The 224,715-nt window shown below is 69.2% G+C and carries 208 protein-coding genes, 4 tRNA genes, 6 rRNA genes, 1 pseudogene and 1 riboswitch (2 of these 220 running past the window's edge); of the genes and pseudogenes, 129 read left to right on the top strand and 90 right to left on the bottom strand.

The window, feature by feature from the left end; all coding sequences use genetic code 11:
* From HLB44_RS03880 to rrf (HLB44_RS03835), 10 genes are all read left to right on the top strand, one after another.
* Positions 1–799, top strand: a 16S ribosomal RNA gene (locus tag HLB44_RS03880) (it extends 730 nt beyond the left edge of the window).
* 165 nt (positions 800–964) lie between these two features.
* Positions 965–1,041: transfer RNA gene (locus tag HLB44_RS03875), tRNA-Ile, on the top strand.
* Positions 1,042–1,051: 10 nt separating this feature from the next.
* A tRNA-Ala gene (locus tag HLB44_RS03870) sits at positions 1,052–1,127 on the top strand.
* Positions 1,128–1,419: 292 nt separating this feature from the next.
* Positions 1,420–4,294 (top strand): 23S ribosomal RNA (locus HLB44_RS03865).
* Between the two features lie 126 nt (positions 4,295–4,420).
* Positions 4,421–4,533 (top strand): 5S ribosomal RNA (gene rrf, locus HLB44_RS03860).
* A 278-nt stretch (positions 4,534–4,811) separates the two neighbouring features.
* Positions 4,812–6,340, top strand: a 16S ribosomal RNA gene (locus tag HLB44_RS03855).
* Positions 6,341–6,505: 165 nt separating this feature from the next.
* A tRNA-Ile gene (locus HLB44_RS03850) sits at positions 6,506–6,582 on the top strand.
* Positions 6,583–6,592: 10 nt separating this feature from the next.
* A tRNA-Ala gene (locus tag HLB44_RS03845) sits at positions 6,593–6,668 on the top strand.
* 292 nt (positions 6,669–6,960) lie between these two features.
* Positions 6,961–9,835, top strand: a 23S ribosomal RNA gene (locus tag HLB44_RS03840).
* Between the two features lie 126 nt (positions 9,836–9,961).
* Positions 9,962–10,074: ribosomal RNA gene (rrf, locus tag HLB44_RS03835) — 5S ribosomal RNA — on the top strand.
* The 16S, 23S and 5S rRNA genes sit together here with 4 tRNA genes alongside, the layout of an rRNA operon.
* A gap of 159 nt (positions 10,075–10,233) precedes the next feature.
* Here rrf (HLB44_RS03835) and HLB44_RS03830 read toward each other — a convergent pair.
* Entirely contained in the window at positions 10,234–11,919 is a 1,686-nt protein-coding gene (locus HLB44_RS03830) for a long-chain-fatty-acid--CoA ligase (RefSeq protein ID WP_173120742.1), read from the bottom strand.
* 62 nt (positions 11,920–11,981) lie between these two features.
* Positions 11,982–12,728 carry a DUF8198 family protein gene (locus tag HLB44_RS03825; RefSeq protein ID WP_173120740.1) on the bottom strand — a complete coding sequence of 249 codons (747 nt, stop codon included), beginning with the start codon at positions 12,726–12,728 and terminating at the stop codon, positions 11,982–11,984.
* 172 nt (positions 12,729–12,900) lie between these two features.
* On the opposite strand from HLB44_RS03825, the gene HLB44_RS03820 reads away from it, so the two are divergent.
* The gene (locus HLB44_RS03820) at positions 12,901–13,824 is read left to right on the top strand and encodes an esterase/lipase family protein (protein WP_343051219.1); all 924 of its coding nucleotides are present in this window, start codon (positions 12,901–12,903) and stop codon (positions 13,822–13,824) included.
* A 50-nt stretch (positions 13,825–13,874) separates the two neighbouring features.
* Positions 13,875–14,357 carry an Lrp/AsnC family transcriptional regulator gene (locus HLB44_RS03815; protein ID WP_173120738.1) on the top strand — a complete coding sequence of 161 codons (483 nt, stop codon included), beginning with the start codon at positions 13,875–13,877 and terminating at the stop codon, positions 14,355–14,357.
* On the opposite strand, the gene HLB44_RS03810 is transcribed toward HLB44_RS03815, so the two are convergent.
* The 11 genes from HLB44_RS03810 to HLB44_RS03760 all read right to left on the bottom strand — a co-directional run bounded on the left by HLB44_RS03810 (position 14,354) and on the right by HLB44_RS03760 (position 24,142).
* A complete protein-coding gene (locus HLB44_RS03810) occupies positions 14,354–15,193 on the bottom strand; it encodes an HDOD domain-containing protein (protein ID WP_173120736.1) in 840 nt (279 codons plus the stop codon). The two genes, HLB44_RS03815 and HLB44_RS03810, sit on opposite strands and share 4 nt — an antisense overlap.
* Before the next feature lie 53 nt (positions 15,194–15,246).
* Positions 15,247–16,539: a DUF2855 family protein gene (locus HLB44_RS03805; RefSeq protein ID WP_246312025.1), complete on the bottom strand. Its 1,293-nt coding sequence runs from the start codon at positions 16,537–16,539 to the stop codon at positions 15,247–15,249.
* A complete protein-coding gene (locus HLB44_RS03800) occupies positions 16,539–16,799 on the bottom strand; it encodes a hypothetical protein (RefSeq protein WP_173120734.1) in 261 nt (86 codons plus the stop codon). Before HLB44_RS03800 ends, HLB44_RS03805 begins: the two co-directional genes overlap by 1 nt.
* Before the next feature lie 57 nt (positions 16,800–16,856).
* Positions 16,857–17,018, bottom strand: a complete 162-nt coding sequence (locus HLB44_RS03795) for a hypothetical protein (protein ID WP_173120732.1) — start codon at positions 17,016–17,018, stop codon at positions 16,857–16,859.
* Between the two features lie 462 nt (positions 17,019–17,480).
* The gene (locus HLB44_RS03790; protein ID WP_246312024.1) at positions 17,481–18,074 is read right to left on the bottom strand and encodes a hypothetical protein; all 594 of its coding nucleotides are present in this window, start codon (positions 18,072–18,074) and stop codon (positions 17,481–17,483) included.
* Positions 18,075–18,098: 24 nt separating this feature from the next.
* Positions 18,099–19,148, bottom strand: a complete 1,050-nt coding sequence (locus HLB44_RS03785) for an alpha-hydroxy acid oxidase (RefSeq protein WP_173121325.1) — start codon at positions 19,146–19,148, stop codon at positions 18,099–18,101.
* Positions 19,149–19,177: 29 nt separating this feature from the next.
* A complete protein-coding gene (locus HLB44_RS03780) occupies positions 19,178–19,855 on the bottom strand; it encodes a Fe2+-dependent dioxygenase (protein WP_173120730.1) in 678 nt (225 codons plus the stop codon).
* 20 nt (positions 19,856–19,875) lie between these two features.
* The gene (locus HLB44_RS03775) at positions 19,876–22,155 is read right to left on the bottom strand and encodes a TonB-dependent receptor (RefSeq protein WP_173120728.1); all 2,280 of its coding nucleotides are present in this window, start codon (positions 22,153–22,155) and stop codon (positions 19,876–19,878) included.
* 96 nt (positions 22,156–22,251) lie between these two features.
* A complete protein-coding gene (locus tag HLB44_RS03770; protein WP_173120726.1) occupies positions 22,252–22,671 on the bottom strand; it encodes an ExbD/TolR family protein in 420 nt (139 codons plus the stop codon).
* A 19-nt stretch (positions 22,672–22,690) separates the two neighbouring features.
* Positions 22,691–23,434 (bottom strand): MotA/TolQ/ExbB proton channel family protein, encoded by a 744-nt coding sequence (locus HLB44_RS03765; RefSeq protein ID WP_173120724.1) that lies wholly within the window; start codon positions 23,432–23,434, stop codon positions 22,691–22,693.
* 12 nt (positions 23,435–23,446) lie between these two features.
* Positions 23,447–24,142: an energy transducer TonB gene (locus HLB44_RS03760; protein WP_246312023.1), complete on the bottom strand. Its 696-nt coding sequence runs from the start codon at positions 24,140–24,142 to the stop codon at positions 23,447–23,449.
* Positions 24,143–24,266: 124 nt separating this feature from the next.
* Here HLB44_RS03760 and HLB44_RS03755 point away from each other — a divergent pair, with 124 nt between their 5' ends.
* Positions 24,267–25,034 (top strand): type III pantothenate kinase, encoded by a 768-nt coding sequence (locus HLB44_RS03755; protein ID WP_173120720.1) that lies wholly within the window; start codon positions 24,267–24,269, stop codon positions 25,032–25,034.
* A gap of 15 nt (positions 25,035–25,049) precedes the next feature.
* Here HLB44_RS03755 and hslU read toward each other — a convergent pair whose 3' ends face one another.
* From hslU to HLB44_RS03730, 5 genes are all read right to left on the bottom strand, one after another.
* The gene (gene hslU / locus HLB44_RS03750; RefSeq protein ID WP_173120718.1) at positions 25,050–26,393 is read right to left on the bottom strand and encodes an ATP-dependent protease ATPase subunit HslU; all 1,344 of its coding nucleotides are present in this window, start codon (positions 26,391–26,393) and stop codon (positions 25,050–25,052) included.
* A 4-nt stretch (positions 26,394–26,397) separates the two neighbouring features.
* The gene (hslV, locus tag HLB44_RS03745; RefSeq protein WP_173120716.1) at positions 26,398–26,946 is read right to left on the bottom strand and encodes an ATP-dependent protease subunit HslV; all 549 of its coding nucleotides are present in this window, start codon (positions 26,944–26,946) and stop codon (positions 26,398–26,400) included.
* Positions 26,947–26,999: 53 nt separating this feature from the next.
* The gene (locus HLB44_RS03740; RefSeq protein ID WP_173120714.1) at positions 27,000–28,835 is read right to left on the bottom strand and encodes an STAS domain-containing protein; all 1,836 of its coding nucleotides are present in this window, start codon (positions 28,833–28,835) and stop codon (positions 27,000–27,002) included.
* Between the two features lie 16 nt (positions 28,836–28,851).
* The gene (dksA, locus tag HLB44_RS37030) at positions 28,852–29,613 is read right to left on the bottom strand and encodes an RNA polymerase-binding protein DksA (RefSeq protein WP_173120712.1); all 762 of its coding nucleotides are present in this window, start codon (positions 29,611–29,613) and stop codon (positions 28,852–28,854) included.
* A 190-nt stretch (positions 29,614–29,803) separates the two neighbouring features.
* Complete coding sequence (locus tag HLB44_RS03730; protein ID WP_173120710.1) at positions 29,804–30,853, bottom strand: CobW family GTP-binding protein; 1,050 nt, start codon at positions 30,851–30,853, stop codon at positions 29,804–29,806.
* Between the two features lie 154 nt (positions 30,854–31,007).
* On the opposite strand from HLB44_RS03730, the gene HLB44_RS03725 reads away from it, so the two are divergent.
* The 21 genes from HLB44_RS03725 (at position 31,008) to HLB44_RS03625 (ending at position 51,469) form a co-directional block, all read left to right on the top strand.
* Positions 31,008–31,880, top strand: coding sequence for a transporter associated domain-containing protein (locus HLB44_RS03725; RefSeq protein ID WP_173120708.1), 873 nt, complete (start codon positions 31,008–31,010; stop codon positions 31,878–31,880).
* A 5-nt stretch (positions 31,881–31,885) separates the two neighbouring features.
* Positions 31,886–33,463, top strand: a complete 1,578-nt coding sequence (lnt, locus tag HLB44_RS03720) for an apolipoprotein N-acyltransferase (RefSeq protein WP_246312022.1) — start codon at positions 31,886–31,888, stop codon at positions 33,461–33,463.
* Positions 33,464–33,500: 37 nt separating this feature from the next.
* Entirely contained in the window at positions 33,501–34,427 is a 927-nt protein-coding gene (gene glyQ / locus HLB44_RS03715) for a glycine--tRNA ligase subunit alpha (protein WP_173120706.1), read from the top strand.
* Positions 34,424–36,529 (top strand): glycine--tRNA ligase subunit beta, encoded by a 2,106-nt coding sequence (gene glyS, locus HLB44_RS03710; RefSeq protein ID WP_173120704.1) that lies wholly within the window; start codon positions 34,424–34,426, stop codon positions 36,527–36,529. The genes glyQ and glyS overlap by 4 nt, the downstream gene beginning before the upstream one ends.
* A gap of 26 nt (positions 36,530–36,555) precedes the next feature.
* Positions 36,556–37,155, top strand: a complete 600-nt coding sequence (gene gmhB, locus HLB44_RS03705) for a D-glycero-beta-D-manno-heptose 1,7-bisphosphate 7-phosphatase (protein WP_173120702.1) — start codon at positions 36,556–36,558, stop codon at positions 37,153–37,155.
* Positions 37,155–37,940 (top strand): lysophospholipid acyltransferase family protein, encoded by a 786-nt coding sequence (locus HLB44_RS03700; protein ID WP_425500762.1) that lies wholly within the window; start codon positions 37,155–37,157, stop codon positions 37,938–37,940. Before gmhB ends, HLB44_RS03700 begins: the two co-directional genes overlap by 1 nt.
* A gap of 91 nt (positions 37,941–38,031) precedes the next feature.
* Positions 38,032–38,634, top strand: coding sequence for a DUF1326 domain-containing protein (locus HLB44_RS03695; RefSeq protein ID WP_173120700.1), 603 nt, complete (start codon positions 38,032–38,034; stop codon positions 38,632–38,634).
* 65 nt (positions 38,635–38,699) lie between these two features.
* Positions 38,700–39,440 (top strand): DUF2182 domain-containing protein, encoded by a 741-nt coding sequence (locus tag HLB44_RS03690; protein WP_173121320.1) that lies wholly within the window; start codon positions 38,700–38,702, stop codon positions 39,438–39,440.
* Positions 39,437–40,306 (top strand): DMT family transporter, encoded by an 870-nt coding sequence (locus tag HLB44_RS03685; protein WP_173120698.1) that lies wholly within the window; start codon positions 39,437–39,439, stop codon positions 40,304–40,306. Before HLB44_RS03690 ends, HLB44_RS03685 begins: the two co-directional genes overlap by 4 nt.
* Positions 40,307–40,462: 156 nt before the next feature.
* Positions 40,463–41,362, top strand: a complete 900-nt coding sequence (locus tag HLB44_RS03680; protein WP_173120696.1) for a M48 family metallopeptidase — start codon at positions 40,463–40,465, stop codon at positions 41,360–41,362.
* A 56-nt stretch (positions 41,363–41,418) separates the two neighbouring features.
* Positions 41,419–41,880, top strand: coding sequence for a MerR family transcriptional regulator (locus HLB44_RS03675; protein ID WP_173120694.1), 462 nt, complete (start codon positions 41,419–41,421; stop codon positions 41,878–41,880).
* Between the two features lie 79 nt (positions 41,881–41,959).
* Entirely contained in the window at positions 41,960–42,418 is a 459-nt protein-coding gene (locus HLB44_RS03670) for a PaaI family thioesterase (RefSeq protein WP_173120692.1), read from the top strand.
* A 31-nt stretch (positions 42,419–42,449) separates the two neighbouring features.
* A complete protein-coding gene (locus tag HLB44_RS03665; protein WP_173120690.1) occupies positions 42,450–43,631 on the top strand; it encodes an isovaleryl-CoA dehydrogenase in 1,182 nt (393 codons plus the stop codon).
* Positions 43,628–44,185 carry a GNAT family N-acetyltransferase gene (locus tag HLB44_RS03660; RefSeq protein ID WP_173120688.1) on the top strand — a complete coding sequence of 186 codons (558 nt, stop codon included), beginning with the start codon at positions 43,628–43,630 and terminating at the stop codon, positions 44,183–44,185. Before HLB44_RS03665 ends, HLB44_RS03660 begins: the two co-directional genes overlap by 4 nt.
* Entirely contained in the window at positions 44,182–44,874 is a 693-nt protein-coding gene (locus HLB44_RS03655; RefSeq protein WP_173120686.1) for a Type 1 glutamine amidotransferase-like domain-containing protein, read from the top strand. Before HLB44_RS03660 ends, HLB44_RS03655 begins: the two co-directional genes overlap by 4 nt.
* 40 nt (positions 44,875–44,914) lie before the next feature.
* Positions 44,915–45,598 (top strand): carbonate dehydratase, encoded by a 684-nt coding sequence (can, locus tag HLB44_RS03650; RefSeq protein WP_173120684.1) that lies wholly within the window; start codon positions 44,915–44,917, stop codon positions 45,596–45,598.
* Positions 45,599–45,608: 10 nt separating this feature from the next.
* A complete protein-coding gene (gene aceK, locus HLB44_RS03645) occupies positions 45,609–47,408 on the top strand; it encodes a bifunctional isocitrate dehydrogenase kinase/phosphatase (protein WP_173120682.1) in 1,800 nt (599 codons plus the stop codon).
* Positions 47,409–47,432: 24 nt separating this feature from the next.
* Positions 47,433–48,611 carry an acetyl-CoA C-acyltransferase gene (locus HLB44_RS03640; RefSeq protein ID WP_173120680.1) on the top strand — a complete coding sequence of 393 codons (1,179 nt, stop codon included), beginning with the start codon at positions 47,433–47,435 and terminating at the stop codon, positions 48,609–48,611.
* A gap of 10 nt (positions 48,612–48,621) precedes the next feature.
* Positions 48,622–49,287 (top strand): SDR family oxidoreductase, encoded by a 666-nt coding sequence (locus HLB44_RS03635; RefSeq protein WP_173120678.1) that lies wholly within the window; start codon positions 48,622–48,624, stop codon positions 49,285–49,287.
* 31 nt (positions 49,288–49,318) lie between these two features.
* Positions 49,319–50,449: an acyl-CoA dehydrogenase family protein gene (locus HLB44_RS03630; RefSeq protein ID WP_173120676.1), complete on the top strand. Its 1,131-nt coding sequence runs from the start codon at positions 49,319–49,321 to the stop codon at positions 50,447–50,449.
* 78 nt (positions 50,450–50,527) lie between these two features.
* Entirely contained in the window at positions 50,528–51,469 is a 942-nt protein-coding gene (locus HLB44_RS03625) for a homocysteine S-methyltransferase family protein (protein WP_173120674.1), read from the top strand.
* A gap of 1 nt (position 51,470) precedes the next feature.
* Here HLB44_RS03625 and HLB44_RS03620 read toward each other — a convergent pair whose 3' ends face one another.
* Entirely contained in the window at positions 51,471–52,616 is a 1,146-nt protein-coding gene (locus HLB44_RS03620; RefSeq protein ID WP_173120672.1) for a GGDEF domain-containing protein, read from the bottom strand.
* Positions 52,617–52,761: 145 nt separating this feature from the next.
* Here HLB44_RS03620 and HLB44_RS03615 point away from each other — a divergent pair, with 145 nt between their 5' ends.
* The 6 genes from HLB44_RS03615 (at position 52,762) to HLB44_RS03590 (ending at position 57,290) form a co-directional block, all read left to right on the top strand.
* Positions 52,762–53,367 carry a 2-hydroxychromene-2-carboxylate isomerase gene (locus tag HLB44_RS03615; RefSeq protein WP_173120670.1) on the top strand — a complete coding sequence of 202 codons (606 nt, stop codon included), beginning with the start codon at positions 52,762–52,764 and terminating at the stop codon, positions 53,365–53,367.
* A 97-nt stretch (positions 53,368–53,464) separates the two neighbouring features.
* A complete protein-coding gene (locus HLB44_RS03610) occupies positions 53,465–53,887 on the top strand; it encodes a DUF6249 domain-containing protein (protein ID WP_173120668.1) in 423 nt (140 codons plus the stop codon).
* 1 nt (position 53,888) lies between these two features.
* Positions 53,889–54,437, top strand: a complete 549-nt coding sequence (locus HLB44_RS03605; protein ID WP_173120666.1) for a sigma-70 family RNA polymerase sigma factor — start codon at positions 53,889–53,891, stop codon at positions 54,435–54,437.
* Positions 54,434–54,832 carry a hypothetical protein gene (locus HLB44_RS03600; RefSeq protein WP_173120664.1) on the top strand — a complete coding sequence of 133 codons (399 nt, stop codon included), beginning with the start codon at positions 54,434–54,436 and terminating at the stop codon, positions 54,830–54,832. Before HLB44_RS03605 ends, HLB44_RS03600 begins: the two co-directional genes overlap by 4 nt.
* 36 nt (positions 54,833–54,868) lie before the next feature.
* A complete protein-coding gene (locus HLB44_RS03595) occupies positions 54,869–56,020 on the top strand; it encodes a methyltransferase (protein ID WP_173120662.1) in 1,152 nt (383 codons plus the stop codon).
* 82 nt (positions 56,021–56,102) lie between these two features.
* Positions 56,103–57,290, top strand: coding sequence for a glycerophosphodiester phosphodiesterase (locus HLB44_RS03590; protein ID WP_173120660.1), 1,188 nt, complete (start codon positions 56,103–56,105; stop codon positions 57,288–57,290).
* Here HLB44_RS03590 and HLB44_RS03585 read toward each other — a convergent pair.
* Positions 57,284–58,252: a GlxA family transcriptional regulator gene (locus HLB44_RS03585; RefSeq protein WP_173120652.1), complete on the bottom strand. Its 969-nt coding sequence runs from the start codon at positions 58,250–58,252 to the stop codon at positions 57,284–57,286. The genes HLB44_RS03590 and HLB44_RS03585 overlap by 7 nt on opposite strands.
* Positions 58,253–58,365: 113 nt before the next feature.
* Between HLB44_RS03585 and HLB44_RS03580 the strand changes: the two genes are divergently transcribed.
* From HLB44_RS03580 to HLB44_RS03570, 3 genes are all read left to right on the top strand, one after another.
* Positions 58,366–58,851: a nuclear transport factor 2 family protein gene (locus HLB44_RS03580; protein ID WP_173120650.1), complete on the top strand. Its 486-nt coding sequence runs from the start codon at positions 58,366–58,368 to the stop codon at positions 58,849–58,851.
* Between the two features lie 69 nt (positions 58,852–58,920).
* On the top strand, positions 58,921–59,505 hold the full coding sequence (locus HLB44_RS03575) for a DinB family protein (protein WP_173120648.1): 585 nt from the start codon (positions 58,921–58,923) through the stop codon (positions 59,503–59,505).
* A gap of 69 nt (positions 59,506–59,574) precedes the next feature.
* Entirely contained in the window at positions 59,575–60,621 is a 1,047-nt protein-coding gene (locus HLB44_RS03570; protein ID WP_173120645.1) for an NADP-dependent oxidoreductase, read from the top strand.
* A gap of 19 nt (positions 60,622–60,640) precedes the next feature.
* Here HLB44_RS03570 and HLB44_RS03565 read toward each other — a convergent pair whose 3' ends face one another.
* The 10 genes from HLB44_RS03565 to HLB44_RS03520 form a co-directional block, all read right to left on the bottom strand.
* Entirely contained in the window at positions 60,641–61,363 is a 723-nt protein-coding gene (locus HLB44_RS03565) for a DUF72 domain-containing protein (RefSeq protein WP_217283510.1), read from the bottom strand.
* A 38-nt stretch (positions 61,364–61,401) separates the two neighbouring features.
* Positions 61,402–61,872 carry a nuclear transport factor 2 family protein gene (locus HLB44_RS03560; RefSeq protein WP_173120642.1) on the bottom strand — a complete coding sequence of 157 codons (471 nt, stop codon included), beginning with the start codon at positions 61,870–61,872 and terminating at the stop codon, positions 61,402–61,404.
* Complete coding sequence (gene cynS / locus HLB44_RS03555; protein ID WP_173120640.1) at positions 61,872–62,315, bottom strand: cyanase; 444 nt, start codon at positions 62,313–62,315, stop codon at positions 61,872–61,874. Before cynS ends, HLB44_RS03560 begins: the two co-directional genes overlap by 1 nt.
* Complete coding sequence (locus HLB44_RS03550) at positions 62,312–63,223, bottom strand: ABC transporter ATP-binding protein (RefSeq protein ID WP_173120638.1); 912 nt, start codon at positions 63,221–63,223, stop codon at positions 62,312–62,314. Before HLB44_RS03550 ends, cynS begins: the two co-directional genes overlap by 4 nt.
* Positions 63,213–64,097, bottom strand: a complete 885-nt coding sequence (gene ntrB / locus HLB44_RS03545) for a nitrate ABC transporter permease (protein ID WP_173120636.1) — start codon at positions 64,095–64,097, stop codon at positions 63,213–63,215. Before ntrB ends, HLB44_RS03550 begins: the two co-directional genes overlap by 11 nt.
* A complete protein-coding gene (locus HLB44_RS03540; protein ID WP_173120634.1) occupies positions 64,097–65,497 on the bottom strand; it encodes a CmpA/NrtA family ABC transporter substrate-binding protein in 1,401 nt (466 codons plus the stop codon). The genes ntrB and HLB44_RS03540 overlap by 1 nt, the downstream gene beginning before the upstream one ends.
* 106 nt (positions 65,498–65,603) lie before the next feature.
* Positions 65,604–66,290, bottom strand: a complete 687-nt coding sequence (locus HLB44_RS03535) for a response regulator (protein ID WP_173120632.1) — start codon at positions 66,288–66,290, stop codon at positions 65,604–65,606.
* The gene (locus HLB44_RS03530; protein WP_173120630.1) at positions 66,290–67,438 is read right to left on the bottom strand and encodes a sensor histidine kinase; all 1,149 of its coding nucleotides are present in this window, start codon (positions 67,436–67,438) and stop codon (positions 66,290–66,292) included. Before HLB44_RS03530 ends, HLB44_RS03535 begins: the two co-directional genes overlap by 1 nt.
* Positions 67,439–67,494: 56 nt before the next feature.
* Positions 67,495–67,635: a hypothetical protein gene (locus tag HLB44_RS03525; RefSeq protein WP_173120628.1), complete on the bottom strand. Its 141-nt coding sequence runs from the start codon at positions 67,633–67,635 to the stop codon at positions 67,495–67,497.
* Between the two features lie 75 nt (positions 67,636–67,710).
* Positions 67,711–69,486, bottom strand: a complete 1,776-nt coding sequence (locus tag HLB44_RS03520; protein ID WP_173120626.1) for a SulP family inorganic anion transporter — start codon at positions 69,484–69,486, stop codon at positions 67,711–67,713.
* A 119-nt stretch (positions 69,487–69,605) separates the two neighbouring features.
* On the opposite strand from HLB44_RS03520, the gene HLB44_RS03515 reads away from it, so the two are divergent.
* The 6 genes from HLB44_RS03515 to HLB44_RS03490 all read left to right on the top strand — a co-directional run bounded on the left by HLB44_RS03515 (position 69,606) and on the right by HLB44_RS03490 (position 77,515).
* Entirely contained in the window at positions 69,606–71,186 is a 1,581-nt protein-coding gene (locus HLB44_RS03515) for an ABC transporter substrate-binding protein (protein WP_173120624.1), read from the top strand.
* 135 nt (positions 71,187–71,321) lie between these two features.
* On the top strand, positions 71,322–73,181 hold the full coding sequence (locus HLB44_RS03510; protein WP_173120622.1) for an RCC1 domain-containing protein: 1,860 nt from the start codon (positions 71,322–71,324) through the stop codon (positions 73,179–73,181).
* A gap of 175 nt (positions 73,182–73,356) precedes the next feature.
* Positions 73,357–73,974: a hypothetical protein gene (locus HLB44_RS03505; protein WP_173120620.1), complete on the top strand. Its 618-nt coding sequence runs from the start codon at positions 73,357–73,359 to the stop codon at positions 73,972–73,974.
* A 95-nt stretch (positions 73,975–74,069) separates the two neighbouring features.
* Positions 74,070–76,370 (top strand): M6 family metalloprotease domain-containing protein, encoded by a 2,301-nt coding sequence (locus HLB44_RS03500; protein WP_173120618.1) that lies wholly within the window; start codon positions 74,070–74,072, stop codon positions 76,368–76,370.
* 62 nt (positions 76,371–76,432) lie between these two features.
* The gene (gene queE / locus HLB44_RS03495) at positions 76,433–77,071 is read left to right on the top strand and encodes a 7-carboxy-7-deazaguanine synthase (RefSeq protein WP_173120616.1); all 639 of its coding nucleotides are present in this window, start codon (positions 76,433–76,435) and stop codon (positions 77,069–77,071) included.
* A gap of 78 nt (positions 77,072–77,149) precedes the next feature.
* The gene (locus HLB44_RS03490; RefSeq protein ID WP_173120614.1) at positions 77,150–77,515 is read left to right on the top strand and encodes a 6-pyruvoyl trahydropterin synthase family protein; all 366 of its coding nucleotides are present in this window, start codon (positions 77,150–77,152) and stop codon (positions 77,513–77,515) included.
* A gap of 13 nt (positions 77,516–77,528) precedes the next feature.
* Here HLB44_RS03490 and HLB44_RS03485 read toward each other — a convergent pair whose 3' ends face one another.
* The gene (locus HLB44_RS03485; protein ID WP_173120612.1) at positions 77,529–78,269 is read right to left on the bottom strand and encodes a hypothetical protein; all 741 of its coding nucleotides are present in this window, start codon (positions 78,267–78,269) and stop codon (positions 77,529–77,531) included.
* 101 nt (positions 78,270–78,370) lie between these two features.
* On the opposite strand from HLB44_RS03485, the gene HLB44_RS03480 reads away from it, so the two are divergent.
* From HLB44_RS03480 to bioF, 3 genes are read left to right on the top strand one after another with little or no spacing between them, the layout of a single operon-like run.
* Positions 78,371–79,708, top strand: a complete 1,338-nt coding sequence (locus HLB44_RS03480) for an adenosylmethionine--8-amino-7-oxononanoate transaminase (protein ID WP_173120610.1) — start codon at positions 78,371–78,373, stop codon at positions 79,706–79,708.
* Positions 79,701–80,411, top strand: coding sequence for a dethiobiotin synthase (bioD, locus tag HLB44_RS03475; protein ID WP_173120607.1), 711 nt, complete (start codon positions 79,701–79,703; stop codon positions 80,409–80,411). Before HLB44_RS03480 ends, bioD begins: the two co-directional genes overlap by 8 nt.
* On the top strand, positions 80,392–81,585 hold the full coding sequence (gene bioF / locus HLB44_RS03470; RefSeq protein ID WP_173120605.1) for an 8-amino-7-oxononanoate synthase: 1,194 nt from the start codon (positions 80,392–80,394) through the stop codon (positions 81,583–81,585). Before bioD ends, bioF begins: the two co-directional genes overlap by 20 nt.
* A 4-nt stretch (positions 81,586–81,589) precedes the next feature.
* Here the strand turns inward: bioF and pabB are convergent, their stop codons facing one another.
* From pabB to HLB44_RS03455, 3 genes are read right to left on the bottom strand one after another with little or no spacing between them, the layout of a single operon-like run.
* A complete protein-coding gene (gene pabB / locus HLB44_RS03465) occupies positions 81,590–83,329 on the bottom strand; it encodes an aminodeoxychorismate synthase component I (protein ID WP_173120603.1) in 1,740 nt (579 codons plus the stop codon).
* A complete protein-coding gene (locus HLB44_RS03460; RefSeq protein ID WP_173120601.1) occupies positions 83,326–84,132 on the bottom strand; it encodes a DUF429 domain-containing protein in 807 nt (268 codons plus the stop codon). The genes pabB and HLB44_RS03460 overlap by 4 nt, the downstream gene beginning before the upstream one ends.
* Before the next feature lie 6 nt (positions 84,133–84,138).
* Positions 84,139–85,602, bottom strand: coding sequence for a sensor domain-containing diguanylate cyclase (locus HLB44_RS03455; protein WP_246312021.1), 1,464 nt, complete (start codon positions 85,600–85,602; stop codon positions 84,139–84,141).
* A gap of 136 nt (positions 85,603–85,738) precedes the next feature.
* Between HLB44_RS03455 and HLB44_RS03450 the strand changes: the two genes are divergently transcribed.
* The gene (locus HLB44_RS03450; protein WP_173120597.1) at positions 85,739–86,176 is read left to right on the top strand and encodes a hypothetical protein; all 438 of its coding nucleotides are present in this window, start codon (positions 85,739–85,741) and stop codon (positions 86,174–86,176) included.
* A gap of 3 nt (positions 86,177–86,179) precedes the next feature.
* Here the strand turns inward: HLB44_RS03450 and HLB44_RS03445 are convergent, their stop codons facing one another.
* Positions 86,180–87,061 carry a DMT family transporter gene (locus HLB44_RS03445; RefSeq protein ID WP_173120595.1) on the bottom strand — a complete coding sequence of 294 codons (882 nt, stop codon included), beginning with the start codon at positions 87,059–87,061 and terminating at the stop codon, positions 86,180–86,182.
* A 43-nt stretch (positions 87,062–87,104) separates the two neighbouring features.
* On the opposite strand from HLB44_RS03445, the gene HLB44_RS03440 reads away from it, so the two are divergent.
* Positions 87,105–88,157, top strand: coding sequence for an asparaginase (locus HLB44_RS03440; RefSeq protein ID WP_173120593.1), 1,053 nt, complete (start codon positions 87,105–87,107; stop codon positions 88,155–88,157).
* A gap of 6 nt (positions 88,158–88,163) precedes the next feature.
* Here HLB44_RS03440 and HLB44_RS03435 read toward each other — a convergent pair whose 3' ends face one another.
* A complete protein-coding gene (locus HLB44_RS03435) occupies positions 88,164–89,183 on the bottom strand; it encodes a Gfo/Idh/MocA family protein (RefSeq protein WP_173120591.1) in 1,020 nt (339 codons plus the stop codon).
* Between the two features lie 25 nt (positions 89,184–89,208).
* On the opposite strand from HLB44_RS03435, the gene HLB44_RS03430 reads away from it, so the two are divergent.
* The 7 genes from HLB44_RS03430 to HLB44_RS03400 all read left to right on the top strand — a co-directional run bounded on the left by HLB44_RS03430 (position 89,209) and on the right by HLB44_RS03400 (position 94,924).
* Positions 89,209–89,754, top strand: coding sequence for a hypothetical protein (locus tag HLB44_RS03430; RefSeq protein ID WP_173120589.1), 546 nt, complete (start codon positions 89,209–89,211; stop codon positions 89,752–89,754).
* Positions 89,755–89,786: 32 nt separating this feature from the next.
* Positions 89,787–90,200 (top strand): nucleotide triphosphate diphosphatase NUDT15, encoded by a 414-nt coding sequence (locus HLB44_RS03425; protein WP_173120587.1) that lies wholly within the window; start codon positions 89,787–89,789, stop codon positions 90,198–90,200.
* A 91-nt stretch (positions 90,201–90,291) separates the two neighbouring features.
* Positions 90,292–92,229, top strand: a complete 1,938-nt coding sequence (locus HLB44_RS03420; protein ID WP_173120585.1) for an aconitase family protein — start codon at positions 90,292–90,294, stop codon at positions 92,227–92,229.
* Positions 92,230–92,279: 50 nt separating this feature from the next.
* Positions 92,280–92,669, top strand: a complete 390-nt coding sequence (locus HLB44_RS37025; protein ID WP_173120583.1) for a VOC family protein — start codon at positions 92,280–92,282, stop codon at positions 92,667–92,669.
* A 40-nt stretch (positions 92,670–92,709) separates the two neighbouring features.
* Positions 92,710–93,141 (top strand): GNAT family N-acetyltransferase, encoded by a 432-nt coding sequence (locus HLB44_RS37020; protein ID WP_173120581.1) that lies wholly within the window; start codon positions 92,710–92,712, stop codon positions 93,139–93,141.
* Positions 93,142–93,207: 66 nt separating this feature from the next.
* Complete coding sequence (locus HLB44_RS03405) at positions 93,208–93,873, top strand: glutathione S-transferase family protein (RefSeq protein WP_173120579.1); 666 nt, start codon at positions 93,208–93,210, stop codon at positions 93,871–93,873.
* 10 nt (positions 93,874–93,883) lie between these two features.
* Positions 93,884–94,924 carry a DNA alkylation repair protein gene (locus tag HLB44_RS03400; protein ID WP_217283508.1) on the top strand — a complete coding sequence of 347 codons (1,041 nt, stop codon included), beginning with the start codon at positions 93,884–93,886 and terminating at the stop codon, positions 94,922–94,924.
* On the opposite strand, the gene HLB44_RS03395 is transcribed toward HLB44_RS03400, so the two are convergent.
* Positions 94,863–95,681 carry a DUF72 domain-containing protein gene (locus HLB44_RS03395; protein ID WP_173120577.1) on the bottom strand — a complete coding sequence of 273 codons (819 nt, stop codon included), beginning with the start codon at positions 95,679–95,681 and terminating at the stop codon, positions 94,863–94,865. The two genes, HLB44_RS03400 and HLB44_RS03395, sit on opposite strands and share 62 nt — an antisense overlap.
* Before the next feature lie 44 nt (positions 95,682–95,725).
* Here HLB44_RS03395 and HLB44_RS03390 point away from each other — a divergent pair, with 44 nt between their 5' ends.
* The 4 genes from HLB44_RS03390 (at position 95,726) to HLB44_RS03375 (ending at position 98,251) form a co-directional block, all read left to right on the top strand.
* Positions 95,726–96,433 carry a glycine-rich domain-containing protein gene (locus HLB44_RS03390; RefSeq protein ID WP_173120575.1) on the top strand — a complete coding sequence of 236 codons (708 nt, stop codon included), beginning with the start codon at positions 95,726–95,728 and terminating at the stop codon, positions 96,431–96,433.
* Positions 96,433–97,212, top strand: a complete 780-nt coding sequence (locus HLB44_RS03385; protein WP_173120574.1) for an EcsC family protein — start codon at positions 96,433–96,435, stop codon at positions 97,210–97,212. Before HLB44_RS03390 ends, HLB44_RS03385 begins: the two co-directional genes overlap by 1 nt.
* Positions 97,213–97,289: 77 nt before the next feature.
* The gene (gene sodC, locus HLB44_RS03380) at positions 97,290–97,826 is read left to right on the top strand and encodes a superoxide dismutase family protein (protein WP_173120573.1); all 537 of its coding nucleotides are present in this window, start codon (positions 97,290–97,292) and stop codon (positions 97,824–97,826) included.
* 5 nt (positions 97,827–97,831) lie between these two features.
* Positions 97,832–98,251 (top strand): hypothetical protein, encoded by a 420-nt coding sequence (locus HLB44_RS03375; RefSeq protein ID WP_173120572.1) that lies wholly within the window; start codon positions 97,832–97,834, stop codon positions 98,249–98,251.
* Here the strand turns inward: HLB44_RS03375 and HLB44_RS03370 are convergent, their stop codons facing one another.
* The 3 genes from HLB44_RS03370 to HLB44_RS03360 form a co-directional block, all read right to left on the bottom strand.
* A complete protein-coding gene (locus HLB44_RS03370; protein WP_173120571.1) occupies positions 98,252–100,168 on the bottom strand; it encodes a hypothetical protein in 1,917 nt (638 codons plus the stop codon). It abuts the gene before it with no gap.
* 108 nt (positions 100,169–100,276) lie between these two features.
* Complete coding sequence (locus HLB44_RS03365) at positions 100,277–100,831, bottom strand: lectin-like protein (protein WP_173121314.1); 555 nt, start codon at positions 100,829–100,831, stop codon at positions 100,277–100,279.
* Between the two features lie 102 nt (positions 100,832–100,933).
* Positions 100,934–101,944 (bottom strand): AraC family transcriptional regulator, encoded by a 1,011-nt coding sequence (locus tag HLB44_RS03360; protein WP_173120570.1) that lies wholly within the window; start codon positions 101,942–101,944, stop codon positions 100,934–100,936.
* A 155-nt stretch (positions 101,945–102,099) separates the two neighbouring features.
* Here HLB44_RS03360 and HLB44_RS03355 point away from each other — a divergent pair, with 155 nt between their 5' ends.
* From HLB44_RS03355 to HLB44_RS03330, 6 genes are read left to right on the top strand one after another with little or no spacing between them, the layout of a single operon-like run.
* A complete protein-coding gene (locus tag HLB44_RS03355; protein ID WP_173120569.1) occupies positions 102,100–103,722 on the top strand; it encodes a carboxyl transferase domain-containing protein in 1,623 nt (540 codons plus the stop codon).
* Between the two features lie 9 nt (positions 103,723–103,731).
* Positions 103,732–104,679 (top strand): GNAT family N-acetyltransferase, encoded by a 948-nt coding sequence (locus HLB44_RS03350; RefSeq protein ID WP_173120567.1) that lies wholly within the window; start codon positions 103,732–103,734, stop codon positions 104,677–104,679.
* Complete coding sequence (locus HLB44_RS03345) at positions 104,676–105,551, top strand: alpha/beta hydrolase family protein (protein ID WP_343051214.1); 876 nt, start codon at positions 104,676–104,678, stop codon at positions 105,549–105,551. The genes HLB44_RS03350 and HLB44_RS03345 overlap by 4 nt, the downstream gene beginning before the upstream one ends.
* Positions 105,552–105,561: 10 nt before the next feature.
* On the top strand, positions 105,562–106,347 hold the full coding sequence (locus HLB44_RS03340; protein ID WP_173120564.1) for an enoyl-CoA hydratase/isomerase family protein: 786 nt from the start codon (positions 105,562–105,564) through the stop codon (positions 106,345–106,347).
* A gap of 9 nt (positions 106,348–106,356) precedes the next feature.
* Entirely contained in the window at positions 106,357–106,980 is a 624-nt protein-coding gene (locus tag HLB44_RS03335) for a DUF4126 domain-containing protein (protein ID WP_173120563.1), read from the top strand.
* A gap of 19 nt (positions 106,981–106,999) precedes the next feature.
* Positions 107,000–109,027, top strand: coding sequence for an acetyl/propionyl/methylcrotonyl-CoA carboxylase subunit alpha (locus tag HLB44_RS03330; protein WP_173120562.1), 2,028 nt, complete (start codon positions 107,000–107,002; stop codon positions 109,025–109,027).
* 16 nt (positions 109,028–109,043) lie between these two features.
* Here the strand turns inward: HLB44_RS03330 and HLB44_RS03325 are convergent, their stop codons facing one another.
* Complete coding sequence (locus HLB44_RS03325) at positions 109,044–109,427, bottom strand: hypothetical protein (protein WP_173120561.1); 384 nt, start codon at positions 109,425–109,427, stop codon at positions 109,044–109,046.
* Positions 109,428–109,612: 185 nt separating this feature from the next.
* Between HLB44_RS03325 and HLB44_RS03320 the strand changes: the two genes are divergently transcribed.
* The 8 genes from HLB44_RS03320 to HLB44_RS03285 all read left to right on the top strand — a co-directional run bounded on the left by HLB44_RS03320 (position 109,613) and on the right by HLB44_RS03285 (position 115,280).
* Positions 109,613–110,566, top strand: coding sequence for a hydroxymethylglutaryl-CoA lyase (locus HLB44_RS03320; protein ID WP_173120560.1), 954 nt, complete (start codon positions 109,613–109,615; stop codon positions 110,564–110,566).
* On the top strand, positions 110,563–111,054 hold the full coding sequence (locus HLB44_RS03315) for a YbaK/EbsC family protein (RefSeq protein ID WP_173120559.1): 492 nt from the start codon (positions 110,563–110,565) through the stop codon (positions 111,052–111,054). Before HLB44_RS03320 ends, HLB44_RS03315 begins: the two co-directional genes overlap by 4 nt.
* A gap of 44 nt (positions 111,055–111,098) precedes the next feature.
* Entirely contained in the window at positions 111,099–111,281 is a 183-nt protein-coding gene (locus HLB44_RS37015; protein WP_246312072.1) for a DUF1289 domain-containing protein, read from the top strand.
* On the top strand, positions 111,278–111,922 hold the full coding sequence (locus HLB44_RS03305; RefSeq protein WP_173120557.1) for a DsbA family protein: 645 nt from the start codon (positions 111,278–111,280) through the stop codon (positions 111,920–111,922). The genes HLB44_RS37015 and HLB44_RS03305 overlap by 4 nt, the downstream gene beginning before the upstream one ends.
* Before the next feature lie 264 nt (positions 111,923–112,186).
* A complete protein-coding gene (locus HLB44_RS03300) occupies positions 112,187–113,893 on the top strand; it encodes an MFS transporter (RefSeq protein ID WP_246312020.1) in 1,707 nt (568 codons plus the stop codon).
* A gap of 124 nt (positions 113,894–114,017) precedes the next feature.
* Positions 114,018–114,173, top strand: a complete 156-nt coding sequence (locus HLB44_RS03295; protein ID WP_173120555.1) for a hypothetical protein — start codon at positions 114,018–114,020, stop codon at positions 114,171–114,173.
* A gap of 90 nt (positions 114,174–114,263) precedes the next feature.
* Positions 114,264–114,722 (top strand): type II 3-dehydroquinate dehydratase, encoded by a 459-nt coding sequence (gene aroQ, locus HLB44_RS03290; protein WP_173120552.1) that lies wholly within the window; start codon positions 114,264–114,266, stop codon positions 114,720–114,722.
* Positions 114,723–114,827: 105 nt separating this feature from the next.
* Complete coding sequence (locus HLB44_RS03285; RefSeq protein ID WP_173120550.1) at positions 114,828–115,280, top strand: response regulator; 453 nt, start codon at positions 114,828–114,830, stop codon at positions 115,278–115,280.
* Here HLB44_RS03285 and HLB44_RS03280 read toward each other — a convergent pair.
* Positions 115,277–115,732 carry an Lrp/AsnC family transcriptional regulator gene (locus HLB44_RS03280; protein ID WP_173120548.1) on the bottom strand — a complete coding sequence of 152 codons (456 nt, stop codon included), beginning with the start codon at positions 115,730–115,732 and terminating at the stop codon, positions 115,277–115,279. The two genes, HLB44_RS03285 and HLB44_RS03280, sit on opposite strands and share 4 nt — an antisense overlap.
* A gap of 107 nt (positions 115,733–115,839) precedes the next feature.
* Between HLB44_RS03280 and HLB44_RS03275 the strand changes: the two genes are divergently transcribed.
* Positions 115,840–116,472 carry a LysE/ArgO family amino acid transporter gene (locus HLB44_RS03275; RefSeq protein WP_173120546.1) on the top strand — a complete coding sequence of 211 codons (633 nt, stop codon included), beginning with the start codon at positions 115,840–115,842 and terminating at the stop codon, positions 116,470–116,472.
* Here HLB44_RS03275 and HLB44_RS03270 read toward each other — a convergent pair.
* Positions 116,458–117,561 carry an NAD(P)/FAD-dependent oxidoreductase gene (locus tag HLB44_RS03270; RefSeq protein ID WP_173120544.1) on the bottom strand — a complete coding sequence of 368 codons (1,104 nt, stop codon included), beginning with the start codon at positions 117,559–117,561 and terminating at the stop codon, positions 116,458–116,460. The genes HLB44_RS03275 and HLB44_RS03270 overlap by 15 nt on opposite strands.
* A gap of 173 nt (positions 117,562–117,734) precedes the next feature.
* Between HLB44_RS03270 and HLB44_RS03265 the strand changes: the two genes are divergently transcribed.
* Together HLB44_RS03265 and HLB44_RS03260 are read left to right on the top strand one after the other, a co-directional pair.
* Positions 117,735–117,935 carry a hypothetical protein gene (locus HLB44_RS03265; RefSeq protein ID WP_173120542.1) on the top strand — a complete coding sequence of 67 codons (201 nt, stop codon included), beginning with the start codon at positions 117,735–117,737 and terminating at the stop codon, positions 117,933–117,935.
* Positions 117,936–118,217: 282 nt separating this feature from the next.
* The gene (locus tag HLB44_RS03260) at positions 118,218–118,493 is read left to right on the top strand and encodes a hypothetical protein (protein WP_173120540.1); all 276 of its coding nucleotides are present in this window, start codon (positions 118,218–118,220) and stop codon (positions 118,491–118,493) included.
* Between the two features lie 18 nt (positions 118,494–118,511).
* On the opposite strand, the gene HLB44_RS03255 is transcribed toward HLB44_RS03260, so the two are convergent.
* From HLB44_RS03255 to HLB44_RS03245, 3 genes are read right to left on the bottom strand one after another with little or no spacing between them, the layout of a single operon-like run.
* Positions 118,512–119,102: an NUDIX domain-containing protein gene (locus HLB44_RS03255; RefSeq protein ID WP_173120538.1), complete on the bottom strand. Its 591-nt coding sequence runs from the start codon at positions 119,100–119,102 to the stop codon at positions 118,512–118,514.
* 36 nt (positions 119,103–119,138) lie between these two features.
* On the bottom strand, positions 119,139–120,392 hold the full coding sequence (locus HLB44_RS03250; RefSeq protein ID WP_173120536.1) for a D-amino acid dehydrogenase: 1,254 nt from the start codon (positions 120,390–120,392) through the stop codon (positions 119,139–119,141).
* Positions 120,393–121,523 carry a PQQ-dependent sugar dehydrogenase gene (locus HLB44_RS03245; RefSeq protein WP_173120534.1) on the bottom strand — a complete coding sequence of 377 codons (1,131 nt, stop codon included), beginning with the start codon at positions 121,521–121,523 and terminating at the stop codon, positions 120,393–120,395.
* Between the two features lie 225 nt (positions 121,524–121,748).
* Here HLB44_RS03245 and HLB44_RS03240 point away from each other — a divergent pair, with 225 nt between their 5' ends.
* From HLB44_RS03240 to HLB44_RS03230, 3 genes are all read left to right on the top strand, one after another.
* Entirely contained in the window at positions 121,749–122,231 is a 483-nt protein-coding gene (locus tag HLB44_RS03240; RefSeq protein WP_246312070.1) for a GbsR/MarR family transcriptional regulator, read from the top strand.
* 75 nt (positions 122,232–122,306) lie between these two features.
* Complete coding sequence (locus HLB44_RS03235; RefSeq protein ID WP_173120530.1) at positions 122,307–122,792, top strand: DCC1-like thiol-disulfide oxidoreductase family protein; 486 nt, start codon at positions 122,307–122,309, stop codon at positions 122,790–122,792.
* Between the two features lie 32 nt (positions 122,793–122,824).
* Entirely contained in the window at positions 122,825–123,214 is a 390-nt protein-coding gene (locus tag HLB44_RS03230; protein WP_173120528.1) for a hypothetical protein, read from the top strand.
* On the opposite strand, the gene HLB44_RS03225 is transcribed toward HLB44_RS03230, so the two are convergent.
* Positions 123,183–123,611, bottom strand: a complete 429-nt coding sequence (locus HLB44_RS03225) for a response regulator (protein ID WP_173120526.1) — start codon at positions 123,609–123,611, stop codon at positions 123,183–123,185. The two genes, HLB44_RS03230 and HLB44_RS03225, sit on opposite strands and share 32 nt — an antisense overlap.
* A gap of 66 nt (positions 123,612–123,677) precedes the next feature.
* On the opposite strand from HLB44_RS03225, the gene HLB44_RS03220 reads away from it, so the two are divergent.
* On the top strand, positions 123,678–124,541 hold the full coding sequence (locus HLB44_RS03220; RefSeq protein WP_173120524.1) for a hypothetical protein: 864 nt from the start codon (positions 123,678–123,680) through the stop codon (positions 124,539–124,541).
* An 89-nt stretch (positions 124,542–124,630) separates the two neighbouring features.
* Here HLB44_RS03220 and HLB44_RS03215 read toward each other — a convergent pair whose 3' ends face one another.
* Positions 124,631–125,134 carry a GNAT family N-acetyltransferase gene (locus HLB44_RS03215; protein ID WP_173120522.1) on the bottom strand — a complete coding sequence of 168 codons (504 nt, stop codon included), beginning with the start codon at positions 125,132–125,134 and terminating at the stop codon, positions 124,631–124,633.
* A 134-nt stretch (positions 125,135–125,268) separates the two neighbouring features.
* Here HLB44_RS03215 and HLB44_RS03210 point away from each other — a divergent pair, with 134 nt between their 5' ends.
* The 3 genes from HLB44_RS03210 (at position 125,269) to HLB44_RS03200 (ending at position 130,324) form a co-directional block, all read left to right on the top strand.
* The gene (locus HLB44_RS03210) at positions 125,269–126,771 is read left to right on the top strand and encodes a PQQ-dependent sugar dehydrogenase (protein ID WP_173120519.1); all 1,503 of its coding nucleotides are present in this window, start codon (positions 125,269–125,271) and stop codon (positions 126,769–126,771) included.
* A 17-nt stretch (positions 126,772–126,788) separates the two neighbouring features.
* Positions 126,789–128,039 carry a glutamate carboxypeptidase gene (locus HLB44_RS03205; RefSeq protein WP_173120517.1) on the top strand — a complete coding sequence of 417 codons (1,251 nt, stop codon included), beginning with the start codon at positions 126,789–126,791 and terminating at the stop codon, positions 128,037–128,039.
* Between the two features lie 104 nt (positions 128,040–128,143).
* On the top strand, positions 128,144–130,324 hold the full coding sequence (locus HLB44_RS03200) for a putative bifunctional diguanylate cyclase/phosphodiesterase (protein WP_173120515.1): 2,181 nt from the start codon (positions 128,144–128,146) through the stop codon (positions 130,322–130,324).
* A gap of 7 nt (positions 130,325–130,331) precedes the next feature.
* Here HLB44_RS03200 and HLB44_RS03195 read toward each other — a convergent pair whose 3' ends face one another.
* Together HLB44_RS03195 and HLB44_RS03190 are read right to left on the bottom strand one after the other, a co-directional pair.
* Complete coding sequence (locus tag HLB44_RS03195; RefSeq protein WP_173120513.1) at positions 130,332–132,386, bottom strand: UvrD-helicase domain-containing protein; 2,055 nt, start codon at positions 132,384–132,386, stop codon at positions 130,332–130,334.
* Positions 132,387–132,446: 60 nt separating this feature from the next.
* Positions 132,447–132,800 (bottom strand): hypothetical protein, encoded by a 354-nt coding sequence (locus HLB44_RS03190; RefSeq protein WP_425500760.1) that lies wholly within the window; start codon positions 132,798–132,800, stop codon positions 132,447–132,449.
* Positions 132,801–132,888: 88 nt separating this feature from the next.
* Between HLB44_RS03190 and HLB44_RS03185 the strand changes: the two genes are divergently transcribed.
* Positions 132,889–133,989 carry an efflux RND transporter periplasmic adaptor subunit gene (locus HLB44_RS03185; protein ID WP_173120511.1) on the top strand — a complete coding sequence of 367 codons (1,101 nt, stop codon included), beginning with the start codon at positions 132,889–132,891 and terminating at the stop codon, positions 133,987–133,989.
* Complete coding sequence (locus HLB44_RS03180; RefSeq protein WP_217283507.1) at positions 133,986–137,123, top strand: efflux RND transporter permease subunit; 3,138 nt, start codon at positions 133,986–133,988, stop codon at positions 137,121–137,123. Before HLB44_RS03185 ends, HLB44_RS03180 begins: the two co-directional genes overlap by 4 nt.
* On the opposite strand, the gene HLB44_RS03175 is transcribed toward HLB44_RS03180, so the two are convergent.
* The 7 genes and pseudogenes from HLB44_RS03175 to HLB44_RS03150 form a co-directional block, all read right to left on the bottom strand.
* On the bottom strand, positions 137,124–139,079 hold the full coding sequence (locus tag HLB44_RS03175; protein WP_173120509.1) for a PAS domain-containing hybrid sensor histidine kinase/response regulator: 1,956 nt from the start codon (positions 139,077–139,079) through the stop codon (positions 137,124–137,126).
* A gap of 103 nt (positions 139,080–139,182) precedes the next feature.
* On the bottom strand, positions 139,183–140,637 hold the full coding sequence (locus HLB44_RS03170) for an aldehyde dehydrogenase (RefSeq protein ID WP_246312067.1): 1,455 nt from the start codon (positions 140,635–140,637) through the stop codon (positions 139,183–139,185).
* Positions 140,638–140,901: 264 nt separating this feature from the next.
* Positions 140,902–141,372 (bottom strand): annotated as a pseudogene (locus tag HLB44_RS37010) (ABC transporter ATP-binding protein); the annotation flags it as partial.
* A gap of 32 nt (positions 141,373–141,404) precedes the next feature.
* Positions 141,405–142,139 (bottom strand): ABC transporter ATP-binding protein, encoded by a 735-nt coding sequence (locus tag HLB44_RS03165; protein WP_173120505.1) that lies wholly within the window; start codon positions 142,137–142,139, stop codon positions 141,405–141,407.
* A complete protein-coding gene (locus HLB44_RS03160; RefSeq protein WP_173120503.1) occupies positions 142,136–143,050 on the bottom strand; it encodes a branched-chain amino acid ABC transporter permease in 915 nt (304 codons plus the stop codon). Before HLB44_RS03160 ends, HLB44_RS03165 begins: the two co-directional genes overlap by 4 nt.
* The gene (locus tag HLB44_RS03155) at positions 143,050–143,937 is read right to left on the bottom strand and encodes a branched-chain amino acid ABC transporter permease (protein ID WP_173120501.1); all 888 of its coding nucleotides are present in this window, start codon (positions 143,935–143,937) and stop codon (positions 143,050–143,052) included. Before HLB44_RS03155 ends, HLB44_RS03160 begins: the two co-directional genes overlap by 1 nt.
* A 7-nt stretch (positions 143,938–143,944) precedes the next feature.
* Entirely contained in the window at positions 143,945–145,171 is a 1,227-nt protein-coding gene (locus HLB44_RS03150) for an amino acid ABC transporter substrate-binding protein (RefSeq protein ID WP_173120499.1), read from the bottom strand.
* A gap of 185 nt (positions 145,172–145,356) precedes the next feature.
* On the opposite strand from HLB44_RS03150, the gene HLB44_RS03145 reads away from it, so the two are divergent.
* Positions 145,357–146,331 carry an AraC-like ligand-binding domain-containing protein gene (locus tag HLB44_RS03145; RefSeq protein WP_246312019.1) on the top strand — a complete coding sequence of 325 codons (975 nt, stop codon included), beginning with the start codon at positions 145,357–145,359 and terminating at the stop codon, positions 146,329–146,331.
* Positions 146,332–146,351: 20 nt separating this feature from the next.
* Here HLB44_RS03145 and HLB44_RS03140 read toward each other — a convergent pair whose 3' ends face one another.
* The 4 genes from HLB44_RS03140 to HLB44_RS03125 form a co-directional block, all read right to left on the bottom strand.
* Positions 146,352–146,564: a hypothetical protein gene (locus HLB44_RS03140; RefSeq protein ID WP_173120497.1), complete on the bottom strand. Its 213-nt coding sequence runs from the start codon at positions 146,562–146,564 to the stop codon at positions 146,352–146,354.
* A gap of 166 nt (positions 146,565–146,730) precedes the next feature.
* Positions 146,731–148,314, bottom strand: coding sequence for a malonate--CoA ligase (locus HLB44_RS03135; protein WP_173120495.1), 1,584 nt, complete (start codon positions 148,312–148,314; stop codon positions 146,731–146,733).
* 21 nt (positions 148,315–148,335) lie between these two features.
* A complete protein-coding gene (locus tag HLB44_RS03130; protein WP_173120493.1) occupies positions 148,336–149,319 on the bottom strand; it encodes a Bug family tripartite tricarboxylate transporter substrate binding protein in 984 nt (327 codons plus the stop codon).
* A gap of 46 nt (positions 149,320–149,365) precedes the next feature.
* Positions 149,366–150,670 carry a malonyl-CoA decarboxylase gene (locus HLB44_RS03125; RefSeq protein ID WP_173120491.1) on the bottom strand — a complete coding sequence of 435 codons (1,305 nt, stop codon included), beginning with the start codon at positions 150,668–150,670 and terminating at the stop codon, positions 149,366–149,368.
* A gap of 184 nt (positions 150,671–150,854) precedes the next feature.
* On the opposite strand from HLB44_RS03125, the gene HLB44_RS03120 reads away from it, so the two are divergent.
* From HLB44_RS03120 to HLB44_RS03080, 9 genes are all read left to right on the top strand, one after another.
* Positions 150,855–152,021, top strand: coding sequence for an ABC transporter substrate-binding protein (locus tag HLB44_RS03120; RefSeq protein ID WP_173120488.1), 1,167 nt, complete (start codon positions 150,855–150,857; stop codon positions 152,019–152,021).
* A 7-nt stretch (positions 152,022–152,028) separates the two neighbouring features.
* Entirely contained in the window at positions 152,029–153,108 is a 1,080-nt protein-coding gene (locus tag HLB44_RS03115) for an ABC transporter ATP-binding protein (RefSeq protein WP_343051211.1), read from the top strand.
* Positions 153,105–154,049, top strand: a complete 945-nt coding sequence (locus HLB44_RS03110) for an ABC transporter permease subunit (protein ID WP_173120486.1) — start codon at positions 153,105–153,107, stop codon at positions 154,047–154,049. The genes HLB44_RS03115 and HLB44_RS03110 overlap by 4 nt, the downstream gene beginning before the upstream one ends.
* Positions 154,039–154,839, top strand: coding sequence for an ABC transporter permease (locus HLB44_RS03105; RefSeq protein ID WP_173120484.1), 801 nt, complete (start codon positions 154,039–154,041; stop codon positions 154,837–154,839). Before HLB44_RS03110 ends, HLB44_RS03105 begins: the two co-directional genes overlap by 11 nt.
* 97 nt (positions 154,840–154,936) lie before the next feature.
* Positions 154,937–156,370, top strand: coding sequence for a gamma-aminobutyraldehyde dehydrogenase (locus HLB44_RS03100; RefSeq protein WP_173120482.1), 1,434 nt, complete (start codon positions 154,937–154,939; stop codon positions 156,368–156,370).
* 15 nt (positions 156,371–156,385) lie between these two features.
* On the top strand, positions 156,386–157,984 hold the full coding sequence (locus tag HLB44_RS03095; protein WP_173120480.1) for a flavin monoamine oxidase family protein: 1,599 nt from the start codon (positions 156,386–156,388) through the stop codon (positions 157,982–157,984).
* Between the two features lie 31 nt (positions 157,985–158,015).
* Positions 158,016–159,884, top strand: a complete 1,869-nt coding sequence (locus HLB44_RS03090) for a DUF885 domain-containing protein (RefSeq protein WP_173120477.1) — start codon at positions 158,016–158,018, stop codon at positions 159,882–159,884.
* Between the two features lie 172 nt (positions 159,885–160,056).
* A complete protein-coding gene (locus HLB44_RS03085; RefSeq protein ID WP_173120475.1) occupies positions 160,057–160,749 on the top strand; it encodes a helix-turn-helix transcriptional regulator in 693 nt (230 codons plus the stop codon).
* A gap of 117 nt (positions 160,750–160,866) precedes the next feature.
* Positions 160,867–161,106 (top strand): hypothetical protein, encoded by a 240-nt coding sequence (locus HLB44_RS03080; RefSeq protein ID WP_173120474.1) that lies wholly within the window; start codon positions 160,867–160,869, stop codon positions 161,104–161,106.
* Here the strand turns inward: HLB44_RS03080 and HLB44_RS03075 are convergent.
* Positions 161,063–161,983: a LysR family transcriptional regulator gene (locus tag HLB44_RS03075; protein WP_173120472.1), complete on the bottom strand. Its 921-nt coding sequence runs from the start codon at positions 161,981–161,983 to the stop codon at positions 161,063–161,065. The genes HLB44_RS03080 and HLB44_RS03075 overlap by 44 nt on opposite strands.
* Entirely contained in the window at positions 161,980–162,885 is a 906-nt protein-coding gene (locus tag HLB44_RS03070) for a LysR family transcriptional regulator (RefSeq protein ID WP_173120470.1), read from the bottom strand. Before HLB44_RS03070 ends, HLB44_RS03075 begins: the two co-directional genes overlap by 4 nt.
* An 89-nt stretch (positions 162,886–162,974) precedes the next feature.
* Here HLB44_RS03070 and ggt point away from each other — a divergent pair, with 89 nt between their 5' ends.
* Complete coding sequence (ggt, locus tag HLB44_RS03065; RefSeq protein ID WP_173120468.1) at positions 162,975–164,792, top strand: gamma-glutamyltransferase; 1,818 nt, start codon at positions 162,975–162,977, stop codon at positions 164,790–164,792.
* A gap of 2 nt (positions 164,793–164,794) precedes the next feature.
* Here the strand turns inward: ggt and HLB44_RS03060 are convergent, their stop codons facing one another.
* From HLB44_RS03060 to HLB44_RS03040, 5 genes are all read right to left on the bottom strand, one after another.
* Complete coding sequence (locus HLB44_RS03060) at positions 164,795–166,024, bottom strand: type II toxin-antitoxin system HipA family toxin (RefSeq protein ID WP_173120466.1); 1,230 nt, start codon at positions 166,022–166,024, stop codon at positions 164,795–164,797.
* Positions 166,025–166,033: 9 nt separating this feature from the next.
* Entirely contained in the window at positions 166,034–169,120 is a 3,087-nt protein-coding gene (locus HLB44_RS03055; protein WP_173120464.1) for a VIT domain-containing protein, read from the bottom strand.
* A gap of 67 nt (positions 169,121–169,187) precedes the next feature.
* Positions 169,188–170,033 (bottom strand): methylenetetrahydrofolate reductase [NAD(P)H], encoded by an 846-nt coding sequence (metF, locus tag HLB44_RS03050; RefSeq protein ID WP_173120462.1) that lies wholly within the window; start codon positions 170,031–170,033, stop codon positions 169,188–169,190.
* Positions 170,034–170,038: 5 nt separating this feature from the next.
* Positions 170,039–171,475, bottom strand: a complete 1,437-nt coding sequence (gene ahcY, locus HLB44_RS03045) for an adenosylhomocysteinase (protein ID WP_173120460.1) — start codon at positions 171,473–171,475, stop codon at positions 170,039–170,041.
* Between the two features lie 77 nt (positions 171,476–171,552).
* Positions 171,553–171,638, bottom strand: a riboswitch (S-adenosyl-L-homocysteine riboswitch).
* Between the two features lie 14 nt (positions 171,639–171,652).
* Positions 171,653–171,979, bottom strand: a complete 327-nt coding sequence (locus HLB44_RS03040) for a hypothetical protein (RefSeq protein WP_173120457.1) — start codon at positions 171,977–171,979, stop codon at positions 171,653–171,655.
* 16 nt (positions 171,980–171,995) lie between these two features.
* Between HLB44_RS03040 and HLB44_RS03035 the strand changes: the two genes are divergently transcribed.
* On the top strand, positions 171,996–172,817 hold the full coding sequence (locus HLB44_RS03035) for an HAD-IIB family hydrolase (protein ID WP_246312018.1): 822 nt from the start codon (positions 171,996–171,998) through the stop codon (positions 172,815–172,817).
* Positions 172,818–172,895: 78 nt separating this feature from the next.
* Here HLB44_RS03035 and HLB44_RS03030 read toward each other — a convergent pair whose 3' ends face one another.
* Positions 172,896–173,984: a DNA glycosylase AlkZ-like family protein gene (locus HLB44_RS03030; RefSeq protein WP_173120455.1), complete on the bottom strand. Its 1,089-nt coding sequence runs from the start codon at positions 173,982–173,984 to the stop codon at positions 172,896–172,898.
* A gap of 113 nt (positions 173,985–174,097) precedes the next feature.
* Between HLB44_RS03030 and HLB44_RS03025 the strand changes: the two genes are divergently transcribed.
* A complete protein-coding gene (locus HLB44_RS03025; protein ID WP_173120453.1) occupies positions 174,098–175,666 on the top strand; it encodes a methyl-accepting chemotaxis protein in 1,569 nt (522 codons plus the stop codon).
* Positions 175,667–175,701: 35 nt separating this feature from the next.
* Here HLB44_RS03025 and HLB44_RS03020 read toward each other — a convergent pair whose 3' ends face one another.
* The 3 genes from HLB44_RS03020 to metK form a co-directional block, all read right to left on the bottom strand.
* Positions 175,702–176,439: a site-2 protease family protein gene (locus tag HLB44_RS03020; RefSeq protein ID WP_173120451.1), complete on the bottom strand. Its 738-nt coding sequence runs from the start codon at positions 176,437–176,439 to the stop codon at positions 175,702–175,704.
* Positions 176,440–176,469: 30 nt separating this feature from the next.
* Complete coding sequence (locus HLB44_RS03015) at positions 176,470–177,420, bottom strand: DUF2167 domain-containing protein (protein ID WP_425500759.1); 951 nt, start codon at positions 177,418–177,420, stop codon at positions 176,470–176,472.
* A gap of 235 nt (positions 177,421–177,655) precedes the next feature.
* The gene (gene metK, locus HLB44_RS03010) at positions 177,656–178,843 is read right to left on the bottom strand and encodes a methionine adenosyltransferase (protein WP_173120447.1); all 1,188 of its coding nucleotides are present in this window, start codon (positions 178,841–178,843) and stop codon (positions 177,656–177,658) included.
* Between the two features lie 180 nt (positions 178,844–179,023).
* Here metK and HLB44_RS03005 point away from each other — a divergent pair, with 180 nt between their 5' ends.
* From HLB44_RS03005 to HLB44_RS02985, 5 genes are read left to right on the top strand one after another with little or no spacing between them, the layout of a single operon-like run.
* Positions 179,024–179,914, top strand: coding sequence for a lysophospholipid acyltransferase family protein (locus HLB44_RS03005; protein ID WP_173120445.1), 891 nt, complete (start codon positions 179,024–179,026; stop codon positions 179,912–179,914).
* Positions 179,911–180,810: an LpxL/LpxP family acyltransferase gene (locus tag HLB44_RS03000; RefSeq protein ID WP_173120443.1), complete on the top strand. Its 900-nt coding sequence runs from the start codon at positions 179,911–179,913 to the stop codon at positions 180,808–180,810. The genes HLB44_RS03005 and HLB44_RS03000 overlap by 4 nt, the downstream gene beginning before the upstream one ends.
* 27 nt (positions 180,811–180,837) lie before the next feature.
* On the top strand, positions 180,838–181,692 hold the full coding sequence (gene dapF / locus HLB44_RS02995) for a diaminopimelate epimerase (RefSeq protein ID WP_173120441.1): 855 nt from the start codon (positions 180,838–180,840) through the stop codon (positions 181,690–181,692).
* Positions 181,689–182,363, top strand: coding sequence for a DUF484 family protein (locus HLB44_RS02990; protein ID WP_173120439.1), 675 nt, complete (start codon positions 181,689–181,691; stop codon positions 182,361–182,363). Before dapF ends, HLB44_RS02990 begins: the two co-directional genes overlap by 4 nt.
* Before the next feature lie 11 nt (positions 182,364–182,374).
* A complete protein-coding gene (locus HLB44_RS02985; protein WP_343051209.1) occupies positions 182,375–183,310 on the top strand; it encodes a tyrosine recombinase XerC in 936 nt (311 codons plus the stop codon).
* A gap of 29 nt (positions 183,311–183,339) precedes the next feature.
* Here the strand turns inward: HLB44_RS02985 and HLB44_RS02980 are convergent, their stop codons facing one another.
* Positions 183,340–184,125, bottom strand: a complete 786-nt coding sequence (locus HLB44_RS02980; RefSeq protein ID WP_173120437.1) for a transporter substrate-binding domain-containing protein — start codon at positions 184,123–184,125, stop codon at positions 183,340–183,342.
* A gap of 124 nt (positions 184,126–184,249) precedes the next feature.
* Between HLB44_RS02980 and HLB44_RS02975 the strand changes: the two genes are divergently transcribed.
* A complete protein-coding gene (locus tag HLB44_RS02975; protein WP_173120435.1) occupies positions 184,250–185,431 on the top strand; it encodes a class I SAM-dependent rRNA methyltransferase in 1,182 nt (393 codons plus the stop codon).
* 6 nt (positions 185,432–185,437) lie between these two features.
* Here HLB44_RS02975 and HLB44_RS02970 read toward each other — a convergent pair whose 3' ends face one another.
* Positions 185,438–185,911, bottom strand: a complete 474-nt coding sequence (locus HLB44_RS02970; RefSeq protein ID WP_173120433.1) for an Lrp/AsnC family transcriptional regulator — start codon at positions 185,909–185,911, stop codon at positions 185,438–185,440.
* A gap of 163 nt (positions 185,912–186,074) precedes the next feature.
* Here HLB44_RS02970 and glmS point away from each other — a divergent pair, with 163 nt between their 5' ends.
* The 7 genes from glmS to HLB44_RS02935 all read left to right on the top strand — a co-directional run bounded on the left by glmS (position 186,075) and on the right by HLB44_RS02935 (position 195,236).
* Positions 186,075–187,919, top strand: coding sequence for a glutamine--fructose-6-phosphate transaminase (isomerizing) (glmS, locus tag HLB44_RS02965; protein WP_173120430.1), 1,845 nt, complete (start codon positions 186,075–186,077; stop codon positions 187,917–187,919).
* Between the two features lie 596 nt (positions 187,920–188,515).
* Entirely contained in the window at positions 188,516–189,103 is a 588-nt protein-coding gene (locus tag HLB44_RS02960) for a TetR/AcrR family transcriptional regulator (protein ID WP_246312017.1), read from the top strand.
* A 55-nt stretch (positions 189,104–189,158) separates the two neighbouring features.
* The gene (locus HLB44_RS02955) at positions 189,159–190,013 is read left to right on the top strand and encodes an SDR family oxidoreductase (protein ID WP_173120428.1); all 855 of its coding nucleotides are present in this window, start codon (positions 189,159–189,161) and stop codon (positions 190,011–190,013) included.
* A 338-nt stretch (positions 190,014–190,351) separates the two neighbouring features.
* Positions 190,352–190,810, top strand: coding sequence for a (2Fe-2S)-binding protein (locus tag HLB44_RS02950; protein ID WP_173120426.1), 459 nt, complete (start codon positions 190,352–190,354; stop codon positions 190,808–190,810).
* Position 190,811: 1 nt separating this feature from the next.
* The gene (locus HLB44_RS02945) at positions 190,812–193,055 is read left to right on the top strand and encodes a xanthine dehydrogenase family protein molybdopterin-binding subunit (RefSeq protein ID WP_173120424.1); all 2,244 of its coding nucleotides are present in this window, start codon (positions 190,812–190,814) and stop codon (positions 193,053–193,055) included.
* Between the two features lie 10 nt (positions 193,056–193,065).
* The gene (locus HLB44_RS02940; protein WP_173120422.1) at positions 193,066–194,082 is read left to right on the top strand and encodes an AraC family transcriptional regulator; all 1,017 of its coding nucleotides are present in this window, start codon (positions 193,066–193,068) and stop codon (positions 194,080–194,082) included.
* 59 nt (positions 194,083–194,141) lie between these two features.
* Positions 194,142–195,236, top strand: a complete 1,095-nt coding sequence (locus HLB44_RS02935; protein WP_173120420.1) for an MBL fold metallo-hydrolase — start codon at positions 194,142–194,144, stop codon at positions 195,234–195,236.
* A 21-nt stretch (positions 195,237–195,257) separates the two neighbouring features.
* Here HLB44_RS02935 and HLB44_RS02930 read toward each other — a convergent pair whose 3' ends face one another.
* Positions 195,258–196,193 (bottom strand): alpha/beta fold hydrolase, encoded by a 936-nt coding sequence (locus HLB44_RS02930; protein ID WP_246312016.1) that lies wholly within the window; start codon positions 196,191–196,193, stop codon positions 195,258–195,260.
* Between the two features lie 4 nt (positions 196,194–196,197).
* Positions 196,198–196,746: a carboxymuconolactone decarboxylase family protein gene (locus HLB44_RS02925; RefSeq protein WP_173120418.1), complete on the bottom strand. Its 549-nt coding sequence runs from the start codon at positions 196,744–196,746 to the stop codon at positions 196,198–196,200.
* Positions 196,747–196,904: 158 nt separating this feature from the next.
* Between HLB44_RS02925 and HLB44_RS02920 the strand changes: the two genes are divergently transcribed.
* A complete protein-coding gene (locus HLB44_RS02920; protein WP_173120416.1) occupies positions 196,905–197,729 on the top strand; it encodes a helix-turn-helix domain-containing protein in 825 nt (274 codons plus the stop codon).
* Between the two features lie 5 nt (positions 197,730–197,734).
* On the opposite strand, the gene HLB44_RS02915 is transcribed toward HLB44_RS02920, so the two are convergent.
* Genes HLB44_RS02915 through HLB44_RS02900 form a run of 4 tightly spaced genes read right to left on the bottom strand, consistent with a single transcriptional unit; the run spans position 197,735 to position 204,575 of the window.
* The gene (locus HLB44_RS02915) at positions 197,735–198,820 is read right to left on the bottom strand and encodes an SMP-30/gluconolactonase/LRE family protein (protein WP_173120414.1); all 1,086 of its coding nucleotides are present in this window, start codon (positions 198,818–198,820) and stop codon (positions 197,735–197,737) included.
* A gap of 17 nt (positions 198,821–198,837) precedes the next feature.
* Positions 198,838–200,556: a long-chain-fatty-acid--CoA ligase gene (locus HLB44_RS02910; RefSeq protein ID WP_173120412.1), complete on the bottom strand. Its 1,719-nt coding sequence runs from the start codon at positions 200,554–200,556 to the stop codon at positions 198,838–198,840.
* A 28-nt stretch (positions 200,557–200,584) separates the two neighbouring features.
* Positions 200,585–203,782 (bottom strand): bifunctional cytochrome P450/NADPH--P450 reductase, encoded by a 3,198-nt coding sequence (locus HLB44_RS02905; RefSeq protein WP_173120410.1) that lies wholly within the window; start codon positions 203,780–203,782, stop codon positions 200,585–200,587.
* Positions 203,783–203,786: 4 nt separating this feature from the next.
* Positions 203,787–204,575: an SDR family oxidoreductase gene (locus tag HLB44_RS02900; RefSeq protein WP_173121292.1), complete on the bottom strand. Its 789-nt coding sequence runs from the start codon at positions 204,573–204,575 to the stop codon at positions 203,787–203,789.
* A gap of 119 nt (positions 204,576–204,694) precedes the next feature.
* Here HLB44_RS02900 and HLB44_RS02895 point away from each other — a divergent pair, with 119 nt between their 5' ends.
* A complete protein-coding gene (locus tag HLB44_RS02895) occupies positions 204,695–205,357 on the top strand; it encodes a VOC family protein (protein WP_246312015.1) in 663 nt (220 codons plus the stop codon).
* Positions 205,358–205,377: 20 nt separating this feature from the next.
* Here HLB44_RS02895 and HLB44_RS37005 read toward each other — a convergent pair whose 3' ends face one another.
* Entirely contained in the window at positions 205,378–205,617 is a 240-nt protein-coding gene (locus tag HLB44_RS37005; RefSeq protein ID WP_246312096.1) for a hypothetical protein, read from the bottom strand.
* On the opposite strand from HLB44_RS37005, the gene HLB44_RS02890 reads away from it, so the two are divergent.
* From HLB44_RS02890 to HLB44_RS02870, 5 genes are read left to right on the top strand one after another with little or no spacing between them, the layout of a single operon-like run.
* Positions 205,525–206,415: a carboxymuconolactone decarboxylase family protein gene (locus HLB44_RS02890; protein WP_246312065.1), complete on the top strand. Its 891-nt coding sequence runs from the start codon at positions 205,525–205,527 to the stop codon at positions 206,413–206,415. The two genes, HLB44_RS37005 and HLB44_RS02890, sit on opposite strands and share 93 nt — an antisense overlap.
* An 18-nt stretch (positions 206,416–206,433) precedes the next feature.
* Positions 206,434–207,600 carry a saccharopine dehydrogenase family protein gene (locus HLB44_RS02885; protein ID WP_173120406.1) on the top strand — a complete coding sequence of 389 codons (1,167 nt, stop codon included), beginning with the start codon at positions 206,434–206,436 and terminating at the stop codon, positions 207,598–207,600.
* A 43-nt stretch (positions 207,601–207,643) separates the two neighbouring features.
* Positions 207,644–208,615, top strand: a complete 972-nt coding sequence (locus tag HLB44_RS02880; protein ID WP_173120404.1) for a Bug family tripartite tricarboxylate transporter substrate binding protein — start codon at positions 207,644–207,646, stop codon at positions 208,613–208,615.
* A gap of 13 nt (positions 208,616–208,628) precedes the next feature.
* Positions 208,629–208,853, top strand: coding sequence for a DUF2917 domain-containing protein (locus tag HLB44_RS02875; protein WP_173120402.1), 225 nt, complete (start codon positions 208,629–208,631; stop codon positions 208,851–208,853).
* Positions 208,854–208,861: 8 nt separating this feature from the next.
* Positions 208,862–209,740 carry a hypothetical protein gene (locus HLB44_RS02870; RefSeq protein WP_173120400.1) on the top strand — a complete coding sequence of 293 codons (879 nt, stop codon included), beginning with the start codon at positions 208,862–208,864 and terminating at the stop codon, positions 209,738–209,740.
* A 33-nt stretch (positions 209,741–209,773) separates the two neighbouring features.
* Here the strand turns inward: HLB44_RS02870 and HLB44_RS02865 are convergent, their stop codons facing one another.
* From HLB44_RS02865 to HLB44_RS02835, 7 genes are all read right to left on the bottom strand, one after another.
* A complete protein-coding gene (locus HLB44_RS02865; RefSeq protein WP_173120398.1) occupies positions 209,774–210,664 on the bottom strand; it encodes a serine O-acetyltransferase in 891 nt (296 codons plus the stop codon).
* Positions 210,661–211,527, bottom strand: a complete 867-nt coding sequence (locus tag HLB44_RS02860) for a DMT family transporter (RefSeq protein WP_173120396.1) — start codon at positions 211,525–211,527, stop codon at positions 210,661–210,663. Before HLB44_RS02860 ends, HLB44_RS02865 begins: the two co-directional genes overlap by 4 nt.
* Positions 211,528–211,555: 28 nt before the next feature.
* Positions 211,556–212,947 (bottom strand): hypothetical protein, encoded by a 1,392-nt coding sequence (locus HLB44_RS02855; protein WP_173120394.1) that lies wholly within the window; start codon positions 212,945–212,947, stop codon positions 211,556–211,558.
* Positions 212,938–214,020: an ornithine cyclodeaminase family protein gene (locus tag HLB44_RS02850; protein WP_173120392.1), complete on the bottom strand. Its 1,083-nt coding sequence runs from the start codon at positions 214,018–214,020 to the stop codon at positions 212,938–212,940. Before HLB44_RS02850 ends, HLB44_RS02855 begins: the two co-directional genes overlap by 10 nt.
* A 597-nt stretch (positions 214,021–214,617) precedes the next feature.
* Positions 214,618–215,256 (bottom strand): cation:proton antiporter, encoded by a 639-nt coding sequence (locus tag HLB44_RS02845; protein ID WP_246312014.1) that lies wholly within the window; start codon positions 215,254–215,256, stop codon positions 214,618–214,620.
* A 145-nt stretch (positions 215,257–215,401) separates the two neighbouring features.
* Entirely contained in the window at positions 215,402–215,671 is a 270-nt protein-coding gene (locus HLB44_RS02840; protein ID WP_173120390.1) for a GlsB/YeaQ/YmgE family stress response membrane protein, read from the bottom strand.
* A gap of 110 nt (positions 215,672–215,781) precedes the next feature.
* The gene (locus HLB44_RS02835; protein WP_173120388.1) at positions 215,782–216,069 is read right to left on the bottom strand and encodes a hypothetical protein; all 288 of its coding nucleotides are present in this window, start codon (positions 216,067–216,069) and stop codon (positions 215,782–215,784) included.
* Positions 216,070–216,256: 187 nt separating this feature from the next.
* On the opposite strand from HLB44_RS02835, the gene HLB44_RS02830 reads away from it, so the two are divergent.
* Positions 216,257–218,653: a catalase gene (locus tag HLB44_RS02830; protein WP_173120386.1), complete on the top strand. Its 2,397-nt coding sequence runs from the start codon at positions 216,257–216,259 to the stop codon at positions 218,651–218,653.
* A 50-nt stretch (positions 218,654–218,703) separates the two neighbouring features.
* Positions 218,704–218,898, top strand: coding sequence for a CsbD family protein (locus HLB44_RS02825; RefSeq protein WP_173120384.1), 195 nt, complete (start codon positions 218,704–218,706; stop codon positions 218,896–218,898).
* Positions 218,899–218,941: 43 nt separating this feature from the next.
* Here HLB44_RS02825 and HLB44_RS02820 read toward each other — a convergent pair whose 3' ends face one another.
* Positions 218,942–220,390, bottom strand: a complete 1,449-nt coding sequence (locus HLB44_RS02820) for a TIGR01777 family oxidoreductase (protein ID WP_173120382.1) — start codon at positions 220,388–220,390, stop codon at positions 218,942–218,944.
* A complete protein-coding gene (locus HLB44_RS02815; RefSeq protein ID WP_173120380.1) occupies positions 220,387–221,043 on the bottom strand; it encodes a DUF4166 domain-containing protein in 657 nt (218 codons plus the stop codon). Before HLB44_RS02815 ends, HLB44_RS02820 begins: the two co-directional genes overlap by 4 nt.
* 174 nt (positions 221,044–221,217) lie before the next feature.
* On the opposite strand from HLB44_RS02815, the gene HLB44_RS02810 reads away from it, so the two are divergent.
* The 3 genes from HLB44_RS02810 to infA form a co-directional block, all read left to right on the top strand.
* Positions 221,218–223,002 carry a sensor histidine kinase gene (locus HLB44_RS02810; protein ID WP_173120378.1) on the top strand — a complete coding sequence of 595 codons (1,785 nt, stop codon included), beginning with the start codon at positions 221,218–221,220 and terminating at the stop codon, positions 223,000–223,002.
* Positions 222,999–224,381 carry a sigma-54-dependent transcriptional regulator gene (locus HLB44_RS02805; protein ID WP_173120376.1) on the top strand — a complete coding sequence of 461 codons (1,383 nt, stop codon included), beginning with the start codon at positions 222,999–223,001 and terminating at the stop codon, positions 224,379–224,381. The genes HLB44_RS02810 and HLB44_RS02805 overlap by 4 nt, the downstream gene beginning before the upstream one ends.
* A gap of 315 nt (positions 224,382–224,696) precedes the next feature.
* A protein-coding gene (gene infA, locus HLB44_RS02800) for a translation initiation factor IF-1 (protein ID WP_173120374.1) crosses the window boundary here: on the top strand, positions 224,697–224,715 show its 5' portion. The gene runs 248 nt beyond the window's last position; the window shows 19 of its 267 coding nt (coding positions 1–19); the start codon lies at positions 224,697–224,699; its stop codon lies off the right edge, out of view.

Genomic DNA, 224,715 nt, shown 5'->3' with positions numbered 1-224,715 from the left:
CTGGGCCTGCACTGACGCTCATGCACGAAAGCGTGGGGAGCAAACAGGATTAGATACCCTGGTAGTCCACGCCCTAAACGATGTCAACTGGTTGTTGGACGGCTTGCTGTTCAGTAACGTAGCTAACGCGTGAAGTTGACCGCCTGGGGAGTACGGCCGCAAGGTTGAAACTCAAAGGAATTGACGGGGACCCGCACAAGCGGTGGATGATGTGGTTTAATTCGATGCAACGCGAAAAACCTTACCTACCCTTGACATGCCTGGAATCCCGCAGAGATGTGGGAGTGCTCGAAAGAGAGCCAGGACACAGGTGCTGCATGGCCGTCGTCAGCTCGTGTCGTGAGATGTTGGGTTAAGTCCCGCAACGAGCGCAACCCTTGTCATTAGTTGCTACGAAAGGGCACTCTAATGAGACTGCCGGTGACAAACCGGAGGAAGGTGGGGATGACGTCAGGTCCTCATGGCCCTTATGGGTAGGGCTACACACGTCATACAATGGCCGGTACAGAGGGCTGCCAACCCGCGAGGGGGAGCCAATCCCAGAAAACCGGTCGTAGTCCGGATCGCAGTCTGCAACTCGACTGCGTGAAGTCGGAATCGCTAGTAATCGCGGATCAGCTTGCCGCGGTGAATACGTTCCCGGGTCTTGTACACACCGCCCGTCACACCATGGGAGCGGGTTCTGCCAGAAGTAGTTAGCCTAACCGCAAGGAGGGCGATTACCACGGCAGGGTTCGTGACTGGGGTGAAGTCGTAACAAGGTAGCCGTATCGGAAGGTGCGGCTGGATCACCTCCTTTCTGGAAAAAGCACTCAAATTCTCGCGCCCACACTTATCGGCTGTTGTTTGACAGCAGAAGACAAACTTGAGTGGAGCGTGAGCCTGGTGAGCGTCGACAAGCGATGGCCTAGCCTGGAGCTTGCGTTTGAACACTTTGACTTGGCGCTTCAATTCACGAATGCGCGGGTCTGTAGCTCAGTCGGTTAGAGCACCGTCTTGATAAGGCGGGGGTCGTTGGTTCGAATCCAACCAGACCCACCACCCATTCGTCGGGGGATTAGCTCAGCTGGGAGAGCACCTGCTTTGCAAGCAGGGGGTCGTCGGTTCGATCCCGTCATCCTCCACCACCCACCAATTCAAGTTTGATCGATGCTGGCCTAAGCGTCCGATGGGCGCTTAGGCCAGCCTTCGCAAGTCGGCTGTTGTTCTTTAACAATTCATAGAGTCGAATCAGCGTCATCGACGGAAAGCGTTCAGTTCGTAAAGGGGCTGCAGCGCACCGTGCCGTCGATGACATTTGATTGCGTCACCAGACTTCAACTCGATATCGAATGATTGAGAGTTAGAAGACGGCATAACGCGAATTACTCAAATCGAGTCCTTGACGACGCTGCCTTGTCCGCGGCGTCAAAATTATAGGGTCAAGTGACTAAGTGCATGTGGTGGATGCCTTGGCGATTACAGGCGATGAAGGACGTGATAGCCTGCGATAAGCTTCGGGGAGCTGGCAAATAAGCTTTGATCCGGAGATTTCCGAATGGGGAAACCCACCCGCAAGGGTATCGCACACTGAATACATAGGTGTGCGAGGCGAACCGGGAGAACTGAAACATCTCAGTAACTCGAGGAAAAGACATCAACCGAGATTCCGAAAGTAGTGGCGAGCGAAATCGGAACAGCCTGCGCATGATAGCCATCGACTTATCAAAACGGTCTGGAAAGGCCGACCAAAGAGGGTGATAGTCCCGTATGGAAAAAGTCGGCGGTGGTACTAGGTGCGGAACAAGTAGGGCGGGGCACGTGAAACCCTGTCTGAATATGGGGGGACCATCCTCCAAGGCTAAATACTCGTAATCGACCGATAGTGAACAAGTACCGTGAGGGAAAGGCGAAAAGAACCCCGGGAGGGGAGTGAAATAGATCCTGAAACCGCATGCATACAAAAAGTCGGAGCCCGCAAGGGTGACGGCGTACCTTTTGTATAATGGGTCAGCGACTTACATTCAGTGGCAAGCTTAACCGAATAGGGAAGGCGTAGGGAAACCGAGTCCGAATAGGGCGTTTGAGTCGCTGGGTGTAGACCCGAAACCAGGTGATCTATCCATGGCCAGGATGAAGGTGCGGTAACACGCACTGGAGGTCCGAACCGACTAGTGTTGCAAAACTAGCGGATGAGCTGTGGATAGGGGTGAAAGGCTAAACAAACCTGGAGATAGCTGGTTCTCTCCGAAAACTATTTAGGTAGTGCCTCAAGTATTACCATCGGGGGTAGAGCACTGTTATGGCTAGGGGGTCATGGCGACTTACCAAACCATTGCAAACTCCGAATACCGATGAGTACAGCTTGGGAGACAGTGCACCGGGTGCTAACGTCCGGACACAAGAGGGAAACAACCCAGACCGCCAGCTAAGGTCCCCAATATTGGCTAAGTGGGAAACGAAGTGGGAAGGCTAAAACAGTCAGGATGTTGGCTTAGAAGCAGCCACCATTTAAAGAAAGCGTAATAGCTCACTGATCGAGTCGTCCTGCGCGGAAGATGTAACGGGGCTAAGCCAGTAACCGAAGCTGCGGGTGCGTAGCAATACGCGCGGTAGGAGAGCGTTCTGTACGCCTGTGAAGGTGGGTCGTGAGGCCCGCTGGAGGTATCAGAAGTGCGAATGCTGACATGAGTAGCGTTAAAGGGGGTGAAAAGCCCCCTCGCCGTAAGCGCAAGGTTTCCTACGCAACGTTCATCGGCGTAGGGTGAGTCGGCCCCTAAGGCGAGGCAGAGATGCGTAGCTGATGGGAAACAGGTCAATATTCCTGTACCGATCTATAGTGCGATGTGGGGACGGAGAAGGTTAACTCAGCCGGGTGTTGGATGTCCCGGTTCAAGCCTGTAGTCGTGCCTGGTAGGCAAATCCGCCGGGCTTAGATGAGGGGTGATAACGAGGCGGCTTGCCGCCGAAGTGAGCGATACCCTGCTTCCAGGAAAAGCCACTAAGCTTCAGCTATAGACGACCGTACCGCAAACCGACACTGGTGCGCGTGATGAGTATTCTCAGGCGCTTGAGAGAACTCTGGAGAAGGAACTCGGCAAATTGACACCGTAACTTCGGAAGAAGGTGTGCCTTTAGTAGGTGAACCCGTACAGGGGGAGCCCAATGAGGCCGCAGAGAATCGGTGGCTGCGACTGTTTAATAAAAACACAGCACTCTGCAAAGACGAAAGTCGACGTATAGGGTGTGACGCCTGCCCGGTGCTGGAAGATTAAATGATGGGGTGCAAGCTCTTGATTGAAGTCCCAGTAAACGGCGGCCGTAACTATAACGGTCCTAAGGTAGCGAAATTCCTTGTCGGGTAAGTTCCGACCTGCACGAATGGCGTAACGATGGCCACACTGTCTCCTCCAGAGACTCAGCGAAGTTGAAATGTTTGTGATGATGCAATCTCCCCGCGGAAAGACGGAAAGACCCCATGAACCTTTACTGTAGCTTTACATTGGACTTTGAACAGATCTGTGTAGGATAGGTGGGAGGCTTTGAAGCCGGGACGCTAGTTCCGGTGGAGCCAACGTTGAAATACCACCCTGGTGTGTTTGAGGTTCTAACCTTGGCCCGTTATCCGGGTTGGGGACAGTGTATGGTAGGCAGTTTGACTGGGGCGGTCTCCTCCCAAAGCGTAACGGAGGAGTTCGAAGGTACGCTAGGCACGGTCGGAAATCGTGCTCATAGTGCATAGGCATAAGCGTGCTTGACTGCGAGACTGACAAGTCGAGCAGGTACGAAAGTAGGACTAAGTGATCCGGTGGTTCTGTATGGAAGGGCCATCGCTCAACGGATAAAAGGTACTCTGGGGATAACAGGCTGATACCGCCCAAGAGTTCATATCGACGGCGGTGTTTGGCACCTCGATGTCGGCTCATCTCATCCTGGGGCTGTAGCCGGTCCCAAGGGTATGGCTGTTCGCCATTTAAAGAGGTACGTGAGCTGGGTTTAAAACGTCGTGAGACAGTTTGGTCCCTATCTTCCGTGGGCGCTGCAAGATTGAGAGAGCCTGCTCCTAGTACGAGAGGACCGGAGTGGACGCACCTCTGGTGTATCGGTTGTCACGCCAGTGGCATTGCCGAGTAGCTAAGTGCGGAAGAGATAACCGCTGAAAGCATCTAAGCGGGAAACTCGTCTCAAGATGAGTCTTGCCGGGGCCTTGAGCCCCCTAAAGAGTCGTTCAAGACCAGGACGTTGATAGGCTGGGTGTGGAAGCGCAGTAATGCGTTAAGCTAACCAGTACTAATTGCTCGTGCGGCTTGACCCTATAATTTTGACGACCCGTCGTCAACAATTCAGTTATGCCCAATCTGGCATACGCAATCAAAAGCTGATTCGAATCTCTGTGAATTGGTCGCACTGACGCATGTCGTCAGCGCGGCAACAAGTTAAGCCTGATGACCATAGCGAGGTGGTCCCACTCCTTCCCATCCCGAACAGGACAGTGAAACGCCTCTGCGCCGATGATAGTGCGGATTCCCGTGTGAAAGTAGGACATCGTCAGGCTAATATGACGTGAGAAACGCCCGGTGAGAGCCGGGCGTTTTCTTCTCTAAAGAGTGTGATTGAAGGAATTCGATCTCAGTCTTTAGCGAAAGCTAATATGGACGCAAGTCCCGCTCTTTAAAAATCAACAGCCGATAAGCGTGGGCGTTTGAAGGCGAGTGCCAAGAGGCTAGCGGGTAAAGCCGCGAATCTCGAGGTCTCATGACCTTAAACGCTCACTGAATTGAATTTTCATGCAAGTGAAGTTCACTTCAATTCTTTGAGCAAATTTCAAGATCGAACTGAAGAGTTTGATCCTGGCTCAGATTGAACGCTGGCGGCATGCCTTACACATGCAAGTCGAACGGTAACGCGGGGCAACCTGGCGACGAGTGGCGAACGGGTGAGTAATGCATCGGAACGTGCCCAGTAGTGGGGGATAGCCCGGCGAAAGCCGGATTAATACCGCATACGACCTAAGGGTGAAAGCGGGGGATCGCAAGACCTCGCGCTATTGGAGCGGCCGATGTCAGATTAGGTAGTTGGTGGGGTAAAAGCCTACCAAGCCGACGATCTGTAGCTGGTCTGAGAGGACGACCAGCCACACTGGGACTGAGACACGGCCCAGACTCCTACGGGAGGCAGCAGTGGGGAATTTTGGACAATGGGGGCAACCCTGATCCAGCCATGCCGCGTGCGGGAAGAAGGCCTTCGGGTTGTAAACCGCTTTTGTCAGGGAAGAAATCCTCTGAGTTAATACCTCGGGGGGATGACGGTACCTGAAGAATAAGCACCGGCTAACTACGTGCCAGCAGCCGCGGTAATACGTAGGGTGCAAGCGTTAATCGGAATTACTGGGCGTAAAGCGTGCGCAGGCGGTTGTGCAAGACAGGTGTGAAATCCCCGGGCTTAACCTGGGAACTGCACTTGTGACTGCACAGCTGGAGTGCGGCAGAGGGGGATGGAATTCCGCGTGTAGCAGTGAAATGCGTAGATATGCGGAGGAACACCGATGGCGAAGGCAATCCCCTGGGCCTGCACTGACGCTCATGCACGAAAGCGTGGGGAGCAAACAGGATTAGATACCCTGGTAGTCCACGCCCTAAACGATGTCAACTGGTTGTTGGACGGCTTGCTGTTCAGTAACGTAGCTAACGCGTGAAGTTGACCGCCTGGGGAGTACGGCCGCAAGGTTGAAACTCAAAGGAATTGACGGGGACCCGCACAAGCGGTGGATGATGTGGTTTAATTCGATGCAACGCGAAAAACCTTACCTACCCTTGACATGCCTGGAATCCCGCAGAGATGTGGGAGTGCTCGAAAGAGAGCCAGGACACAGGTGCTGCATGGCCGTCGTCAGCTCGTGTCGTGAGATGTTGGGTTAAGTCCCGCAACGAGCGCAACCCTTGTCATTAGTTGCTACGAAAGGGCACTCTAATGAGACTGCCGGTGACAAACCGGAGGAAGGTGGGGATGACGTCAGGTCCTCATGGCCCTTATGGGTAGGGCTACACACGTCATACAATGGCCGGTACAGAGGGCTGCCAACCCGCGAGGGGGAGCCAATCCCAGAAAACCGGTCGTAGTCCGGATCGCAGTCTGCAACTCGACTGCGTGAAGTCGGAATCGCTAGTAATCGCGGATCAGCTTGCCGCGGTGAATACGTTCCCGGGTCTTGTACACACCGCCCGTCACACCATGGGAGCGGGTTCTGCCAGAAGTAGTTAGCCTAACCGCAAGGAGGGCGATTACCACGGCAGGGTTCGTGACTGGGGTGAAGTCGTAACAAGGTAGCCGTATCGGAAGGTGCGGCTGGATCACCTCCTTTCTGGAAAAAGCACTCAAATTCTCGCGCCCACACTTATCGGCTGTTGTTTGACAGCAGAAGACAAACTTGAGTGGAGCGTGAGCCTGGTGAGCGTCGACAAGCGATGGCCTAGCCTGGAGCTTGCGTTTGAACACTTTGACTTGGCGCTTCAATTCACGAATGCGCGGGTCTGTAGCTCAGTCGGTTAGAGCACCGTCTTGATAAGGCGGGGGTCGTTGGTTCGAATCCAACCAGACCCACCACCCATTCGTCGGGGGATTAGCTCAGCTGGGAGAGCACCTGCTTTGCAAGCAGGGGGTCGTCGGTTCGATCCCGTCATCCTCCACCACCCACCAATTCAAGTTTGATCGATGCTGGCCTAAGCGTCCGATGGGCGCTTAGGCCAGCCTTCGCAAGTCGGCTGTTGTTCTTTAACAATTCATAGAGTCGAATCAGCGTCATCGACGGAAAGCGTTCAGTTCGTAAAGGGGCTGCAGCGCACCGTGCCGTCGATGACATTTGATTGCGTCACCAGACTTCAACTCGATATCGAATGATTGAGAGTTAGAAGACGGCATAACGCGAATTACTCAAATCGAGTCCTTGACGACGCTGCCTTGTCCGCGGCGTCAAAATTATAGGGTCAAGTGACTAAGTGCATGTGGTGGATGCCTTGGCGATTACAGGCGATGAAGGACGTGATAGCCTGCGATAAGCTTCGGGGAGCTGGCAAATAAGCTTTGATCCGGAGATTTCCGAATGGGGAAACCCACCCGCAAGGGTATCGCACACTGAATACATAGGTGTGCGAGGCGAACCGGGAGAACTGAAACATCTCAGTAACTCGAGGAAAAGACATCAACCGAGATTCCGAAAGTAGTGGCGAGCGAAATCGGAACAGCCTGCGCATGATAGCCATCGACTTATCAAAACGGTCTGGAAAGGCCGACCAAAGAGGGTGATAGTCCCGTATGGAAAAAGTCGGCGGTGGTACTAGGTGCGGAACAAGTAGGGCGGGGCACGTGAAACCCTGTCTGAATATGGGGGGACCATCCTCCAAGGCTAAATACTCGTAATCGACCGATAGTGAACAAGTACCGTGAGGGAAAGGCGAAAAGAACCCCGGGAGGGGAGTGAAATAGATCCTGAAACCGCATGCATACAAAAAGTCGGAGCCCGCAAGGGTGACGGCGTACCTTTTGTATAATGGGTCAGCGACTTACATTCAGTGGCAAGCTTAACCGAATAGGGAAGGCGTAGGGAAACCGAGTCCGAATAGGGCGTTTGAGTCGCTGGGTGTAGACCCGAAACCAGGTGATCTATCCATGGCCAGGATGAAGGTGCGGTAACACGCACTGGAGGTCCGAACCGACTAGTGTTGCAAAACTAGCGGATGAGCTGTGGATAGGGGTGAAAGGCTAAACAAACCTGGAGATAGCTGGTTCTCTCCGAAAACTATTTAGGTAGTGCCTCAAGTATTACCATCGGGGGTAGAGCACTGTTATGGCTAGGGGGTCATGGCGACTTACCAAACCATTGCAAACTCCGAATACCGATGAGTACAGCTTGGGAGACAGTGCACCGGGTGCTAACGTCCGGACACAAGAGGGAAACAACCCAGACCGCCAGCTAAGGTCCCCAATATTGGCTAAGTGGGAAACGAAGTGGGAAGGCTAAAACAGTCAGGATGTTGGCTTAGAAGCAGCCACCATTTAAAGAAAGCGTAATAGCTCACTGATCGAGTCGTCCTGCGCGGAAGATGTAACGGGGCTAAGCCAGTAACCGAAGCTGCGGGTGCGTAGCAATACGCGCGGTAGGAGAGCGTTCTGTACGCCTGTGAAGGTGGGTCGTGAGGCCCGCTGGAGGTATCAGAAGTGCGAATGCTGACATGAGTAGCGTTAAAGGGGGTGAAAAGCCCCCTCGCCGTAAGCGCAAGGTTTCCTACGCAACGTTCATCGGCGTAGGGTGAGTCGGCCCCTAAGGCGAGGCAGAGATGCGTAGCTGATGGGAAACAGGTCAATATTCCTGTACCGATCTATAGTGCGATGTGGGGACGGAGAAGGTTAACTCAGCCGGGTGTTGGATGTCCCGGTTCAAGCCTGTAGTCGTGCCTGGTAGGCAAATCCGCCGGGCTTAGATGAGGGGTGATAACGAGGCGGCTTGCCGCCGAAGTGAGCGATACCCTGCTTCCAGGAAAAGCCACTAAGCTTCAGCTATAGACGACCGTACCGCAAACCGACACTGGTGCGCGTGATGAGTATTCTCAGGCGCTTGAGAGAACTCTGGAGAAGGAACTCGGCAAATTGACACCGTAACTTCGGAAGAAGGTGTGCCTTTAGTAGGTGAACCCGTACAGGGGGAGCCCAATGAGGCCGCAGAGAATCGGTGGCTGCGACTGTTTAATAAAAACACAGCACTCTGCAAAGACGAAAGTCGACGTATAGGGTGTGACGCCTGCCCGGTGCTGGAAGATTAAATGATGGGGTGCAAGCTCTTGATTGAAGTCCCAGTAAACGGCGGCCGTAACTATAACGGTCCTAAGGTAGCGAAATTCCTTGTCGGGTAAGTTCCGACCTGCACGAATGGCGTAACGATGGCCACACTGTCTCCTCCAGAGACTCAGCGAAGTTGAAATGTTTGTGATGATGCAATCTCCCCGCGGAAAGACGGAAAGACCCCATGAACCTTTACTGTAGCTTTACATTGGACTTTGAACAGATCTGTGTAGGATAGGTGGGAGGCTTTGAAGCCGGGACGCTAGTTCCGGTGGAGCCAACGTTGAAATACCACCCTGGTGTGTTTGAGGTTCTAACCTTGGCCCGTTATCCGGGTTGGGGACAGTGTATGGTAGGCAGTTTGACTGGGGCGGTCTCCTCCCAAAGCGTAACGGAGGAGTTCGAAGGTACGCTAGGCACGGTCGGAAATCGTGCTCATAGTGCATAGGCATAAGCGTGCTTGACTGCGAGACTGACAAGTCGAGCAGGTACGAAAGTAGGACTAAGTGATCCGGTGGTTCTGTATGGAAGGGCCATCGCTCAACGGATAAAAGGTACTCTGGGGATAACAGGCTGATACCGCCCAAGAGTTCATATCGACGGCGGTGTTTGGCACCTCGATGTCGGCTCATCTCATCCTGGGGCTGTAGCCGGTCCCAAGGGTATGGCTGTTCGCCATTTAAAGAGGTACGTGAGCTGGGTTTAAAACGTCGTGAGACAGTTTGGTCCCTATCTTCCGTGGGCGCTGCAAGATTGAGAGAGCCTGCTCCTAGTACGAGAGGACCGGAGTGGACGCACCTCTGGTGTATCGGTTGTCACGCCAGTGGCATTGCCGAGTAGCTAAGTGCGGAAGAGATAACCGCTGAAAGCATCTAAGCGGGAAACTCGTCTCAAGATGAGTCTTGCCGGGGCCTTGAGCCCCCTAAAGAGTCGTTCAAGACCAGGACGTTGATAGGCTGGGTGTGGAAGCGCAGTAATGCGTTAAGCTAACCAGTACTAATTGCTCGTGCGGCTTGACCCTATAATTTTGACGACCCGTCGTCAACAATTCAGTTATGCCCAATCTGGCATACGCAATCAAAAGCTGATTCGAATCTCTGTGAATTGGTCGCACTGACGCATGTCGTCAGCGCGGCAACAAGTTAAGCCTGATGACCATAGCGAGGTGGTCCCACTCCTTCCCATCCCGAACAGGACAGTGAAACGCCTCTGCGCCGATGATAGTGCGGATTCCCGTGTGAAAGTAGGACATCGTCAGGCTAATACCCAAAGAGGCCCGAACTCAACGAGTTCGGGCCTTTTGCCATTCTGGCCGCAGATGAACAGCTTGAGTTTCCCGCTCACAAATCCAGATGTTTGCAGACGCCGCCAATAGCAAGCCAGCGCATCAGGGCATCAGGGCAGCGTCTCAAGCCGGACTTACGCCGCCGAACGCAACTCGCGACGCAAGATCTTGCCGACGTTCGACTTCGGAAGGTCGTCGCGGAACTCGATGTACCGCGGACGCTTGTAGGCTGTGAAGTTGTCCTTGCAGTAATTCATCAAATCGGATTCGGACAGGGTGGTGTCACGGCGAACCACGAACAGCTTCACCGATTCGCCGGACTTGCTGTCCGGAATTCCGATCGCGGCGCACTCGATCACACCAGGATGCAGGTTGACGACCTGCTCGATCTCGTTCGGGTACACGTTGAAGCCCGACACCAGGATCATGTCCTTCTTGCGGTCGACGATGCGCGTGTGTCCGCGCTCGTCCATGACGCCCACGTCGCCCGAGCGAAAGAAGCCGTCGTCCGTCATCACCTTCGCAGTTTCATCCGGCCGGTTCCAGTAGCCGCTCATGACCTGCGGGCCGCGGATGCATATTTCGCCCGGCTGTCCGAGCGGCATATCGCGCCCCTCATCATCACGGATCACGATGTCCGTCGACGGCACGGGTAAGCCGATCGTGCCGGTGAAGCCTTCGATGTCCAGCCGGTTCGTCGTGGCGACCGGTGAGGTTTCCGACAGCCCGTACCCTTCCACGATCGAACATCCGGTGACCCGGCGCCACAGCTCGGCCGTCGCCTGCTGAACCGCCATACCGCCGCCGTTCGACACCACCAGTCCCGAGAAGTCCAGACGCGCAAAGCCCTGATCGTTGGCCAAGGCATTGAACAGCGTGTTGACCGCCGGAAACATGTTCACGCGGTGTCCTTGCAGTGCCTTGACGAAGCCGGGGATGTCGCGTGGATTCGGGATCAGCAGGTTCAACATCCCCAAGCGGGCGCCCATCATGTAGCAGATCGTCAGCGCGAAGATGTGGTACAGCGGCAGCGCGCACACGACGGTCATCTGCTGCGCGCCGACGGTGTCCAACATCGGCTTGAACCAGGCTTCGGTTTGCAGGATGTTGGCAACAACATTGCGATGCAGCAGCGTCGCGCCTTTCGACACGCCGGTGGTGCCGCCGGTGTACTGCAGAAACGCGACGCTGCCGGGGCCCAGGGCCGCGCGCCTCAGCGCCAGCCGCGTGCCTTCAGCCACTGCCATGTTGAACCGTGTGACCGTGCGGCCTTGATCGAGGGGCAACCGGTATTCGGGCACCATCTTGCGCAGGTGCCGCACTGCGAAATTGACCAACTGCCCCTTCCAGAACCCCAGCAGGTCGCCCATCGACGCGAGCACCACGTGACGCACCGCTGTTCTGTCGATCACTTCCTCGAGCGTGCTGACGAAGTTCTCGAGCACGACGATCGCCTCCGCGCCCGAGTCCTTCAGCTGATGCTCCAGCTCCCGCGGTGTGTACAGCGGGTTCACGTTGACGACGACCAACCCGGCGCGCAGGATCGCCGCGATTGCCACCATGTACTGCGGCAAGTTGGGCATCATCACCGCAACGCGGCTTCCGGGCGCCAGCCCCTTCGCTTGCAGCCAGGCGCCCAGCGCTTGCGACTGGTCGTCGACATCGCGAAAGCGCAGCCGGCTGCCCAGACACTCGGCCGCGGGACGATTTGCATAGCGACGAAACGCGTCCTCGAGCAGGTCGACGAGCGACGCGTAAGCGGTCGAATCGATTTCGCTCGGCACGCCGTCGGGATAGTTGTTCAACCAGGGTCTTTGCACGGCAGCTCCGAGGGTCAATGCGTTTCCAGGCCCCGCATGGTTGCGGGCGGTGCGACGCAGGGCTACGGTAATTGTCCTAGCGCCGCGAACGGATCCATAGGCGCAGTACCCGACGATGTTGTCGCTGAAGTGATTGCGCCCCCGTCAAACAGCGCGTTCGCGAGGGCCTCCTCGCGCTGCCGCACCGTGCCGAGAAACGTCTGCGCACCCTTCATCGAGCCGAAAGTCTCGAAGCCCACCTCGAGGAAGCGTTGCAGTTCGCCGAGCCCGGCTGCGCGCGCCGGTTGTCGCATCATGCGCAGCGCGCCGCGCAGAAAATGACTGCGCGTGTAGTGGTCGAGTGCCTCGCCGATCTGGATCGTGAGATCGATCTGTGCCTGCCGATCTTGCGCGCGTCCCGTGCGCTGCCACAAGGCGCGGTAGACCGCAGCGTCGATTGCCGGTGCATCGAGCTGGCGCGCCATCGTGTCGTCGAGATCTTCGGACAAGGCATGCAGACGCGCCAATGCGGCGACCGTTCGGACGATCTCGTCGGGGAACATCCGTACCAACGCTGGCACGATGCGCGCGAACTGTGCATCCCGCGCCGCAAACTCCTGGGGCCCATAGAGCTCGTCGAGAAAAAAACGCGCCGCCCGGCAGTAGCGTGCATCGGCCAGCAGATCGGCATATCCGCGCTCGAAGCGGCGGGCCTGGTACGCCTTGACGGCCTGCACCCGTTCGGTTTGAGCCGGATCGTCCGCACGTGCGAGCCGCAAGCGCTCGACGCGCGCGAGATGGTCGAGGATCTGTTGGCCTGCGGGACTCATGACGCGCGAAGCGTAGCGCGCCGCGGCGAAACTTTCGGCTCGGCTAGTGACTCCGCCCTACCGGTGTCGTCGAATGCCATTCGCCGGCGGTTCCGATGCGAGACTGTCGCCCACCTTGCCCTGACTCCCGGCCCCGATGATCGCGCGTTTGCAACGACTGCTCGTCCTTTGCGTGCTGCTGCTCGCCGGCACGTGGTGGTGGTGGAGCGGGCGGCAGGACATTCACTTCGCCTGGCGTGTCGCCACGGCACTCCTCATCTTGCTGCCGCACGCCCCCGTGCTGGCCGCGGAGTTCTTGCTGCTTGCTGCATTCGGCGACCACCGGCCAGCGCCAAGGCCGACACCGGGCGCACTGTTGCGGGCCTGGCTCGGCGAAGTGTTGTGGGGCATCCAGACCTTCGGCTGGCGGCAGCCATTTCGCGCCGACGCCGAACCAGATCACCTGCCCCAGCAGACATCCGCGGCCGCACCCCGTCGCGGCCTGCTGCTGGTGCACGGCTTCGTCTGCAACCGCGGCCTGTGGAATCCGTGGATGCGGCGTTTGCGTGCCGCGGACGTGCCGTTCATCGCGGTGACGCTGGAGCCGGCGTTCGGCTCGATCGATGACTACGCTGAATCGATCGACGCTGCGGTGCGGCGCCTGCAGTCCACCACCGGCGCGCCGCCGCTGATCGTCGCGCACAGCATGGGAGGCCTTGCCGTCCGCCGCTGGCTGCAGCGTTCTGAAGCGCATCGGTGCTGCGCCGGCGTCGTCACGATCGGCTCACCGCATCACGGCACCTGGCTCGCTCGGTTTGCCTTCAGCCACAACGGCCGCCAGATGCGCCGCGGCAGCCGCTGGCTGGCGGCGCTGGCCGACGGCCCCGCAGCGGCGGCCGTGCCGTTCACCTGCTACTACGGTCACTGCGACAACATCGTCTTCCCGGCCGCCACCGCGACGCTGCCGGGCGCCGACAACCGTCATTTGCCCGGCCTCGCGCATGTGCATCTGCTGTCCAGCCCGACCGTGTTCACCGAGGTGATGAATCGGGTGAGACCGGCGCGACCCGGCGAAAGCGCAGCCGTCGCCCCACCCCGCGGTCCGTCGCCGACCTGAAGGTCCGCTCGCCGCGGCAGCGCGACACACCAATCCTGCAAAATCCCCGAATGGACGAATCAACCGTGCTTGATGCGCTCGATACGCGCATTCTGCGGGTGCTGCAGGCGGACGGTCGAACGACCTACGATGCACTGGCGGCGCAGATCGGCCTGTCCGCCTCGGCAACGCTGCGGCGCGTGCGCCGGCTCGAGGAGACCGGCGTCATCGCCGGCTATGTCGCGCTGGTGCCGCCCGAGCGCATCGGCTTGGCGCTCACCGTCTACATCAACGTGCGCCTCGAGAAGCACACCGAGAGCCACAAGCGCAATCCGATGGATGCATTCAAGGCGTCGGTGCAGACCTGGCCCGAGGTCGTCGAATGCGCCGCGCTGAGCGGCGAGATGGACTACCTGTTGCGCGTGGTCGTGCGCGACATGACGCACTACTCGCGATTCATCATGGACACGCTGCTGAAGCACCCCAGCGTGCAGGACTGCAAGTCGAGCTTCATGCTCGAGCGCATCAAGGGCACCGGGGCGATGCCGCTTTAGCTGTCGATCTCGTGCAGCAGCTGCAGCGTCGGGTCGTGGCTCATGTTGAGCAGCTGGGCGATGTCGGCGATGTCGTCCGGCAGGGCCGGGTTGTCCCAGCCGCGCGCGCTATGCCGGGCCACGCGGATCGCCAGTTGCACATTGCGCACCTGTGGCGAGGTGCTCGCCTGGTCGTCGCTGATGCGCACCAGCAGCTCGGGCAACCGCCAGGCCTTCATCAGCGCCTGCTGCAGATCGGACAGCGTCACATTGAGCAGCTGGCGCTGTACATCCGCCGACCGCAGCGTCGGCTCGGCCCGTTGGCGCAGAGCAATGTTCCGTGCCAGCGCCGGCGCGTGGACCCACAACAGCATCTCGGCGAAGTCGTGCAACAGCGCGGCTTCGTGAATGACCGCCGCGTCGTGATCCAGGCGGTGCACCGCAAACCCGAGCGCGAATTGAGCAGCCCGATTGGCGCGCAGCAGCACGGTTTGCAGGCCTTCGAGCGCCAGGGGATCGCTGGCGAGCCGATCCTCGACGGTCGGTTGGTCGGAGAAGGCACGGAAGAACGGCGGAATGCCCATCAGCACGATGGCCGCGGTGACGGTCTCGACATCCGTCACGGCGCGCGCCGAGCGGCGTTCAGCCACATGGCGCAGCAGCTTCAGCACCATCAGCGGATCGTTCGACAGCGCCTCGGACAGCATGTTCGCGTCCACCGCGTCCTCGTTCGCGCCCAGGTCGGCGATGGCGCGCGCCGTCGACGCAAACACCGGGGTTTCGCGCTGCTGGAAGCAGGCGATCCAGGCAGCGACGTCGGCGGGCGCGTTCGACAGGAAGGGCGGGGCGGGTGGCATGGCGACGATTGAAGCCGGCTCGTAACGCTGATTTCGGCGTCCGCGCGCTGGCCTTAAGGCGCCGGCTGCGACACGGGATGAAAGGAGAGCAAGTGGCCGGCCCGGGGGTCGCTGCGCCCTTCGAGCAGCTCGAGATAGGTTCGACGCACCGCGGCGGCACCCGTTGCCGACTCGACGACCAGCCAGGGGTGCCGATCAGCGCCATCCATTGCCGCCATCAGCCGCGTCCAGGCCGCGTCGACGCGCTGTTGCCATCCAGCCGGGCCCCAGCCCTCCGGTGGAGGATTGAGACGTTTGCGCAGCTGGGTCGGCGCGAAGAAGAGCGTCGGACGAGGGCCCGGCAAGCCCGCGCCTGGACCCAGTTCGTCCCAGTGCGTTCCGCCGACCGAGCAGCTGTAGCTGAGTGCGCCGTTGAAGTGCGTGTGTACCGCCAGCCGCTGCGCGGCGCTGCCGGACATGTCGACGTAAACCGTCGGCAATCCGCGATCCAGTTTGCTCAGATCGTCGTAGGCCAGGACCTGGTCATAACAGCCGAGAGACTGCGTGAACGCCAGGTTCGCGCGCGACGTCAACCCGGTGACCGTGATGTCGCTGTCGGGCTGGCGGCCGGACAGGCACAGCGCGGTGCCGTAGGCGGTCTTGCTCGAAGCGCTGGACAGCAGCACCTGGCGGGCACCGAAGAAGTCCTGTTCAGCGAGGAAGTCATCGATCAGGAACGAGGTCACGAATAACGGTCGCAGCAGCGCCTGGCGCGCTTCGTTCGCCGCGTGATAGGCGGGATCGGCACGGCAGAACTGGATCTGGTTGTAGACGGCCGGCAGCGAGGCGCGGTGGGCACGGCCGTCGACGAAGCCGCGGCTGTCGATCCGTTCGGGCGCGACGATCAGGTAGCTGCCCATGGGCCAGTAGCCGTAGCAGCGCTCGCCGACCGCCACGCCCTCGGCGCGCGATTCGACCACCGTCGCGAAGCCCCACACGGGGATGCAGCCGAGCGCCGGCTGCTCGGTCGGGAAGAACTCCCAGTACTTCATCGCCTCGCCGAACGCGGCATAGGTGATGTTGTTCGCCGTCAGCGCGAACTGCTCGATACGCAATCGCGCCTCGCCATCGGTCAGTGGGCGCTGCGCGTCGTTGTCAGTCGCGAAGCAGGTGTCGCGCAGGTTCTGGCGGTTCACCAGCAGGCGCAGCGGTTCGTTGGCGGCGGTCATCAGCGGCTCCTCGTCCGGCAGGGTTCGATCATCGATCACCCGGGGGCTCCCGGTCGAGCGCAGGGTGGTGTGGGCGCCGTTCGCCGGGTGGCGCATGAGGGGGCGGGCGCCGCGATCGGCGCCCGCGTCCAGCGGCATCACAGGCGGCGTACGCCGGGCACATGGCCGACGTACTCACCATCGACGTACAGCGCGCCCTCGGGCGCACCGGCTTCGGCGTAGAACTCCAGCTCCGGCGCGCGTCGCGCACCGCGGCCGGCTTCGGCGGCGCGCAGCCGACGCGACAGGCGGGCGAGCGCCTTGCTCGCGCCGCGCAACGCAAACGCCGCGCCGCGCCGCATCACGCTGCCGCTCGGGGCGGCGAGGGGGCCGTAGTAGCCTTGCAAACTCTTGCTCATGGTCGTTCTCCAAGGGCTCCGCCTGCGCCGGCCACGGCCGGGAGGGGTGCCTGCGGTTCAGGTGCAGGGATGTCGTTCCTTCATCAGCTCGCGCTGCAGCTCACGCTTGGCGGCGTTGCGCAGGGCGGCGGTTCCGCGTCGGTGGGAGCCGGCGAGGCGATGCAGGCAGGCAGCCACCAGCGGATTGCGGGGCTTGAGAGTCTTGACGGTGATCTTCATGGGTTGCCTCCTCGGGCAAGGGGAATCGGAATCCGGAAATGACAACGGCCCGGGCGCTGCAGGCAGCCCGGGCCGTGGTGGGTAGCGCGACGTCGGGGTCGCGTTTAGCCAGCCATGGCTCCCGGCGGAGCGCCTGCCATACCTCGACCGGTGCCCTGACCATGTGCCGCGACCTGGTGGCCCGGCGACGCCGATGCATGCAGCACGGCGGACGAGGCGGAACAGGACAGCGAAGCGAACATGGACAGTGGGAACTCGGACGGTGAGGGGTTGATCGGGGGTGTCGTCGCTGGCTTCGGCGCCCGGTGGAGGGCTTGATCAACGACTTGCGCAGATGATAAACGTTCATTTATCTTGCGCAAGCCCCTAAATCCAGGGATACGGGAAACTCCCGAGCGGACGATCGCGGTGCCGCGCATTTTGCGTGCTAGCGACAGCGGCTCCGCCGGTCGGGCTTGGCGATCAGCGCTTGCGCTTCAGGGGGGCGACCCCGGCCTGAAGGCTTTCCCACAGCTTGTGGTCATCCACTGGGGCCGGTGCCGGGCTGGGTGGTCGCGGCGCTCCTGGGCGTCCCGGATTGCGCGCTGTCGGCGAGGCCGGCGCCGATGCCGCGGGCGGCGGCGGTGTCAACACCTCACCGAGCAGGTCCAGCAGGCGCGTGCGGGCGCGCTGCGGATGGCGGCGGTAATAGGTCAGCACCAGGCCGACGATGAAGCGCTCGTCGTCGTCCTGCGGCACCGGGCTGGCGCCGTGATCGGCCGGTGCCACCGCCGCGGCCTCGGAGGGCGTGCCCGGGCCGTGCGGCACGTCCATCCAGCCGTTCGGCTTGCGGCACAGGTGTTCGAACTGCCGCGCCAGCCGCTCGCCGATCTGGCGCGAGCGGCCCTTGATCTGGCTCCAGTAGCTGGGCTGGATCTGCAGGCGTTCGGCAAAGCGGCGCTCCAGGCCGCGCAGCGTCGCGGCATCGGGAGCGCTGATGGTGGCCTGGACGAACTCGTCGAAGAGCAGCAGGGCGTTGTCGAGCCGGATGCGCGCGACGTCAGGCACGGGAGACATGCCCTGATGATAAACGCCGCTTGCTCAGCGGGTGACGATCAACGACCGGGTGACGTCGGCCAGGGTCCGGCAGCCGCTGAGCGCCATCGCGATCTCGAGCTCGTCGCGCAGCAGGCGGATCACGTGCGCGACACCCTGCGGACCGGCGGCGGCGAGCGCCATCACGTAGGGCCGGCCGATCAGCACGGCGCGGGCGCCCAGGGCCAGGGCCTTCAGCACGTCGGTGCCACGCCGGATGCCGCCGTCGACCAGCAAGGGCAGGTCGGGGCCGACCGCGTCGACGATGCGCGGCAGCGCGTCCGCCGTGGCGAGCGCGGTGTCGAGCGTGCGGCCGCCGTGGTTGCTGACGATCAGGCCGGCCACGCCGGCCGCCGCAGCCTGACGGGCATCGTCCGGGTGCAGCACGCCCTTCAGCAGTAGCGGAAGGCGGGTGCGGCCGACCAGCCAGTCGAGGTCGTCCCAGGTCGGTGCCGCATGCAGCAGATCGTCGAACAAGGCGCTGCCGCCGGGCGTGGCTGTCCGCGGCGGCCGCGCCGGAAGGTCCTTCAGATTGACCGCCATCGTCGACGGCAGGCGGACACCGGCGCGGCGCTCGCGATCGCGCGCGCCACTCGTCGCCGCATCGACCGTCACCACCAGTGCCTCGTAGCCCGCGGCTTCGGCGCGCTGGACCAGCTCGGCGGTGAATGCACGGTCGTGCTGGAAGTAGAGCTGGAACCACAGCGGGCCGCGGCTTGTTTCGGGCAGCACCCGCTGCGCGACCGCTTCGAGCCGCGTGCCGGCCAGCGTGCTCAGCACCAGGCCGGCGCCTTGTGCGGCGGCGGCGAGTGCGCTGGCCAGTTCGCCGTCCGGATGCGCGAGCTGCTGATAGGCCACCGGTGCCAGCAGGATCGGATGCGCCAACGTGCGGCCGAACAGCTCCTGGCGTGTGTGACCGCCCGCCAGCGGCCGCAGCAGGCGCGGCAGCAGCCGCAACCGGTCCCACGCCGCGCGGTTGTCGCGCAGCGTGCGCTCGTCGCCCGCGCCGCCGGCGAGGTAGGCCCAGGCCCGCGCGTCGAGCTGCGCTTCGGCCATCGCCTCGTAGTCGTGCAGGTTGATCGCGCTCAGCTGTCGGCCCACATGCGCAGCAGGTTGTGGTACGTGCCGGTCAACCGCACCGTCTCGGGCGATTCGCCGTGCTCGGCGCGCAGCCGCATCAGCGCCATGTCCATGTCGAACAGCAGCTGGCGCTGGTCGTCGCGGCGCACCATGCTCTCGACCCAGAAAAAACTCGCCAGGCGTTCACCCCGCGTGACCGGTTCGACGCGGTGCACGCTGGTGCCGGGGTACAGCACCAGCGCGCCGGCCGCGAGCTTGATGCGCTGCGCGCCGAAGCCGTGCTCGATCACCAGCTCGCCGCCGTCGTAGTCCGCTGGATCGCTGAGGAACAGCGTGCACGACAGGTCGGTGCGCACGCGCTCGTCGCCGGCATAGCGGATCGCCTGGTCGACGTGATCGCCGTATTCGTTGCTCGCGCCGGCGTAGCGGTTGAAGAGCGGCGGCAGCACGCGCTTGGGCAGCGCCGCCGAGAAGAACAGCGGGTGCCGCTCGATCGCTTCGAGCACCAACGCGCGCAACCCGCGCGCCGCCTCGCCGCCGGCGTCGAGCTGCTGGTTGCGCTTGACCTGTGCGGCCTGCGGGCCGGCGCTCAGCCGGCCCTCGGTCCAGTCGGCGTTTGCCAGCAGTTCGCGCGCGCGCTGCAGGGCCTCGGCGTCGAGCACGTCGGGGATCTGCAGCAGCATGGTGCGAAGGGCGGAGAGCGTCAGAAGCGGTAGCTGGTCGTCAACTGCACCGTGCGGGGCTTGCCCGGGATGTAGTGACCGCGGTACAGGATATCCGCGTACAGCTTGTTCGTGACATTCGTGACGTTGAGCTTGAAGCTCAGATCCTTCAGCACGTACTCCGCCATCAGGTCGCCGGTCGTGTAGGCCGGCGCCTTGAAGGTCTCGACCAGCGGCGGCGCATCGGCGCTGCGGACGTTGATGCCGCCGCCCACGCGCCAGGCGCTGCCGAGCTTGTAGGTCGTCCACACCGTGCCGCTGTGCTTGGGCGTGCCGCCCGGCCGGGCGCCGACACGTTCACCCTGCAGCGTCGTGCCGTTGACCGACGAGGCCTTGTCGATCTCGGCATCCGGGATGAAGGCGTAGGACGCGAACACCTCCCATGCCGGCGCGATGCGGCCGGCCACGTCCAGCTCGATGCCGGCGGCGTGGCGCTGCCCGGACAGCACGTAGTTGGTGGCGTTGACGGTGAGCTCGTCGCGGTTGCGCTCGTTGGTCTTGACCGCATGGAACAGCGCGAAGCGCAGGCTCAGGTTGCCGTCGGCGAGGTCGAGCTTGCCGCCGAGCTCGAAGTTCCGGCTGCCTTCGGGCGGCGTGTTACTGCTGAGCGCGTCGTACTGGTAGGTGTCGCCGGACGTGTTGAACGAGGTGCCGTACGACAGGTGGTAGGACTGGAAGGCGCTCGGCTGGTACAGCACGCCGATCCGCTTGCTCCACAGCGAGTCGCTGCGTGCGCGCTGCGTCGGCGCCGTGGTGCCGATCTGCGGCGTGTTGTAGTCGCCCTCGAAGCGGTCCCAGCGCAGGCCGGTGAGCAGCTTCCACTGCGGGTGGAGCTGCATCAGGTTCTGCGCGTAGAGGCCGAAGGCCTTGGCCTCGAAGGTCCGGTTGACCGACAGCACGCGCAGCGCTTCGTCCACGCTGCCGCCGTCGTTCGGCGTGCCGAGCGTCGTCTTCGGCTTGGTGATCGTCACGCCGGGCGGGTTGGCGGCGCCGAAGTTGGTGAACTCCTCCTTCGACGCATCGACGCCGGCCTGCAATGCGTTCTTGATGCCGCCAAGCGTGAAGCGGCCGCTGTAGTCGCTCTGGAACTGGACGGTGTCGAGGTCCTGGATCTTGTTGTTGTTGCCGCGGGTCAGGATCGTGTTGGCGTTGATCGTCGCGAGCGCCGGCGCGGTGGCGGGGCACTCGGGATTGGCGCCGGTGGTCGCATTGCGCGTGCAGAAGCGGACCGCGCTGGCGCGCAGGTCGCGCTCGAACTTGGCCACCCGCAGCACCGTCTTCAACTCGCCGTCGAGGCCGAAGCGGTGGATGTGCGACAGCGTCGCGTAGTCGGCGCCGCCGGCGCTGTAGTCACTCGCCGCGCCGTAATAGTTCTTCGGGTCGGCCGGCACCAGCACGCGGTCGGTGGAGCCGGCGGTGGGCGCGAGCCACGGCATGCCGTAGTGCACGCCGTTGTGGTTGTCGAGGTGGTAGATGCCGGCGCTGAACTCGTCGCGCGTGCCGATGCCGAAGGCGAACGTTGCCGCGAGGCCTTCCTTGTCGATGAAGTTGCCCCACTGGTCGGCATCGGTCTTCATGACATTGACGCGCAGCGCCGCGTTCTCGCCGGTGCGGACATTGAGGTCCGCGGTGGCGCGCGCGTACCTGCCCGAGCCCAGCGTCAGGTCGACCTCGTTGCGGCCGAACAGCAGCGGCTGCTTGTTGACCTGGTTCACCGCACCGCCGGTCGAGCCGCGGCCGAACAGCACCGAGGCCGAGCCGCGCAGCACTTCCAGCCGGTCGACGTTGAAGGTGTCGCGCTCGTAGAACGCCGGGTCGCGGATGCCGTCGATGAAGATGTCGCCGGTGGAGTTGAGCGAAAAGCCGCGCAGGCGGATGTCCTCTTCGCCGCCTTCGGCGGCCTGGAAGCTGATGCCGGCGGTGTTGTGCAGCGCCTCCTTCAGCGTGTCGAGGTTGCGGTCGTCGATCAGGCGCTCGGTGACGACGGTGACGGACTGCGGGATGTCACGCAGTTCCTGCGTGCCCTTGCCGATCGATGTCGTCGTCGCCTGCACGCTGTCCTTGCCCTGGCGCACGGCGCTGGCCTTGGCCTTGACCGTCGGCAGCACGGTGTCCTTGGTGTCGGCCGGCGCGCTGGCCGGCGTTGCGGGGGCCGGTGCGGCCGGCGGCGTCTGTGCGGCCGCCATGCCGGCCAGGCCGAAGCCGGCTGCCAGGGCGCCCAGCGGCAAGAGCGGCAGGGCGCGGTGTTTGTCTTGGGACATCTCGATCACTCCAGGAACAGACAAGACACTGGCTTGCGCTGCCGGGCTTCGCCGGCGGCGCTGGCTGGGAAGGGGGAAGGGTGCGGAGCGCGCTGCTCAGCGCGCGTCGGGTTCGCTGACGAAGCCGATCTTCGTCAGGCCGGCCTTCGAGGCATCGGCCAGCGTCTCGGCGACCGCGCGATAGGCCACGGCCTGGTCGGCGCGCAGGTGCAGCTCCGGCAGCGGCTGGCGCTGTGCGGCCTGCACGAAGCGCTCCGCCGCCTGCGTGCGGCTGACGGCCTCGCCGTTGAAGAAGCGCACGCCGGCGGCATCGATCGCGAATTCGATGCGCTCGGGCTTCAGGGGGTTGACGTCGGCGCTCGCCTTCGGCAGGTCGAGCTTCACCGCGTGTGTCAGCAGCGGCGCGGTGACGATGAAGATCACCAGCAGCACCAGCATCACGTCGATCAGCGGCACCATGTTGATCTCGGCCATCGGCGCCGCGCCGCGTTTGCCGTCGAAGGAGGCGAAGGCCATGGGACGCGTCCTTTCGCCGTCAGGCCGCAGCGGGCTTCAGCACGCGCACCGTGCCGCCGTCGGCCTGCGCGGCTGCGGCGCCGGGCGCTTCGCCGAGCGTCAGGAAGCTGTGCAGCTCGAACGCGAAGGCATCGAGCTGGGCCGCCAGCACGCGGTTGCCGCGGGTGAAGGCGTTGTAGGCGATCACCGCGGGAATCGCGACGGCGAGGCCCAGGCCGGTCATGATCAGCGCCTCGCCGACCGGGCCGGCCACCTTGTCGAGCGTGCCGGCGCCCGACAGGCCGATCGCGACGAGTGCGTGGTAGACGCCCCAGACCGTGCCGAACAGACCGACGAAGGGCGCGGTCGCGCCGACGGTGGCCAGCGTCGTCAGCCCGCTTTCCATGCGCATCGTCTCTTCGTCGAGCACCTTGCGGATCGTGCGGGTGATGAATTCGCTCGCCGTGCCGGCATCGGCCAGCCGCGTCGCGCCGTGGCGCGCGTGGTGCTCCTGCGCATGCAGCGCATGGGCGCTCAGGTGCGAGAACGGATCGTGCGCGCCGTGCGTCGCCAACTCGTGGCGCACGGCGTCCAGCGTCGGCGCATTCCAGAAGGTGGCGAGGAAGGCCGCGCCGCGCTGGCGCCGGCGCCATTGCGCGAGGCCCTTCACGGCCACCAGCGCCCACGAGGCGATCGACATCAGCACCAGGATCGCGAGCAGGGTCTTGCCCAGCGCATCGGTCTGCGTCAGGAAGTGGCCGAAGCCGAGGGTCGGGTTGTCCATGTTCTTCAGGAGTTATTCGATGACGTATTCGAGCGGCGCCGTCACTTCGCCTTCGAGCGCGACGCCGTTCTCGGTGTAGGGCTCGAACAGCGCGCGGCGCATTGCCTGCAGGGCCTGCTCGTCCAGGCGTGCGAAGCCGGAGGACTTGTGCAGCGTGATCTGCCGCGGCCGGCCATCGGTGCCGACCAGCACGCGCAGCAGCACGGTGCCCGATTCGCCGAGCCGGCGCGACGCCATCGGCACTTCGATCGGGGGCTGGACGCGGTAGCGCACGGCGCTCGGCGGCAGGCGCTTCGGAGTCGGCGCGGGCGCCGGCGGCGGGGCGTGCGGTGCCGGCGGGGCCTCGGCGGCGATGATCACCGGAGCGGGCGCCGGCTCGGGCGCCGGCACGACGAAAGGCGTGGGCGCGGGCGTCGGCGACGGGGCTGGGGCGATCACCGCAGGCGGCACCACGCGCGGCAGTGGTATCGGCTGGCGCGGTGGTGGCGGGGGAGCGGGCTTCGGCGGCGCTTCGACCGCCACGAACTCGACGATCAGCGGCGACAGCTCGCGCACCGCTTCGCGCACGGCCTCGACCTGCAGCAGGCCCCACAGCGCCAGCAGGTGCACGCCGGCCACGCCGGCGACCAGCCAGCGCCGCTCGGCGCGGCTCGATTCGCCGCGATGGCGGGCGAGCGGCAGCGGCGCGGCGCGAACGTGCAGGGGCAAGGCGCGTGGAGTCATGGGGCGGCGAATCATAACGGTAATGCGAATGATTCGTAAACAGCATCGTGGCCCGGCGACAACGCCGCTCACCGGCACGCCTTTGGCGCCCCTGCTACCCTTGCCGGCCATGAGCTTCCTCGCCATCGACATCGGCAATACGCGGCTGAAGTGGTCGTTGTACGGCTCGCCGCAACCCGGCGCCGCGGTGCTGTCGCATGGGGCGGTGTTCCTGGAGAACATCGATCACCTGGCCGAGGGCGACTGGAAGACGCTCGCGCCGCCGTCGAGCGTGCTCGGCTGCAACGTCGCCGGTGATGCGATCCGCCGGCGCGTCGAGGAGCAGCTCGAGATCTGGGACATCGAGCCGCGCTGGGTCGTCTCCAGCGCCCACGCCGGCGGCATCCACAACGGCTACGACCATCCGCCGCGGCTCGGCACCGATCGTTTCGTCGCGCAGATCGGCGCCCGGCACCACGTGCTCTCACGCGGCGTCGTGCGGCCGGTGCTGGTGGTGATGATCGGCACCGCGGTGACGGTCGACGCGGTCGATGCCGAAGGCAAGTTCCTCGGCGGCCTGATCCTGCCCGGCCACGGCATCATGCTGCGCGCGCTGGAAAGCGGCACCGCCGGCCTGCGCGTGCCGACCGGCGAGGTCGTCAAGTTCCCGACCAATACCAGCGACGCACTGACCAGCGGCGGCACCTATGCGATCACCGGCGCGATCGAGCGCATGCACCGGCACCTGGCCGTGCACTCCGGCGAGCCGCCGCTGACGCTGGTGACCGGCGGCGCCGGCTGGAAGGTCGCGCCGACGATGGAGCTCGAGCACGAGCTCGTCGATTCGCTGATCTTCGACGGGCTGCTGGTGCTGCAGTCGCACCGGCTGGCGCTGTAGCGCGCCGCGCGGCCCTCAGAGGATGTAGCGCGACAGGTCTTCGTTGCGCGCGAGCTCGCCGAGCTTCGCGTCCACCGCCGCTGCATCGATGTGCACGGCCTGCCCCGACAGCTTCGGTGCATCGAAGCTGACCTCGTCGAGCAGTCGCTCCATCACCGTCGCCAGGCGCCGCGCGCCGATGTTCTCGGTGCGCTCGTTGACGTCGAAGGCGATCTGCGCCAGGCGCCGGATGCCTTCGGGCGCGATGTCCAGCGTCACGCCCTCGGTCGCCAGCAGCGCCTGGTACTGCTTGATCAGGCTGGCGTGCGTGCTGGTCAGGATCGCCTCGAAGTCGTCGACCGACAGCGAGCCGAGCTCGACGCGGATCGGAAAGCGCCCCTGCAGCTCGGGGATCAGGTCGCTCGGCTTGGCGAGGTGGAACGCCCCCGACGCGATGAACAGGATGTGGTCGGTCTTCACCATGCCGTGTTTGGTGCTGACCGTCGTGCCCTCGACCAGCGGCAGCAGGTCGCGCTGCACGCCCTGGCGCGAGACCTCGGCGCCGCCGTGCTCGCTGCGCGAGGCGACCTTGTCGATCTCGTCGATGAAGACGATGCCGTTCTGTTCGGCATTGGTCAGCGCGCGGGTCTTGATCTCCTCGTCGTTGACCAGCTTGGCCGCCTCTTCGTCGACCAGCAGCTGCTGCGCCTCGGCGATGCGCAGCTTGCGCGTCTTCTTCCGGCCCTGGCCGAGCTGCGAGAACATGCCCTTGAGCTGCTCGGCCATCTCCTCCATGCCCGGCGGCGTCATGATGTCCAGCCCGCCGCGCGACTCGGTGATCTCGATCTCGATCTCCTTGTCGTCGAGCGTGCCCTCGCGCAGGCGCATGCGCATCACCTGGCGTGCGGTGTTGTCGGCAGCCGGCGGCGGCGGCGCCGACGCGGCGAAGCCGAAGCCGGCTTCGCGCGGCGGCGGCACCAGCGCATCGAGGATGCGCTCTTCGGCGGCCTCTTCGGCGCGCGTGCGCTGGCGCTTCATCGCCGCTTCGCGTTCCTGCTTGACGGCCATGTCGACCAGGTCGCGAACGATGGTGTCGACGTCCTTGCCGACGTAGCCGACCTCGGTGAACTTGGTCGCCTCGACCTTGATGAACGGCGCATCGGCCAGCTTGGCCAGGCGCCTTGCGATCTCGGTCTTGCCGACGCCGGTCGGGCCGATCATCAGGATGTTCTTCGGCGTGATCTCCGAGCGCAGCTTCTCGTCGACCTGCTGGCGCCGCCAACGGTTGCGCAGCGCAATGGCGACCGCGCGTTTCGCGGCGGCCTGGCCGACGATGTGGCGGTCGAGCTCGGAGACGATTTCTTGCGGGGTCATGCTCATCGGATCACCCGAGGGTCTCGATGGTGTGGTTCTGGTTGGTGTAGATGCACAGGTCGCCGGCGATGACCAGCGACTGCTTGACGATGTCGGCCGCACTCATCTCGCTGTGCTGCAGCAATGCCCGTGCCGCGGCTTGCGCATAAGCGCCGCCCGAACCGATCGAGATGATGCCCAGCTCGGGTTCGAGCACGTCGCCGTTGCCGGTGATGATCAGGCTCGCCTCGCGGTCGGCGACCGCCAGCATCGCCTCCAGCCGGCGCAGCACACGGTCGGTGCGCCAGTCCTTGGTCAGCTCGATCGCCGAGCGCACCAGGTGACCCTGGTGCTTCTCCAGCTTGGCCTCGAAGCGTTCGAACAAGGTGAACGCGTCGGCGGTCGCGCCGGCAAAGCCGGCGAGCACCTGGTCGCGGTAGAGCTTGCGCACCTTGCGCGCGCTGGCCTTGACGACGATGTTGCCGAGCGTCACCTGGCCGTCGCCGCCGAGCGCGACTTGCCAGCCCTGCGGCGTCTGCCGACGCACGCTGACGATGGTGGTGCCGTGGAAGGGTTCCATGCGAGTACCGGGGAAGAAGGAGCTGCCGCCGGACGGCGGCACGACCGCTGCGGTCAGTCTCGCAGCACTTGCACGCGCGCGTGCTCGTTGATGCCCATCGCGCCGAAGAACAGCGCGACGAGGCGATGGGCGTCGGTGAAGGTGACGCTGCGGTTCTGGCCGCGCTTGGCCAGCACCCAGTTCAGCAGGTCGCCCGCGGCGATGAAGTCGACCCGGATCAGCCGCGAGCACGACACCGTGACCAGCGGCGCGGCGGCGAGCTTGCCGTCGATCACCTTCAGGGTCGCGCCGATGTCGCCGATCAACTGGCCCGACAGCTCGACGGTCGCCACCTGCGCACCGCCGCCTTGCGGGTCGTCGAGCAGGCTCGACTCGAGAAAGCCGGTCGAGACCTCGTTGACGGTGGACACCGGCTGGCCGCTGCTGGTGTGCGTGCTGCCGGCCAGGCGCACGGTGCACTCGCTGCGTTCCCACGACGGCGGCGAGACCTCGTAGGTCACGCAATAGTCGATCGCCGTCTCGTCGAACTGGTCGGGCCGGTTGGTCAGCCGCAGCGCCTCGAGCCGGCACATCCAGAACACCGGGTCGGCATCGCGCACGCCCGTCGGCGCGGCTTCCTGCAGCGTGGTGAACAGCTGCTCGCCGGCCTGCCAGCGCATCTCGATGCGTTGCTTGGCCCATTGGCGGAAGAGGTCGGTCAACTGCGAGGCGGCCTCGGTCTCGATGCCGCGCAGCGCAGCCCAGTCGAGCACCCAGGGCAGCGGCAGCTGCAGCGTCGCCGAACGCAGGCGCGAGATCGCGTCGAGGTCCAGCACCTCGGTGCACACCCAGCCGACCTCGCCGGTCTGCGCGCGCGGCGCTTTCGGGCGTTCTTCAGCGGCCGCGGCATCGGCCACGCGCTTCGGCAGCGAGTACCACTGCGGCGACGAGCTGTCGAACAGGTTGGCGTAGTCGAGCGCCAGGCCTTCGAACTTCTGCTGCTGTCCGGTCGCCCGGTACAGGTCGAACAGCACGTGCCAGGTCTCGGGATGCTGGTAGCGCTCGCTGCCTTCCTTGACGAGCTGCGTCAGCGCGTCTTCGCAATGCGTGAAGTCGGCGTTGGCGAAGGCGATCACCGCCTCATCGAGCTCGGGATCGTGAACGACCTCGCTGACCTCGACGGCGTTGGTACCGAAGTCGCCGGCGCTGCTGCGCTGTCCCGGTGCCGGGGCGATGGCGGCCGGGGCGGGCGCCGGGGTCGGCGCGGGCGCTGGAGCCTTGGCGACCGGCGCCGGCATCGGTGGTGATGGACGCGCCGGTTCGGCCGGCCGCAACGGCGCCATGCCGGCGCCCATCACGGCCGGTGCGGGCGCAGCCGCCGGCGGCACGTCGAAGGCGGGCAACGGCGGCAGCGCCGGCAGCCGGTCGACATCGTCGCCGTCGTCGTCACCGTCATCGGCCGGTGCCTGGCTCGGGTGGAAGGCCACCGGCTGCGTCGGCGCGTTGTAGAAGCCGGGCGAGCGCTTGGTGCTGGACGGACGCACGCCCTCGCCGACCATCTGCTGCTCGATCTCGTCGATCTTGGCCTTGACGCGCACGTCCTGGCGCGCGCCGCCGCCCTCGGCCAGGCGGACCTCGGAGTCGTCGATGCGCGACGAACCGCCGAGCGCCGCCAGCTGCTCCGGCGACAGACCTTCGCGGCGCAGCCGGCGCAGCATGTCGAACTCGCGCTTGCGAACGAAGTCGTTGCGCCGCTTGCGCTCGACCATCGCCTTCAGCTCGGACCGCTCCAGGTCCAGGTCGCGGCTGTCTTCCTGGCGCGAATTGATGTCGGACCAGTCCGTGGCCGGATTGGCCACGAAGCGAACGACCTTGCGCAGAAAGCTTTCGCCGTCCTTGGAGTCGGCCATGTCTTCGGTCTGGCCTTTAGTCGCCGAACATCTTCTGTTTCATCTCGCGGCGCTGCTGGGCTTCGAGCGACAGCGTCGCCGTCGGCCGGGCCAGCAGGCGGCCGAGGCCGATCGGTTCACCGGTCTCGTCGCAGTACCCGTAGTCGCCGGCCTCGATGCGGCCGAGCGATTGAGAGATCTTCTTCAGCAGCTTGCGCTCGCGATCGCGCGTGCGCAGCTCGAGCGCGTGCTCTTCCTCGATCGTCGCGCGGTCCGCCGGATCAGGGACGATCGACGTGTCTTCGCGCAAGTGTTCGGTGGTTTCGCCGGCGTTCGACAGCAGATCGTCCTTCAGCGCCTGCAGTCGGCCGCGGAAGAAGTCGAGCTGCTTGTCGTTCATGTACTCGGCTTCCGGCATCGCCAGAAGCTCGGCTTCGGTCAGGTCGCGGCCGGCCTTGGACTTCCAGGCATTGGCGAGCTTCGGATCTGCCTTGACGGCAGGCTTGACAGTTTCCATCGGTTCGGGGAATCCACGAGCAGGGGGCTTGGGAGGGGAAAACCGGTCCGAGAACCGGTTTCCCGGCGCCGGCGCGGCGACGGCGACCTGGACTGCATCGCTGGCATGTGCGGCCCCGATGGCAGGGTCGCGTGGGTCCGCGCCTTTGGCAGCGGGCGCCTTGGCCGACGCGGCCTTGGCGGTGGTCTTGGCAGCAGGCGCGGGCGCCCCGGCCGCCGCGGGCGCCTTGCGGGGTGCGGCGGGCTTCTCGGTGGCCGGGCTTTTGGCCGAGGTCTTGCTCACTTCGGAACTCCTCGCACTGGCTTTATACCTGTATCTGCCCTGACACGGGGCGCTTTCCGGCGTCGGGTTTTGGGCGCGCGGATTGTAGACACGGATCTGAGGGGGGTGCCGCAGGCGGCGCCGGGCCGCTCCCAAGCCGCCTGGGCGCCCCTCGGGGGCCGCGAATGCAATGAGCTGGGGGCTGGACAGTTCACACGAGACAGCCTTCGAGCCCTTGCAGCAGGATCTCGCGCGGCAGGTCGATGCCGATGAACACCATCTTGCTCTGCTTCTTCTCGCCCGGCAGCCACTTCGGGCCGAGATCGCTGCCCATCAGCTGGTGCACGCCCTGGAAGATCACCTTGCGGTCGCTGCCCTTCATCAGCAGCACCCCCTTGTAGCGCAGCAGCTTCGGACCGTAGACCTGGACGATCGAGCCGAGGAAGTCTTCCAGCTTGGCCGCGTTGAAGGCCCGGTCGGCGCGGAAGACGAAGGACTTCACGTCGTCGTCGTGCGCATGGTGATGCGGATGGTCGCAGTGCTCGCCATGCTCGTGGTCGTGATCATGGTCGTGACCATGATCGTGGTCGTGCTCGTCGGCCGACAGGAACTCCGGATCGATCTCCAGCTTGGAGTTCAGGTTGAAGCCGCGCAGGTCGAACACCTGCGCCAGCGGCACTTCGCCGAAGTGCACCTTCTGCTGCGGTGCGCGCGGGTTCATGTGCTTGAGCCGATGCGTCAGCTCGTGCACGGAGCCTTCGTCGACCAGGTCGGTCTTGCTGATGAAGATCTGGTCGGCGAAGCCGACCTGGCGGCGCGCCTCCTGGCGCGTGTCGAGCTGCTGGTCGGCATGCTTGGCGTCCACCAGCGTCAGGATCGAGTCGAGCAGATAACTCTCGGCGATCTCGTCGTCCATGAAGAAGGTCTGCGCAACCGGGCCCGGATCGGCCAGGCCGGTGGTCTCGATGACGACGCGGTCGAAGTCCAGCTCACCCTTGCGGCGCTTCTCGGCCAGGTCGGCGAGCGTCGAGCGCAGGTCCTCGCGGATGGTGCAGCAGACGCAGCCGTTGCTCATCTGGATCACCTGCTCCTGCGAGTCCATCACCAGGATGTCGTTGTCGATGTTCTCCTCGCCGAATTCGTTCTCGATCACGGCAATCTTCTGGCCGTGGGCTTCGGTCAGCACGCGCTTGAGCAGCGTCGTCTTGCCGCTGCCGAGAAAGCCGGTCAGGATGGTCGCGGGAATGAGGCCGTTGGACATGAAGACTCCGGGAGGCGAGGGAGGAGAAGGTCAGGCGGCCATTTGGGGGCGGCAGACTTTGTTGCAAGGGGTCGGTGCTGTCAACCACAGTCCGGTCCTCCCCTGGCGGGCGCCTGGGGTATTCTCCGGCCCATCGCGACTACCGACACCCGACGTGTCAGAACCCCCTTCCGGCCGCCCGGCGCAACGCGCTGGCGGCGAGAGGCGCAGCTTCTTCGAACGGCTGGTCGAGTTCGTCTCGCCCGGCCCCGATTCGCGCGACGCGCTGATGGAGACGCTGGCCAATGCCGAGCACCGTGAGCTGATCGCGCCCGAGTCACGCCTGATGCTCGAAGGCGTGATCCGGATGGCCGACCTGACGGCTGGCGACGTGATGGTCGCGGCGCCACGCATGGACCTGCTGGCCATCGACTCGCCCTACGAGGAAGTGCTCAACGCGGTGATCGAGACCGGCCACTCGCGCTTTCCGGTCTTCGACGGCGAGCGCGAGAACATCATCGGCATCCTGATGGCCAAGGACCTGCTGAAGCTGCAGCGCGCGCCGGAGCTGAACCTGCGCACGCTGCTGCGGCCGGCGGTCTTCGTGCCCGAGTCGAAGGACCTCAACGAACTGCTGCGCGACTTCCGCTCGAACCGCAACCACCTGGCGATCGTCATCGACGAGTTCGGCAACATCGCCGGGCTGCTGACGATCGAGGACGTGCTCGAGGAGATCGTCGGCGAGATCGAGGACGAGTTCGACGACGACGAGGCCGAGAGCGGCATCTACACGCTGGCGGACGGCTCGCAGCGTGTCGCCGGCGACACGACGATCGCCGCGGTCAACCAGGCCTTCGCCACGGCACTGCCGTCCGACGATTTCGACACCATCGGCGGGCTGGTCGCGCATGAGCTCGGCCGCGTGCCGCGCCGCGGCGAGACGGTGGAGGTCGGCGGCCTCGCGTTCCAGGTGATGCTCACGCGAGGCGGTGCGGTGCGCTGGTTCAAGACCACGCGCGCGAGCGCCGCCGCCGACGGCGGGGCCTGACGGCCTTGTTTCCGCGCGTGGCGGCCGTTCGGGCCGACGTCGGGCTGGCCGCCGCGCTCGGGGCGCTGCAGACGCTGGCCCTCGTGCACACCTGGGCCTGGCCGCTTCAGCTGCTGTGCGTGATCTGGCTGGCGGCGCGCGTGCGCAGCGCGACACCGCGCCGTGCCGCGCTGCTCGGCGCGGTCTTCGGCACCGCGTGGTTCGCGACCAGCACCTGGTGGCTCTTCATCAGCATGCACCGCTACGGCGGCCTGGCGGCGCCGCTCGCGGCGATCGCGGTGTTGTTGCTGGCGCTGGCGCTGGCCGCCTTCCTGGCCCTTGCGCTGGCCGTGTTCGCGCGGGCGCGGCGCGGGCCGCCGGTGGTGGACGCGGCGCTCTTCGCCGTGGCCTGGGGCGCGGCCGAGCTGGCGCGCGGCCTGGTGTTCAGCGGCTTTCCGTGGGGCGCCAGCGGTTATGCGCAGGTCGACGGGCCGCTGGCCGTGTGGGCGCCGTGGATCGGCGTCTACGGCGTCGGCATGCTCGCGGCCGGCAGTGCCGCCTTGCTGGCCTTTTGCGGCGAGGCGTGGTTCGCCGTGATGTTGCGCCGCGGCCCGACCGATGCGGCGCCAGCGGTCCGGCGGGCGGCCCGGCAAGCGGTTCTGCCGGCGCTGATCGGCGGCGTCGCGCTGTGGCTGCTGCCGGATGCCATCGGCCCGATCGACTTCACGCAGCCGACGCGCACGCTGCAGGTCACGCTGCTGCAGACCAACGTCGCGCAGGACCAGAAGTTCGCCGCCGAGCACCTGCCGGCCGCGCTCGCCTGGGTGGCCGGCGCCTTGACCGAGGCCGGCGGCGACCTGGTGATCGCGCCCGAGACGGCGGTGCCGCTGCTGCCGGCGCAGCTCGAGGAGTTCGACCCGGCGTACTGGCCGGCGCTGCGCGCGCACTTCGAAGGTGCCGGCCGGCCGGCGGCGCTGATCGGCGTGCCGCTCGGCGACCTCGCGGCGTCGGACTACAGCAACTCGGTGGTCGGGCTGGGGGGGCGCACCCCGTATCGCTACGACAAGGTGCACCTGGTGCCGTTCGGCGAATTCATCCCGCTCGGCTTTCGCTGGTTCACGAACCTGATGAACATCCCGCTCGGCGACTTCACGCGCGGCGAACCCAACGCGCCCTCGTTCGTGACGGCCGGCGAACGCATCGCGCCGAACATCTGCTACGAAGACCTGTTCGGCGAGGAGCTCGCGCTGCGCTTTCGGCACGACGAGACGGCGCCCACGGTGCTGGCCAACGTCAGCAACATCGGCTGGTTCGGCGACACGATCGCCGTGCCGCAGCACCTGAACATGTCGCGCATGCGCACGCTGGAGCTGCAGCGGCCGATGCTGCGTTCGACCAACACCGGTGCGACGGCGATCGTCGACCACCGCGGCCAGGTCACGGCCCAGCTGCGGCCCTTCACCCGCGGTGTGCTGGTCGGGCCGGTGCAGGGGCGCGCGGGCCGCACGCCGTATGCCGCGTGGGTCGCGCGCATCGGCCTGTGGCCGCTGCTGCTCGCGGCCTGGGGGCTGCTGATCATCCTTGCCGCACAGCCTCGCCGGTAAACTTCGCGGTTTACCTTCCGTCGCCGACGAGCCACCGATGCTCAGCTTCCAGCAACTGATCTTGCGTCTCCAGGACTACTGGGGCGCCCAAGGCTGCGCCTTGCTGCAGCCCTACGACATGGAAGTCGGCGCCGGCACCAGCCATACCGCGACCTTCCTGCGCGCGCTCGGCCCCGAGCCCTGGAAAGCCGCCTACGTGCAGCCCAGCCGCCGCCCCAAGGACGGCCGCTACGGCGACAACCCGAACCGCCTGCAGCACTATTACCAATACCAGGTGGTGCTGAAGCCGGCGCCCGAGAACATCCTCGAGCTCTACCTCGGCTCGCTCGAAGCGGTCGGCTTCGACCTGAAGAAGAACGACATCCGCTTCGTCGAGGACGATTGGGAGAACCCCACGCTCGGCTGCTGGGGCCTGGGCTGGGAGGTCTGGCTCAACGGCATGGAGGTGACGCAGTTCACCTACTTCCAGCAGGTCGGCGGCATCGACTGCAAGCCGATCACCGGCGAGATCACCTACGGCCTCGAGCGCCTGGCGATGTACCTGCAGGGCGTCGAGAGCGTCTATCAGCTGAAGTGGACGGATGGCTTGAGCTACGGCGACGTCTACCACCAGAACGAAGTCGAGCAGAGCACCTACAACTTCGAGCACAGCGACGTCGAGTTCCTGCTGCAGGCCTTCGCCGCGCACGAACGGCAGAGCAAGCACCTGATGGAGGCACAGCTCGCGCTGCCGGCCTACGAACAATTGCTGAAGGCCGGCCACAGCTTCAACCTGCTCGATGCGCGCGGCGCGATCAGCGTCACCGAGCGGGCCGGCTACATCGGCCGCATCCGCAACCTGGCGCGGGCGGTGGCGCAGAGTTACGTCGACAGCCGCGCGCGGCTGGGTTTCCCGATGGCGCCGAAGGCCTGGGCCGACGAGGTGCTGCGTGGACTTGGAAAAGAAGGCGGCTTGACGACATGAGCACGAACAAGAATCTGCTCGTCGAGCTGTTCGTCGAGGAGCTGCCGCCGAAGGCGCTGAAGAAGCTCGGTGAATCCTTCGCCGCCACGCTCGCCGCATCGCTGCAGGCGCAGGGCCTGATCGCGGCCGGCGCCGCGGTCATGCCGTTCGCCTCGCCGCGGCGGCTCGCCGTGCATGTCGCCAGCGTCGCCGCGAAGGCCGCCGACAAGCCGGTGCAGCAGAAGCTGATGCCGGTCGCCGTCGCACTCGATGCGTCCGGCGCGCCGACGCAGGCCTTGTTGAAGAAGCTGGCCGCACTCGGCGCCGGTGCGTCGGTCGTGCCGACGCTCAAGCGCGCGCAGGATGGCAAGGCCGAAGCGCTGTTCCTCGACAGCGTGGTAGCGGGCGCCACGCTGGCCGAGGGCCTGCAGCGCGCGTTCGACGAGGCGATCAGCAAGCTGCCGATTCCGAAGGTCATGAGCTACCAGCTCGCCGACGGCTGGTCGAGCGTGAACTTCGTGCGTCCGGCGCACGGCCTCGTCGCGCTGCATGGCGACCAGGTCGTGCCGATCAGCGCGCTCGGCCTGAACGCCGGCCGCACGACGCAGGGTCATCGGTTCGAGGCGTCGGTCAATCCGGTCGTGCTGCGCAATGCCGACACGTATGCCGCGCAACTCGAAAGCGAAGGCGCGGTCATCGCCAGCTTCGACGCGCGCCGCGCCGAGATCAACCGCCAGCTGGCCGCGAAGGCCGCCGAGCAGGGCCTGCAGCCGATCGACGACGACGCGCTGCTCGACGAGGTTTGCGCCCTGGTCGAGCGGCCGAACGTGCTGCTGTGCCGCTTCGAGGAAGAGTTCCTCGCGGTGCCGCAGGAGTGCCTGATCCTGACGATGAAGGCCAATCAGAAGTACTTTCCGCTGCTCGACTCCGCCGGCCGGCTGACGCACAAGTTCCTCGTCGTCAGCAACATCCGCCCGGCCGATGCGTCGGCGGTGATCGGCGGCAACGAGCGCGTGGTGCGCCCGCGGCTGGCCGACGCGAAGTTCTTCTTCGACCAGGACCGCAAGAAGCCGCTGGCCGAGCGCGTCGGCGGCCTCGACAAGGTCGTCTATCACAACAAGCTCGGCACGCAGGGCGAACGGTCGCAGCGCGTGCGCTCGATCGCGCGCGGCATCGGCCTGGCGCTGGGCGGCGAGGTGCTGGCCGCCGCCGCCGATCGTGCGGCGCTGCTCGCCAAGGCCGACCTGCTGACCGACATGGTCGGCGAGTTCCCCGAACTGCAGGGCGTGATGGGCGGCTACTACGCGCGCCACGACGGCGAGACCGAGGACATCGCACTGGCGATCGAGGACCACTACCGGCCGCGTTTCGCCGGCGATGCGCTGCCGCGCCATCCGGTCGGCTTGGCGGTCGCGCTGGCCGACAAGCTCGAGACGCTGGCGGGCCTGTTCGGCATCGGCCAGATCCCCACCGGTGACAAGGATCCGTTCGCGCTGCGCCGCCATGCGCTCGGCGTGATCCGCATGCTCATCGAAGCCGAGCTGCCGCTGGAGATCCACCGCCTGGTCGGCAATGCGTTCGGTGCGTTTGCGGCGACGCACGGCCAGGCGCAGGCCGAGGTCGGCTTCTTCCTGCGCGAACGCCTCGCCGGTTACCTGCGCGAGCAGGGCTACAGCGCGCAGGAAGTCGATGCGGTCGTCGAAGCGCGTCCCGAGCGCTGGGCCGAGATTCCGAAGCGGCTGGCCGCCGTGCGCGCCTTCGCCGCGCTGCCCGAGGCGGCCTCGCTGGCGGCGGCGAACAAGCGCGTCGGCAACATCCTGAAGAAGTCCGAGGCCGGTGCCCCGGTAGCGGTGCAGGCCGCGCTGCTGAGGGAGCCCGCCGAAGCCGCATTGCACGAGGCGCTGCAAGCGGTGCAGCCGGCCGCCGACGCGGCGTTCGCGCGCGGCGACTACAGCGCATCGCTGCAGGCGCTGGCGGCGCTGAAGGCGCCGGTCGATGCCTTCTTCGATACTGTGATGGTCAATGCCGACGACGCGGCGCTGCGCAACAACCGGCTCGCGCTGCTGGCCGGCCTGCATGCGGCGATGAACCGCGTCGCCGACCTGTCCCGGCTGGCATCCTGAAGCCGATCGAACAAGGAGCGTGAGCGATGCAACCGGTCGTCAAGCTGGTGATCCTGGGCCGTGACGGCATCCTCAACGAGTACCGTGACGATCACGTCAAGGCGCCCGAGGAGTGGCACCCGATCGACGGCGCGCTCGAAGCCGTCGCGCGGCTGAACCATGCCGGCTGGCACTGCGTCGTCGCGACGAACCAGAGCGGCATCGGTCGCGGCATGATCGACATGGCCTCGGTCAATGCCGTGCACACGCACATGCTGCAGCGGCTGATGACGGTGGGCGGCCGCGTCGACGCGGTGTTCTTCTGCCCGCACACGCCACAGGACGGCTGCGATTGCCGCAAGCCGCTGCCCGGCCTGATGCGCGAGATCGGCCGCCGCTACGGCATCGACCTGAAGCTGGTGCCGATGGTCGCCGACACGCTGCGCGACCTGCAGGCCGCGCGGGCCGCCGGCTGCGAGGCGCACCTGGTGCTGTCGGGCCGCTCGGCCGGGCTCGATGCGTCGCAGATCCAGCGCATGCTGGCGCAGGTGCCGGGTACCGAAGTGCACACCAGCCTGGGCGCCTTTGCCGAGCACCTGCTGCGGCGTGACCACGCCACGATCTCCGGTCCCGGAGAGCTGCACTGATGCTGTCCGCCGTTCGTTCGATGCTCTTCGTGCTGTGGCTGGCGGTCACCGTCGTGCCCTGGGCGCTGTCGGTGCTGGTGTTCTCGATCTTCGTGCGCGGCCGCCCGGTGTACTGGATGTGCGCCGGCTGGCTGCGGGTGGCGATCTGGGGCGCGCGCGTGATCTGCGGCGTGCGCCACCGCATCTCCGGAATGGAGCACCTGCCGACCGCGCAGGACGAGAAGGCCGCCGTGCTGCTGGCACCGAAGCACCAGTCGACCTGGGAGACCTTCGCATTCCCGGCGCTGATGCCGCACCCGCTGTGCTACGTCTTCAAGCGCGAGCTGCTCTACATCCCGTTCTTCGGCTGGGCGATGGCCCGCCTCGACATGATCCACATCGATCGCAGCAAGCGCACCGAAGCCTGGAACAAGGTCGCCGAGCAGGGCAAGGCGCTGATGGCGCAGGGGCTGTGGGTCATCATGTTCCCCGAAGGCACGCGCAGCGAGCGCGGCCAACAGGGCACCTACAAGAGCGGCGCCAGCCGGCTGGCGATCACCACCGGCACGCCGATCGTGCCGATCGCCGTCAACTCGGCGCGCTGCTGGCCGCGCAAGAGCTTCCTGCTGAAGCCCGGGGTGATCGACATCTCGATCGGCAGGCCGATCCCGGTCGAGGGCCGCCAGCCGGACGAGCTGATGCGCGAAGTCGAGGCCTGGATCGAGGCCGAGATGCGGCGCATCGACCCCGAGGCTTACGCCGGGCAGGTGCCGCCGGTGGCCGCGGCGCGGCAATCCGAAGCCTAAAGCTCCGCGCGGCGCGTAGGGTCGCTGCCCTTGCCCGCACCGCCGGGAGTAGCATCTTCGCCCCTCTCCCAGCGAACGATCGGAGGAACGGATGAGCTACCACCTCGAAGGCCGTCTGCTCGAAGTCTGCAACTGCCGGGTGCTGTGCCCGTGCTGGATCGGCGAGGACCCGGACAACGGCACCTGCGACACGATCATCGCGTGGCGCATCGACAAGGGCTCGGTCGATGGGGTGGAAGTCGGCGGCAACACGATTGCCGCCGTCGCGCACGTGCCGGGCAACATCCTGCTGGGCAACTGGACCGCGGCGATCTACGTCGACGACCAGGCCTCGAAGGCGCAAGAGGATGCGCTGCTGAAGGTCTTCACCGGCCAGGCCGGCGGCCCGGTGGCCGATCTGGCCAAGCTGATCGGCACGGTGGTCTCGGTCGAGCGCGCGCCGATCACCTTCACGGTGCAGGGCGGCAAGGGCACGCTGGAGATCGGCAAGGACTACTACGCCGAGCTCGAGCCGTACCGGGGCGCGACCGGCGGCCAGACCACCTTGTCGGACACCGTGTTCTCGACCGTGCCGGGCGCGCCGGTGTTCGTCGGCAAGGCGCCGGTGTACCGCTCGAAGAATCCGAAGATCGGCATCGACGTCGACATCAAGAACCACAACGCGTTGCAGAGCACCTTCGTCTTCGACGCCTGACGCGGCGTCCGGCGGTGGCCCTGCGCGTGCAACGGCGGCGCCTGCTGGCGCCGCTGCTGGGCTCCATGGTGCTGCTCGCCTGGGGCCTGCTGTGGGCCTGGGCCGGCAGCCCGTGGGGCCGCTACCTCGACCACGGCGACTGGACACTGTCCGGCCCCGCGGCGCAGCTGTGCCGCAGCATTCCCGGGGGGGTCTGGCTGGTGCCGGCGGCGCTGACGGCGGCGGCCTGGGTGCTGATGGTCGCGGCGATGATGCTGCCGAGCAGCTATCCGTTGTTCAGCGCGTTCGAGCGTGTCGCGTCGGCACGGGCCGACCGTAGCCGCCTGTTATGGCTGCTGGGGCTGGGCTACACGGCGGCCTGGGGCGCGTTCGGCGTGCTCGCGCATGGGCTGCATGCGCTGGTGCTGGCGGCGGTGGCGGCACTGCCATGGCTGGCCTGGCATGCCTCGCTGATCGGCGCGGCCACGGTCGTGCTGGCCGGCGCGTTCCAGTTCAGCCGGCTCAAGCATCGCTGCCTCGACAAGTGCCGCACGCCGATGAGCTTCGTGATCGAGCACTGGCGCGGTCGCGCGCACGGCGCCCAGGCCTTCCTGCTCGGCTGGAACCATGGCCTGTTCTGCGTCGGCTGCTGCTGGGCGCTGATGCTGCTGATGTTCGTCGTCGGCACCGGCAGCCTGGGCTGGATGCTGCTGCTGGCGGTGTTGATGGCGGTGGAGAAGAACTTCGCCTGGGGCCGGCACCTGAGCGCGCCCCTGGGGGTGGCCCTGCTGGCCTGGGGCGCGTGGATAGCGTTCTTCGCCCGATGAGCGCCCACGGCACGCCGAGCGCGTGGCGCACCGCCGCGCTGACCGGCATCGCGATGCTGGCCTTCGCGGCCAATTCGCTGCTGTGCCGGATGGCGCTGCAGCACGACAGCATCGACGCCGCGAGTTTTTCCAGCGTGCGGCTGGCTTCGGGGGCGCTGGCGCTGGCCGCGATCGTGCGGCTGCGGCGCGGCCCGTCGCGGCCGGCGCGCCCGGGCTGGGTTGCCGCGGCGATGCTGTTCGCCTACGTCGTGCTGTTCTCGTTCGCCTACCGCTCGCTGGGCGCCGGCACCGGGGCGCTGATCCTCTTCGGCGCCGTGCAATTGACCATGTTCGGCGCCGGCCTGCGCGCCGGGGAGCGCTTCTCGCCACTGGCCTGGCTGGGCTTCGTGCTGGCGGTGGCCGGCCTGGTCTGGCTGGTGTCGCCCGGGCTCGCGGCGCCGCCGCTGCTGGGCGCGACGCTGATGGCCGGTGCCGGCGTGGCCTGGGGCGGCTACTCGCTGCTGGGCCGCGGCGCCGGCGATCCGCTGGCGGCGAGCGCCGGCAACTTCCTGCGCGCCACGCCGATGGCGCTGCTGCTCAGCGTGCTGCTGGTGGCGAACGCGCGGGCCACACCGGCAGGGCTGGCGCTGGCGGTGACCTCGGGTGCGCTGACCTCGGGCATCGGCTACGTGATCTGGTATGCGGCGCTGAAGGACCTGTCGGCGCTGCGCGCGGCGACGGTGCAGCTGTCGGTGCCGCCGATCGCTGCCTTCGGGGGGGTGCTGCTGCTCGGTGAGCTGATCACGGCGCGGCTGGCCGGCGCATCGATCGTGATCCTCGGCGGCATCGCGCTGGTGCTGGCCAGCCGCGCGCGGGCGAGCCGCTGAGCGTCCTGGCCGGCTGGCGCGGCGCGCTAACCCGGCCGAGGTGCGGCAGGTCGGGCGTGTGGTCCGTAGAATCTGCTGCAACATGAGCCCCCAGCTCACTTCGTTCGCGGCCCCCGAGGGGCGCTCAGTGCCTTTCGGGCGGCCGGGCAGGCACTGATGGCGTGGCCCTCCCATCCGCCTGAACATCCGGAGCAGCTGTCGCTGTTCGATGGAGCGTCGCCCGCGCCGGCGCTGCCGCCCGAGCGCCGGGTCGACGGCGCCGCGGCGCCGCCGCCTCCGGCCACTCCCGCACCCATGCCCCGTTTCCAGCACCCGCGCGCGCAGCGCCACATCGACCTTGGCGAGCACCGCGTCGCCTACGAATTCCGCCGCGGGCGGCGGCGCAGCATCGGCTTCGTCGTCAGTGCCGAGGGGCTGTCGGTCAGCGCGCCGCGCTGGGTCGGCGTCGGCGAGGTCGAGCAGGCGCTGCAATCGAAAGCCGACTGGATCCTGCGCAAGCTGCACGAGCAGCAGCAGCGCGCCGAGCGCATGCAGGCCAACCGCGTGCGCTGGCACGACGGCACCAGCCTGCCTTTCCTCGGCGAGACGGTGATCGTCGTGCTCGATCCGCGGGTGACCGGCGCGGTGCTGCACAGCGACGCCGAGGCGCTGCCCGGCGTGCCGAAGCTGACGCTGCACGTCGGCCTGCCGCAGTCGGCCAGCGAGGCGCAGATCCGCGAGGCGGTGCAGAGCTGGCTGCAGCGCCAGGCGCGGCGCATCTTCGAGGAGCGCTGCGCGCTGTTCGCGCCGCGGCTGGGCGTGCGCATGAAGCGGCTCAGCCTGAGCTCGGCGTCGACGCGCTGGGGCTCGGCGAGCGTCGACGGCTCGGTGCGGCTCAACTGGCGGCTGGTTCACTTCGGGCTGCCGGTGATCGACTACGTTGTCACGCACGAGCTCGCCCACCTGCGCGAGATGAACCACAGCGCGGCGTTCTGGGAGGTCGTGCGCTCGGTGCTGCCGGATTTCGAGCAGCGGCGCGGCCTGCTGCGCACGGAGCTGCTGCCGGCCTTCGACTGACCCTGCCAGAGCCCGGTGGTTTACATTGACGTAAACGTCAATTGAACCCCGTCGTCATGAATGCCTCCGCCGCCCGCCCGAAGGACGACCGCAGCTACACGATCACCGAGCTCGCGCAGGAGTTCGACATCACGCCGCGCGCGATCCGCTTCTACGAGGATGTCGGCCTGCTCGCCCCCGAGCGCGCCGGCCGCAACCGCGTCTACAGCCAGCGCGACCGCACGCGCCTGAAGCTGACGCTGCGCGGCAAGCGGCTCGGCTTCTCGCTGACCGAGATCCGCCAGCTGGTGACGATGTACGAATCGCCCGCCGACACCGGGCCGCAGCTCGAAGCCTTCCGCGAGGCGCTGGCCAAGCATCGCCAGCAGCTCGAGCAGCAGCTCGAGGACCTGCAGATCACGCTGACCGAGATCGCCCAGCACGAAGGGCGCTGCGAGCGCCTGCTCTGCGAGCAGCGCGCGGCCGCTTCGCCGCCCGCTGCCCAAAGGCGCCGCCGCGCCACCGCCGTCACGCGCTGAAAGCCCGAGCACTTCGCTCGGGCACGTGCCTCGGCCTTGTATGATTGACGTTTACGTAAACGTCAATTGCGGAGTGGGCATGACGACAGCGTTCGAGGCGGAACCGGGGTTCGAGCAGCGCGTGCGCGATTCCTTCGCGCGCCAGGCGGTCATGGCGACGCTCGCCGCGCGGCTCGAGGCGATCGAGCCCGGCCACGTCGTGATCACGATGCGCCACCGGCCCGAGCTGACGCAGCAGCACGGCTTCGTGCATGCCGGCATCGTCTCGACGGCGCTCGACTCGGCCTGCGGCTACGCCGCCTTCTCGCTGATGCCCGCTGACGCTGCAGTCTTGACGATCGAATTCAAGGTCAACCTGCTCGCGCCGGCGCGCGGGCCGGACTTCCGCTTCTTGGCCGAAGTGACCAAAGCCGGCCGTACCATCAGCGTCGTCGACGGCAGCGCCTGGCAGACCGACGAACAGGGGCGCGAGAGCCGCATCGCGACGATGACCGCGACCGTGATGACGGTGCGCGGCCGCGAAGGCCTGAAGCACTGATCCGCACTGATTCATTGCACGGAGACAACCCATGAGCAACCTGCCCGGACTCGACTTCCAGCTCGGCGAGGACATCGATGCACTGCGCGACGCGGTGCGCGCCTTCGCCCAATCCGAGATCGCGCCGCGCGCGGCCGAGATCGACGCCTCCGACCAGTTCCCGATGGACCTGTGGCGCAAGATGGGCGAGATCGGCGTGCTCGGCATCACGGTGCCGGAGGAGTACGGCGGCGCGGCGATGGGCTACCTCGCGCACATGGTGGCGATGGAGGAGATCAGCCGCGCGTCGGCCTCGGTCGGGCTGTCGTACGGCGCGCATTCGAACCTCTGCGTCAACCAGATCAAGCGCAACGGCAGCGCGGAACAGAAGCAGAAGTACCTGCCCAAGCTGATCAGCGGCGAGCACGTCGGCGCGTTGGCGATGAGCGAGCCCGGCGCCGGCTCCGACGTCATCAGCATGAAGCTCAAGGCCGAGGACAAAGGCGGTTATTACGTCCTCAACGGCAGCAAGATGTGGATCACCAACGGCCCGGATGCCCACACGCTGGTGGTCTACGCGAAGACCGATCCGGAGATGGGTGCCAAGGGCGTCACTGCGTTCCTGATCGAGAAGGGCATGAAGGGCTTCTCGATCGCGCAGAAGCTCGACAAGCTCGGCATGCGCGGCTCGCACACCGGCGAGCTGGTGTTCCAGGACGTCGAGGTGCCGGCGGCGAACGTGCTGGGCGCGGTCGGCGGCGGCGCGAAGGTGCTGATGTCGGGTCTCGATTACGAGCGTGCGGTGCTCGCTGCCGGGCCGATCGGCATCATGCAGGCGGTGATGGACAACGTCGTGCCGTACATCCACGACCGCAAGCAGTTCGGCCAGTCGATCGGCGAATTCCAGCTGATCCAGGGCAAGGTCGCCGACATGTACACCGTGCTGCAGGCCGCGCGCGCGTTCTGCTACACGGTGGGCAAGAACCTGGACCTGCTCGGCGCGGGCCACGTCCGCCAGGTCCGCAAGGACTGCGCCAGCGTGATCCTGTGGTGCGCCGAGAAGGCCACCTGGATGGCCGGCGAAGGCATCCAGGTCTTCGGCGGCAACGGCTACATCAACGAGTACCCGCTGGGCCGGCTGTGGCGCGACGCGAAGCTCTACGAGATCGGCGCTGGCACCAGCGAGATCCGCCGCATGCTGATCGGGCGCGAGCTGTTCGCGGAGACGATGTGACGTTCGCGAGCGGCAGTGAGATTCCGGTGCTCGTCGCCGGGCGCTGCACGCTGCGCCCGCTGCTGCCGTCGGACGCGCCGGCCATCGCGCGCCATGCCAACGATGCGGCCGTCGTGCACAACCTGTTCGACGGCTTTCCGCATCCCTACACGCTCGCGCATGCCGAAGCCTGGTGCGGACCGCAGCATCGCGAGCCGCAGTGGGGCCACAGCTTCGCGATCGATGTCGACGGCGAGGCCATCGGCTGCCTCGGCATCACGCCGCAGACCGGGTCGCTGGCCTGCAACGCGATGCTCGGCTACTGGATCGGCCGCGCCCACTGGGGCCGCGGCATCGTCGTCGACGGCGTGCGGGTGGCGACGTCGTGGGCCTGGGCCGAACTGCCGGCGCTGACGCGGCTCTTCGCGCCGATCTTTGCGCGCAACGTGGCGTCGCAGCGTGTCGTGCAGAAAGCCGGCTACGTGCGGGAAGCGCTGCTGCCGCGGTCGATGATCAAGGACGGCGTCGCGATCGATGTCGTGCAGTTCGCGAGCTACAGGCAGGAGAGGGCATGAGCGAAGGTTCGATCGTCGCCATCGGCGGCGGCGGCTTCCTGATGGACGACACATCGGGCCGCCAGGAGCGCTACCTGCTGTCGCTGTTGCGCAATGCGCCGGCGCGGCCGCGCGTGCTGTACCTCGGCACCGCGGGCGGTGACGGCGAGCGCGGGCAACTGCGCTTCATGACTCTGTTCACCAAGCTCGGCTGCGAACCGGCGACCTTGCCGTTCTTTCCGTACGACATGCGGCGCGACTACCGCCAGGCGGTGCGCGACGCGGACCTGGTCTACGTCGGCGGGGGCAACACGCCGGCGATGATCGCCGTGTGGCGCGAGTTCGGCTTCGATGCCGTGCTGCGCGAAGCGTGGAACGACGGCACCGTGCTGGCCGGCATCTCGGCCGGCGCCAACTGCTGGTTCGAGCACTACATCACCGACAGCGTGCCCGGCGGCGGCGTACGCCCCGGCCTCGGCTTCCTGCCCGGCACCTTCTGCCCTCACCTGGACAGCGAAGCGTGGCGGCAGCCGATGCTGGCCGAGGTGCCCGGCCTGCCGGCCCATGGCGCACCCGACGGCGTGATGCTGCACTTCGCCGACGGCGCATTCGCCGAAGCCGTGACGTCGATCGATGAACGACAGGCCGTGCGCCGTACCGATGCCGCCGCGCCGGCAGCGCTGCCGACGCGCCTGCTGCCCGCTTCGTAAACTGTGCACTGCAACATACCGACGAACGGGCACCCCAGCGATGACGGACGATCTGCAAGAACTCTTCGGCAAGAACCGCGATTGGGCGGCCGCCACCGAGGCGCGTGAGCCGGGCTTCTTCACCCGGTTGCTGCAACAGCAGACGCCGCAGTACCTGTGGATCGGCTGCGCCGACAGCCGCGTGCCGGCCAACGAGCTGGTCGGGTTGCTGCCGGGCGAGCTGTTCGTGCACCGCAACGTCGCCAACCTGCTGGTGCATTCGGACCTCAACGCGCTGTCGGTGATCCAGTACGCCGTCGATGCGTTGCAGGTCAGGCACATCATCGTCGTCGGCCACTCGAATTGCGGCGGCGTGCGTGCGGCGATGGAGAACCGCCGCGCCGGGCTGGTCGACAACTGGCTGCGCCACGTGCAGGACGTGCGCGACCTGCACGACGGCTTCCTCGCCGGGCTGCACGAGTCGCTGCGCGTCGATGCGCTGGTCGAGCTGAACGTGCTGGAGCAGGCGCGCAACGTCTGCCGCACTACCGTCGTGGGGGATGCCTGGCAGCGTGGCCAATCGGTCGTCGTGCACGGCTGGGTCTACGGCCTGCACAACGGCCTGCTCGAAGACCTGCAGATCACCGCGACGAGCCTCGACGATGTCGGCCTGGCCTACGACACCGGGCTCGCGCAGCTGAAGCAGCGCTGGCGCCAGCGGCAGGCGCAAGTGGTCGGCGTCTGAAGGGGCCGCGATGTTTCCGCATCGACTGACGGATACGCGGGCCTACGACGTCGCGCTGGCGATCGTCGAGGGCTTCAACCGCCACTACCGCCTCTTCAGCGAGACCAACCGTGCCGCGAAAGCGCGCTTCGAAGCCGCCGACTGGCACGGCCAGCAGCATGCGCAGCGCGAGCGCATCGAGTTCTACGACAAGCGCGTCGACGAGTGCGTCGAGCGGCTGCAGGGGGAGTTCGACGTCGCATCGCTGTCCGATGACACCTGGCAGCAGACCAAGCTGCACTACATCGGCCTGCTGACGAACCACCAGCAGCCCGAGCTCGCCGAGACCTTCTTCAACTCGGTGACGACGAAGATCCTGCACCACAGCTACTTCCGCAACGACTTCATCTTCGTGCGGCCGGCGGTGTCGACCGAATACATCGAGAACGACGAGCCGGCCTCGCTGCCGACCTACCGCGCCTATTACCCGACGCGCGACACGATGCGCGACACGCTGCTGCGCATCGTCGACAACTTCCAGCTCAAGCGCGAGTTCGAGGACCTCGGCCGCGACATCGACCAGGTGATGGCGGCGCTGCAGCGCCACACCGGCACCGTGCGGCTGCGCGCGAATTTCCAGATCCAGGTGCTGTCGTCGCTGTTCTATCGCAACAAGGGCGCGTACCTGATCGGCCGCATCGTCAACGGCTTCAACGAGACGCCGCTGGTGCTGCCGATCCTGCACAACGATCACGGCCAGCTGGTCATCGACAGCGCGCTGTTCTCGCAGGACGACCTGCTGATGCTGTTCAGCTTCGCGCGGGCGTACTTCATGGTCGACATGGCGGTGCCGAGCGCCTACGTGCAGTTCCTGCGCAGCCTGATGCCGAGGAAGCCCCGTTCGGAGATCTATTCGGCGCTCGGGCTGCAGAAGCAGGGCAAGAACGCCTTCTACCGCGACTTCCTCTACCACCTGCGCCACTCGAGCGACAAGTTCGGCATCGCGCCCGGCATCAAGGGCATGGTGATGCTGGTGTTCGACCTGCCGTCGTTCCCGTATGTCTTCAAGGTCATCAAGGACTTCTATCCGCCGCAGAAGGACACCACGCGCGAGCAGATCAAGGGCAAGTACCTGCTGGTGAAGTCGCACGATCGCGTCGGCCGCATGGCCGACACGCTGGAGTACACCAGCGTCGCGTTCCCGCGCTCGCGCGTCAGCGACGAGCTGGTCGCCGAGCTGATGCACTTCGCGCCGAGTCAGATCGAGGAAGACGGCGACGCGCTGATCATCAAGCACCTGTACATCGAGCGCCGCATGATCCCGCTGAACATCTACCTGCAGGATGCCAACCGCGAGCAGATCGAGCACGCGGTGATCGAGTACGGCAACGCGATCAAGGACCTGGTGGCGGCCAACATCTTCCCCGGCGACATGCTGTGGAAGAACTTCGGCGTCACGCGCCACGGCAAGGTCGTGTTCTACGACTACGACGAGATCGAGTACCTGACGGACTGCAACTTCCGCCGCGTGCCCGAGGCGCGCAACGAGGAGGAAGAGCTGTCCGGCGAGGTCTGGTACCACGTCGGGCCGAAGGACATATTCCCGGAGACCTTCGGTCCGTTCCTGCTCGGCAACCCGTCGGTGCGCGAGGTGTTCATGAAGCACCACGGCGACCTGCTCGATCCGGCCTTCTGGCAAGTCCACAAGGACCGCATCAAGGCCGGGCATGTGCATGATGTCTTCCCCTACGAAGCGAACCGCCGCTTCCTCCACCAGCGGCAGCTGTCGCATCAACAGCAGCCTGCCGCCAAGTCGCTGACCCCCGCCTGAATCCCGTCCCACAAGGAGCTCGCCATGGCCGATCCCGTCGTCATCGTTTCCGCTGCCCGCACGCCGATCGGCGGCCTGCTGGGTGATTTTTCGTCGCTCGCCGCGTGGGAGCTCGGTGCCGTGGCGATCAAGGCCGCGGTCGAGCGCGCCAAGGTGCCGGCCGATGCGATCGACGAGGTGCTGTTCGGCAACTGCCTGATGGCCGGCCAGGGCCAGGCGCCGGCACGCCAGGCGCTGCGCCGCGCCGGCCTGCCCGATTCGAGTGGCGCGGTGACGCTGAGCAAGATGTGCGGCTCGGGCATGCGCGCGATGATGTTCGCGCACGACATGCTCGCCGCCGGCACCGCCAACGTGATGGTCGCCGGCGGCATGGAGAGCATGACCAACGCGCCGCACCTGATGTTCGCGCGCAAGGGCGTCAAGTACGGCGTGGCCCAGATGTACGACCACATGGCGCTCGACGGCCTGGAAGACGCCTACGAGCGCGGCAAGGCGATGGGCGTGTTCGCCGAACAGTGCGTCGCCAAGTACGGCTTCACGCGCGAGGCGCAGGACCAGTTCGCGATCGCCTCGACCACGCGTGCGAAGGCCGCCAACGAGGACGGCAGCTTCGACTGGGAGATCGCGCCGGTCACGCTGCCCGGCAAGAGCGGCGACACGGTGATCAAGTGGGACGAGCAGCCGTTCAAGGCCAAGCTCGACAAGATTCCGGGCCTGAAGCCGGCGTTCAAGAAGGACGGCACGATCACCGCGGCCACCTCGTCGTCGATCTCTGATGGCGCCGCGGCGCTCGTGATGGTGCGTGAATCGACCGCGAAGCAGCTCGGCCTGACGCCGATCGCCCGCATCGCCGCGCACGCGGTGCATGCGCAGGCGCCGGAATGGTTCAGCACCGCGCCGGCGGGCGCGATCGAGAAGGCGCTGAAGAAGGCCGGCTGGGATGCCAAGAGCGTCAACCTGTGGGAGGTCAACGAGGCCTTCGCCGCGGTGACGATGGCGGCGATGGCCGAATTCAAGCTGCCGCACGAGATCGTCAACGTGCATGGCGGCGCGGTGGCGCTGGGCCATCCGATCGGCGCCTCGGGCGCGCGCATCGTCGTCACGCTGCTGGGCGCGCTGCGCAAGCGCGGCCTCAAGCGCGGCGTCGCCGCGCTGTGCATCGGCGGCGGCGAAGCCACGGCGATGGCGGTCGAGCTGTTGTAAAGCCCAGGCCATGAACGTCCTCGTCATCGGCGCCTCGCGTGGCATCGGCCTCGAGCTCGTGCGCCAGCACCGCGCCGCCGGCGACCGCGTCGTCGCCAGCGCGCGCAGCGAAGAAGGCCTGGCGCGGCTGAGTACGCTCGGCGCCAAGCCGCTGCGACTCGACGTCACCGACACCTCGAGCAACGCGGGCCTCGCCTGGCAGATCGACGGCGAGGCCTTCGACACGATCTGGCTCGTCGCCGGCGTCTACGGCCCGCGCAGCACCGGCCTGCAGCCGCCGACCGAAAGCCAGTTCGACGAGGTGATGCACACCAACGTGCTGGCCACGATGCGCCTGCTGCCGGCGCTGGCCGAGGCGCTGGCGCCGGAAGCGCGCATTGCGGTGCTGTCGTCGCGCATGGGCTCGATCGGCCTGCGCAGCAACCCGAGCGGCTGGCTGTACCGCGCATCGAAGGCGGCGCTGAACTCGGTCGTGATGGATGCTTCGCTGGCGCTCGAGGGCCGCGCCATTTGCGTGGTATTGCATCCCGGATGGGTGCGCACCGACATGGGCGGCGAGGGCGCCGAGCTCGCCGTCGAGCAAAGCGTCGCCGATCTGCGTTCCACCGTCGCCGGCCTGGCGCTGGCCGACAGCGGCAGCTTCCTCAATCACGACGGCCATCACATCGACTGGTGAGCGGCTTGCCACGAGAATCACGGAGACATCGATGCTGTTGAGCGACGACCACCGCGCGGTGCAGGAGGCGGTGCGCGATTTCGTGCAGGCCGAAATCGCGCCGAAGGCCGCGGCCTGGGACAAGAGCCACCACTTCCCGGCCGAGGAGCTGAAGGGCCTGGCCGGGCTCGGCTGTTATGGCGTCGCGGTGCCGTCCGAGTACGACGGCGCGGGCCTCGACTACCTGTCGCTGGCATTGATCCTCGAGGAGATCGGCGCCGGCGACGGCGCGACCAGCACGGTCGTCAGCGTCAACAACTGCCCCGTCTGCTCGATCCTGATGGCCTTCGGCAACGAGGACCAGAAGCAGCGCTTCCTGAAGCCGCTGGCGCGTGGCGACATGCTGGGCGCCTTCTGCCTGACCGAGCCGCACGTCGGCTCGCAGGCCGACGGCCTGCGCACGACGGCGGTTCGTGACGGCAATGACTACGTGCTCAACGGCGTCAAGCAGTTCATCACCAGCGGCAAGAACGGCGACCTCGCGATCGTGATGGCGGTGACCGACAAGGCCGCCGGCAAGAAGGGCATCAGCGCCTTCCTGGTGCCGACCACGACGCCGGGCTACTCGGTCGCGCGCATCGAGGACAAGATGGGCCAGCACGCCAGCGACACCGCGCAGATCAATTTCGACAACTGCCGCGTGCCGGCCGCGAACTTGCTGGCCGAAGAAGGCATGGGGTTGAAGATCGCGCTGTCGGGGCTCGAAGGCGGGCGCATCGGCATCGCCAGCCAGTCGGTCGGCATGGCGCGCGCGGCTTTCGAGGCGGCGCTGGCCTACAGCAAGGAACGCACGGCCTTCGGCCAGCCGCTGTTCGCGCACCAGGCGATCCAGTTCAAGCTCGCCGAGATGGCGACCCAGATCGAAGCCGCGCGCCAGCTGATCTGGCACGCGGCGAGCCTGAAGGACGCCGGCCGGCCCTGCCTGAAGGAAGCCGCGATGGCCAAGCTCAATGCCAGCGAGATGGCCGAACAGGTGTGCTCGGCGGCGATCCAGGTCTTCGGCGGCTACGGCTACGTCAGCGACTTTCCCGTAGAGCGCATCTACCGTGACGTGCGCGTGACGCAGATCTACGAAGGCACGTCGGAAGTGCAGAAGATCCTGATCGGGCGCGCGCTGGCGTGATCCGAAACCTCGGCTGGCCCGCTTGACAGCCAGCCGCGTCGGCCTATCGTTGCCAGCGCATCGAACCGGAGGTGCACGATGGCGACGCTGGTTTCCGACCTGCCGCAACTGCGCGGCGGACTCTTCCTGAGCGATGGTGGCCTGGAGACCTCGCTGGTCTACCAGCGCGGCATTGCGCTGCCGCACTTCGCAGCCTTCGTGCTGCTCGGCGATGCGCCGGGGCGCCAGACCCTGGCCGAGTACTACAAGCCCTACCTCGCGCTCGCTGCCCGCACCGCCGGTGCCGGCTTCGTGCTGGAGACGCCGACCTGGCGTGCCAATGCCGACTGGGGCGCGAAGCTCGGCTTCGATGCGCCGGCGCTGGCCGCGGTGAACCGCGATGCGGCGGCCTTCGTGCGCCAGCTGCAGAAGACCTGGGCGCCGCGCCTCGAAGGCGAGATCGTCACCAGCGGCGTCATCGGCCCGCGTGGCGACGGCTACATCGCCGAGCAGCCCGGCAGCATCGACGAGGCCGCGCGCTACCACCGTGCGCAAGCCGAGGCGCTGCGCGAAGGCGGCGTCGACATGCTGGCCGCGGTGACGATGACCGGCAGCGCCGAGGCCTGCGGCGTCGCGCGCGCGGCCGCGGCGGTCGGGTTGCCGTGCGCCGTCTCGTTCACGCTCGAAACCGACGGCCGGCTGCCGAGCGGCGAATCCCTGGGCGAGGCGATTCAGCGCGTCGACGCCGACGGCCATGCGCCGGCGTACTTCCAGATCAATTGCGCGCATCCGAGCCACTTCGAGGCCGCGGTCGCACAAGGCGGCGCCTGGCGCGAGCGCATCCACGGCCTGCGTGCCAACGCGTCGACCCGCAGCCACGCCGAGCTCGACGCGGCGACCGAGCTCGACAGCGGCGACCCGGACGACCTGGCGCAGCGCTACCTTCGGCTGCGGGCGCCGCTGCCGAAGCTCAACGTGCTGGGCGGCTGCTGCGGCACCGACGAGCGGCACCTGCGCGCGATCACGCGGGCCTGGGCCTGACTCAGTCGGCCACTTCGACCCGGTTGCGCCCGGCTTCCTTGGCGCGGTACAGCGCCGCGTCGGCGCGCGCGATCAGGCTCTCCGGATCCTTGTCGACCGAGTGCGCCAGCGCAACGCCGACGCTGATCGTCGTGCCCAGCGCCTCGGCGCGCACCAGCACGCGCAACCGTTCGGCCAGCGCGGTGGCCTGCTGCGGCTCGGTGTCGGGCAGCAGCAGCAGGAATTCCTCGCCGCCGACGCGGCCGACGATGTCTTCCGCGCGCACGTGGTTCTGCAGCAGGTTCGACAGATGCACCAGCACGCTGTCGCCGGCGGTCTGGCCGAGCGTGTCGTTGATGCGCTTGAAGTGGTCGAGGTCGATCGCCACCACCGCCAGCGGCGACTGCGTGCGGCGGTGGCGCTGCCACTGGCGGCCGAGCGCTTCGGTCATCGCGCGGCGGTTGTGCAGGCCGGTCAGCGCGTCGCGCACCGAGGCTTCGCGCAGCGTCGCGATCAGCCGCTGCATGATCATCACCATGAAGCTGAAGGTCAACAGCGCGCAGCCGCCCAGGTAGGTACCCATCAGCACCAGGGCGCTCGGGAAGCCGCGCAGCATCTCGATCGGCTGCGCCCATTGCAGCGCCTGGTTCAGGCCCAGCAGCGCCAGCACCACGCCGATCAACCCGCCCGGCACGACGATCGCCAGCATCGTCGGCCGCCCGAACTCGGTCGCCAGCGCCTCGCGGATCGTCACCATCGTGCGCAACACGGTGTAGGCCTGCGCGGCGTACGACAGCACGATGCGCAGCGTCGCCCAATGATCGGCGGGGCCGGCGGCGACGATCAGCGCGATCACCGGCGCCAGCATCGCGAGCTGCTCGCGGTCGTGCCGCTCGACCTTCATGAACATCTCGGTGCCGCGCCGCATCAGCGCGAAGGCGACGATGCTGACGACGTTGGCGCCGTTGTAGTACAGCCAGTGGCGCGGCTCGTCGCGGCCGCTGGCCAGCGCCAGGCCAAAACCGAGCATCGCGAAGAACGCCCCCCAGTGCATCAGCGGGCGCCGGGTGTCACGCAGCAGCAGCCCGACGAAGGCCCAGACCAGGCCGTACAAACCCATCTGGCAGGCCACCAGCCACTGCAGCGGAGCGAAGGCCGGCTCGGTCATCGGCAGGCGGCGGGGACGGGAACGCTGCGGTGGTGCATGGCTTGATTGTCGATCGGGCGCCAGGGTGGTTTCGGGCCGGCCGCGCCGAATATCACCGCGCCGTTACCGATGGACACGCTCGGCGGCCGGCGATACGGTGCGTCGGATGCGACCGCCGATCGATTTCTATTTCGACTTTTCGTCCCCGTACTCCTACATCGCCAACGAGTGGATCGACGCGCTGGCCGCCCGCCACGGGCGCACGGTGAGCCGGCACGCGATCCTGCTGGGAGTCACGTTCCAGGCGGCGGAGCTGAGGAGCCCGGTGGCGCATCCGATCAAGCGCGAGTACAGCTTGCGTGATTTCGCCCGCTCGGCGCGCTACGAAGGCGTGCCCTTCGTGATGCCCGACGCGTTTCCCATTCCGACGCAGAACGCGGCGCGAGTGTACTGGTGGCTGCACGACGAGCGCGGCCCGGCGGAGGCCGCGCAGTGGGCGCGCAGCGCCTTCCGCGGTTTCTTCGTGCGCGGCATACCGCTGAACGACGCGGCCGCGCTGAAGGCGCTGGCCGCCGAGTCCGGGCTCGACGCCACCGGCGCCGAAGCGGCGTGGACCGATCCGCTGTGGAAGGATCGCCTGAAGCGCGCCAGCGACCAGGCGATCACGGCCGGCGTCTTCGGCGCGCCCTTCTTCATCGTCGACGGCGAGCCCTTCTGGGGCAACGATCGCAAGCCGCAGATCGAGCGCGTGCTGGCCAGCGGGCCGTTCTGACCGGGCGGCGCTTTTTTTTTCGCCAGCGACATCCGCCGCGCAGCTGCCGCGCATCCAAGCGCTCAAACCAATCAACCTGCTTGCGAGGCTGCCGCCGATGGACATGCTGCTGGACAAAGAAACCCTGATTCCCGTGGTCGCGATGCTGATCGGCGCGGTCGCGCTGCTGCTGCCGGCGCTGATCGTCTGGGTGGTGCTGCACTTTCGGCGCCAGCGCGACGAACAGCTGTTCGCCACGGTGCGCCATCTCGCCGAGCGGGGCCTGCCGGTGCCGCGCGAGCTGATCGACCCGCCGTCGGAGCAGGAAGGCCGCGGCGGCTCGCCGCTGTTCCGGGCGATCACGCTGGTCGGTGTCGGGCTCGGGCTGGTGCTGCTGTTCTGGCTGATGGGCATGCACTTCCTGATCGGCGTCGGGCTGATGGTGATGTGCATCGGTGCGGCGCAGCTGGTCGCGCTGTGGATCGAGCGCCGCCGGCCGGCGCCAGGCGCAACGGCGGCCGCGGCGGTGCGCGAGCCCTGACGTGCCGCTCGACGAGGACGAGGCGGTGGCGCTGGCGCGAGCCCGCGCCGGCGACGTGCAGGCCTTCAACACGCTCGTCACGCGGCACCAGTCGCGCGTGCGCCAGCAGCTGCGCCGGCTGACCCGCGGCGACCCTGCGCTGGCCGATGACCTGGCGCAGGAGACCTTCGTGCAGGCCTGGCGCGCGCTGCCCGGGTTTCGCGGCGACGCCCGCTTCGCGACATGGCTCTACCGCATTGCCTACCACCGCTTCCTGATGCAGTGCCGCGCGGAGCCGCCGCTGCAGCCGCTCGGCGACGCGGCCGCCGGGCCGGCCGATGCGGCGCACGTCTCCTCCGATGCGCTGCGCATCGACCTCGAACGTGCGCTGGCGCGGCTGCCCGAGCCCGAGCGCATCGCGATCATCCACTGCGGCGTGCTCGAGCTGACGCACGAGGAGGCCGCAAGCGTGCTCGGCCTGCCGCTGGGCACGCTGAAGTCGCAGGTCGCCCGCGCCAAGGCCCGGCTGCGCATCGACCTGGCGGCCTGGCAGGCGGAGACATGTGCATGAACGATCCGATCGACCCCGGCGCGCTGTCGCCGCAGCAGGCTGCGCTGGAGCGCCGGCTGACGGCGGCGCTCGCCGCGCTGGCCGAGCCGCTGCCCGACGACGGCTTCAGTGCGCGCGTGCTGCAGGCGCTGCCGCCGTCTCCGGCGCTGGCGCCGCCGCTGCTGCCGCCGCAGGAGGCGCTGGCGCGCTTGCGCGTGCGCGAACAGCGCCAGCGCCACCAGGCGCGCTTTGGTCGCGTGGGTCTGGCCGCCGGCATCGCGCTGGGTGCCGTCCTTCTGCTGCAAGCGGGCTTCGCCGGCAGCGGGATGCCGGCGTGGGAGCTCGTGCGCCTGCTCGGCGGCACGCTGGTGGCCTCGGTGGTGCTGGGCGCGGTGCTGCTGCAACGGCGGCGCTGAAGGCGGGCCCGAGGGCGCAGGCGGCGAGAATCCCGCATGAGCCCGCACATCCACTGGACCGACGCCGAGGGCCGGCCGCAATCGGCGCGCTGGTGTTCTCTCGCCGGCCATCCGGCGCCCGAGCGCATCGAGCCGGTCGACGACCGCGTCGATGCCAACGCCGCCTATCGCCTGGCCGAGCAGGGCGTCGGCCTGCTGTGGCGCGGCGACTTCCACAACGCGCGCCAGCTGCTGCAGGCGCTGGGGCGGCGGCTCGAGCGCCGGCTCGCGCGCAACGCGCCGGTGCCGAAGTCGCCGGCCGAGGCCTTCGCCGCGCAGCGCCGCCTGCAGGCGCAGCGCGCGCAGATCCTGGGCCGGCTGCTGCTGCCCTTCGATGCCGACCACCGCATCCCGCTGCGTCGCGCGCCGGACGTGCGTGCCGCGGCGAGCGAAGCCTTCGGCGCGGTGGGCGAACCCTACGTCGCGTCGCTGCGCGAGCTGCAAGGGGCCATCGGCGCGCACGAGTGGCGCAAGAAGGGCGTGCCGATCGCCGCACTGCGCGGTGCGATCCATCCGCACCACGGCGTGTTCTCGCCGGTGCGCGGCGAGTACGTGGACCTGGTCGCGCGCGCGCCGTTGCCGGCCGCGGCGGCGAGTGCCGGCGGCTTCGACATCGGCACCGGCACCGGCGTGCTGGCCGCCGTGCTGGCGCGGCGCGGTGTCAAGCGGATGATCGCCACCGACCTCGACGCCCGTGCGCTGGCCTGCGCCGCCGACAACTTCCAGCGCCTCGGCGTGGCCGATCGCATCGCGCTGCAGCGCGCCGACCTGTTTCCCGACGGCCGCGCCGGCCTGGTGGTCTGCAACCCGCCGTGGGTGCCGGCGCAGCCGAGCTCGGCGCTCGAAGCCGCCGTCTACGACCCCGACAGCCGCATGCTGCGCGGCTACCTGGGCGGCCTGCGCGAGCATCTGGCGCCGGCCGGCGAGGGCTGGCTGATCCTGTCGGATCTGGCCGAGCACCTGGGGCTGCGCAGCCGCGAGCAGCTGCTCGGCTGGATCGCCGATGCCGGGCTGACGGTCGCCGGCCGCATCGACACGCGGCCGCAGCACCGCCGCACACAGGATCCGAGCGATCCACTGCACGCGGCGCGGGCGGCCGAGGTGACCTCGCTGTGGCGGCTCGCCGCGGCCGATTCACCTGCGGGTTAGCTGCTACATCCGGTCACGCCGCCGTCATCGGCGCCGGGGATGATCGCCGGCCTTCGAATCCCCGATCCGACAAGGACGACCGATGACCCCTTTCCTGCGCCCGCTGCTCGCGGTCCTGTGCGCCGGCGTGCTCGCCGCCTGCAACGACGATCCCGACCCTTACCAGACGCTCGACGGCAACCAGACGATGGTCGTCGGCCACCGCGGCGCGTCGGGCACCCTGCCCGAGCACACGCTGGAGGCCTACCAGCGCGCGATCGACCAGGGCGCCGATGCGATCGAGCCCGACCTGATCGCCACCAAGGACGGCGTGCTGATCGCGCGCCACGATCCGAACCTGGCCTACAGCACCAACGTCGCCAGCATCGCGAAGTTCGCCGACCGCAAGCGCACCGACTACCTGGTCGACGGCGAGAAGCAGACCGGCTGGTTCGCCCACGACTTCACGCTGGCGGAGATCCGCGAGCTCGGCGCGATCGCCACCGACGCCGACCGGCCGCAGCAGTACAACGGCCAGTACAAGGTGCCGACCTTCCAGGAGATCGTCGACCTGGCGAAGACGCAGAGCACGAAGCTCGGCCGCGGAATCGCGATCTACCCCGAGACCAAGAACCCGACCTTCCACCGCGACCTCGGCCTGGCGCTGGAGCCCAAGCTCGCGGCGACGCTCAACGCCGCCGGCTGGAACAGCAAGACCGCGCCGGTCTTCGTGCAGAGCTTCGAGCCGAGCAGCCTGAAGCAGATGCGCACGCTGGGCCTCAACGTGCGCATGGTGCAGCTGATCGATGCCGACTGGTACGACTACAAGACCGGCAAGCTGAGCTACGCCGCGCCCTGGGACCGGCCGTACGACTGGACCAAGGCCGGCGATACGCGGCTGTACAGCGTGATGGTCACGCCGGCAGGTCTCGCCGAGATCAAGACCTATGCCGACGGCATCGGCCCGTGGAAGCCGTACATCATCCCGATGAAGGGCGAATACGACGCCGCCGGCAACATGAAGGACCTGAACGGCGACGGCGTCGCCGACCTGCGCGATGCCAGCTCGCAGCCGGCGACGACGCTGATCGCCGATGCGCACAAGGCCGGCCTCTTCGTGCATGCCTACACCTTCCGCAACGAAGGCAAGCGCCTGGCCTTCGACCACAAGGGCGATCCGAAGGCCGAGTACCTGCAGTACTACCGGCTCGGCCTCGACGGGCTGTTCTCGGACTTCCCGGACACCGCCATCGCCGCGCGCGCTGCGTACGCGAAAGAGCTCGGTCACTGATCCGGTCGGCGCCGCACCGAGGCCGGGCTGGCCCCGGTGATGCGCTTGAAGACCTTCGCAAACGCCGCGCGGTCCTCGTAGCCGACGGCCCAGGCCACCGCCTCGACTGTGCGCTGCGGATCGGCCAATTGCGCCTCGGCGGCGCTGACCCGCACGCGCTGCAGGTAGTCGATCGGCGTCAGCCCGGTCGCCTGCTTGAAGCGCCGCAGCAGGCTGCGCGGCGAGCAGTGCAGCTGCTCGGCCATCGCCGCCAGCGTCAACGGCTCGGCGTAGCGGCTGTCGAGCCAGCGCTGCAGCCGGCCGATCGCCGCGTCCTCGTGGTCCGGCGCCGGCAGCCGCGGCGCATGGCGGCGCTGCGGGCCGCGTTGCTCGTCGAACACCAGCTCGTTGGCGACGCGGCGCGCCAGCGTTTCGCCGCCGGCCAGCCGCAGCAGGTGCAGGCAGAGGTCGACGCCGGCATAAGCGCCGCCCGAGCAGGCGATGTCGCCGTCGTGCGTGATCATCTGGTCGATCGCCAGCCGCGCGTTCGGGTAGCGGCGGCGGAACGGCTGCTCGAGCGACCAGTGCGTCGTCGCGCGGCGGCCGTCGAGCAGGCCGGCGTCGCCGAGCACGAAGGCCGCGCTGCAGATGCTGGCGAAGCGCGGCAGCGTCGCCGCGCCGCGACGCGGCCGGCGCGTGCGCAACCACTCGATCCACGGCGCGAGGTCCTGCAGCACCGCCGGCTCCGGCACGCCGATGGCCGGGAACAGCAGCAGGTCGGCGCGCTCGGCCGCATCGAGCGCGCCGTCGACGCTCCAGCGGCCGAGCGGTGAATCGACGCCGCGGCCGTCGGCAGACAGGCGCAGCAGCTTCGCCAGCGGGCGCGGTGCGGCGTGGCGGTTGCCCAGGCGCAGCACGTCGAGCGCCATCGCCAGGCTGGAGGGCACGGTGTGCGGCGTGATCGCCAGGGCAATGGTCAGCATCGGGGGGGGCTCGCTTGGCGTGATCGGACACGGAACTGTCGATCTCGCCAACAGCCCGAGCGCACTGTAGCGCCAACAATGCGCTGCACCGAACCCCTCGCCGAGAGATCACGATGAGCACCCCCGAAGCCGCGCTGCTCGAACGCTTCTATGCCGCGTTCGCCCGATTCGACGCCGAGGCGATGGCCGCCTGCTACCACCCGCAGGCGCGCTTTTCCGACCCGGTGTTCCCGGCGCTCGAAGGCGACGAGGTCGGCGACATGTGGCGCATGATGGCCGTTCGTGCCCAGGACTTCCGGCTCCAGCCGGGCGGCCGCGTGATGGTCGCGGGCGAGGGCCGCGCCGACTGCGTCGCGCACTACACCTTCAGCCCGACCGGCCGGCCGGTGGCCAACCCGATCGCTTCCGAATTCCGCTTCCGCGACGGGCTGATCGTCGAGCAGCGCGACCGCTTCGATTTCTGGGCCTGGTCGCGCCAGGCGCTCGGCGCGGCCGGCGTGCTGCTCGGCTGGACGCCGCTGATGCGCGGAAAGGTGCGCGGCCAGGCGGCGCAGGGGCTGGCGGCGTTCCGCACCAAGCGCGGCCGCCCGGCGCGCTGAAAACGCCGGTCGCCGGCGGGTCAATCCGGCAGCGGGATACTCGGCGCTCAACCCCCGGGAGACCAGACGATGGCGCTGGACCTGCTGCACTACCTGCGCATCCAGGCGCATGCGAACCGGCTCGCCAATCACCGGCTGCACACGGCGATGGCGCCGCTGACGCGCGACGAACTGCACGCCCCGCGCACCAGCTTCTTCCCCAGCCTGATCGAGACGCTGAACCACATCCTGATGGTCGACGTCTACTACCTCGCCGCGCTGCACGGCGAGGCCGACATGGTCAAGCAAGCCGATGAGGTGCCGCAGCACGACACGCTGCCACCGCTGGCGGCCGCGCAGGCGGTGGCTGACCACCGGCTGATCACTTTCTGCGAGGCCCTCGATGCCGCCGGGCTGGATGCCGAGGTGCGCATGCAACGCCGCGACCACGTGCAGCGCGACCGCGCCGGCCATGTGCTTGCGCACCTGCTGAACCACCAGGTGCACCACCGCGGCCAGGTGCACGCGATGCTCGCCGGCACGCGCATCGCGCCGCCGCAGATCGACGAATTCATGCTGCCCAGCGAGGGCCATCTGCGCGAACCTGACATGGCTGCGCTGGGTTGGCGTGAGGTCGCTGTTTACGGCCCGCTGCTGCCGCCGTCGCGGGGGTGACAAGCCCCGCGCGAGCGCGGCCCTAGCATGCCGGCTCGAACGCATTTGCCCGTTTTCCGGAGGTCCGCCATGTCCAGCACGCTCGCTTCGCTCGTCAACCACCAGGTCCGCCTTGCCGCGCGCCCGACCGGCCGCACCGGTCCGGAGAACTGGCAGTTCACCGAGGAGCCGGTCGCCGAGCCGGCCGATGGCGGCGTGCTGGTCAAGACGCTGGCGCTGTCGTTGGACCCGGCGATGCGCGGCTGGCTCAACGATGCCAAGAGCTACATCCCGCCGGTCGGCATCGGCGAGGTGATGCGCGCCGGCGGCATCGGCCGCGTGATCGCCTCGAAGCATGCCGGCTTTGCGGTCGGCGACATCGTCACCGGCGGCCCCGGCGTGCAGGAGTACGCCAGCTACACGCCCGAGCAGGTCAAGCGCTCGGGCCTGACGAAGATCGACCTGCGCTATGGCAGCGTCACGCAGTGGCTCAACGTGCTCGGCATGCCCGGCATGACCGGCTACTTCGGCCTGCTCGAGGTCGGCGAGCCGAAGCCGGGCGAGACGGTGGTCGTCTCGGGTGCCGCCGGTGCGGTCGGCCAGACGGTGGGCCAGCTCGCCAAGCTCAAGGGCTGCCGCGCGGTCGGCATCGCCGGCGGGCCGGAGAAGTGCGAGTGGGTCGTCAAGGAGCTCGGTTTCGACGCCTGCATCGACTACAAGGCCGGCTCGGTGAAAGACGGCCTGAAGGAACACTGCCCGAAGGGCGTCGACGTCTACTTCGACAACGTCGGCGGCGAGATCCTCGATGCGGTGCTGGCGCGCATCACCCGCCACGCGCGCATCGTGATCTGCGGCGCGATCAGCCAGTACAACAACGAGGGCGGCGTCGTGCAGGGGCCGAAGAACTACCTGTCGCTGCTGGTCAATCGCGCACGCATGCAGGGCATGGTGGTGTTCGACTACGCCGACCGCTACGGCGTGGCGATCGCCGAGATGGCCGGGTATCTCAAGGCCGGCACGATGAAGAGCAAGGAAGACGTCGTCGACGGTGGCATCGCCGTGTTCCCGCAGACGCTGAACAAGCTGTTCGACGGCGAGAACTTCGGCAAGCTGGTGCTGAAGGTCGCGGACGAGTGATTCGGCCGCCCAGCGGCGCTCAGCGCGCCGCTGCGGCCATCAGCGCCTGCGCGTAGGCCGGCGCGGTCGGCTCGTGCATGAAGTAGGCGAAGCTCTCGCCCCACCCGGTGGCGGCAATGCGCTCGGCCCAGGCAGCGAGATCAGCATCGCTGTACTGCTCCAGCCGCAGCCGCAGATAACCCCAGGAAGCCGTGGACACCAGCGGCGGCGGCTCGTTGTTCTCGCGCTCCGACAGGCACAGCACGGCGCCGGCGGACTTCAGCGCGTCGTAGACCGCGTCGTCGAACCAGCTCGGCTCGCGGAATTCGAACACCGCGCGGTGGTCCGGCGGCAGCAGCGCGAGGAAGGCGGTCAGCCGCGGCAGGTCGCGCTTCAGGTTCGGCGGCAGCTGGAACAGCACCGGACCGCGCTTGTCGCCCAGCGATTCGAGGTTGCGGTACAGGTACTCGACCGACTCGGCGACCTGCTCGGCCTTCAGCCGGCCATCGTGCGTGATGCGGCGCGAGGCCTTGATCGCGAAGCGGAAGCCCGCCGGCGTCGTCTGCGCCCAGTCGGCGAGCAGCTCGCGTTTGGGCATGCGGTAGAAGGTGTTGTTGATCTCGACCGTCGGCAGCCGCTCGGCGTAGAAGCCGAGCATCGCGTCGGCCGCCAGCTTCTCGGGATAGAAGCTGCCGCACCATTCCTTGTACGAGAAGCCGCTGGCACCGGCCAGCAGGCGCATCTGTTCCGTCGAAGAACTCATCGCCAGCTCCCTTGCGCGGTGGGGAGCGGCGATGATAGCTACAGCCCGAGTGCGCTCAGGCCCGGATGCTCGTCGGGCCGGCGGCCGATCGGCCAGCGGTAGAGCCGCTCGCTTTCGGCGATAGGCTTGTCGTTGATGCTGGCGTGGCGCGCGCGCATCAATCCGGCAGCGTCGAATTCCCAGTTCTCGTTGCCGTACGAGCGGTACCACTGGCCCGCGTCGTCGTGCCACTCGTAGGCGAAGCGCACCGCGAGCCGGTCGGCGCCGAACGCCCACAGCTCCTTGATCAGCCGGTAGTCGAGCTCGCGGTCCCACTTGCGGCGCAGGAAGGCACGCACCGCCTCGCGGCCGACCGGGAACTCCGCGCGGTTGCGCCAGCGCGTGTCCTCGGTGTAGACCTTGGCCACGCGGTCCGGGTCGCGCGTATTCCACGCGTCCTCGGCCAGGCGCACCTTCAGGCGTGCCGTCTCCTCGGTGAACGGCGGCACCAGCGGCGGGGGGCTCGACATCAGTAGGTCTTGTAGGGAAGGAACTTGCCCGACATCGTGATGCTGACGCGGTCGCCCTTCGGATCGGGTTCGCGCTGCAGGTCCATCTTGAAGTCGATCGCGCTCATGATGCCGTCGCCGAACTCCTCGTGGATCAGCTCCTTGAAGGTCATGCCGTAGACGCTGACCAGCTCGTAGAAGCGGTAGATCAGCGGATCGGTCGGCACGGCGGTCGGCAGCGACCCCTTGTAGGGCACGACCATCAGCCAGCGCTTCTCCTCGGCGCTCAGGCCGAACAGCTCGGCAACGATGCCGGCCTGCTCCTCGTTCAGCGTCATCTGGCCCAGGCAGGCCGCGGTCACCCACTCCTTGCTCAGGCCGACCTTCGCGGCGACGTCGGACCACTTCAGGCCCTTCGCGACACGCGTGGTGATGATCTTCTCGGTGACGTCCAGACGGTTCATGCGCTTCTCCTCGGATGGAAGGGGATCACCTCGGCGTCGTCGTCGGGCGCGTCGTTGCCGTCGCTGACGTCGTTCAAGCCGGGGCGGACGGTCGGCGGAACCTCGGGCGCGCGGCCATGCGACAGGTGCTGGCTGCGCGCGACGAGGAAGTCGACCAGGTGGTTGCGGATGCGGTAGTACTGCGGGTCGTGGTGCAAGGTCGCGCGCTGGCGGTCGCGCGCCATCGTGTTGACGACGATCTCGCCGATGCGCGCCTGCGGGCCGTTGCTCATCAAGAGGATGCGGTCGGCGAGCAGGATCGCCTCGTCGACGTCGTGCGTGATCATGAACACCGTCTGGTGCGTCTCGGCGCAGATGCGCAGCAGCTCGTCCTGGATCGTGCCGCGCGTCAGCGCGTCGAGCGCGCCGAAGGGTTCGTCGAGCAGCAGCATGCGGGGCTGGATCGCAAACGCGCGCGCGATGCCGACGCGCTGCTTCATGCCGCCGGACAGCGCCTGCGGTTTCTTGTCGATCGCCGCGGCGAGGCCGACCATCTCGACATAACGTTCGACATGCGCGTCCACCTGCGCGCGCGTCCAGTCCGGCCACTTGCTGCGCACCGCGAAGGCGATGTTGCTGCGCACGCTCAACCACGGCATCAGCGCATGACCCTGGAAGACGACGCCGCGCTCGAGCCCGGGGCCCGCCACTTCGCGCCGGTCCATGAAGACGTGGCCGCTGCTGGCCGTTTCCAGGCCGGCCAGCACGTTGAGGATCGTCGTCTTGCCGCAGCCGCTGTGGCCGATGATGCAGACGAATTCGCCCTCGCCGATCTGAAAGTTGACGCGGTCGAAGACGGGCTCCGAAGCGCCCGGATAGGTCTTGCCGAGCTGCTCGACCTTCAGGAACGGAGTTGCATCAGTCGGCATAGGTCACCACCTTCTGCAGCCGCGCGAACATCGCATCGAGCAGCATGCCGACGATGCCGATGACGAGGATCGCGAAGATCACGTTCGGCAGCGACAGGTTGTTCCACTCGTTCCACACGAAGTAGCCGATGCCGGTGCCGCCGACCAGCATCTCGGCGGCGACGATCACCAGCCAGGCGATGCCCATGCTGATGCGCATGCCGGTCAGGATGGTCGGCGCGGCGGCCGGCAGGATCACTTCGAAGGCACGCCGCAGCGGCTTGACCTCCAGCGTGCGGGCGACGTTGAGCCACTCGCGCCTGACGCCCGCGACACCGAACGCGGTGTTGATCAGCATCGGCCAGACCGAGCAGATGAAGATCACGAAGATGCCGCTGATCGACGAGTCCTTGATCGTGTAGAGCGCCAGCGGCATCCAGGCCAGCGGCGAGATGGGCTTGAGCACCTGGATGAACGGATCGAGCGCGCGGTAGGCGAGCGGGCTCATGCCGATCACGAAGCCGAGCGGGATCGCCACCGCCGCGGCGATCAGGTAGCCCAGCGCGACGCGGCCGAGCGAATACGCCAGCTGCAGGCCGACGCCCTTGTCGTTCGGGCCGTTGTCGAAGAACGGGTCGGCGAGCTGGCGGCCGATCGTCGCGGCCATCTGGCCGAGCGTCGGGAAGCCGGACTTCTTGACCTCGCCGGCGCCGTCGCTGCTGCCGGCGGTCGGGTCCTTGCCCATCAGCTTGGCGTACTCGATCTGCTCGGCCGTCAGTGCAGGGCCGGGCGCTTTCGGCACCGCGACCGGCTGCAAGGTGGCCAGATGCCAGATGCCGAGCAGCAGCGCCAGCAGCAGCAGCGACAGCAGCGGCGCCTTGAACTGCAACTTCATCACGCCGCCGAGCGCCGGATCGCGAAACTGTCGGCGTACGCCGCCGCCTTGTCCGGATCGAAGGGCTTGCCCATCACGCTGAACTTCGGATACGCCCCGTCAGGCACCTTCATGTCCAGCGCCTTCATGTGCTTCTTCGCGTCGGTCAGCAGGAAGACCTTCTCGGCGATCTGCTTGTAGTTCACGTCGCCCTTGATGTAGCCCCAGCGCTTCATCTGCGTCAGGATCCACACGGCCATGCTCTGCCACGGGATCGGGTCGAAGTCGGCGCGGTCGGGCACGTTCTGCACCTTGCCCAGGCCATCGGCGAACTTGCCGGTCAGCACCTGCGCGATCACCGTCTCGGGCTGGTTGAGATACGCCTGCGGCGCGATCACCTTGGCGATCAGCTCGCGGTTCTTCGCGTCACGCGCCATCGCCGCGGCGGTCAGCACCGCGCGGTACAGCGCGGCGAAACTGTTCGGGTGCTTGGCGATGAACTCGGCCGAGGTGCCAAATGCACAACAGGGATGCCCGGGCCACAGCTCCTTGGTCAGCAGGTGCAGGAAGCCGACCTCCTCGAACACCGCGCGCTGGTTGAAGGGGTCTGGCCCAAGGTAGCCGTCGATGTTGCCGGCGCGCAGGTTGGCCACCATCTCCGGCGGCGGCAGTACGCGGATCTGGATGTCGCGGTCCGGATCGAGCCCGTGCTCGGCCACGTAGTAGCGCAGCAGGAAGTTGTGCATCGAGTACTCGAAGGGCACCGCGAACTTGAAGCCCTTCCAGTCCTTCGGGTCGCGCTTGTCCTTGTGCTTGACGTGCAGCGTGATCGCCTGGCCGTTGGTGTTCTGGATCGTCGCGACGTGCATCGGCTGCGGGGTCGACCCGAGGCCGAGCGAAATCGCCAGCGGCATCGGCGACAGGAAGTGCGTCGCGTCGTACTCCTTGTTCAGCATCTTGTCGCGGATCAGCGCCCAGCCGGCCGTCTTGACGACCTCGACGTTCAGCCCCTGCTTGGCATAGAAGCCCAGCGGGTGGGCCATGATCAGCGGCGTCGCGCAGGTGATCGGGATGAAGCCGATCTTCAGGTCCTTCTTTTCCGGTGCCAGCGCCTTGTCCTGCGCCAGTGCCTGCAGCGGCGCGATCGGCAGCACCGAGGCGATCGCCGCCATCGCGGTCGGCCGGCCGACCGCACGCAGGAAGCGGCGCCGCAGCGCGTCGTGCGGGAACAGGGCCTTGATCAGCGAGGCTTCGACGAAGGCGTTCGATTCGGCCTCGAACGCGGCGCTCTCGGTGCGGCGGCGCAGCTCGGTGGTCGCCGTCTGCGCCGCATGTTCGGCCGCCGAGCGGTGTTGGCCGCAGGCACAGCCCAGGCGCAGCGGACGGTCAGCGTCGTAGGGGTCCAGGTCGTGCGGGTTCATCGCGGCCATCCTCAGCAGGGGAGCAGGTGTCCCCGATGCTAGGAAGCGCGACCCTCACGCGCGATCGTTGCGCGCCGGCTTGTTTTGTAGGGGAGGCACTACAGGGTTAAACCTGCAGCAGGTCCTGCCGCACCGCGTACAGCGCCAGCTCGACGTCGTTGCGCACGCCGGTCTTCTCGAGGATGCGCGCACGGTAGGTGCTGACGGTGTTCGGCGACAGCACCAACTGTTCGGCAATCTCGCCGACGCTCTTGCCCGCGGCGAGCAGGCGGAACACCTGGTACTCGCGGTGCGACAGCCGCTCGTGCAGCGGCGCCTCGTCGTTGCCCTGGCCCTTCTTCAGCCCCGAGCCGGCGCCGACCGCGCCAGCCAGCTGCTCGGCGACGCTGGGCGTGATGAAGAGCTGGCCGCGCGCCACCTTGCGGATCGCCTCGATCATCTGCTCGCTGTCGGCGCTCTTGTTGAGGTAGCCGGCGGCGCCGAGCTTCAGGCTGCGCACCGCGTACTGGCGGTCCGGGTAGGTGCTGAGCATCAGCACCGGCAGCTTCGGGAACTCGGCCTTCAGCGTCTTCAGCACATCGAGCCCGTCGCGTTGCGGCATCGCGATGTCCAGCAGCACGACGTCGGGCAGCCGGCCCTCGGCGGCGCCGGAGCGCACCAGCGCCATCGCCTCCGGCCCGCTGCCGGCCTCGCCGGCCAGCGTGATGTCGGACGCGTCGGCCAGGATCTGCTTGATGCCCTGGCGCACGATGCTGTGGTCGTCGCAGATCAGCACCTGGATCGTTGCTGCCATCACGGTCCTCCCAGCGGCATCATCAGCCGCACCACCGTGCCGAAGCCCGGCGCGCTGTCGATCACCACGCGGCCGCCGAAATGCGCCGCACGCTCGCGCATGCCCATCACGCCGTAGCTGCGTGCATCGTCGAGCACCGCGGGCGTGGTGCCGATGCCGTCGTCGCGCACCTCGAGGTACAGCACCGGGTCGGGCGGCGCATCGACGTCGAGGCGGATCGTCACGTGCTTGGCCTGCGCATGGCGCGCGACGTTGGACAGCACCTCCTGGAAGATGCGGAACACGGCGATCGCCAGGCCGCCCTCGGGCGGCGCGACGCCGGCGCTGACGTGCAGCTGCACGCTGCCGTCGATCTCGTCGGCCGCGCCCTGCAGCCACTCCTGCGCCTGCCATTCCAGCGCCGCCCACAGGCCCTGGTGGTCGAGGATGCTGGGCCGCAGGTCGGTGATGATGCGGCCGACCTTGTCGACCGCGGTGTCGATCAGCCCGCCCATGCGCTGGCACTTGGCGGCCAGCTCATTGCGCGAGGCTTCGTCGCGGCGGCCGACGCGGCGCTCCATCCAGTTGACGTCCATCTTCAGCGCCACCAGCAGGCTGCCGAGCTCGTCGTGGATCTCGCGCGCGATGCGCTTGCGCTCGGTCTCGCGCACCGCTTCGAGGTGGTTGGCCAGCTCGCGCAGCTCACGCGTGCGCTCGGCGACGCGGCGTTCGAGCTCGTCGTTGGTACGCTGCAGCAGCGCCTGCGCCGCCTTGCGCTCGCTGATGTCGACGAAGGTGACGACCGCGCCGCGCACCTCGCCGCCGTCGAGGATCGGGTAGCTCGAATATTCGGCCGAGAAGGCGCTGCCGTCGGCGCGCCACAGCACCTCGTCGTCGATGCGGCAGGGCAGGCCGCGGCGGAAGGCATTGAAGATCGGGCACTCGCACTCGGGGTAGTGCGCGCCGTCGGGCCGGCTGTGGTGGATCAGCGCGTGCATGTTGCGGCCGAGCACCTCTTCGGTGCGCCAGCCCAGCATCTGGGCACCGGCGCGATTCACGAAGGTGCAGCGGCCGTCGAGGTCGATGCCGAAGACGCCCTCGCCGGTCGACTCCAGCAGCAGGGTCAGTCGATCGATGCCATCGGGCACGACGTCGGCGGCGGGGCGCATGGACCGAGCGCGCGCAAGGCGCGTGCCATCGCCTCCACCGTCGACTGAAAGGAGCGCTATTTCTTCTTCTTGCTGCGCTCGGGCACCACGGTGGTGATGGTCGGCATCACCGCGTCCGGGGAGATCGGCTTCGCCGGTGACTGGTCCTTCTTCGGTTTCTTGGTTTCCTTGTTGCTGCGCTGTTGGCCTTTTGCCATGGGAGCCTCCGTCGTTGAACCCGCAACTGTGCCATCACGGCGCCGTCCTGGGCTCAGCGAAGCGCCGTAGGGGGCTCAGATCGTCGGCGCCAGCGGTGCACCCGGGCGCTGGCTGCACTCGTCGAACAGGCGCACGCTGCATTGCGCGCAGACCGCGTCGTCGAGCCGGTGCAGCACGATGTGCGCAAGCGCGCTGTGCTTGTCGGCGAAAACGTTGTGGGCGCCGAGCCGGCCGGTGAAGCCGGTGTGCTGCCACATCGCGATCACCTGCGGGCGCGGGCGGTGGAAGTACAGGTCGCCATGCGCCTCGCGGCGGCGGATGCGCTCGTCGTCCCAGAGGTCGGCGGCGGCGAGGTCGATCGAATTCATGCTCTTGGCCATCACCAGCAGGTGGCGCTGCTCGGGCCGGCCTTCGCGCAGGCCGCGCAGGTGTTCGGCCACGTGCGGCACGGCGCCGAACCACACCGAGCCTTCCATGCGCAGCAGCTTCAGCTGCGGGCATTCGGGCAAGGCATCCGGGGGATCGTGGTCGATGACGACGAAGGGCCGGCCATGGCCCTGGCGGTCGAAGCCCATCGTGCGCAGCGCCGGCCGCGCGCTGCGGTAGAGGTAGGCCACCAGCGACAGCATCACGCCGGCCAGGATCGCAATCTCCAGCCGCAGGGTCAGCGTGGCCAGCAGCGTGGCGGCGGCGATGCCGAACTCCGGCCGGTCGAGCCGCCACAAGCGCCGCCAGCCCGCCCGATCGACCAGCCCGAAAGCCACCACCAGCAGCAGCGCGCCGACGCCGGCCAGCGGCACCCAGGCCAGCAGCGGCCCGGCGAGCGCCACCAGCGCCAGCAGCCACAGCGCTGCGCTGGCGCCGGCCAGCGGCGTGCGCGCGCCGGCTTCGAGGTTCGGCAGCGAGCGGTTCAACGAGCCGCAGGCGACGAAGCAGCCGGCGAAGGCGCCGACCGAGTTCGCCAGCCCCTGGCCGAAACACTCGCGGTTCGCATCGAGCGCCTGGCCGCTGCGCGCGGCCAGCACCTTGGCGATCGAGATCGACTGGCCGAGCGCAATGATCGTCAGCGCCAGCGCCATCGGCAGCAGTTGCGGCAGCAGCGCCACATCGAGCGGCGGCCAGTGCAGGCCGAGCCAGGCGATCGGCGGCTCGCCCAGGCGTGCGGCATGGCTGCCGAGCAGCCCGCCGCGCTGCTCGATCAGCGCCGTCAGCGCGATGCTGCCAAGCAGCGCCAGCAGCACGGTCGGCCCGCGCGGCCAGAGCCGGCGCAGCAGCAGCGCCAGCGCCAGCGTCACCCCGCCGATCGCCAGCGCGGCCGGCACGACCCCCGCGCGCAGCGCATCGATCGGGCTCGCCCGACCGCTGGCGCCGAGCACCTGCCCGAGCGCGGTCCAGGCGATCAGCAGCGCCGCGCCGCCGGTGAATCCGAGCATCACAGAGGGAGAGATGAAGTTGGCGATCGCGCCCAGCCGCGTCAGCGCCAGCAACAGTTGCATCAGCCCGACCAGCAGCGTCAGCATCAGCGCCAGCGCGACGGTGCGTGCCGGGTCGCCGCCGGCCAGCGGCAGCAGCATCGCGCCCAGCGCCAGCGAGGTCGCATTCGTCGGCCCGGACAGCACCTGCCGGCTCGACCCGGCGAGCGCCGCGACGAGGCAGGGCAGCACGGCAGTGGCCAGCCCCATCGCCGGCGGCACGCCCACCAGCGCGGCGAAGGCGATCGCCTGCGGCAGCACCAGCACCGCGCCGAGCAGGCCGGCGAGCAGGTCGGCGCGCCAGGTCGTCCGGTCGACCTCGCGCACCCACGGACCCAGCACGCGGGCGAGCAGTTCGGCGGCGCGGGCGTTCGGCATCGTGCGATTCATTCTAGAAAGCCCGCATCCGGCAGCCGCGGCCCGGCGGTCAGAATGGCCCGCGCGCTGGGCCTGCTGCTTGCCCGCTGCCGATCGACCCCCGACCCTTCGGAGAACCGATGCCGCCGACAAGCCGATTCCTCGCCCGCGCGCTCAGCGTGCTGCTGCTTGCCGCAGCGCCGCTGCTGCAGGCCGCCACGCTGCGCATCGCCAGCGCCTTCGATCCGCAGACCATGGATCCGCACGGGCTGGCGCTGCTGTACCACTCGCGCATCGCGTTCCAGGTGCACGACTGCCTGGTCGGCCGTGACGAGCAGTTCCGGCTCGAGCCGGCGCTCGCCGTGTCGTGGCAGAACACCACGCCGACCAGCTGGCGCTTCAAGCTGCGGCCCGGCGTCAAGTTCCACGACGGCACGGCGTTCACGGCCGACGACGCGGTGTTCTCGATCGAGCGCGCGCTCGGGCTCACGTCGCAGCGCGCGTTCAGCCTGAAGGGCCTGCAGTCGATCAAGAAGGTCGATGAGCTGACGATCGACTTCCACCTCTCGACGCCCGATGCGGTGTGGCCCGAGAAGCTGTGGCTGGTGGCGATGATGAGCAAGGCCTGGGCGCAGAAGCACGGCGTCGAGAAGGCGCAGGACTTCAACGGCAAGCAGGAAACGTATGCCGTGCGCAACGCGATGGGCACCGGGCCGTACCGGCTGGAAAGCTACCAGCCCGACGTCAAGCTGCTGCTGAAGCGCCATCCCGGTTACTGGGGCGCGGCCGACAAGCGCGTGGGCAACGTCGAGGACGTCAGCTTCATCGCCATCCGCAGCGACGCGACGCGGCTGGCCGCGCTGGCCTCGGGCGAGGTCGACCTGGTGCTCGACCCGCCGTTCCAGGACGTCGGCCGGCTGCAGTCCGAGGGCAAGCTGAAGGTCGAGTCGATCACCGACATCGGCACGCAGTACTTCACCTTCGACCAGTCGCGCGACGAGCTGCTGCACGGCGACGTCAAGGATCGCAATCCGTTCAAGGACCGCCGCGTGCGCCAGGCGATCGCCCATGCGCTGAACGTCGAGCTGATCGTGCAAAAGGTGCTGCGCGGGCAGGCGACGCCGACCGGCTCGTTCATCTCGCCGCTGGTCGACGGCTACCTCGCCGAGATCGACAAGCGCATCCCCTACGACCCGGCCAAGGCCCAGGCGCTGCTGAAGGCGGCCGGTTATCCGAAGGGCTTCGCGGTGACGCTCGATTGCGTCAACGTCGCCTACCGCGAGGCGGTGTGCCAGGCGGCGACCGCGATGCTGCAGCAGGTGGGCATCCGCGCCTCGCTGCGCGCCTCGCCGACGAACCAGTTCTTCCCAAAGCTGAGCCAGGCCACCTCGAGCTTCGTCGAGTTCGGCTGGACGCCGGCGCTCGACCCGTGGGCGACGCTGAACGCGCTGTTCCGCAGCTGGGACGGCACCGGTGCCGGCACCTTCAACGCCGGCCGCTACAGCAACCCGAAGCTCGACGAGCTGATCGACGCGGTGCGCACCGAGCCCGACCTGACCAAGCGGCGCGCGCGCGTCGGCGTTGCGCTGCGGTTGATCCAGGAAGACCTGCCCTACATCCCGTTGTACCGCCGCTCGCTGAACTGGGCGATGGCCAAGAAGGTCAAGGTGGTGCAGTGGCCGAACGACACGATGGAGCTGAGGTTCGTGCGTGTGCAGTGAGCGGCACGCCCGCTGCGCGCTTCGCAACCCCTAAGTGCGAGCGGGGGGCAGCGGCAAATGGCGTGAATCCGCGTGCGAGCATGCCGTCCGCTCGCCGGAGGCTCTCCGGCCTCATGACGATGGCACCTCGGACCCATGCATTGCCGCCTGCTTGCTGCTTCTCTCCTGCTCTTTCTGGTCGCCGGCTGCGGCGGCGGTGCCGACGACGGACCGACGCAGCGTGACGCGCAGGCGCGTCAGCGCATCGCCAGCGCGGTCGGTGCTTTGCCGGCCCAGGCCAATGCCAGCGAAGCGACGCAGCTGTTCGACTTCGCCGAGGCGAACTACCCGCAGTTCTTCCCGTCGCACCAGCCCGACCGCTCGGTCGACACCTGGCGCTACCGCTTCTATCCGCAGACCGGCATCTCTCTGGTGGTCGCCGACGCCAAGGTCTACGTGTTCGGCGGGCCGTTCGGCGAGCAGGCGCTGTACGTCGGCAAGGCGCATGACCTGCTGAATCCGCCGCCCAATGCAATCGCCGCGGTCAGCACGCCGGCCACGGCGAAGACCGCGTGGAACGTCGCGACGCCGGCACAGTTCACGATGACCGACACCGCCGGCCTCGCGGTCGGCGGCCCGTTCACGTGCAGCAGCGATGCGGCGGTGGCGCTCGAAGTGGCGGCCGACTGCTCGACGGTCAAGGGCCTGCGGCTCGGCGTGCAGACGATCACCGTCTCGAAGGGCGGCCTGGTCGCGAAGGCGACGATCAAGGTGATTCCGCAGCCGCAGCCGCTGGGCACCAACATGCGCGCCGGCTACAACCTGGTCGCGACGCCGGACGGCCGTGTGCTGGCCTGGGGCGAGAACTCGGGCGGCGCGCTGGGGCAGGGCCAGTTCTCCAGCCAGCTCGCTTCGCTGTTGCTGCCGACGGCGGTGAAGTCGGCGACGGGCTCGGGCGCGCTCGCGGGCATCGTCGCGGTGTCGGCGGGCGAGACCACGGCGCTTGCGCTGAGCGAGGACGGCGAGGTCCACTCCTGGGGTAACGGTGACGCGTTGGGCCGCACCAACCACAACGGCGATGCGCGCCCGGGCAGGGTGCTCGATCCAACCGGCAACGCGCCCTTGAAGCACATCGTCGCGGTGGCCGTCGGTGACGACAACGCGCTGGCGCTGGCCGACGACGGCACCGTCTTCGCCTGGGGTTCGTACACGGGCATCAACGGATCGACGACCATGAAGTTTCCGGTTTCGGTGAGCCTGCCCGGCAAGGCCGTGGCCATCGCAGCCGGTTGGAACTGGAGCGCAGTGCTGCTGGCTGATGGGCGCGTGACGAGCTGGGGCTACGAGAGCGCGGGCGCGGGCAACACGGGCCATGGCTACGTCATCAGCAGTGGCGCGCCGGCCTACGTGCTCGATCGCGCGACCGCGCAGCCGCTCGAAGGCGTGGTGGCGGTTTCGGCCGGCTACCTGCACGGCATGGCACTGACTTCATCGGGCCAGGTCTACTCCTGGGGTCGGAACAGCTGGGGCGCGTTGGGTCTGGGCAACGACAGAAGCAACCAGAGCGCTGCGGCGAAGGTCCATTCACCCACGGATGAGTGGGCGTGGGTCGGCCTGAACGCCGTGGCCGCGGGCGGCAACTTCTCGCTCGCACTGGACGCTGCCGGGAAGGTCTTTAGCTGGGGCTACGCGCAAAACGGCGAGCTCGGCGACGGCGTCAACCATCCGCGCGTCAACGAGTCGGGACTGCCGGCGGCGGTTGTCAATGCTGCGGGCTTCGGCCAGCTATCCGACATCGTCGCCATAGCCGGTGGCTACGAGCACGGTCTCGCGCTGGCTGCCGACGGCCGACTCCTGGCCTGGGGTTCTGGCTCCTCCGGCCGCCTCGGCCAGGGCGGCTCGAACACCGCACTGTCCTACGTCCCGCTCGTCGTGAAGAACGAAGCCGGCACCGCGCCGCTGAACCTCGGCCCGGTCAGCTACTGGCCCAACCTCGCGCGGCGCGGCCTGTTCTGATCCGGCAGCGATGTGCCGCCCCCCCCCCAGTTTGCAACTGGGCCGATGCGCCGCGGCCGCCTAAGCTCTGAAGTAACGGGACGACTTGCAGTGCAGTAATGACTTCGCCCTCCGCCCCTGGCGGATCCGGCGCGTGGAGAGTTGCATGCGGGTGGTCGAATGTGTCGAGATGTGCATGGCGCGGTGCCTCCCGGCGATCGCGCTGTTGCTCGTGGTGGGCGTGCCGGGCGCGCTCGGCGCGCCGGTGCATGTCGATCGCGTGGCTGGCGGGCCTGATGACAGCGCGGCGGCCGAGGTCGGGCGGGTGATCGCCGACGATGCGCCGTCCGTCGCCGCAAGCGCGCTCGAATTCGGCAGCTGGCTCGGCGACCCGGTGCTCGGCGAGGTGCTGACGCCGGCCGACTGGTTCAACAAGCCCGGTGCCCTGCAGGCGAGCGCGGCGTCGCTGGTCAATGGCGCGGGCCTGGCCGCATTGCAATTGCCGACGCTGGCCGACAGCGTCCGGCTGCCGCCGCTGAGCTTCGCCGATGTCCGCGCGCCGGGAACGCGCAGCGATGCGCGGCTGTTCAAGGATGCGTTCGGCGACGCCCAGCGGGTCGACCCCGCCGTCGGCTCCAGCGGATTGCCGGCGCTGCCCAAGTCCTTGCCGTGGTCGCTGCTGGTGGCCGCCGGCGCCGCGTTCGGCCTGCTGGTCGCCTGGCGTCGGTGGCGGCGCCACCATCACCGGCACCATCATCGCCACCACGGAACGCACACCCGCCGGGTGCATTACAGCCGCCGCGAACGATCCTAGGGGTGCGTTTCCCCCGGGATGACGATGGCGCAGGCGGCCGCGTCGGACTACTGTCGGTCTCACCAGGGCGCGCGGTTGCGTCCGGGAGGACGACGATGGCCACACCTTTCAGCGGTAAGCAGTTCACTTTCACGCAACCCGACGGCAGCACGATCCAGCTGCGCGGCTGGGGCGACCAGCACTACGCGGTGTTCGAGACCACGGACGGCTACACCGTCACGCGCAATCCGGCCACGGGCTTCTACGAGGTCGCGCAGTTGTCCGATGACGGCGAGCGGCTCGAGCCCGCGCCCGGTCCGCTCGGCCACCTCGACGGCGCGGCGGCCGCGGTGCCGCGCGGCCTGCGCATCCGGCGCGATGCGGCGCATGCGCGCGGCATCGAAGGCATGCAGCGCCTGGGCGGCCGGCGCTGCGACCAGCGGCGCGAGGAGCGCCGCGCCCAACGGCGCGCGATGCGTGCGCTGGCCGCTGCCGGCGGCCCGGTGTTCGCGCCGCCGCAGCGCGCGACGGTCGGCGATTTCGTCGGCCTGTGCCTGCTGATCGATTTCGCCGACGAACCCGGCACGATCACGCGCGAGGAGGTCGAGCGCTTCTGCAACCAGCCGGGCTATTCCGGCTTCGGCAACCACGGCTCGGTGCGCGACTACTTCTTCGACAACTCGATCGGCCGCTGCCGCTACACCAACATCGTCGCGCCGTACTACCGCGCGCTGCACCCGAAGTCGTTCTACACCGACCGCAACATCGAGCAGGGCGTGCGCGCGCGCCAGCTGATCCTCGAGGCGCTGAACCACCTGAAGGGCCAGGGCTTCGATTTCGCCGGGCTGACCCCCGATTCGGCCGGCCTGGTCTACGCGATGAACGTCTACTACGCCGGCGAGGTCGTCAACAACTGGGCCGAGGGCCTGTGGCCGCACGCCTGGCACCTGGCCAGCGCGGTGCCGCTGGCGCCGGGCCGTTCGGCGTTCGACTACCAGTTCACCGACATGAGCCAGCAGCTGGCGCTGGGCACCTTCTGCCACGAGAACGGCCACATGCTGTGCGACTACCCCGACCTGTACGACTACGGCAACGAGTCCAGCGGTGTCGGTGCCTATTGCCTGATGTGTGCGGGTAGCCACGCCACCGAGAAGAACCCGGCGCACGTCTCGGCCTACCTGAAGCGCTTGTCCGGCTGGGCCGGCAGCGTCACCAACCTCGAGCACGGCCAGCAGCTGACGCTCGAGGCCGGTGCCAATCAGTTCGCGATGTACGCGAAGAACAGCGACGAGTACTTCCTGATCGAGAACCGTGCCAAGGCCGGGCGCGATGCCGGGCTGCCCGACGAAGGCCTGGCCATCTGGCACATCGACGAGGGCGGCGACAACAGCAACGAGCTGATGACGCCGGCCAGCCACTACGAGCTGTCGCTCGAGCAGGCCGACGGCGCCTTCGCGCTCGAACGGCAGCGCGGCGGCCTGGGCGACGGCACCGACCTGTTCGGCCAGGTTGCCAAGCGCTTCGCCGACACGACCACGCCGTCGAGCAAGTGGTGGGACGGCAGTGCCTCGCGGCTGGACATCCACGCCATCTCAGCACCCGGCGGACAGATGAGCTTCAGGGTGGCGCTCGGCGACGTGGTGGTCCCGCCGCAGGTGCTGCAGAAGAGCTCGGCGCCCGACCGCGCGGTCCCCGACAACCAGGGCCTGGGTATCACCGACGTGATCGAGGTCGCCGAGTCGGTGGTTTTCGCGAGCCTGACGATCGCCGTCGACATCAGCCACAGCTACCGCGGCGACCTGCGCGTGCGGCTGATGGCGCCCTGGGGCGAGACCATCGTGCTGCATCCGAAGGGCGTCGGCGGCAATGCCGACGACCTGAAGCTGGTCTTCGACGAAGCCACGCTGCCGGCGCTGGCCGCCTGGCGCGGCCGCAATGCACAGGGCACCTGGCGGCTGACGGTGCAGGACCTGGCGCCGGCCGACAACGGGCGGCTGAACCGCTGGGCGCTGCAGTTCGCCGCCGCGACGCCGCCGGCCGGCCCGGTGACGCTGCAGGAAGCGCCCGGCACCCACATTCCCGACGACGACGCGGTCGGCATCCACCGCACGCTGCACAGCCCCGCCGCCGGCGTGATCGGCGCGATCGAGGTCACGCTGGACATCGCGCACAGCTTCATCGGCGACCTGCGCGTGCTGCTGATCTCGCCGGCCGGCAGCGAGGTCGTGCTGCACGACGGCATCGGCGGGGCGACCGACAACATCGTGAAGACCTACACCGCGGCGACGACACCGGGCCTCGCGGCGCTGGCCGGCGAAGGAATGGCCGGCGACTGGGAGCTGCGCATCGCCGACCTGGCCCGGCTCGACATCGGCAAGCTCAACGCCTGGAAGCTCGTCCTGCAGCCAGCGCTGTAGCCGGCAAGGGGAAACAGCTTCTGCGAAAATCCACGCCTTTTGCCCGAGCGGGGCGTGGACCGATGCCGTACCAGGTCAAGGAGATTTTTCGCACGCTGCAAGGCGAGGGCCGCCAGGCCGGCCGCGTTGCCGTGTTCTGCCGCTTCGCCGGCTGCAACCTGTGGAGCGGCCGCGAAGCCGACCGCGCCGAGGCGGTGTGCCGCTTCTGCGATACCGATTTCGTCGGCACCGATGGCAGCGGCGGCGGGCGATTCGCCGATGCCGCGGCGCTGGCGGCGGCGGTCGCGGCCGCCTGGGGCACGACCGAGCGCCACAACCGTTTCGTCGTGCTGACGGGCGGTGAGCCGGCACTGCAACTCGACACGCCGCTGATCGACGCGCTGCATGCGGAAGGTTTCCAGATCGCGATCGAGACCAACGGCAGCCTGCCGCTGCCGCCGGGGCTCGACTGGATCTGCGTCAGCCCGAAGGCCGGCGCACCCTGGGTGCAGCGGCGCGGCGACGAGCTGAAGCTGGTGGTTCCGCAACCCGGCATCGACCCGCTGCAGCTCGAAGCCGAAGGTGACTTCGCGCACTGGATGGTGCAGCCGATGGACGGTCCGGCGCGCGACGCGGCGACCGACTGGGCGGTTCAGTGGTGCCTGGACCACCCGCGCTGGCGCTTGTGCCTGCAGACGCACAAGATGATCGGGATCCGATGAATCAGCCCCCACGCTCACTCCGTTCGCTGCCCCCCGAGGGGGAGCGTCAGTGCCTTCGGGCGGCCGGGCGGCACTGACATGTTCGAGCTGAGCCAGTCGTTCCACTTCGACGCTGCCCACACGCTCGAGCGCCTGCACGAGACCGTCTCCAGCCGCCGCCTGCATGGCCACAGCTACCACGCCGAGGTCACGCTGGCCGGCGAGCCCGATCCGGGCAGCGGCATGGTCGCCGACCTGGCGCTGCTGCGCGGCGTGATCGCCGAGCTGCGCGGCCAGCTCGACCACCACCTGCTCGACGAGGTGCCCGGCCTGGCGCCGGCGACGCTCGAGAACCTGTGCCGCTACATGCACGCCTTCGTCGCGGCGCGGCTGCCAGGGGTGGTGCAGGTCAGTGTCGCGCGGCCGTCGAGCGGCGACCGGTGCGTGTATCGCCCGGGCCGCTGAAGGCCGCCGGACCTCAGTTGGCTCGCACCGTCACGTCGTACGGAATCAGCAGCGGTGTGCCGCCCAGTCGCGTGCCGCAGCCGGCATCGAGGCAGGCGAAGGCGCGCAGCGTGCCGGTGAAGCGGCCCACCGTCGGCAGCGTGCGCGGCTGCAGCACCAGCTGGTAGCTGAAGCTGCTGCCTTGCACGATGTTGACGCTGGCGTTGCTCTCGAACAGCGACGACGGATCCTCGACGATGACGTAAAGCGTCTGGCCGGCCAAGCTGAACAGGTCGCCGCCCAGCGTGCCCGAGATCATGTAGCTGCCGCTCGCCGAGACCCGGCCGTTCTTCGGCACCTGCGCGGTGATCGATGCCGGCTGCGGCGCGCCGACCTGCACCGCCGAGTACACCATTCCGCTGTCCGGCCCGGTGCCGCAGCCGAGCTTGGCGCACACCGCGCTCGCATAGTTGGCCACCGCGCCGAAGTTGTGGATCACGCCGCCGGTGAAGGCGCCGAGCCCGTAGACCTCGCCGTTGGCGACGCCGAGGTGGTTGCCGTTGACGTACGACCGCACCTGGAAAGTCTTGCCGTCGTGCGGCAGCTGCACGATCGGCGGCGAGTCCGGGAAGAGCTCGGGATAGGTCATCTGTGCCCAGCGGAACAGCTGCTCGGTCGTGGGCTCCGCCGCCTGCGCGGCGCCGCTGCCGCAGGCCAGCAGCAGGGCCGCGATCGGCGCGGCGATTCTTGTCGTCAGTGTCTGGCGTTTGGCCATGTGTGGGCGCTCCCTCCGGTTGAATTGGCCGCGCGAGTATAGGAATGGCGCCTGTCAAAATTCGGCCATCGTTCACTTCAGCGCGCGCCGCACCCTCCCGCATGACCCTCGACAGCGGTCTCAACGCCGATTGGCGCGCGCGCAGCCTGCGCGCGGTCTGGCATCCGTGCACGCAGATGAAGCTGCACGAGCAGGGCGGCGCACCGCTTCTGCCGGTGGCGCGCGCCGAGGGCGTGTGGCTCCACGACCACGAGGGTCGGCGTTTCCTCGATGCGATCAGCTCCTGGTGGGTCAACTTGTTCGGCCACGGCCACCCGGCGATCCGCGCGGCGCTGATCGATCAGTTGCAGACGCTGGACCACGTGATGCTCGCCGGCTGCACGCATGCGCCGGTGATCGAGCTGTCGGAGCGGCTCGGCGTGCTGACGGGCCTGGGGCATGCCTTCTATGGCAGCGATGGCGCGTCGGCGACGGAAATAGCGCTCAAGATGAGCGCCCATTGCTGGCGCAACCGCGGCCGGCCGGCGAAGAGCCGCTTCGTCGGCCTGGCCGGCGGCTACCACGGCGAGACGGTCGGCGCGCTGGCGGTGACCGACATCGCGCTGTTCCGCGAAGCCTATGCGCCGCTGGTGCGCCTGGCCGCGACGGTGATGAGCCCGGACGCGCGCGGTGCCGAAGCCGGTGAGGGCGCGCGCGAGGTCGCGTTGCGCGCCGCCGCGGCGCTGGAGGCCTGGCTCGATGAGCACCACGCCGAGACCGCGGCGCTGATCGTCGAGCCGCTGATCCAGTGCGCCGCCGGCATCGCGATGCACGACCCCGAGTACCTGCGCCGCGCCCGCGCGCTGTGCGACCGCTACGACGTGCACCTGGTGGTCGACGAGATAGCGACCGGCTTCGGCCGCACCGGCACGCTGTTCGCGCACCAGCAGGCCGGCATCACGCCGGACCTGATCTGCTTGTCCAAGGGGCTGACCGGCGGCACGCTGCCGCTCGCGGCCGTGCTGTGCACCGAATCGATCTACGAGGCTTTCTACGACGATCAGGTGGCGCGCGGCTTCCTGCATTCCCATTCGTACACCGGCAACCCGCTCGCCTGCCGCGCCGCGCTGGCGGTGCTCGACCTGTTCGATGAGACCGATGCGCTGGCGCGCAATGTCGACACCGCGCAGCGGCTCGACGCGGCCTTCGCGCCGCTGTCGGCGCATCCGCGCATCCGGCATGCGCGCCGCTGCGGCATGGTCTGGGCCTGGGACGTCGCCGATGCGCCGGCCGACTTCGCGCGCCGCTACCACTGCCATGCGCTGGACCAGGGCCTGCTGCTGCGCCCGATCGGCCCGACGCTCTACACGATGCCGCCCTACGTGATCGACGACGAGGGCATCGCGCTGCTCGCGCGCGGCTCGCTGGTGGCGCTGGAAGCCACGCTGGCCGATGCTTGAGCAGCCAGGCGCCCGCGGTGTGTTCGTCGTCGGCACCGACACCGGCGTCGGCAAGACATTGATCGCCGCCGGGTTGCTGCATGCCTTCGCGCGGCGCCGCGCGCGCGTCGTCGGCATGAAGCCGGTGGCCGCCGGCGCGGTCCCGGATCCTGACACTCGGGGGGACGGCTGGGCCAGCGAAGACGCGCTGGCGCTGCGCGCCGCGTCGACGCTACGGGTCTCGGCAGCACTCGACAACCCCGTGCTGCTGCCCGAGCCCTTGTCGCCGCACCTGGCGGCCGCGCGGACCGGGCAGCGCATTTCGGTGGACGCGCTGGTTGAAAGTTATCACGCACTGGCTGCCCAGGCCGACGCGGTGGTCGTCGAAGGCGCCGGCGGCCTGCTGGTGCCGCTGTCCGACGACGCGACCGGCGCCGACCTGGCGCGCGCGCTCGGGCTGCCGCTGCTGCTCGTCGTCGGCCTGCGCCTGGGCTGCCTGAACCACGCGCTGCTGACGGCCGAGGCGATCGCCGCGCGCGGCCTGGTGCTCGCCGGCTGGGTCGCCAACCGGATCGACCCGGCGATGTCGTGCGTCGACGACAACATCGCGACGCTCCAGCGCCGCCTGCCCGCGCCGCTGTGGGCCGACGTGCCGCACGGCGCGCTGAATGCGCGCCATCTTCCCTTCAACGAGACGCTGATCGATGACTTCCTGGCTCGATGATTTCGACACCCGCCTGGCCGAGCTCGACGCCGCTGGCCTGACACGGCGCCGCCGCGTCGTGTTGCCCGCGGCCCCGGCCGAGGCCAGCAGCACGCGGCTGATCGTCGACGGCGAAATCCTGCTGGCCTTCTGCAGCAACGACTACCTCGGCCTCGCCGGCCATCCGGCGCTGGTCGACGCGCTGTGCGCCGGTGCGCGCGAGTTCGGCGTCGGCTCGGGCGCGTCGCCGCTGGTCAGTGGGCACTCGGCCGCCAACGCGTCGCTGGAGCGCGAGCTGGCGGCCTTCGTCGGCCTGCCGCGCGCGCTGTACTTCTACGCCGGCTACGGCACCAACATCGGCATCGTGCCGGCGCTGGTCGGCGCCGGCGACGCGCTGCATTCCGATGCGCTGAACCATGCCTGCCTGATCGACGGCGCGCGGCTCGCGCGCGCATCGATCCACCGTTATGCGCATGCCGACCTCGATGCGCTGGACGCCGCGCTCGCCGCGCGCCCGGCGCGGCGCCAGCTGGTGATCACCGACGCGGTCTTCAGCATGGACGGCGACGTGGCCGACCTGCGCGCGCTGCTGGCGCTGTGCGAGCGCCACGACGCGCTGCTGCTGATCGACGATGCGCACGGCTTCGGCGTGCTCGGCCCCCAGGGCCGCGGCGCGCTCGCCGCCGCCGGCCTGACCGGCACCAACGCCTCGCGCCGCGTGTTGTACATGGCGACGCTGGGCAAGGCGCTCGGCGTTGCCGGCGCCTTCGTCGCCGGCAATGACGTGCTGATCGAATGGCTGCTGCAGAAGACGCGCAGCTACATCTTCGCCACTGCCGCGCCGGCGGCGCTGGCGCAGTCGCTGCGCGCGAGCTTGCGGCTCGTCGAAGCCGACGACTGGCGCCGCACGCACCTGCAGGCATTGATCGCGCGCCTGAAGCGCGGCCTGGCCGGCCTGCCGTGGACGCTGACCGACTCACCGACCCCCATCCAGCCGTTGATCATCGGCGGCAACCGCGAGGCGCTGGCGGTGATGGAGGGCCTGCGCGAACGCGGCCTGTGGGTGCCGGCGATCCGCCCGCCGACGGTGCCCGAGGGCAGCGCGCGGCTGCGCATCACACTGAGTGCCGCGCACCGCGACGAGGACGTCGATCGGCTCACCGGCGCGCTGCACGACATCGCGCGGCGCGCCTGAGGCGTCAGACCAGCGTCACGTCGATCCAGCCGCGCAGGCTGTTGAAGAAGGCGATGCGCCGGACTTGCGGCAGCTCGTCGACCCGCACGACCGCTTCGCTGACGCGCCCCTCGCGCAGCGCGGCGGCGCGGCCGATGCCGTCGAGCAGCCCGCAGTGCAGTGGCGGCGTGACCCAGCGGCCGTCGGCGAGCTCGAAGCAGGCGTTGCCGCGGGTGAATTCGGTCAGCTCGCCAGCGGCGTTCCACAGCAGCGTGTCGAAGGCGCCCGGATCGCGCGGCGCGAGCGCGTCGTAGTGCGCGCGGCGCGTGGTCTTGAAACGCACGAACTCGCCGCCGGCCTCGGCCAAGGCCGACGCGGCAAGCTGCACGCGCCGCGGGCCCGGCCAGTCCTCGTGCGCATGCACCTCGAGCGCCGGCTGCCCGGCGACATCGACCAGCAGCCGCACGCGCCAGCAGCCCTGCGGCCGTTCGGCGGCCAGGGCGTCCAGCGCGGCGCCGATCACACCCGGATCACACGCGAAGCCGAAATGCGCCGCGGCGCGCGCGAGCCGCGCGAGGTGCGCATCACGCTCGCGAAACACGCCGCCGTCCAGCCGCATCGTCTCGAGCAGCGCGAAGGGCGCGCTCGCCCGCTCGACGAATCCGCGCTTGGTGCGCCACTCCTGCCACTCGCCGTCGGCGCGCGCGTCGGCGGTGATGCCGCTGCCGATGCCGCAGGTGGCGCGGTCGCCGGCCAGGCGCAGCGTGCGGATCGGCACGTTGAAGGTGGCCGCGCCGCCCGGCTGCACGATGCCGACCGCGCCGCAGTAGACGCCGCGCGGCGCGGGCTCCAGCCGCCGGATCATCCGCATCGCCTGCACCTTCGGCGCGCCGGTGACCGAGCCGCAGGGGAACAGCGCCGCGAACACATCGGTCAGCGTGGTGCCCGGCCGCGTGCGCGCCTCGACCACCGAGCTCATCTGCCACACCGTCGGCCAGGCCTGCAGTGCGAACAGCCGCGGCACGTGGACCGAGAAAGGCTCGGCGAAACGCGACAGGTCGTTGCGGATCAGGTCGACGATCATCAGGTTCTCGGCGCGCTCCTTGTCGGAGGCGCGCAGCGCGGCGGCAAGCGCGGCGTCCTCGTCGGGCGTGTTGCCGCGCGCCGCGGTGCCCTTCATCGGGCGGGATTCGATGCGGCCGTCGTCCCAATGGAAGAACAGCTCGGGCGAGGCCGACAGGATCTGCTCGTGGCCGGCGTCGATGAAGGCGGCATATGCGCGCGGCTGGGCACGGCGCAGGGCATCGAAGAGCGCCCGCGGATCGCCGGCGCACAGGCGGCCCTGCAGCGTCGCGGTGTGGTTGACCTGGTACAGCTCGCCGGCGGCGATCGCCGCGAGGATGTGCGAGATGTCGGCATCGAAGCGTGAGCGCGGCGGCAGGTCCTGCCAGTCGACCCGCGCGCCGTCGCGAACCGGCGCCGGCAGCGGCAGCGCCTCCTCGTGCACGCCGAACCAGGCCAGCGGTCCGGCGTTCGAATCATGCGGATGGGTGACCAGCGCCGCATCGAAGGCCGGCGCCGCTTCGTAGCGCAGGTAACCGACGCACCAGCGGCCCTGCGCGGCTTCATCGGCCACCGCATCGAGCACGCCGCGCACGCCGCCTACCGTGTGCGTCGCATGCACGCGCAGCGGCGCGCCGAAACCGAGCTGAACGGCCGGGTCGGCGAAGTCGATCAGCGCGTGCAAGGTGGGCGAGTCACTCATGCGCTGACGATCCAGCCTTCGAGCGTGTCGACGGTCGCCGGTACGCCCCAGCCCGGCTGCGCCGATGCCCAGGCCGCCTGCACCAGGCACAGCGCCGCATCCAGCGCATCGCCGCTGGCATCGTCGACCAGCGCCGCATGCTGCGCGGGGGTCAGCTTCAGCCGCCGCTCGAGCCGCGTGCGGCCCTGTTCCAGCGCCTCGACGAGGTCCTTGCGCGCGATCAGCCGCTCAGGCGTCTGCTTCGCGGCCTCGTCGCTCTTGTACGAGCGCCGGCCGAGGACCTCGCGCGCGAGCAGGCCCGGGTAGGCCTCCAGCGCGATGCGCGCCGCATCGGCCGCCACCGGCTGGTGCCCCGGAAAGACCGCGCCCGCGGCGCGCAGCAGCGGCACGCCCGCATGCAGCATCCAGGCCACCGGCGGGTTGACCCACTTCATCGACGGGCTCGACCCGGCCGGCCCGTCGCACGCGCGGTGCGCGAACTTGCCGCCCGCGGGCCGCTGCGCGCAGAACGCCGCGAAGGTCTCGCGGATCAGCGGCCGCGTCATTTGCGCGTAATGATCGATGCACGCCGGCCAGTCCAGCGGCCAGCCGAGCGTCTCGACCAGCTCGCGCGGCAGCCCGAACGGCAGGTCGAAGCCGCCGATCCACGCCGGCTGCGCGGCCAGCCATGCGCCCAAGGCCTCGTGCGTGCGAAAGCGCTCGAGCCGCTGCAGCTGCACCACCGCGCCGCGCGCGGCGCCCACCGCCACGACCACCGGCTTGCGGCGCGTCGGGCTGCTGGAGAAGTCGACGCCGATCAGCATCGGCGCTCAGCTTCTTCGGCGGTCGTGCTCGGCCTGCGCGTGAAAGTCCTTCTTCTGCGCATACATCAGCTTGTCGGCCCGGTGCAGCGCGGCCTCCAGCCGTTCACCCGGTTCCGAGACCGCGACGCCGATCGACAGGCCCAGCGGCTCGCCGCTGTGGAACTGGTTGTTCAGCTCGACCAGCTCGTGGATCTGCGCGACCAGCAGCTCCGCCGCGTGCGCATCGCCGCCCGGGATCAGCAGCGCGAATTCATCGCCGCCGATGCGCGCGGCGGTGGCCGGCGCCTCGACCGCCTTGGCCAGCACCTCGCCGGCGCGGCGCAGCACCGCGTCGCCGGCGCGGTGGCCGCGCTCGTCGTTGACCTGCTTCAGCCCGTTCAGGTCGATCACCACCAGCGCCACCGGCTGCACGCCCTTGCGTTCGAGCCGGTTCAGCTCGTCGTCGAAGAACGAGCGGTTGCGCAGCTTGGTCAGCGCATCGTGCTTGCCGAGGAACTCGAGGTAACTCTCGGCCTTCTTGCGCGCGGTGATGTCGGTCAGCGACACCTGCACCAGCGACCAGTCGTCCTCGTGCCCCGGCAGCACCGCGAACTGCAGGTGCACGTGCAGCATCTCGCCGTCGAGCGCGTAGTTGACCGTCTCACGCTGCTGGAACAGCTTGCCCTGCCACAGCTCGATCAGCTGCTCGGTGAAGGGCCGCTGCATCTCGTCGCGGAAGATGTCGGGCAGGCGCTGCAGCAGCGTCGCCTTGTCCGGGGCGCGGAACATCGTCAGCGTCTGCCGGTTGACGTCGACCACCCGGATCTCGGCCATGCAGCGCTCGACGAACTCGGGATGCACGTCGGTGAAGACGCGGAAGTCGGTGATGCCGCGCTCGCGCAGCTCATCGATCAGGCGCTTGACCTGGCTGAAGTCCTCGACCCACAGCGACACCGGCGAGTGCTCGAACAGGCCCAGCGCATAACGCTCGCTGCGCTCCAGCGCGCGGCGCGCCTGCTCGCGCGCCGACAGGTCCTCCAGCGACAGCAGCACGCGGCGCCAGTCCTGCTCGTGACCGGGCAGCACGCGCACCTGCAGCGCGACGTCCAGGCGGCGGCCGTCGAGCGAGTAGTTGACGGTGTGGCTGCCGTAGGCCAGCGCCCCGTTCCACAGCTGTACCAGCTCCTCGATATGGTGATCGAGCATGTCGTCGCGGAACACGCGATCCAGGCTGCCCATCAGCTGCGCCAGGTCGGCGGCGCCGAAGAGCTCCAGCGTGCGGCGGTTGACCTGCAGCACCAAGATCGCACGCGTGCACTCGCGCACCCGGGCGCGGTCGGCGCGCAGGAAGGCGCGCAGGTCGCGCACGCCCTCGGCGCGCCAGCGCTGGAACAGGGTCGCCACGCCGCTGAAGTCCTCCAGCCACAACGACACCGGCGCCAGCTCGAACATCTGGGCCAGATCCTGGTCGTTCAGCGGGGAAGTCGGCATGGTGTCGGGCTGGGGTCTGGCGGGGGACGCCGCGCAGTCTCGCATGCCCTCCGCGGCGCGGATGGCCCGAACGGGCCATGGCCGAACCTCGAGCCGGGCGATGACGCGCGGCGCGGCGCCGCGCACACTGCGACGCATGAACCCGCTGCCGATCTTCTTCCGCTCCGTTGCGCCGCTGCCGGTGGTGCTGCCGACCACCGCCTGGCAGATCCGCATCCCGACCGCGCCGCCGCCGGCCCCGCCCCCGCCGCTGAGCCTGCGCTTCTTCGCCCGCGACCGCAGCGTCTTCATCGACGGCGAGTACTTGATCAAGGGTGTCGCCGGCGCGATTTGCTGGAAGCTCGCGCGCCGCCACGCCGACACGGCCCAAGCCGACTTCACGACGCGTGAGCTGCGGCTGGCCGCCGACGAGCTCGGCCTGCCCGACGTCAAGGACAACGTCGACGTGCGCCTGCTGCTGCTGCAGCGGCGCCTGGCCGAGCGGGGCGGTGCGCTGCGCATCGAGCGCACCGGGCGCGGGCGTTATCGCTTCGTCGTTGCCGGGCGCTCGTTGCGGCTGCAGGCCGAGGACTGACGCTCAGGCCGTCGCCAGCGCGATCACGCCGCCGGCGATGCAGGCGGCGCCGAGCAGGCGCAGCCCGCGGTCGCTCTCGCCGAGCAGGCGGCCGCCGATCAGCGCGGCGAACAGCATCGACACCTCGCGCGCCGGCGCGACGAGCGACAGCGGCGCCTGCTGCACGGCATACAGCACCAGCAGGTAGCTCAGCGGGCTGAGCGCGGCCACCAGCAGCACGGCCCGCCAGGAGGCCCGCGTCTCGCGCGCCAGGCCCGCCCGGTCGGCCCACGCGGTGGGCAGCAGCAGGTGGATCCGCAACAGGTTGCCGATCCAGCAGACCAGCATCGGCGAGATCAGCAGCACCTTGACCGCATAGGCGTCGATCACCGTGTAGGTGGCGATCGCCAGGCCGGTGAAGCCGCCCCAGGCCAGGCCCGCGCGCACGCGCTGTCGCTGCGCCGGATCGTGCGCCGCGCTCCACAGCCTGGGGCCCCCGGCAATCAGGAACACGCCGGCGGTGATACCGAGCACGCCGGCGATGCCCTGCGCGCCCAGCGTCTCGCCGAGCACCAGCACCGCCGCGAAACTGCTGACCAGCGGCCCGGTGCCGCGCGCCACCGGGTAGACGACGGTCAACTCGGCGGCCCGGTAGCCGGCCAGCAGCGCCCGGATGTACACCAGGTTCGCGACCGCGCTGGCCAGCAGCAGCGACCACTCGGCGAGGCCCCAGCGCGGCAGCGCGTCGATCGCGAGCCACAGCCCGAGCGGCGACCACAGCAGCACGATGAACACCGAGCTCAGCAGCGGAAAGTGCGGACCGGCGTTGATCTTCTTCGCGACGATGTTCCAGGCGGCGTGCAGCAGCGCGGCGACGAGCACCAGTGCGAGGGCGGTCAAGGGCATCGGCGCATTCTCGCCAGCCGCCCGCCGCGACTACAGTCGGTCCATGAGCTTCACGACGAACCCCGACCTGGTCCACGTGCTGCGCGGCGGCGCGATCGAATCCTTCCACCGCGGCGCGCTGGCGGTGGTCGATGCCGACGGCACGCTGCGCTGCGCGCTCGGCGACATCGAGCGGCCGGTGTTCCCGCGCTCGGCGGTCAAGGTGCTGCAGGCACTGCCGCTGGTGGCCAGCGGCGCGGCCGACACCTTCGGCCTGTCCGACGAGGAGCTCGCACTGGCCTGTGCCTCGCACCGCGGCGAGCCGCGCCATGCCGAGACGGCGCGGAGCATGCTGAACAAGGCCGGGCTGGACGCCGGCGCACTGGAGTGCGGTGCGCACTGGCCCTACGACGAGGCGGCCACACGGGCGCTCGCCGCTCGCGGCGAGACGCCGAGCGCGCTGCACAACAACTGCTCCGGCAAGCACTCGGGCTTCGTCTGCGTCGGTTGCCTGATGGCGCGCGCCGCCGGCGTCGAGCCGGCCGCGTACCTCCGTGGTTATGTGAAGCCCGGGCACCCGGTGATGCGCGAGGTCGGCGCCGCGCTGCAGGCGGCCACCGGCTGGGACCTGGCGGCCACGCCGGCCGGCACCGACGGCTGCTCGATCCCGACCTACGCGATCCCGCTGCGCGCGCAGGCGCTGGCCTTCGCACGCATCGCCACCGGCCACGGCCTCGCGCCCGGCCATGCGGCGGCCGCGCGCCGGCTGCGCGCCGCGGTGGCGGCCGCGCCGTTCTTCGTCTCCGGCAGCGGCCGCTTCGACACGCGGGTGATGGAGCGCCTGGGCGAACGGGTCTTCTGCAAGGTCGGCGCCGAAGGCATGTACTGCGCCGCGCTGCCCGAGCAGGGCTTGGGGCTAGCGATCAAGATGGACGACGGCAACAACGCCCGCGGCGCCGAGGTCGTGATGGCCGCGGTGATCGAGGCGCTGGTGCGGCTGGACGAGGGTGAACGGGCCTTCATGCAGGACTTCAGCGCGCCGGTGCTGACGAACTGGAACGGCATCGAGGTTGGTGCGCTGCGGGCGAGCGAGGGCTTGCGGGCGGCGCTGGCCTGACAACCGTCACTCGAACGGATAGCGCACGCCAATCTGCGCGCGCAGCGCATCCATCCAGCGCAGGGTCGCGATCGTTTCGTCCAGCGGCATCAGCGGGCTCTCGATCGCCCCGGCGCGGATGCAGCGCATCGCCTCGATGACTTCGTACTCGAAGCCGTTGATGCCGAACGGCGCGTCGATCACCGTCGGCGATTCGCCGCTGCGCTGCAGCAGCGCGCGCCGCGCTTCCCAGAAGTGCTCGGGCAGCGTGATGACGCCGTCGCGGCCGAAGATGCGCATGCCGTTGTCGGCGCTGCCGTCGAAGCCGCAGACGAACTGCGCGGCGATGCCGTCGGCGAAGCCGAGCATCACCGCCAGGCGCTGGTCGACGCCGGTCGGGCCTTTCAGCGCGCGGGCGTGCAGGGTCGGCGCTTCGTCGACGTCGATGCCCGCCTGTTGCAGCGCCCAGCGCGTGAGGCTCAGGTTGTAGACCCCGATGTCGAGCAGCGCGCCGCCGGCCTGCGCCGGATCGTGCGCGCGCGACGTGGCGTCGAACGGCGTGTGAAAGCAGAAGCTCGACTGGATGGCGCGCAGCGGGCCGATCGCCTGTTCGCGCAGCCACTGGCCGACGGTTTGATACGCCGGCAGGAAGCGCGACCACAGCGCCTCCATCAGGAAGACGCCGCGCTCGCGCGCCAGCGCGGCCAGCCGCGCCGCGGTGGCCGCATCGGTGACCAGCGGCTTCTCGCACAGCACCGGCTTGCCGGCAGCCAGGCACTGTTCGATCGCCGCGGCGTGGAAGGCATGCGGTGTCGCGATGTACACCGCGTCGAGCCCGGGCTCGGCGAGCAGCGCGGCGATCGAATCGGTGCTGCGCACGCTGGGCTTGTCTTCGCGCACCCACTGCGCCGCGAAGGCCGCGGCACGCGCCGCATCGCGGCCCTGCACCATCGCCAGCCGGCTGTCCGGCAGCCGTTGCACCGCATCGGCAAAACGCTGCGCGATGCCGCCCGGGCCGATCAGGCCCCATGCAAAATGTTCGCCCATGCGCGCGATTGTGTCGCTCTGTTGGATGCTCACCCTGGCCGCGCTACCGGCGGCGCCGGGCATGGCCGCATGGCCGGCGGCGCCGGCCGTGGCGGACGAGCCGGCCTGCACCGTCGTCGTCGGCCATGGCCGCAACCTGTCGCTGCAGGACCACGAGGCCAACACCGCGTGGAACCAGCTCAACAACCGCTTCAACGCGCAGGTCGCCGGCCGGCTGCAGCAGGCCGGGCTGCGCATCGTGCGGCTGCCGCTGGCGGTCGAATCGCGCGACCTGCCGGCCAACGTGCAATCCATCCTCGACCGGGCGCAGGACGCCGGCTGCGACCGCCTGCTGGAGACGACGATCTTCGCCGACGAGGCGGCGCGCACGCTGACCGTGCGGCTGCGCGCGCAGCCGATCCTGCGCGTGCGCAATCTCGCCGGCGGCGGCGCGCTGCTGTCGATCGGTGCGCCGAGCTTCAGCACGCAGCGCGAAATGACGCTGGACCTGCGCAGCTTCGACCGGCTGGCGCCGGACGTGCTGGCGCAGGAGATGGCCGCTGACTTCGTGCGTCAGCAGGCGAAGCCCTGATGGGCGCGACCACCTGGCGCGGGGGAGCTTGAATGAACGAAGCGGTGCGCGTCGGCATCGGCGTCATCGTGGTGCGCGCGGGCCGCGTGCTGCTCGGGCAGCGCCAGGGTTCGCACGGCGCCGGCCACTGGGCGCTGCCCGGCGGCCACCTGGAATTCGGCGAGGCGATCGAGGCCTGTGCGGCGCGCGAGCTCGCCGAGGAAACCGGCCTCGCCGCCGCGCGTTTCGCGCGCGGGCCCTACACCAGCGATGTCTTCGGATCACCGCCACGGCACTACCTGACGCTCTTCGTGCTGGCGCACGCGGTCAGCGGCGAACCGGTGCGCTGCGAGCCCGACAAGTGCCTCGGCTGGCAGTGGTGCGAGTGGGATGCGCTGCCGCAGCCGGTGTTTGCGCCGCTGCAAAGCCTGGTCGACAGCGGCTGGCGGCCGCCGGACATGTCCTGAGTCGTCGGCCGCCACAGCCTTCGTCCCCCGCGATGACCTCGTTGCCGGCAGGGCACTACCTCGCCCGTGCAGCCGCGTGCAGACTGCGCCGATGCACACGCTCGAGCTGCCCGGCCGCATCCTCTTTCTCAGCGCCGACCCGCTGCTGGTCGAGCGCCAGCTCGCCGGCGCGGACCTCGCGCTGGACGCGGCGCGTCCGCTGCGCGACGACATCTCGACCGACGAGATCACGCCGATCCGCGTGCTGACGCTGTTCGACGAGCGCCTCGGCCGCTGCCCCTACGTCGGCTTCAAGGCCGGCGACCGCTGCCCCATCGGCACCGATGCCGTGCGCGCGGGCGGCTTCAGCGTCACGGTCGCCGGCAGCCGCTACGGCAAGGGCTCGTCGCGCGAGCACAGCCCGGTGGCCGAGCGCGAGGCCGGCATCCGGCTGGTGATCGCCGAGCGCTTCGAGCGCATCTACCGGCAGAACGCCGACAACGTGGGGTTGTTCACCAGCACCGACTTCGGCCTGATCGAGCGCATTCGCCGCGGTGAGGCGATCACCATCGACGAGCTGGTCGCCGGCCGCGACGCGCTGGCCGCCGCGATCCTGCGTGCGGGCGGCCTGCTGCGCTACGGGCGCAGCCGCATGACGGTGCTGCAGCCGGCATCACCCGCGACCGACCGGCCGCTGACGCTGACCGAGAAGATCCTCGCGCGCCACCTGCTGCAAACGCCCGACGCGCCGCCGACGCTGCAGCCCGGCGGCGGCGCCTTCGTGCGCGCCGACTGGCGCTTCATCCACGAGTACTACACCGGCATGGCCGCTCACCTGTTGGGTCAGGAGTTCGGCGCCGAGCTGGCGCTGCACGAGCCGGCCAGCGTGCTGATGTTCGAGGACCACCTGTCGTATGCCGGGCGCAGCCCGCTGCACCAGCAGGGCGGCTTGGTGGACGGCGTGTTGTCGCTGTCGCGCGCGCACCGCGACTTTGCCGCGCGCTTCGGTCTGCACGACCATGGTTACCTGCCCGAAGGCGGCTCCGAGGGCATCTCGCATGCGCTGATGGCCGAGCGCTACGCGCTGCCGGGCCAGGTGGTCGCCGGCACCGATTCGCACACGCCGCACTCCGGCGCGCTCGGCTGCCTGGCCTTCGGTGTCGGCACGACCGACCTGGCCAACAGCCTGGTCACCGGCGCGGTGCGGCTGACGGTGCCGGCCTCGCTGCGCATCGAGCTTCTCGGCACGCTGCCGGTCGGGCTGACGGCCAAGGACATCGTGCTGCACCTGCTGGCGCTGCCGGCGATCCGCGCCGGCTCGGGTCTGGGCAAGGTGTTCGAGTTCTGCGGCCCGGTCGTGCGCGCGCTCGGCATCGACGAGCGCGCGACGCTGACCAACATGACGGCCGAGCTGGGCGGCTTCAGCGGCATCGTCGCGCCCGACGACGAGACGGTGCGTTTCCTGCGCGAGCGGCGCGGCGTGGAGCTCACGATCGAGGCGTGGATGCGCAGCGACGCCGGTTCGAGCTACGCCGACACCATCACGCTGGATTGCAGCGACCTGACGCCGATGGTCGCGGCGCCCGGCGATCCCGGCCTCGGCCGGCCGCTGGCCGCGCTCACCGAACGGCCGCGCGTCGACATCGCCTACGGCGGCTCGTGCACAGCCGGCAAGCGCGAAGACTTCGACCACTACCACGCGGTGCTCGCCTGGGCCGCCGCGCGCGGCCTGCACGTCGCGCCGACGACGAAGCTGTACCTGCAGTTCGGCACCGTCGACGTGCGTGAGCACTGCATCGCGCGCGGTTACCTGGCCGCGTTCGAGGCCGTCGGCGCCGAGCTGCTGCAACCGGCCTGCGGCGCCTGCGCCAATTGCGGGCCGGGCTCGTCGACACGCAGCGACGAGGTGACGATCAGCGCGATCAACCGCAACTTCCCCGGCCGCTCCGGCCCGGGACAGGTGTGGCTCGCCAGCCCGCCCACCGTCGCGGCCAGTGCCATCGCCGGCGAGGTCGTATCGTTCGAGGAGTTGCAGGCCCTTCATCGCTGATCAGGTCGCGGCTCGAACCCCATTCAGTCGAATCACGCAGGGAGCAAGACATGAACCCCACGCCACTCGCCCACGTGCACCGCGGTGCCGGCTCGGTCCGGCCGTATCTGCACGGACCCGACACGCTGCCGGCGTTTCTCGAGAAGACCTTCGGCGCCACGGTGCTCGAGCGCAACGACGAAGGGCCGATCCTGCTGCAGATCGGCGACTCCTACGTCTGGGTCGAGGCCGGCGAGCTGCCGCCCGCGATCACGCCGTGGGTCGGTGCGGTCTACGTCTACGTGGCCGATGTGAATGCGGTTTATCAGCGCGCCATCGCGCAGGGCGCGCGCAGCCTGGCCGCGCCCGAGGACAAGCCGTACCACGAGCGCCAATGCGGCTTCGTCGACGCCGGCGGCAACACCTGGTGGGTGTCGACCTACCTCGGGCCCGCGCGCTGAAAGCGACAAACTCGCAGCTTCACCGACAAGGAGACCACCCGTGCCGCTCGACTGGTCCGACCGCCTCGACGACCTCGATTGGGAAGAGCTGTCCGCGCTGTACCGCGCGGCGCCGCTGGGCAACAAGGCGCCCGCGTGGCTGCAACAGGCCTTCGGCAACAGCATGTTCCGCTGCTTCGTGCGCAAAGACGGCCGGCTCGTCGGCGCCGGCCGCGCGCTGGCCGATGGCGTCGACTGCTCGTACCTCTGCGACATCGCCGTGATGCCCAGCCACCAGGGCACGGGGCTGGGCAAGCAGATCGTCGAGCGGCTCGTCGAGCGCTCGCGCGGGCACCGCAAGATCATCCTCTACGCGGTACCGGGCCGCGAGCCGTTCTACAAGCGCCTGGGCTTCCGCCGCATGCGCACCGCGATGGCAATCTTCGATGACCAGGCGCAGGCGTTCGAGCGCGGCTACCTCGACGAGACCTGAGCTCGAGGAGGGCACCCTCGTCGGCGATCACAATCCCGACGCCCACCTGCCATCACCACCTGACGCATGACGATCACACTGCACCACTGCATCAGCGCACGCTCCTTTCGCCCGCTGTGGATGCTCGAGGAGATCGGCCTGCCCTATGAGTTGCGCGTCTGGCCGTTCCCGCCGCGCGTGAAGGACAAGCGCTACTTCGAGCACAACGCGCTCGGCACGGTGCCGGCGTTCGTCGACGGTGCACTGCGGATGACCGAATCGGCGGCGATCTGCCAGTACCTGGCGCAGCGCCATTCGCCGCGCGCGCTCGACGTGGCGCCGGACGAGCCGGCCTTCGGCGAGTACCTGAACCTGCTGCACTTCGGCGAGGCGACGCTGACCTTCCCGCAGACGCTGGTGCTGCGGTATCGCCGCTTCGAGCCCGACGAGCGCAAGCAGCCGCAGGTGGCCGATGACTATGCGACGTGGTTCCTGGCGCGGCTGCGCACGCTCGAGCCGCGGCTCGCTGCGAACGAGTGGCTGTGCGCCGGGCGCTTCACCGCCGCCGACGTGTCGGTGGGTTATGCGCTGGTGCTCGCCGGCTACCTGGACCTGGCCGATCGCTTCACGCCCGCCGTGGCGGCGTATGGGCAGCGCGTGCAGGCCCGTGCCGCCTACCAGCGTGCGCTTGCGGCGCAAGACCGCGCGGCGATCGAACAAGGCGTGCCGCTGACGCCCGCGCCGCTGGCTTGAGCGTCGCGCGATGAAGCATGCCGGGCCGGGTGCCCTCGCGACACTCGAGCCGCTGCTGCAGCGGCTGCGCGAGCAGCCGGCGCTGAGCGAGCGCACGCCGGGCTCGTTCTATCGCAAGTCCAGTGCGTTCCTGCACTTTCACGAGGATCCGAGCGGGCTGTTCGCCGACGTCAAGCTGCAGGGCCCCGAGTTCGAACGGCTGCGCGTCAGCACGCAGGCCGAGCAGCGCAAGCTGCTGGCAGCGGTGGAGCAATGCCTCGGCGCGGCGAGCGCGCCGCGCAAGCCACGGGCGCTGCGTGCGCCCGCGCAGCCGGCAGCCGACGATCGCCTCGCCGAAGCGCTGGCCGCACTGCAGGCCGCGGCCAGCGAATCGCATCGCCAGGGCCTGACCCGTTTTGCGATCCCGATCGAGCACGCGATCGGCGTGCCGATGGCGGCAATCCAGGCGATCGCCAAGCGCTGGGCCAGGTCGCATGCGCTGGCCGAACAGCTGTGGCGCCACGGCGGCTACGAGTCGCGGATGCTGGCCGCCTACGTCGACGATCCGGCCCAGGTGACGGTGGCGCAGATGGACCGCTGGTGCGCCGATTTCGACAACTGGGCGATCTGCGACACGCTGTGCTTCGCGTTGTTCGACCGCACGCCGCATGCGTGGGACCGGCTGCAGGCCTGGGCCGCGCGCGACGAGGAGTACGTGCGCCGCGCGGCGTTCGCGCTGGCCTGGGGGCTGTCGGTGCACGACAAACAAGCGCCCGACCGCTTGTTTCTCGACGCGTTGAAGCGCATCGAGCAAGCCGCCGGCGACGAGCGCCACTTCGTCAAGAAGGCCGTCAACATGGCGCTGCGCGGCATCGGCAAGCGCAATCCGGCGCTGCATGCGGCGGCGGTCGCGCTGGCCGCGCGGCTGGCCGAATCGAGCAACCCGGCGACGCGCTGGATCGGCAAGGACGCGGCGCGCGAGCTGGCCAGCCAGTCGGTCGTGGAGCGGGTCAGCCGAGCGCGCGGATCAGCGCCATCGCCGCGGCCGGCGCCTTCTCCTTCGCGCCGCTGATGAAGTACATGAAGACGTCGCGCGGCGCGGCGCTGCCGGCGGGCGCCGGCTCGATGCGCGGCAGGCCATCCGGCTCGCCGCCGTCGCGCCAGCGCCGGGCGCAGGCGGCCAGGTCGGGAAACACCTCGGGCGGGCAGCCGTCGGGCAGGGCGGCGTCGGTGCGCATCATCCGCGTGTAGACGAAGGGCCCGGTGAGGTCGGGAATCGGCGGGTAATCGTCCGCATCGGTGAACACCGTCGCCGCGCCGTAGCGGCGCGCGAGCGCCAGGTACTCGGCGCAGCGGAAGCTCTCGTGCCGCACGTCGAGTGCGTGGCGCAGCGCTCGGCCGCTCACTTCGGGCGGCAGCAGCTTCAGGAAGGACTCGAAGTCGGCGGCGTCGAAACGCTTGGTCGGCGCGAACTGCCAGACGATCGGCCCGAGCTTGCTGCGCAGCTCGGCGATGCCGCTGCCCACGAAGTGGCGGATCGAGTCGCCCGCTTCGGCCAGCACGCGGCGGTTGGTCGAGAAGCGCGAGGCCTTCAGCGAGAACACGAAGCCCTCGGGCGTCTCGTCGTGCCACTTCGCGAAGGTCGCCGGCTTCTGCGTGCTGTAGTAGGTGCCGTTGACCTCGATCGCCGTCAGCTGGCGGCTCGCGTATTCGAGCTCGCGGCTCGCCGGCCAGCCGGCGGGGTAGAAGTTGTTGCGCCAGGGTTCGAAGGTCCAGCCGCCGACGCCGACGCGGATGGCCGTGGCCGCTGATGGTGCAGACGTGTTCATCGGCCGCAGAATACCCGCGTGCTGCTGACCGCCTGCTGCCAACGATGACCGTCCTGCCGCTGATCGCCTTGCTGCTGGTCCTGATTGCCGCGACCTGGATGTGGCGGCGCCAGCGTGTCCTGCGCCGCGAGGCACACATCCGTGAATTTGCACTGCCCAAGGGCCTGTTCGACCGCCTGCGCGGCCACCATCCGCAACTGACGGCCAAGGACTGCCAGCTCGTCGCGCACGGGTTGCGCCAGTTCTTCCTGGCCTGCCTGAAGAGCGGCCGGCAGCCGGTGGCGATGCCCTCGCAGGCGGCCGACGACCTGTGGCACGAGTTCATCGTCTACACCCGCCACTACCAGGACTTCTGCCGCCACGCCTTCGGCCGCTTCCTGCACCACACGCCGGCCATCGTGCTCGGGCCGCAGCGCGCGGGCAATGCCGGGCTGCGGCGCTGCTGGTGGCATGTCTGCCGCGAGGAGCACATCGATCCGCGCAAGCCGACCCGGCTGCCGCTGCTGTTCGCGCTGGACACGAAGCTCGGCATCGCCGGCGGTTTTCGCTACGTGCCCGACTGCGGCGGCCCGCGCCGCACGGACACGGTCGCCGGCGGTGGTGGCAGCACCCATTGCGCGACCGATTTCCACAGCGACCGCTTCGACGGCGGCACCGATGGCTTCGGCGACGCCAGCCACGGTGGATCCGACGGCGACGGCGGCTCGAGCGACGGTGGCGGCGGCGGTTGCAGCAGCGGGGGAGGCGATTGATGGGCTTGTCTGCCGAAGACCTCGCCGAGCTGGCCGCCGCCAAGGCGCTGCTGGAAACGCCGGGGCTGGCGGCCAAGGCAGCCAACGTGCTCGGCCGGCCGATCGAGCGCGGCTTCGATCTGCTGCCCGCCGGCTGGCGCGACAAGCTCGGCCAGGCCACGCGCGAGGCGCTGCTCGCGGCGCTGAAGGGTGCGCTGCTGACGATGCAGCCGCAGTCGGCCGCCGCGTCGAGCCCACGCTGGCACAAGCTGGCCGCCACCGTCAGCGGTGCGGCCGGCGGCGCCTTCGGGCTGCCGGCGCTGATCATCGAGCTGCCGGTGTCGACGACGATCATCTGCCGCTCGATCGCCGACATCGCGCGTGCCAACGGCGAAGCGCTCGACACGCTGCCGGCCAAGCTGGCCTGCATCGAGGTCTTCGCGCTCGGCGGACCGTCGAAGGGCGACGATGCCAGCGAGACCGGCTATTTCGCGATGCGCTCGGCGCTGGCGCGCGCGGTCAGCGATGCCGGCGGCCACCTGCTCAGGCACGCCATGCTGCAGGACGGCGCGCCGGCGCTGCTGCGCCTGATCAGCGTCGTCGCCGCACGCTTCAACGTGCAGGTGTCGGAGAAGGCGGCGGCGCAGGCGGTGCCGGTGATCGGTGCGGCCGGCGGCGCGCTGATCAACCTGCTGTTCATCGACCACTTCCAGGACATCAGCCGCGGCCACTTCACGGTGCGCCGGCTCGAGCGGCGCCATGGCGAAGCGGCGGTGCGCGAGGCCTATCTCGCATTGTGAGCGGCTGACGCGGCCCGGGCATGCCCCCCGGGCGCGGGTATGCTTCGCGCCATCGCCGAACCAGGAGACCGACCTCGATGAAACGCGCCATTTCGCTGCTCGCCCTCTCCGCCGGCATCGCCGGCTTCGCCGCCCCGGCCGCATCGGCCGAGATCACGGTGACGATGCACCTGGTCGACGCCTCGGGCACCGGTGCGTCCACCGGCACGGTGCGCATCGCCGAATCGCCGTACGGGCTGGTATTCCATCCGTCGCTGAAGGGCCTGCCGCCCGGGCTGCACGGCTTCCACATCCACGAGAACCCGTCGTGCCAGCCGGCGACACCGGCCGGCGGCAGCCCGGTCGCCGCGCTGGCCGCCGGCGGCCATTTCGATCCGGCCGGCACCAAGCGCCATGGCGAGCCCTGGGGCGACGGCCACCTCGGCGACCTGCCGGCGCTGTACGTCGCGGCGGGCGGGGGTGCGGACAATCCCGTGCTCGCGCCGAGGCTGAAGCTGGCCGACGTGCGCAACCGCTCGCTGATGATCCATGCCGGCGGCGACAACCACGCCGACCATCCGGCGCCGCTCGGCGGCGGCGGCGCGCGCGTGGTGTGCGGCGTGATCGGAGGATGAGCGTGATGAGCCTGAAGACCCTGACGCTTGCCGTGGCTTGCGCACTGCTGGGCGCCTGCGGCGGCGGTGATGCCGGCGGTCCGACCGCCCAACCGTCGAGCGCGCCCTACACCGTCACGCTGCAGGCCGGCACGCCCGCGGTGATTGCCGCCGAAGGCCTGAGCCTGATCCTGACCGCGGTCGATGACTCGCGCTGCCCTGCCACGGCGCTGTGCATCTGGGCCGGCGAGGCGGTCGCGCGGGTCGGCATCGTGCAGAACGGCGAGGCGCCCGCTGCGCTGGCGCTGTCGACCACGACCGACAAGGGCACCGCCAGCTACCGCAGCTACCGGATCAACCTGATCACGGTCGATCCCTATCCGATGACGACGCAGCCGATCCCGCTCGGCGAGTACCGCGTCAGCGTGCGTGTCGACAAGGCCTGATCAGAAACCGGCCTCCTGCGCCGCCGGCAGCCAGTTCGCCAGCGGCCCGAGGTCGGTGATCTGGCCGCCGAAGGCCGGCCCGAGCACGTAAAGCCGCCCGTCCTTGCTGCCGATGTAGGTGTCGGTCGCCGCGTGGTGGCGGTAGTAGTAGCCGATGGCGTGGCCGCTGGCGGCGTGCGTCGGGAAGTACTCGGGGTAGAAGCGCTCGGCGAAGTTGAACAGGCGGTCGCTGGTCGGCTCGACGCCGACGATGGCGCCGACGCTGGCGCCGCCGACCAGCCCGCGCGGCGCGCCGAGCCGGTCGTGGGCGGCCTGTTGTGCCGCGGCGATCGCCATGTCGGCCAGCGGCGCGCCGCTGCGCGGCAGCAGCGCCGCGACGATGCTGCCGCCGAGCCGGCCGAGGCTCGTTGAGTCGATGCTGCTGCCGGCGATCGGCGACAGCGTCGCGCCGGCGCCGGGCCATCTGGAGCGCGGCCCTTCGTTCAGCGCGCTGCAGCCTTCGGAAGGCAGCATGCTGCCGCCGTTCCACCAGTAGTTGGCGTTGTGCGTGCGCATCGCCGTGCCGCCGGTGACGTTCAACGGGCAGGGCACGACGCCTCCCGTGCCGCGGCCGAAGCTGCCACCAACCGCTGCGAACACGTTGTTGGCGACCAGCAGGTTGTTGCTGCGCAGCACGCGGTTGACCGGCGCGGGCGCGTTGGCGCCGACGCCCCAGCACGGGTCGACCGTCACGTAGTCCTGCTGCGCCGCGTCCCAGAACTGGCAGTCGCTGCCGGCGCCGTCGGCCGCACCGAGGATGCGGCTGTCGTGCAGCCGCATCGCATCGCCGCCGAAGATGGTGCCGCCGTCGGACGGCGGCTGGTAGCCGGCCGTGAAGACGATGGTGTTGCCGACGGCGGCGCAGTCCTGGCAGCCGCTGAATTCGAGCGCCGCCTCGCGCGCGTCGACGATCAGGTTGTTGCGCGCGATCGTGCGCAGCGCCTCGTAGTCCCAGCGGCCGTCGGCCGAGTAGTAATAGGTCGCGTCGGTGTCCTCGCCGCCGAGCTCGACGCGGCGCACGCGGTAGAAGGTGTTGCTGTCGTAGAGCACGTCGATGGAGCCGCCCTTGGCCTCGATGCCGAGCCCGCCGCCCGATTGCGCGATCAGGCTGCGGCAGATCGCCGCGCGGTGCACGCCGACCATGTCGATGCCGTGGCGCGTGGTCTGGCTGACCTGGCTGTCGAGCACCCACAGGTCCTGCACCTGGTTGAACTTCATGCCGTCCATCGACAGGCTTTCGCTCGTTTCGCCGTCGCGCTCCTGCGGGTCGAACAGGTTCTGCACCGTCACCCGCCGCACCAGGATGTGGTGCGACGGTTCATAACGCCCATAGACGGCGTAGTTCAGCGGGCCGTTGCCGGCGGCATTCGTGCGCGCGTTCAGCGCCGCGCCGGCGACGTGGATGCCGGCAGCGGCCTGCAGCGGCTGCGGATCGGCGTGGGCTTGGCCGTTCCAGGCACCGACGCGCTCCGGGCCGATCGTCACGCCGTCGATCGCGATGTACGAGACACCGAGCAGGTTGATGCCGTGGCCGAGCCGGGTCGCGTTCGGCCGCGTGTCGCTGGCCTTCAGCCAGATGGGGCTCGCCGCGCCGCGCAGCAGCCGCTGCGCGTAGATCTCGTGGCCGATGTTGTCGGCATAGGCGCCGGGCGCGAGGCGGATGCGCACCGGCTGGTTCGGGTGCGCCGCTTGCGCCTGCTGCAGCGCGGCGCGCACGCCGGCCGTGCCCTGCGCCGGTGTGACGTCGAGGTTGATCCAGGCGGCCTCGGCGATCGCGTCGACGAAGGCCGCGTCGTCGCAGCCGGCGGCCCACACCGGCGGCGGCGCGAGGGTACTGGCGGCAGCCAGCAGGCAGAAGTGCAGGATCGTCGGGCGCATCGGGCTTCTCCACGGGCGGATCCGCCCGTGGTTATACCCAAGCCGCGCCCTGGCGCGCCTCGGCGCGCCGTGACCCAAGGCCCGCGCCCTGGCGATTCGTGCCGGGCGTCAGCCGCGGCGGCGGCGCAGGCTCAGTGCCATCAGGCCGGCCGCCAGCAGCGCCAGCGAGCCCGGCTCAGGCACTGTCCGCTGCCCGTTGAACTCGATGAAGTAGCCGTTCAGCTGGTTGGGGTTGCCCGGGCCGCCGTGGTCGTTCCAGCCGCCGACGATGGCGAAGTTCAGATGCAGAAAGTCTTCGCCGGTGCAGCAGTCGTTGGGCTCCCCGGGGTTCCAGTTCGTGTACGTGAAGGCCTGACCGGCCTCGGGGCCGTCGCGCCAGGTCCAGTTGCCTTCGGCGCCGTCGTCCGAGCCGCCGAGCCAGCCGATTTCGCGACTGATGCTCGTCGACAGGAAGCCGTTCTCGGCGCCCGAAGTCACCGTCGCCAGGTAACCCTGCTGACCGTTGAAGCTCGTCGCCTGTGCGGCGTCGAAGGCTTGCTGCCAGGTGAACTGGCCGGGGATGAACTCGTAGAAGTGGCCGTTGCCGGCCCATTGCGTGGGTGCGGCAGCCAGGCTGCCGCTCAATGCGGCGCCGATGAGCGCCGCGATCCAGGTCTTCCTCATGTCTCGCCCCTCGCCAGCACACTGCCGGCCCCGCAACTCTAGAGGGCGCGGTACGCGCTGCGGATCCCGCGTTCATGGGGCGGGTTGCGGAAGGGGCGGTCGTCACCGCCGCCGCAGCGCGCTCGGCGTGCGGCCGGTCCATTCGCGGAAGGCGCGCGCGAAGCTCTTCTCGCTGGCAAAGCCGACCGCGGCAGCGATCTGCTTGACCGGCCGCTGGCTGCGCGTCAACAGCGCGATCGCGTGCTCGCGGCGCGCTTCGTCCTTCAGCGCCTGCAGCGACGAGCCCTCCTCGGCGAGCTGGCGGTGCAGCGTGCGCACCGAGACGTTCAATGCCGCGGCCACCGAGGCCGCGCTGTGCGCCTGGCCCGGGAACGCGTGCAGCCACTGCCGCACACGTTGGGCCTGCAGCCGGTCGCGCCGGTAGGGCAGCACGGTCAACGGCAGCGCGCGTTGCAGCATCTGGTTCAGCGCGCGCTCGTCGCGCTTGAGCGGCAGCGCGAGGTAGCGCGCATCGAAATCGAAGCCGGCCCCGGCAGCATCGAAGTTCACCGGCCCCGGGTACAACAGCGGGTAGACCGCCGCATGCGGCGGCGCCGCGAACGGGAAATGCACCGCGTCGAGCGGGATCCGCGAGTCGACCAGCCAGCAGGCGACGCCGTGCACATTGCGCAGCAGCGTGACGAGGCAGAACTCGCGCAGGCCGGCGCTCGGCGCCCGCCGCTCGTGAATGCGCAGCCGCGCGCGGCCGCCGGAGGCTTCGAGTGTCAGAACGAGGTCGTCGGTCAGCAGGCCGTGATGGCGGCACCAGCGCTTCAGCGCCAGCCCGAGGTCCGGAGCGCTGATCGAAGCGCGCGCCAGCATGCCGTAGCTGCCCCAGGGCAGCCGGCGCGAGAACCAGCCGAGCGCCTCGTCGTCGAGCTGCTGCATCGCGAAGGCCGACACCGCCTCCATCTGCGCAGCGCTGATGCGCGCGTCGTTGCGTTTGAGCAGGCTTGGCGCGATCTGCGCCTTCGCCAGGGCCTCGGCAGGACTCCGGCCGTAGCGTTCGTACGCCAGCACGATGGCGCCCACGAAGGCGATCGGCGTGACGGCGCGGGGGGCTCGGTCGGACATGCACGCAGTCTGGCCATTCGTGGCACGGATTGCAACCTCCTCGGCGCCCGCTGCACCCCGCGGCTGCGTATGCTGCCGCGGTCACGTCCGGCGCGTCGACGCGCGGGGCCGCGCTACATTCGATCCGCGCATCAGAACACCGAACAGGAGACTCCATGTCCGTGCTCGAAGCCAAGCTGAACCCGCGCTCCGAGGAGTGGAAGACCAATGCTGCGGCGATGCGCGCGCTGGTCGAGGACCTGAACGCGAAGCTGGCGAAGATCGCCGAAGGCGGCGGCGCCGATGCGCGCGCCAAGCACCTGGGGCGCGGCAAGCTGCTGCCGCGTGAGCGCGTCGAGCGCCTGCTCGACCCGGACACGCCCTTCCTCGAGATCGCGCCGCTGGCCGCCTTCGGCATGTACCCGGAGAAGGACGGCTCGGACGCCGCGCCCTGCGCCGGCATGATCGCCGGTATCGGGCGCGTCGCCGGCGTCGAATGCCTGATCGTCTGCAACGATGCGACGGTCAAGGGTGGCACCTACTACCCGATCACCGTCAAGAAGCACCTGCGCGCGCAGGAGATCGCCGAAGCGAACCGGCTGCCGTGCATCTACCTCGTCGATTCCGGCGGCGCCAACCTGCCGAACCAGGACGACGTGTTCCCCGACCGCGATCACTTCGGCCGCATCTTCTACAACCAGGCCAACCTGTCGGGGCAGGGCATTCCGCAGATCGCCGTCGTGATGGGCTCGTGCACCGCCGGCGGCGCCTACGTGCCGGCGATGAGCGACGAGACCATCATCGTCAAAAACCAGGGCACGATCTTTCTCGGCGGCCCGCCGTTGGTGAAGGCCGCCACCGGCGAGGTCGTCAGCGCCGAAGACCTCGGCGGCGGCGACGTGCACACCCGGCTGTCGGGCGTCGCCGACCACCTGGCCGAGAACGACCTGCATGCGCTGGCGCTGGCGCGGCAGGCGATCGTCCAGCTGAACTGGCGCAAGGACATGCCGGTGCCGGTGCAGCCGCCGCGTCCGCCGAAGTACGCGGCAGAGGAGCTGCTCGGCATCGTGCCGACCGATACGCGCAAGCCCTTCGACGTGCGCGAGATCATCGCTCGCGTGGTCGACGGCAGCGAGTTCCACGAGTTCAAGTCGCGCTACGGCGCGACGCTGGTCTGCGGCTTCGCGCACATCGAGGGCATGCCGGTGGGCATCATCGCCAACAACGGCATCCTGTTCGCCGAGAGCGCGAACAAGGGCGCCCACTTCATCGAGCTGTGCTGCCAGCGCAAGGTGCCGCTGGTGTTCCTGCAGAACATCACCGGCTTCATGGTCGGCCGCAAGTACGAGAACGAGGGCATCGCCCGCGCCGGCGCCAAGATGGTGACCGCGGTGGCCTGCGCCGCGGTGCCCAAGTTCACGATCATCATCGGCGGCAGCTTCGGCGCCGGCAACTACGGCATGTGCGGCCGCGCGTACTCGCCGCGCTTCCTGTGGATGTGGCCGAACGCGCGCATCAGCGTGATGGGCGGCGAACAGGCGGCCAGCGTGCTGGCCACCGTCAAGCGCGACGGCATCGAAGGCAAGGGCGGCGCCTGGAGCGCCGACGAGGAAGAAGCCTTCAAGGCGCCGATCCGCGCGCAGTACGAGCGCCAGGGCCACCCGTACTACGCCAGCGCCCGGCTGTGGGACGACGGCGTCATCGATCCGTCGGACACCCGACGCGTGCTGGCGCTGGGGCTGTCGGCGAGCCTGAACGCGCCGATTCCGCAGACGCGGTTCGGCGTGTTCCGGATGTAGGCAGCGCCGATGACTGCCAGCACCACCATCCGCCCGCTCGCCGACAGCGATTCGCTCGAGGCGCTGACCACGCTGCTGCACCGCGCCTATGCGCCGCTCGGCGCGGCCGGCATGAACTTCACCGCGGTCGACCAGTCGGTCGAGGTCACGCGCGAGCGGGTGCAGCGCGGGCCGTGTTTCGTTGCCGAGCAAGGCGGCGCGCTTGTCGGCACGGCCACGGTCAACGGCATGTTCGACCCGAACCGGCAAGGCTTTGCGCGCGTGTCGCCGTGGTTCTTCCGCCGTGACGTCGCCCATGTGCAGCAGTACGCGGTCGACCCGGAATGTCAGGGCCTGGGCATCGGTGCGAAGCTGAGGGCCGCCTGCGAGGACTGGGCGCGCACCCACGGCCACCACGCGATCGCGCTCGACACCGCGATGCCGGCCACGCACCTGCGCGAGCGCTACCGGCGCGCCGGCTTCGCCGAGGTCGCGCAGCTGCAGCGCGACGGCAAGCACTACCGCAGCGTGATCATGGTCAAGCCGCTGGCCGGCGTGACGGTCGCGCCGCACGACGACGATGCCGAGCACCACGCCGCGCTGGTGCGCACGCTGTGGGCCAGCTTCGAGGCGCGCGACTGGGCCGGCGCGCGAGCGCTCTTCGCCGACGACGCGCACCTGTACTGGATCGCCAGCGGCGAGCACCTCGACGATGCCGACGCGATCATCCGCGTCAACGCGATCTATCCCGAAGGCTGGGCGATCCACGTGCACGAGGTGACGCCGATGGCCGACGGCCGCGTGCATTCGCTGGTGCAGGTCAACCATGGCGACGGGCGCTTCTTCGCGCACTCGCTGTGGCGCTTCGCCGCCGGCCGCATCGTCGACGTGCACGAGACCTGGGGCCAGTTCGAGGCGCCGCCCGCATGGCGCACGGCCGAGGCGATCGGCGCCTATCGGCGCGAGGGCGGCGCGTGAACGTCCGGCTGCGCCGGGTGCTGCTGGCGGCCGTCGCGCTCGCGGCGCTGCCCGCTGCGCAGGCCGCGCTGGTCGAGGAGTCGTTCGAGCTGCCGGTCGACGTGGTCGACGCCTACCGCAAGCAGATCAGCCGGACCATCGTCGTCACCGTGTTCGTCGATGACGAGACGCCCGCGCCGCGCCCGGTGCTGGTGCTCAACCATGGCCGTTCGGGCAGCCCGTCCGGGCGGGCCGCCGTCGGCCGCTCGCGCTACCCGGAAGCGTCGGCGTGGTTCGCGCGCCAGGGCTTCGCGGTCGCGGTGCCGACGCGCATCGGCTACGGCGTCACCGGCGGCGAGGACGTCGAGGACACCGGCGCCTGTCAGCGCAAGAACTACCCGCCGGGTTACGCGGCCGCGGCCGAGCAGGTGCTCGCGGTGCTGAAGGCGATGCATGCGCGACCCGACGTGGCGCCCGAGCGCGCGGTGATCGCCGGCCAGTCCTACGGCGGCGCGACGGCGATCGCGGTGGCCGCACGCCAGCCGGCCGGCATGGTGGCGGCGATCAACTTCGCCGGCGGCGGGGGCGGCAATCCGCAGGGCTCGCCGCGCCGGCCGTGCATGCCGCACCAGCTGGAGCGTCTGTTCGCGGGCTACGGCGAGACCGCGCGGCTGCCGACGCTGTGGGTCTACACCGAGAACGACCTGTACTTCGGCGCCACGCATCCGCGGCGCTGGTTCGAGGCCTTCCGCGCCGCCGGCGGGCAGGGCGAATTCGTGCAGTTCCCGCCGCACGGCAACGACGGCCACATGTTGTTCACGGCCTATCCGCAGGCCTGGCAGCCGGTGGTGGCCGCGTTCCTGCGCAGGCAGGGTTTCGAGATCCGCGAGTAGGAGATCGGCAATGAGCGACGTCCTGGACATCACGCGCAAGGGCCCGGTGGCCCGCGTCTTCCTGAACCGGCCGGAGGTGCGCAATGCCTTCAACAGCGAGGTCATCGCCGAGTTGAAGACCACGTTCGAGACGCTGGGCGCCGACCCGAGCCTGCGCGTCATCGTGCTCGGCGGCCACGGCAAGGTGTTCTGCGCCGGCGCCGACCTGAACTGGATGCGCGCGATGGCCGACTACGACTGGGAGCAGAACCGCGCCGACGCGCAGGCGCTGGCCGACATGCTGTGGACGATCTACCGCTGCCCGCTGCCGGTGGTCGGCCGCATCCATGGCGACTGCTTCGCCGGTGGCCTCGGCCTCGCCGCCTGCTGCGACGTGCTGCTGGCCGCCGAGCGCGCGACCTTCTGCCTGAGCGAAGCACGGCTCGGCCTGCTGCCGGCGACGATCGGCCCGTACGTCGTGCGCGCGATGGGCGAGCAGGCGGCGCGGCGCTACTTCATCACCGCCGAGCGCTTCAATGCCGAAGAGGCGCTGCGCATCGGCTTCGTGCACGTGGTGGCGCAGCTCGAAGCGCTGGACGACCAGGTCGAGACGGTGGTCACCACGCTGGCGGCCAACGGGCCGCAGGCGGTGAAGGCCAGCAAGCGGCTGGTGCAGGACCTGGCGGGCGCGCCGATCGATGACACGCTGCGCGCCGAGACCGCACGCCGCATCGCCGACATCCGCGCCAGCGACGAAGGCAAGGAGGGCGTGCAGTCCTTCCTCGCCAAGCGCGACCCGGCGTGGAAGCCCGCCTGAGGCACGGCGATGACGCTCGATACGTTGGACACCACCCACCTCGTCGCGCTCGCCGCGGCGCTGGGCTGGGCCAGCGGCCTGCGCCTGTACGCAGTGGTGTTCCTCACCGGCCTGGCCGGCTGGCTCGGCTGGCTGCCGCTGCCGGCGGGGCTGAAGGTCCTCGAGCATCCGGTCGTGCTCGGCGCGTCCGGGCTGATGCTGGTGATCGAGTTCCTTGCCGACAAGATCCCGGCGCTCGATTCGATGTGGGACGCGGTGCACACGGTGATCCGCATCCCCGCCGGCGCGGCCCTGGCCGCGGCAGTGTTCGGCGGCGACCACGCGGCCTGGGCGACGGTCGCCGCGCTGCTCGGCGGCACGCTGGCCGCGACCAGCCACGTCGCGAAGACGACGACGCGCGCGGCGGCCAACACCTCGCCCGAGCCGTTCTCGAACATCGCGCTGTCGCTGCTCGGCGATGCCGCAGTGCCGGTGATGTTGTGGCTGGCGGTCGAGCATCCGATCGTCTTCTTCGCCTGCCTCGCGCTGGCGCTGGTCGTGATGGTGGCGCTGACCTGGCTGCTGATGAAATTCCTGATTCGATTGATCCGCACGCTGCGCCAGCGCTTCGGCGCCGGCGCGGCGGCGGCGTGACGGTGGTGGAGACCAAGACATGTTCAACAAGATCCTGATTGCCAACCGCGGCGAGATCGCGTGCCGCGTGGCGGCGACGGCGCGACGGCTCGGCATCCGCACCGTCGCGGTGTATTCCGAAGCCGATGCGAATGCGCAGCACGTCGCCGCCTGCGACGAGGCGGTGGCCATCGGCGGCCCGGCCCCGCGCGACAGCTACCTGCGCGCCGAGCGCATCCTCGAAGCCGCGCAAGCCACCGGCGCGCAAGCCGTGCACCCGGGTTACGGCTTCCTGTCGGAGAACGAGGACTTCGCGCGCGACTGCGCCGAGGCCGGCATCGCCTTCATCGGTCCGCCGCCGTCGGCGATCGCCGCGATGGGCAGCAAGTCGGCCGCCAAGTCGCTGATGGAGAAGGCCGGCGTGCCGCTGGTGCCGGGTTACCACGGCGACAACAACGACCCGGACTACCTGGCCGGCCAGGCTGAGCGCATCGGCTACCCGGTGCTGATCAAGGCCAGCGCCGGCGGCGGCGGCAAGGGCATGCGCCGCGTCGACAAGCCCGAGGACTTCATCGCCGCGCTGGCCTCGTGCCAGCGCGAGGCCAAGGCCAGCTTCGGCGACGACCACGTGCTGGTCGAGCGTTATGTCACGCGGCCGCGCCACATCGAGATCCAGGTTTTCGCCGACATGCAGGGCCAGTGCGTCTACCTGTTCGAGCGCGACTGCTCCGTGCAGCGCCGCCACCAGAAGGTGCTGGAGGAAGCGCCGGCGCCGGGCATGAGCGAAGCGCGCCGTGCCGAGATGGGCGCGGCGGCCGTTGCGGCCGCTCAGGCCGTGGGTTATGTCGGTGCCGGCACGGTGGAGTTCATCGCCGAGGAAGTCAACGACGGCGACCTGCGCTTCTATTTCATGGAGATGAACACGCGGCTGCAGGTCGAGCATCCGGTGACCGAGGCGGTGACCGGGCTCGACCTGGTCGAGTGGCAGCTGCGCGTCGCCGCCGGCCAGCCCTTGCCGAAGGCGCAGCACGAGCTGCAGATCGCCGGCCATGCGATCGAGGCCCGCATCTGCGCCGAGAACCCCGATGCCGGCTTCCTGCCGGCCACCGGCACGATGGACGTGCTGCGCTGGCCCGAGCACGTGGCCTTCCGCCGCAATGCCGATGCCGAGCCTTTCCACCGCTCGGCGCCGGTGCGCGTCGATGCCGGCGTGCGTGAAGGCGACGCGATCAGCCCGTACTACGACTCGATGATCGCCAAGCTGATCGTCTGGGGCGAGAACCGCGCGCAGGCGCTGGCGCGGCTCGATGCGGCGCTCGAAGAGACGCAGATCGTCGGCCTGCACACCAACGTGGCCTTCCTGCGCCGCGTCGTGCGCTCGCCGTCCTTCGCCACCGCCGATCTCGACACCGCGCTGATCGAGCGGGAGCGTGCGGTGCTGCTCGACCAGCCACCGCTGGCGCTGGAGGTCGTTGCCGCCGGCGTCGTCGCCCATGCGCTGGCCGACGAGGTGGCGCTGTCGGGTGATGACCCCTGGTCACGCCGCGACGGCTGGCGCCTGCACGGCGGTGCGCGGCGGCACTTCGACATCGAGCACGCCGGCGAGCACCACGAGGTGGCCTTGGCGCGGCTGCACGACGGCGCGCTGCGGCTGGAGGTCGGCGATGAACGCGCCTGGGCCTTCTCGGCGCGACCGATGGGCGGGGGCGAGCACGATGTGACGCTCGGCCTGCACCGGCTGAAGCTGTCGGTGCACGTGCACGGCGAACGGGTCGCGATCTTCGCGGCCGAAGGCAGCGCGGTGGTGCACGAGATCGACGCCATCGCCCATGCCGGCGAGTCCGGCGCCGAGGCCGGCCGGTTGACGGCGCCGATGCCGGGCAAGGTCGTCGCGTTCCTCACGAAGGCCGGCGACACCGTCGCCAAGGGCCAACCCGTCGCGGTGATGGAAGCGATGAAGATGGAGCACACGCTGACGGCGCCGCGCGACGGCGTCGTCGCCGAGCTGCTCTATGCGGTCGGCGACCAGGTGGCCGAAGGTGGCGAGCTGCTGCGTTTGCAGGCATGAGGCCTGCGCGGTGACTTCAGCGTTGGCGCCAGCGAGTCAACCACTGGCGGACCCCGGCCGATGCCGGCCCGTGGGGCCGAGGGTCGGCGTCGTCCTCGAGCGGCCGCGACAGGCCGAAGCCGGTGGTGTCCTTGGCCCACTCGGTCGGCTGCGCCGCGCGGCCGGGCGCCGCACTCGGCCGCGAGGCCTCCAGGCTGTCGTACAGCGCCCGCACGCGCCGGTACTGGCTCGCCAGGTCGGCCAGCTCGGTGCCGGCGCAGGCATCGCAGACCAGCAGCACGTCACGCGCATACCGGGGATGCTGGAGCATCTGTTCGACGTCGATGCCCCGGCCCAGCTCCCGCATCAGGTAGAAATGGATCTTGGTGGCGATCTGCAGGGGACTGGGGCTGTGCGACACGAGACGGCTTTCGGTGGCGGGCGGCGACGTGGGCGGGATTCTCCCGGCCCTCGCCCGATCCGCCACCCCCTTATCCGGAAGCTGCAGGCGCCCATTTTGAAAGCTCGTGTAACTAGCTCGCCGATCCCTGTGATCTAGTTCCCAAATTGAAAGTCGCACCCGCGACACGCTTGAAAGCAGTCGAGATGTTCCCCACCCGAGTCACCCTGGTCGATGTCGGTCCGCGCGACGGGCTGCAGAACGAAAAGCAGCCGGTCGCCACCGCCGACAAGGTCGAGTTGGTCGGCCGGCTGCAGGCGGCCGGCCTGCGCGAGATCGAGGTCACCAGCTACGTCAGCCCGAAGTGGGTGCCGCAGATGGCCGATAACGCCGCGGTGATGGCCGCGATCGCCCGGCCGCCCGGTGTGCGCCATTCGGTGCTGGTGCCGAACATGGTCGGCCTGCAGGCCGCGCTGGCCGGCGGTGTAGCGACGCGCCCGGACGAGATCGTCGTCTTCGGCGCCGCCAGCCAGGCCTTCAGCCAGCGCAACATCAACTGCTCGATCGAAGAGAGCATCGAGCGCTTCGCGCCGGTGGTCGCCGCGGCGCGCGAAGCCGGGCTGAAGGTGCGCTCGGCGATCTCCTGCGCGCTGGGCTGCCCGTACCAGGGCGAGGTGACGCCCGACGAGGTCGAGCACGTGGTCCGTCTGATGAAGGACATCGGCGTGCAGCACTGCGGCATCGCCGACACCATCGGCGTCGGCACGCCGCGCCGCGTGCAGGCGGTGCTCGAGCGGGCGCTGAAGCACTTCCCGCTCGCCGAGGTGAGCGGGCACTTCCACGACACCTATGGCCAGGCCCTGGCGAACATCTACGCCAGCCTCGAGGTCGGCGTGCACGTGTTCGACGCCAGCGTCGCCGGCCTCGGCGGCTGCCCGTATGCCAAGGGCGCGACCGGCAACGTGGCGACCGAGGACATCGTCTTCATGCTCGATGGGATGGGCATCGAGACCGGCATCGACCTCTCGAAGCTGGTCGAGGCGGGCGGCTTCATTTCCGCCCGGCTCGGCCGGCCACCGGTGTCGCGGGCCGGCAAGGCGCTGTTGATCAAGAGTGGCAAGGTCTTCGATGGCGCTGGTGCGCCGGGAGTGAATGCATGAGCCTCGGTGGAGACGAACGACCGGAAGGCTTTCGCCGCGTCGCACAGGTGCTGAGCGAGCGCGGCCATCCGCATGCGCCGCTGTGGCTCGAGGTCTCGGCAAGAACCTGCGCCGAAGCGGCGGACGCATTGAAGGTCGAGGTCGGCCAGATCGCCAAGAGCGTGATCTTCAAGCGCCGCGCGGACGAGACGGCGGTGCTGGTGGTGGCCTCGGGCGACCGGCGCGTCGACGAGAAGAAGGTGGCGGCGCAGGTCGGCGCGATCGGCCGCGCGGACGCGGACTTCGTCAAGGCGCGCACCGGTTTTTCGATCGGCGGTGTCGCGCCGGTCGGGCATGTCAATCCGCCGGTGGTGCTGGTCGACCGCGAGCTCTTTCGCTTCGGCGAGATCTGGGCCGCGGCCGGGCATCCGAACGGCGTGTTCCGGCTGGCGCCCGACGAGCTGGTGGCCCTGACCGGCGCGCCGGTCGCCGACGTGGTGGTGGTGTGACGCCTGACTCCACGATCAAGAGCCCCTGCATCAACGTCTGCCGGATGAACGCCGGCACCGGCTGGTGCGAAGGCTGCCTGCGCACGATCGACGAGATCGCCGCCTGGGGGGCACTGAACGACCAGCTGAAGCGCGAGGTGCTGGCCCTGCTGCCGAAGCGGCGCCGCCAATGGCGCGTGCTGCGTGCCGCCGCCGCCCTGCAGGCCGCACCCGGCGAGACGCCATGACGCCGATCACCTTCTGGTTCGACGTGGTCTCGCCCTATGCCTGGCTGGCTTTCGATCGCCTGCCGCAGGCGCTCGAAGGCAGCAGTTACGTCGTCGAGTACCGGCCGCTGCTGTTTGCCGGGCTCCTGAAGTCCTGGGGCCAGAAGGGGCCGGCCGAGGTTGCGCCGAAGCGCGCCTGGACCTACCGCCAGATCGCCTGGCTCGCGCACGCGCAGGGCACGCCGCTCGAGCTGCCGCGGCCGCATCCGTTCAACCCGCTGGCGCTGCAGCGGCTGGCGCTCGCGGCCAGCGCTGACGGCCGGCCGAACCGGCGCACCGTCGAGCTGCTGTTCCGCCACGCCTGGTGCGCGGGCGGCGCCGATCCGAACGACCCGGTCGCGCTCGCCGCGCTGACGGCCGCCGTCGCGCCGCAGCGCGACCCGGCCTCCGACGAGGTGAAGAACGCACTGCGCGCGGCGACCGACGAGGCGGTCGCCCGCGGCATCTTCGGCGTGCCGACGCTGGAGGCCGAGGGCCGCCAGTTCTGGGGCCAGGACGCGCTGCCGATGCTGCGCGCCGCATTGCAGCGCGACCCGTGGTTCGACGGGCCGGCCTGGGACGAGGCCGGCCAGCAGCCGCTGGGCGTGCAGCGCGCGCGTTAGGCGCTCGCGCCGGCCACTGCGCCGCGTGCTGCGGCGCTCCCAAGGGTTTGTCCCAGGCTTGTGCCATCGGGGCCGAATCGCCCCGGAAGGCCTCGATTCCCACATCGCGAAACAAGAGCTGCGGGTTGCTCCCAGGTTTGTCAGCAATTGTTGGGCTCGCGTCAGCCGCTGTTGGCTCCGCGTCAGAGCAAGGTCAGAGCGCACGCGCATCGTGCCGACCCATGCGCTGCCGGTCGGTCGCGCGCTTCACAGGAGACACCCACCATGGCCCTTGCAGGCACCCACCAGGTCGCGGCGGCGAAGAACGCCCCGATGACCCGCGAGGAGAAGAAGGTCATCTTCGCCTCCTCGCTCGGCACCGTGTTCGAGTGGTACGACTTCTACCTCTACGGTTCGCTCGCCGTCTTCATCGGCAAGCACTTCTTCGCCGCGCTCGACCCGACCGCGCAGTTCATCGCCTCGCTGCTGGCCTTTGCCGCCGGCTTCATCGTGCGTCCGTTCGGTGCGCTGGTCTTCGGTCGCCTGGGCGACATGATCGGCCGCAAGTACACCTTCCTGGTCACGATCCTGATCATGGGCCTGGCGACGTTCATCGTCGGCATCCTGCCCGGCTACGCATCGATCGGCGTCGCCGCGCCGATCATCCTCGTCGGCTTGCGCATCCTGCAGGGCCTGGCGCTCGGCGGTGAATACGGCGGTGCCGCGACCTACGTCGCCGAGCACGCGCCGCACGGCAAGCGCGGCGCCTACACCGCGTGGATCCAGACCACCGCGACGCTGGGCCTGTTCCTGTCGCTGATGGTGATCCTGGGCGTGCGCACCTGGATGGGTGACGCCGCCTTCGGCGAGTGGGGCTGGCGCATTCCGTTCATCGTCTCGATCCTGCTGCTGGCCGTCAGCGTCTGGATCCGCCTGTCGATGAACGAGTCGCCCGCCTTCAAGAAGATGAAGGAAGAGGGCAAGGTCTCGAAGGCGCCGCTGTCCGAATCCTTCGGCCAGTGGAAGAACCTGAAGATCGTGCTGCTGGCGCTGTTCGGCCTGGTGATGGGCCAGGGCGTGGTCTGGTACACGGGCCAGTTCTACGCGCTGTTCTTCCTGGCCTCGGTGCTGAAGGTCGATCCGGCCACCGCCAACGTGCTGGTCGCCGTCTCGCTGATCATCGGCACGCCGTTCTTCGTCGTCTTCGGCACGCTGTCGGACAAGATCGGCCGCAAGCCGATCATCCTGGCCGGCCTGCTGCTGGCGGTGCTGACCTACTTCCCGCTGTTCAAGGCGCTGACCGGCGCGGCGAACCCGGAGCTCGCGAAGGCCCAGGCCGCCGCGCAGATCACCGTGCAAGCCGACCCGAAGACCTGCTCGTTCCAGGGCAGCCCGATCGCCCGTGAAGTCGACTTCACCTCGGCCTGCGACATCGCCAAGCGCGCGCTGACGCAATCGTCGGCCAGCTACGAGAACGTGGCGCTGCCGGCCGGCTCGCCGACCGTCATCAAGATCGGCGAGAAGGAACTGTCGCCGCCGACCGCGCAGACGATGGCCGGGGGCCACAAGTTCGACGAGGCCTCGGCCAAGGCGATCGGCGCGTTCAAGAAGGACGTCGCCGAATCGCTGAAGGCCGCCGGCTACCCGCCGAAGGCCAAGCCGATCGACTTCATGGGTGGCCAGTGGTGGTCGATCGTCGCGATCCTCACCGTGCTGGTGATCTACGTGACGATGGTCTACGGCCCGATCGCCGCGATGCTGGTCGAGCTGTTCCCGACCCGCATCCGCTACACCTCGATGAGCCTGCCGTACCACATCGGCAACGGCTGGTTCGGCGGCCTGCTGCCCTCGGTCACCTTCGCGATGGTGGCGGCCAACGGCAACATGTACCACGGCCTGTGGTACCCGATCGTGATCGCCGCGGTCTGCTTCGTGATCGGCCTGCTCTTCGTCAAGGAAACGAAGGACGTCGACATCTACGCCAAGGACTGAAGCTGAGTCCGGCGGGCGCCTGAAGGCGCCCGCCGATCTTTGCGCCACCCTCGTCGGGTGGCGTGCGGGCCCGCTACGATGGACCCGCACGCTACCCAGACTCAACCGAACCGGACCTGACACCATGTGGAAACTGCTCTTGGGCTTCGTGATCTTTGCTGCCGTCGCGCTCGTCGTGCTGAAGAAGGCCGGCGGCGACATCGACCTGGGCGGCGAGAAGCACGGCGTCGAGACCCACGCCGAGCCGGCCAAGCCGGGGGCGTCGGCAGCGTCGCACTGACGCGCGCCTGAAGCCCGACGTTGCGGCCCGCAGGACGGCTGCAGCGCTTCGGTACCATCGCCCGATTGCACATGCCTTCGGGAACGCCGCATGAATGTCCTGGTCCTCAACGGCCCCAACCTGAATCTGCTCGGCACGCGCGAGCCGTCGGTCTATGGCGCGACGACGCTGGCCGATGTCGAGGCGCTGTGCCGCGAGGCCGGCGCGGCGCGCGGCGCGAGCGTCGACTGCCGGCAGTCGAACCACGAGGGCCAGCTGATCGACTGGATCCACGAGGCCGGCGTCGCCCACCGCGAAGGCCGCCTGGCCGGCGTTGTCTTCAATGCCGGCGCCTACACCCACACGTCGATCGCGCTGCACGACGCGATCAAGGGCGCCGGCGTGCCGGTGATCGAGGTCCACATCTCCAACGTGCATGCGCGCGAGAGCTTTCGCCACCACTCCTGGCTGTCGCCGGTGGCGGCGGGCATCGTCGTCGGATTCGGAGTCGACGGTTACGTGCTTGCAATCGACGGGTTGCTGCGCAAGACCGCAAGTTCGCGTTCGTAACCGAAGGCTCCGCTGCGCTTGCCAATCCCGCCAGGGGGCCTATGCTGCGAGGCGTGAGCGGCCACAGAGCCCGTCACGACGGAGCATCTCAAGGGGGTTCGCATCATGGTCAGTTCCGACCCGCGCGTGGAAGAAGTGTCGACAGCCCTGCAAGGCACGCTGCTGTACGTGGAGGACGAGCCGCTGAACGTCGCGCTCGTCGAAGGCATCCTGGCCCAGCGCCACCCCGGCGTGCGGATGATCCATGCCGGCACCGGCGCCGACGGAGTGCGGCTCGCCTGCAGCGAGCAACCTGACTTCGTGCTGCTGGACATGCACCTGCCGGACATGTCCGGCCTGGAAGTGGTGCGCCAGCTCAACGTCGAGATCGCCAACCGCGGCCTGCGCGTGACCATCCTGACCGGCGACAACCTGTCGATGGACATCATCAAGGCGATGAGCCTCGGGGCCTATGAATACTGGGTCAAGCCGCTCGACGTGAAGCTGTTCGAAGCCGGGTTGCGGCGTGCGCTGACCGGCCGCCGCCCTGATCCGGCGCGGCGGCTGCCGCAGCGCTAGGGTCGGCCGAGCGCCCGCCGCTCGATCGGCGTCGACAGCACGATCGACGTGCGCGTTTCGCCCCAGCCGTTGATCGCCGCGAGGAAGCGCTCCAGGTCCGGCAGGTCGCGCGCGACCACGCTCATCAGATAGGAGTCGGCACCGGTCACGTGGTGGCACTCGATCACCTCGGGCCTCGCGCGCAGCTTGGCCAGCAGCGGCTTCTTCTGCGGCTGCAGCACGGTGATGCCGACGATCGCCCGCACGCCCCAGCCGAGCGCCGCGGCATCCAGCTCGGCATGCACGCCGCGCACGATGCCGGCGTCCTGCAGTCGCTTCAGACGCTCCGCGGTGGCGGCGATCGACAGCCCGGCCGCCGCGGCCAGTGCCTTCAGCGGCTGGCGGCCATCGGCCTGCAGCGCGCTGAGCAGGCGCCAGGCCTTGTCGTCGATCAGGGGAGCAGCGTCGGCCATGGATTCCGGCGGATCGGGGGCGGCGCCGCAAATCCGACGGCGCCGCGTGATCATCGCCGGAAATCCGCACTGGCCGGCCGGCCCGGCGCCTTCGGACAATGCCGGGCATGACGACCGACCCGATGCTGCTGCTGTTCGCTCAATCGCTGCTGATCGGCCTGTCCATCGCCGCGCCGGTCGGGCCGATCGGGCTGCTGACGATCCAGCGCACGCTGGCATCCGGGCCGGCAGCGGGGCTGGCGACCGGGCTCGGCGCTGCGGTCGCCGATGCGGTCTACGGCGCGATCGGCGCGTTCGGTGTCAGCGCGGTGATCGCCTGGCTGACGGGCGCTCGAACGTGGTTCGCGGTCGGTGGCGGCGCCTTCCTGCTGTGGCTGGCCTGGTCGATCTGGCGCACGCCGATCGCCGAGCGCGCCGCCGACGCCGGCAGTGGCCGCGACCTGCTGCGCTGCTTTGCCGGCACCTTCGTGCTGACCTTGTCGAACCCGGCGACGATCCTGTCCTTCATCGCCGTGTTCGGCGCGCTGGCGGGGCGGCTGGCGATCGCCTCGCCGTGGCCGATGATCGCCGGCGTGCTGATCGGCTCGGCGCTGTGGTGGCTGTTCCTGGCGGCGGCGGTCGGCCGCCTGCGCGAGCGCTTCGACCGCCGCTGGCGTCGTCGGATCAATCAGGGCTCGGCGCTGCTGCTGGCCGCCTTCGCGCTGTGGCAATGGGGCGCGCTGCTGCTAGGCGAGCAATGACATCACCTCATCGGCGATCGCCAGCGCCGAGGTCAGGCCGGGCGATTCGATGCCGAACAGGTTGACCAGCCCCGGCACGCCGTGCCGGGCCGGCCCGTCGAGCCGGAAGTCGGCCGCCGGCTCGCCCGGACCGCTGATCTTCGGCCGCACGCCGGCATAACCCGGCCGCAGCGCGCCGTCGGGCAGCGCCGGCCAGTAGCGGCGCACGGCGGCGTAGAAGCCCTCGGCCTCGGCCTCGTCGACCGTGTAGTTGATCTGGTCGACCCAGCGAAAGCTCGGGCCGAAGCGCGCCTGGCCGCCGAGGTCGAGCGTCAGGTGCACGCCTAGGTGGCCGGCGGCGCCCGGCGCGGGATAGACCAGGCGCGAGAACGGTGAGCGGCCGGCGAGGGTGAAGTAGCAGCCCTTCGCGAAGTGCGCGCGCGGAACGTGGTGCCCGTCGAGCCCGGCGAAGGCGCGGGCCAGCGCCGGCGCCTGCAGGCCCGCGCTGTTGACCACTTCGCGCGCGAGCAGCGTCGTCGGCGTTTCGCCACCGACCTCCAGAACCAGCCCGTCGGCGCTGAGCTCGCCGCGCAGCACCGGCGAGCGCAGGGCGAGCATCGCGCCGTGGCTTTCAGCGTCGCCCAGCAGCGCCCGCATCAGTGCGTGGCTGTCGACGATGCCGGTCGACGGCGACAGCAGCGCCCCTTCGCATTGCAGCGCCGGCTCCAGCGCCCGCGCGGCGGCGGCATCCAGCCATTGCAGGTCGTGCACGCCGCAGGCGGCGGCCTGCGCCTGCAGCGTGCGCAGCGCCGGCAACTCGTCGGCCGATGCGGCGACGATCAGCTTGCCGCAGCGCCGGTGGCCGACCTGGTGGCGGGCGCAGAAGTCATACAACAAGGCCTTGCCGCGCACGCACAGGCGCGCGCGCGCCGAGCCCGGCGGGTAGTACAGCCCGGCGTGAATCACTTCGCTGTTGCGCGCGCTGGTCACGCTGCCGAAGCGCTCCTCGGCTTCGAGGATCACGACCTCGCGGCCCGAGCGCGCCAGCGTCCGCGCGACGGCGAGCCCGACCACGCCGGCGCCGATGACGATGCTGTGCACGCGTTCCATGTGGCGCCGATCGTAGCGGGGCGCGTTTGATCGCCGATCGCTCGCAGCTCGTCGCGTTTCGGCTGCAGCTCGTCACGCGCCGGCCGCGGCTCGTCGCAATCCGGATGCAGGCAGGGCGGGCGATGCCTACAGTCCAACCATCGCAACAGATCCCCACCCCTAGGAGCCGCACCATGACCCGCCTGAACCTGTCCACCACCCTGCGCCAACAAGCCGCCTCGTTCGGCGTTGCCGCGGTGATGACGCTGGCGGTGCTCGGTGGCATCTCCCAGATCGCCGACCACCGGCATGCCGACGCACTGATGGCGCAAGCCGAGGCGCAGCCTGCGCAGCAGGTGGTGGTGATCGTCGGCAAGCGCAGCACGCAGTCCTGATCACGCCGTACGACCTCGAGCGAACGAGCCCCGCGATGCGGGGCTCGTTGCTTTTGGGGCCGGCCATTTGCAGGCGGCGTCGCAGGCCAATAGCGTTCAAAAGACGCGTCAAGACGGTGACCGACAAGACGCAACCGCGCAGGGCGCGCGCGCTTGAAGTGGCTGCCGCTGCACTTCGACCCCGTTGCACGACGGCTCGTCGCAAACCGGTGGCGGCAGGCGAGGGCGCTGCCTACAGTCTCACCATCCCAAGTGATAGCAGCCAAGACCCAGGAGCCGATGATGAACCACCCGCAAGCCCCGCAGACCAGCCTTCGAGAACGCCTCGCCGCACTCGGCGCCGCGACCATGATGACGCTGATGGTGCTGGCCGGCATCGGCGTGCTCGCCGAGACCGAGCGGGCCACCGCCGAGGAGGCGTTGGCGCTGGCGCAGGCCGAACCCGCGCCGCAGCGCGTGATGGTGGTCGGCCATCCCGCGCCGCAACGCGTGACGGTGATGGGTCAGCGCGCGCCGCAGCAGGTGTTCGTGACGGCTAAGCGCGCGCCGCGGACCTGATGAGGCAGCGCCCGAAGATCAGCGCGGCGTTGGCAGCAGAAACAGCGCCGCGTGCTGCAGCAGCATGATCGTCTTCGCATCGCAGATTTCGCCGCGCTCGACCATCGCCAGCGCCGCGTCGACGCCGAGCTCCAGCACCTCGATGTCCTCGCCTTCCTCCTCGAGCCCGCCGCCCGAGCCGGTGCGGTCCGCCGGATCGTATTCGGCGACGAAGAAGTGCAGCCGCTCGGTCACCGAGCCCGGGCTCATGAAGGCCTCGAACACCTTGCGCGGCGTGCGCACGTGAAAGCCCACTTCCTGCTGCGCCTCGGCGCGGATGCACTCCTCCGGCGACGCGTCGTCGAGCAGCCCCGCCGGGGCCTCGATCAGCAGGCCGTCGTGGCCGTTGACGTAGGCCGGGTAGCGGAACTGCCGCGTCAGGATCACCGTGCGCCGCGCGCGGTTGTACAGCAGCAGCACTGCGCCGTTGCCGCGGTCGTAGGTTTCCCGTTTGCACTCCTGCCAGCGGCCGTCGCTGCGGCGCCAGTCGAAGGTCGTCGTCTTCAGCGTGTACCAGTTGTCCGACAGCAAGCGGACGTCCTTCACGCGCACGCGGTCCTGCACACTCATCCGTGAATCCTTCCTAGCGCTTGAAAGGCGCGGCGCTCAATCGTAGCGCGCCAGCGTCAGCCCCTCGGTGTCGATCGCCGGCCGGCGGTCGGACATCCAGTCGGCCAGCAGCGCGCCGGTGCCGGCGGCCATGGTCCAGCCGAGCGTGCCGTGGCCGGTCGCGAGCCACAGGTTCTGGATCGGCGTCGGCCCGACCAGCGGCGTGCCGTCGGGGGTCATCGGCCGCAGCCCGGTCCAGAAGCTGGCCTGGGCGATGTCGCCGCCGTGCGGGAACAGGTCGCCGACGACGAACTCCAGCGTCTCGCGCCGGCGTGGATTGAGCTCCAGGTCGTAGCCCGACAGCTGCGCGGTGCCGCCGACGCGGATGCGGTCGCCCAGCCGCGTCACCGCGACCTTGTGCGTCTCGTCCATGATCGTCGACTCCGGCGCCTGCGCGGCATCGGTGATCGGCACGGTGATCGAGAAACCCTTGACCGGGTAGACCGGCAGCCGCAAGCCCAATGGCTTCAACAGCGGCGTCGAGTAGCTGCCGAGCGCGACCAGCACGCGGTCGGCGCGCACCGCGCCGGTGTTCGTCTGCACCGCGTCGATGACGCTGCCTTGACGCGTCAGCGACTGCACGTCGACGCCGAAGCGAAAGCGCGCGCCGGCCTGCTGGGCCAGCTGCGCGATCGCAGTGCTGAACAGGAAGCAGTCGCCGGTCTCGTCGCCCGGCAGCCGCAGCGCGCCGACGAACTTGTGCTGCTGCGATTCGAGCGCCGGCTCGTACTTCAGGTAGCCGCTGCGGTCGAGCAGTTGATAAGGCACGCCGTATTGCTTCAGGATCTCGACGTCCTTCGCGGTGCCGTCGAGCTGCGCCTGCGTGCGAAACAGCTGCAGCGTGCCTTGCATGCGCTCGTCGTAGCGGATGCCGGTCTCGGCGCGCAGGGCGATCAGGCAATCGCGGCTGTACTCGGCCAGCCGCACCATGCGCGCCTTGTTGATCCGGTAACGTGCCTCGGTGCAATTGCGCAGCATCGAGATGCCCCAGCGCCACATCGCCGGGTCGAGCATCGGCTTGATGACCAGCGGGCTGTGCTGCATCAGCAGCCACTTGATCGCCTTGACCGGCACGCCGGGGCCGGCCCACGGCGCGGAATAGCCGGGCGAGACTTCGCCGGCGTTGGCGAAGCTGGTCTCGAGCGCGGGACCGGCCCGGCGCTCGAGCACCTCGACCTCGTGGCCGGCGCGCGCCAGGTACCAGGCCGCGGTGCTGCCGATGACGCCGCTGCCGAGGATCAGGATCTTCATTCAGCGCGCCGGCCGGGTGTGGCGGATGCGATAGATCGCATCGGCGTGGTCGTCCGAGACCAGCAGCGAACCGTCCGGCGCCACCAGCACGTCGGCCGGCCGGCCCCACGGCGATTCGCCTTGCAACCAGCCGGTGGCGAATGGCGTGTAGGCGACCGCGCGGTTGCCCTCGAGCCGCACGCTGGTGATGCGGTAGCCGATGCGCTTGCTGCGGTTCCATGAACCGTGCTCGGCAATGAAGATCTGGCCGCGCCAGGCCTCGGGGAACTGCGTGCCGGTGTAGAAGCGCAGGCCGAGCGCCGCGACGTGCGGGCCCAGCGGCTGCGCCGGCGGCGTGAAATCGCTGCACGGCCGCTTGGCGCCGAACTGCGGATCGGGCAGCGCGCCGCCATGGCAGTACGGGTAGCCGAAGTGCATGCCGGCGCGCGGTGCATGGTTCAGCTCGTCGGGCGGCACCTCGTCGCCGAGCATGTCGCGGCCGTTTTCGCTGAACCACAGCTCGCGTGTTGCCGGATGCCAGTCGAAGCCGACGCTATTGCGCACGCCGCGCGCGAAGGTCTCGAGCTTCGAGCCGTCGGGCTGCATGCGCAGGATCGTCGCGTAGCGGTCGGGGTCGGACTCGCAGATGTTGCATGGCGCACCGACCGGCACGTAGAGCCAGCCGTCGGGACCGAAGCCGATGAACTTCCAGCCGTGGTGCGTTTCGCTCGGCAGGTCATCGCGCACCACCTTCGGCGCCGGCGGGTCGGCCAGGCGCCGCGCGATGTCGTCGAGCCGCAGGATGCGGCTGACCGCGCTGATGTAGAGCGCACCGTCGCGCAGCGCGACGCCCACCGGCATCTTCAGCCCGCTGGCGACGACGTGCAGCTTGCCGGCGCGGCCCTGCGCATCGAGCTCCAGCGCATGCACCTTGCCTTCGCCCATCGAACCGACATAGAGCACGTGGCCGCCGCCGGAGCGTTCGCCGAGCGCCATCTGGCGCGCGTTCGGCACCCGCGCCAGCAGCTCGATCGAGAAGCCGGGCGGCAGCTCGATCTTCTGCAGCGGCAAGTCGGCGGCGAGCGCCGCGGCGCTGCCCATCAGCAGCGGGACGGCGAGGGCAAGGACCCGGCGGCGAACGAAGGCCAGCATGGAAAGGACTCGGCAGCAAGACGGCCGGCCAGGATAGTCGCAACGCCTCGCATCAGCATCAATTTCTGTCTTGACAGAAATTATGGAAAGCCTACGATCGCCGCCATGGCCAACGAGGACGTCACCGGCGCACTGCCACCCCCCGCGCCGGCGCCCGAGCCGCCCGCTGCGCCGCCGTCGCGGCTCACGCCGGTGTCGCAGCGCTTCGTGCTGCACTGGGGCGAGATGGGTTCACGCTGGGGCGTCAACCGCACGGTCGGCCAGATCCACGCGCTGCTGTTCATCGCCGCGCGGCCGATGCATGCCGACGAGATCGTCGAGACGCTGGTCGTCGCGCGTTCGAACGTCAGCAACAGCCTGAAGGAGCTGCAGAGCTGGGGGCTGGTGCGCGTCGTCCACCTGCTCGGCGACCGGCGCGACCACTTCGAGGCGCAGGGCGATGTCTGGGAGCTGTTCCGCACCGTGGTGCGCGAGCGCAAGGCGCGTGAATTCGACCCCACCGCGGGGGTGCTGCGCGAGTGCCTGGCGCATCCCGACATCGCGCTCGAACCGGCGGCGAGCCGCCAGCGCATCGCGCAGACGCTGACGCTGATGGAAACGCTGTCGTCCTGGGGCGACGAGATGCTGCGCATGCCGCCCGAGACGCTGATGAAGATCATGAAGCTCGGCGCGCGCATCCAGGCGCTCGTTCGAGGCAAGGGCGAGTAAAGGCTGCGAGCACATCACAAGGCACTCGTCCGTCCACTTGCTTCTCTCTTGACAGAAATTTCGGAAGGAGAAATTGTGACCGATCGACTGCAGGTGTTCTACGACGCCTCATGCCGGCTCTGCGCCGCGGAGATGCACAGCCTGAAGGCGCTGGACCACGACGACTGGATCGAGCTGATCGACTGCTCGGCGCCGGACTTCGACGACACGCCCTATCGTGCCGACGGCATCACCCGCGCGGCGATGCTCGAAGCCCTGCACGTGCGCGAGCCGGCGGGCGCCTGGCACATCGGCGTCGACGCCTTCGGGCTGCTGTACGGCACGCTCGGGCTCGACGCGATCGCCACCGCGTGGACGCATCCGCTGTCGCGCCGCTTCACCGAGCGCTTCTATCCGTGGGTCGTGCGCCACCGCCACGCGCTGTCGAGCCTGGGGCTGCATCGGATCGCGCCCTACGTGTCGAGTCTGGCCGCGCACCATGCGGCGCGGCGGTCGCGCTGCCGCGACGACGCATGCGAGCGTGGCGCGCCCCCGGCAGCGCCGGCAGGCCGCGTCCTTTGACCGCTATCAACCTCCCACGCGAAAGGCAAGACATGTCCCGCTCTGCGCTCAGCGCCCAGGTATTCGCCGTCTACCTGTTCTTGATCGGTGGCCTGGTGATCGTGGCCCCGAACGGGGTGCTGTCGGCGCTTCAGATGCCGACGACCACCGACGTCTGGTTCCGCGTCGTCGGCGTCACCGCGTTCATGATCGGCGTCTTCGCCTGGGTCGGGGGCCGATACCGGCTCAGGCCGTTCCTGGTGGCCACCGTGTACACGCGCTGCGCCGTCTTCGTGCTGTTCACGACCTTCGTCGTGCTCGGCCTGGGCCCTCCGATGCTGGTGCTCTTCGGCGTGGTGGACCTGCTCGGCGGCCTCTGGACGCATTGGGCGCTGAAGGCCGATGCCGGCTTCAGTCGTCGAGCGCCAGCGCCGGCGCACTGACCGGCGCGCGCGACAGCGCGGCCTGGATCTCGGCGATCAACGCGTCTTCTTCGTAGGGCTTGCCCATCAGCACGCTGACGCCGGCTTCGAACGCGTCGTTGCGGTGCTTCTCGTCGGACGAGGTGATCATGATGATCGGGATGTGGGCGGTGCGCGGGTTGCTGCGCACATGGCGGGTCAGCTCGAACCCGTCCATCCCGGGCATCTCGACGTCGGTGATCAGCACGTGCGGCAGCGCGTCGCCAAAGAGGCGCACCGCGGCCATGCCATCCTCGGCCAGCGTGACCTGGTACTGGTGCTTGGCGAGCGCCCGGCTGGTCTTGACGCGCACGACCTTCGAATCGTCGGCGACCATCACCAGGGTCTCGCTCGGCGCGAGCGTGCGCTTCGGCGCCACCGGGGCGGCGGCAGCGCGTTCGGCGGCTTCGCGGCGCGCGGCCGCTTCAGCGGCCGCACGAGCCTCGTGTGCGGCACGTTCTTCGGCGGCGCGGCGCTCGGCAGCCAGGTGCTCGGCATGCAGCCGCTCGGCATGCAGGCGTTCGGCTTCGCGGCGCGCGGCTTCGGCCTGCGCTGCGGCGCGGCGTTCGGCTTCGACGCGGGCGGCCTCGGCAGCGCGTTCGGCTTCGAAGCGCGCTGCTTCAATGCGCGCGGCTTCGGCACGCTCGGCATGCAGGCGTTCGGCCGCCAGGCGTTCCGATTCCAGCCGGGCCGCTTCAAGGCGCTCGGCCTCGATGCGTGCCGCTTCCAGCCGTTGCGCTTCGACGCGTTCCGCCGCCAGCCGTTCTGCCTCGAGCCGTTGAACCTCGAGCCGTTGAGCTTCGACGCGCTCGGCCTCGACCCGTTCGGCTTCCAGCCGCAGCGCTTCGATGCGCTCGGCTTCGCGCTGCTGCGCGGCCAGCCGTTCGGCTTCAAGGCGCTCTGCTTCCAGCCGTTGCGCTTCGGCGCGCTCCGCTTCGGCGCGCTCTGCTTCGGCCCGCGCCGCTTCGGCGGCCAGGCGTTCGTTCTCGAGGCGGATCGCTTCCAGGCGCTCGGCGTCGACGCGCGCGCGCTCGGCGCGGGCGGCTTCGGCGCGTTCGGCTTCGAGGCGCGCCGCCTGCTGGCGCTCGGCCTCGGCTTCGGCCTGGTTCTCGGCAATGCCGCTGTCGATCTGGATGCTCGGCGACAGTGGACTGGGCGTGTCGCTGGCGTCGCGTTTGCGCGGCCAGCCGGGACGGCCTGCCAGCAGCCAGACCATCAGGACGCCCGCCAGGGCCCACAGCAAGTACTCGTTCATCGGCGTGAAACCTCAAATCGCGACCCGCAGCGCGGCGGCTGCAGGCGCTGGTGAACCTGTTCCGGCGAGCATAGCGTCGGCGCCCGCGCGGCAATGCGACGAAATAGCGCAGATCGCCGGCTCAATCCGTGGCGGAGTTCCCGTCAGCCGCCGCCCTCGCCGCCGGCGGGCTCCCGCAGCGTCAGCCGCATGCGCCGCGCGGCGATCAACCCGTCGTAGTAACCGGGCAGCAGCTGCAGGTCGTCGAAGCCGAGCCCGAGATAGAAGCGATAGGCCGCGGGATTGTCGGCGCGCAGCTCCAGCTGCACCGCCGCGATGCCGGCGACGCGCGCCGACGCCAGCAGCCATTCGACGAGCCGGCGGCCGATGCCGCGCCGCTGCTGCTGCGGCCGCACCGCCAGCAGCACCAGATGCGCGCGCTCGTCGCCGAACTGCATCACCGTGAAGCCCTGCACGCCGGCGTGATCGTGCGCCACCAGCGCGATGGTCTCGTCGTCACCCATCAGCCGCAGCATGTGCACCGTGTGATAACGCCAGGGCAGGCCGGCCTCGATCAGGTCGCGCGACATCGCCGCCATCTGGCGGGCATCGGCGGCGCGGGCAGGTCGCAGGGTGACGGCACTGGAGACCACGCGCTGATTCTGCATCGGCGCAGCGGTTTTTCGAGCGCCACGCGCCGCTCGGCTTGTGGAGATGCGCCGCAGCGGACACGATCGGTAGCCGACGCCGGACGGCCGAGCGGGTACAACCCGGCGACTGCCGCTGCCCGGAGCCCCATGCAATGTGCGCCGATGCCGTTCGCCCGAGCATTGCCGATCGCGGCGCGCGCCGTTCGCTGCTGCTGTTGCTGAGCCTGTGGGTCGCGGCCTGCGGTGGCGGCGGCGGTTCTGCGGGCAACCCGCCCGCGCCGCCGCCGGTTCCGACACCGTCGCCACCGCCATCACCTTCACCCGCGCCGCCCCCCGCACCGGGCGCCGCGCCGGTGATCACCGCGCCCGCCGCGCTGGCCGATGGCCTGAGCGGCAGCCTGAGCCTCGCGGCCGATGCGCCCGGCGCCGCGGCGGTCGAGTTCCAGATCGATGGGCTGGCCCTGCCGGAAGACACCAGCGCGCCGTTTGCCGCCGTCGTCGACACACAGTTGCATGCCGCCGGTCAGCACGTGCTGCGCGCGCGCTCGCGCCTGGCCGACGGCAGCCGCTCGGCCTGGGCCAGCGTGACGGTGCGTTTCGGCGGCAGCCGCGCGCTGCCGGCCGGGTTCACGAAGACCGAAGGCTGGGTCAGTGGCCTGCAGTCGGCGACCGCGCTGGCACAGGCGCCGGACGGCCGCTGGTTCGTCGCCCAGCAGGGCGGTGTGGTGCGCATCGTCAAGCAAGGCCAGCTGCTGGCCACGCCCTTCGCCGTGCTGCCGACCGCGGCGGTCGGCGAGCGCGGCTTGATCGGCATTGCGCTGCATCCGGATTTCGCGGCCAACGGCTGGGTCTACGTGCACTACACCTCGGCGCAGGGCGGCGCGCACAACCGCATCAGCCGGCTGGTCGCGGCGGGTGACGTGGCGAGCGGGCCGGAGCAGGTGCTGGTGAACCTGCCGGCCTTGTCGCAGGCGACCAACCACAACGGCGGCGCGCTGCATTTCGGCAGCGACGGCAAGCTCTACGCCGGCGTCGGCGACAACGCCGACAGCGCGAAGGCGCAGGATCGCAACCACCCCTTCGGCAAGCTGCTGCGCTTCAACGACGACGGCAGCATCCCGAGCGACAACCCGTTCTGCGGCACGCCGGGGCAGCTCGGCTGCGCGGTCTGGGCGATGGGCCTGCGCAACCCGTTCACCTTCGCGATGCAGCCTGGCAGCGGTCGCCTGCACATCAACGACGTCGGCGCCAACGCCTGGGAAGAGATCAACCTTGGTGCGGCCGGCGCGAACTACGGCTGGCCGGGCTCCGAGGGGCCGAACGGCGTCGCTGCCGGCCACACCGCGCCGGTCTTCGCCTACCGCCACGGCGAAGGCAACCCGCCCGGTGCCGGCCCCGGCGGCTTCTTCAGCGGCATCGCGATCGTCGGCGCGGCCTTCTATCCGGCCGGCGGCGCCTTTCCGGCCGCGTACCACGGGAGTTACTTCTTCGCCGACCTCGGCACGGGCGTCATCGCGCGGCTCGACCCCGCCGAGCCGGCGCTGGCCAGCAGTTTCGCCAGCGTCGACATCTCTCCCCGCGACCTGCGCGTGGGGGCCGACGGTGCGCTCTACGTGCTCGGCGCAACCACCATCACGCGCATCACGACGCCCTGAACCGGGAGAGGCAGCCGATGAACAAGACCGCGCTCGGATTCGCCGTCGCCGCACTGCTGGCGCTGCCCGCCACCCCAGCGCTGGCCGCGCGCGACGCCGCCTTGCTGGCCGCGGCCGAGGCCGCGCAGCCGGCGCTGATCGAGTCGCTGAAGGACATGGTGGCGATCGAATCGGGCAGCCAGGACGCCGCCGGCGTCGCCCGCATGGCCGACTACGCCGAGCAGCGGCTGAAGGCGCTCGGCGCGGCGGTCGAGCGCGTGCCGCCCTCGAACGGCAAGGGCGCGATCGTCAAGGCGACGCTCACCGGCACCGGCAAGCGCCGCTTCCTGCTGATCAGCCACATGGACACCGTGTACCCGGCCGGCACGCTGGCGCAGCAGCCCTGGCGCATCGACGGCAACAAGATCTACGGCCCCGGCATCGCCGACGACAAGGGCGGCGTCGCGGTGATCCTGCACACGCTGGCGCTGCTGAAGCAGGCCGCCTGGCGCGACTACGCGCAATTGACGGTGCTGCTGAACGCCGACGAGGAGATCGGCTCGCCCGGCTCCGGCGAGCTGCTGGCGACGCTGGGCGAGCAGCACGATGTCGTGCTGAGCTTCGAGCCGCCCGCGGCGAAGGCGGTGGCCCGGGCCGAAGGTGTGCTGCTGTCGGCCGCCGGCACGGCGACCGCGGTGCTGGAGGTCAAGGGCCGCGCGTCGCACGCCGGCGCCGCGCCGGACATCGGCCGCAACGCGCTGATCGAGCTCGCGCACCAGATCCTGCAGACGCAGGACATCGCGAAGAACATCCCCGGCGCGCAGCTGAACTGGACCTGGTCCCACGCGGGCGCGATCCGCAACCAGATTCCCGAAAGCGCCAGCGCCACCGCCGACGTCCGCCTGATGCAGGCCGACAGCGCGGCGAAGCTCGAAGCGGCGCTGAAGGCCAGGATCGCCGAAAGCAAACGCGTGCCGGACACCGAAGTGAGCGTGCGCCTCGTAATCGGGCGGCCACCGTACGTGGCCAGCGAACGCGGCCGGGCACTGGCACTGAAGGCGCAGGCGATCTACGCCGAGCTCGACGGCCGCACGCTGGCGTTGGTGCCGACGACCGGCGGCGCCACCGACGCCGGCTACGCCGGGCGCTCGGGCAAGCCGGCGGTGCTGGAGAGCCTGGGCCTGGCCGGCTGGGGCTACCACGCACGCGACGAGTACATCGAGATCGACTCGATCGTGCCGCGGCTGTACCTGGCGTCGCGGCTGCTGATTGAGCTCGGGCGGGAGTAAGTCCTCAAGCGGCGGCGGCAAAAGCCGATAAAAATGACACCTGCAAGTCCGGCGTTTCAGCGCCGGCCTCGTGTCGTCATTCAATCAAGCCCCCTACCGCCCCGATGAATCCGGAACTCCTCAAAGCCAGCTACGACGCCGGCGGTGTCGCGCTGTCGGTGCTGGTGGCAGCCTTCGCCTCCTACGTCGCGCTGGACCTGGCGCGCCGCGTGCGCAGCAGCGACCGCGCTTCGGCGCGCGCCTGGACGGTCGGCGGCGCACTGGTGATGGGCTCGGGCATCTGGTCGATGCACTTCGTCGGCATGCTGGCGCTCACCTTGCCGATCGAGATCGGCTACCAGCCGTTCACCACTTTCCTGTCGTGGGCCGCCGCGGTGGCGGTGTCGGCGATCGCGTTGCTGATCGCCGCGCGCGACCGGCTGGCACCGGCGACGCTGGCCGGCGGCGGCCTGGCGATGGGCGCCGGCATCTGCGTGATGCACTACACCGGCATGGCGGCGATCGAGCTGGCGCCGGGCATCGTCTGGGACTGGCGGCTGGTCGCGGCGTCGGCGGCCATCGCCTGCGCGGCGTCGACCGCGGCGCTGATCATCTTCTTCCTGATGCGGCGCCTGGCCGGCCTGCGCGCGCGGCTGGCGCAGCTGGGCGCCGCGGTGGTGATGGGCGCGGCGATCAGCGGCATGCACTACACCGCGATGGCCGCCGCCGACTTTCCCGTCGGCGCGCTGTGCCTGAGCGTGGAGGGCCTCGGCGGCCGCAGCCTGGGCACGCTGATCGTGCTGGCCACCGTTGTGCTGCTGTCGATCACGCTGTTCACCTCGGTGCTCGACGCCCGCATGCAGGCGCGCGCGCAGAGCCTGACGCGCTCGCTGCAGACGGCCAACGAGCAGCTGCAGGGCGCGAACGCGCAATTGCAGCGCATGGCGTTCGTCGACCCGTTGACCGGCGTTGCCAACCGCGCGCTGTTCGAGAACCGGCTCGCGCATGCGCTGGCGCGCGTCGACCGGCTCGGCACGCAGCCCGGCCATCCGCCGCCGCCGTCTCGGCTGGCCATCCTGTTCATCGATCTGGACGGCTTCAAGCCGGTCAACGACAGCTACGGCCACGACACCGGCGACCACGTGCTGCGCCAGGTGGCCGAGCGGCTGAAGATGGTCTCGCGCGATGTCGACACGGTCGCCCGCGTCGGCGGCGACGAGTTCGTGCTGCTGCTGGAGGACATCGGCGGCCTGCACGATGCGGTGTCCGCCGCCGGCCGCATCCTGCAGGCGATGGGGCGGCCCTTCGAGCTGGCCGAGCGCAAGCTGTCGCTGTCGTGCTCGATCGGCATCGCCGCCTACCCCGAGCACGGCCAGCGCGACAAGCTGATGGCCGCCGCCGATGCGGCGATGTACGCCGCCAAGCGCTCGGGCAGCGGCGGCTATGCGGTGTTCGAATCGCACATGAACGATGGCGTCGGCGAGCAGATCGAGCTGCAGCAGGCGCTGCGCGAGGCGCTGCAGGCCGGCCAGCTGAAGCTGCACTACCAGCCCAAGGTCGACAGCCGCAGCGGCTGCGTCTGCGGCATCGAGGCGCTGCTGCGCTGGACGCATCCGACGCGCGGGCCGATCAGCCCGGCGGTGTTCATCCCGATCGCCGAGCGCTTCGGCCTGATCATCGCGATCGGCAACTGGGTCATCGACGAGGCCTGCCGACAGATGGCGCTGTGGTCCGAGCTCGGCCTGCGCATGCGCGTATCGATCAATGTCTCGGCCTACCAGCTGCGCCAGCCGGACATGGTGGACCGGGTGCAGCAGGCGCTCTACCGCCATGGGGTCGATGCCGACCAGCTGGTCTGCGAGATCACCGAGTCGGTGGCGATGGAAGACACGATGGCGACGCAGCGCGTCATCGAGCAGCTCGGCGACTTGGGCGTCAAGCTGTCGATCGACGACTTCGGCACCGGCTATTCGAGCCTGTCGTCGCTGCGCCAGATCGGCGCGCAGGAGCTGAAGATCGACCGCAGCTTCGTCAAGGACGTGGCGACGAATGCCGATGCGCGCGCGGTCGTCGATGCGGTGGTGCGGCTCGGCCATGCGCTGGGCCTGCGCGTCGTTGCCGAAGGTGTCGAGAACCGGCTGCAGCGCGAGACGCTGCTCGAGCTCGGCTGCGACGAGTTCCAGGGCTTCTATCTGGCGCGTCCGATGGCGCCCGACGCGCTGCTGCAGGCCGACCTGCGCATGTCCGAGGGCAGCGAGGCGCTGCAGTTCTCGCCGTCGACGATGATGCCGCTGCGCGCGGGCTGAAGAGAGTTCAGTCCCAGGCAGCGCGCAGGCGTTCGCCGATGTCGATGCGTGGAGCCGCAGGCGCGAGCACCGGGGCTGTCGGTTCGGCGCCAACCGGTCCACACCGGTCGAACAGGTCGGCGACCGCCGGCGGGATGAAGCGCGTCAGCCCGGCATACAAATGGCGGTCGCCGCGCCGGGCCTGCTGCGTGACGTAGAAGCGCTGCGGCACGACCAGCGCGAGCTGGTATTTCGCGCGCGTCATCGCGACATACAGCAGCCGGCGCTCCTCCTCGATCTGCGCCGCATCGCCGGTGGCCATGTCGGCGGGGATGCAGCCGTCGACGACGTTGAGCACCGTCACGGCGCTCCACTCCTGGCCCTTCGCCGAGTGGATCGTCGACAGGATCAGGTAGTCCTCGTCGAGGTGCGGCGGGCCGGCTTCGTCGCTGGTCGCCTGCGGCGGATCGAGCGTCAGCTCGGTCAGGAAGCGCTCGCGGCGCGGGTGGCCGGCTGCCAAACGCTGCAGTTGGTCGAGGTCGGCGCGGCGCAGCCCGGCGTCGTCGGGGTGCAGGCGTTCGAGCTGCGGCTGGTACCAGCGCTGCACCGCGTCGAGCTCGGCCGGCCACGGGCTGTCCTCCCGGCGCAGCGATCCGATCAGCGTGACCAGCGCCGGCCAGTCGTCACGCGCCGCGGCCGGCGGCTCGAAGCCCTGCAGCGCGCGCAACGGGTCGACCGCCGCATCCATCGCATCGAGCAGCCGCCGCGCGGCCGCCGGGCCGATGCCCGGCACCAGCTGCGCGACGCGAAAGCCCGCCAGCCGGCTCTTCGGGTTCTCGGCCCAGCGCAGCACCGCGAGCACGTCCTTGATGTGCGCCGCTTCGAGGAATTTGAGCCCGCCGAACTTGACGAACGGAATGCGCCGCCGCGTCAGCTCCAGCTCCAGCGGCGCGCTGTGGTGGCTGGTGCGGAACAGCACCGCTTGCGCCGTCAGCGCGATGCCGGCCTCGCGCTGCTCGAGCACCCGGTCGGCGACCCACGCCGCCTGCGCGGCCTCGTCCTCGACCGTCACCAGCAGCGGCCGCGCGTGGCCGGCGCGGTCGGTCCACAGCGTCTTGGCGTGGCGCTCGGCGGCCAGCGCGATCACGGCGTTGGATGCGTCGAGGATCGCCGCCGTCGAGCGGTAGTTGCGCTCCAGCGCGATGACCCGCGTCGCGGCGCCGAACTGGCGCGGGAAATCGAGGATGTTGCGCACCTCGGCGGCACGGAAGCCGTAGATCGCCTGCGCGTCGTCGCCGACCACGGTGAGGCCGCGGCCGTCGGGCTTCAGGCCCTGCAGGATCGCCGCCTGCAGCCGGTTGGTGTCCTGGTACTCGTCGACCAGCACATGGTCGAAGCGCGCGCCGAGCGTGCGCGCGAGCACGGGCTCCTGCATCAGCTGCTGCCAGGCGAGCAGCAGGTCGTCGTAGTCGAGCGTGTGCTGCTGCTGCTTGGCGGCGACGTAGCCGCGGAACAGGCGCTTCAGCTCGGGGCCCCAAGCGGCACACCACGGGAAATGCTCGCTCAGCACCTCGGCCAGCGGCGCCTGCGCATTGACGCAGCGCGAGTAGATGCCCAGGCAGGTGCTTTTCAGCGGAAAGCGCTCGCGCGCCGCGGCGAAGCCGAGCTCCTGGCGCACCAGGCCGATCAGGTCTTCGCTGTCGGCTCGGTCGGCGATGGTGAAGTGCTCTGACAGCCCGATCTGCGTCGCGTGTTCGCGCAGCAGCCGCGCGCCCAGGCTGTGGAAGGTGCCGGCCCAGGGCAGTGCCGGGGCGGCGTGGGTGGCCCTCAGCCTAAGCGCCTGGTGCAACAGGCGGCCGGTGCGGCGCTGCATCTCGATGGCCGCGCGGCGCGAGAAGGTCAGCAGCATCAGCCGCTGCGGATCGGCGCCTTTGAGGACCAGCTGCGCGACGCGCGCCGCCAGGGTCAGCGTCTTGCCGGAGCCGGCGCCGGCGATCACCAGCAGCGGTTCATCGCCGTGCTCGACGGCGGCGCGCTGCTGCGGATTCAGTGTTTCGAAAGGATCGGCCGCCGGCGTTGGCACTGGAAACTCACCGGCGCCGGCGGCGCGATCAGGGAACGTTGAAGCGGAGCGTCGCGCGGGTCAGGTGTCCGACGATGCGGTCGTCGGCGCCACGGCGGGCGTGCTCGACTGTGCCGACACGGCCTTGCACGACGGATCGCACACCGTCTGCGAGCGGCCGAGCAGCTTGCGCATCTTCAGCATCGCGCGCGGGCGGTGCACGCCACACAGAAAGCACGACATCGTCGAGCCGCCGAATGCGCCCGCTGGCGCGAAGGGCGAACCCGGGGCCTTGCTCTTGTAGCGCAGACCATCCGGCTCGATCCGGGTCTTGACCTCATCTTTGGCCATCGGCAAATCCTCCTGGAGAGCGCTTAAGCGTAGCGAAGCCACGCGAACCCGCAAGGATACTGTATGAAAGATCAGCGGCGCCATGCGGTAAGCCCGAGGCCCCGCGCCGCCAACGGGATTGTCCTGCGCACTCGTGTCAACATCCGTGGTTCCCCGGATAGCCACGCACACCATGATCCATGACTCGAGGCGCTTGCTCATCCTGCTGGCAGCGCTGTTCGCGGCGCCCGTTGCCGTCGCCCAGGGGGCCGCCGCGGCGACACCGTCGCCCAATGCCACCTCGGCGCCGGGCCGGCCCGCGCTGACGGTGCAGGCGATCACGCCGCAGCGCAGCGACTGGCCGCTGAAGCTCGCTGCCGCCGGCACGGTCGGCGCCTGGCAGGAAGCGGTGATCAGCGTCGAGGCGGCCGCCGGCTTTCGGCTGGTCGAGGTGCTGGTGCAGGTCGGCGAGCGCGTCAAGCGCGGGCAACTGCTCGCCCGGCTGTCGACCGACTGGCTGACGGCCGAGGTCGCCGCGACACGCGCCAGCGTGAAGGAAGCCGAGGCGCTTCTGGCCGAAGCGACCGCCAACGCCGACCGCGCCCGTGCCTTGCAGCCCACCGGCGTGCTGAGCCTGCAGCAGACGACGCAGATCCTGACCGCCGAGCAGACCGCGAAGGCGCGGCTCGAAGCGCTGCGGGCCCGCGTCAAGGCCGACGAGGTGCGCCTGGCGCAGACGCGCATCGTCGCCCCCGACGACGGCGTGATCTCGGCGCGGCTGGCGACCGAGGGCGCGATGGCGCAGCCCGGGCAGGAACTGTTCCGGCTGATCCGGCGCGAGCGGCTCGAGTGGCGCGCCGAGGTGCCGGCCGGCGACCTGGCGCGTCTGAAGCCCGGCGTGCCGGCGCTGGTCACGACGCCCAGCGGCCAGAGCTTGAAGGGCAGCGTGCGCATGGTCGCGCCGACGGTCGATCCGTTGACGCGCAACGGCCTGGTCTACGTCGACCTGGCGCCGGGCAGCGATGCCCGGCCCGGCATGTTCGTGCGCGGCGAGTTCGCCTTCGGCTCGGCGCCGGGGCTGACGCTGCCGCAGACCGCCGTGCTGCTGCGCGACGGCTTCAGCTACGTGCACCGGCTGGGGCCCGACAACCGCGTCGCACTGACCAAGGTGGCGGTCGGCCGGCGTGTCGGCGACCGCATCGAGATCACCAACGGAATAACACCCGAAGCGCGCGTCGTCTCGTCGGGCGGTGCTTTCCTCGCTGACGGGGATCTGGTGAAGGTCGTGCAATGAACGACGCCGAACACGCGCACGCCGAGCGCGTCAGCGGCGGCATCAACGTCTCCGCCTGGTCGATCCGCAACCCGATACCCTCGGTGCTGCTGTTCCTGCTGCTGACCGTCGCCGGCCTGATCGCCTTCAAGGCGATGAAGGTGCAGAACTTCCCCGACATCGACCTGCCGATGGTGATCGTCACCGCGGCGCTGCCGGGCGCGGCGCCGGGGCAGCTCGAGACCGAGGTCGCGCGCAAGATCGAGAACTCGGTCGCCTCGGTGCAGGGCGTCAAGCACCTGTACACGATGGTCGGCGACGGCGTCGTCTCGATCACCGTCGAGTTCCGGCTCGAGAAGCCGGTGCAGGAAGCGCTCGACGACGTGCGCTCGGCGGTCTCGCGCGTGCGCTCGGACATGCCCGCCGACCTGCGCGATCCGGTGATCGCCAAGGCCGACCTGGCCGGCATGCCGATCCTGACCTACACCGTCGCCTCGAAGAAGATGGACGACGAGGCGCTGTCCTGGTTCGTCGACAACGAAGTGACCAAGACGCTGCTCGCGGTGCGCGGCGTCGGCGCGGTGGCGCGGGTCGGCGGCGTCAGCCGCGAGGTGCGCATCGAGCTCGACCCGGCGCGCCTGCTGGCGCTGAACGTCACCGCCGGCGACATCTCGCGCCAGCTGCGCCAGATGCAGCAGGACGCCTCGGGCGGGCGCGCCGACATCGGCGGCGTCGAACAATCGGTGCGCACGCTGGCAACGGTGCAGTCGGCCGAGGAGCTGGCGCGCATGGAAATTCCGCTGTCCGACGGCCGCCGCATTCGCCTCGACCAGGTGGCGACGGTCGCCGACACGGTGGCCGAGCGCCGGCAGGCCGCGCTGCTCGACGGCAAGCCGGTGGTCGGCTTCGAGATCTCGCGCTCGCGCGGGGCCGGCGAGATCGAGGTCGCCGACGGCGTGAAGCCGGCGCTCGAGGCGCTGAAGGCGCGCCATCCGGACATCACGATCACCGAGGCCTTCAACTTCGTCGACCCGGCGCAGGAGAACTTCGACGGCTCGATGATCCTGTTGTACGAGGGCGCAGCGCTGGCCGTGCTGGTGGTGTGGCTGTTCCTGCGCAACTGGCGCGCGACGCTGGTCGCCGCGGCGGCGCTGCCGTTGTCGGCGATCCCGACCTTCGCGGCGATGTACCTGCTCGGCTTCACGCTCAACGGCGTGACGCTGATCTCGCTGTCGCTGGTGGTCGGTATCCTGGTCGACGACGCGATCGTCGAGATCGAGAACATCATGCGCCACCTGGCGCAGGGCAAGACGCCTTACCAGGCGGCGATGGAGGCGGCCGACGAAATCGGCATGGCGGTGATCGCCACCACCTTCACGCTGATCGCGGTGTTCCTGCCGACGGCCTTCATGACCGGCATCGTCGGCCGCTTCTTCGTGCAGTTCGGCTGGACCGCGGCGATCGCGGTGTTCGTCTCGCTGGTCGTCGCCCGGATGTTGACGCCGATGATGGCCGCCTACCTGCTGAAGCCGCCGACGAAGCCCGACCGCCTGCCGCGCTGGCTGCAGATCTACGAACGCTGGGCCGCGTGGTGCGTGCGCCACCGCTGGTGGACGATGCTCGGCACGGCGGTGTTCTTCTTCGGCTCGTTCGCGCTGGTGCCGCTGCTGCCGACCGGGTTCATCCCGCCGGACGACCTGTCGCAGACGCAGGTCACGCTCACGTTGCCGCCGGGCTCGACGATCCAGCAGACCGGCGCCAGCGCCGAAGCGGCGCTGCAGATCCTGCGCAAGAACCCGCAGGTCAAGCAGGTCTACACGGCGATCGGCGGCGGCAACTCGGGCGCCGACCCGTTCGCCGCGCCCGGCCAGGCCGATGTGCGCAAGGCCACGCTGACGCTGAACCTGACGCCGCGCAAGGATCGCCCGGGGCTGTCGAAGCAGCAGATCGAGGCCCAGCTGCGCGAGGCGCTGACGGTGCTGCCGGGCGTGCGCGTGAAGGTGGCCTTCGGCGGCTCGGCCGAGAAGTACGTGCTGGTGCTGGCCAGCGACGATGGCCGCGCGCTCGCCGAGCATGCCGCGAAGGTGGAGCGCGATCTGCGCACGATTCCCGGCGTCGGCAGCATCACGTCGACCTCCAGCCTGCAGCGGCCCGAGCTGATCGTGCGGCCCGACTTCGCGCGCATGGCCGACCTGGGCGTCACCTCGGCGGGCCTGGCCGACGCGCTGCGCATCGCCACCGCCGGCGACTACGACCAGGGTCTTGCGAAGCTGAACCTGGCGCAGCGCCAGGTGCCGGTGGTCGTGCGGCTGCCGGCGCAGGCGCGCCAGGACCTCGAGCTGCTGGCGCGGCTGCCGGTGCCGGGCGCGAAGGGGCCGGTGATGCTCGGCAACGTCGCGACGCTGGCGATCGACGCCGGACCCGCTCAGATCGAACGTTATGACCGGCAGCGCAACGTCAACTTCGAGATCGAGCTGAACGGCCAGGGGCTCGGCGAAGTCGAGGCCAAGGCGCTGGCGCTGCCGAGCCTGCAGCAGCTGCCGCCGGGCATCAGCCGCGCCTCGGTCGGCGATGCCGAGGCGATGGGCGACCTGTTCGCGGGCTTCAGCATGGCGATGGGCGCCGGCGTGCTGTGCATCTACATCGTGCTGGTGCTGCTGTTCAAGGACTTCGTGCAGCCGATCACCATCCTCGCCGCGCTGGTGCTGTCGGTGCCGGGCGCGTTCCTGGCGCTGTTCATCACCCACAGCCCGCTGTCGATGCCCTCGATGATCGGGCTGATCATGCTGATGGGCATCGCCACGAAGAACTCGATCCTGCTCGTCGACTACGTCGTGATCGCGCGCCGCGACCATGGCCTGAACCGCTGGGACGCACTGCTCGATGCATGCCGCAAGCGCGCGCGCCCGATCGTCATGACGACGATCGCGATGGGCGCCGGCATGATGCCGATCGCGCTCGGCTGGGGCGTCGATCCGAGCTTCCGCTCGCCGATGGCCATCGTCGTGATCGGCGGGCTGATCACGTCGACCTTCCTGAGCCTGCTGGTGATCCCGGTCGTCTTCACGTTCGTCGACGACGTGCATGGCTGGTTCATGGCGCGCATCCGGCGCTCGCGTGGCGCCCAGCCCGCCGCGGCGGCGGCGGCCGGCTGATCAGTCCGCGCTCGGCGGCGCGGCGTCGCTTCCGATCCAGCGCAGGCCCAGCAGCCGCCCGACCTGCTGCAACAGCAGGTCGAAGACCACCGGCTTGGCGAGGAAGGCATCGGCGCCGGCCTGCAGGCTGGCCTGCTGGTCGGCCGCCGAGGCGCTGGCCGACAGCGAGATCACCGGCGTGCGCTCGAAGCCGGGCATGCGGCGCAGCCGGCGCGTCGCGCTCAGGCCATCGAGCACCGGCATCGTGTTGTCCATCAGCACCAGGTCGGGCCGCAGCTCGGCGGCGCATTCCAGTCCGGCCTGGCCGTCGGCGGCCTCGAAGACCTCGAAGCCGAGCCGGCCCAGCAGCTGCACGATCAGCGCGCGGTTGTCGGCGATGTCGTCGATCACCAGCACGCGGCGGCGCCGGCCGCCGTAGCCGCTGACGTGCTGCCGGCCGACCGGCAGCGACGCGGCCGCCTCCAGCAGCGGCAGCGTGATGTCGAGCGTGAAGGTGCTGCCGTCGCCCGGGGTGCTGCGCACGCTGACCTCGCCGCCCATCGCGCGCGCCAGCTCGCGGCTGATCGCCAGCCCGAGGCCGCTGCCGCCGGCGCGCTGCAGTGCGTCGCCGGCCTGCTCGAACGGGCGGAAGATGCCTTCGAGCTGCTCGGGCGCGATGCCGGGGCCGGAGTCGGACACCTCGATCGACAGGCGCACGCGGTCGGCGCCGACCGGCGTGCTGCGCGCGCGCAGCACGACCGCGCCCTGGGCCGTGAACTTCACCGCGTTGCCCAGCAGATTCAGCAGCACCTGGCGCAGCCGGTGCTCGTCGCCTTCGACGCGCCGCGGCAGGCCGGCCGCAGCCTCGATGCCGATCTGCAGCCCCTTGCCGCGCGCGCGCACGCCGACGATGTCGAGCACCGTCTGCAGGAACTGCGGCAGCTCGATCGGCTGCGCCTGCAGCTCGAGCTTGCCGGCCTCGACGCGCGACAGGTCGAGCACGTCGTTGATCAGCGCCAGCAGGTGCTCGCCGCTCTGGCGGATCGCATCGAGCGCCTCGCCCTGGCGGTCGCTCAGCGCAGCGTCGAGCTGCAGCAGCTGCGCGAAGCCGAGCACCGCGTTCAGCGGCGTGCGCAACTCGTGGCTCATGTTGGCGAGGAAGCGGCTCTTCGCGCGGTTCGCGCCCTCGGCATGCTCCTTCGCCGCACGCATCGCCTGCTCGGCTTCGAGCGCCGCGCTGCGGTCCTCCATGATCCAGATCGTGCCGGCCGGCGGATCGTCCGGATCCTGCAGGTAGCCGATCTGGCTGACCCAGAAGGTCGAGCCGTCCTTGCGGCGCATGTAGTGCTCGGTCTGGAAGGGCTTGCCGGCGGCCAGCAGCGGGCCGGCGATGCGGCCGACCTCGGCATAGTGCTCGTCGCTGAGGAAGGTGACGCGCGCCGGCAGCCCGATCGCCTCGTCGCCCTCGAAGCCGAACATCTCCGCAAAGCGCGCGTTGTAGCGCACGATCAGGCGGTCGCGGGTGAAACCGATGCCCACCGGCGCATTGCGCATGATGGCCTCGACCTCGCGCTGCACCTTGCGCAGCCCGCTGATGTCCTCGGCGATCCACACCGAGCCGTCCTCCGGGTGCTGCGGGTCGATCGCCCGGCCGTAGACGTTGCACCACAGCGGCGTGCCGTCGGCGCGGCGCAGCAGCCAGTCGTGGTGGAAGGACAGGCCGGCGCTCATCAGCGGCTCGGCCTGCGCGCGGATGCGGTTGTTGCTCTCCTCGTCGGGATGCAGCTGCGTGGCGTGCAGGCCGGTCAAGGCCTGCGCCGACGCGTAGCCGAAGATCTCGGCGGCGCGACTGTTGCAGCGCTCGATGCGCTGACGGCGCAGGAACAGGATGCCGACGGCGGCGTTGTCGACGATCGCCGTCAGCTCCTTCAGCGTGCGCTCGGCGTCGGTTGCCGGGCGCTGCGGGTCATCAGCCAACATCGCTCCTGCGCCCCGGACTGCAAGACGGGGCTTGGCAGCTTAACGCGCGGGCCCTCGTCGCGAGCCTAGGGGCTCGCCCGGAGCCGGGCCGGGCAGGCCGCTAGAACGGATAGTGCCGCGGCGTCGTCTGCACGGTGATCCAGCGCAGGTCGGTGAATTCGGCGATGCCGGCCGCGCCGCCGAAGCGGCCGAGCCCCGAGCCCTTCACGCCGCCGAAGGGCATCTGCGCCTCGTCGTGCACGGTCGGCGCGTTGACGTGGCAGATGCCCGATTCGATGCGCTTCGCGACGTTGATCGCGCGTGCGATGTCGCGGCCGAACACCGCGGCGGCGAGGCCGTAGTCGTTGTCGTTGGCGCAGGCGATCGCGGCCTCGGTGTCGGCCACGCGCACGATGCACTTGACCGGTCCGAAGGTCTCCTCGTGGTAGATGCGCATGGCGCGCGTCACGCGGTCGAGCACGGTCGCCGGCATCAGCGTGCTGGTCGCCTTGCCGCCGCACAGCAGCTTCGCGCCCTTGGCCAACGCGTCGTCGATCAGCGCATTGCAGTGCTCGACGGTGGCCATGCCGATCACGCTGCCCAGCACGACAGGATCGCTGCCGCGCGGATCGCCCAGCGGCAGCGCGCCGGCCTTGGCGACGAACTTGTCGACGAAGGCGTCGGCGATCTTCTGATCGACGATCAGCCGTTCGGTGCTCATGCAGATCTGGCCCGAGTTCGCGAAGCAGCCGAACGCCGCGGCGTTGACCGCATCGGTGATGTCGGCATCGTCGAGCACAAGCAGCGGCGCCTTGCCGCCGAGCTCCAGCAGCACCGGCTTCAGGTACTTCGCGCAGGTCAGCGCCACCAGCTTGCCGATGCGCGTCGAGCCGGTGAAGTTGACGCGCCGCACCGCCGGTTGCGCGACGAGGGTCTCGACCAGCGCGGCCGCGTCGGCGGGTGCATTGGTCAGGTAGTTGACCACCCCGGGCGGGAAGCCGGCGTCCTGAAAAGCCTCGGCGATCAGCCCATGCGTGCGCGGGCAGTTCTCGCTGCCTTTCAGGATCACCGTGTTGCCGCAGGCCAGCGGCGCGGCGATGGCGCGCACGCCGAGGATGATCGGTGCGTTCCACGGCGCGATGCCGAGCACGACGCCGGCCGGCTGGCGCACACCCATCGCCAACGAGCCCGGCACGTCGCTCGGGATCACCTCGCCGCTGATGCGCGTGGTCAGCGCGGCGGCTTCCTGCAGCATGCCGGCGGCCAGGTGCACGTTGAAGCCGGCCCACATGGCGGTCGCGCCGGTCTCGGCGGCGACGGCTTCGATGAACTGCGGTGTTTTCGCTTCGAGCGCGGCAGCGGCCTTCAGCAGCAGCGCGCGGCGCTCGCCGGGCCCCGTCTGGCTCCAGCTCTTGAAGGCCTCGGCCGCGGCTTCGACGGCGGCCAGCGCATCGGCCGTCGACGCCGCCGGCGCGCGCGACGCGACGCTGCCGTCGAGCGGATTGCGGCGCTCGAACGAGCGGCCACCTTCGGCCTGCACGGCCAGGCCGTTGATCAACATCGACAGATCGGACATCTTGGGCTCCTGGGAGGATGAGGACGGCGCCGCGGCGGCACCGAGGTAGGCCTGGCGGATGACGCTCGAACGCGCCAGCAGCGACGCGGGCCCGCCGGCGACGAGCCGGCCGCGTTCGAGCACGTGGCCGCGGTCGGCGACGGCGAGTGCCTTGCGCACGTTCTGCTCGACCATCAGCACGGTGGTGCCGGCGTCGGCAATGCGCCGCACGATCGCCAGCAGCTCGTCGACCATGCGCGGCGCGAGGCCGAGCGAGGGCTCGTCGAGCATCAGCAGGCGCGGCGCGCACATCAAGGCGCGCGCGACGGCCAGCATCTGCTGCTCGCCGCCGCTCATCGTGCCGGCGAGCTGGCGTGAACGTTCTGCCAGCTTCGGGAAGTCGCGCAGCGCCTGCGCCAGGCGCGTGGCCCGTTCGGCCTTCGGCAGCAGCCAGCCGCCGAGCTCGAGGTTTTCCATCACCGTCATCTGCGGAAAGAGCTGGCGCCCTTCGGCGACCAGCGCGAGGCCGCGGCGCACGTTCTCCGCCGGCTGCAGCGGCGGCAGCTCGGTGCCGTCCAGCTGGACGCGTCCTTCGCGCGGCAGCAAGCCGGCGATCGCCTTCAGCAAGGTGGTCTTGCCGGCGCCGTTCGGCCCGAGGATCACGGTCAGCCCCGGCCGCACGTGCAGCGACAGCGCGCGCAGCACCGCGAAGCCGCCGTAACCGGCTGTGAGGCCTTCGATCTTCAGTTCGGCCATCGAGGTGGCCAGCGGGAGGTCGGCAGTCTTCATCAGACGACCTCGTCTCCGAGATAGGCCTCGATCACCTCGAGGTTCGCCGTCACCGCAGACGGCACGTCGTCGGCGATCTTGCGGCCCTGGTGCAGCACCAGCACGCGTTCGACATGGCGCAGCAGCGTGCCCACCGCATGCTCGATCCACACGACGCACAGCGACAGCTCGTCGCGCAGCCGGCGGATCAGCCGCGCCATCGCCTCGACCTCGGACTCGGTCAGCCCGGCGGCCACTTCGTCGAGCAGCAGCAGGCGCGGCCGCGTCGCCAGCGCCATGCCGATCTCCAGCAGCCGCTGCTGAGACGGCGTGATCGCGGCGGCGGGCAGGCCGGCCTGCTTGTCCAGGCCGATCAAGCCGAGGATCGAGGCCTCGTTGCGCAGCGATCCGGTGCCGGGCCGCCCACGTCCGGCGAACTGCAGCCCGAAGCGCACGTTCGCCTCGACCGTCATGTCGCCGAACACCCGCGGCGTCTGAAAGGTGCGCGCAATGCCGTGGTGCGAGAACACGTGCGGCGCGCGGCCGGTCAGGCGATCGCCCTGCACGACGAGCTGGCCGCTGCTCAGCGCCTGCACGCCGGAGATGGCATTGAAGAAGGTCGTCTTGCCGGCGCCGTTGGGGCCGATGATGCCGACCAGCTCGCCTTCGCGGAACGTCGCATTGACCTGGTCGACGGCGGTCAGGCCACCGAACTTGACCGTCACGTCCTTGGCCTCCAGCAGTGCAGTGGTCATCGGGCCCTCCACCGCAACGAAGCCAAGCCACCCGGCAGGTACAGCACGCACAGGATCAACAACACCCCCAGCACCATCATGTACAGCTGCGGCAGCTGCAGCCGCAGCACCTCGGCCAGCAGCGAGAACACCACCGCTGCGATCACCGGGCCCCACAAGGTCGATGCGCCGCCGATCAACGCGATCAGCACGGTCTGGAAACCGATGAACGGGTTGAAGACGGTGTGCGGATCGATGTAGGTCCAGCGCACCGCCATCGCCGCACCGGTGGCGCCGGCGAAAGCGGCGGTCAGTGCGAAGCCGGCGATCTTCACCAGGCGCGTATCGACGCCCAGCGTCTGCGCCCGCTGCTCGTCGGCGCCGATGCCCGCCAGCGCCAGGCCGAAGCGACTCGAGCGCACGGCGATCGCCGTCAGCAGCGCGGTCAGCGCGATCAGCAGCACGGTGACGTAGACGGTGCCCGGCTCCGGCACGCTGGCCAGCACGCGGCCGACCGTGCCGGCGACCTGCTTCTCGCCGTAGGTGACGGCATGGCGGATCAGCTCCGTCATCCCGAAGGTCAGCACCGCGAAATAGGTGCCGCGCAGGTGCAGCACCGCGCTGCCCATGATGGCGGCGACGAGCGCGGCCGCCGCGGCGCCGGCGGCGATCAGCACGGGCCACGGCAGCGTGTCGAGGCCGAGCGCGCAGACGTAGGCGCCGATGCCGAAGAAGGCCGAGGTGGCCAGCGACAGGTAGCGCGTCGCGCCGCAGAACAGCGACCAGCTCGACGCCAGCGCGGCGTACATCAGGCAGCTCAAGGCAAGCGAGGTGACGAACTCGCTGGCGTAGCCCGGCAGTGCCAGCAGCCAGCCGGTGGCGGCGACGAGGATCAGCGCATCGCGCCGGGTGTCGGGGGTGAGCTTCGGCATCATTTCTTGAACAGGCCGTTCGGCCGCCACAGCAGCACGCCGATGAACACGCCGTAGGACAGCAGCATCTTCAGGCTCGGGCTCGTGAAGTGCATGCCCAGCGCTTCGACGACACCCAGCAGCAGTCCGCCCGCCAGGCTGCCGGCCATGCTGCCGAAGCCGCCGAGCGTGATGACGATCAGCGCCGTCACCGTGTACGGTTCACCCATCGCCGGCGTGATCGCCTCGATCATCGACAGGAGACACCCGGCGACACCCGCCAGCCCGAGCCCGAGGCCGAACATCAGCGGGTGCAGCCGCTCGGTCGGAATGCCGACCAGCTGCGCGCCGGTGGGCGACTGCATCAGCGCGCGCACGCCCTTGCCGAGCAAGGTCAGCCGCAGCAACGCGATCAGTCCGCCGGAGAAGACCAGCGCCAGTGCGAAGACCAGCAGCTTGTTGGCGGCGAACTGGCTGCCCCCCGAAGTGAGCGGCACCACCACCGGCATGGTCAGGAAGTCGTAGCCGCGCAGCTCGCCGCCCCAGACCAGCGACGCGAAGTTCTGCACCAGGAACAGCAGGCCGAAGCCGACCATCAGGCTGCGCGCCTCGAAGATGTCGACCGTCGGCGAGCTGGCGGCCAGCCGCCTGAAGCACAGCCGGTGCACGACGAGGCCGAGCGCGGCCAGCAGCACGAACGACACCGGCAGCATCACGAGCGGCGACAGCCCGAGCCCGACCGTCGCCGCCCAGGTGGCGTAGGCGCCCAGCATCAGGAACTCGCCGTGCGAGATGTTCATGATGCGCATCAGCCCGTACTGCAGGTTCAGCCCGAGGGCGACCAGCGCGTACACGCCGCCGCTGATCAGGCCGGAAGCCAGCAGTTCGAGCCACGCGCCGAGTGACATCCGCAACTCACTTCCAGGCCGGCTTCGCGGGGACCAGCGCGGCCGTCGCAATGCTCTTCGGCCAGACCACCTCGAACTCGCCGTTCTGCCACTGGCTCACCGCGCCCGGCGTCGCGACGTTCTCGCTGCCCTCGAAGCGGATCGGTCCGAGGATGGTCTTGTGCTCGGTCTTGGCGATGTAGTCGCGCAGCGCCTTGCGGTCGAGCCCGACCCGGGCGACGCCGGCCTGCAGGATCTCCAGCGCCGCCCAGCACGCCCCCGAGGCCCAGCGGTCGGGCTCCTTGCCGGCGTACTTCTTCGTGTGGGCCTCGAAGTAGGCCTTCGCGCCTGAGCTGGTCTTGGCGTTCCACGAGCCCATGCCGAGCACGCCCTCGGCGCCGGCCGGCGTCATCACGTTCCTGTAGAGCTGGAACGCGGTGCCCACCGAGGCGTAGAAGAATTTCGGGTTGAAGCCGATCTCCTTGCTCTGCTTGCTGGCGAGGATGGTGTCGGGCGGGTAGGTGAAGCCGATGAAGGCGTCGGGCGCCTTGTCCTTGATGCTGCGCAGCACCGGGCTCAGGTCCTTGACGCCGGCGGGATAACTCTTCTCCTCGACCAGCGTGATGCCGCTGCCCGACAGCGCGACCTTCAGCGCCGCGTAGTTCTCCAGGCCGAACAGGTCGTCGACGTAGATCACCGCGGCGGTCTTCGCGCCGTTGGCCTTCAGCATGTCGACCAGCGCGGTGGTCATCGGCGCCGGCTGCTGCAGCATCAGGAAGAAGTACGGCAGCTTCATCTCGATCAGCTTCTTCGACAGCGCGGTCGGCGCCACGAACGGGTAGCCAAAACGGTTGGCCAGCGGCGCGACCGCGAAGTTGGCGTTCGAGCCCCACGGCGGCAGCACCAGGTCGACCTTGTCGCTGCCCATCAGCTTCTCGTAGCTGCGCACGCAGGTCTCGATGTCGCTGCGGTCGTCGGAGCTGATCAGCTCGATCGGCCGCTTCTTGCCCTTGACGTCGAGGCCGCCGGCGGCGTTCACCGTCTCGGCCCACAGCAGGTAGTTCGGCTCCTGGCTGACCTGCGCGCCGCCGGCCCACGGGCCCGTGCGGGCGATCGCGTAGCCGATGCGCACAGCCGGCTCGGCGGCGCGCAGCAGCGCAGGACAGGCCAGGCCGGCGGCCAGCGCCTGCGTGGCGCGGCGGCGGGACGGGCTCACGAGCTGGGATGCGGTCTTCGCTGACGTCGGCGCGGCCATGATGTCTCCTCGTCGTTGGGATGGACGTGATGCATCGTAGGAAGCCGCGCCGCCGCCGTCTTGCTTGACCATGCACGCCGGCTTGCTGTTTTGTGCACGCCGCCCCGAGCTTTCCCTAGCGGCAGCGTTGCGGCGCCAGCCCGCTTCCCATAATCGCGGCGAACCTGCCCTCGGGAGTGCGTGCGATGGCGATCACGACCGCGATGATGAGCACCGACGACGTCAGTGCGCGCGACAAGCTGCCGTACTGGCGCGACTGGGTCTGGAAGCTGTTCGGCGGCCTCGACTCGGACCTCTACGGCGACACGGTCTTCGACGGCCGCATCGCCACGACCCGTGCCGGCCCGGTGGTGCTGACGCGGTTGGAATCGGGCCGCCACCGCGTGATGCGCACGCAGAACCTCGTGCGCAAGAGCGACCAGGGCTACTTGAAGATCGTCGCGCCGCAGCGCGGCTGCGCGGGCGTCGAGCAGTTCGGGCGCCAAGCCTGGGTCGGGCCCGGCGAATGGAGCCTCTACGACACCACCGAGACCTATGCGGTCGCGAACCCGGAGCCGGTCGAGCACCTGATCGTGATGCTGCCGAAGGCCGACCTGGCCGAGCGCGGGCTGGTTCTGTCGGAGCTGGTCGCGCGGCCGCTCGGCGGTGGCCACGGCATCGCGCGGCTCGCACTGCAGACGATGCGCAGCGCCTACCAGGAGCTGCCGGACATGGGCGACGAAGCGGCGCGCGGCGTCGGCGCGGCGATCACGCAGCTGGTGCACCTGTCGCTGCTGGACCTGGCCGGCCGCGGAACGGCCTTGACGCAGCGCGAGGCACTGCGCGACCGGATCAAGCAGCTCGTCGCGCACCGGCTCGGCGATCCCGGCTTGAGCGTCGACGACATCGCGCTCGCGCTGCGCTGCAGCCGGCGCCAGCTCTACAACGCGTTCTCCGAGGAGCCCGAAGGCGTGGCTGGCTACCTGCTGCGCGAGCGGCTCGAAGCGGTGCGCCGCGACCTGGCCGAGCCGGCGCAGGCCAGCCGTTCGATCACCGACATCGCACTCGCACGCGGCTTCAACAGCCTGCCGCATTTCAGCCGCGTTTTTGCACAACGCTTCGGCGTGCCGCCGAGCGTCTACCGGCGGGAGGGGTACGGGCAGGCCGTGCTGGTGCGCTGACTGCCCGCTGTGCGCCGCGCTCAGTCGCGCAGCTTCTTGCCGATCACTTCCACCGTCTGCACAAAGCGCTTGCCGACGATCACCACTTGCTGGGCCACCTGGTCGCTGGCGCGCGCCAGCACGTGGTAGGCCCCTTCCCGGCCACCCAGGTGGGAGACGCCGAGCAATAGCAGGAAGGTGATCGCGATCGCCGAGCCGAGGGCGAGCGGGTGGGTGTAGAAGCGCCTGAACATGGCAGCCTCCGTCGAGGGAAAGGCCCCTCTGACGGGACTATAGGCGCCGAGGACGTTTTGGGATAGAGCGGCGGCGGGCACGGCTGGGCGCAGTCGTGGCGTCAGGCGCGGCGGGCTCGTGGGCGCGAGGGACGAAGGGGTTGACCACCTCGCGCTGATCCCGCGTTCAACGCGCAAACAGCCCCTGGTGCTGCTCGCGCAGCAGGTTCTTCTGCACCTTGCCCATCGCATTGCGCGGCAGCTCGGGCACGACGAAGACCTGCTTGGGCACCTTGAAGTTGGCGATGCAGCCCTTCAGCGCGCCGACGACGGCCGCGGGGTCCAGCGTCGCACCCGGCTTGGGCACGATCACCGCGATCACGCCTTCGCCGAAGTCGGGATGCGGCAGGCCGACCACAGCCGATTCGGCAACGCCGGGCATCTCGTTGATGAAACCTTCGATCTCGGCCGGATAGACGTTGTAGCCGCCGCTGATGATCAGGTCCTTGCTGCGTCCGACGATGGTCAGGTAGCCGCGCTCGTCGAAGCGGCCGACGTCGCCGGTCTTGAACCACCGATCACCCGATTCATCGGCGGTGAACTCCTCCTGGGTCTTCTCAGGCATTCGCCAGTAGCCGGCGAAGACGCTCGGGCCCTTGACCTCGATGCCGCCGATCTCGCCGGCCGGCAGCGGCTGGCCGGGCCGCGCCGGGTCGATCACGCGCACGCTGACGCCCGGCAGCGGGAAGCCCACCGTGCCGGCGCGCCGCTCGCCCTCGACCGCGTGGTACGGGTTCGAGGTCAGCATCACCGTCTCGCTCATGCCGTAGCGCTCGAGGATCGTGTGGCCGGTGCGCTGCTCCCAGGCGTGGAAGGTCTCGGCGAGCAGCGGCGCGGAGCCGGCGATGAACAAACGCATCGTGCGGCAGGCGTCGCGGTCGAGCCGCGCATCGGCCAGCAAACGCACGTACAGCGTCGGCACGCCCATGAACACCGTGGCCTCGGGCAAACGGGCGATCACCGCGGCCGGGTCGAAGCGGTTGAACCAGATCATCCGGCTGCCGTTGAGCAAGGCGCCGTGCGAGGCGACGAACAGGCCATGCACATGGAAGATCGGCAGCGCGTGGATCAGCACGTCGCCGCCTTCCCTGGCCGAGCGCCAGCCCCAGTAGGACTGCAGCGTGCGCGCGTTCGACAGCAGGTTGCCGTGGCTCAGCATCGCGCCCTTGCTGCGCCCGGTGGTGCCGCTGGTGTAGAGGATCGCGGCGAGCTCGTCGGCCTGCTTCGGAACCGGCTTGTGCTGGTCGCTGCAGTGCGACGCGCGTTCGAGCAGGCTGCCCGAGCGGTCGTCGCCGAGCGTGAAGACATGGCCGACGCCCGAGCTGAACGCCAGGCGGCTGACCCAGGCGAAGTTCTTCGGCGTGCAGACGACCACCGCCGGCTCGGCATTGCCGATGAAGTACTCGATCTCGGCCGCCTGGTAGGCGGTGTTCAGCGGCAGGAAGACGTGCCCGGCGCGCAGCACCGCCAGGTACAGCATCAGCGCTTCGACGCTCTTGTCGACCTGCACGGCGATGCGGCTGGCCGGCGGCAGCGCCAGGCCGGCCAGCAGGTTGGCCAGCATCGCCGTGCCGCGCTCCAGGTCACGCCAGGTGTAGTGCTGCGGCGTGAAGGGCTGGCCCGCCGGGCCGTCGGCGGTTTCGATCGCGACGCTGTCGAGGTTGGCCGGGAAAGCCGCGCGCAGTGCGGCGAAGAGGCTCTGGTCGTTCATGGGCTCGGGTGGGGTGAGCGATCAGTCGAGTTTCGCGCCGGAGCCCTTGACGACCTCCTGCCAGCGCTTGATCTCGCTGTTGACGAACTTGCCGAAGTCAGGCCCCCAGATGTTCGGCGGGTTCGCGCCCAGGCCGGCCCAGGTGGCCTTCAGCTCGTCGGAGTGCAGAGCTTTCCTCATCTCGGCCTGCATCGCGTCGACGGCCTCCTTCGGCGTGCCCTTCGGCGCCCACAGCCCGTACCAGGTGGCGACCTGGTAGGTCGGCACGCCGGATTCGGCGGCGGTCGGCGTATCGGGGAAGCCGGGGGCGCGCTTGTCGGAGGCCACCGCCAGCGCCTTGATGCGGCCGCCCTTGATGTGGCCGGACGAGGAGCCGAGGCCATCGAACATCATGTCGACCTGGCCGGCGATCAGGTCCTGCAGCGCCGGTCCGGCGCCGCGGTACGGGATGTGGGTGATGAAGGTCCTCGTCTGCAGCTTGAACAGCTCGCCGGCCAGGTGGTGCGAGGTGCCGTTGCCGGCCGAGCCGTAGTTCAGCTTGCCCGGGTTCTTGCGCAGGTACTCCAGCAGCCCCTTCAGGTCGCTGACCGGCACGCGCTGCGGGTGCACGACGATGACCTGCGGCACGCTCGAGATCAGGCCGACCGGGATGAAATCCGTCTCGAGGTTGTAGTCGAGCTTGGGGTACATCGACGGCGCGATCGCGTGGTGCACCGCGCCCATGAAGAAGGTGTAGCCGTCGGGCGCCGCACGTGCCGACAGGCTCGCGCCGACGGTGCCGCCGGCGCCACCCTTGTTGTCGATGACGAACTGCTTGCCGGCGTTCTTCGACATCACGGCGAACAGCGGCCGCGCGAAGGCATCGGTGCCGCCGCCGGCGGGGAAGGGCACGACGATGGTGACCGGCTTGACGGGCCAGGCCTGGGCCCAGGCTTGCCCCAACGGCAGTGCGGCCAGCACGGCAGCGGCCCACAGGTGGCGGCGGGCAGGGAGTCGAGCGCTCATGTTGTCTCCGGGTTGTGTGTGTGTGTTGTCAGGAGTCTCGCTGGCGTCACAGCAGCGCCGCGACGGCACGTGAATGCACGACCCGGCCGTGCACGAAGCGATCGTGGCAGGTCTCGATGCGCTGCAGGTCGTAGAGGTAGTTGACCATCAGCCCGGCGGATTGTTTCAAGCCCTTGGCCGACAGGTTCGCGCGCGGGTTCAGCCGTTCGAGCCGCGCGCCGTTGTCGAGGTGGAAGCGCGCCACCGGGTCGCCCTTGGGCGTCGGCGAGGCATGCACCAGGTACAGCGCGGCCAGCGTCGACAAGGCTGCGTGGCCGGCTTCGGGCAGGGCACCCAGCCCGGCGCCGGTGCCGAGGGATGCGAGCTCGTCGCCGGCCGCCTTGCGCAGCGCGGCGAGCGCCTGCGCCGCGGATTCGCCGGCGGCCGCCGGCAGCGTCGTGAACGTGTCCTTGGCCTTGTGCAGCCAGGCCATCAGCCCGGGAATCGGCGACAGCGTGCAGAAGGTCTTCAGCTGCGGCAGCTCGCGCTTCAACTGTTCGGCAACGCGCTTGATCAGGAAGTTGCCCAGCGAGACGCCGCGCAGCCCCGGCTGGCAGTTGCTGATCGAATAGAACACGGCGACCTTGAACTGCGCCGGATCGAGCGGCTGCGACTTCTTGTCGATCAGCGGCGCGATCTGCGCCGCCATCTCCGGCACCAGCGCCACCTCGACGAAGATCAGCGGCTCGTCCGGCAACTGCGGGTGGAAGAAGGCGAAGCAGCGCCGATCGGGCTGCAGCCGGCGGCGCAGGTCGTCCCAGCCGTCGACCTCGTGCACCGCCTCATGGCGGATGATCTGTTCGAGCAGCTGCGCCGGCGAATTCCAGTCGACCTTGCGCATCTGCAGGAAGCCGGGGTTGAACCAGCTCGACAGCAGGTGCAGCAGGTCGTTCTCGACCGTCGCCAGCGGCGCCTGCTTCGGCAGCCGTTCGAGCAGCGCGCGGCGCAGGCGCACGATCGCCGCGGTGCCGCCGGGCGTGCGGTTCAGGCGCCGGAACAGCTCCTGGCGCGGCGGCTCGGCGGCCTGCGTCAGCGCCAGCAGCCGCTGCGGATCGGTGGGGGCCTGCGCATAGGCCTGCGCGGCGTCCAGCACCTGCTGCACGTCGGGTCCGAAGTCCTGCGCCAGGTGCTCGAAGAAGCTCAGCCGTTGATCGTCGCCCAGGCGGTCGATCTGGCCGACGATGTCGGCGGCGATCGCCGGGCTGTTGGCCTCGCCGCGCGCGGACAGCAGGCGCCGGCAGTCGCCGAGCAGCGCGCGCACCGCACGGTCGCCCTGCACGCGACGGGCGGCGCTACGAAGTCGATCAAGCATGGCGAAGTTTCCCCTTCTTCCGCTGCACTTTCACCGCCTGCGAGTTGAGCCATCAGCCCCGCAACCCTCCGTGCTTACCCCAGGTATCTCCAAAAGAGTGAGCCCGCGGGCGTTCGATTGAATTTCACCGCGCTGGCCGCGCGCCGGAAGATCCGCCCTCGCGCCAAAACGCTGGAGGACGCACATGCACCGACATCTCCCCACGCTCGCCGCCACCGCGGCCCTGCTTGCCTTCACCAGCCACGCGCTGGCCCAAAAAGGCATGCTGCAGAAGCTCGGCAAGGGCGAAGGCCAGGTCGACATCGTCGCCTGGCCCGGCTACATCGAGCGCGGCCAGACCGACAAGCAGTTCGACTGGGTCACCGGCTTCGAGCAGAAGACCGGCTGCAAGGTCAACGTCAAGACCGCCGGCACCTCCGACGAGATGGTCGCGCTGATGAACGAAGGCGGCTTCGACCTCGTCACCGCGTCGGGCGACGCATCGACCCGGCTCATCCGCGGCAAGAAGGTGCAGCCGATCAACACCGCGCTGATCCCGAGCTACAAGAACGTCGATGCGCGGCTGCAGAAGGCGCCCTGGCACTTCGAGGGCAATACGCACTACGGCGTGCCCTACCAGTGGGGCTGGAACGTGCTGATGTACAACACGACGGTCTTCAAGGACAAGGCGCCGACCTCGTGGAGCGTCGTCTTCGAGGAGCAGAACCTGCCCGACGGCAAGAGCAACAAGGGCCGCGTGCAGGCCTTCGACGGGCCGATCTACATCGCCGATGCGGCGCTGTACCTGAAGGCGAAGAAGCCCGAGCTGGGCATCAAGGATCCGTACGAGCTGACCGAGGCGCAGTACAAGGCCGCGCTGGAGCTGCTGCGCGGGCAGCGCAAGATCGTCGGCAAGTACTGGCACGACGCCTTCGTGCAGATCGACGACTTCACCAACGAGGGCGTCGTCGCGTCGTCGAGCTGGCAGTTCCAGGCCAACATCCTGGGCTCGAAGAAGCGGCCGATCGCCACCGTCGTGCCGACCGAAGGCGCCACCGGCTGGGCCGACTCGACGATGATGCATGCGGATGCCAAGCATCCGAACTGCGCCTACCTGTGGATGGAGCATTCGCTGAATCCGAAGCTGCAGGGGGACCTGTCGGCCTGGTTCGGCTCGGTGCCCGCGGTGCCGGCGGCGTGCAAGGGCAATGCACTGCTCGGCGACGAGGGCTGCAAGCGCCAGGGCTACGAGTCCTTCGACAAGATCTCGTTCTGGCGCACGCCGGTGGCGCAGTGCGCATCGCAGAACAACCAGTGCGTGCCGTACCACAAGTGGGTGTCGGACTACATCGCGGTACTGGGTGGCCGCTGATGATCTGGTGACGCGCAAAGTGAGCGTGCCTGCCGCGGTTCAGCTGGAGGGTGTGCACTGCGTGTTCGGCACCGGCGAGCGCGCGGTGCGCGCGGTCGACGGCGTCGATCTGGCCATCGCGCCGGGCGAGTTCTTCACGCTGCTCGGGCCCTCGGGCTCGGGCAAGACGACGGTGCTGCGGATGATCGGCGGCTTCACGCTGCCGAGCGCCGGCCGACTGCTGATCGGCGGTGAAGACGTCACGCTGCGCCCGCCGTACGCGCGGCCGGTCAACACCGTGTTCCAGGACTACGCGCTGTTCCCGCACATGTCGATTGCCGACAACGTCGCCTACGGCCTGATGGTGCGCGGTGTCGGCAAGGCGGCGCGGCGCCGGCAGGCGAACGACATGCTCGCGCTGGTGCAGCTCGACGGTGTCGGCGAGCGCCGGCCGGCGCAGCTGTCGGGCGGGCAGCGCCAACGTGTCGCGCTGGCGCGCGCGCTGATCAACCGGCCGCAGCTGCTGCTGCTCGACGAGCCGCTGGGCGCGCTCGACCTGAAGCTGCGCGAGCAGATGCAAAGCGAGCTGAAGGCGCTGCAGCGGCAGCTCGGCATCACCTTCGTCTTCGTCACGCACGACCAGCACGAGGCGCTGTCGATGAGCGACCGCATCGGCGTGTTCCACCGCGGCCGGTTGGAGCAGGTCGGCACGCCGCAGGTCATCTACGACCGGCCGGCCACGCGCTTCGTCGCGCGTTTCGTCGGTGCGGCCAACGTGCTCGACGATGACGCCGCGCGGCGGCTGACCGGCCACGTCAGCGTGATGCTGCGGCCCGAGCGCATCCGCCTCGGCGGCGCGGCCGGTGCGCGCGCCGGCGGCACGGTCAGCGAGGTGCAGTACTTCGGCGCCTTCACGCGCGTGCGGGTGAATGCGGCCGGCGTCGGCCTGCAGGCCGACCTGCCGCCGGGCGCCGCCGTGCCCGAGGTCGGTGCGACGGTGCATCTGCACTGGGATGCGAGCGCGGTGCACGCGCTGAGCGACGAGCCGGCGGCCGCGGCGACTGCGGCCGCCGTTGCCGCACCGGCGCCGCTCGGGGCCGCGGCGTGAACCTCGCGCTGGCGCTGCCGACGCCCGCGCCCTCGCTGCGCCGGCGCATCTCGGACACGCTCTACACCCGCCCCGGCCTGCTGCTGCTGGCCCTGCTCGCGCCACCGCTGCTGTGGTTCGGCGTGATCTATGTCGGCGCGCTGCTGACGCTGCTGGCCAATGCCTTCTTCAGCCTCGACGACTTCACCGGCCAGGTGGTGCGCGAGCTCACGCTGAAGAACTTCGCCGAGCTGCTCGAAGGCGCGAACCTCGACGTCGCCTTGCGCACGGTGGTGATGGCCAGCGCGGTAACGCTCGCCAGCATCGTGCTGGCCTTCCCACTCGCGTACTACATGGCCCGCCACGCGCGCGGCGCGACCAAGGCGGCGCTGTACCTCGCGGTGATGCTGCCGCTGTGGTCGAGCTACCTGGTACGGCTGTATGCCTGGAAGCTGCTGCTGGCGAAGGAGGGCGCGGTGTCGTGGCTGGCGGCGCAGCTGCACCTCACCTGGGTGCTCGAGGCGCTGCTCGGGCTGCCCGGCATCGGCGGGCAATCCTTGAGCTTCTCGACGCTCGGCACCTTCATCGTCTTCGTCTACATGTGGCTGCCCTTCATGGTGCTGCCGATCCAGGCCTCGATCGAGCGCATTCCCGGCTCGCTGATCGAGGCCTCGGGCGACCTCGGCGCCGCGCCCGGCATCACGCTGCGGCGCGTCATCCTGCCGCTCGCTTTGCCGGGTATTGCCGCCGGCTCGATCTTCACCTTCTCGCTGACCTTGGGCGACTACATCGTGCCGCAGGTGATCGGCGACTCGACGATGTACATCGGCCAGGTCGTCTACCTGCAGCAGGGCACCGCGGGCAACGTGCCGTTCGCCGCGGCCTTCTCGCTGGTGCCGATCGTCGTCATCGGCGTGTATTTGTGGTTCGCACGCCGGCTGGGGGCTTTCGATGCGCTCTGATCCCTCGAAGGCACCGCTGGCCCTGAAGCTGTCTGCTTGGGGCGTGATCGCGTTCCTGCACGTGCCGCTGGTGCTGATCATCCTGTATGCCTTCAGCGCCGAGGACAAGAGCTACGTCTTCCCGCCGCCCGAGCTGACGACGCAGTGGTTCGCGGTGGCCTGGGCGCGCGAGGACGTGTGGGCGGCGATCCGGCTCAGCTTCGAGGTCGCCGCCTGGTCGACCGCGCTGGCGCTGGTGCTCGGCACGCTGGCCGCGGCGGCGCTGGCGCGCGCGAACTTCTTCGGCCGCGACGCGATCTCGCTGCTGCTGGTGCTGCCGATCGCGCTGCCCGGCATCATCACCGGCATCGCCTTGCGATCGGCCTACGGCACGCTGCAGATCCCGTTCTCGTTCTGGACCATCGTCGTCGGCCACGCGACCTTCTGCGTCGTCGTGATCTACAACAACGCGGTCGCGCGGCTGCGGCGGCTGAACCCGAACCTGATCGAAGCGTCGATGGACCTGGGCGCCGACGGCTTCCAGACGCTGCGCCACGTCGTGCTGCCGCAGCTCGGCTCGGCGCTGCTGGCCGGCGCGCTGCTGGCGTTCGCGCTGAGCTTCGACGAGGTCATCGTCACCACCTTCACCGCCGGCCAGCAGACCACGCTGCCGATCTGGATGCTGCAGGAGCTGATCCGCCCGCGCCAGCGGCCGGTGACCAACGTCGTCGCGGTGGTGATCATCGCGCTGACCTTCTTTCCGATCCTCGCCGCCTACTGGTTAACAAGACCCACCCCCGAGTCGTCCTAGCGGCCGCCTCCCCCTCAAGGGGGCAACACCAGCGGCCCGGCAGAGCCGGTTCCGCGGTGTTCGCTGGGATTCCCTTCGTTGAGCCCGGAGACCCGACATGAACATCCTGCCCACCCAACTGCTGATCGACGGCGCCTTCGTGCAAGGCGAGGGCGAGGCCGAGCGTGTGCTGAACCCGGCCACCGGCGAGCTGATCGTCGCGGTGCCGGAGGCCTCGGTGGAACAGGTGCACAAGGCCGTCTCGGCGGCGCACCGCGCCTTCGACGCCTGGCGCGACACGACCCCGATGGAGCGCTCGCGCCTGCTGCTGAAGCTTGCTGATGCGATCGAGACCCGGGCCGAGGACTTTGCGCGCCTGGAGAGCCTGAATTGCGGCAAGCCCTATGCGCGCGCGCTCGGCGACGAGATCCCGGCGATCGTCGACTGCTACCGCTACTTCGCCGGTGCCGCGCGCTGCATCGGCGGCACGGTGGCCAACGAATACCTGGCCGGCCACACCAGCATGATCCGGCGCGACCCGCTCGGCGTGGTCGGCTCGATCGCGCCGTGGAACTATCCGATGATGATGGCCGCGTGGAAGATCGCGCCGGCCCTGGCCGCCGGCAACACCGTCGTGCTCAAGCCCAGCGAGCAGACGCCGCTGACCGCGCTGCTGCTGGCGCAGATCGCCGCCGAGATTTTCCCGAAGGGGGTGCTGAACGTCATCACCGGGCGCGGCGCATCGGTTGGCCAGCCTTTGGTCGAGCATCCCAAGGTAGCAATGGTGAGCCTGACGGGCGACGTGGCCACCGGCCGCAAGATCCTGCAGGCCGCGAGCACGAGCCTGAAGCGCACGCACCTGGAGTTGGGCGGCAAGGCCCCGGTGATCGTCTTCGACGACGCCGACCTCGCCGCCGTCGTCGACGGCCTCAAGGTCTTCGGCTACTACAACGCCGGCCAGGACTGCACGGCGGCCTGCCGCGTCTACGCCGGCGCCAAGGTGCACGACAAGCTGGTCGCCGACTTGTCGAGCGCAGTGAAGGCGATCAAGGTCGGCGCGCAGGACGATCCGGAGTCCGAAGTCGGCCCGCTGATCAGCGACCGCCAGCGCGCCCGCGTTGCCAGCTTCGTTGAGCGTGCGCAGATGACCGGCCACATGGAGATCACCACCGGCGGCAAGCTGCGCGGCGGCAGCGGCTTCTTCTACGAGCCGACGGTGATCGCCGGCGCGCGCCAGGACGACGAGATCGTCAAGCGCGAGGTCTTCGGCCCGGTCGTCAGCGTCACCCGCTTCACCGATCCCGACCAGGCGGTGGCCTGGGCCAACGACAGCGACTACGGCCTCGCGTCGTCCGTGTGGACGCAGGACGTCGGCCGCGCGATGCGCGTCGCGCGCTCGCTGCAATACGGCTGCACCTGGATCAACACCCACTTCATGCTGGTCAACGAGATGCCGCACGGCGGCATGAAGTCAAGTGGTTACGGCAAGGACATGAGCATGTACGCTCTCGAGGACTACACCGTCGCGCGCCACGTGATGGTCAAGCTCTGAACCGGAGGATTCACGATGAGCCGCAGTGCCGCCTTTCGCTTCCTGGCCCGTTGTGCCGCCACCGCGGCCTGGTGCGATCGCACCGGGCAGTCCGAGCGCGAGGCCGTCGAACGGCTGCGTGAGCAGGCCGCGCAACGGCGGCGGCTGCTGCAGGGCGCGGCGGGCGGTGCGGCGCTGGTGGCGCTGGGGGCGGCCGCGCCGCGTGTGCGCGCGGCCCCGGCGGCGGGCGATGTCGCGATCGTCGGTGCCGGCTTCGCGGGCCTCTACGCCGCCAGCGTGCTGGCATCCAAAGGCATCGGCGCGCAGGTCTACGAAGCGGGCAGCCGCGTCGGCGGCCGCGTCTGGTCGCTGCGCGATGTCTTCCCGGGCCAGGTCGTCGAGCGCGGCGCCGAGCTGATCGATACCACGCACAGCACCGTCCGAGGCCTCGCCAACGCCTACGGGCTGACGCTGGAGAACCACGAGAAGCAGCCGGGTGAGGAGTTCTTCCACTTCATGGGCCGGCACTGGAGCGAGGCCGAGGTGGTCGCCGAGTACCGTGCCTTCAGCGCGGCGATGCACGCCGACCTGCGGCGCCTGTCCGGCGGGCCGACCGCGGACAGCCACAACGCCCATGACATCGAGCTCGACCGGCTGCCGCTGTCGGCCTACCTCGATTCGCGCGGCGCCGGGCCGCTGCTGCGGCGCGTGATGGACACCGCGTACACGATCGAGTTCGGCCGCGAGATCGACGCCCAGAGCAGCCTCGCGCTGCTGTTCTTCGCGCAGGCCAACAAGCGCGGGCACTTCACGCCGTTCGGCAACTTCAGCGACGAACGCTTCCACATCGTCGAAGGCAACGATGCCATCGCCACCGGGCTCGCCGGCGACCTGCCGCGGCCGGTGGTTTTCGGCCACCAGCTGCTGCGCGTGAGCCGCCTGGCGGACGGGCGGCTGAAGCTCGCCTTCAGCCAGGGCGGCAAGACCGTCGAACGCGTGCACGCCGCGGCGATCCTCGCCCTGCCGGCGCCGATGATGCGCCTGATAACGTTCGAAACGAGCGTCGGGTTGGCCGCGCACAGCCGCACCGCGATCGACGGCCTGGACTACGGCACCAACAGCAAGATGATGATCGGCTTCACCGGCCGGCCGTGGTTCGAGCGGCTGCATTGCAACGGCGGCAGCTACAGCGATCTGCCGAATCACCAGAACACCTGGGAGACCGCGCCGTCGACCGCCATCGCCGGCCAGCGCGGCGTGATCACCGACTATTCCGGCGGCGAGCGCGGCGCGCGCCTCGACCCGGCGAAGCTGCAGACCGAAGCCACGCGCTTTCTCGCCGACCTGGAGGTGGTGTGGCCCGGCTGCACCGGCTTCGCACGCCGCGACGGCGCCGGCCGCATCGTTGCGCACCTCGAGAACTGGTCGCGCAATCCGCTGTACCGGGGCGCCTACAGCAACAACCAGCCGGGCTACTTCACGACGATCGAAGGCCACTACGCGAAGCCGGCAGCCGCCGGCCTGTGGTTCGCCGGCGAGCACACCGATTCGTTCTACAGCTACCAGGGCTTCATGGAAGGCGCGCTGCTGTCCGGCGCGCGCGCCGCAGACCAGGCCTGGCGCGCGCTGCGTTAGCCTGTCGCCCTTCGAAAGAAGGGACCCGATCATGTCGATCACCAGGCTGCTGGCGAAGGCGGCCATCGCCGTGGCGTGGCTGTTGGCAGCCGCCACGCCGCTCACCGCCGCCGAGCCGCCGCCCGACCGTGCGCTTGCCGCGCTGTTCGAGCGCACGCACCAGTGGCAGCTGCAGGACGATCCCGAGAGCGCGACCTTCGTCGGCGACACGCGCTACAACGATCGGCTGACCGAGCGCACGCCGGCGGCGGTGGCGCGGCGCAAGGCACAGGCCGCGGCGGTGCTGGCGGCGCTGCAGCGCTTCGATGCGCGCCGGCTCAACACGCAGGACCGCATCTCGCGTGCACTGATGATCGAGCAGCTGCAGCTCGACGCGCAGATCGATGCGCTGTACGGCGCGCTGCCCTTCGCCGGGCTCGGCGGCTGGCAGGTCGTCGGCCCGCAGCACGGTCCGCAGCACGAGCTGCCGGCGCTGGCGAAGGCGAGCCCGTTTCGCGACGCGCGCGACTACGAGCACTACCTGAAGCGGCTGGCGCAGGTGCCGGGCGCGCTCGACGAGCAGATCGCCATGTTGCGCGCAGGCATGCGCAGCGGCTGGCTGCCGGCCGCCGAGGCGATGGCCGCGGTGCCGGCGCAGTTCGATCCGTTCACCGGCCCTGACATCGACGCGAACCCGCTGTACGCGCCGTTCAAGTCCTTCCCGCCTGCCATCGCGGCGCCCGAGCGCGCCCGCCTCGAAGCCGCTGCCCGCAGCGTGCTCGGCCAGCGCGTGCGGCCGGCTTTCGTCGCGCTGCGGCGCTTTCTCGAAGCCGAGTACCTGCCGGCCTGCCGCGCGACGCTCGCGGCATCGCAGCTGCCCGGCGGCATGGCCTACTACGAGCTGGCGGTGCGCCAGCACACGACGACGACGCAGAGCGCTCGCCAGGTGCACGAGACCGGCCTGACCGAAGTGGCGCGCATCGCCGCCGAGATGGACGCGCTGATCCGGCGCCTCGGCGGCAGCGGCCCGCGCGCGGACTTCATCGCCGCGCTGCGCGCCGACCCGCGTTTTCGCTTCAGCCGTGGCGACGAGATGCTGAAGGCCTACCGCGACATCGCCAAGCGCGTCGATGCCGAGCTGCCGAAGCTCTTCGCCGAGCTGCCGCGGCTGCCCTACGGCATCCGGGGCATGGAAGCCAACGCCGGCGATGCGGCCGAGCACTACACGCCCGGCGCGCTCGACGGCAGCCGCGCCGGCTTCTTCGAGGCCAACGTCACCAGCCTGGCGACGCGGCCGAGCTTCGACCTCGAGAACACGCTGCTGCACGAGGCCGTGCCAGGCCACCACCTGCAGATCGCGCGGGCGCAGGAGATCCGCGGCCTGCCGGCGTTCCGGCGCAACGGCTGGTACGTGGCCTATGGCGAAGGCTGGGCGCTGTACGCCGAGAGCCTCGGCCCGGCGCTGGGCCTCTACCAGGATCCGCATTCACGGCTGGGCGCCTATGCCTCGGAGATGCTGCGCGCCTGCCGGCTGGTGGTCGACACCGGGCTGCATGCCTTCGGCTGGACGCGTGCGCAGGCGATCCGCTACCTCGTCGACCATACCGGCTATCACGTGGATTACGTGGCCAGCGAGGTCGACCGCTACCTGCTGCAGCCGGGCCAGGCGCTGGGCTACAAGCTCGGCGAGCTGAAGATCAAGGCGCTGCGCGCGCAGGCCGAGGCCGCGCTGGGCGCGCGCTTCGATCTGCGCCGCTTCCACAACGCGCTGCTGGACGACGGCGCGCTGCCGCTGACGCTGCTGCAAAGCCGCATCGAGGAGTGGATTGCCGGTGAACAGCGCGCCGCAGGGCGCACCGCACTCGCCGGCCAGACGGTCAGGCGCGGCGGCTCCGCGACTGCGCGCGGGCCCGGTCGATGAATTCCTGCGCCGCCGCGCGCCAGTGAATTGTTCACTCCAGCACGGTGCGTTGCTGGCCTGACCCCGAGCGTGAAGAACTGCACGATGCAGGCCTGATCCGTCAACGCCTGAGGGCCCGCGGCCCACCGAGCGCTGTCGCGTCGCGCCACGCCATCAACGACAGGGAGTGAACATGTCTACCTTATGTGCAGTGCCGGCAGCGTCCATGCCCGGGCACCCGTCGATACCGGCCGTCTTCGACAGCGATGCCGCTGCGGGGACCCAGGCACCCGTGATCCAGGAGTGGCTGGCGCCAGTGCTGGACCAGATCGACTACGGGCTGGTGGTGCTCGGCGCGTCGATGCGGGTGCTGCATATCAATGCCTCGGCGCATGGCGAGTTGCGCCACGGCAGCCATGCGTTGCAACTGCTCGGCAACTGCCTGGCGGCGCGCGCGCCCGCTGATGCCGCAGCGCTCGCGCAGGCGGTGGAGGCGGCCGTGACGCGCCAGATTCGGCGCCTGCTCGCGGTCGGCAGCGCGCGCCAGCGCATGACGGTCGCAGTCGTGCCGGTGCGGCTCGCGCGGCGCGACGCCGCACTGCTGGTGCTGGAGCGCCGCGCCGTCTGTTCGCAGCTGTCGATCCAGTGCTTCGGCCGTGCGCACGACCTGACCTTGACCGAATCGCGCGTGCTGGCGCTGGTCTGCGAAGGGCGCTCACCGCAGCAGATCGCGCAGATCCAGGGTGTCGCGCTGTCGACGGTGCGCACGCAGCTGTCGAGCGTGCGCGCGAAGACCGGCGTGGCCAGCCTGCGCGACCTGGTGCGTTGCATCGCGGCGCTGCCGCCGCTGGTCAGCGTGCTGCCGGTGGGCGCAACGCCGGCCTGAGCGGGCGCCGCGCTTGCAGAGTGAATTGCGCACTGGGCCGTAGTGCGTTTCTAGGATGACCCGGGCCGCGCCGCGCGCGACCATGGCTCGCCTGACCAACACCATCCGCCGCTCGCCATGAACCACCGAATCGCCGATCTGCTGAATGCTGCCGACCCCCTGCCGTGCGACGAGAGCGTGATCTCGATCGACGAGGCCGCGACGACGCTGACCGAATCGTCGTGGCGGCGGGGCGTGCCCCTGAACCGCGATGCCGTGCTGTGGCTGCTGACGAACGGCTCGGCCGCGCCGCGGCTGCCGGCGGAGTCCACGCTCACGCCCGCCGGCTGCGCGACTGCTCGCGGGCCAGGTCGATGAATTCCTGCGCCGCGGGCTTCAGCCCCGAGCCGCGGCGCCAGACCAGGCCGACATCGACGGTCGGCACCTCGTCGCGCAGCGCGCGTGCCTCGACATGCTCGGCGTCCAGCGTCCACGGCCGGTACAGGAAGTCCGGCAGCACGGCGATGCCGGCGCCGGCGCCGACCAGCGAACGCACCGCCTCGAGCGAGCTGGTGCGCAGCAGCACGTGCGGCTTCAGATAGTGGCGCGCCCAGACGCGGGCCATCAGCTCATCGATGCGATCGGCTTCGAGCACCACCTGGTCCTGCGTCGCGCAGTCGGCCAGTGTCAGCTCCTCCTGCTCGGCCAGCACGTGGTTCGACGGCAGCCAGACGCGGTTCGCGCTGCGCGTCAGCACCTCGACCAGCAGCGCCTGCGGTTCGCCGAGCGCGCTGCAGACCATGATCGCGACGTCGACCTCGCCGTTGATCAGCAGGTGCTCGAGGAAGGGCGGCGTCTCCTCGGTGACCAGCACCTGCACGCCGGGGCACAGGCGCCGGAAGCGGCTCAGCAGCTCACTCAGGTAATAGCCGGCGACCAGGCTGGTAACGCCGATCGAGAGCGTCCCGGTCACGCCGGCGCTGGTTTCCTCGGCATGCAGCCGCACCGCGTCGGCGACGGCGCCGATCACCTTGCGCGCACTGCCCAGGAAGCGGTGGCCCTGCGGCGTCAGCGTCATGCCTCTCGAACTGCGAACGAAGAGCGCGCTGCCGAGCTCGCTCTCCAGCTCGCCCAGGCTCTTGGTCAGCGCGCTCTGCGCGATCGCCAGCATGCGCGATGCCGCGGCGACCGATCCCGTCTCGGCCACCGCGACGAAGTAGCGGAACTGCCGCAGCGTGACGTGGCGCTGATTCATCGTGAAGCGAACCAGGCCGCCAGCGCATCGACCAGCACCTTCACCCGATGCGGCGTGAAGCGATGGCTCGGCAGCACGGCATACAAGGGCGCCGGCTCGCCGTCGAAGTCGGCGAACAGCCGCTGCATCTCGCCGCGCTGCACCGGCTCGTGCAGGTCGACCTCCGACAGGTAGACGACGCCGCGGCCCTGGCGCGCCCACTGCAGCGCCACCGCCGCGTTGTCGCAGGCCAGGCGGCCGTGCACCGGCACGTCGAAGGCCTCGTGGTCACCGTCTCGGGGCGTGAAGCGCCAGCGATCGAGGCGCCGCCCGCGCAGCCGGCCGATGATGCAGTCCAGCGCGCTGAGGTCGGCCGGCTGCGCCGGCGTGCCGTGCCGCTCGAGGAACTCCGGGCTCGCGAAGGCCTGGCGATGCGCCGGCGCCAGCAGCCGCGCGGCGAAGCTCGAATCGGGCAGCGGGCCGTTGCGCAGCGCCAGGTCGACGCCGTCCTTCACCAGGTCGAGCCACGAATCGCTGACCTGCAGGTCGATCTCCAGCCGCGGGTGCAGCGCGGCGAATTCACCGAGCCAGCCGGCGAGCAGGCGCTGCGCCATCGCGCTCGACGCGGTGACGTGGATCGTGCCGGCCAGCTCGCCGCGCTCGCCACGCAGCTTGGCCTGGCCTTCGGCGATCAGGTCGAGCGCGCGCCGTGCGTGGTCGACCATCACCTCGCCCTCGGCGGTCGGCCTGATCGAGCGGGTCGTGCGGTCGAAGAGGCGGGCGCCGAGAGCAGTCTCCAGCCGCTTCATCGCCGCCGAGACCGCCGCGGTGCTGAGCCCGCAGCGCCGGCCCGCGGCCGTCAGGCTGCCGGTGTCGGCCGTGGCCAGCAGCACGCGCAGGTCGTCGAGATTGTCAAATTCCATCGAAGAGTCTTTTGGCGGTCACGCGATTGTGATCGGCGGCCGGCGCCCCTAGAGTGCGCCGCCAAGCCCTCCACCGCACTCACCTGCCGATGCCCACCGACACCCGCCTGATCGTGCGCCTGCTGCCCACCGCGCTCGCCGCACTGCTCGCCGCCTGCGCCAGCGCGCCGGCCGGCTTCCGCTACCAGCCGCCCGCCGACGAGACCGCGCGCGTCGAGAAGTACATCGCGCCGGAAGCGGCCAGCGGCTATGCCGAGAAGCCGGGCTGGTCGACGAAGCGCTTCGCGGTCGCCGCGGCCAATCCGCTGGCCACCGATGCCGGCGTCCAGGTGCTGAAGGCCGGCGGCTCGGCGATCGACGCGGCGATCGCCGTGCAACTGGTGCTGACCCTGGTCGAGCCGCAGTCCAGCGGCATCGGCGGCGGTGCCTTCGTGCTGCACTGGAACGGCCAGGCCGTCGAGGCCTTCGATGGCCGCGAGACCGCGCCCGCAGCGGCTGACGAGAATCTGTTCCTGAAGGCCGACGGCAAGCCGATGAGCTTCCACGAAGGCGTCGTCGGCGGCCGCTCGGTCGGCACGCCGGGCACCTTGCGCGTGCTGCAGATGGCGCATCAGCAGCATGGCAAGCTGCCTTGGGGCGAGCTGTTCCAGCCGGCGATCACGCTTGCCGAGCAGGGCTTCAAGGTCAGCCCGCGGCTGCACACGCTGCTCAAGGGCGAGAAGTTCCTGAAGCTCGATCCGACCGCCGCCGCCTACTTCTACCAGGCCGACGGCGAGCCGCATCCGGTCGGCACGCTGCTGAAGAACCCGCCGCTCGCCGCGGTGCTGCGCGCCGTCGCGTCTCAGGGTCCGGATGCGTTCTACCGCGGCGACGTCGCCCGCGACATGGTCGCCAAAGTACGTGGCCACGTAACCAACCCCGGCACGCTCAGCGAAGCCGACCTGCAGGGTTACCAGCCGAAGAAGCGCGAGGCGCTGTGCAGCGATTGGCAGCGCTGGCGCCTGTGCGGCTTCCCGCCGCCGTCGTCCGGCCACATCGCGATCGCGCAGATGCTCGGCATGCTCGAGCATGCGCCGGCACAGGGCGCGCCGCTCGAAGGCGGCCTGCCGAGCGCCGACCTGCTGCACCGCTACACCGAGGCCGCGCGCCTGGCCTTCGCCGACCGCGCGATGTACCTGGGCGACCCCGACTTCGTCGCCGCGCCGGCTGGCGACTGGCGCAGCCTGATCGCGCCGGAGTACCTGAAGCAGCGCGCCGCGCTGATCGGCGGGCAGTCGATGAAGGTTGCGCAGCCGGGCACGCCGGGCGGCGCGCGGATGGCCCACGCCGCGATGCCCGAGCAGGTCGAATATGGCACCTCGCACATCTCGATCGTCGACGGCGATGGCCGGGCGGTCGCGATGACGACGACCATCGAGGACCAGTTCGGTTCGCGCCAGATGGTGCGCGGCTTCCTGCTGAACAACGAGCTGACCGATTTCTCCTTTGCGCCGGCGGATGCGCAAGGAAAGCCGATCGCCAATCGCGTGCAGCCCGGCAAGCGGCCGCGCTCGAGCATGAGCCCGACGCTGGTCTTCGACAAGGCGAGCGGCCAGCTGCTGATGAGCGCGGGCTCGCCCGGCGGCGCACTGATCATCCACTACACCGCGAAGACGCTGCTCGGCACGCTGGCCTGGGGCCTGAACGCGCAGCAGGCGATCAGCCTGCCGAACTTCGGCTCGACCAACGGGCCGACGCTGCTGGAAGAAAAACGCTTCCCCGCGGCGACGGTCGAGGCGCTGAAGGCCCGCGGCCACGAGGTGCGCGAGACCGCGATGACCAGCGGGCTGCAGGCGATCCAGCGCGTGCCGGCGGGCTTGTTCGGTGGCGCCGATCCGCGGCGCGAGGGGATCGTCGCGGGCGAGTGAGGTCAGCGCTTGAGGCGCTGAGTCCGCAGGAACGGCCGGTCGATCGTCTGTTCGAGCCAGCCGATGTCGCCCGGTGAGACGCCGGCGGCCAAGAAGTGCGTGCGCCAGCCGCCGACGACCTCGGCGACTTCGGCGCAGACCGCCTTGGCGCGCGCGGCGGTCAGCATGAACGCGCGGTGTTCGCTGAGCGCGTTGTCCAGCGTCGATTCGGCGCCGTCGCGGCCGACGCGCAGCTGCTGGTAACCCAGGCCCTGTGCGGCCGGCAGCACGTCGAAGGCCGGGGCAAGCCGATAGTGCTGTTGTTCGCCTGCCAGCAGCACATGGTTCTTCTCGTGGTCGTCCGTGTTGTCGACCAGGATGTTGAAGATCATGCGCCGGAAGAGCTGCTCACCTTGCGCCTCGACGGCGTCGGCATCGCCGCGGCGGCGCAGCAGCAGCGCCAGCTCGGGATAGCCGCAGGGTTCGCCGGCCGCGCGCAGCGCGACGTGGGCCGACAAGGCATGCCGCCGCCGCGGGCCGTCGCGATCGAAGCGCCGGATGGCCAGCGCATGGCCATCGGCCACGCGGAGGGCACGAGTTTCGCAAGCCTCGATCCCCGCGCGACTGGCGAGCGTCATCGTCGCGTGCTCGATCAGCGGACTGTCGAGCGGATCGCCGGCCTCGGCGAATTTCACGATCCAACTGGCGCCGTCGATGTGGAGCAGCGCTTTCGGCCGCGTGCCGCCGAGCCCGGCGCCCGGCGTCAGCAGGCGGTGCAGCGGCGCGTCCACCGGCTCGCCGTCCTCGATCCGGCGCACCATTGCCAGCATCGCCGGCAGGTCCGCCAGCCCCGGCATCGGCCCGTGCAGGCGCGGCCGGTACGCGCTGGATGAGACCGAGACGCCGAGCGCGCCGAAGCGTGCGTCGCCGGCGAAGTACAGCGTGTCCAAGGTCGACAGCCGCGCTGGCCGGTCGATCAGCCGGATGATCCGCTCGCCCCAGCGCTCGGGCCGCGCATCGTCGACCGCGCCGGCGGCGCCATCGGCATCGGTGGGCAGGAACTCGCCCGGCCGCAGCGGCAGGTCGTCGCTGAGGGCCAGGCCGTCGGCGAGCCAGCTGGCGGCGTACTCGAGCGCCACGCCGCCGGGCTGACCCGGGCGGCGCTGCTGGCGCAGCGATCCGACCCGGCGTGGCCGAGCCGGATCAACCAGCCACCAGAGGTCCAGCGTGTCGCCGATGTGCGGAGAAGCCATGCCGCATCATCACTCCGGCAGCGCCCCGACCCGAAATTCACCGACCCGCACATCCTCGCCGCTGCCCGACAGCCGCAGCATCACCCGCTGCTCGTGCTCGGCGGCCGTGCCGAAGCCGGTGACCAGGCGCAGCATCAGCGTCGTTGCCGGGGACAGCACCTGCTGGCGGTGGCCGTAGAAGCGGGCGCGCACGGTGTACATCCCCGGCTTCGGTGCGCGCAGCGCGAACTCCTCCGGCCCGTAGCCGCCCGTGAAGTCGGCCGACATGCGGCCACCCTGGCGCGTGCGCGGGCGGCCGTAGAAGGCTTCCTCACCGTTCGGGTCGATGACGTGCAGATCGATGTCGGTGTTGTCGGCATCCCAGCCGAGCACGACGCGCAGGCCGAGCGGCAGGTTGACCAGCAGCCGCGCGTCCATCGCGCCGGTGTCGACCGGCTGGCCGAGGCGCTTCGCCTTGGCCAGCAGCGCGTTGAGCTCGGCCAGCGACGTCAGGTCGATGTCCGGGAAGCGGCCGGCGGTGTTGCCGCGCTGCGTCGCGGCATGCCAGAGCTGGTCGGCCGCGGCCTGCCATTGCTGCGCGTCGGCGTGCGCCAGGCCGAGGTCGCGACTGGACTGCGGCTCGTGGGGCGCGATCGCCAGCACGCGCTCGAACACCGGCACGGCCAGGTCGGCGCGCTGCGCCTGCAGCAGCCGGTAGCCCAGGATGCGCAGCAGCGCGCGGTTCTCGAGCTCCATCTCGGCCAGGTTCGACAGCACGCGCAGGCCCAGCACCGCATCGCCTTGAGCGAAGAACAGGTCCGCGGCGTCGAGGAAGAAGGCCGTGCTCTTCAGGTGTTGGGGGCGCTCGTCGAGGTAGATCGCATAGCGTGCTTTGGGCGCGGCCGCGCGCAAGCGGCGGGCGGTCGGCGTGTCGGGCTGCCACTTGGTCAGCGCGATCGCGGCCGACACTTCCGCCGGGCTGCCCGGCTGGCGCTTGTCGTCGCTGGCGGCTGCCTCGGCTTCTGCCGGCGCCCGGCGCTGCGGTGCCGCCGGCGCCGCGGCCATCATCGGCGGCGGCGCGACGCTCGGCCGCGGTGCTTCCGCGCTCTTGGCCGCGTTCGTCGGCCCGGTGGTGGCCAGGTCGCGCCGCGTTTCGGCACGTTCCTGCAGCGCGATCGCACCGGTGGCCGGCTCTTCGCGCTTGCGGGCGATGGCCGGCGCGTCCTTCGGGAAGTCGGTCGCCCACCAGGCCTGGCGTTCACGGTAGCGGCGCACCAGCTGCTCGATCTGGTCGCGCTGCTGGCGTTGTTCGGCGGCGATCACGGGGGCGCGCTGCGCGTGGTAGGCCACGCGCAGCGGGCCGGCCGGCGGCTCGATGGCGTGGCGCACATAGTCGGCCAGCGTGTCGAGCACGATCAGTGAGGTCTCGGCAGTCGCCAGGCCGAAACGCTGGCCGAGGCGCTGGATCTCGCGCCGGTGCACATCCGGCTGCGCGGCCAGCGTGGCGAGCTTCAGCGTGGCCCAGCGCAGCGCGGCCAGCGGCGGCGCGTCGTCGTTGCCGCCTGCTTCGGACGCGGCGGCCTGCCAGCGCAGGCGCTGCACGCTGCGGCGGCCGCCGGGCAGCTGGAACTGCGCTTCGAGCACGCCTTGCGGCGCGCGAGCGATGCCGGCGACGGCGATGTGGCCGTGCTCGGCAAAGCGCGACGCGGCGACCCACTGCTCACCGTCGGCGCTGCGCAGCTCGATCAATCGCGGCCGTTCGGTGTTGATGCGCTGCGCGGCTTGCGCGGCCGACAGCGTCAGCAGGTCCACCACCGCGCCGCCCTGCGCCTCGACGGCCGGCTTCAGGCTCGCCGACTGGCTGCCGATCGACGACTGCAGCACGAAGGCCGGCATGCCGAAGACCGGTGCCTGGCGCGCGCCGAAGGTCGATTGCCCGTCGCTGAAGACCAGCGCCAGGTCGGCGGCGTCCGCCGGCAGGTTCAGCGCGCCCAGCTGCGTCGCGCCGTCGAAGGGCTCGGCTTCGAGCTGCGCCCGCAGCGCCTGCCAGTCGCCGCCGCGCACCGTGACCTCGCGCGGCGCTTCGAGCCGGTCGCGCAGCACGTAGAGACGCACCTGCACGTTCTGCCAACGCGCAAACAGCGCGTCCAGCAGTGCCCACTCGGCAGCACGCCGGCGCTGGGCCCCGGAGCCCGAGGCGTCCCAGACCAATGCCACGCGCTGCGGCGCCGCGCGCGGCGTGCTCAAAGCCGGCACCGGCAGCTCGGCATAGACGAACTGCTGGCCGTCGAAGGCTGCAGCCTGCGCCGGCGCCGTGGCCGGCGCGCCGAAGCGCAGCACGAGCTCGGCCGGCTGCTGCAGCCGGCGCGGTGCGATGCGCAGATCGGTGCCGCCGGCATGGCCGATGGTCTGCAGCGCATCGGCCGGCAGCCCGCGCGCGCTGCCCTTGAACGTGGCGCGCGCCACGCCCGCCAGCCGCAGCGACAGCTCGGCCCGCGTCGCGCTGCCGTCGAAGCCGAATGGCAGCCGCAGCTCGCGCGCCGCACCGGCGGCCGCGGCCGGCAGGGCCTGCACCAGGTCGAGCACGACGGTGCGCGCGCCGTTCGGCGGCAGCGGGTAGATCCGCAGCTTGTACTGGTTGCCGGCGGTGGCCTCGAGCAGCGCCGGATCGACGCGCCCGCGGATCGTGTCCTCGAACACCTGCAGCCCCTTGGCCTTCTCGACCGGCACCGCGCGGCGCAACTGGCCGTCGATGTCGAGCGCGAAGCCGCTGATCATCGTGCCCTCGGGCAGCGGGAACTGCAGCTCGCCTTCGAGCACGCGCGGATTCGGGTTGTGGAACTGCAGCGTCAGCCGCGTCAGCACGCTGCGGCCGACCACATCGACTTCCTGCCGGTAGTGGCGCAGCTCGATCGGCTGCCCGGCCTGCGGCGCGAGCAGGCGCGGCAGTGCGGGCGGCGGGGCGATCGGGGGCGCGATCAGCGGCGCGATCGACGGGGCGGCCGGCGCGGGCGTGAGGGCCGCGCACAGCGGCGCCCAGGCGTTCAGCAGCGCCGCGAGCGCGGCGCTGCCGATGAAGCCGTGCAGGCGGCGCGCGACAGGTCGGTGGTCGGACATCGGTGTCTCCTGGATGGGGATGACACCTTGCACGGCCGAACCGGCCCGGCGGGGTTAACGGCCGGCGTCAGCCGCCGCAGCCCAGCCGCTTGCCGATCTCCAGCGTCAGCCCCGACTGGTTCAGCGCATAGAAGTGGATGCCCGGCGCGCCGCCCGCGATCAGCCGCTCGCACAGCCGCGTCACGACGTCGAGCCCGAAGGCGCGGATCGATGCGGCGTCGTCCATGAAGCCTTCCATCTTCAGAGCCACCCAACGCGGGATCTCGATGCCGTCACGCGCCGCGAACTGCGCGACCTTCGCGTAGTTGTGGAACGGCATGATGCCGGGAACGATCGGCACCGTGACACCGAGCGCCCGCACTTCGTCGACGAAGTGGAAGTACGCGTCCGGGTTGAAGAAGAACTGCGTGATCGCCGAGTTCGCTCCCGCGCGCACCTTGTCGGCAAAGTGCTGCAGGTCGCGCCGCGCGTAGCGCTGCTCCGGGTGGTACTCCGGGTACGCCGCGACCTCGATCAGCCAGTCCGAGCCCTGCGACTCGCGGATGAAGCGGATCAGCTCGGCGGCGTAGCGGAACTCGCCGGCAACGGCCGTGCCGCTGGGCAGGTCGCCGCGCAGCGCCACCAGGCGCCGGATGCCCTGCGCGCGGTAGGTGGCCAGGATCTCGGCGATGCCTTCGCGCGTCGAGCCGACGCAGGACAGGTGCGGCGCGGCCTCGAAGCCGGCCGCCGCGATGTCACGCACCGCCGACAGCGTCTTCTCGCGCGTCGAGCCGCCGGCGCCGTAGGTGACGCTGAAGAACTCCGGCTTCAGCACCGAGAGCTCCTGCACCACCGTCTTCAGCTTCTCGCTGCCGACGGGGGTGTTCGGAGGAAAGAACTCGATGCTGACGGGCAAGTCGTTGGATTTGCCCATGGCCATCAGTACCGGTAGCTGTCTTGCTTGTACGGACCCTGCTTGGGCACGCCGATGTAGTCGGCCTGCTCGTCGCTCAGCTCGGTCAGCTGCGCGTTCAGCGTCTTCAGCTGCAGCCGGGCGACCTTCTCGTCGAGGTGCTTCGGCAGCACGTAGACCTTGCCCTGCTCGTAGTAGTCGCTGTGCGTGAAGAGCTCGATCTGCGCGATGGTCTGGTTGGCGAAGCTCGACGACATCACATAACTCGGATGGCCCGTGGCACAGCCCAGGTTCACCAGCCGGCCCTTGGCCAGCATGATCACGCGCTTTCCATCCGGGAAGATGATGTGGTCGACCTGCGGCTTGATCTCTTCCCAGGTGTACTGCTCGACCGACGCGATGTCGATCTCGTTGTCGAAGTGGCCGATGTTGCAGACGATCGCGTTGTGCTTCATCGCCAACATGTGGTCGTGCGTGATCACGCGCTTGTTGCCGGTGGCCGTGACGAAGATGTCGGCCTTGGCGGCGGCGTAGTCCATCGTCACGACGCGAAAGCCCTCCATCGCCGCCTGCAGCGCGTTGATCGGGTCGATCTCGGTCACCCACACCTGCGCCGACAGCGAGCGCAGCGCCTGCGCCGAGCCCTTGCCGACATCGCCATAACCGGCGACGACAGCGATCTTGCCGGCGATCATCACGTCGGTCGCGCGCTTGATGCCGTCGACCAGCGATTCGCGGCAGCCGTAGAGGTTGTCGAACTTGCTCTTGGTGACCGAGTCGTTGACGTTGATGGCGCGGAACTTCAGCGTCCCCTTGGCCGACATCTCCTGCAGGCGGTGCACGCCGGTGGTCGTCTCTTCGGTCACGCCGATGATCTGCGCGCTCTTGCGCGTGTACCAGCTGCCGTCGACCGCCAGCTTGGCCTTGATCGCGGCGAACAGCTCGCGCTCTTCCTCGCTGCCCGGGTTGGCCAGCAGCGAGGCGTCCTTCTCGGCGCGCTGGCCCAGGTGCATCAGCAGCGTGGCGTCGCCGCCGTCGTCGAGGATCATGTTCGGGCCTTCGCCATCAGCACCCTTGGCGCCGAACTCGAAGATGCGGTGCGTGTAGTCCCAGTAGTCCTTCAGGCTCTCGCCCTTGTACGCGAAGACGGGCGTGCCGCGCTGCACCAGCGCTGCGGCAGCATGGTCCTGCGTCGAGAAGATGTTGCACGAGGCCCAGCGCACCTCGGCGCCGAGCGCCTGCAGCGTCTCGACCAGCACGGCGGTCTGGATCGTCATGTGCAGGCTGCCGGTGATGCGCGCGCCCTTCAACGGCTGCGCGGCGGCGTATTCCGAGCGGATGGCCATCAGTGCGGGCATCTCGCTCTCGGCGATGTTGATTTCCTTGCGGCCCCAGTCGGCGAGCGACAGGTCGGCGACGGCGTACTGGTCGGTGTGCAACGGCTTCAAGACGGCGGCATTCATGGGCGTGACTCCTGGCGAATAGGACAGCCGCAGCGACCATGGACGGGGGATTCACTCAAACCCACCCACGATCCATCTGCGGGTGAGCGCCGTTGCACTTGACGTGGTTTCGAGCCTGGGGCCTCTGCGTGAGATACGCGGCCTTGCAACGCTCCTCGAAACGAGCGCGGATTCTATCTACAGCTCGCGGATCTGCGCCAGCTCGGGGGCCAGCGAATCGGACCAGCGGACAAAGTACGCAAAAAGCTCGGCCGCCTTCACCGCCACCTCGTCATTGCTCGAGCGCACGCGGTCCAGCATCATCAGCGTCGGCAGATGGGTGATGGACAGCCGCACGTGGCGGCTCGCGGCCAGGCGCAGCCAGCAGGCATCGGTGAGCGGCGGAACTTGCATCTCGATGACCCTCACGAGAGTTCCCTTGTTCTGGTGAGCGAATTTATCAGTTTTATCGATAGCAATGTTGTATCGCGCGCCCAGCAGTGCACAGAAAACGGCAATCGGCATGGGAGACTGCGCGCCGATGTCCGGCCCGAGCACTTCTCCCACACGACCCGGCATGCGGCCGCTGGCGCACGTCGACGAGGACGCGTTGCGCGCCGTTCATGGCGTGCTGACCGATGTCGACGACACTTTGACGCGCGATGGCGCGATCGAGCCGGCCGCGCTGGCGGCCCTGCAGGCGCTGCGTGCGGCGGGCGTGCCGGTGATCGCGATCACCGGCCGGCCGGCCGGCTGGAGCGAACCTTTCGCGCTGGCCTGGCCGGTCGCGGCGATCGTCGCCGAGAACGGCGGCGTGATGTTGCGCCGCGACGGCGATCGGCTGCGGCGCGACTTCACCATCGACGCGGCGACCCGCGAACGGCACGCGCAGCGCCTCGCGGCCTGCGCCGCCGCGGTGCTGGCCGAGGTGCCCGGCACGACGCTGGCGCGCGACAGCGCCGGCCGGCTGACCGACATCGCCGTCGACCACAGTGAATTCGTGCAGCAGGGCGAGGCCACCATCGGCCGTGTCGTCGACGTGATGAAGCGTCACGGGCTGACCGCGACGGTCAGCTCGATCCACGTCAACGGCTGGATCGGCGACCACAGCAAATGGACGGCTGCGCGCTGGGCCGTCGAGACCGCGCTCGGCCGGCCGTTCGAGCCGGCCGACTGGCTCTTCGTCGGCGACTCGACCAACGACCAGCTGATGTTCGAGCGCCTGCCGCTGACGGTGGGCGTTGCCAACATCGCGCGTTTCCTGCCGCAGCTCGACGTGCGCCCGGCCTACGTGACGCAGGCCGAACGCGGAGCGGGCTTTGCGGAGGTGGCGGCGGCCCTGCTGGCGGCGCGCGCCGGCTGAAATATTTGCCCCAAGCTCACTTCGTTCGCGGCCCCCAAGGGGCTTCAGCCGGCTTGGGAGCGGCCCGGCGCCGGCTGATCACCCCACCGCGAGGAACGCTTCGATGCGCTGCAATTCCGCATCCAGCGCCGAGCGGAAGCCTGCATCCCGCGGCGCCTTGCCGGCGACGTAGCCGAGCTCGCTGACCAGCGCGCCCTCGCGCAGCGCCAGGTTGCCCCAGCCGATGACCCGGTCGTGCCACAGCAGCGGCAGCGCGTAATAGCCGCGCACGCGCTTGGCCGCCGGCGTGTAGGCCTCGAAGCGGTAGGCCCAGTCCCACAACATCTCGAAGCGCCGCCGGTCCCAGACGATCGGATCGAAGGGCGCGAGCAGCCGCACCGCATCGTCGGGCGCATGGCGCTTCGACGCCGGGTTCTCGTCGCCCGGCCAGTACCAGGTGATGCCATCGATCACCGCCGTCGCGAGCCGCGCGCGGGCGCGCTTGAGCACCGCGGCGCGCTGGTCGCGCCACTGCGGCGCGCCATAACCCCCGAGGTGGCTGACCAGCTGGCCGAGCGTCGCCGCCGGCAGCGGCGCGTACTTGCGCACGAAGACGTCGACCAGCGCGTCGAGCGCCTGGTCGCGATCGACGGCCGCTTCGCTGACGGCGCGCGCGGCGAACAGGCGCACGCCGCCTTCGCGGCCGGCCACGCGCAGCAGGCCGCGGTAGTGCATCGCGTCGAGCAGCTGCGTCGTCGCGTTGCTCGAGCCGCCGAACCAGTTCTTGACCTTGCCGTGCGCGAAGTGCGCATCGACATCGCGCGGGTGCACGACGCCGTGCGTGCGCACGTAGTCCAGCACGTCGGCGGCCTGCGCGCGGCGCTGCGCATTCCATGGCGTGCGCGGCGTGCGCGGGTGCATCAGCGACTGCGTCTCGCGCGGCAGGAAGCCGTAGTTGACGAAGTAGTCCTCCTCGATGCGCAGCCTCGGATAACGCCGCTCGAGGTCGCCGGCGCGGTAGCCGTCGACGCGGTGGCGCAGCGTCAGATCCTGGGCGCGCGCCGGTGCGCGGATCGGGTCGGCCTGCACGAAGCCGAGGCGTTCAATCGCGCGCGGCAGCGTGGTGGGTTTGAAGAGCGTGCGCGCGACGGCGTAGCGGCGCAGCAGATCGAGAGTGGGGGCGGGCATCGGGTGCGGGCGTGGTGTTGTCACGAACAACCGGCGAAAACGGCAGGTGATTGGCTCAAGGCGTCGGCGCGTCAAGCCGATAGTGCGGCGAGTCCTCCCGGAGTGTGCCCGCGATGAAAGCTGCCCGTTCTTCCTTCGGCCTGGGTGCGCGCCTGTGGTGCGCCGTCGGCGCCGGCATGCTGGTGCTGGCCGCGCTGTTCGGCGCCGCGGCCTGGCGCATCACCGACGTGCAGCAGCGCAGCAGCGCCGAGCTCGGCCTGGCCGACGCCAAGGTGCGCGGCGCCACCGAATGGGCCAGCCTTACCGATACCAATGTCGCCCGCATGACCGGCTCGACGCTGGGCTACAACCCCGAGCTGATCGAAGCCTTCAAGGGCCCGATCGCCAGCTCGTTCGCGCGCATCGACAAGATCCGCGAGACCATCGGCACGATGCCGCAGAGCGAGGCGGAAAAGACGCAGATCGCCCAGCTCGACCGCGAGCGCGCGGCGCTGGCCGCGGCGCAGGCCGAGGCGATGCGTTTCGCCGAGTCCGGCGACATGCAGATGGCCAAGGCCGAGTTCGACAAGCGCTTCAACCCGGCGGCGCAGGCGTACCTGAAATCCGTGCAGGCCTACGCGGCGATGCAGCAGGCCGAGGCGCAGCAGCTGTCCGCGCGTTTCGCCGCCGAACGCGACGGCGCCTTGAAGGCCACCGGCATCGCGCTGGGCGTCGTGCTGCTGGTGATCGCCTTCGGCGCGCGCCAGCTGATCCGCTCGATCCACAAGCCGCTGCACCAGGCGGTGGCGGTGGCCCGGCGCATCGCCGGCGGCGATCTGACGGCGGCGGTCGAGGTCGACCGCGGCGACGAATTCGGCGACCTGCAGCGCTCGCTGGGCGAGATGGCCGCGGCGCTGTCGACGCTGGTCGGCCAGGTGCGCGATACCACCGACGGCGTCGCCGCCGCGTCGCTGCAGATCGCCAGCGGCAGCCAGGATCTGTCGGACCGCACCGAACGCGCCGCGGCCTACCTGCAGCGCACGGCCGGCGCGATGGCCGAACTGACCGGCACGGTGCAGCAGTCGGCCGATGCCGCGCGTGCCGCCGACGAGCTGGCGCGCGACGCCACCGGCGCTGCGCAGCGCGGCGGCCAGGTCGTCGCCGACGTCGTCAACAACATGAACCAGATCGCCGCCACCGCGCGCCAGATCTCGACCATCATCGGCGTGATCGACGGCATCTCGTTCCAGACCAACATCCTGGCGCTGAACGCGGCGGTCGAAGCGGCGCGCGCCGGCGAGCAGGGCCGCGGCTTCGCGGTCGTCGCCGGCGAGGTGCGCTCGCTGGCGCAGAACAGCGCCAAGGCCGCGCGCGAGATCAAGGCGCTGATCGGCGCCTCGCTCGACACCGTCGAATCCGGCACCCGGCTGGTCGAGGCGGCCGGCAGCAGCATGAACGAGATCGTCGCGTCGATCGCCCGCGTCAACGCCACGATGGATCGCATCACCAGCTCGACCGCCAGCCAGCGCGACGGCCTGGGCCAGGTCAACGACGCCGTGCACCAGCTCGACGACGTGACGCAGCAGAACGCCGCGCTGGTCGAGGAATCGAGCGCCGCCGCGCGCACGATGAGCGACCGCGCGAAGGAGCTGTCGGACATGGTGCACGTGTTCCGCGTGACCGAGAGGGCGGCGGCGGCCTGACCTGCCGCAGCGCGCGGCCGCGCGCCGTCGGAGATTCAGAGCGGGCTGCCGCGCATCGTCCGGTAGACCTGCAGCGCGTCGTGCACCTCGCTCATCATCACGGCGAGGAAGGCCGCCAGCGCCAGGTAGATCAGCGCGTACTCCCACTTCTTCGCCGTCGGCACGGCATAGTAGGTCTTGGCTTCCTCGCTGTCGGCGCGGTAGCGGATCGCCTTCCAGACCTGCGGTGCGGCCAGCAGCGCCATCAGCAGCAGCATCGGGCTCGGCCGCCAGAAGAACAGCGCGCCTAGGATCGGCACGCCGAGCAGCCAGATGCGCGGGCTCAGCACCGCGGTGATGCGCCCGCCGTCGAAGGGCGACAGGGGGATCAGGTTGAACAGGTTGAGGAAGAAGCCGGCATAGGCCACCGCCATCAGCCACGGCGCGTCGTAGGCGCGCGCCAGCATCCACGCTGCCAGCGCGCCGACCGTGCCGAGCAGCGGGCCGCCGAGGCCCACGAAGGCCTCGGTCTCGGCGTCGTGCGGCATCTTCTTCATCTCGATCCAGGCGCCCAGGAAAGGGATGAAGGTCGGCAGGCCCACCGGCAGCCCGCGCTGGCGCGCCGCGATGTAGTGGCCCATCTCGTGCACGAACAGCAGCACGACGAAACCGACCGCGTAGCGCCAGCCGAAGATGAACGCATAGGCCACCACCGACAGCAGCATCGTGCCGCCGGAAGCAGCCAGCTTGCCGAGCTTGGCGCCCGACAGCAGCAAGGCCAGCAGTTTCAGCATCGTCTGAAGGTCAGGCCGTCTTGCCGCGCTTCACTGGCCCCCAGGCGGCTCCGCCGCCGCCCCCCGAGGGGGACTGAGGCGCCCGGCAGAGCCGGATCGCCTCAGGAACTTGAACACCGCGCCGCCGACCAGCGCTGCACCGATCAGGAAGACCTTGGCGAACTTGGCGATGAAGGCCAGCGCCAGCGCAAAGAAGCCGAGCTTCTTGGCCGCGACGCCGACGACCAGCGCGGCGAGGCCGTACTCGGCGACATGGTCGGTCTTCTCGTTGAAGTCCGCATAACGCCGGCCGGCATTGAATTCGAGCGCACCGAGCAGCGCCTGCGCCGCGGGCTTGTGCGCCGCCAGGTCCTTCAGGTCGGTGACCAGGTTCAGGCTGAAGTAGCCTTCGCGGCCGAGTGCGTAGGTGTTGAAGTTGACGCCCTGCGGCGCGTCGGCCGGCGCGCCCTTGTCGCGCGAGGACATCGCCCACACCAGGCGGTGCGTGCCGGCGTCGTAGGCCGGCTTCTCGGCCCAGCCGATGATCTCCATCGGCGTGACGCCCATCTTCTGTCGCTCTTCGTTGGCCGCCTCGGTGCCTTCGCGGTAGCTCTTCAGCAGGTCGTCGGCGTTCCAGTCGCGCGCGTCGTCGTCCTTGACGTGGCCGGAGGCTTCGTAGCGCACGGTCATGAACCACTGCGCCTCGCTGCTCGGGAAGATCAGCCCGTGCAGGCGCGGGTCCTGGCCCGGGTTGCCCATCGCGTTGAGCAGCTTGCCGGCCTGCGGCTGCGGGATGAAGACGTGGCCGGCCGGCAGGTGCAGCACGGCCTGGTCGGCGAGCGGGATGTCGGTGGGGCCGGGCTTGGCGGCCTGGCGCGCGTCGGCTTGCGCTTCGGCGGCCTGGCGGGCGCGGTCCTCGGCCGAGGGGGCCGCGGCGTGCACGGCCGTGGCCAACAGCAGGATCAGCGCGCCGATGGAGGCGCGCAGGGTCGTCGTCATCATGGGTTCCTCCCCGGTGGTACGGGGAGGATTGTCACGGACGGGGCCGGCGCCGGCCCTCCCCAGAATGGCTTAACGCGGCGCCTTACGGCCGCCCAAGTCGCGCAGCACCTGGACCTTGTGGCTTCGGCCGGGGCCCCGGGGGCCCCTTGACTTCGCTGCGCGAAGTCAGCCTTCGCCGCAAGGCCCAGGCGCCGCTGTCGCGGCGACCGGGCCTTCGGCCCGGTTGCTGCGCGACCTATCGGGCCTTGCGGCCCGCCAAGTCGCGCAGCACCTGGACCTTGTCGGTGCGCTCCCACGAGAATTCCGGCTCGTCGCGCCCGAAGTGGCCGTAGGCCGCGGTCTTCTGGTAAATCGGCCGCAGCAGGTCGAGCATCTGGATGATGCCCTTCGGACGCAGGTCGAAGACCTCGTTGACGATCTCGGCGATGCGGTCGTCGGGGATCACGCCGGTGCCTTCGGTGTAGACGGTGACGTTCATCGGCCGCGCGACGCCGATCGCGTAGGCGACCTGGATCTGGCACTGGCGCGCCAGGCCGGCGGCGACGACGTTCTTCGCGACATAACGCGCGGCGTACGCGGCCGAGCGGTCGACCTTGGTCGGGTCCTTGCCGCTGAAGGCGCCGCCGCCGTGCGGGCAGGCGCCGCCGTAGGTGTCGACGATGATCTTGCGTCCGGTCAGGCCGCAGTCGCCCTGCGGGCCACCGATGACGAAGCGGCCGGTCGGGTTGACGAGGTAGCGCGTTTCCTTCAGCCACTCCTGCGGCAGCACCGGCTTGATGATCTCCTCGATCACCGCCTCGTAGAACTCGGGCTTCATCTTGTCGCCCAGGCTCATCTCGGGGCTGTGCTGACTCGACAGCACCACCGTATCGATCGAATGGGGTTTCCCATCCACGTAGCGCATCGTGACCTGGCTCTTCGCGTCGGGACGCAGGAAGGGCAGGCGGCCGTCCTTGCGCAGCTGGGCCTGGCGCTCGACCAGGCGGTGCGCGTAGTAGATCGGCGCGGGCATCAGCTCGGGCGTCTCGTCGCAGGCGTAGCCGAACATCAGGCCCTGGTCGCCGGCACCGGTGTTCAGATGGTCGTCGCTGGCCTGGTCGACACCCTGCGCGATGTCGTTGCTCTGCTTGTCGTAGGCGACCAGGACCGCACAGCCCTTGTAGTCGATGCCGTACTCGGTGTTGTCGTAGCCGATGCGCTTGATCGTGTCGCGCGCGACCTGGATGTAGTCGACATGCGCGTTGGTGGTGATCTCGCCGGCCAGCACCACGAGGCCGGTGTTGCACAGCGTCTCCGCGGCCACGCGGCTGCGCGGATCCTGCGCGAAGATCGCGTCGAGGATCGCGTCGGAGATCTGGTCGGCCACCTTGTCGGGGTGCCCCTCCGAGACCGATTCCGAGGTGAAAAGAAAGTCGTTCGCCACTTCAATACACTCCTGAACAGTTGGGGAATCCGCGTCGCCGGTTCCGTCAGGGTGCTTGGAAGGCGAACGCTTTAGCGGCATTTGGCGGGCCGTTGACTGCCCGGCGGCTCTGGTTTGCACCGGCCGCGTCGCCCCGCAAGTTGTCCTTTAACTCGGCGACCGCCAAATTATACGAACGGCATGCAGGCTGTGATGCGATGGATAGCCGGGCGATCCCTGGGCAGTTTGCACGCTTCGGGCGCCTGGATCGGTTGGCTGGCCTATGCGCTGTCGCCGACCTACCGGCGGCGGCTGCGCGCGCATGCGGCGCTCGCCGGGTTGACCGATGCCGAGCGGCGGGCCGCGGTGGCCGAGACCGGCCGCATGGTGGCCGAGCTGCCGTGGCTGTGGCTGCGCCCGCATCACGAGCCACTCGGTGCGTTGCTGCGCTGGCAGGGTGCCGAGCTGATCGAGCAGGCGCTCGACGCCGGAAGCGGCCTGGTGCTGCTGACGCCGCACCTGGGCTGCTTCGAGGTCTGCGCGCAGGCGATCGCCGAGCGCTTCGGCGAGCGCACGCGCCTGACGGCGATGTACCGCCCGGCGCGCCAGGCCTGGCTGCGTGAGCTCGAAGAAGGCACGCGCCGCCGGCCCGGGCTGGAGACTGCGCCGGCCGCGCTGGCCGGCGTGCGCCAGATGATCCGCGCGCTGCGCCGCGGCGAGGCGGTCGGCCTGCTGCCCGACCAGGTGCCGCCGGAGGGCATGGGCGTGTGGGCGCCGTTCTTCGGCCGGCCGGCCTACACGATGACGCTGGCGACCCGGCTGGTGCAGCAGACCGGCGCCGCGCTGCTGCTGATCTGGGCCGAACGACTGCCGCGCGGCAGCGGCTACCTGCTGCGCGTGACGCAGCCCGAAGCGCCGGTGCCGACGCACGCCGACAGCGACGAGGCGCTGCAGATCGCCTGCGCGACGATGGTCAATGAACAGATGGAAGCGCTGATCCGCCGGAAGCCGCAGCAGTATCTGTGGGGCTATCACCGCTACAAACAGCCGCGCCGCGTCGAGGCCGTGAGTCCGCAGGACGGCAAGCCGTGAAGCGCTGGTTGCAGGCGGTGCTCGCGCGCATCGTGCTGGGCAGCCTGTGGCTGTTGCACTGGTTGCCGCTGGGCGTGCAGGCGGCGATCGGCCGCGGTCTGGGCCGGCTGCTCTACCGCCTGGCCGGTTCGCGCCGCCGCGTGGGCTTGCGCAACCTGGAGCTGACGCTGCCCGAGCTCTCGTGCGAAGCCCGCGAAGCCTTGCTGCGCGAGCACTTCGGCTGGATGGCGCGCAGCCTGCTCGAGCGCGGCATGCTGTGGTACGCGAGCCCGCAACGCCTGAAGCGGCTGATCCACATCGAAGGCGACGTGCACCTGGCCGAGCACAGCGACAAGCCGGTGATGTGGCTGGTGCCGCACTTCGTGGCCCTGGATGTCGCCGGTGCGTCGACGCAGTTGTTCCAGAAGAAGCTCGTCGCGTCGATCTACCAGGCGCAGAGCAATCCGGTCTTCGACGCGGCGATGCGCCGCGGCCGGTTGCGTTATGGCCAGGGCCAGGTCTTCTCCCGCCATGAGACTGCGCTGCCGCTGGTGCGCGCGATTCGCCGCGACCACGCCTTCTTCAACCTGCCGGACATGGACTTCGGCATCAAGGACGCCGCCTTCGTGCCCTTCTTCGGCGTGCCGGCGGCGACCTTGCTGGCCCCGGCGCGCATGGCGCGAACGCTGAAGATGCGCGTGCAGCCGGTGCTGGCCGAGATCCTGCCGGGCGGGCAGGGCTGGCGCGTGCGCTACCTGCCGCCGTGGGACGACTTTCCCGGCGACGACGACATCGCCGCGGCCACACGCATGAACCGCTGGATCGAGGAACAGATCCGCCGCAATCCGGCGCAGTACCTGTGGGTGCATCGGCGCTTCAAGACACGCCCGGAGGGTGAGCCCTCCCTGTACCGGTGACTTGCAGCGCAAGCTGATAATCCGCCGATGAACCTTCGTTTCACCAAGATGCACGGCGCCGGCAACGACTTCGTCGTGCTCGATGCGACGCGCGCGCCGATCGAGCTGACGCCGGAGCAGCTGCGGCGCCTCGGTGACCGGCGCTTCGGTGTCGGGGCCGACCAGATCCTGTTCGTCGAGCCGAGCCGCACCGCGGGCGTCGACTTCCGCTACCGCATCTTCAACAACACCGGCGACGAGGTCGAGCACTGCGGCAACGGCGCGCGCTGCTTCGTGCGCTTCGTGCATCAGCGCGGGCTGACCGAGCGCAAGCGCATCAAGGTCGAGACCGTCAACAATCTGCTGGAGCTGCAGCTCGAAGAAGACGGCCGCGTGACCGTCGACATGAACAAGCCGATCTTCGACCTGGCCCGTGTGCCCTTCGACGCCAAAGGCCTGACGCCGCGCCGCGAGGGCGACTTCGACCTCTGGCCGCTGGACATCGGCGAAGGCCGCAAGGTCGAGGTGGCGGTGCTGTCGATGGGCAATCCGCATGCGGTGCAGCGGGTGGCCGATGTGCGCGAGGCCCCGGTGCTCGCGCTCGGCCAGCGCGTCGAATCGCACGCGCGCTTTGCGCGCAAGGTCAACGCCGGCTTCCTGCAGGTGCTGGCGCGCGACCACGTCGCGATCCGCGTCTTCGAGCGCGACGCCGGCGAGACGCTGGCCTGCGGCACCGGCGCCTGCGCGGCAGTCGTCGCGGGCATCCGCCTCGGCTGGCTCGACCGCCGCGTCGACGTGCAGGCGCGCGGCGGCCTGCTGACCGTCGAATGGCCATCCGATGGCGACACCGTGCGCATGACCGGGCCGGCCGAATCCGTCTACGAAGGGGAGATTGAACTGTGACGATCCAGGGCGCGATCACCGAGACCGACATCGCCAACTACCTGGCGAACACGCCGGGCTTCTTCGAGCGCCATGCCGAGCTGCTGTCGACGATCCAGCTGACCAGCCCGCACGGGCATCGCGCCGTCTCGCTGCAGGAGCGGCAGATGGAAATGATGCGCGAGAAGGTCAAGGGCCTCGAGCAGAAGATCATGGAGATGATCCGCCACGGCCAGGAGAACGTGGCGATCGCCGACCGGCTGCACCGCTTCACGCGGGCGATCCTGCTGGCGTCGACGCCGGCCGCGCTGCCCGACATCATCGTCGCCACGCTGCGCCACGAGTTCCTGGTGCCGCAGGCCGCGGTGCGGCTGTGGAACCTCGCCCCGGTGCACGCCGAGAAGGCGTTCGCGCAGGGCACGAGCGAGGACATCCGCAGCTTCGCCTCGAGCCTGACGCTGCCGTACTGCGGGCTGAACTCGGGCTTCGAGGCGGTGAACTGGCTGCCCGATCCGGGCAGCGTGCTGTCGCTGGCGCTGGTGCCGCTGCGCGCCGGCCGCGACGAAGACGCGTTCGGCATGCTGGTGCTCGCGTCGCCCGATCCGGCGCGCTACAGCGCCGAGATGGGCACCGAGTTCCTGATGCGCATCGGCGAGATCACGAGCGCCGGCCTGGCCCGCCTGCTGCCCTGACGCCGCTGCCGGTGGACGACGACAGCGCGCCGCTCGACCCGGCGATCGCGCGCTTCGTCGAGCACCTGCGCGTCGAACGGCGCCTCGCGCCGCGCACGCTGGCGCTGTACGAGCCGGCGCTGCGCGAGCTGCAGCAACACGCGTTGTCCGATCGCATCGCGCTGCGTGATGCGCAAGCCCATCACCTGCGCCGCTGGACCGCGAAGCTGCGCGAACGCGGCCTCGGCTCGCGCAGCATCGCGATCACGCTGGCCGCCTGGCGCGGGCTCTACGCCTACTGGGGCCGCGAGCGGCTGGTGACGCACAACCCGGTCGACGGCATCCGGCCGCCGAAGCCGCCGCAGACCTTGCCGAAGGCGCTGCCGGTCGAGCAGGCGGTGGCGCTGGCCGAGGCCAAGTCGACGAGCGAATCGGCGGTGCTGCGTGCGCGCGACCACTGCATCGTCGAGCTGCTGTACGGCTGCGGCCTGCGCGTCGGCGAACTGGTGGCGCTGGACCTCGCGCCCGGTCCGGCCGCGCAGGGCTGGATCGACGCCGGCGATGCCACCGCGCACGTGCTCGGCAAGGGCAGCAAGCGGCGCAGCGTGCCGGTGGGCGGTCCGGCCCTGCGCGCGCTGGCCGACTGGTGCGCGCAGCGGGCCGAATTCGCGCGCGCGGGCGAGCCGGCGCTCTTCGTCAGCCAGCGCGGCACGCGGCTGTCGGCGCCGCAGCTGCGCACGCGGCTGAAGGCGCTGGCGCTCGCCGCCGGCCTGCCGACCGACGTGCATCCGCACATGCTGCGCCACAGTTACGCCTCGCACCTGCTGCAGTCCAGCGGCGACCTGCGCGCGGTGCAGGAGCTGCTCGGCCACGCCAACATCTCGACGACGCAGATCTACACCAAGCTCGACTTCCAGCACCTGGCGAAGATCTACGACGCGGCGCACCCGCGCGCGAAGAAGCGCTAACGGCCGACAGCAGCGGCCGCGCTGCCGGTTTACTTCTGGTTCAGGCCGTTGCGGCTGAACCACTTGCGGCCCAGCGCCAGCAGCTCGCCCGAAGACTTGGCTTCGTCGACGATCTGGTTGACGCGGTTGCGCAGCGCTTCCTCGCCCTTGCCGACGCCGATGAAGTTGCGCGAATCCTTCAGCACGAACTTGGCATCGGCTTCGAGGCCGGGGTTGGTCTGCACCGCGGCGGCGGCGACGCTGATGCCGCCGGCCAGCAGCTGCGCCTTGCCGCCGATGTAAGCGGCCAGCGAGGCGGCGTTGTCGTCGTGGCGCTGCACGGTGGCGTCGGCCGGCGCCACCTTGGTCAGCTCCTGGTCCTCGATCGAGCCGCGGGTGACGGCGATCGTCTTGCCGCGCAGGTCGGCCGGGCCGGCGATGGCCTGCGCCTTCGGCCCGAACACCGCCAGGTAGAAGGACGAGTAGTCGTTGGCGAAGTCGATCAGCTTCTCGCGGTCCGGGTTGCGGCCCAGCGTCGAGATCACCAGGTCGACCCTGTGCTGCTGCAGCGCGGGCACGCGCTCGCCGCTGGTCACCGTCACCAGCTCGACCTTGGCGCCGAGCTTGGTGCCGATCAGCTGGGCCATGTCGATGTCCAGCCCGCGCAGCTGACCGTCGCCGGCCTTGTAGCCGAAGGGCGGCATGTCGGCCGGCACGCCGATGCGCACGGTCTTGGCTTTCTGGATGCTGTCCAGCGCCTGTTGCGCGTGGGCGTTCAGCGTGACGCCGGCGCAGGCCAGCAGCAGGGACAACAGGGCAAGGCGGCGTGAAGGCATGGAGGTCAGCTCCCGGAGTGAAGAAACGTCCTCCGTTTTCGGCGTGCTGCGGCGCCGGACTGAAGGTAACGGCGCGCGCGCCGCGGGCAGACGTCACGCTTGGCGGCACGGCGACAATCGCAGCATGAAAGTGATTCGATTGCGCGAGGGCAAGGAGCGCTCGCTGCTGCGCCGCCACCCGTGGGTCTTCCAGGGCAGCATCGCCAAGGGCGGTGGCGATGCCGGCGAAACGGTGCGCATCGAGGCCGACGACGGCAAGTTCCTCGGCTGGGGTGCGTTCAGCCCGAGCTCGCAGATCCGCGTGCGGGCCTGGAGCTTCGACGAAGCCGAGCGCATCGACGAGGCCTTCTTCGAGCGCCGGCTGCGGCAGGCGGTCGCGCTGCGCGCGCGGCTCGGCATTCAAAGCGACGGCCAACGGTTGGTGCACGGCGAAGCCGACGGCCTGCCGGGCCTGATCGTCGACCGCTACGGCGACACGCTGTCGGCGCAGTTCCTCAGCGCCGGCGTCGAGCGCTGGCGCGACACCATCACCGCACAGCTGTGCGCGATCACCGGCGCGGCGCGGCTGTACGAGCGCTCCGATTCCGGCGTGCGTGGGCTCGAGGGGTTGGAAGCGCGCACCGGCTGGCTGCGCGGCGACGGCGCCACCGCGCTGGCGATCACCGAGCACGGCTGGCAACTGGGGCTGGATGTCGCGCTCGGCCACAAGACCGGCTACTACCTCGACCAGCGCGACAACCGCCACCGCTTCGCGCAACTGGTGCGCCAGCTCGGTTGCCAGCGTGTGCTGAACTGCTACAGCTACACGGGCGGCTTCAGCGTCGCGGCGCTGGCCGGCGGCGCGCGCGACGTGACCAGCGTCGATTCGTCGGGCCCGGCGCTCGAACAGGCGCGCGACAACGTGCGCCGCAACGGCTTCGACGATGCGGCCTGCAGCTTCGCCGATGCCGACGTCAACGCCTATCTGAGAGAGAAGCTCAAGGCCGGCGAATCCTTCGACGCGATCGTGCTCGACCCGCCGAAGTTCGCGCCGAGTGCCGCGCATGCCGATCGCGCGTCGCGCGCCTACAAGGACATCAACCGGCTGGCGCTGAAGCTGCTGGAGCCCGGCGGCCTGCTGATGACCTACTCCTGCTCCGGCGGCATCGGCGCCGAGCTGTTCCACAAGATCGTCGCCGGCGCCGGCCACGACGCCGGTGTCGACGGTTATCTGCTGCAGCGGCTGGAAGCCGCGCCGGACCATCCGACGACGATCGGCTTCCCGGAAGGGGAGTATCTGAAGGGGCTGGCGATCATCGTCCGCTGACCGCGCTCAGGCCGCGGGCGGCGCCAGCCGCACGCGCGGCTCGAACTTGGCGCGATGCACGCTGAAGAAGGCCTTCACGTTGCGCACGTTGGCGTCCTGCGTGAAGAGCCGCTGCACCAGCGCGTGGTAGGCCGCCATGTCCGGCGCCCAGATCACCAGCATGAAGTCCGGGCCGGGCGAGACGCGGTAACACTGCTGCACGCGGTCCTCGGCGACGGCACGCTGCTCGAAGGCCGCCAGGTGCTCGGCGCCCTGCGCGTCGAGCGAGACCTCGACCAGCGCGGTCAGTCCCGGCACCTGCTGCGGCGAGACGATCGCCAGCTGGCGCTCGATCACGCCGGACTCGACCAGCCGGCGCACGCGGCGCAGCGTTGTCGCCGGCGACGCATGCGCGGCCTCGGCCAACGCCTGGTTGGCGCGCGAGGCATCCTGCTGCAGCAGGTCCAGCAGGCGGATGTCGAGAGCATCGAGTTCGATCATCTTGCGGCCATCCGTTTCATTTCAGCCTCGATGATGCAATTTTCAACCACGCTGCAGCAGCCGTGTTGAAGAATTTCATCAACGCAGGAATTTTGCACGCCTGTTTCTCATCCCACTCCCTAGGATCCCTTCCCATCGATCACCGGACACGGAGTGTTTCAAGATGTGTGGCATCGTCGGCGCCGTCAGTCAGCGCAACATCGTTCCCATCCTGGTCCAGGGCCTGAAGCGGCTGGAATACCGCGGCTACGACAGCTGCGGCGTCGCCGTGCACCAGGACGGCCTGTTGCGCCGCACGCGCAGCACCTCGCGCGTCGCCGAGCTCGATGCGCAGGTGGCCAACGAGGCGGTGCAGTCGGGAACCGGCATTGCGCATACCCGCTGGGCGACCCACGGCGCGCCGGCGGTGCACAACGCGCACCCGCACTTCTCTACCGGCCCGAACGGCAGCGCGCGGATCGCGCTGGTGCACAACGGCATCATCGAGAACCACGACGAGCTGCGTGCCGAGCTGCAGGCCAAGGGCTTCGTGTTCGAGAGCCAGACCGACACCGAGGTCATCGCACACCTCGTGAACCACCTCTACGACGGCGACCTGTTCGACGCCGTACAGCGCGCCACCCAACGCCTGAAAGGCGCGTACGCGATAGCAGTGTTTTGCCGTGACGAGCCGCAGCGCGTCGTCGGCGCGCGCGAAGGCTCACCGCTGGTGCTCGGCGTCGGCCAAGGTGAGACCTTCCTGGCGTCGGACGCGATGGCGCTCGCCGGCGTCACCGACCAGATCGTCTACCTCGACGAAGGCGACATCGTCGACCTGCAGCTCGGCAAGCACTGGATCGTCGGCCGCCAGAGCGACGGCACGCACCGCGCAGTGCAGCGCGAAGTGCGCACGGTGCACGCGCATTCCGGCGCCGCCGAGCTGGGCCCGTACCGGCACTACATGCAGAAGGAGATCTTCGAGCAGCCACGGGCCATCGCCGACACGCTGGACGGCGTCTCGAACGTCGCGCCAGAGCTCTTCGGCGACCAGGCCTTCAAGGCCTTCAAGGACGCCGAGCAGGTGCTGATCCTGGCCTGCGGCACCAGCTACTACTCAGGCTCCGTCGCCAAGTACTGGCTCGAATCGATCGCCCGCATCCCGACCTCGGTCGAGATCGCCAGCGAATACCGCTACCGCGACAGCGTGCCGAATCCGAAGACGCTGGTCGTCACGATCAGCCAGAGCGGCGAGACCGCCGACACCATCGCGGCGCTCAAGCACGCGCGCGCGCTGGGCATGGCCCACACGCTGACGATCTGCAACGTCGGCACCAGCGCGATGGTGCGCGAATGCGCGCATGCCTTCGTCACGCGCGCCGGCGTCGAGATCGGCGTCGCGTCGACCAAGGCCTTCACGACGCAGCTGGTCGCGCTGTTCCTGATGACGCTGGCGCTGGCGCAGACGCGCGGCCGCCTGACCGAGGACGAGGAAGCGGGGCATCTGAAGGCGCTGCGCCACTTGCCGTCTGCCGTGCAGGCGGTGCTGGCGCTGGAGCCGCAGGTCATCGCCTGGGCCGAGGAGTTTGCGCGCAAGGAAAACGCGCTGTTCCTAGGCCGTGGGCTGCACTACCCGGTGGCGCTCGAAGGTGCGCTGAAGCTCAAGGAAATCAGCTACATCCACGCCGAGGCCTATCCGGCCGGCGAGTTGAAGCATGGGCCGCTGGCGCTGGTCACTTCGGCGATGCCGGTGGTCACGGTGGCGCCGAACGATGCGCTGCTGGAGAAGCTCAAGAGCAACATGCAGGAAGTGCGCGCGCGCGGCGGCGAGTTGTTCGTGTTCGCCGATTCGGACACGCAGATCTCGTCAGGGCCTGGCGTGCATGTGATCCGCATGCCCGAGCACTACGGCGCGCTGTCGCCGATCCTGCACGTCGTGCCGCTGCAACTGCTGGCGTATCACACGGCGTGTGCGCGCGGCACGGATGTCGACAAGCCCAGGAATCTGGCCAAGAGCGTGACCGTCGAATGACGGTTGCGCTCTTGCTGACTGGAACAAATAAAGTCCGTCGCGGAAAAATATAGTCCGTCGGGCTTGGCCGGGTCTCCTGTGGCTGCTCCCGGCCTTTTGCGGACGTTCGGCGCCGCATGCGGAGACCGAGCGAGCCAAGGCCACGGGGTACCCGCTGCCGCTCGTGTCCCCCGGTCGCTGCGCTCCCTCCTCCTCTTACCTCGCTGCAGCGGGCACCCCATGTCCTTGGCAACGGCACCACGGTGGCGTGCGAAGAATCAATTCCAGGGCCGCGCCGGATCAGGACGGCAGGGTGCCCTGTGGAGCGAGGTAAGAGGAGGAGGGAGCGGAGCGACCGGGGGACACGAGCGCAACAGGGCACCCTGGCGGCCTGATCTCGCTGAGTCTTCAATCGCAATGGCAGCAACGGGCCGAGAACGGCCCCAGACCGCGAAGCCTCGGCGGGGCGAGACCGGGCGCGCTCTATGTGAGCAACGAGAACCGCCAGTACCTGCGCACTCGCTACCAGATCCCGAAGGTGCGGGTGGCCGTGGACTATTTGGTGGAGCGGCTGAGATCCGGTGCAGATCGGCTTTTAAGCGAATGAATATTCGCGTATGATCGATCTCATCATGAAGCCGAAGGACGAAAAGAAGGTCGAGGCCATCGCTGCCGCCGTGTACCGGCTGGCGGCGGGCAAGGGCCTGGCCGCGGTGACGCTGGCCGACATCGCGCGCGAAGCGGGCGTGGCCACCAGCACCCTCTACGTCTACTACAAGTCGCGCGAAGACCTGCTCGACGACGTCTACCAGAAGGCGAAGACGGCGACCGTCACGCGCTACGCGAGCGACGACGATCCGAAGGCCTCGCTGAAGGCGCGGGTGCGCCGGATCTGGAACAACATCGTCGATAACCGGATCGAGAACCGGCAGCAGGTGGCTTTCCTCGAGCAGTACTACCACTCCGAGCTGCTCAGCGAGACCAGCCGCGCGCTCGGCCAGCGCATGTCGGCGCCGTTCATCGAGCTGCTGGTGGCCGGTCAGCGCAGCGAGCAGCTCAAGACGGTACCGCCCGCCCTGCTGGCCGCAGCCGTGATGGGCCTGGCCAGGGAAACCGCGCTGCTCGTCAGCCGCGGCGACCTGCCGGACGACGAGACCACCCGCGCCAACGGTTTCCAGCTGTGCTGGGACGCCATTCGGGCATGAGGCCCGCCCTTTTTTTGATCTTTAACCGAATCAATTTTCACCAAAGGATGCCCAGATGAACGCCATCGACAACACCACTCCGAAGACCGTGCTGATCACCGGCTGCTCCTCCGGCATCGGCCGGGCCGCTGCCCATCGTTTCGCCCAGGCGGGCTGGCGCGTCGCCGCCACGATGCGCAACACCGGCGATGCGGGCGATCTCGCCGAGCTGCCGAACGTCCTGGTGCATGCGCTCGACGTCACCGACCAGGCCTCGGTGAAGGCCGCGATCGACGCGACGCTGGCGCGCTTCGGCCGCATCGACGCGGTGATCAACAACGCCGGCTTCGGCCTGTTCGGACCCTTCGAGACGGCGAGCGACGCCGTCATCGAGCGCCAGTTCAACACCAACGTGTTCGGCGTGTTCAACGTCATCCGCGCCGTGCTGCCGGCCCTGCGCAGCCAGGGCGGCGGTGTCATCGTCAACGTGGCCTCGGTCGGCGGCTTGACGACGCTGCCCTTCAATTCGCTTTACCACGCGACGAAGTACGCGGTGGTCGGCTTCACCGAGGGACTCAACCACGAGCTGGCGCAGTTCGGCATCCGTGCCAAGTTCGTGGCCCCGGGCGGCGTGTCGACCGATTTCGCCGGGCGATCGCTGTCGGTGACCTTTGCCGACCAGAACCATCCCTACGCGGCGAGCGTCGCCAAGGCGATGGAGGCCTGGGGCAGCCGTCGCGGCGGCTATGCGACGCCCGCGCAGACCGCTGAAGCGATCTTCACGGCCGCGACGGATGACACGGCACAGGTGCGCTATGTCTGCGGCGCCGATGCCGAATCGCTGCTGGCGACGCGCGCCAAGCTCGACGACGCCGGCTACCTCCAACTGGTGCGGCAATCGTTCGGTCTGGACGCCCAGTCCGCGACCTGAGCCGCGACCTGAGCTCGCTGGATGGGAGCGCCCATGAGCAACCGAACCGTCATCGTTGCAGGCGCCACGGGCCTCGTGGGCCGGGAGATCCTGGCGGGCCTGCTGGCCGACCGCACCGTGGCTGCGGGTGCACAGCCTCGGCCGCCGAGAGCCGGCGCTGCAGCATCCGAAGTTGACGGCCCACGTCGTCGACTTCGCGGCCCTGCGTGCGCTGCCCTCCGCGGACGAGCTTGCTGACCGCCGTGCCATCCGCCCGAGGCAGGACGGTGCTGCTCTCCGGGTCGATGCGGCGTTAGTCGTTTGAACGTGAATCCGATTCGAGCCAACAGGAGCCACCGATGAAACTGAACGTCAATGGCAAGGACCACCAGGTCGACGTCGAACCCGAGATGCCGCTGCTGTGGGTATTGCGGGACGAATTGCGAATCACCGGCCCGAAATACGGCTGCGGCATCGGCTATTGCGGCGCGTGCACGGTGCACGTCGGCGGCGCGGCGGTGCGCTCGTGCTCGATGCCGGTGAGCGCCGTGGTGGCGCCGGTGATAACGATCGAAGGCCTCGGCCAACCGGCGGCGCTGCACGCCGTGCAAAAGGCCTGGATCGAGCACCAGGTCGCGCAGTGCGGCTACTGCCAATCGGGCCAGATCATGACCGCCGCGGCCTTCCTGGCCACGACGCCTTCGCCCACCGACGAGCAGATCGACCAGGCCATGTCGGCCAACCTGTGCCGCTGCGGCACGTATCCGCGCATCCGCGAGGCGGTGAAGTCTGCCGCCAAGACGCTGAAGGGAGCCTGACATGGGCCGTCTCAAGACCATCGCCCGCCGCAGCTTCCTGATCGGCTCCGCCGCCGTGGCCGGCGGCGTCGTATTCGGTGTCTACCAGGTGCGCAAGTCGCACCCCAATCCGCTGGCCGAGGGCTTGAAGCCGGGCCAGGCCGCGCTCACGCCCTGGGTGAGGATCGACAAGGACGCGGTCACGCTGATCACCCCGCACATGGACATGGGCCAGGGCGCCTATTCGGTGCAGGCCGCGCTGATCGCCGAGGAGCTGGACATCGAGTTCGGCCAGTTCCGTATCGACGCCGGTGCGCCGTCGCCCGCCTACTACAACCGCCGGGTGTCCGAAGAGCGCGCGGCCTTCAATGCGCACGACACGCGCTGGCAGGCCGAAGCCATGCGCGATGTCATGGGCGGACTGTTCAAGGTGCTGGGCGTCATGGTGACGGGCGGCTCGTCGACGGTGCCCGACAGCTTCGACAAGCTGCGCGAAGCCGGCGCCGTCGCCCGCGAGACGCTGAAGCTGGCCGCATCGCGCAAGACCGGCGTGCCCGTCGCGCAATTGAAGACCGCGCGCGGCGCGGTGCTGTTGCCCGACGGCAAGCAACTCAAGTACACCGAGCTGGCCGACATCGCGGCCACGCTCGACCCGGTGCGCGACGTGACCTTGCGCGACCCCGCGGCCTGGCGCTTCATCGGCAAGCCGATGCAGCGCCTGGACATCGTCGGCAAGTCCACCGGTACGCTGCGCTACGGCATCGATCTGGCCATGGAAGGCATGGTGCATGCCGCGGTGAAAACCAATCCCCGCCAGGGCGGCCAGCTCAACCGTTACGACGACGCCAAGGCCAAGGGCCTGCGCGGCGTGAAGAAGATCCTGCCCGTGAGCAACGGCGTGGCCGTGGTGGCCGACAACACCTGGCGCGCGCTGCAGGCCGTCAAGGCCATCGAGTGCGATTGGGGCCCCGCGCCGTATCCGGCGGAAATGAAGGACCACTGGGCCGCGGTCGCCGCGAGCTTCACGCCGGAGCGACTGAACAAACAATGGCGGCACGACGGCGACGTCGACCAGGCGTTGCAACAAGGGCCGGTGATCGAGGCCGAGTACCGCGCACCGTATCTGGCCCACGCTCCGCTGGAGCCTCTGAGCGCCATCGTCAAGGTGGGCTCCGATGGTGTCGATGTGTGGGTCGCCCACCAGATGCCGCGCTTCGTGCAGAAGAAGGTCGCGGCGGTCACCGGCGTGAAGCCCGAGCAGGTGCGCTATCACCAGCAGGTCGCGGGCGGCTGCTTCGGCCACCGGCTGGAATTCGAGAACGTCACGCTGTGCGCCGAGATCGCCCGGCAGATGCCCGGCACGCCGGTGAAGCTCACCTATTCGCGCGAGGAGGATTTCGCCCACGATTTCCCGCGCCAGATCGGCATGGCGCGCGGCAAGGGGGTGGTGAAAGACGGCCAGGTGCACGCTGTCGACCTGCAGGTGGCGACGGTCAGTTCCTCCGCCTCGCAGGCATCGCGCCTGGGCCAGGCCGGGCCACCGGGCGCGGACGGCCAGATCGCCGCCGGTGCCTGGAACCAGCCGTTCGCCGTGCCGCACTTCCGCATGCGTGCGTACAAGGTGCCGGAGCTCGCGCCCACCAGCTCGTGGCGCTCGGTGGGGGCGTCGACCCAGGGCTTCTTCGCCAACGCCTTCCTAGATGAACTGATCCATGCCGCCGGCGCCGATCCGCTGCGCGAGCGCCTGCGCCTGTGCAACCACGACGTCTCGCGCAAGGTGCTCGAGGCGGTGGGCGAGATGAGCAACTGGGGCTCGAAGCTGGCACCGGGCCGCGGCCGCGGCATCGCCTTCGTCGACAGTTTCGGCGTGCCGGTGGCCGAGGTGGTGGAGGTCACGAAGACCGACAAGGGCATCCGCATCGACAAGGTGTTCGTCGCGCTGGACGTGGGCCGCGTCGTCGACCCGGTGAACCTGGACAACCACGTCAAGGGCGCCGTGGTCTGGGGACTCGGCCACGCGATGAACTGCGAGATCACCTATGCCGATGGCATGGCGCAGCAGTCGAACTTTCCGCAGTTCCAGGGCATGCGGCTGGACCAGTGTCCGCACATCGTGGTGCGCAGCCTGGAGAACGCGCCGCGCATCCGCGGCGCGGGCGAGCCGCCGGTGCCGCCGGCCGCACCGGCATTGGCCGCGGCCATCTTCGCGGCCACCGGCAAGCGGCTGCGGGAGATGCCGTTCAACAAGTTCGTCGACTTCGTCTAGAGAGCGACTCATGGGCTTCGAACGGCGCATCTATTGGCCGCACTCGATCGCCGCGATCGTTGCCGAGCTCGCCGGGCAAGGCATCGATGCGGCGGCGGCGCTGGAAGGGACCGGGCTGGCCGCGTCGCAGCTCGGCGCGCCCACGACCAGGACCTCCTACCGGCAGCTCGACACCGTGGTTCGCAACGCGCTGCGCCTGTCGAGCGACCCGGCGACTGCACTGCGCGCCGGCCTGCGCATGCACGTCACGGCCTACTGGATGTACGGCTACGCATTGCTGAGCAGCGCGACCCGCGCGGACGCCGCCCGCTTCGTCGCGCGCTATGTGCGCATCGTCGGTCCGTTCTGCGACGTGACGTTCTCGAACCAGGGCGCGAAGGCCTGGGTCGCGCTCGCGCCGATGCACTGGCCGGGCGCCTCGGACGCCGTGCACCGCTTCGCGCTGGAGTTCGCGCTGGCGGCGCATCTGGTCGCGCATCGGGACGGCATGGGCCCGGCCTTCCGGTTCTCGCGCATCGCCGTCGACCATCCCGCGCCGGCGCATGCCGATGTCTACGAAGCGCTGTTCGGTTGCCCCGTTTCGTTCGACCAGGCGGGCGCCGGGTACGAGCGGGCATTCGACGACGGCCCCCTGGGCTTGGCCGACCCGCGCACGCATGCGATGGCGCGCGAAGTCTGCGATCAACTGCTCGCCGAAGTGGATCGCGCGGGCAGGGTGGCCGCCGACGTCTGGCCGATCCTGCTCGAACGGCGAACCGGCCCGGTGAGCATCGACGACGTCGCGGCGCAACTGGCGATGTCGCCCCGGGCGCTGCGGCGCAGGCTCGAGGCGGAAGGGACCACCTATCGCCATCTGCTGGCCGAAGCGCGCAAGCGCCTGGCCATCGAATACCTCAGCACCACCCGACTGACGCACGAGGAGATCGCACAACGGGTGGGCTACAGCGACGCGGCCAACTTCCGGCATGCCTTCCTGCGCTGGACCGGCCGGAACCCGTCGGATGTTCGCGGTGGTACGCGCATGTAGCCACGAACCGGCCGCATGACCACCACCCTGTCTTGAAACCCGCTCGCAGATCCACACCCATGAATTCACTCCACCTTGCCGTCGCCGGGTTCTTCGCGGCCCTCGGCATCCTTGGCGGCGCCGACGCCCATGCCGAATCCTGCGATCCACGCCACGCCGCGTCGCCGCAGTACGTCGCGGCCGATTGCAAGTTCCAGAACCTGGCCAATCCCGACGCGAAGCCCTCCCGCGGCAGCTGGGCGATCTGGACGCGATTCCTGACGGACAAGAAGGTCGATACCGTCCCGGCGGAGCCGATCCCCGTCCGTGCGCTGGACCGTCCGGCCCTGGACAAGCTCGACAACACGGCCAACCACATCGTGCGGCTCGGTCACTCGTCCCACTTGCTCAAGCTGCGCGGGAAGTACTGGCTGATCGACCCCGTCTTCGGGGCGCGCGCCTCCCCGGTCAGCTGGGCCGGGCCGATGCGCTTCCACCCTTCGCCGCTGCCGCTGCACGAGGTCCCGCCCATTGAGGGGCTGATCCTGTCCCATGACCACTACGACCACCTGGATGCACCCACCATCGAAGCGCTGAAGCATCGCGTGCAGCGCTACTTCGTGCCGTTGGGCGTGGGTGCACGCCTGCGCGACATGGGCGTGCCGGCCGATCGCATCGAAGAGCTCGACTGGTGGCAGGCGGCCCGGCATGGCGAGGTCGGCCTGACCGCCACCCCGGCCCAGCACTTCTCCGGCCGCACGCTCTGGGACCGCAACCAGACGCTGTGGGCGTCGTGGGTGATCCGCAGCGGCGGCGAATCGATCTTCTACAGCGGCGACAGCGGCTACTTCCCGGGCTTCAAGGCGATCGGCGAGAAGCTGGGCCCCTTCGACCTGGCCTTGATGGAGAACGGCGCGTACGACAGCTACTGGCCGGCGGTGCACATGTCGCCCGAAGAAACCGTGCGCGCCTTCCAGGACGTGAAGGCCAGGACGCTGTACCTGGTCCACAACAGCACCTTCGACCTGGCCTTCCATCCCTGGCGCGAGCCGCTGGAGCGTGTCGCCCAACTGGCCGAACAGCAGGGGCTGGCGCTGGCAACCCCCGAGATCGGCGAAGTCCTGACGCTGGGGCGACCCCGCGAAAACAAGCTGTGGTGGCGCAGCCTGCCCTGAGCTGCGGCCGACGGCGTTGGCTCAGGCGGCCAGCCAGTCCAGCAGGTCCTGTGTCACGCGCGCCCGCTCGGTCACGAGCAGGCCGTGCGAGGTACCACCGTATTCCACGAGCCTGGCCTGACGGATGCCTGCGGCCGCGCGGCGCGCCGTGAGCTCGAACGGCACCGGCTTGTCGGCGCTGCCGTGCAGGATGAGCGTGGGCACCGTCACGGCGGCCAGATCCGGCACGAAGTCCTCCTTGCCGAACGCGTCGACCGAACCGATCAGCGCGCGCAGACTCGCCTGCATCGCCATCTGCAGGGACCAGTCCAGCACCGCCTGCGACACGGGGTTCGTGCTCCTGGCGCTGGTCTGCACGTCGTAGAACACCTCCCTGAGCAGACCGGCCAGAAAGGTCGCGCGGTCCTTGCGCAGGCTGTCCTTCAGGCCGTCGAAGAACGCCGGGTCCACGCCCTGGGGGTTGTTCCTGTTCCTCGCCAGGCCCGGCACGACGGCCGCCACCAGGGCGACCTTGGCGATGCCCTTGCTGCCGTGGCGCGAGAGGTAGCGCACGATCTCCCCGCCGCCCATCGAGAACCCGGCCAGCGTCGCGTCCCTGGCGCCCGTCGCCTGGATGACGGTCGCCAGGTCGTCGGCGAAGGTGTTGTAGTCGTACCCGGTGGAGGGTTGGCTCGATCGCCCGAAGCCGCGGCGGTCGTAGCTGATCACGCGGTAGCCGGCCTCGGCGATGGCCAACGCCGGCTGCTCCCAGCAGTCGGACGACAGCGGCCACGCGTGGGTGAGGATGAGGGGGCGGCCTTGTCCCCAATCCTTGACGAACAGCTCCACGCCGTCCTTGGTCCGGATGGTGCCCGAGCGGTCGTGTGCGGCGGCGCGTTGCGCACGGGAGGCGAGCGGCAGCGCCGCCGCGCCCACCGCGGCGGCGCCGATGCCCAGCATGTTGCGGCGATGGGTCATGGCATCAGGCCGTCCACACCTGCGATTGGAACGGCTGCTCGACAGCCGGCTTGGTGATGTTGCCGGCGTAGTTCGCCATCACCGAAACGGCGAGCCCGGCGATGACCTCGAGCACCTGATCGGGACCGAACCCCGCTTCGCCGAACGAGGCGAGATCACGCTCGCCGACGTGCCCGCGCTTGTCGATGAGTGCCCGCGTGAAGCTCGACAACGCGGCGAGTCCCGCATCCGTCGGCAGCCGCTTCTCTCGGATGGCCCGGACGTGTTCCGGATCGACGCCTTCCTTCAGCGCCATCGCCGAGTGAAACGCTACGGCCCAGGGGCAGGTGTTGGCAACCGCGTTGCTCAGCAGAAGGACCTGCTTCTGTCCTCCGCTGAACGTCCCGCCGTGAAAGTTGCCGAACGCACCGACGAAGCCGCTCAGCAAGACCGGTGACTCGGCCATCGTGGCCGCGAGGTTCGGGACGATGCCGACGGCCTGCTTCAGTCCCCGCAGGGCGGGCCGGGAGTTTTCGGGCGCGGATTCGACGGTGTGGATGCGATAGGTGTGCATGGTGTTGCTCCGAGCTGGGGGACCGGTCGGCGACATGCCTCGCGGTGTTGGCGCATTCTTCGCATCCGCGGCGCCGGCTCAATTCCCACCCAGGTAAGTGCCGCGGCACTTACCTGCGGGGGAATTGCCGCAGGCCGGTCGTTCGCCATACTTGCCGGATGACCAGTACCCATTCCGCACCCCGGTCCAGCGCCGTCGGGCCGCTGCTGCAGTACTGGCGCAAGACGCGCAGCCTGAGCCAGCTCGCCCTCGCGCACGAGGCCGATGTCTCGCCGCGCCACATCTGCTTCCTGGAGACCGGGCGTGCGAAGCCGAGCCGGGAGATGGTGGTGCTGCTGTCCAATGTGCTCGGCGTGCCCTTGCGCGAGCGCAATGCGATGCTGCTGGCCGCGGGATTCGCGCCCCTGTACGCCGAGAGCCCGCTCGATGCCCCGGAGCTGCGCGCGGTGCAGACCGCCTTGCACGCGATTCTTCGCCAGCAGGAGCCGTTTCCCGCGGTCGTCATGAATCGCCACTGGGATCTCGTGAAAGTCAACGAGGCCGCGCGTCGCTTCTTCGGCCTGCTGCTCGGCGATCGCGCCGCCGCCCAGCCGGCGAACGTCGTGCGCCTGATGTTCGATCCGCACGGCCTGCGGCCCTGCGTGGACAACTGGGACCTGGTTGCCGAGACGCTGCTGCAGCGGGTTCATCGCGAGGCCGTCGGCGGCGTGCCGGACGCGACCACCGACGACCTGATTGCCGAAGTGCTGGCCTATCCCGGGGTGCCGAAGCACCTGCGCCGCCTGAACCTGGCCGCGCCGTCCGTGCCGGTGATTCCCATCTGCTTTCGCAAGGGCGATCACGTCTTCAACTACTTCTCCGCCGTCACGACCTTGGGAACACCGCAGGATGTGACGCTGCAGGAGTTGCGCATCGAGTGTTTCTTCCCGGCGGACTCTTCGACGCAAGCGCGTGCCCGCGCCCTGCGCGACGGAACGCCCTGACTTGGCTAGGGCGCCGGCCGCGGCAGCCAGCCCAGGGTCTTCGCGCGCAGGTTGGTGACGTAGAGCCGGTCCACCGTCTCGGTGACGCCCGTGGTCTCGCCATAGGCGCCGGACGGGCCCTGCAGGTCAGCCACCACGCGGCCGTCCTCGGTGAATGCGAACACGTGCGCATGGTCCTTCGACAGCGGCCAGATCGAGCGCGGCAGGCGCATGATCAGCTTGCGCACGAAGGGCTTGTCGGACAGCCGGTCGGCGCCGGCGTTGCGCGGCTTGACCAGGCCCACCCAGATGCGGCCATCGCGCCCGCGCATCAGGTTGTCCGGATAGCCGGGCAGCTTGTCGAGCAGCACCTTGGGCGGCGCCGTGCCCGCGACGTCGATCTTCCAGATCCGGTAGCGGCCGGTGTCCGCCACGAACAGCCACTGCTCGTCCTGGCTGAGCGCGACGCCGTTGGCGAGCGAGAAGCCGCGGGCGAGGGTGCGCGTCCTTTTCGTGGTCGGGTCGTATTCCAGCAGGCGACCGGAGGCCGATCCCTCGAGGATCTCGCGCAGGCCCGCTTCGCTGGCGCCCAGGTCGCGGGCGCTGAAGCGTGTCGATGCGTCGCTGAAGTAGATGCGGCCGCTGCGGGCCACCACCACCGCATTGGCGAAGCGGATCGGGTCGCCGTCGACCTGGTCGGCCAGGACCGTCACCTGGCCATCCGGCGCGACCGAGACGAGGCCACGCGTGGGGTCGGCGCCGATCAGGTGACCGGCGGCATCGAAGTCGAAGCCGAGGATGCGTCCGCCGGGCTGCGCGAACACTTCCAGGCCGCTGCCGTCCGGGTTCAAGCGCAGGAGCCTGCCGCTGGCCACCGCCGTGTACAGCTTGCCGTCGCGGCCGATCGCCACGTGCTCGGGACCGCTGTCGCCCTTCAGATCGATGTGCTGCAGCGCGGCCAATCGCTGGTTCGCAGCGTGCGGGCCGGCATAGCCGGGTGGAGGAGCGGCCGACCAGGCGACCGGCGCCACCGGCACCGGCCACAGCGTGAGGTAGGCGACCGGTGCGAGCACGACGAGCGCCAGCGCGGTCAAGATCTTCCGCGGTCGCATGAGCGCGGCCTTCGCGCTCACGCGGCCGCGCCTTCGCCCAACGCGCCTGCGCTTTCGCGTTTGCGCGCCTCCTCTTCGACCAGGTCTTTCTTGGACAGCTTGCCCACGGCCGTCTTGGGCAGCGCGGCGCGGATCTCGAGCGCCTGGATCATCTCGTGCTTGCCCAGCTTGTCCTTCAGGAAGGCCTGCAGCTGTTCCAGCGTGCACGGCAGCGCACCGGGCTTGAGCACGACGAAGGCCTTGGGCGACTGCCCGCGGTAGGCGTCGGGGATGCCGATCACGCACACCTCGCTGGCGGCAGGGTGCAGGTAGATCGCTTCTTCCAGCACGCGCGGGTAGACGTTGTAGCCGCTGCACAGCAGCATGTCCTTGCAGCGATCGATGATGAAGACGTAGCCGTCGCCGTCCATGGTGGCGACGTCGCCGGTGCGCAGGAAGCCGTCGAAGGTGGTGATCTCGGCCGTCGCCTCGGGCTTCTTCCAGTAGCCCTTCATCACGTTCGGACCCTTGATGCACATCTCGCCCTTTTCGCCGAGCGGGACATAGCGGGTCGGGTCTTCCAGCGACAGCAGCTTGATCTCGATGCGCGGCAGCGGGATGCCGCAGGAGCCCGGCTTGATCGCCGTGGTCGGCGGCGTGAAGGTGCCGGTGGGCGAGGTCTCCGTCATGCCCCAGCCCTCGGACAGATGGCAGCCGGTGAGCTCGGCATAACGCTGGCCCACCTCCACCGGCAGCGGCGCACCGCCCGAGGCGCAGAACTTGAGCGAGCGCAGGTCGTGCTTCGTGACCTCCGGATGGTCCATCACCGCCGTGAACATCGTCGGCACGCCGCAGAACACGGTGATCTTCCGGGCCGAGATGTCCTCCAGCGCAGCCTTGGGATCGAAGCGCGCGTGCAGCACCAGCTCGGCGCCGATGCTCAGGCCGAACAGCATGTTCACGGTCAGCGCGTAGATGTGGAACGGCGGCAGCACGCAGAGGAAGCGCTCGACGCCGACCTCATGCATGTCGCGCGTGGACTCCACGTACTGCGCGGCGGCCGCCGACAGATTGGCATGCGTGAGCATCGCGCCCTTGGGCTGGCCCGTGGTGCCGCCGGTGTACTGCAACACGGCGATCGCCTGCGCCGGATCGGCGACGGGATAACGCGTGAACTGCCCGTCGTTGTCCAGCAACTGCGCCATGCGCACGTGCCGGTCATCCCAGGCCACGTCGGCCAGCTGCTGGCCGGCCTTCATCTGCGCGTTCACCGCGTCCGGCATCGGCGTCATCTCGCCGAGCTTGCCGACGATCAGCCGCTGCAGCCGCGTCTTGCCGAGCATGCCGGCCATCTGCGGATACAGCACCGCCAGGTCGAGCGTGAACAGCAGGTCGGTCTCGCTGTCCTCGATCTTGTGCTCCAGCACCTTGGCCGCGTCCAGCGGCGAGTAGTTCACCACCGTGCCGCCGGCCTTGAGGATGCCGAAGAAGGCGATGACGCCGTGCGGCGTGTTGGGCAGGAACAGGCCCACGTGCACCCCCGGCTTCACCCCGAGCTGCTGCAGGCCCTTGGCCGCGCGGTCGGTGAGCTCGCCCAGCTCGCGGTAGCTGATGCGCCGGCCCATGAATTGCAGCGCCGGCTGCTCGGGCCATCGCGCCACGCTGGCGTCGAGCACGCGCTGCAGCGGCATCGGTTCGATGTCCAGGTCCCACCGCACACCTTGCGGGTAAGACTTCAACCAGGGCTTGTCGGTCATGGGTTCTCTCCTCCTGTGAATTGCAGTTTCAGGCGAACACGTCCGCCACGTAGCGGCCGGTCTCGCGCTCGAGCTTGTCGATCCAGGCCTCGGCCCGCTCGGGCGTCACGCCGGCGGCCTCTTCGTAGATGCGCGCAAAGGTCTCGCGGACCGCTGGCGCCATGCGCAGGCCGTCGCCGCAGACATAGACATGCGCGCCGCGCCGGAACAGCTCGGCCACGTCGGCGCGGTCCTGCCACACGCGGTGCTGCACGAAGCGCACGTCGCCATCGGCCCGATGGAAGAACGCCGGCCGCACGCTGACGACTCCGGCCTGCTCCCACGCCGCGAGCTCGTCGCGGTAGAGGAAGTCGACGTCGGGATCGTCGCAGCCGAAGAAGAGCAGCGATGGCCCGACGCTGCGTCCATCACCGGCCAGCGCCGCGCGTTCCTGCAGGAAGCCGCGAAAGGGCGCCAGGCCTGTGCCGGCGCAGACCATGATCATCGGCGTCTCGAGCGACGCCGGCGGACGGAACCGATCGTTCGACGGACGCACCGCCATCGCCACGCGCGTGCCCGGTGTGCACTGGGCGAGGTACGACGACGCCATGCCCTGGTAGCGGCCGTGCCCCGACAGCGCCGGCGCATCGACCACCGCCACCGTCAGCGTGCAGCGCTGCGGATTCCACAGCGGCGAGGACGAGATCGAATATTGGCGCGCGCGGGCGGCGGGCAGCATGTCGAGGAAGGCGGCGAACGGGATCTCGCACGAGGCGTGGCGTTCGAGCAGGTCGAGCACGCTGACGCGCCTGGCGAGGACCTCGCGCTGGTGGGCGTCCTCTTCGGCGAGTGCGGCCAGCGCGACCTTCTCCGGCGGGCAGCGTGTCGCCACCGCCAGCGCGGCGACTTGCGCGCGCGTGGCCGGCTGCGCCAGCTCGACGTAGTGGAACAGCACCTCGCTGGCGTTGACCGGGTAACCCGTCGGCAGCGCGGCGAGGCTGTGCTCGGGCTTGCGGATCACGATCTGGCTGTCCAGCGCGAGCCTGAAGCGCTCGAGCGCGCGTTTGACCAGCGCGACCGGGTTGTGCGGCAGCACCGCCAGGTAGTCGCCCGCGCGGTAATGCATGCCTTCGGGCAGAGCAAGCTCAAGGTGGCGTTTGGAGCGTGCGAGCGGGTTGCTCATGTCGACCAGCTCGCGGTTGTCCAGCACCTCGCCGTGCTGCAGGTCGACCTGGCGCAGCACCGTCGTGCGACCACCGGGGAGCAGCTCGACTTCGAGTCGCGGGCCGGCCGGCGCGGTTGGCACCTCACGGCCCATCACGTGACCGAACACGCCAGCGAGGGCTGGCCACAACTGCCCGCACCACGCGTCGAACGGGCCGAAGAAGTCGCCGCCGGCGTCGGTTTCGCCGCGCGCAGCGATGCGTGCCGCCCCGGCCGCTTCGAGCGCCGCATCGAAGCGCTTGGGCACGGCCTGGAAGGTGCGCGCCCATTGCCGGTTGCCGCAGCCGAACACGGCGTAGCGCACGCCGTTCAACGCGCCAGGCCCGAGCGACTCCAGCCACGCGGCGAAGCGGCGCGCGTTGTCCGGCGGCTGCCCTTCGTACGACGCGGTGACGATCACCACCGCGCCGTCGGCCGGCAGCCGGCCCGCGAATTCATCGAGCGTGCCCACCTGCGCGCTGTAGCCGTGCGCCTGGGCTTCGTTGGCGATGCGTCCGGCGAAGGCTTCGGCCGAACCGGCGTTCGAGCCGTACAGCACCAGCAGCGGTGTGGCCTGTCGTGCGTCGGTCGTCCGCGGCCCGGTGGCCGACGGCCGCGCCGCGCGGGCTTGCGGCAGCGCCGCGCCTCGCGGCTCGAACGACGGACTGCTGCGGCGCTTGGCGCGGATGCGAAAGCCGCGGGGCTTGAGCGTCAGCGTTTCGGTCACCTGCAGCTGGTACGACGGATCTTCCTCGACCAGGTCGAAGCGCTGCAGCATCATCGCGACCAGCAGGATCGCCTCCTGCATCGCGAAGGGCCGACCGATGCACGCCCGCTGCCCGTTGCCGAAGGGCTTCCACGCGTTGGGCGGCAGTTGCGCCAGTGCCTCCGGCGCAAAGCGTTCGGGCCGGAATGCCTCGACGTCGTTGCCCCAGACGCGCGGGTCGCGGTGCAGCATCGGCGTGAGCACCACCACCGTGTCGCGCCGGCCGATCGCATAGCGCCCGCCGATGACCGTGTCCCGGTGCGCGCGCAACTGGAATGCCGGCGCCGTCGGCCAGATGCGCAGCGCCTCCATCAGCACCTGCTCGATGTAGCGCAGCTTCGCAAGGTGCTCGATGCGCGGCGGCCCGGTGCCGATCACCGCATCCACTTCCGCGCGGGCCTGCTCCAGCACCTGCGGATGCTTGAGCAGGAAGTAGGTCGCGAACGACAGCATGCCGCTGGTCGTCTCGTGCCCGGCGATCAGGAAGGTGATGAGCTGGTGACGGATGTTCTCGTCCGACAGGCCCTGGCCCGTCACCGCATCGCGGCCCTGCAGCATCAGCCCTAGCAGGTCATTCTTCTGCGGTGCATCGGGATCGCGCTTGCGTTCGTCGATCAGTTGGTCGGCGACGCGGCGCATCAGCGCCTGGTCGCTCTCGTACGAGCGGCGCGTGCGCAGCAGCAGCTTGCTGGCGAACTCGGGGCGCCGCGTGCGTGCGTCGGCTTCGGCCAGCGCACTCACCATCGCGCCGACGAAGGGATGCATGTCGCGCTGGTAGAAGCTGTTGAAGCGGTAGTCGAACGCGCACAACGCGATGGTGTCCAGCGTCACGCGCGTCATGTCCTCGCTGACCTCGATCACGCTGTCAGGACCGAAGCGCTCCCAGCGCAGCAGCATCTGGTCGGCGATCTCGTGCATCCGGTCGAACATGCCGCGGACGCCGATCGGGCCGAAGGCCGGCATCAGCAGCCGGTGCGCCGCGGCCCAGTTCGGCTCGTCGGTCTTGGCCGTGAACAGGCCGTCGCCGGCGAAGTCGCGGATGTACTTCAGCGCCCCGGCCACGCGCTTGTCGAAGCGGCTCTCGTCGCACAGCTCGTCCACCAGTTCCTGCGAGCTGACGATGATCACCGGCGTGCCGAGCACGTCGAGCCGGTAGATCGGACCGAGCGTGCGCGCCAGACGCATGAAGCCCTGGATCGGCGCCGCGCTGTCCAGGGCGCGCAGGTTGCCGATCAGCGGGTCGCCCTTGGGCTGGGGGATGGGAACGGTCAGCGACATGCGCTCAACCGTTGACGACGCTCACGCCTCCATCGACCGCCAGCCACTGGCCGGTGACGTGCTTGCCGGCGTCGCTGGCATACAGCAGCGTGATGCCCTTGAGGTCTTCGTCGTCGCCCAGCCGGCCCAGCGGCGACTTCGCGGCAATACGCTCCGCGCCCAGCGAATGGATCAGGCCCGCAGTGAGCTTCGTCATGAAGAAGCCGGGGCAGATGGCGTTGACGGTGATGTTGTGGCGACCCCATTCGGCGGCCAGTGTTTGCGTGAATCCCAGCACCGCCGTCTTGGAGGTGTTGTAGGCCAGCGTGCGCATCTCGGGCACGTTGCCGTTCAGCGCGGCGACCGACGCAATGTTGATGATGCGGCCGGAGCGGCGGGGAATCATCGAGTGGCGCGCGATCTGCTGCGCCAGGATGAAATAGCCGCGGATGTTGAGATTCATCACCTTGTCCCAGGCTTCGACGGGATGCTCCTCGGCCGCCGCACCCCAGCTGGCGCCGGCGTTGTTGACCAGGATGTCCACGCAACCAAGGCGCTCGATCGCCGCATCGGCCAGGCCACGGGTCTCGTCCTCCCGGGAGCAATCGGCGGCGATGGCTTGAGCGTCGATCCCCGCAGCACGCAGTTCAGCCACGGCTTCTTCGAGGTCGCCGGCCTTGCGCGCGCTCACGATGACGCGCGCACCGGCCTCGCCCAATGCATGCGCCATCTGCAGTCCGAGGCCACGCGAGCCGCCGGTGACGAGTGCCGTCTTGCCGCTCAGATCGAAGAGTTGTCGTGCGGTGCGGGTCATGGATCTGTCCAGGGTGTGAAGGGGAACGAAGCCGCTGCGGCAGCAGCTCGGCTGCAAGGCCGCCAAATGTCCAGCCCGTGCCCCGCCATGCGCTGTCCCATTGGCGTCACCCACCCCAATTGGCCGAAACCAACCCGTCGCGCGGTCAATCGGCACCTTTTGCCGTCTCGTGGTGCTCCCTAGCATCCGTCGTCAGCGGCAACGTGGCTGGGGCGAGCCCTTGTCTGTCTTCGAAGCAAAGGAATGAAGCGGTCATGCATCCGAATTTCAACGGCGTCAAGCAGGTCGGGTATGTCGTCAAGGACCTCGACAAGGCGATGCGGCATTGGGTCGATCTCGGCATCGGCCCGTGGTTCTATCGAAAGAACGTCACGCCGGTCGAATTCCGGTACTACGGCGAGACACTCGACAAGCCGGTGATTTCGGGCGCCATTGCGCAATCCGGTGACATCCAGATCGAGCTGCTGCAGCAGTGCAACGATGCGCCTTCGCTGTACCGGGATTCGCTGGAGCGCAGCGGCGAGATTGCCCAGCATGTGGCCTTCTGGACCGTGAATGAGTACGACCGATGGTGCCGGCGCCTGCTGGAGCTCGGCTATGTCGAAGGCCACGCCGGACGCATGGACAGCATGCGCGGCCGCTTCGCCTATTTCGTGCACCTCGACTTTCCGAGCGCGATGATCGAGATCTCGGAATCGCTGGGCGGAAAGGCCGAGACCTTCGAGCGATTCAAGCAGGCCGCGCTGAATTGGGATGGTCGCGATCCCCTCCGGATGGTCTGATGTTCACGCCACGCCCGACCTCACCGCGTCTCGCGCCGCTGGGCCCGCAGGATGCCGATGACACCCAGCGAGCGATGCTCGCCGCCAGCCCCGACTACAACATCTACAAGACGCTGGCCCATGACCTCGACTTCGCCCGCGCGTTCGGCGCGCTCGGACGCTTCACCCTGAACGGGTCCGGCCTGCCGCCGCGCGAGCGCGAGATCGTGATGTTGCGCATGGGCTGGCTGTGCCAGTCCGAATACGAATGGGCGCAGCATGCACGCATCGCGAAGTCCGATGCGGGCTTGAGCGATGCGGACCTGCACCGGATCGCGCAGGGCCCGGACGTCGCGGGCTGGCGCGACACCGAACGCGCGCTGCTGCGCATGGTCGACGAGCTGCGCTGCGACGCGATGGTCAGCGACGCCACCTGGCGAGCGCTGCGCGCGCGCTACGCAAACCCGCAGATGTTGGCGTTGATCCTGACCGCCGGGCAATACCAGTTCGTATCGATGGCCTTGAACAGCCTCGGCGTCCAGCTCGACCCCGGGCTGCAGGACCGCCTGCCGCGCGACCTGGTATTGCCGGCCGTCGCGGAGCGGCCGGCGTCACCGCGGCTGAAGTCGCCGCGCATCGAGGTGGCGACGGTGAACCATCCGAAGCTCTTCAGCGCATACGCGCAATTCGTACGTTATGTCAGGCACGAATCGCGCCTGCCATCGAAGGCGCGCGCACTGCTGATCATGCGCACGGCCTGGAATGTCCGCGATGAGATCGGGTGGGCCCGCCACGCCGAAGCCGCGCAGGCCGCAGGCTTCACCGAAGCTGAACTGGCACGCGTCGCCGCGGGCCCCTCGGCGAGCGGCTGGAGTGATCAACACGCGGTGCTGCTGCAGGCCGCGGATGAATTGCATCGCGAGGCATTCATTTCGAACGGCACGTGGCAGACCTTGCGCGCGCTTTTCGATCAGAAGCAAATGATCGCCCTCATCGCCACGGTCGGCGGTACGGCGATGGCAGGCCTCATGACCAACAGCTTGGGGCACCTGGTGGATGCCGAGCGCCAACAACATTGAATTGCAGGAGACACGGCCATGGCCGAAACGCGTGAGTTCGAAGTGATTGTTTACGGGGCCACCGGTTACACCGGGCGACTGGTCGCCGAGCATCTTCTGAAAACCTATGGTGCCGCCGGTGACCTGGCCTGGGCCATCGCCGGGCGCAGCGAGGCGAAGCTGAAGGAGGTGCGCGAGCTGATCGGCGCCCCGGCCACGCTGCCGCTGATCGTCGCGGACGCCACCGATCCCGCCTCGTTGCAGTCGATGGTGAAGCGCACGAAGGTGATGCTCACCACGGTGGGCCCCTTTCAGCTCTACGGCACGCCACTGGTGGCGGCCTGCGCTGCGGCGGGGACCGACTACGTGGACATCACCGGCGAGTCCCACTGGGTGGCGGCGATGCAGGACGCGCATGACGCGGCGGCCGCCCAATCAGGCGCGCGGCTGGTGTTTTCATGCGGCTTCGACTCCATTCCCTTCGACCTCGGGGTCTACTTCGTGCAGCGGCGGGCCAGCGAAGTCTTCGGCGCGCCGGCGCCGCGCGTGCGGGGTCGCGTGCGCGGTGTGCGTGGTGGCCCTTCCGGCGGCACGCTCGCCAGCGGCATGGCCACCCGGGCCGCGGCCGAAGCGGATCCGGCGATCGCCGCGCTGCGCGCCAATCCCTTCGCGCTGACGCCTGGCTTCGAGGGGCCGGCCCAGCCGGAAGAGGCGGTCTACGAGGACCCGGTCACCGGCTCCTGGGTGGCACCCTTCATCATGGCCAAGACCAATACCAAGACGGTGCACCGGTCCAACTACCTGATGGGCCATCCCTGGGGGCGCGACCTGCGCTACGACGAACTGCTGATGATCGATGCGCCGCCGAAGGACGGCGAATCGCCCAGCCTGGGCTTCGATGTGCACAGCACGCCGAAGCCGGGCGAGGGCCCGAGCAGGGAAGCGCGTGAAGCCGGCTTCTACGACCTGCTGTTCATCGCCGAGGCGGCCGACGGGCGCACGGTGCGCACGGCGGTCAAGGGCGACAGGGACCCGGGCTACGGCTCGACCTCGCGAATGCTGGGCGAAAGCGCCGTCTGCCTCGCCCGCGATGTGCCGCGCTCGGTCACGCCCGGCGGCTGCTGGACGACCGCCTCGGCGATGGCCGAGCCGCTGACGGCGCGCCTCAAAGCCAACGCCGGCATCACGTTCACGGTGGAAGCCTAAAGGCGCGCCCCGGCGACATCCATCCACCCCAGAAGAAGTCCCCATGCAACCCCTTGTGAACCGTTGCCTCGCTGTGCTCGCGACCACGCTGCTGTGCGCCGGCATCGCGCAAGCCCAGCCTTACCCGAACAAGCCGATTCGCGTCATCGTGCCGTTTGCGCCCGGCGGCACGTCCGACCAGATGGGCCGCGCGCTCGCCGAGAAGATGGCGGCCATGCTCGGCCAGCCGGTCATCATCGACAACAAGCCGGGCGCGAACGGCCTGCTCGGCGCCGACATCGTCGCCAAGGCAGCGCCCGATGGCTACACGATCCTCCTCGGCACCAACAGCACCAACGCGGCGCTGAAGTACCTGATGAAGAAGCTGCCGTACGACCAGGACACGGCGTTCGCCCCGATCGGCACCATCGGTTCGGTGCCGTTGATGGTGGTGCTGGGCAACGACGTGCCGGCGAAGACGCTGAAGGAATTCGTCGACCTGGCGAAAGCCAGGCCTGGGGACCTCAGCTTCGCGTACACGGCCACTTCCGAGCAGGTGGCGGCGGAGATGCTGGCCCGCATGGCCGGCATCCAGCTGAACCCGATTCCGTACAAGAGCGGCGGCACGGCGATGACCGACCTGCTCGGCGGCCGGGTGACGATGATCACCGTCAGCGTCGCCGCGACCGCGCCGCACCATCGGGCCGGCAAGATCCGCGGCCTGGCGGTCACGTCGGCGAAGCGCTCGGCCGCCGCTCCGGAGTTGCCGACGGTCAACGAGGCGCTCGGGCTGAAGGATTACGAGCTGATCGCCTACTTCGCCGTCTTCGCGCCGGCCGGAACGCCAGCGGAGGTGATCGCCAGGCTCAACCAGGCCGTCAACGCCGCGGCGTCCAGCAAGGAGATCCAGGACAAGTTCGCGCCCATCGGCTTCGTGTTCGAGCCCGGCACGCCCGAGGCCCTGGCCAGGCGCAACAAGCTCGAGACGGCCAAGTGGGAGAAGCTGATCCGCGACGCGAAGATCGAGCCGCAATAAGGCCGCGTCCGGGATGTCCAACCACCTGGCACACCACGGCCTGATCAAGCTGCCCGACGCCACCGGCCTGCAGATCGAATGCCTCAGCGGCTCACTGTGGATCACGCTCGACTGCGATTCGTGCGACTTCGTCGTGAAGCCGGGCCAGCGCTTCGTCACCGACGAGCACCGGCCCGTGATCGTGTATGCGCTGGAGGCGTCGGAACTGCGCCTGTTGCCGCGCACGGCCGCCACCTGAGATTTCCCGTGCGCCTTCCACACGTCGTCACGGCTTCGCTGATCATGGCCGCTGTCTGTGCGCAGGCTCAGCCCGCCGAAGCGCCGGAGTTCGTCGCCCGGCTGCAGCGGCTGGCACCGGTCGAGCCGTTCGGGCGGCCGGTGCTGATCCGCTCGGAGGTCGAAGGCGGTGTCGTGCGCGCCGAGATCGAGGCGCTGATCGATCGCCCGTTCCGCGACGTGCAGCTCGCGCTGGCCGACCCGCCGCGGTGGTGCGCGGCGATGATCCTGCACATCAGCAACACCGGCTGCCGGGCTGCGCCCGCGGCACCAGGCAGCGCGGCAATGCCGCGCATCGCGCTGCGGATCGCGCGTCACCTCGCGCAGCCGCCCGAGCAGGCCGACGAGCTCGACTTCTCCTATCACCCGATGACCGCGTCCACGGACCGGCTGTCGGTGCGGTTGCATGCGGCCAAGGGCTTCCTCGGCACCCACGACCATGGCCTGATGCTCGATGCAGCGCCGGCCGGCGCGGCCCGCACCGCGCTGCGGCTGAGCTACACCTACCGGCAGACCCCGCTGGCCGACTGGAGCCAGACGCTCTGGCTCGGGACCTTCGGCCGCGGCAAGGTCGGCTTCTCGAGCGAGGCTGACGATGGTGGCTCGCCCCTGGTCGGCGGCATCCGCGGGCTGATCGAGCGCAACCTGGTGCGCTATCTCTTTGCGATCGAGGCGGCGGCGCGCACGCCGGCCGCGTCGGACCGGCAGGCGTACCAGCAGCGGCTGCGCGACTACTTCGACGCCACCGAGCGGCATCCGCGGCAGTTGCGTCAGGTGGACCTGGACGCCTATCTGGCGCTGAAGCTGCCGCTGGTCGCGGTCGGCATCGGCCGCGACCAGCGGCGCTGAGGCACCGTCAAGGCGATGAAGACGGACAGCTGATCATCCACTTCGCCCTCTGGCATTGGCAACGATGACAGCCCCGGGCGCCACACTTCGCGTGACGAATACCGAGGCGCCTAAGACGGCGCCCTTCCCGACGACAGTGGCACCGCCCAGGACGGTGGCGTTCGCGTAGAGAACCACGTCGTCCTCCACGGTCGGGTGTCGTTTCGTTCGCCTGTGTGGACAGTCGGAGTTCGCGTCGTCTCTTGGCGACAGGGCTCCCAATGTGACACCGTGGTAGATGCTGACGTTGCTTCCGACCACAGCTGTCTGACCTATGACGATACCCGTGCCATGGTCAATGGCGAGTCGCTCCCCGATCTTCGCTGCAGGGTGAATGTCAATTCCCGTCGCTCGGTGTGCCCATGCCGACATCATTCTCGGAATGACAGGAACTTCAAGCGCGAGGAGTGCGTGAGCCAGTCGATACGCCGCGACGGCGATCACACCCGGATAGGCGAGCATCACCTCCCAGACGCTGCCGGCTGCAGGGTCACGTTCATAGGTGACCCGCACATCTTCGATCAGCAGTCCGCGAATACGAGGGATCGCTTCCAGGAACTCCATTGCAACTTCTTCAGCTCGCCAGGAGCGGTTGGATTGGCGCGCAACGGGCAAGGACAGCACCGACGTGATGCCGGCTGACAGGAGCTTCAGCGCCTGCGTCAGGCCTTCGGTGGCTGTCGAGTTGCGTCGACTGGCTCCGGTGCCGAACGAACGCGCGCGACGATGTGGAAGCGAGAGGTCCAGCAATGACCTCATGAGCTCGTCGACATCGGAAGGCGTCAACGACATTGCACCGGCGGGCAGACCTTCATGCTCCGACTCCAGCAGAGTGGACAGCCCATGGATGCGACTGATGTCAACGGTGGTGAGAGCCTCGTTCATGCTTGCTCGTGCGGTTGCTGGCGCTGTGGGATGGGCTCGGGCTTGGCAAGATACACGCCGGTCATCACCAGAGCGATGCCCGCCATCTGTGAAAGGGTCAATGGCTCGTGCAGCGCCACGGCTGACGCCACGACAACGGTCGGTCGTTGCAGCAGACCGATCATCGACACTCTGGTGGACCCCAGGCTGGCGAGCGTCGCAAGGAACGTCACGTTTGCGACGACCGAGGTCATTCCAACGGCGGCGCCAAAGCGCACTGCTGTTTCGGGAAGAGGCAAGAAGAATGGAGCGCACAGCGCGGCCGTCAGGCCACAGAAGAGAAACAGGCATCCTGACACTTGTATCGCCCGAACATGCCTCGTGACCATGTCCATTCGTGTTCGGTAGAGTGTCGAGCCCGCTATCGCGAGTCCAACGTAGATGAGGCCCTTCCACTCGGTGCCTCCAGCGCCGACGAAGCCGGATCCCACGGTCGCCGGGATCCCGACGAAGCAGAGAATGAAGCCAATCCAGAACCGCTGGCCCAGCGCAACGGTGCCGCGCCACTGATTGACCAATGCGACGAACGCCGGTGTCGACGTGACCAGCGCGACGACGATCGAAACCGGCAGATGCGCGAACGCGAGCATCAAGAACACATTCGTGACGACGAAGATCACACAGACCGGTAGGATGCGCCCGAATTGCTCGGCGAATGTCGGGCTGATCTTTCCGATGAAGGGAAGCGCGCAAATCCCCGCCACCAGCCCGCGTACGACCAGCAACTGCGGTGGCGTCGCGCTGCCGAGGTAGCCCAGTTTGATCAGAATCGGCTCGAGCGTGGATGCAACCAGGCAGATGCCGGTCAGCAGCCAGATGGACAAGGGGGGTGCGCGTTCCATACCGACCGTTCTAGACGAATGCAGCGTGACAGAGAACGGCACCCCGGCTGAGATTCATGGGCTCCGCTGCCGAGTGCTCACTCATCGGAAAGCCTCGAACAACCGCGGTACCTGAGAAGTGCCCGGCGACATGCTGAGGACAGAAGTCGAGCTCGAGGAATCTCTCCGAGAGCCCGCCGTCCGGCTCAATGGCCAGGGCGCGTCTGCGGGAAGCTTCAACCCGTTTCTGGAAGACGAATCCCTCCTTCGACCGCTCGCTCACAAGGGCGGACCAGGACTGCGTCGAATGGTTGACCCCGAACTCCACGCCCTGACCGAATCCGGAGTCCGTTGGTTTGGACACCCAGGCGCCGCGGTCTCGGCAGATCTCGTTGCGGGCCTCGGGGGAGTACTTGAGATTCACGGTCCTCGGAAGGAGCCGGCGAACAGCGTCCCGATCCTCCTCGCCCAGACCCAGCGCGGAACATGCTGCATCGTCCCAGAAGAGCGCCAACGTCTCCTTGGTGCGAGTCAACCACGAACGAGTCGAGTTGATAACGATGAAGTCCTCATGATGGGACAGTATGGACTCGTAGTCCGAGATCGGAAGATTTTGCTCTCGGTACGTCGTCATGTACACCGAGTTTCGCCAGATCATGTCCACGACCTTGCCGTTCAGCACCGCGTTCCCATTCTGCAGACTGATGTCGTAAGGAAAACATACCGTGATCTGGAGTTCGGCGCCCCAGGTGCTCGCGGCGAGTTTCTCGATGGCCTGGGCAATCGGAGGGAGGTCTGCAAACTTGCCTGGATAACCGTGCTCAATGACGAGGGCGACGTGCCGGGGCAGTCCTTGCCTTCCCCGATCGCTGAACTCGAGCCTGAACCACTCCAGGATCTGCGGGGCGATCGACGGTGTCGGATTGTCAACCCCGACCTCGGCGAGCACCATCGACGTGATTCGGCGCAGAGCGTCGTGATTGTGCAGTCCCAGTGGGGCGGCCTGATTGATCTCGATGACGCTGTACTGGCTGGTCTGGGGGTCCCAAAAGCCGTCGATTCGCCTCATGCGCCGGACGAGGCTTGCTCGGCTCTCGTGCGTGCATTGGTTTACGAGGTGACGCCCCCCTGGCGTGAGGGACTCCATCAGTCGCGCGTGGATCGGCGCACCCTTCAGGGTCAGCGAGAACTCTTCCAGGTCGACGAAGCAATCGAGCAGGTTCGCGAGTCTTGCTGACAGCAGCTGATACTCCGAGCGGTCGAACAATACGGGCACGTTCAGGTACGAGATGGGTTGGCCGCCCATTTCCAGTCCCTCGAGTTTGGCCTGGCGATCACATTCGAGCGACAGTTTCGCCCGCTTGTCGCTCGACATGGAGCGTAGGCGCTGTTCGACCAACGCCTCTGTGTTTTTCAGATCCATTTTGGAGAGTTCCAGAGTGTGAGCGTCGTCCCGATTCGCCGTGCCAGAGCCGACTTGTAGATGTTCCATCCGACAATCCCGTCCTCGAAGCCCAATCCCGTGGGGCAGAAGAAGATGTTCTCGTCGCGGGCCGAGCGGCCCGGACGTTCGCCGACCAGGATCGGGGCCAGATCTTCCACTCTTGTTTCCGGAATGATGCCCTGGGCCACGGCTTGGGCGTGCGTCTGAACCCCACGGTGTTTGCCTTGCTCCCAGACGTCAGCGACTATTCGATCCATTCGCGAGAGGAGCGTGGCCTCCACTTCATAGCACCCGATGTTGAACACTGTCACGCCGACCTTGTCGATCCATTGCGCCTTGACGACGGGTTGGGTCACGTTTGGAAGGCAGGTCACGACCAGCTTGCAGCCGCTGACTGCGTCTTCGGGCGTCTGGACCGCCTTGATCTGGATTCCCGTCATTCTTTCCATCTCGCGGGCGAACTCATATTTGGATTCTCCGCGAGAGACCACGCGAGCCCTTTTGAGCGACGGCAAGGCGTGATGCAGCGCCAACAGCTGCGTGCGCATGTTGACGCCGGCGCCTACCAGCCCGACCTCCTCTGTCTCCGGCGACACAAGGCGGCGCGCAGCCAGGAGCGAAACGGCGCCCGTTCGTACCGCGCTGATCAGTTGTGCGTCCATGACGCACAGCGGGCTCTTGTGTACGGAGTCAAAGAGGGTGAGCAGTCCAGTGGCCCTCGGCAGCCCCCGCCGGACATTCGGGGGCATCGCCCCCAGAATCTTGCAGCTGAACACCTCCTCTTCGCCGAGGTTGATGTAGGCGGGCAAGCAGTTCACCAGACCCATCTCTGATTCGCCGCCCTCGCAGATGGGTTTGAGCGTCGTTTTCATCGGCTGCTGCACTCGCCCGAGCGATAGCAGTCGGAAGCCGTGTTCGAGATGCTCTGCGGCGGTCTTGACGTCCAAGCCGCCGGCGGAGACGACATCCTCCAAACTGAGGAACAGGATTTCCTTCTTCATTGTCCAGACATTTGGTTCGTTGTGGGCAAGCTTCGCGATGGGGTCGCACATGCTGAGCGGAACGGATTCCGCGCATGGCAATCCTCATCGGCCACGGGCCGACGGCGTCGAATGGGGCCGACTGGATGGACTCGACTGCGATGAACGCGCCCAGCCGGCCACAGCAATTTCAGGGAAATTGCCAGCGGCCGATGTCGCCACGCCCAAACTGGGTCACGCGGTCGCCCCACTCGTGCCAGCGGAGACTCTGGCAAGCGAAAGCGGAGACAGCGGATCAGAAGTGGTGGTGGGCTCGAGTCAAGCGGCAGCGCAATGCGCAGCGTTGGTCAATGAGACCGGCCGAAAGCAGCATGAATCCTCCCTAGCGCAGCCCACGCCTTGCCGGTGAGCATGCATCTCACGCATGCTGCAGCAGACTTCAAGTGTCGTCTGGTGCGCCGAGGCTGCCGCGCTATTTGTTTGTTGTTGGCGTCCGCATTGGACCCACGGTTTCTTGCTGCGTCAACTTCAGAGTCGTTTCGAACCCCTAACTTGGAGAGAGGGGATCTGCGGCGCCTCCGACGGCCAGCGGGTCCTCGCTCGCCTGCGGCTGCCGCCGCACGATCCAGTTGAACACCGGCGTCGCCATCAGCGTGCTCGTCACCGCCATCAGCCGGCGTGGATGCCGATTGCGTCCATCGCGAAGGCGCAAGCCGCGAACAGCGCCAGCACCGTGGCCAGCGGGCTGCTCGGCAGCGGCGCGTCCGGACGTACCTGATGCGCCAGCCGGCGCAGCAGGCGGTGGCCGACGGTGGTCATGATGACCGCGAACACAGTGTCGCCGCCGATCGCCGCATAGGCGCCCATCCACGAGCCGCCGAAGCTCGCCGGCACGATCGCCAGGATGCACCAGGCCGCGGCATCGTCGACGGCGCCCGCGGTCAGCGTCAGCGTGCCGAGCGAGGTGCCGGCCAGCCCACGCTCGTGGATGATGCGTGCGAGCATCGGGAAGGCGGTGATCGCGATCGCTGCGCCGAGGAACAGCGAGGCCTCGAACAGCCGCGTCTTGGCGGCGAACAGGCCTGGTACCGACTGCAGCCACGACGCGAGCAGGAAGGCCCGCACGAAGGGCACCGCGATGCCGGCTACCGACACCGACGCCGCGCGGCGCGCGCGTTGCCGGAAGTGATCGGCACGGAATTCCAGGCCGACCAGGAACATGTAGAGGCCGACGCCGAGCTGCGCCATCACGTACAGCGTGCCCATCGTCGCCTTCGGGAACAGCAGCTGCTGCAACTGCGGCAGCAACCCCGAAGAGCGACGGCCCGAGCATCACGCAACCTCTCGTCTACCGAGTCCCCCAGGCATCCGGCGGACGCAAGAAAGCCGCGCGCAGTCGCCTGCGCGCGGCTTCAGGGTTCAGTGGCGCGCTATGCGCCGCCGCTCCCGGCGCTCAGCGGGCAGTGCCGCGGCGCACCAGGTTGACGATCGCCAGCAGGATGATCGCCCCGAGCAGCGAGACGCCGAGTGACGCGACGCTGAAGTCGTTGCTGTTGATGGTGCCGGTGCCGAACATCGGCGCCAGCAGGAAGCCGCCCAGCAGTGCGCCGATGACGCCGACGACCACGTTGAGGATGAGGCCTTGCTGGCCATCCGTCTTCATGATCATGCTCGCAACCCAGCCGATCAGGCCACCTACGACCAACCAGATGATGATGTTCATTGCGCGCCCCATTACGGAAGTTTGAGATGCTGCAACGCTATGCATTCCGGGGCGACAAGGAAATAGGAGCGCGGCGTGCGCCGAGGTAATCCGGCGCCTACAAGCCCTGCTCAGGCGATGAAACCGCGCACCAGCTCGTAGAGCGCCAGCAGCGCTGCACTGCCCAGCAAGTTGGCCAGCAGATGCCGCTGCCCCATCCCGATGCGGATGCCCAGCCGCGCGGAAACGCAGGCCCACAGCACGATCAGCAGCAGCGCGCCGGCATCTGCACGGCCGATCTCGACCTGAAAGGCGCGTAGCCCGCCGACCGCGACCAGCCAGAGGCCGGTGGCCATGACCGCCGCCGCGGTGAGTTCGCCGAAGCTCGGCTTGCGCAGTGAGATTCCGATGAGTTTCATGGGCCGAAGGAAGGAAGGGCGCCGAAACCTCCGAGGTTACGGGGTGCCGAGCGCTCCGCGGCGGTCGAAATTCACGCCCGGCGGCGGCCCGTGGCGAGCGCGAACCCGCTTTTGCAAGCGAACGTGACAAGCGACGGGCATGGCGCTTGCCAACCGCTGCCACCACCCACCTCGTCAGAAGCCTCCCATGAGCCGCAAGCCGCCCGCATCGAACCCCAGCGCCAGGACCGACAGCGGCCCGGCCGATCTGCCCGTGCCGGACGACCCGCGCGGCGACACGCCCGCCGCGCAACAGGCGCGCGAGGTCGAGCAGCTCGCGGCGGCGATGCCGTTCAACAGCCTCAAGCCCAGCGAACACGGCTTCGCCAATGGCGTGAAACCGGTGGAGGGTGACACCGTCGAGGCAGCGTCGCGGCTGCCCGGGGCCAGCACGCTGAGCGAAGCCAACGGCAGTGACAAGAGCGGCAGCATCGCGATCGACGGGCTGAACGCGGCGATCGAGTCACTCGACCGCGTGCGCGTCGACTCGGCCGGCCGGCAGCTGACGACCAACCAGGGTGTCGTCATCGCCGACAACCAGAACTCGCTGAAGGACGGCTTGCGCGGACCGGTGCTGCTGGAAGACTTCGTGCTGCGCGAGAAGATCACGCACTTCGACCACGAGCGCATCCCGGAGCGCATCGTGCATGCGCGCGGCTCGGCCGCCCACGGCTATTTCGAGTGTTATCAACCGTTGACCGACCTCACCCGGGCGGCGCCGTTCCAGGCCGCCGGCAAGGTGACGCCGGTGTTCGTGCGCTTCTCCACCGTCGCCGGCGAGCGCGGCTCGAAGGACACCGCGCGCGACGTGCGCGGGTTCGCGGTCAAGTTCTACACCGACGAGGGCAACTGGGACCTGGTCGGCAACAACATGCCGGTGTTCTTCATCCAGGACGCGATGAAGTTCCCGGACCTCGTGCACGCGGTCAAGCCCGAGCCGCACCATGCGATGCCGCAGGCGGCGAGCGCGCACGACACCTTCTGGGACTTCGTCTCGCTGATGCCCGAATCGACGCACATGCTGATGTGGGTGATGAGCGACCGCGCGCTCCCGCGCAGCTTCCGCACCATGCAGGGCTTCGGCGTGCACACCTTCCGGCTGGTCAACGCCGAGGGCGCGTCGGTGTTCTGCAAGTTCCACTGGAATCCGACGGCGGGCACCCATTCGATGGTCTGGGACGAAGCGGTCAAGATCTCCGGCGCGGACCCCGACTTCCACCGGCGCGACCTGTGGGAATCGATCGAGAACGGCGTGTTTCCCGAGTACGAGCTCGGCCTGCAGGTCTTCACCGAGGAAGAGGCCGAGCGCTTCAGCTTCGACATCCTCGACCCGACGAAGCTCGTGCCGGAAGAGCTGGTGCCGGTGCGGCCGATCGGCCGCATGGTGCTCGACCGCAACCCGGACAACTTCTTCGCCGAGACCGAGCAGGTGGCGTTCTGCACCGCCAACGTCGTGCCCGGCATCGATTTCTCGAACGATCCGCTGCTGGCGGGCCGCATCCACTCGTACCACGACACGCAGATCACGCGCCTGGGCGGGCCGAACTTCCACGAGATCCCGATCAACGCGCCGATCGCGCAGGTGCACAACAACCAGCGCGACGGCATGCACCGGCAGGCGATCCCGCGCGGGCGCGTCGCCTACGAGCCGAATTCGCTCGGCGGTGGCTGCCCGTTCCAGGCCGGTGCGGCGCAGGGCTTCGTCTCGGTGCCGGCGCGCCAACGGGCGGAAGAAGCGCAAGCCAAGGTGCGCGCCAAGCCGGAGAAGTTCGCCGAGCACTATGCGCAGGCGCGGCTGTTCTACGAGAGCCAGTCGCCCGCGGAGCAGGCGCACATCGCCGCGGCCTTCCGCTTCGAGCTGAGCAAGGTGACGGTGCCGGCGATCCGGCGCCGCATGGTGGCCTCGCTGCGCAACGTCTCGGAGGACCTGGCGCGCCAGGTCGGCGACAAGCTCGGCCTCGCGCCGTTGCCCGAGCCGATGCCGCGGGCGATCGAGAAGCCGCCGCGGCCGGAGGTGAGCCGCTCGCCGGCGCTGTCACTGCTGGCGCGGCCCGGCGACGGCTCGATCAAGGGGCGCAAGGTCGCGCTGCTGATTGCGGCGGGCGTCGCGCAGGCCTCGCTGGCGCTGCTGCAGCGCCAGCTGGCCGAGGGGGGCGCCGTCGCGCGGGTGCTCGGGCCGCACATCGGGCCCTTCGCGACCGCCGAGGGCGGAACCATCGAGGCCGATGCGTCGTTCGAGAACGAGCCCGGCTTCCTGTTCGACGCCATCGTGGTGCCGGACGGCAAGGCGGCGATCGAGGCGATCGCCGCCGACGCCCATGCGCTCGACGGCCTGCGCTGCGCGTGGCGCCATTGCAAGCCACTGCTGGCGATCGGCGCCGGCGCGACGCTGCTGCAGCGTGCCGATCTGCCGATCGAAGGCAAGGCCGACGCGGGCGTCGTGATCGTCGATGCCGGCCGCATCGACCGGGGCGTCGCGCAATTCGTCGAGGCGCTTGGAGCGCCGCGGCACTTCGAGCGCGAGCGTGATCCGCCGCGCGTCTGACCGACGCGCTTGACCGCAGCATCCTTGCTGCTCTTCACCCAGGAGTCATCATGAACAAGCATCAAGTCAAGGGCACCGTCGAGCGTGCCATCGGCCAGGCGCAGGAGAAGCTCGGCCGCGCGATCGACAGCCCGACGCAGGAAGCCAAGGGGGTCGCGAAGCAGGTCAAGGGCCAGGCGCGCAAGACCCTCGGCGACGCCAAGGAAATCGTCAAGGACGCCGGCAAGGAAGCCGGCAAGGCCTGACGGTCCTTCGCGCAGGCGGCGCGCGCGGCGCGGCCGTTGCTCCTCAGCGTTTGGCCAGCGCCGCCAGCGCGCCGTCGAGCGTCGGATGGCGAAACGCATACCCCGCGGCCAATGCCGCGCGCGGCACGGCGTTCTGCCCGTCGAGCAGCAGCGTCGACATCTCGCCGGCCAGCCAGCGCAGCGGCGCGGCAGGCAGACGCAGCCGCACGCGGCGGCCGAACGAGGCGGCCAGCGCGTGCGCGAAGCGTGCCTGCGGCGGGATGTCCGGCGCGACGGCGTTGACCGGCCCGTCAATGCGCGGCTGCGCCATCCCGAAGCGGATCAGCCCGACGGCATCGTCGAGGTGGATCCACGGCGCCGCCTGGCACCCCGAGCCGAGCACGGCGCCGAAGCCCCAACGCGCGCTCAGCGCCAGCATCGGGTACGCGCCATCGCCACGCCCCAGCACGACGCCGAAACGCAGCCGCACGACGCGCACCTTCAGGGCCTCGGCGCGCCGCGCTTCATGTTCGATCGCGGCGCAGAGCTCGGACTGGAACTCACCCGGCCGCGGCGCACTGCCCTCGTCGCGCTCATCGAACAACGCAGCCTCGGGCGACGCGCCGTAGTAGCCCACTGCCGACGCGCTGACCAGCACCCGCGGCGCCTGCTCAAGCCGGCGCATCAGCTCCACCACGGCGGCGGTGGTACCGGTGCGGCTGGCCAGCAGCACCCGCCGGCGCGCGGCGGTCCACGGCAGGCCGAGCACGCGCGCGCCGGCCAGGTTGACGATCGCGTCGATGCGCGTCTCGCACGGGATCGCGGCCAGGCTGTCGATCACCCACACGCCGGCGCCGAAGCGCGCCTGCGCCTGGCGCGCATCACGCGTCAGCACGATCACGCGGCGGCCGGCGCGCCGCAGCTCGGCGACCAGCGCGCTGCCGACGAAGCCGGTCGCGCCGGTGACCAGCACGGCCGGCGCATGCAGCGGCTGCGCTGCCGGGGCGCCGTCGTGCGCGGCCGGCCGCAGCCGCGCCACCGCCAGCGCGTTGCGCAGGCTCCACGCCAGCACGCCGACAGCGAACGACGTGAACAGCCACGAGAAGCCGCCATGCGAAGTCGGCGCCAGCGCCGTCGCCAGCTGCGACCAGTGCATCAACACCGGCGCGAAGAGCCCGAGGAATGCGCCGTAGCCGATCGTCAGCACGGTGTGCAGCAGCCGTTCGAAGGGCGGCAGCCGGCGCGTGCGGTCCTCCTCGAGAAAGTCGGCCAGCGTGATCACCAGCTCGGCCGCCAGCAGCGCGGCGAGCAGCAGCGCGCAGGCGCCGCGCCACTCGAACCACGCCAGGCCGATGAAGACGATGCCGTAGATCAGCTCGCGCGCGGCGTGCAGCGCCAGCTCCCGGCGCGCCGAGACGCGCTGCGGCAGCTTCGCCTGCAGCTCGTGGTGCCAGAGGTTGTCGAGGGCGCCGAGCAGCGCCTGGATCGAGAGCAGCGTGAGGACGGCGTTCATGTTCCGGCCCTTTCGTCGGGGTCGGCGAAGACGCCGGATTGGTGGAAGGTCTCGCCCCACAGCGGATGCACCATCGACAGCGTGAAGCGGAAGAATCCGAAGCCGAGGTTGGTGTGCGTGACGCGGCAGATGCCGGGCGACAGCAGCGCGGGCACCGGCAGCCGCAGGCGGCCGATCGCCAGCCAGTAGCGGCGGCTGCGAAAGACCAGGGCGCCGTCCTCCTCGAAGACGTCGAGCGCCATGCTCAGGCCACCGTCGGTGCGCTCGGACAATTCCCCGCTGCGGGCGTCGATCTCCTTGGTCGAGCGCACGACCTGCGCACTGCCGTCGAAGTGGCGTTCCCAGACCATGCCGCCACGGCCGTCGTCGTGCACCTGCACCGTCGTCGGCGCGCCGTTCACATTGAGGCCGGTCAGCGGGGCGCCGACGAGGCGCGCGAGCCACGCGAAGACCCGGCCGATGCGCGAGCAGCGCAGGTCCGTGCGGCCGGTGTAGAGCGCGTCGCCATGGCCGGCGGCGAAGCGGCGCCGCACCGCCGGCGGCAGCCGCGACCAGCCCTCGGCGCCGACCAGCGCAGCAAGGTCGAGCGGCGCGCGGACGGGCGGGATCTCGCTGCGGCGGCGGGCAGGGAGCAGGGGCGACAGGGCAGACATCGAAGGGCTCGTCGGGTGGTGGACGAAGCGCTCATCGCGAGAAACGAGCCAAGCCGATGCTCACTCGCAAGTACTTGATTTCATTGGAATTTGCGATGCGGCCTGCATACTTCGTATACAGTCCTCGCAGCACCTGTCGTCTACTTCGTTGACAGGTGCCAACTCGCGCCGCCCATGCTGATCCACGCCTTCCTCGGCTTTGCCCTGTTCGAGACGCTGGCGCTCGCCGGCGTGCTGCTGTGGTGGGCCGACCGCGTGGCCGGCGCGCGGCTGCTCGCCGCGTTCCTGACGGGCATCGCGATCTGGATCGCCGGCAACGAGCTGCCGAACTGGCTCGGGCCCGCCACCGAGCGCCTGACGCTGGCGCTGCTGTCGACGGCGCCGCTGACCTCGTCGTTCTTCTTCCACTTCTGCGTCGTCTTCTGCCGCGTTCGGATCGGCCGCGCCGGCGTGGCGGCGGCCTACACGCTCGGCGCCGGCGCGTCGCTGCTGGCCTTGCTGGTCGTGCCCGGGCGCATCGTCTGGCAGCAGCACGTCGGCTGGATCGCGATCGCCAACAACATCGGCTGGATCGCCAGCCTGGCCTGGGTGATCCTGGGCATCGGCGGCATCTCGGTGCTGCTGTGGGCGCTGGCGCGCGCGCAGCGGCCCGCCTTCAGCCAGATCGCCGCGGTCACCGCCTCGTGCTTGTGGGGCCTGCTGTGCTTGAGCGGCTACGGCATCGCGGTGCTCGACCTGCCGCTGTACCCGTTCCCGCTGCTCGCGCTGCCGCTGTACCCGGTGATCCTGGTCTACGGCATCCTGCGCTACGGCGTCTTCGTCGCCAACGCCTGGGCGCGGCGCGCGCTGGTCTGGACGCTGCTGCTGGCGGTGGGCGCGGCGGTCGTCGCGCTGACGCCGCTGCTGCCGATCGAATCGCGCTGGATCGGCGGGCTGGCGGTCGCGGCGAGCTGCCTGGCGCTGAACGGACCGGTGCGGCGCTTCGCCGAACGGCTGGTGTACCCGGGCGGCGAGGTGTCGGTGGCCGACCTCGCGGCCTGGCGCCGCGCGCTGCAATCGAGCGAGACCCCGCAGGCGCTGGCGCACGCGGCGGCCGATCTGATCAGCCGGCGCATCGGCACGCGGGTGGACGTGTCCATCGGCGAAGCGGCGCTCCTGTCTGACACCCAGACGCCGCGGCTGGTTTGCGCGCGCGGCAGCGATGGCTGGGACTGCGCGCTGCACGGCTGGGATGCCGCGCCGCCGGGTCCACGCCATGCGGCGGAGCTGTTCGGCACCGTCGTCGCCGAGGCCGCCGCCCGCGTCGAGCAGGCGCAGCAGATCGCCGCGCGCGAGCGCGAGCGTCAGTTGCAGGCGCGGCTGGCCGAGCTCGGATCGCTGGCCGCCACCGTCGCGCACGACATCCGCAATCCGCTGAACATCATCTCGATGGCCGTGGCCGGCGCACCCGGCGAGACGCGCCGCGAGGTGGCCGATCAGGTGGCGCGCATCTCGCACCTGACGCGCGACCTGCTCGACTACGCCAAGCCGTGGAAGTTGTCGAGCACGCCGCTGGACCTGGCCGCGCAGGTGCGCACCACGGCGCTGCGGATGCCCTCGGTGCGTCTGGGCGCCGGGCTCGATGACGAATTGATCGTCGACGCCGACCCGCGCCGGATCGACCAGGCACTGACCAACCTGTTCGAGAACGCGCGGGCCGCCGGCACCCAGGTGCAGGTGGATGCCGAGGCGGCCGATGGTGCCGTGCTGCTGCACGTCTGCGACGACGGTCCCGGCGTACCGCCCGAGATCCGCGAGCGCCTGTTCGAGCCCTTCGCGTCGCGCAGCCCCGGTGGCACCGGTCTCGGGCTGGCGATCGTCGCCCGCATCATGAGCGCGCATGGCGGCGCGGTCGCCCTGACCGAGCGGCCGCCGTGGCGCACCTGCTTCACGCTGAGTTTTCCGAGGACACCGCCATGAGTGCCGCCGCGCCTGAAGCTGCCGAAACCGGCCGCGTGCTGCTGGTCGACGACGAGCCCGCATTCCAGCGCCTCGGCGGATCGTTCCTGCGCGGCCTGGGCCACGAGGTCACGATCGCCGGCGATGGCCAGCAGGCCTTGGCCGCCTTCGAGCGCCAGCGGCCCGAGTTGGTGCTGCTGGACCTCGCGATGCCGCCGCACATGGACCCGGAGATCGGGCTCGACCTGATCCCGTTGCTGGCGCGGATTCCGGTGGTCGTGCTGACCGGCCATGGCGAGCACGAGCTGGCGCTGCGCGCGACCGCGCTCGGCGCCTGGGACTTCCTGACCAAGCCGATCGATCCCGACATGCTGCGCTTCGTCGTCGCGCGGGCGCTGCGCAAGGCGCGGCTCGATGCCGAGCTGATGTCGCTGCGCGCGGGCCAGGCGGCGGACGACCTCGGTCTGGTCGGCCAGGCACCGGCGATGACGCAGTTGCGCGCGATGGTGCGGCGGGTGGCGCAGACGGCCGTCAGCGTGCTGGTGCTCGGGCCCACCGGCACCGGCAAGGAGCTCGTGGCGCGCGCATTGCACGGCTGCAGCACGCGCAGCGGCGGGCCTTTCGTCGCGATCCACTGCGGCGCGCTGTCGGCCGAGCTGCTGGAAAGCGAGCTCTTCGGCCACATCAAGGGCAGCTTCACCGGCGCCTACCGCGACCAGCCGGGCCTCGTCGAAGCGGCGCACGGCGGCACGCTGTTTCTCGACGAGGTCGGCGAGATGCCGCCGCCGATGCAGGTCAAGCTGCTGCGCTTCCTGCAGGAAGGCACGTTCGTGCCGGTCGGTGGCCGCGTGCAGAAGCATGCCCAGGCGCGCATCGTCGCCGCGACGCACCGCGACCTCGAAGCCATGGTGCGCGAAGGCACGTTCCGCGAGGATCTCTTCTATCGCCTGAAAGGCGTGGTGCTGCGCACGCCGGCGCTCGCCGAACGCGCGGGCGACGTGCCGCTGCTCGCCACGCGCTTCCTGCACCGCACCGCCCCGCGCGCCGGGTTGTCGGCCGGTGCGCTGGCCTGGCTCGCCGCCCGCGAGTGGCCCGGCAACGTGCGCGAGCTGAAGGCGGTGATCGAGTCGGCGGGCGCGCTGCTGCCGCCCGATCAGCGCGAGGTCGACGCCGAGCTGCTGCGGCTCGCGAGCGGCGATCCGGCCGATCCGTCACGTCCCGAGCCGGCATCGACGCCCGAGGGTGCCGGCCCGCTCGATGCGGCGCTGAGCGAGCTGGAACGCCGCCTCGTGCGCGACGCGATGACCGCCGCCGACGGCAACCAGTCGGAAGCCGCGCGGCGGCTGGGGATCTCGCGGGTGGGGCTGATCAAGAAGTTGACGCGGCTGGGCTTGCGCTGAGCACGGTTTCGGGCTTCTGGCATGGGTACACGAGACCGGCGTGCTGCAAGCCGCGCTCCGCCGTACAATCCTCGGGTTGCCGCGCCTCGCTCACCGACGCGGCATCGTCGCCTGACACGGCCGACGGCACCCAACCCAGCCGCCCGCCGCACCCCTCTGACCGGCCTCGCCGGTTTCCCGCGGATCGTCAGCCTCCCCGACCGTGAGTCCCCGCACGGGAGATCCTGACGTTACTCGTTCGAACAAGCCATCCGTGCCCCGGCAGACGCCGCCGCACGGGGCTGCTATCTCCATATTTACCCGCAAGGAGCCTCGTTGGCTAAGGAAGAACTGA

The organism is Pseudaquabacterium terrae, from assembly GCF_013266755.1.
GTDB classification, from domain to species: domain Bacteria; phylum Pseudomonadota; class Gammaproteobacteria; order Burkholderiales; family Burkholderiaceae_C; genus Pseudaquabacterium; species Pseudaquabacterium terrae.
This window is presented reverse-complemented; position numbering and strand designations above follow the sequence as displayed.

Bases quoted from the DNA above. Each gene is read 5' to 3' on its own strand.
- HLB44_RS03815 (WP_173120738.1), top strand. From the start codon at position 13,875: ATGGACGAATCAACCGTGCTTGATGCGCTCGATACGCGCATTCTGCGG.
- HLB44_RS03665 (WP_173120690.1), top strand. From the start codon at position 42,450: ATGAGCAACCTGCCCGGACTCGACTTCCAGCTCGGCGAGGACATCGAT.
- HLB44_RS03305 (WP_173120557.1), top strand. From the start codon at position 111,278: ATGACGCCGATCACCTTCTGGTTCGACGTGGTCTCGCCCTATGCCTGG.
- HLB44_RS03360 (WP_173120570.1), bottom strand. From the start codon at position 101,944: ATGTCCGACCGAGCCCCCCGCGCCGTCACGCCGATCGCCTTCGTGGGC.
- HLB44_RS03285 (WP_173120550.1), top strand. From the start codon at position 114,828: ATGGTCAGTTCCGACCCGCGCGTGGAAGAAGTGTCGACAGCCCTGCAA.
- gmhB (WP_173120702.1), top strand. From the start codon at position 36,556: ATGCAACCGGTCGTCAAGCTGGTGATCCTGGGCCGTGACGGCATCCTC.
- HLB44_RS02865 (WP_173120398.1), bottom strand. From the start codon at position 210,664: ATGAACGAGGCTCTCACCACCGTTGACATCAGTCGCATCCATGGGCTG.
- HLB44_RS03675 (WP_173120694.1), top strand. From the start codon at position 41,419: ATGAATGCCTCCGCCGCCCGCCCGAAGGACGACCGCAGCTACACGATC.
- bioD (WP_173120607.1), top strand. From the start codon at position 79,701: ATGCTTGAGCAGCCAGGCGCCCGCGGTGTGTTCGTCGTCGGCACCGAC.
- HLB44_RS03340 (WP_173120564.1), top strand. From the start codon at position 105,562: ATGAGCGACGTCCTGGACATCACGCGCAAGGGCCCGGTGGCCCGCGTC.
- HLB44_RS03270 (WP_173120544.1), bottom strand. From the start codon at position 117,561: ATGGAACGCGTGCACAGCATCGTCATCGGCGCCGGCGTGGTCGGGCTC.
- dapF (WP_173120441.1), top strand. From the start codon at position 180,838: ATGAACCTTCGTTTCACCAAGATGCACGGCGCCGGCAACGACTTCGTC.
- ahcY (WP_173120460.1), bottom strand. From the start codon at position 171,475: ATGAATGCCGCCGTCTTGAAGCCGTTGCACACCGACCAGTACGCCGTC.
- HLB44_RS03670 (WP_173120692.1), top strand. From the start codon at position 41,960: ATGACGACAGCGTTCGAGGCGGAACCGGGGTTCGAGCAGCGCGTGCGC.
- HLB44_RS03740 (WP_173120714.1), bottom strand. From the start codon at position 28,835: ATGGCCGACTCCAAGGACGGCGAAAGCTTTCTGCGCAAGGTCGTTCGC.
- HLB44_RS03245 (WP_173120534.1), bottom strand. From the start codon at position 121,523: ATGCTGGCCTTCGTTCGCCGCCGGGTCCTTGCCCTCGCCGTCCCGCTG.
- HLB44_RS03500 (WP_173120618.1), top strand. From the start codon at position 74,070: ATGGCCACACCTTTCAGCGGTAAGCAGTTCACTTTCACGCAACCCGAC.
- ntrB (WP_173120636.1), bottom strand. From the start codon at position 64,097: ATGAAGTTGCAGTTCAAGGCGCCGCTGCTGTCGCTGCTGCTGCTGGCG.
- HLB44_RS03510 (WP_173120622.1), top strand. From the start codon at position 71,322: ATGCATTGCCGCCTGCTTGCTGCTTCTCTCCTGCTCTTTCTGGTCGCC.
- HLB44_RS03385 (WP_173120574.1), top strand. From the start codon at position 96,433: ATGGGCTTGTCTGCCGAAGACCTCGCCGAGCTGGCCGCCGCCAAGGCG.
- HLB44_RS03250 (WP_173120536.1), bottom strand. From the start codon at position 120,392: ATGAAGATCCTGATCCTCGGCAGCGGCGTCATCGGCAGCACCGCGGCC.
- hslU (WP_173120718.1), bottom strand. From the start codon at position 26,393: ATGAGCATGACCCCGCAAGAAATCGTCTCCGAGCTCGACCGCCACATC.
- HLB44_RS02935 (WP_173120420.1), top strand. From the start codon at position 194,142: ATGAATTCACTCCACCTTGCCGTCGCCGGGTTCTTCGCGGCCCTCGGC.
- HLB44_RS03350 (WP_173120567.1), top strand. From the start codon at position 103,732: ATGACTGCCAGCACCACCATCCGCCCGCTCGCCGACAGCGATTCGCTC.
- HLB44_RS02875 (WP_173120402.1), top strand. From the start codon at position 208,629: ATGTCCAACCACCTGGCACACCACGGCCTGATCAAGCTGCCCGACGCC.
- HLB44_RS03525 (WP_173120628.1), bottom strand. From the start codon at position 67,635: ATGGCAAAAGGCCAACAGCGCAGCAACAAGGAAACCAAGAAACCGAAG.
- HLB44_RS03025 (WP_173120453.1), top strand. From the start codon at position 174,098: ATGAAAGCTGCCCGTTCTTCCTTCGGCCTGGGTGCGCGCCTGTGGTGC.
- HLB44_RS03355 (WP_173120569.1), top strand. From the start codon at position 102,100: ATGTCCGTGCTCGAAGCCAAGCTGAACCCGCGCTCCGAGGAGTGGAAG.
- HLB44_RS03405 (WP_173120579.1), top strand. From the start codon at position 93,208: ATGACGATCACACTGCACCACTGCATCAGCGCACGCTCCTTTCGCCCG.
- HLB44_RS03655 (WP_173120686.1), top strand. From the start codon at position 44,182: ATGAGCGAAGGTTCGATCGTCGCCATCGGCGGCGGCGGCTTCCTGATG.
- HLB44_RS03630 (WP_173120676.1), top strand. From the start codon at position 49,319: ATGCTGTTGAGCGACGACCACCGCGCGGTGCAGGAGGCGGTGCGCGAT.
- HLB44_RS02910 (WP_173120412.1), bottom strand. From the start codon at position 200,556: ATGACCGACAAGCCCTGGTTGAAGTCTTACCCGCAAGGTGTGCGGTGG.
- pabB (WP_173120603.1), bottom strand. From the start codon at position 83,329: ATGAGTGACTCGCCCACCTTGCACGCGCTGATCGACTTCGCCGACCCG.
- glyQ (WP_173120706.1), top strand. From the start codon at position 33,501: ATGCTCAGCTTCCAGCAACTGATCTTGCGTCTCCAGGACTACTGGGGC.
- HLB44_RS03130 (WP_173120493.1), bottom strand. From the start codon at position 149,319: ATGAGCGCTCGACTCCCTGCCCGCCGCCACCTGTGGGCCGCTGCCGTG.
- HLB44_RS03580 (WP_173120650.1), top strand. From the start codon at position 58,366: ATGAGCACCCCCGAAGCCGCGCTGCTCGAACGCTTCTATGCCGCGTTC.
- HLB44_RS03100 (WP_173120482.1), top strand. From the start codon at position 154,937: ATGAACATCCTGCCCACCCAACTGCTGATCGACGGCGCCTTCGTGCAA.
- HLB44_RS03575 (WP_173120648.1), top strand. From the start codon at position 58,921: ATGGCGCTGGACCTGCTGCACTACCTGCGCATCCAGGCGCATGCGAAC.
- HLB44_RS03240 (WP_246312070.1), top strand. From the start codon at position 121,749: ATGGGTTCACGCTGGGGCGTCAACCGCACGGTCGGCCAGATCCACGCG.
- HLB44_RS03190 (WP_425500760.1), bottom strand. From the start codon at position 132,800: ATGGCGCCGCTGATCTTTCATACAGTATCCTTGCGGGTTCGCGTGGCT.
- HLB44_RS03425 (WP_173120587.1), top strand. From the start codon at position 89,787: ATGAACGAAGCGGTGCGCGTCGGCATCGGCGTCATCGTGGTGCGCGCG.
- HLB44_RS03595 (WP_173120662.1), top strand. From the start codon at position 54,869: ATGAGCCCGCACATCCACTGGACCGACGCCGAGGGCCGGCCGCAATCG.
- HLB44_RS03255 (WP_173120538.1), bottom strand. From the start codon at position 119,102: ATGAGTGTGCAGGACCGCGTGCGCGTGAAGGACGTCCGCTTGCTGTCG.
- HLB44_RS02905 (WP_173120410.1), bottom strand. From the start codon at position 203,782: ATGTCGCTGACCGTTCCCATCCCCCAGCCCAAGGGCGACCCGCTGATC.
- HLB44_RS03070 (WP_173120470.1), bottom strand. From the start codon at position 162,885: ATGGAATTTGACAATCTCGACGACCTGCGCGTGCTGCTGGCCACGGCC.
- HLB44_RS03810 (WP_173120736.1), bottom strand. From the start codon at position 15,193: ATGCCACCCGCCCCGCCCTTCCTGTCGAACGCGCCCGCCGACGTCGCT.
- HLB44_RS02970 (WP_173120433.1), bottom strand. From the start codon at position 185,911: ATGATCGAACTCGATGCTCTCGACATCCGCCTGCTGGACCTGCTGCAG.
- queE (WP_173120616.1), top strand. From the start codon at position 76,433: ATGCCGTACCAGGTCAAGGAGATTTTTCGCACGCTGCAAGGCGAGGGC.
- HLB44_RS03700 (WP_425500762.1), top strand. From the start codon at position 37,155: ATGCTGTCCGCCGTTCGTTCGATGCTCTTCGTGCTGTGGCTGGCGGTC.
- HLB44_RS02955 (WP_173120428.1), top strand. From the start codon at position 189,159: ATGAACGCCATCGACAACACCACTCCGAAGACCGTGCTGATCACCGGC.
- HLB44_RS03075 (WP_173120472.1), bottom strand. From the start codon at position 161,983: ATGAATCAGCGCCACGTCACGCTGCGGCAGTTCCGCTACTTCGTCGCG.
- HLB44_RS03150 (WP_173120499.1), bottom strand. From the start codon at position 145,171: ATGGCCGCGCCGACGTCAGCGAAGACCGCATCCCAGCTCGTGAGCCCG.
- HLB44_RS03005 (WP_173120445.1), top strand. From the start codon at position 179,024: ATGCAGGCTGTGATGCGATGGATAGCCGGGCGATCCCTGGGCAGTTTG.
- HLB44_RS03460 (WP_173120601.1), bottom strand. From the start codon at position 84,132: ATGCTGATCGGCGTCGACTTCTCCAGCAGCCCGACGCGCCGCAAGCCG.
- HLB44_RS03035 (WP_246312018.1), top strand. From the start codon at position 171,996: ATGTCCGGCCCGAGCACTTCTCCCACACGACCCGGCATGCGGCCGCTG.
- HLB44_RS03420 (WP_173120585.1), top strand. From the start codon at position 90,292: ATGCACACGCTCGAGCTGCCCGGCCGCATCCTCTTTCTCAGCGCCGAC.
- HLB44_RS03550 (WP_173120638.1), bottom strand. From the start codon at position 63,223: ATGCCGACTGATGCAACTCCGTTCCTGAAGGTCGAGCAGCTCGGCAAG.
- HLB44_RS03125 (WP_173120491.1), bottom strand. From the start codon at position 150,670: ATGCTTGATCGACTTCGTAGCGCCGCCCGTCGCGTGCAGGGCGACCGT.
- HLB44_RS03210 (WP_173120519.1), top strand. From the start codon at position 125,269: ATGTGCGCCGATGCCGTTCGCCCGAGCATTGCCGATCGCGGCGCGCGC.
- HLB44_RS03730 (WP_173120710.1), bottom strand. From the start codon at position 30,853: ATGTCCAACGGCCTCATTCCCGCGACCATCCTGACCGGCTTTCTCGGC.
- HLB44_RS03170 (WP_246312067.1), bottom strand. From the start codon at position 140,637: ATGTCCGATCTGTCGATGTTGATCAACGGCCTGGCCGTGCAGGCCGAA.
- HLB44_RS03520 (WP_173120626.1), bottom strand. From the start codon at position 69,486: ATGCCGAACGCCCGCGCCGCCGAACTGCTCGCCCGCGTGCTGGGTCCG.
- HLB44_RS03640 (WP_173120680.1), top strand. From the start codon at position 47,433: ATGGCCGATCCCGTCGTCATCGTTTCCGCTGCCCGCACGCCGATCGGC.
- HLB44_RS03430 (WP_173120589.1), top strand. From the start codon at position 89,209: ATGCTCACCCTGGCCGCGCTACCGGCGGCGCCGGGCATGGCCGCATGG.
- HLB44_RS02940 (WP_173120422.1), top strand. From the start codon at position 193,066: ATGGGCTTCGAACGGCGCATCTATTGGCCGCACTCGATCGCCGCGATC.
- HLB44_RS03535 (WP_173120632.1), bottom strand. From the start codon at position 66,290: ATGGCAGCAACGATCCAGGTGCTGATCTGCGACGACCACAGCATCGTG.
- HLB44_RS03485 (WP_173120612.1), bottom strand. From the start codon at position 78,269: ATGGCCAAACGCCAGACACTGACGACAAGAATCGCCGCGCCGATCGCG.
- HLB44_RS03165 (WP_173120505.1), bottom strand. From the start codon at position 142,139: ATGACCACTGCACTGCTGGAGGCCAAGGACGTGACGGTCAAGTTCGGT.
- HLB44_RS03795 (WP_173120732.1), bottom strand. From the start codon at position 17,018: ATGAAGATCACCGTCAAGACTCTCAAGCCCCGCAATCCGCTGGTGGCT.
- HLB44_RS03560 (WP_173120642.1), bottom strand. From the start codon at position 61,872: ATGTCGAGCCCCCCGCCGCTGGTGCCGCCGTTCACCGAGGAGACGGCA.
- HLB44_RS03770 (WP_173120726.1), bottom strand. From the start codon at position 22,671: ATGGCCTTCGCCTCCTTCGACGGCAAACGCGGCGCGGCGCCGATGGCC.
- HLB44_RS03055 (WP_173120464.1), bottom strand. From the start codon at position 169,120: ATGTCCGACCACCGACCTGTCGCGCGCCGCCTGCACGGCTTCATCGGC.
- HLB44_RS02945 (WP_173120424.1), top strand. From the start codon at position 190,812: ATGGGCCGTCTCAAGACCATCGCCCGCCGCAGCTTCCTGATCGGCTCC.
- HLB44_RS37005 (WP_246312096.1), bottom strand. From the start codon at position 205,617: ATGCTGCGCCCATTCGTATTCGGACTGGCACAGCCAGCCCATGCGCAA.
- HLB44_RS03020 (WP_173120451.1), bottom strand. From the start codon at position 176,439: ATGCTGAAACTGCTGGCCTTGCTGCTGTCGGGCGCCAAGCTCGGCAAG.
- HLB44_RS03390 (WP_173120575.1), top strand. From the start codon at position 95,726: ATGACCGTCCTGCCGCTGATCGCCTTGCTGCTGGTCCTGATTGCCGCG.
- HLB44_RS02975 (WP_173120435.1), top strand. From the start codon at position 184,250: ATGAAAGTGATTCGATTGCGCGAGGGCAAGGAGCGCTCGCTGCTGCGC.
- HLB44_RS03685 (WP_173120698.1), top strand. From the start codon at position 39,437: ATGAGCGCCCACGGCACGCCGAGCGCGTGGCGCACCGCCGCGCTGACC.
- HLB44_RS03080 (WP_173120474.1), top strand. From the start codon at position 160,867: ATGAACCACCGAATCGCCGATCTGCTGAATGCTGCCGACCCCCTGCCG.
- HLB44_RS03160 (WP_173120503.1), bottom strand. From the start codon at position 143,050: ATGCCGAAGCTCACCCCCGACACCCGGCGCGATGCGCTGATCCTCGTC.
- HLB44_RS03515 (WP_173120624.1), top strand. From the start codon at position 69,606: ATGCCGCCGACAAGCCGATTCCTCGCCCGCGCGCTCAGCGTGCTGCTG.
- HLB44_RS03185 (WP_173120511.1), top strand. From the start codon at position 132,889: ATGATCCATGACTCGAGGCGCTTGCTCATCCTGCTGGCAGCGCTGTTC.
- HLB44_RS03610 (WP_173120668.1), top strand. From the start codon at position 53,465: ATGGACATGCTGCTGGACAAAGAAACCCTGATTCCCGTGGTCGCGATG.
- HLB44_RS03145 (WP_246312019.1), top strand. From the start codon at position 145,357: ATGGCGATCACGACCGCGATGATGAGCACCGACGACGTCAGTGCGCGC.
- HLB44_RS02930 (WP_246312016.1), bottom strand. From the start codon at position 196,193: ATGACCCATCGCCGCAACATGCTGGGCATCGGCGCCGCCGCGGTGGGC.
- HLB44_RS02850 (WP_173120392.1), bottom strand. From the start codon at position 214,020: ATGTGCGACCCCATCGCGAAGCTTGCCCACAACGAACCAAATGTCTGG.
- glmS (WP_173120430.1), top strand. From the start codon at position 186,075: ATGTGTGGCATCGTCGGCGCCGTCAGTCAGCGCAACATCGTTCCCATC.
- HLB44_RS03135 (WP_173120495.1), bottom strand. From the start codon at position 148,314: ATGAACGACCAGAGCCTCTTCGCCGCACTGCGCGCGGCTTTCCCGGCC.
- HLB44_RS37015 (WP_246312072.1), top strand. From the start codon at position 111,099: ATGAACGCCGGCACCGGCTGGTGCGAAGGCTGCCTGCGCACGATCGAC.
- HLB44_RS03090 (WP_173120477.1), top strand. From the start codon at position 158,016: ATGTCGATCACCAGGCTGCTGGCGAAGGCGGCCATCGCCGTGGCGTGG.
- HLB44_RS03335 (WP_173120563.1), top strand. From the start codon at position 106,357: ATGACGCTCGATACGTTGGACACCACCCACCTCGTCGCGCTCGCCGCG.
- HLB44_RS03805 (WP_246312025.1), bottom strand. From the start codon at position 16,539: ATGCCGCTGGACGCGGGCGCCGATCGCGGCGCCCGCCCCCTCATGCGC.
- HLB44_RS03505 (WP_173120620.1), top strand. From the start codon at position 73,357: ATGGCGCGGTGCCTCCCGGCGATCGCGCTGTTGCTCGTGGTGGGCGTG.
- HLB44_RS03800 (WP_173120734.1), bottom strand. From the start codon at position 16,799: ATGAGCAAGAGTTTGCAAGGCTACTACGGCCCCCTCGCCGCCCCGAGC.
- HLB44_RS02810 (WP_173120378.1), top strand. From the start codon at position 221,218: ATGCTGATCCACGCCTTCCTCGGCTTTGCCCTGTTCGAGACGCTGGCG.
- HLB44_RS03790 (WP_246312024.1), bottom strand. From the start codon at position 18,074: ATGTCTCCCGTGCCTGACGTCGCGCGCATCCGGCTCGACAACGCCCTG.
- HLB44_RS02840 (WP_173120390.1), bottom strand. From the start codon at position 215,671: ATGAACATCATCATCTGGTTGGTCGTAGGTGGCCTGATCGGCTGGGTT.
- HLB44_RS03095 (WP_173120480.1), top strand. From the start codon at position 156,386: ATGAGCCGCAGTGCCGCCTTTCGCTTCCTGGCCCGTTGTGCCGCCACC.
- HLB44_RS03695 (WP_173120700.1), top strand. From the start codon at position 38,032: ATGAGCTACCACCTCGAAGGCCGTCTGCTCGAAGTCTGCAACTGCCGG.
- aceK (WP_173120682.1), top strand. From the start codon at position 45,609: ATGTTTCCGCATCGACTGACGGATACGCGGGCCTACGACGTCGCGCTG.
- HLB44_RS03585 (WP_173120652.1), bottom strand. From the start codon at position 58,252: ATGCTGACCATTGCCCTGGCGATCACGCCGCACACCGTGCCCTCCAGC.
- HLB44_RS03490 (WP_173120614.1), top strand. From the start codon at position 77,150: ATGTTCGAGCTGAGCCAGTCGTTCCACTTCGACGCTGCCCACACGCTC.
- HLB44_RS02980 (WP_173120437.1), bottom strand. From the start codon at position 184,125: ATGCCTTCACGCCGCCTTGCCCTGTTGTCCCTGCTGCTGGCCTGCGCC.
- HLB44_RS03395 (WP_173120577.1), bottom strand. From the start codon at position 95,681: ATGAACACGTCTGCACCATCAGCGGCCACGGCCATCCGCGTCGGCGTC.
- HLB44_RS03780 (WP_173120730.1), bottom strand. From the start codon at position 19,855: ATGCTGCTGCAGATCCCCGACGTGCTCGACGCCGAGGCCCTGCAGCGC.
- HLB44_RS03565 (WP_217283510.1), bottom strand. From the start codon at position 61,363: ATGAGTTCTTCGACGGAACAGATGCGCCTGCTGGCCGGTGCCAGCGGC.
- HLB44_RS03330 (WP_173120562.1), top strand. From the start codon at position 107,000: ATGTTCAACAAGATCCTGATTGCCAACCGCGGCGAGATCGCGTGCCGC.
- HLB44_RS03155 (WP_173120501.1), bottom strand. From the start codon at position 143,937: ATGTCACTCGGCGCGTGGCTCGAACTGCTGGCTTCCGGCCTGATCAGC.
- HLB44_RS03615 (WP_173120670.1), top strand. From the start codon at position 52,762: ATGCGACCGCCGATCGATTTCTATTTCGACTTTTCGTCCCCGTACTCC.
- HLB44_RS02900 (WP_173121292.1), bottom strand. From the start codon at position 204,575: ATGACCCGCACCGCACGACAACTCTTCGATCTGAGCGGCAAGACGGCA.
- HLB44_RS02835 (WP_173120388.1), bottom strand. From the start codon at position 216,069: ATGAAACTCATCGGAATCTCACTGCGCAAGCCGAGCTTCGGCGAACTC.
- HLB44_RS03300 (WP_246312020.1), top strand. From the start codon at position 112,187: ATGGCCCTTGCAGGCACCCACCAGGTCGCGGCGGCGAAGAACGCCCCG.
- HLB44_RS03260 (WP_173120540.1), top strand. From the start codon at position 118,218: ATGAACCACCCGCAAGCCCCGCAGACCAGCCTTCGAGAACGCCTCGCC.
- HLB44_RS03435 (WP_173120591.1), bottom strand. From the start codon at position 89,183: ATGGGCGAACATTTTGCATGGGGCCTGATCGGCCCGGGCGGCATCGCG.
- HLB44_RS03280 (WP_173120548.1), bottom strand. From the start codon at position 115,732: ATGGCCGACGCTGCTCCCCTGATCGACGACAAGGCCTGGCGCCTGCTC.
- HLB44_RS03590 (WP_173120660.1), top strand. From the start codon at position 56,103: ATGACCCCTTTCCTGCGCCCGCTGCTCGCGGTCCTGTGCGCCGGCGTG.
- glyS (WP_173120704.1), top strand. From the start codon at position 34,424: ATGAGCACGAACAAGAATCTGCTCGTCGAGCTGTTCGTCGAGGAGCTG.
- HLB44_RS03445 (WP_173120595.1), bottom strand. From the start codon at position 87,061: ATGCCCTTGACCGCCCTCGCACTGGTGCTCGTCGCCGCGCTGCTGCAC.
- HLB44_RS03295 (WP_173120555.1), top strand. From the start codon at position 114,018: ATGTGGAAACTGCTCTTGGGCTTCGTGATCTTTGCTGCCGTCGCGCTC.
- HLB44_RS03375 (WP_173120572.1), top strand. From the start codon at position 97,832: ATGAGCCTGAAGACCCTGACGCTTGCCGTGGCTTGCGCACTGCTGGGC.
- HLB44_RS02920 (WP_173120416.1), top strand. From the start codon at position 196,905: ATGACCAGTACCCATTCCGCACCCCGGTCCAGCGCCGTCGGGCCGCTG.
- HLB44_RS03440 (WP_173120593.1), top strand. From the start codon at position 87,105: ATGAGCTTCACGACGAACCCCGACCTGGTCCACGTGCTGCGCGGCGGC.
- HLB44_RS03600 (WP_173120664.1), top strand. From the start codon at position 54,434: ATGAACGATCCGATCGACCCCGGCGCGCTGTCGCCGCAGCAGGCTGCG.
- HLB44_RS03540 (WP_173120634.1), bottom strand. From the start codon at position 65,497: ATGAACCCGCACGACCTGGACCCCTACGACGCTGACCGTCCGCTGCGC.
- HLB44_RS02880 (WP_173120404.1), top strand. From the start codon at position 207,644: ATGCAACCCCTTGTGAACCGTTGCCTCGCTGTGCTCGCGACCACGCTG.
- HLB44_RS03570 (WP_173120645.1), top strand. From the start codon at position 59,575: ATGTCCAGCACGCTCGCTTCGCTCGTCAACCACCAGGTCCGCCTTGCC.
- HLB44_RS03785 (WP_173121325.1), bottom strand. From the start codon at position 19,148: ATGGCCGAAGCGCAGCTCGACGCGCGGGCCTGGGCCTACCTCGCCGGC.
- HLB44_RS03625 (WP_173120674.1), top strand. From the start codon at position 50,528: ATGGCGACGCTGGTTTCCGACCTGCCGCAACTGCGCGGCGGACTCTTC.
- HLB44_RS02820 (WP_173120382.1), bottom strand. From the start codon at position 220,390: ATGAACGCCGTCCTCACGCTGCTCTCGATCCAGGCGCTGCTCGGCGCC.
- HLB44_RS02815 (WP_173120380.1), bottom strand. From the start codon at position 221,043: ATGTCTGCCCTGTCGCCCCTGCTCCCTGCCCGCCGCCGCAGCGAGATC.
- HLB44_RS03315 (WP_173120559.1), top strand. From the start codon at position 110,563: ATGAGCCTCGGTGGAGACGAACGACCGGAAGGCTTTCGCCGCGTCGCA.
- HLB44_RS03120 (WP_173120488.1), top strand. From the start codon at position 150,855: ATGCACCGACATCTCCCCACGCTCGCCGCCACCGCGGCCCTGCTTGCC.
- HLB44_RS03530 (WP_173120630.1), bottom strand. From the start codon at position 67,438: ATGCGCCCCGCCGCCGACGTCGTGCCCGATGGCATCGATCGACTGACC.
- cynS (WP_173120640.1), bottom strand. From the start codon at position 62,315: ATGAACCGTCTGGACGTCACCGAGAAGATCATCACCACGCGTGTCGCG.
- aroQ (WP_173120552.1), top strand. From the start codon at position 114,264: ATGAATGTCCTGGTCCTCAACGGCCCCAACCTGAATCTGCTCGGCACG.
- HLB44_RS03480 (WP_173120610.1), top strand. From the start codon at position 78,371: ATGACCCTCGACAGCGGTCTCAACGCCGATTGGCGCGCGCGCAGCCTG.
- metF (WP_173120462.1), bottom strand. From the start codon at position 170,033: ATGGGCAAATCCAACGACTTGCCCGTCAGCATCGAGTTCTTTCCTCCG.
- HLB44_RS03275 (WP_173120546.1), top strand. From the start codon at position 115,840: ATGACGACCGACCCGATGCTGCTGCTGTTCGCTCAATCGCTGCTGATC.
- HLB44_RS03200 (WP_173120515.1), top strand. From the start codon at position 128,144: ATGAATCCGGAACTCCTCAAAGCCAGCTACGACGCCGGCGGTGTCGCG.
- HLB44_RS02915 (WP_173120414.1), bottom strand. From the start codon at position 198,820: ATGCGACCGCGGAAGATCTTGACCGCGCTGGCGCTCGTCGTGCTCGCA.
- HLB44_RS02960 (WP_246312017.1), top strand. From the start codon at position 188,516: ATGATCGATCTCATCATGAAGCCGAAGGACGAAAAGAAGGTCGAGGCC.
- bioF (WP_173120605.1), top strand. From the start codon at position 80,392: ATGACTTCCTGGCTCGATGATTTCGACACCCGCCTGGCCGAGCTCGAC.
- HLB44_RS03825 (WP_173120740.1), bottom strand. From the start codon at position 12,728: ATGAGTCCCGCAGGCCAACAGATCCTCGACCATCTCGCGCGCGTCGAG.
- HLB44_RS03690 (WP_173121320.1), top strand. From the start codon at position 38,700: ATGGTGCTGCTCGCCTGGGGCCTGCTGTGGGCCTGGGCCGGCAGCCCG.
- HLB44_RS02950 (WP_173120426.1), top strand. From the start codon at position 190,352: ATGAAACTGAACGTCAATGGCAAGGACCACCAGGTCGACGTCGAACCC.
- HLB44_RS02825 (WP_173120384.1), top strand. From the start codon at position 218,704: ATGAACAAGCATCAAGTCAAGGGCACCGTCGAGCGTGCCATCGGCCAG.
- HLB44_RS02925 (WP_173120418.1), bottom strand. From the start codon at position 196,746: ATGCACACCTATCGCATCCACACCGTCGAATCCGCGCCCGAAAACTCC.
- HLB44_RS03230 (WP_173120528.1), top strand. From the start codon at position 122,825: ATGTCCCGCTCTGCGCTCAGCGCCCAGGTATTCGCCGTCTACCTGTTC.
- HLB44_RS03015 (WP_425500759.1), bottom strand. From the start codon at position 177,420: ATGATGACGACGACCCTGCGCGCCTCCATCGGCGCGCTGATCCTGCTG.
- HLB44_RS03085 (WP_173120475.1), top strand. From the start codon at position 160,057: ATGTCTACCTTATGTGCAGTGCCGGCAGCGTCCATGCCCGGGCACCCG.
- HLB44_RS03205 (WP_173120517.1), top strand. From the start codon at position 126,789: ATGAACAAGACCGCGCTCGGATTCGCCGTCGCCGCACTGCTGGCGCTG.
- HLB44_RS02855 (WP_173120394.1), bottom strand. From the start codon at position 212,947: ATGGATCTGAAAAACACAGAGGCGTTGGTCGAACAGCGCCTACGCTCC.
- sodC (WP_173120573.1), top strand. From the start codon at position 97,290: ATGAAACGCGCCATTTCGCTGCTCGCCCTCTCCGCCGGCATCGCCGGC.
- HLB44_RS03765 (WP_173120724.1), bottom strand. From the start codon at position 23,434: ATGGACAACCCGACCCTCGGCTTCGGCCACTTCCTGACGCAGACCGAT.
- HLB44_RS03040 (WP_173120457.1), bottom strand. From the start codon at position 171,979: ATGCCGATTGCCGTTTTCTGTGCACTGCTGGGCGCGCGATACAACATT.
- HLB44_RS03400 (WP_217283508.1), top strand. From the start codon at position 93,884: ATGAAGCATGCCGGGCCGGGTGCCCTCGCGACACTCGAGCCGCTGCTG.
- HLB44_RS03455 (WP_246312021.1), bottom strand. From the start codon at position 85,602: ATGCCGACTTCCCCGCTGAACGACCAGGATCTGGCCCAGATGTTCGAG.
- HLB44_RS03320 (WP_173120560.1), top strand. From the start codon at position 109,613: ATGTTCCCCACCCGAGTCACCCTGGTCGATGTCGGTCCGCGCGACGGG.
- HLB44_RS03180 (WP_217283507.1), top strand. From the start codon at position 133,986: ATGAACGACGCCGAACACGCGCACGCCGAGCGCGTCAGCGGCGGCATC.
- HLB44_RS02885 (WP_173120406.1), top strand. From the start codon at position 206,434: ATGGCCGAAACGCGTGAGTTCGAAGTGATTGTTTACGGGGCCACCGGT.
- HLB44_RS03775 (WP_173120728.1), bottom strand. From the start codon at position 22,155: ATGTCCCAAGACAAACACCGCGCCCTGCCGCTCTTGCCGCTGGGCGCC.
- HLB44_RS03060 (WP_173120466.1), bottom strand. From the start codon at position 166,024: ATGGCTTCTCCGCACATCGGCGACACGCTGGACCTCTGGTGGCTGGTT.
- HLB44_RS03030 (WP_173120455.1), bottom strand. From the start codon at position 173,984: ATGCCCGCCCCCACTCTCGATCTGCTGCGCCGCTACGCCGTCGCGCGC.
- HLB44_RS37025 (WP_173120583.1), top strand. From the start codon at position 92,280: ATGAACCCCACGCCACTCGCCCACGTGCACCGCGGTGCCGGCTCGGTC.
- HLB44_RS03450 (WP_173120597.1), top strand. From the start codon at position 85,739: ATGAACCCGCTGCCGATCTTCTTCCGCTCCGTTGCGCCGCTGCCGGTG.
- HLB44_RS03755 (WP_173120720.1), top strand. From the start codon at position 24,267: ATGAGCTTCCTCGCCATCGACATCGGCAATACGCGGCTGAAGTGGTCG.
- HLB44_RS03140 (WP_173120497.1), bottom strand. From the start codon at position 146,564: ATGTTCAGGCGCTTCTACACCCACCCGCTCGCCCTCGGCTCGGCGATC.
- HLB44_RS03215 (WP_173120522.1), bottom strand. From the start codon at position 125,134: ATGCAGAATCAGCGCGTGGTCTCCAGTGCCGTCACCCTGCGACCTGCC.
- hslV (WP_173120716.1), bottom strand. From the start codon at position 26,946: ATGGAACCCTTCCACGGCACCACCATCGTCAGCGTGCGTCGGCAGACG.
- HLB44_RS03365 (WP_173121314.1), bottom strand. From the start codon at position 100,831: ATGAGGAAGACCTGGATCGCGGCGCTCATCGGCGCCGCATTGAGCGGC.
- HLB44_RS02830 (WP_173120386.1), top strand. From the start codon at position 216,257: ATGAGCCGCAAGCCGCCCGCATCGAACCCCAGCGCCAGGACCGACAGC.
- HLB44_RS03635 (WP_173120678.1), top strand. From the start codon at position 48,622: ATGAACGTCCTCGTCATCGGCGCCTCGCGTGGCATCGGCCTCGAGCTC.
- HLB44_RS03620 (WP_173120672.1), bottom strand. From the start codon at position 52,616: ATGACCGAGCCGGCCTTCGCTCCGCTGCAGTGGCTGGTGGCCTGCCAG.
- HLB44_RS03370 (WP_173120571.1), bottom strand. From the start codon at position 100,168: ATGCGCCCGACGATCCTGCACTTCTGCCTGCTGGCTGCCGCCAGTACC.
- can (WP_173120684.1), top strand. From the start codon at position 44,915: ATGACGGACGATCTGCAAGAACTCTTCGGCAAGAACCGCGATTGGGCG.
- HLB44_RS03680 (WP_173120696.1), top strand. From the start codon at position 40,463: ATGGCGTGGCCCTCCCATCCGCCTGAACATCCGGAGCAGCTGTCGCTG.
- ggt (WP_173120468.1), top strand. From the start codon at position 162,975: ATGCCCACCGACACCCGCCTGATCGTGCGCCTGCTGCCCACCGCGCTC.
- HLB44_RS03105 (WP_173120484.1), top strand. From the start codon at position 154,039: ATGCGCTCTGATCCCTCGAAGGCACCGCTGGCCCTGAAGCTGTCTGCT.
- HLB44_RS02805 (WP_173120376.1), top strand. From the start codon at position 222,999: ATGAGTGCCGCCGCGCCTGAAGCTGCCGAAACCGGCCGCGTGCTGCTG.
- HLB44_RS03265 (WP_173120542.1), top strand. From the start codon at position 117,735: ATGACCCGCCTGAACCTGTCCACCACCCTGCGCCAACAAGCCGCCTCG.